Below are 165,307 nucleotides of genomic sequence, written 5' to 3' on the forward strand. Positions count from 1 at the left end.
CATCTCAGGTCGGAAGGTAGTGCTGAGTCCCGCTATCAGGCCGGCCCCGAAGTCTCCGGCTCGCAGCGCGAGTCGAGCCAGACCCACCGCACTGACGAGGCAGGCGACTGCACCCAGCTAGGCATAGGCCACTGTGCCGAGTGGAAAGAGGATGGTGAGACTCAGGACTGCGGCGAGCAGTGCTGTGACTCGGTCACGAGACCGACCCACCAGGTAGCAGCCGAGCGCAACCGCGATGTGCAGCGCGAGACCCAGGGCCCGCTCGGTCTCCAACGAGCTCCCCAGAGTCGAGAAGGCCCCGGCCAGAAGGTAGAACGGCGCGGGTCCGTACACAGTGAAGAAGTCACGGTGGGGAACCAGCCCGGACCCGACCTGCTCGCCATAGACCAGGAGGATCGACTCGTCCAGGGACGTGAGCGGCCAGGAGAACGACGGCAATGCTAGTAGCGTCGCCACAAGTGCAACCAAGGCTGCATCGATGACCGTCGGAATGCGCTGGAAGAGTGCCTCCGGAGCCACGGTCGTGGCTCGCACCTCACCGCGCCGCCAAGAGCGGACTGACCGCACTGACAACGCTGCCGGACGTGCGGAGTCACGCATGAACGGGCTCCGCGCCCCAACTCCCCCAGTTGACATGCGCCTAGGGTGCCTGAGCTCCGAACCGTTGGCTTGAGAACGCGAAAAGCCTTGCTACTCAACCGAATTGGAACTTGGACAAGGTGGCGCAAATCGGACGATACCGGCACTATGAATGCGGCGAACCGTTCTCGCGACGAAGCCTGGGGATGGCCGCGAGGACCACCAACACACCGCTCGACCACAACGGCATGGCGAGCATCATGGCCACCGCAATCGCGCCCCGACGACCCTTGGCGGCTCCCCATACGACCACGCCCACGGCAGCGACAAGCCGCACGGCCAGAGGCGGGTAGTGGTCCTGCGTGGGTGGCGTGGGCGAGCCGACGACGAAGTGCCACCACTGCGTCCACAACCCCGGCGAGAGCGCCAACGACGCCGCCACCACGAGTGCTGTCGACGAGACTGCCATCACAGCGTGGCGCCACTCACGCCGCACGATGAACCACAGCGGGCCCAGACCCGGCGTGACCTTGGTCAAGAGCGGGAACGCCCAGGCCGCCGGCCGCCTCAGTCCGACGACCGCGGCGACCGCGAGAAAGGCCTCGATGTTGCCGATGAGCAGGGCGGGCGGGGCCACATAGGCGAGCACGAGCCAGCGCCAACGAGACGGCAGCGGCCAGAGCAGCCAAAGGAGCGCCGCAGCCAACAGCAGCGACCAGATCGTGAGGAACACCGGCCACGGCAAGAGGGTCAACGGGTAGACGACCTGCGCAAACGCCGGAGAGTAGTTGAAGGCGTCGGGCGAGCCGGGCGGCAGGGCGTAGGGCCCGACGCGCCAGACGTTCCAGTACGCGTGCGCCGAATCCGTACCGAACGTCGAGATCCGGCTCACGAAGAGGAGCCAGACCGTTGGCAGCAGGGCCACCCACAGGGACGCGCGGCCGACGTCGACGAGTGATCGATCCGCGGACCGGCGACCCACGGCCTGACGACCGATCGGGGAGTTCGACTCTGGGGCAGAGTTTTTCACAGGGTAGCTGGATCGACCAGAAGCATCGCGGCTCACGGTCACCTCCGCAGGAGCACGTGCCCGGAAGCTTCTTCGACCAGTTGCCACCCGGCCGCCTCCAGCTTGGGCACGACAGCGGCCTCTCGTGGCAGCAGCGCGTGGGAACACTGCACAGCCACGGGATACTCCTGCCATCCCGGGGCCCCGGCGACAAAGCCGAGGTACGCCCGGATCCGCTCCACGGTATACAGCTCGACGCGCGTGTCCATCGTGGGCTCGAGCCCGGGGTGCTCCAGCATGAGCCAGCCTCCGTCGACCTGGTCGTTACAGACGACGGTCCCTGCGGGGAGGCGCGTGAGAGCTTCGTCGAGGCCGTTCGCGCCGATGCCTGCGTGAGCCGCCGTCGCCCCAACAAGGCCTGCGGCGGTGGCGAGTGACGCGATCCCGGCCACCACAACACCCGTGAACTCGCGGCGGGTCCAGCCTTCCACCGGACCCTGCCTCGTGAGGCGCTGGATCGCCGTGGCCGCCAAGGGCGCCAGGATCACCGCTGCCACGGCGACGGTGCGCGCCCATGACAGGGCCATCATGAGCGCGAACAGAAGCAGGAGCACCGTGGTCCACTCTTTAGCCGGCCGACGGGCCTGGTCGAGCACCACGACCAGCACGAGAAGCAGCGCGGCCAGCAGCCCGAGGTCGTGCACGCCTGGGGGCTGCCACTCGCTGATCAGCGCCGTCACCCCGCCGACCTGGAACGGGGACGCGAAGAGCGTGGGACCCACGGGCGTCAGGGCGGCGGCTACGACCGAGAGTATCGGCACCAGGGCGAGCCGCCCTGCCTCGCGGATCGACACCCTTCCCTCGAGGACGAGACCCATGGTCACGACACCTCCGACCACCGGCCCGAGGAACCACATGCCGTGGCTGCAGGCCCAGAGCCACGTGAGCGGCACGAGCCACCATCGCGCTCGGCCGTCCACCCGCGTCAGCAACCAGGCACCGGCCGTGGCCGCAGTCAAGGCGAAGGTGACGAGTTGCGGCCGGGGCGAGAGGCTGCCGCTCACTGCGACGAAGACCACTGCGAGCACCAGTGCGCTCACGAGCGGAGAGGCACCTCGACGGCACACAGCGAGGACGGCCAGCCCGACGAGCAGCGAGCCCAGGCACAGAAGCCAGGCGACGCCTGGGAGCCCATATGCAGCATGCACCCAGTGCATCAGCAGCTCGGGCAGCCACTGGTTCAGGATCCACGTGTTCTCCGTGGCAGCGCCGAACGGGTCCTCGAGGACGAACTGCCTTGTGAGCTGGAGGTGTTCGCCAGTCACGATGTGCCAGAATGCATCTGGATCCTTGACCGGGCCCAGCGGTTTCAGCGCGAAAAGCACCACGACGAGGGCGGGCAGCAGCCAGCCCACCGTCGCTGTCGGCGAACTCGCGCGACGCCGTTCCGTCGGGCTCTCGGGCCTGACGTCGGCGCCGGCCCGAACCGACCCGCGGCCGGTCCCGATGGTCACGACACGGAGTCGGCCATTAGAGGGAGTCCATCATTCGGATGCCACCCGGACCGATGATGACGATGAAGAGCGCCGGAAGAATGCAGAACATCAGCGGGAAGAGGATCTTGATGGTGACCTTCTGGGCCTTCTCCTCAGCCTTCTGACGGCGGACAAGGCGCATGTTGACTGTCTGCTCCCGCAACACGCCGGCGATGGGCAGGCCGAGCCGGTCGGCCTGCACGAGGGCCGTGATGAAGTTCTTCACCTCGGGAAGGGTCACGCGGGCGCCCATCGCCGAGAACGCCTCACCGCGAGACTTGCCGATCTGGATTTCGGAGAGCACGCGAGCGAACTCGCCCGCGATCGGGCCATCGACGTTGCGCGCCACCTGAAGGAGCGCGGAGTCGAAGCCCTGGCCGGCCTCGACGCAGACGCTGAGCATGTCGAGCGCGTCGGCGAGGCTCTTGCTCGTCTGCTCCTGGCGGCGGAGCGCGACGTTCTTGATCAACAGGTCCGGCAGGAAGAAGAGACCCATCCCGGCGCCCAGGGCGTAGAGGATGCTCACCGCTTGGAACTGGCCGTAGAAGGCGCCCAGCACCAGACCGACGAGCAGGGCGGCGCCCTTGGCACCGAGGATTCGCTCGACCGTCCAGCCCGCCGGGTTGCCGGCCTGGTCGAGCATGAGCGAGTAGCGCTCGTCTGTGCCACTCGGCGAAAGCGCTCGGGCCAGGCCCTTGGTGCGGTTGAGGATCGGCGTCACCAGCCTGTCCTTGGCCGCGAGCTCGGTGGTGACGACGCTGCGGCTGTCGACCGAGCTCTCGATGAGCATGAGGGACTTGGCGACCCCGCGGGGCTCGCCCCCACTGAAGCTGACGCTGAGCACGGCGATGAGCAGCCCGAGGCCAAGCAGTCCGGCAGCGAGGTAGATGGGGTTCACGTTCACGTCACACCTCGATCTTCACGACTTGGCGCATCCAGAGGATGCCGACACCGAGGGAGACGAGGCCGAAGACGCTCATGAAGAGACCGGGCGTGGTCGTCCAGAGCAGGCTGACGTACTCGTAGTTCACCCGCATCATGTAGAAGAACAGGAAGATCGGCAACGCCACGAGGATGTAGGCCGACAGGCGTCCCTCAGCCGAGAGCGTCGCGACCTGGCGGTGCAGGGCCTCCCGCTCGCGAAGCGTCCCCGCCGTCGTGCGGAGCGTCTCGGCGAGGTTGCCCCCGACCTCCCGCTGGATGCGGATCGCCATGACCGTCCACCGCATCGACGTGCTCTCCATGCGGTTGCCGATGCGCTCGAGTGCGTCCGGCATCTCTGTGCCGATGCGAGTCTCGGCGAGGGCCCGGCTGAACTCCTTGCCGGCCGGCTCGGCGGCGTCGCGCGCGACGGCCTCGAGGGCCTGCGGCAGGCCGAAGCCGCTGCGGAGGCTGGTCGAGACGAGCAGCAGGATCTGCGGCAGCTGCGCCTCGAACTTCTTCGACCGCCGGCCAGCAGCGAAACGCAGGCCGAGTGGCATGGCGATGACGCCGAAGACCCCGCCGAGGATGAGCCCGACGATCTTGGCCTCCCCGGCGAAGACGAGGCCGAGAGCCGCCGCGACGATCACCGCGACGATGCGCAGGACGAGCCACTCGCCGGCACGAAAGGGGAGATCCGCGCGCTCGATGAGTGCCATGGTCTTGCTCGTCGACTTGCGGTCCTTCATGACGCGGTCGCCCATGTCGAGCAGCTGCGCCGTGATCGTGCTCTGGGCCGCCTTCATCTCCTGGCGGGACAACGCGACGGCGTCACCGACGACGTAGGCGTCGATGGAGGCGACGCGGCGCTCACGCTTGGTCTGGAGCGTCGGCATGAGCGAGGTCGAGAGCACGACGAAGAGGGCAAGTGCGAGCAACCCTCCGGCGATGTACGGCGTGCGGTCCTGGAACGTGACCGGACGCAGCCCTACCGCCCCCGCGGCCTGTGGCGCGGGCGTCGGACCAACGGCAGGAGCCGACGGCGTCGGCGTCGGCGTAGGCGCCGCACCGGGAGTTCCGAAGTCGACCTGACGGGCGAACCGGAAGCTCGTGGCGTTGGCGCGGCCGGAGAGGTCATAGGCGTGTGTGCCCCTGAGCGACCTCGGGATGGATACCGTGAACTGCACTTGGCGGTTGAGGGCCTGCGCCGAGGCCTGGAAGGCGGAGGACACGGCCGCGGTGTCGTCAGCAGAGACGACCGACCCGCCGTTCGCCGCAGCGAATGCACGCAACGCCGCGGTGGCGTCGGGGTCGTTCGACTTGAAGCGCACGACGTCGACGCGGACGTCACCGGCCTTGACCTTGGCGACCGCCTCCTGGAGGGCTTTGGCCTTGTTGTCGGCGACGGTGTCGGCGCCGTCGCTCAGCAGCACGATGCTGCGGTCACCCGCGCCACCGAGGGCCGCTGCGGCACTCAGCATGCCGGCATACAGGCTCGTGTCGCCACGAGCAGCGAGGCCGTTGATGACGCGCTGGGCGGCCGCACGGTCCAGTGTGGGCACGAGGTCCACGCCTGCGGTGTTGGCGAACGAGGCGACCCCGACCTTGACATCGGCCGGCACCGTCCTGAGATACGTGGCGGACGCCTTGCGAACGGTCGCCATGCCCTGGGAGCCCATCGAGCCACTCGTGTCGATGACGAGCATCGCCTTGCGGTCGAGCCTCTGTGGCTGCTTGAGGGTGGCGGGGTAGCTCACGCCGTCGATCTTGACGGTAAGGCTGCCCGACTCGATGCGCACGTCGCTCTTGCTCCGCAGCGTGATGACGCCGGAGATCGTCGACGACGATGCGGTCGTGCTCGCCTTCACGCTGCTCAGGCCCACGGTCACCGGGTCCTCGGCCCGCGCGGCGCCAGCGGGCACGACCACGAGGCCGACCGCGAGAGCGGTCAACCCCGTGACGAGCCGTCGGGTCGCGCCGATCACAGCGCGGACCGCGCGAAGAGCGAGACGGGGAGCTCGACACCCACGTCCGCGAGGTCGGATGTGAACTTCGGACGGATGCCGGTCGGCATGAGTCCGCCGAGGAAGCGGCCGTTCTCGTCACGGCCGGCGCCGTAGTTGAACGTGAAGATGTCCTGGAGCGTGATGACGTCGGACTCCATGCCGACGACCTCGGAGATCGCGACGATGCGGCGGGTGCCGTCCTTGAGGCGCGACTGCTGGACGATGAGGTCGACGGCGCCGGACACCTGCTCGCGGATGGCCCGAACCGGCAGCTCCACGCCCGCCATGAGCACCATCGTCTCGAGACGCGCGAGGCTGTCTCGGGGCGAGTTGGCGTGGACCGTCGTGATGGAGCCGTCGTGGCCGGTGTTCATGGCCTGCAGCATGTCGAGGGCGGCGCCATCACGAATCTCACCGACGATGATGCGGTCGGGGCGCATACGCAGGCAGTTCTTGACGAGCTCGCGGATCGAGATGAGGCCGCGACCCTCGATGTTGGCCGGGCGGGCCTCCAGACGCAGCACGTGCTGCTGCTGGAGCTGGAGCTCGGCCGCGTCCTCAATCGTGACGATGCGCTCGTCGTGCGGCAGGAAGGAGCTGATGACGTTGAGCGTCGTCGTCTTTCCGGAGCCCGTGCCGCCGCTGATGATGATGTTGCGGCGGCCCTTGACGCACGCGTCCAGGAAGTCACGGACGTTCGGCGTCATCGTGCCGAACGAGATGAGGTCCTTGGCGGTGAACGGGTCGGCCGAGAACTTTCGGATCGTCAGCATCGAGCCGTCGAGTGCGATCGGCGGCACTACCGCGTTGACACGCGATCCGTCGGGCAGGCGCGCGTCGACCATCGGGCTCGACTCGTCGACACGGCGCCCGACGCGGCCGACGATCTTGTCGATCGTTCGGCGCAGGTGGGACTCGTCGGCGAAGCGGGCGTCGACGGGGTAGATCTTGCCCGCACGCTCGATGTAGATGTCGTCCGGGCCGTTGACCATGATCTCGGAGACCTCTGCGTCACGCAGGTAGGGCTCGAGCGGACCGTGGCCGAGGATGTCGTCGGAGACGTCCTGCGCGATCCGCGTGCGGTCGGAGTGCGACAGCGGCGTCTGCTCGAGGTCGATGACCTCCTGCAGAGTCGTCCGCACCTGCGAGGCGAGCTCGGTCTCGCTGAGGTTCGGGTCGTAGAGCCGCGGACCCAGGGAGGCGACGAGCGCCTGGTGCACGCGCTCCTTGACCTTGGCGAACGGGTCGACACCGCGCCGACGGGCGGGCTCGCCGTTGTTGCGCACGGGGGAGTGGTTGTTCGTGGCGGGCTCGACGATCTGGCTCGCCCGGGCGCGGTCGAGGCGGTCGGCCAGGTTGCTCATCGCTTGCTCCTCAGCAGGCCGAAGCTGCGCTTTGCGCCGTTCTGCAGTTCCTCACCGAAGCGTCGACGGATCTCGTGGTCGGCGAGGTCGCGGATCGCGAGCGACACCGGGTTGCGCGGGTCGTCGATAACCAGGGCGACACCGCGGTTCACGGAGGCCGGAACCGTGAGGCTGTTGGGCACGTTCGCCGAGATCGGCGTCTTGAGTGCCGCCTCGACGTCCTCCGGCTTGAGCCCCACCTTCGCGTCGGAGCGGTTGAGCACGATCGTCCGCGACTCCTTCGACGCGCCGAGCGTGTCGAGCGTGTTGATGGCGATGCGGAGGTTCTTCACGGCGGGGATGTCGAGCGTCGCGATGAGGACCGTGAGGTCGCTGACGTCGAACGCCGCCAGCACGTGCTCGGTGAACGACGGCGGTGTGTCGACGAGGACGTAGTCGTACTGGCCACGGGCGACACGGAGCAGCTCGATGACGACGTGCGACGGCACGCGGTCGGCGTCGGCGGGGTCGGCCGGCGCCGCGATGACGTCGAGGCCGCTCTCCTCGTGACGGGTCACGACGGACTGCACACCCTGGTCGTCGAGATGGCCGCTCATCGCCACGACGTCGCGGACCGAGCCGTGCGGCTGGAGCTGGAGGCTGATCGCGACGTCACCGAACATGAGGTCGAGGTCGACGAGCAGCGTCTTTGCCCCCGTCGACGCGAGGTAGACGGCGAGGTTGGTCGACATCGTCGTCTTGCCGACGCCGCCCTTGGCGCTGAAGACGGTGATGATCTTGCCGTCCCGGCCGCCGACGTGCGTGCCGTGTCCGCTCAGCTGCTGCGTGAGGGCCACCGAACGCCGCACCGCGTCGGCGAGCGCGTTCTGGTCGTCCGCCTGGACGACTTCACGGACGCCGCTACGAAGCGCCTGCGCGAGGGCCGTGACGTCGAGACGGTGACGGAGCAGGATCACGCCGAGCTCGGGCCGGTCGACACGCTCGCGCTCGGCGAGCTCGCAGGCCGAGTCCAGGTCGATATCGGGCCCGATGACGACGAGCGACTGGTTCGAGTCCTCCTCCAGCGCGCGACTGACGCGAGGGCCGGAGTTCAGCTGGACGGCGTCGCCGCCGAGGGCGAAGCGGTACGTGTCGGCCGCGGCGGGGTCGAAGTCCCAGAGGATGGTCATTGGCCCGTCACCGCATCTCGCAGCTGGAGGTCGGTGACCTCGTCGGATGTGTTGAGCTTGACGTCCGAGCCGCGGAGGCCGGCGTAGAGCTGTCGGTTGTTGATGCCGTGGATGAGAACGGTCGCGTCGGCCGGCTTGACCGCGACGGTGACGAGGTAGCCTCCGCTTGCCCCGGCGGCGGTCGCTGGCTGCCCCTCGACGGCGGGCTGTGCCGCCTGACCGCCCAGCGGGGCGTCACCCATGGCGATGACGAGCACATCGGGCAGGAGAAGGCTCGTGCCGTGGACGTCGTTCTCGTTGAGGATCTTCGCCTCCGGCGTGTCGCGGAGGTCCTTGATCTTGTAACCCTGGTACAGCGCGATGTGCGAGCCGGGCGTCACGAACTTGCCAACGCGCGCGGGGTCGGAGAGGGCCACTGAGATCGCGAGCATCCCGCTGGGGACCTCGATCGCCTTCGTGCCGACCGGCGTCGTTCCGAAGCGTGCCGACAGCAGATATTCGCCCGGCGCGATGTCCGAAACAGCGAGCAGCGCGTTGTTGTCGGCGTTGATCTCCTGGAGAGCGCCGAGTGGTACTGCCTTGGCCGCAACAGCGGTCTGAGCGATGAGCCCCGTGCGCTGTGCGTCCTTGAGCGTCGTGCCGGACGGGATCGGCGCCTGTGCCACCCACACAGGCGAGGGCGACTCGGCGGCGATGGCACGGGCGTCGGCGTTGCGCGCGTACATGATGACGAGCGCGCCGCCGCCAATGGCCATGGTCAACGCCACGACGACGGCAAGGATTCGACGGTTCATGCTGAGTTCCCCCCAGAGAAGTTCATGTGATGCGTAGCTGGTCAGCCGGCCGGTGCCACGAGGCTGGCGCCGAAGTTGTTTCCCGGCGTCGGGGGCACGATCGTCCCCGGTCCGGTGAGGGTGCCCGTGACGTACCAGCCGGACAGGCACCGATCGCCTCCGCTGCACGGGACGACGCCGCTGCGAAGGCTTGCCGCCTCCTGGGAGCCACCGACCTTGAATCCGGTCAGGTAGAACTTCGCCCAGCCGATGACGTGGTAGTACGAGTTCGCGCCACCGCCGGTAGCGCCGGTGCAGTCGGGATAGCCGGAGATGCCTCCCGTCGGCGTGGACGCGGCCTTGACGAGACAGTCGAAGATGGGCAGCTCGACGACGGTTCCTCGCAGCGCCGCGATGGCGTCGTAGCACCCGCTGGGGGGCGAGCTACCGGTGTTGATCGACGCCCAGTCGTTGATGCTGACGGCAGCAGCGCAGTTACCCGCGCTGTCGTCCACATACCCGAATCCGCCCGCGGTGTCCTTGCCGTTGATGGCGCAGGGCACGGTGGTCGTGCTCTTGAGGTAGATCGTGATCTCCGCCGAGGCCGCAGGCCACGGGGTCTGCCCCGACGTCGTCCCATAGCCCGGAGCTGGGCCGGCAGGGCCGGTCTGGTAGACGGTGCCGTTGCTCGTGTTGTTCTTCCACTCGCACTCGGAGACGACGATCGGCACCTTGGCGGTGTACTGACCAGGCGACCCCCAAGCGGACCGCGCGCACGCGTAGACCGTGCTTCCGGCGTTTGCGGCGTTGCCCGTCAACGCTTTGGCGAAGGGGGTGAGCACCGTGCTACCCGCCGACGTCTCAGTCTTCGTCTTCACCTCGACGTACGGGATGCCGGACACCAGCCATCCAGGCGTCTGCGGGCACTTGGAGAGCTCCGCGGCGTTGCCCGCCTCGCACGTCGCCGTGATAGCCGCGACGCCGTTGGCGCAGACGCTCGAGATCTCCGACAGCTGGTCGTTGGCGTTGGCGTTGGCGAGTGGCTTGATCGCTGTCCGAGCGCCGGACGTGGAACACGCCGTCGCGTCTTGTTTGGCACACAGCTGGGCGAGAGCCATGGCAGAGGCGTCCGCACCGTTCTGGAGCTGGCGGCGCTCCGACATGATCTGACCGACGTCGACGCTCAGGGCCAGCATGCCCATGACGGCGCCGGACGCCATGATGACGGTGACGATGACCGCGACCGCACCGCGCTCACGAACCTGCGCTGCATGACGCGCCCGCAACTTCATCCCCCACATCGCATGACTCCGTTCGCTGTCACGGGGCCGTTGAGGCCCCAGTTGCCGCCGATCATCTGAATAGCCGGCTTCATGACGATCCAGTTGAACGTTGCCGTGACTTGGACCGTGGCGTTCGACGACGTGGCGGGGCAGGTGACCATGACAGACGCGGCCACCCCCGGCACACCGGCCGCCCCCGCGAGAGCACGTTGCGTGATCGCGGTCATGTCGGAGGCGGCCGGATTCGGAAGGACCACGGCCGCCCGCGCGCCCTCGCGGGCGGCGTTCGTCACCTGGATCTGAGTGAAGAAGTACCGGCCGAAGTCGACGATGCCGGCGATGACGAGAAACAGCACAGGGAGGACGATCGCGAACTCCACGGCCGACGCGCCGCGTTCAGTTCTGGCCATGCCAGATCGCCCTCCCCAAAGTTGGTCCTGCAGTCCACTGCCCCCCTGGCGTGGACGTCGAGCTACGTGTCAGACCTGCGTCGCAACGTTGTTGAACGTCGTCGACAGGTTGTTGCCGAGCAGTGTCACAGCAGCGATGATCACGACGGCGATCAGCGCGACCATGAGGCCGTACTCAACGGCGGTGGCGCCGCGCTCGGACGTGAGACGGCTTTGGATCTTTGCAGCGAGCTTGGTCATTTCGGTTTTCTCCCTGACTGGTGGCCCTGCGGGCCGAAGTACCTGGCTTGCGCTGAGTCCGTGACCCCGCGCTCACGAACCAGATACGGGCGCGAGGCCGATCCCCCCGGCCTCGCGCCCGTATCGGATGGTCAGACCTGAGTGGCGACGTTGTTGAACGTCGTGGACAGCTTGTTGCCGAGCAGCGTGACCGCGGCGATGATGACGACGGCGATCAGCGCGACCATGAGGCCGTACTCGACGGCGGTCGCACCGCGCTCGCGGTCGAGCATCGTCTGGACCTTGGTCTGGATCTTGGCAGCAATCTTGGTCATGATGAAGGGTTCCTCCCAGTGATGCAGGGCCACCCGATGTGCCCCCCGCTGATGGAAGATTAAGTGGGTCTTGACGGCGTGTCTCGAAAATGCTTGAAAGATGACGACACGGGGCCCAAACTTCACCTTTGGGACGCAACGGGGTGACACCGTGGAGCGGTCGGGGACGGCCCCCGGCGCGCGCAGCAGCGCGCTACGGCACCAGATCACGGAGGACCGTTGCCAGGCATTCCCCGCGCACGAGCTCGGCGAGCACCGGCCCACCTGCTCATCCTTCTGACGCTCGGCCTGCTGACGATCCTGTCGGCGGCGCTGACGATCGTCGGGTCCGATGCGTTGTGGCTTGCCGCCCTCGGTGATGAGATCCGCCGCGACGGCGCGATTCCGGCCGGAATCCCTTTTGCGTCAGCACTTTCCGCAGACTGGGTGAACACGACGGTGCTCGGTCAGCTTGTCTTCTCGCTCGTCCACGAGGCGGGGAGCCTGGGAGTCGTCTTGGCACAGGTCGTGGTCGTGGCACTGGTGCTCTCCACCCTCGCGTGGGACGCGACGTCACGCAGATCGAGGGCGGTGGCGACTTCGGCCGTGCTCGTCGCCGTCGCCATCGGCGCCGCTGCGCCGCTGCTCATCGCACGCGCGCAGCTGCTGTCGCTCCTGCCGTATGCCGTCCTGCTCGTCCTCGTCCGACGCCAGCACGACCACCCGTCCACCGCGATCTGGTGGGCGGTCCCGCTCGTCGCCCTGTGGGGCAACCTGCACGGCGCCGTCCTGGCCGGTGTCGCGGTGCTCGGCTGTTACCTCGCCTTCTCCCGCCTGCGGCAGTCCCCATTGACAGCCGTCGGTGTCGGCATCGCTGCCCTGGCGGCAACCTGCCTCAACCCGGGTCTGCTCGGCGCACCCCGCTACTACCTGGGAGTGTTCGGCGGCGAGGCGACGAGCGACGACGCGGGGATGTGGAGCCGGCTGAGCCTCTCCAACCCTTTCGACGTGCTGCTGCTGCTCGCCGCTGTCGTGCTGGCGTCCGTGGGCTTCCGACGCCGCAGACCTGTCTGGGAGTACGCCGCCGCGCTGGGGCTCGCTGTGGCCGCACTGCTCGCCGCGCGGCACGGCATCTGGCTGCTCCTTTTCCTCGCGGTCCCGGCGGCGACGACGTGGAAGCGTCCCGACCACGAGGAGGGCGTCACGACTAGACCGCCGAAGGCGGTGCCTGCCGTGACTGGCATCGCCTGCCTCACCGTGGCCACCGTCGTGCTCGGGCTTCGCGCGCCGACTTTCCGCGCCGCGGACGCAGAGGCGGCCCGGATCGTCGAAGCGACCCGGGGTCAGGTCGTTCTCGTCGCCGAACCGCTGGCCGAGTCCCTTGCCGCAGCCGGTGCCAAGGTCTGGGTCAGCAACCCGCTCGACGCCTTCACGCGCGCCGACCAAGCGGCATACCTTGCGTTCATGAAGGGCGACGCCGACGGCGGGCGCTCAGCGCTCGAGCACGCCGACGTCGTCGTGGCGTTTCCCAGCTCGACCCAGGCGCGGGCGGCGCAGCAAGCGGGCATGTCTCGCATGACAGCTCTTGGGAAGTACGTCCTGCTCAGGCGCTAGACCGGAAGCGTGCGTGCGGAGGCGAGCGCTCTCACCCCGACACACCGCGGACTCGATGGGTCGCTCGTAACGACGCCCGACCAAGCGAACGTGGTCGGCCGGGTCCGGGGCTCGGCCTAGGGGCCCGGCCGCGCCTCCTCGGTGAAGACAACCAAGATGTTCCCGGCGTACCAGAACTGTGCAATGACCAGTGCGACAACCGCCACTGCGAGGAGCCCCACCGTGCCACGGGTCGCCTTGACTGGTGTCCCGAGAAGGATGACGACCAGCGTGGGCACGAGCAACAGGTAGCGGAACACGGCGGGCAGGAGTGGCGTGAACCAGAAGAGGTAGACCAGGTAGGCCAGGGACCAAGCCCGCAACTCTGGGCCCCAGATCCGGCCGCGACGCGTCACCAGGTTCAAGCCGAACAAGACGACGAACGCGATGAGCATGAGGAGCCCCGGTGCACCGAACACGTCATACACATCGCGAAACCAGCCTTGGAAGAGCTCTCGTTGGTCAACGGTTCGGCCGGTACCCGCTTTAAGGCCGATGAACAACGACGCTGTGAGCATCCAGAGCGCGGCGCCCGCGACGCTGGCGACGCCCATGGCACAGAGGACGGCTGCGCTGCGTCGGTCTTGCCGCCAGAACGGGCCCTCCGCGCGCCAACGCGCGACCGCGTGGGCCAGGACGACGAACGCCAGTGGCAGAGTCACGAGCCGCGTGTACGCGAGCAGGACCACCATGCTCGTCGCCCACCCGTATCGCCTGTCGGCCAACAGATTCAGAGCTGCGAACAGCACGGCCAGCGCCAATGACTCGCTGTAGGCGATCTGGAGCAACGGTGCGCTGATGAAGAAGCAGGAGAGCGTCACCGTGACGAGGGCCAGAAACGGTCCGCCGTACCGCCGGACAAGCCGGTACATCAGCATCATCGCGACCGCGCCAGCCACCACGCTGACCAGTGATGCAGCCCAGTTGAACGGCAAGCGGGTCACCGTCATGACGCCGCGAACCAGCAACGGATAGACGGGCGGGAAGGCCCACGCCCACAGGGCCTCACCTTCCTCTGCGCTTCCAGAGGCCGGCACTTCGTAGCCGCGCGTGGCGATGCGCCAGTACCACTGACCGTCCCAGTTGGCCACGACTCCGCCATAGCCAGGAGCCGCTGGGGTCGGATCAAACACGTGGTAGTCGGAACGGGTCGATGTGAGGGCGACCTGTCGCCGCGAGGCAACTGTGATGATGAGCGCGTCGACCAGGCGAGAAACCGCATAGACCAGGAGAGGGACGAGATACCAATGCCGCGAGTCGCCCAGTCGACGGCGGCCCGTCTCGTCGTTCGTCACGGCACCGGAAGTACGGCTCGCCTCTACCGACATCTGCTCCCCGTTCATGTCGCAATCGCCCGCCACGATGCCATCGAACGCCGCGCCGCGCCCCACGTTCGCACAAATCGGACCCGCGGCCAGCGCACGATGATGAGGTCGCGACGCCGGTACAGTCGACCGGTCGGTCGGATCAGGAACATTCGAGCATCCGCGGGGAGGAGGTGAAGGTGTTGCGAACCTCGGTCATCGTGGTGGGGTTTGGGGCGGAACCCGGGCTCGAGACGTGCCTCTCAACATTGGCTGCGCAGGTCGGTGTCGGCGACGAATTGGTCGTGGTGGACAACGGGATCCACCACGTCGACGAGAGGCGAAGACGGTGGCCCGCCACTGTGCGCCTCGTGCGGCCAGGCCAGAACGTCGGTTTCGCAGGCGGGGTGAACGCCGGAGCGACAGAAGCGACCGGCTCGGTCCTCGTCTTCGTCAACTCCGATCTGGTCGTCGGAACCTCAGCAGTGCGGCGCTTGGTCCAGGTCGTCGAAAAGGACCCCTCAGTCCTCGCCACGGGCAGCCTGCGGCTCTCCTCCGACCCGCTGACGATCAACTCGGCGGGCAACCCAGTGCACTTCACCGGCATCGCCTGGGCGGGCGGGTTCGGTCAGCCGGCCACGGCCCACGACGCGGCGCGACCGGCCGCCTCCGCAAGTGGAGGCTTCATGGCCATCAGCCGGGCCAAGTGGGAGGCTCTCGACGGCTTCAATTCGGACTACTTCATGTACCACGAGGATGTGGAGCTGAGCCTGCGAGCCTGGATGACTGGAGGCCGGGTCGAGTACGTGCCAACCGCCGTGGCCATTCACGACTACGAGTTCAGTCGCAACGTCCTGAAGATGTACCACCTCGAGCGGAACCGGCTCATCACCGTCACGACCGTGTACCCTCCCGACGTCCTCCGCAGAGTTGCCCCAGCTCTCTTCGCGGCGGAGCTGGGACTGCTGGTGCTCTCTGTGATGCAGGGTTGGACCCGGCAGAAACTGCGTGCCTACGCGTGGCTCTGGCGGAACCGACATCGGCTTCGCGCGCGCCGTGCTGAAGTTCAGGCGTCATTCACGGCGCCCTCGGAAACGTTGACGGATCTTCTCTCCGCCCACATCGACCCGGCCGGCTTCGGAGCGGTGCGCGGCCTCGGCATGATCAACCGTTCCCTTGCGGCGTACTGGAGCCTCATGCGCCTGCGCTGACGCCTCAGGTCAGATTTCGCGTTCGCCTGACAGTGCGTCGGTCCTGAGTCAGCATGTCTGAGCAAGGGGCAGAGCGCCCCGAACTGTCATTTTCGGGATGGGCACGTGACTCCTCAGATCGGCGCCGTACGGGCGCCCGCTGGCCAGAAGGTGCTCATCGTCGTGCCGGCATACAACGAAGAGGCGGCGTTGCCAGGCGTCCTCCGCGAGATCCACTCGGCCCTTCCAGACTGTGACGTGCTCGTCATCGACGACGGGTCGACGGACCGGACCGCGAAGGTGGCGGCGACGCATGCGGTCGTCGCGCGACTTCCGTTCAACGTCGGTGTCGGCGGCGCCATGCGCACCGGATTTCGATACGCGATGGAACGCGGTTACGGCGTCGTCATCCAGATCGACGCGGATGGCCAGCATGATCCGTGGCAGGCAGCCGCCCTCATCGCCGGATTGGCCGAGGCGGATGTTGTCGTCGGGACACGGTTCTCCACTAGTGACGTGGCCTGGATCCCCGGCCACCGACGTGCTGCCATGACAGTCCTGGCCCGCACGGTCTCCGGAATCGTCCGAACCCGCGTCACCGACTCGACGTCTGGGTTCAGGGCTCACTCCAGCCGCGCCATCAGGCTCTTCGCACAGCACTACCCCACCGAGTATCTGGGCGACACGGTCGAGTCGCTGGTCATCGCCCATCGGGCGGGCCTGCGAATTGCGGAAGCGCCGGTGTCCATGCGTGAGCGCACGCTTGGGACCGCGAGCCAGGGCACGGCTTCCTCCGTCCGCTACGTGGCCAGGGTGCTTGCCTCGACCTACTTGGCCCGCATCCGATCTTGGCCCATCTCTGGTGAGGCGGCCGCATGACAGGCGGTTTCTGGCTTGCCGTCGCCGGCGCCATCGTGTTGGTCGGCGCCATCGTCGAGATGGTCCGGCGACGATACATCCGCGGCAAGTTCGCGCTCACTTGGCTCCTCGTTGCAAGCCTCACATCTGTGCTAGCGGTCGCGCCGGGGCTGCTGGATCTCCTGGCAGCTGCCACGGGCGTCGCCATCCCACTCAACCTGCTGTTCTTCGTGGGCTTCCTCGGCCTCGCACTCATCGTCATCCAGCTGACTGCGGAACACAGCCGACTGGAACGGAGGCTGTCAGTCCTCGCAGAGCAGCTGGCCCTCCTCACCGCCCAAGAAGAGGCGCGACGCGTGCAGCCGTCGAGTGAGCCCTACGCCTGAGTGCCGAGAGCTCTCGCCATCGCCTGCGGCGGCCGCAGTTGAACAGGCGAAGACTGCCGGGTGTCAGCGGCGGAACGAGAAACGGCTGTGCGCGAACCAGCTGCAGACCGCGCTCAACGTGAGAATGATGGCCTGCGCGCCGATGACGGGCATTCCCAGCGCTTCGACTCCGAACGAGAGGAGCGCGGCTGTCATCAGCATGTTTGACAGGTGCACCGTTTCAAAGCGCCACAGGTCCCTAAGCAGGTTCCCGGTGACCTCGAAGACCAGCCGTCGGTGGGAGACGAAACCCACGAGCACAGTCGTCACGTGCGTTGCGACCACAGTGCAGAGGTAGCCCCAGCGCTCACCCAAGGTGTACTGGAAGAACACGAAGGCGCCGAAGGTCAACGCCGCGTTGGCGGCTCCGGTCACGACGAACCGAACCCTCGTGTCGCGCAGCGCCAAGGCGAGCCAGCCGAGATCAGCGTCTGCAGGACGAAGGGACACCGCGCGCGTCACCGGCATGCCTCCCTCGTCCTGTGCGTGACAGAAGCCTCGTGCAACTACCCCGACGAAAGGATGATGACCCAGCCACACCCTCGGGCGCTCGGAAATGGTCAAAACCGGTCACGGTGGCGCGACGCGCCTTGACCCGCGCCACGTGCAACGATGCGTGCTCAGTCACCCCGCGATCGGAGCCATGCCCGTCATGTCAGCCATTGCATTGGACCGACAGCGCCCAAGATGGGCCGTGGCCGCCTGCCTCATGCTGGCGTACCTTGCAATGCGGACCGTCAACCTCCTGGAGCTCTGGGCAGCATCGTCCAGCCAGGCCGCCAGTGGCCGGCCCAATTCAGAGGGACGTCCCTCGGAGTATTTCGTCCACACGGCCACGCCAGCGCACCCAGGCCTGGCCGGGGTTTGGGCAAACTGGGATGGCCAGTGGTATGAGCGGATCGCGATGGAGGGATATCCCCGCTCCGATGAGATCGGGTCCGCGAACGACGCGTGGGCCTGGGCATTTCCCCCAGGGTTCCCGCTGGCAGCACGGGCCGTCATGGCGGCCACCGGAATGACCTTTCCCCATGCGGCCGTCGCACTCAATCTCGTGCTTGGAGCAGTTGCGACACTTCTCGTGTACCTCATGCTTCGCGCGGGGGTGTCGACCTTTCTCGCGGCCGGGGGCGCGCTCGCTTTGAACGCGTTTCCATCGGCACCCTTGTTCATGCTGGCGTTCAGCGAAGCCCTCGCACTCGTCCTTGTACTAGGCGTCCTCATGGCCACGATCGCGCACCGACACTGGGCGGCGATCCCGCTGCTCCTCCTGCTCAGTCTGACGCGACCCGTCGCGGCGCCGTTCGCAGTCGTCTTCCTGGCTCATGGGCTCGCGCACTGGAGGACTGACGCCTCAGGCAGGACAAGAAGACTCCTGCCGATCGTCTTGGCGGCAGTGATCGCACTGGCATCACCTTGGACATGGAGCTTCATCGCGGCCCGCTACGCCGGCCCCGCCGAAGGACCGGCGGAGTCCGGCCTGCAACGGACTCAGTCGATTCTGAAGGGCTTCGAGTTCGGATGGTTCGGGGCGGTGTGGCGATCGAGCGGCTTGGCTGGCCTTACCTTGCTGGTTCTCGTGACCGGGCTGGTGCTGGTCGTGGCTGGGTTGGGTGTCAGGCGGTTGGGCCTTCCCCCCGAACTCGTTCTGTGGGGTGCTACCTACGTGCTGTTCGTGCTCACGGTCACGCCCCTTCATCCCGCGGTGGTGCGCTACCTGCTCCTGGCGACACCGTTGCTCGCTGTGGTGCCGGTGTACGCCGCTGCTACCCGCCGGACGGTCGGGGTCATGGCGGCCCTGGCTCTCATCACCGTCGGACTCTCGTTGCAATGGGTCTGGATCCGATACCTCTATATCCTCGACCCCGCGCCCGCCCTACTGCCTTTCGCGGCGTAGCTGGCCCCGCCCCGGCTCGGATTCACACCTTCGGCGGCACCGAGACATCGCCGTTCGACCGCGTCCGCTCAACAGCGTCCTTGATGCGCAGGAGACCGAGCCAGTAAGGGAGGATGACAGCCTGATATCGCGTCTCCGGGACCAGTCGTTTGGCCACCCGCAAGGGCAGCCTCAAGGCCCGATGGCCGAGACTCATGACTCTCCGGATGGCAACGACGCGGTCGTCGCTGGGGATGTTCCCGTCACGCGCTCCTGCACGGACTCCGGCGAAGTAGAGGTCGAAACTTGTAGGCATGTACCAGAACCTGTGCTCATCGAACAGGTCTGCCAGTGGGAGGGACCTGAAGTCAGCCTCTGAAAGGTTCCGGTAGTAATCGATCCCCTCGGACTGCGTACCGGGGCTGTCGCCCACGCGGGACCGCCGGGTTCCATGCTCAGGCCTACCAGTCGAAGCACACGTGAAGGCAACCACTCCGCCTGGCCGCGTCAGCCGGGCCATGTTGAGGAACGTGGCCTGCCAGTGCGGATCGTGCTCGAAGCACTCGCCTGAGATGGCCAGGTCATAGCTGCCCGACGGCTCAGCGATCTCATGGCCAAAACTGACGATATCCACTCCGGGACCGTGGACGAGATCGACGCCGACGTACTCGCGGGCTTCAAAGATCGAGCGCACCGTGCCATTTACGTCGTAGGAGCCGATCTCCAGGACCCTGCCACCCGCAATCAGGTCGCCATTCACGTCGGCAACTGCTTGAAAGAAGGCCAACTGCTCTTGGTGACTCATGGGCGAGAGCGTATCCATGGCGCATCCGGTTTGGGCGCACATATCCACCCTTGCACCGGGTTAGACCGACCAGACCGGGGGTCGGGCCCGCACGACACCAGCCGCTTCGCGGCCCGAGCCGCTCAGCGGGATGAACGGTGAGGCCGCGGCCGCCTCCACGACAGGACGCGCCGGGGCGGCGCGATCGCGGTACGCCGGGCCTCGTCCTCGCGGAGCTGCTGGAGCAGCGTCCTCGGCTTCGGCGGCGGCCAGTCCCGAGCCCGCGGGTCAGACGTGTCGATGTAGAAATCGGTCCAGCCGTGCTCGTCCCGATAACGCAGCTTGCCGTCGCCGACGTAGTACCAGCCGGCCCCTTTGTCGCTCATGATTCCCCCAAGTGATCCGTGTCGATGGGATCTCCCCTCCCACGCCAAATGTAGAGGCATCAACCACATGCAAACTACCGATGTCTGATTAGTCCGATTTGACCGAGCAGCAAAGACTTTGGCCGATCCCGCTGCCACCTGCCGCCGCACCAGCTGCCTCTGAGGGCGCGCCGGTCGGGTGTGCAACCGGAGGCGGCCGCCGGTTCTCGGTAGACTTGTCGTGGTTCGCGGCGAAGATGCTCGTGTCCAGGGTGTGCCGGGAAGTCTGGTCGGCGTCCGATGACCCATCCGCCCCGAAGGGATGCCGTGGCCACCGACCCTCACTCCACGCCAACGAGCCCGACCGCCCGAGGCGAAGCCTCGAACCATGACCGTCTGCTGGGTCGAGGCTCGTGGCGCGAGGCCCGTTACGTCGCCGACCTGCTGCGCGCCGAGACCGTCGGTGGTGCGCTCCTGCTCGCCGCCGCCGTCGCGGCCCTGGTCTGGGCCAACTCACCCTGGCGAGACGCGTACGCCGGTCTTAGGGACAGCGTGGTCGGACCGCACGCCCTGCACCTCGAGCTGTCTCTGGGCACCTGGGCGGCTGATGGCCTGCTCGCCGTCTTCTTCCTCGTCGCCGGCATCGAACTCAAGCGAGAGTTCGTCGCCGGTGACCTGTCCGACCGGCGCAAGGCGGCGCTACCGATCGCAGCGGCGGCATGCGGCGTGGCGCTGCCGGCCATTCTCTTCGCCGTAACAGCCATCCTCCTGAGTCGTGGTGGAGACGCCAACGACCTCGGCGGCATACTCCGGGGCTGGGCGATCCCGACGGCCACCGACATCGCCTTCGCACTGGCGGTGCTCGCCGTGATCGGCACGCATCTCCCGAGTGCCCTGCGGTCCTTCCTCCTCACGCTCGCCGTCGTCGACGACCTCATCGCGATCACGATCATCGCCGTGTTCTACACGGAGGCCGTCAACCTGCTGTGGCTGCTGGCCGCGGCGGTCCCGCTCGTCGCGTGGCGGCTCCTGCTGCGCCACAAGCTGACGAACCCGTTCCTGCTCGCCGTGCCTGCCCTGCTCGCATGGGGCTTCGTGCACGCGAGCGGCGTCCACGCCACCGTGGCAGGCGTCCTGCTCGGCCTGCTCGTGCCGGTGAACCGCGATGTCGAGGACGACCCGGACCTGCAGTCCCTCGCCGAGCGGCTCGAACACCGGCTCCGCCCGTTCTCGGCCGGCTTCGCCGTCCCCGTCTTCGCGTTCTTCGCCGCGGGCGTCACGGTCGTCGGCGGAGGGCTCGGTGCAGCGCTGCGCGACCCTGCGGCGATCGGCGTCGTCGTCGGCCTCGTCGTCGGCAAGGCCGTGGGCATCCTGGGCGGCACGTGGGCCGTCGCCCGGTTCACCCGGGCGGAGCTCGATGAGGACCTGTCGTGGACGGACGTCTTCGGGCTGTCCCTTCTCGCGGGCGTCGGCTTCACGGTGAGCTTGCTCGTCGGCGAGCTCGCGTACGGCAACGGCTCGGAGCGCGACGAGCACGTCAAGATGGCGGTGCTCGGCGGCAGCCTCATCGCAGCCCTCCTCGCGACGGTCGTCCTCCGCCTGCGCAACCGGCACTACCGCCTCGTCGAGGTGAGGGAGACCGTCGACCACGACCGTGACGGGGTGCCTGACGTCTACGAGCGCGAGGGGTAGGCACGTCGCGTGACGCAGCCTGCGGTGCGTGTCCGGGTACGGACTGCACAGTAGGGTGGCAACCGGTAGGCGCGCCCGCGCCGTGACCTTCGAGAACCGAGGAAGTGAGCCATGAGCACGGATCCCCGGCAGGAGCGGACACTGGGCCAGCTGGTCGCGTCCGCGACCCAGGACATCTCGACGCTCGTACGCAGCGAGATCGCCCTGGCCAAGGCGGAGATCTCGGTTCAGGTGAAGAAGGCCGGCGCCGGCGGCGGCCTCCTCGCGGGTGCGGCGGTCATCCTCTTCTACTCCGTGTACTTCATCTTCACGACGATCGCCGAGGGCATCCAGGCGCTGGGGCTCCCCCGCTGGCTCAGCTTCCTCATCGTCACGGTCCTCATGCTGCTCCTCGCGGCGCTGCTCGCTCTGCTCGGCGTGCGGAAAATGAAGACGGTCAACCCGAAGCCCGAGAAGACGATCTCCGAGGCACAGGAGACCGTCGCCGCGATCAGGGCGGCGACGGAGCACCCGGGCACGGTCGTCCCGGCTCCCAGACCCGAGTGGGACCGCAAGGACATCCCCGCGTCCGCCCACGCGCCCACGGCGCAGGCCGACCCATCCCGCGACGCCTGACCAGAGCCACGAACGCCATCCTCGCTCCCATGCCCGTCGACGCTGCCTTCGTCAACATCGACGGACCGTGGGAGCACCGCTACGTCTCCGCCAACGGCGCCCGTTTCCATGTCGCCGAGCTCGGTGAGGGCCCGCTCGTACTCATGCTCCACGGCTTCCCTCAGTTCTGGTACACGTGGCGCCATCAGATGCTCGCCCTCGCCGACGCCGGCTACCACGTGGCCGCGATGGACCTCCGCGGCTACGGCGGGTCCGACAAGCCACCCCGCGGCTACGACACGTACATGGCGACGCTCGACACGGCATCCGTCGTCAGGGCGCTCGGGGAGAAGGACGCCGTCATCATCGGTCAGGGCCTCGGCGGCTGGATCTCGTGGTGCATGCCCGTGCTGCGCCCCGACGTCACGCGGGCGATCGCGTCGCTGTCGATGCCGCACCCCCGGATCATGCGTCACGCCACGTGGAGCAACGCGAAGCAGCGCAAGGCCTCCGCCTGGATCGCCGGCCTGCAGAAGCCGTTCGCCCCCGAGCGCGAGATCACCCAGTCGCATGACTACGTCGAGCGCCTGCTCCGCTCGTGGGCGTCACCGTTCGGGTCCTACCCCGAGCCGGAGGACATCGCACGCTACGGCGACGCCATGATGATCCCGTTCGTCGCCCACTCGGCGGCCGAGCACTACCGCTGGCTCGGGCGCTCGTCCGTGCGGCCCGACGGGCCGATGTTCATGCGCCGCATCAGGCACGCCATCCAGGTGCCCGTGCTCCAGGTCCAAGGCACCGACGACGGCTGCATCATCGCCGACGCGACCCACGGGTCGGGTGCATTCGTGCCAGGGGACTTCCGCCACGTTAAGGTCAGAGGTGCGGGCCACTTCCTCACGGAGGAGGCTCCCGACCAGGTCAACGCCACGCTCACCAAATGGCTGGGTTCCCTTGACTGATATCGATATCGAGCTTCCCGACGCCGGCGGCGTCACGTGGTCGGTGTGCGTCCGCGACCGATCAGGTATGCCGCTCGGCGAGGTCGGTGCCGACATGCCGTTGCGCACGGCGTCCGTCGGCAAGGTGCTCCTCCTGCTGGAGACCGCGCGGGCCATCGCTGCCGGTGAGCTCTCCCCCGATGAGCCGCTGACACGCACCGTCGACCTCTGGGTGGGCGACTCGGGGCTGTGGCACACGCTCTCGGTCGAGACGCTCCCCCTCATCGACGTCGCCGCCCTCGTCGGGGCGGTGTCGGACAACCTCGCGACCAACGTGCTCCTGCGACGCATCGGCCTCGCCGAGGTCGCCGCCCTGGCCACCTCGCTCGGCCTCCGCGCGACCGCCCTCCACGACCGCGTCCGCGACGTCCGCGAGGCCGACCATCCTCCGACGCTCTCGACAGGGACGGCGGGCGAGCTGAGCGCGCTGATGAGCCGCATCGCGACCGGGACGGCTGTCGGCCCAGAGGCGGACCGCCTTGTGCGGCAATGGCTCTCGGCCAACGTTGACCAGACGATGGTGGGATCGGCGCTCGTCGAACGCGGTGGGCTCGACCCCATCGCGCACCATGCATCGCTCGGCGCCGAGACCGTGCTGTGGAACAAGACGGGGGCAGACTCCGGCGTGCGCGCCGACGTGGGGGCGGCGACGTCCGGCGACCGCACGGTCACGTGGGCGGCGATCGCGAACTGGGACCCGGCGCCAGGCACCTCCCTCGACCAGCTCACCGTGTGGGCTGTGCTCCGCGGTATGCGCCATGTCGGCGAGCAGGTCCTCGCGCGACTTCCGTGAAGCCGGCCAGCCAGTCCACGGATTGCGCAGGTAATCGAACCAAACAGAGCCAAGAAAGGCTCGACTCAGCCAACGAGCGCTTTTCAGAAGGTGCGGTGGGAGAGCCCATGGGGTCCGGCATCTCCGGCACCACAACGTGCTCGAACCCCATTGCCCGACCGGACTATTCGGACAATCCGGACAGGGCGAATTCTCTTGCGCCACAACCGGTTACCTAAAGTTCGGATTCCGCAGACATAGCCCTGAAGTGGCGTTTACCTTTGCCGCAACGTCGACTCGCGGGGGCGAAGTTGTCGACGCTCACGGGGAGGGAACCCACCATGTCTGCACGTCGATTTTCCGCTGCCGTCGTCGCCGCGATCACGCTCCTGGCCACAGGCGCCGGCGTCGCGCGATCCGACGAACTCGTCGCCGACTCACTGCAAACGAATGTCGCGGTTCTGGACCTCGGCAGTATTGCCTGTGGAGCTCCGGCGAGCGCGCCCGTCGACGTGTATGCACAGCGAAGCAGCGGCGGCAGCGCAGGCAACGTCTGGGCCGACAGCCAGACGCTCTCCGTGACGACCGCCGTCACGGCGGTCTCCCCGGCGGGCACGCCGGTAACAGCAGCCGGAACGTCGATCCCCCTGCCGAGCAACTGGGGCAGCCTGGCCAACGGCGCCACTGCCAACCCGACACCGAACCCGACCGTCACCGTGACGCCGACCGTCGCCGGAGCGGGTTCCGCCACGGTCACATACTCGACGACGGGAACCAACCGGTCCGGTTCCAACCTCACCCGAAGCGATGTCGTCACGGTGCAATGGAACGCCGGAACATGCGCCACGCCGACGACGACGACCGTGACCTGCCCAGCTTCCGCCACCTACACGGGCTCTGCGATCGAGCCGTGCACCGCGGTCGTCACCGGAAGTGGTGGTTTCTCCGAGTCCCTGCCGGTGACCTACACCAGCAACGTGAACTCCGGCACGGCCACGGCCTCCGCGGCATACGCGGGTAGCTCGACGCGCCAGGCCAGCAGCGGCTCCAAGAACTTCACTGTCACCAAGGCCCCGTCGACCGTGAGCGTGTCTTGCCCGGCCTCCGTCGCCTGGACCGGCTCGGCACAGACTCCCTGTTCCGCGACCGCAACCGGGGCGGGTGGCCTCGACGCCACCCTGACCCCGACGTACGCCGACAACACGAACGTCGGGACGGCAACCGCCTCCGCCACCTACCCGGGAGATGCCAACCACGCCGCGAACAGTGGAAGCAAGACGTTCACCATCGGCAAGGCCTCCTCGACGGTCGTGGTGACCTGCCCGTCCGGTGTCACGTACACCGGATCAGCCGCTGAGCCGTGCTCGGCTCGCGTCACCGGCGCAGGAGGCCTGGACTCACCCATCCCGTCAGTCGGCTACACCAACAACATCAACGCCGGCACCGCCACGGCGTCGGCCGGCTACGCGGGTGACTCGACGCATGAGGCCAGCGCCGGCAGCAAGGACTTCGCCATCCAGAAGGCGCCCGTCAACGTCACTGTCACGTGCTCCGTGACGACCGTGACCTACGACGGTGCCGCGCACACCCCGTGCACCGCCCAGGTCACGGGTGCTGGAGGGCTCAACCAGTCGCTCGCCGTGAGCTACAGCGACAACACGACCGCGGGCACCGCGACGGCATCGGCGAGCTACGCCGGCGACGCGAACCACGCGAGCGGCACGGGTTCGGCCTCGTTCAGCATCACGAAGGCCAACTCTGTCGTGACCGTCACCTGCCCTGACTCACGGGTGTACACGGGTAACGGACTGACCCCGTGCACCGCCGTCGTGACGGGGCCAGGCGGTTTGTCCGAGAGCCTGCCCGTCACCCACACGAACAACACCAACGTCGGCACCGCGGCCGCTTCGGCCACCTATGCCGGCGACGCCAACCACGGCTCCGGCACTGGATCCGGCAGCTTCGCGATCACCCCGGCGGCTTCCGTCGTCACGGTCACCTGCCCCGCCGCGGTCACCTACACCGGTGACGCCCAGGAGCCCTGCACCGCCACCGTCACCGGAGCCGGCGGCCTGAACCAGGCGGCCACCGTCAGCTACACCGACAACACCGACGCGGGCACGGCCGCTGCATCGGCCAGCTACCCGGGCGACGCCAACCACAGCGGCTCCACCGGCGGGAGCTCGTTCACGATCGGCAAGTACACGCCGACCGTCACCGTGATCTGCCCGACCACGGCCAGCTACACCGGTGACGCCCACACCTGCACCGCCACAGTGGCCGGCATCGGCACTGACCTCGCAGGCGCGACCACGGACATCACCTACGGCGCACACGGCAACGTCAACGCCGGCGAGGTCACCGTCACCGCCAGCTACACCGGGACCGGCAACTACACAGACGCCTCCGACACCGAGTCGTTCTCGATCGGCAAGGCGGCTTCCACTGTGGTCGTCTCCTGCCCCGACACGGCCCAGCCCTGGACCGGCGCAGCACAGCAGCCGTGCACGGCCAAGGCCACCCGGGTCGCCGCAAGCGACGTCACCCTGACCCCGACGTACAGCGACAACACCGAGCTCGGCACCGCGACCGCGTCCGCGAGCTACGGCGGCGACGCCAACCACAACGGCAGCACCGGATCGGACACCTTCGACATCGTCAAGGCCCCGTCCTACGTCGCCGTCAACTGCCCGACCTCCGAGGAGTACACCGGCTCCGACATCGAGCCCTGCACCGCCAAGGTCACCGGCGCCGGCGGCCTCGACGAGACCCTCAGCGTCAGCTACGAGAACAACCGCAACGCCGGTGACGCCCGCGCCTACGCCACCTTCCCCGGCGACGCCCACCACCTCGCCAGCGGCGGCGCCGACACGTTCGTCATCTTCCTGATCACCAAGGCACCGAGCACCGTCACCATCACCTGCCCGGCCACCGCGGTCTACACCGGCTCCGCCATCGAGCCCTGCACCGCCAAGGCCACCGGCGCCGCGCTCGACCTCGAGCTCGCCGTCACCTACACCACCAACACGACCACCGGCACCGCCACCGCCGCAGCCAGCTACGACGGCGACGCCAACCACACCGGCTCGGCCAACACCAAGACCTTCACCATCACACCGGCCAGCTCGAGCGTCGCCATCACCTGCCCCGCCACGGTCACCTACACCGGGTCGGCACAGACCCCCTGCACCGCGACCGCAACCGGAGCCGGCGGCCTGACCCAGGCCCTCACCGTCACCTACACCGACAACACCAACGCCGGCACCGCCACCGCCTGGGCCACCTACGACGGCGACGCCAACCACACCGGCTCCAACAACAGCAAGACCTTCACCATCGACAAGGCCGCCTCGGCCACCGTCATCACCTGCCCCGCCACGGTCACCTACACCGGCGAGGCCCAGGAGCCCTGCACCGCCACCGTCACCGGAGCCGGCGGCCTCAACGCCCCCGTCGCCGTGACCTACACCACCAACACCAACGCCGGCACCGCCCACGCCGCCGCCAGCTACACCGGCGACGCCAACCACACCGCCTCGTCCGACACCGACACGTTCTCGATCGGCCAAGCCGACTCGGTCACCACAGTGAGCTGCCCGACCTCGCAGGTCTACACGGGCTCGACGCTCGTGCCTTGCACCGCAACTGCGACCGGTGTCGGCGGGCTCAACGCCTCCGTCGCCGTGACCTACGGCAACAACACGAATGTCGGCACCGCCAACGCATCCGCAACGTATGCCGGCGACGCGAACCACACCGGCTCGACGGACAGCAAGACCTTCGAGATCACCAAGGCCACCAGCACCGTCACGGTGTCCTGCCCGACCTCGCAGGTCTACACGGGCTCGGCGCTCACGCCCTGCTCCGCCCTGCTCACCGGCGCCGGCCTGCAGGCAACCAGCCTGACTGTCACCCACACCAACAACACCAATGTCGGCACCGCCAACGCCTCCGCGGCCTGGGCCGGCGACGCCAACCACACCAGCTCGACGGACAGCAAGACGTTCGAGATCACCAAGGCCACCAGCACCGTCACGGTGACCTGCACCGCTGGCCCGTTCGTCTACACCGGCGCGGCGTTCACGCCCTGCTCCGCGACGGCCACGGGTGCCGGTGGACTCAACGTCCCCGTCGCTCCGGTCAGCTACGCCGACAACACCAACGCCGGCTCGGCCTCGGCCTACGCCACCTACGACGGCGACGCCAACCACACCGGCTCGACCGGCGACAACACCTTCACGATCGCGAAGGCTCCCTCGACCGTGACGGTGACCTGCACCGCTGGCCCGTTCGTCTACACCGGTACGGCGTTCACGCCGTGCTCGGCCAAGGCATCCGGCGTGGCAATGAGCGACCTTTCGCTCACGCCGTCCTACGTCAACAACACCTACCCGGGCAGCGCCACGGCCTCCGCGTCGTGGTCCGGGGACGGCAACCACCTGGCGAGCTCGGACTCGGCCACGTTCACCATCGGCACGTGGGGGCTCAAGGGCTTCTACCAGCCGGTCGACATGAGCTCGTCGGGCACGGTGCTCAACTCGGTCAAGGGTGGCTCGACCGTGCCGCTCAAGTTCGAGATCTTCAGTGGCCAGACGGAGCTCACCGCCACCTCTGCCGTGAAGTCCTTCACCGCCAAGCAGATCAGCTGCCAGTCGTCCGCGCTTCTCGACGACATCGAGCTGACGACCACCGGAGGCACGAGCCTGCGCTACGACTCGACGGGGGGCCAGTTCATCCAGAACTGGCAGACGCCCAAGACAGTCGGCTCGTGCATCCAGGTGACCATGACGGCCCAGGACAACAGCAACCTCGTGGCGTACTTCAAGATCAAGTAGTCCACACCGGGGAGGAGCGGGACGGGCGCACCACGACGACGTGGTGCGCCCGTCCTGCGCGTGCGTGCGCAGTTCTGGCGTACTCGTCAGTCAAGGCCGTCCTGTCTGTCATGATGCGCTCGCACATCACTTCTCACAGGGGCCCCTTCATGCTCACACGCCGTCCGTTCGCGGCGGTCCTGACGCTTGCGCTCATCGCGCCCGTCACGGCCATGACCACCTCCACCACCGCGTCCGCGGCGCCGACACCAGCGGCGAAGAAGCTCGCCGCGAAGGACCTGCCGCGTCCGACGCGTGCCGCCGCGGGTGACCGCGACCACGACCCGCACACCGTGCTCGTGAAGTTCAAGAAGTCGTCGTCCAAGGCGACCCGCGACCGGGCCGTGCAGGGCCGCGGCGGTCGGGTGGCTGAACAGCTCGGCGGCACCGACTTCGTCAAGGTGCACACCAACGGGCGCGCCGACGAGCTCGCGAGCCGCCTGAGCGCCGACCCGGCCGTCGCCGAGGTCACGCTCGACTACATCCGTGAGTCCAGCGCCACGCCGAACGACTACTTCTACTCGACGACCCACGAGCAGGAGTACCTCAAGACGGTCCGTATGCCGGGTGCCTGGGACCGCTCGAAGGGCTCACTGTCACAGGTGGTCGCGGTCATCGACTCCGGCGTCAACGGCAAGCATCCCGACCTCGCGGGACGGACCGTCGCAGGCTTCAACGCGATCAGCAACGTCGGCATCGCGGCCGGCGCAGCAAGCGACGACTTCGGCCACGGCTCGATGGTGGCCGGCATCATCGCCGCCGGGACGAACAACTCCGAGGGGATCGCCGGGGTCGCTTGGAACGCACGGGTCATGCCGGTCAAGGTGCTGAACTCGCTGGGCAGGGGCACCGACTCCGACATCGTCCAGGGCATCAAGTGGGCCGCCGACCACGGGGCCAAGATCCTCAACCTCTCGCTCGGCGGTCCCACCGACAGCCCGGCACTGCACGACGCCGTCAAGTACGCGACCGGCAAGGGCGCCGTCGTCATCGTGGCCGCAGGCAACACAGGAGCAGACAGGCCCATGTACCCCGCCGCCTACAGCGAGGCCATCGCCGTGGGCGCCACCGACAACGCCGGCCGCATCACCGACTTCAGCACCCACGGCTCGTGGGTCGACCTGGCGGCGCCGGGCTGGGGCATCCTGTCCACAGGTCGCCCGGACGCCGACGGCTACATGTACTTCGTCGGCGACGGCACGTCGTTCGCGGCGCCCATCGTCGCGGGCATCGCGGTCCTCGTCCGGACGAAGAACCCGTCATTCACACCCGCCCAGGTCGCCTCGCGCCTGCGCTCCACGGCGAGGGACGCGGGTCCGCGAGGCATCGACCCCTTCTACGGTGCGGGAGTCGTCGACGCGACGAACGCTCTCGGCGGTGGCTGGGCGGCTGACTTCGCGCAGCCATCGGCCGGGGTGAACGAGCCGAACGACGTTCCCACCCGAGCCATCGGGTTCGAGGGGACGACGTACGGCCAGCTCGGCGTCGAGGGCGACGTCGACTGGTACCGCTACGACTCCCCCAGCCAGCGTCAGGTGTCCATCACCGTGACGCCTCCGTGGTTCGACACGAGCCTCCCCCAGAACGTCGACGCCGTGCTCGCGATCTACGACCAGAACCTAAAGCTCGTCGCTGAGGTCGATCAGCTGGCCGAGGGCGATGCCGAGACCGCCTCCGTCCGGTTGTCGGGCGGCTCGTACTACGTCTCCGTGCGCAACTACAACGGCTCTCGGGTCGGTGACCGCGACTACACGCTGAGCGTGCAGCCGGGTCCGGGCGGCGTGCTCAACCCAGCGTCCACGGTCTCGAGCTCAGCGAGCTACGGACCCCTCGCCTACGGCGACGTCAACGGAGACGCCAAGGGCGACGTCCTGGCGGGCGTTGTACAGGGCACCGGCACCGGCCAGCTGCACGTCCTGCGGCAGCTCTCGGCGGGCGGGCTCGGCGCCCCAGTCGCCTACGAGACGTCCGGCTCCTCGCTCGTGCGCAACGTCGAGGTCATCGACGTGGACGGCGACGACCTGGACGACGTCGTCGTCTCGACGGACGTCGGCATCCAGGTCTTCCGCCAGACGGCGACACACGTGCTCGCGGCCCCGCAGGTCGTGCCCGACACGACCGGCACGACCTTCGTCAAGGTGGTTGACCTCAACGGCGACGGCCGGCTGGACCTCGTCCAGTCGACGGCGACCGACGTGGCGGCGCTGCTCCTACAGGAGGACGGCACGTACCTTCGCGCCGTCATCGACACGGTCGGGACGTCCGAGATCGAGGTCGGCGACCTCGACGGCGACGGTCGGCCGGATGTCGCGACGAACCAGAGTTCGTGGCTGCACGTGCTCTACAACACCACCACGGGGTGGACGACGACCAGCAAGACGGTGTTCGCGGACTTTGGCGCGAACGGCATCGAGGTCGCGGACGTCAACGGTGACTCCCGCGCCGACCTCGCTGCCGTCACCGGGGGCAACTCCCCCTCGGCACGGCTGATGGTGTGGCGGCAGACCGCCGACGGCACCCTCGACGGCCCGACGACGTCCGCCGTGGGGGAGATGCCGCAGCCCCTCGAGGCGGCCGACCTGACTGATGACGGCCGACTGGACCTGATCACCGGGCACGGCGCCTGGTCAGTGGTCAGCGTCATGGAACAACGCACCGACGGCACCCTGATGCCGGCAAGCCCGAGCTCCGCCTTCCCATCGCCCTACGATCTGACCGGCCTCGCCGTTGGCGACGTCACAGGTGACGGCCGGATCGACGCGGTCGCTCCTGGGTGGTCCGGCCTGAGCGTGATGTCCAACGCGGGCGGTCCCACCCCGGTGGGTGAACAGCTCTGGGTCCGAAGCACCACGCCCAACGACTTCGGCTCGGGGATGACGCTCACCTACACGCCGACCGTGACGTTCGCGCGCACTGTCGTGCCCTCGACGGTGACCACCTCGACCGTGCGCGTGCTCAACGGCCGCACCGGGTCCGTGGTGCCCGCCACCGTCACGTACGACGGGACCAAGCGCACGGCGACGATCAGGCCGACCACGCCGCTCTACGACTACGCGCCCTACCAGCTGCGCGTCTCGGGCGTGAAGGACACGTCCGGTGCGACGATGGGCACGGCATACACGTCGACGTTCCGCACGGCCGACATCGCTCCTCCGGCCGTCGGCTCGTTCAAGGCCACCGGAGCCCTGCGTGCCGCGACGCTCACGTGGACGCCGCCGCACATCAACGACCTCGACCGCTACATCGTCCGGATGGCAACGGGATCCACGCCTCCGTCGAGCGTCGCGGCTGGCACGGGCGTCTACTCCGGCAGCGGCACGAGCGCCAAGGTCAACCTGGCCCAGGGCACGACGTACACCTTCCGCATCTGGGTCAAGGACCGCTCGGGCCGCTACAGCCCGGCTCCGTCGGTACGCCTCGTCGGCACCGCAGCGACCATGGCCTCCAGCCGCACGTCGGTCGCGTACGGAAGTGCGGTCACCTTGAGCAGCAAGCTGATTCGCAAGGACACCGGTGCCGCTGTCGCCGGCGTCCCCGTCCAGCTCTACTGGCGCAAGGTCGGCTCCACGACGTGGAACCTCACGGCCACCCGCACGTCGAGCTCGACCGGCACCGTGTCCTACGCGCACAAGCCGACCGCGTCGGTCGACTACATGTGGGTCTACCGCGGCTCGACGGCATACGTCGGCTCGAGCAGCGCACTGCGGCGCGTCAGCGTCGTCCGGTGACCGCGCCGCCGTCAGGCTGACCTGACCCGGGACCATCGGCGTACGGAAGTGACCACTCGACGGGCGTGAAGGGCCCCGACCACTCGACGGGCGTGAAGGGCCCGCTCACTCGAGTGGTCACTTCCGCCCCGAGCACCCGTCCATGCGAAAGCGCCCACTCGACCAGAGACGTCGAGTGGGCGCTTTCGTACGAGGGGTCAGGAGGCGCTCGCCTTCACGGCCAGCACCGGGCACTCCGCCTCGAGGAGGATCTGCTGCGCCTGGCTGCCCATGATCAGCTTGCCGACCGGGGACCGGCGCCGCAGCCCGACGACGATGAGCTCGGCGTTCGTCTGCCGGGCGACGTCGAGGATCTGCTCGGCGGGGTCCTTGGCCTCGACCTGCTGGAGCACCTCGTGGTCGACCCCGGAGTCGGAGAGCTGTCGCTGGACGTCCGTCCAGTCCTCGACCGACGAGTGACGTCGGTCGACGAGGGCGTCGCCCCGGCTGGCGTTGATGACGACGAGCCGGGAGCCGCGCAGCCGCGCCTCCTCGATGGCCGAGGTCAGGGCCGAGTGGCCCGCGGGTGACGGGATGTACCCGACGACGATGGGCATGTCACTGTCCTTCCACGTTGGCGTGCGCGTGCGTGCCCGCGGGTGCGTCGCGGCTGGCGTCGGGACCGCCGTCGCCGCCGTCACCGCGACGGCGGTTGCGGACCGCACTGACGATCGGCGGCACCACGAGCAGCAGCGCGATGATGACGTAGACGATCTGCGAGAACGCCGTGTTGACAAGGCCGCTCAGCTCGCCGTCGCTGATCTGCAGCGCCCGCCGCAGCTGCTCCTCGGCCGCCGGGCCGAGGATGATGCCGATGATGGCGGGCACGACGGGCAGGCCGTAGCGGCGCATGAAGAAGCCGAGGGCGCCGATGATGATGAGCAGCCACAGGTCGAACGTCGAGCTGTTCGCGGCATACGCCCCGATGCTGGCGAAGAAGAGGATGCCGGCATAGAGGTAGGGCCGTGGGATGAGGAGCAGCTTGGCCCAGATGCTCGCCAGCGGCAGGTTCAGCGCGAGCAGGATCGTGTTGCCGATGAAGAGGCTCGCGATGAGGCCCCAGACGAGGGGAGCCTGGTCCTGGAGCAGGCGCGGGCCCGGCTGGATGCCGTAGCTCTGGAACGCGCCGAGCATGACCGCTGCCGTCGCCGTCGTCGGGATGCCCAGCGTCAGCAGCGGCACGAGGCCACCGGCGGCGGAGGCGTTGTTCGTCGCCTCGGGACCCGCGACGCCCTCGATGGCGCCCTTGCCGAACTCCTCCGGGTGCTTCGTCAGCTTCTTCTCCGTCGCATACGACAGGAAGGTCGGGATCTCGGCGCCACCGGCCGGGATCGCGCCGAACGGGAAGCCGATCAGGGTGCCCCGCAACCACGGCTTCCACGACCGGCGCCAGTCCTCGCGCGTCATCGTGGCGCTGTCGACGCGGACGATGTCGAGGGGCTTCCGGCTCAGGTGGGCCGCGACCCAGAGGGCCTCGCCGACGGCGAAGAGTCCGACGGCGAGCACGACCACGTCGATGCCGTCGGCGAGCTCCGGGATGCCGAAGGTCAGGCGCTGCTGGCCCGACGTGGGGTCGATGCCGATCGTCCCGACGAGCAGGCCGATGCCCAGCGAGGCGAGCCCGCGCACCTTCGACGAGCCGAGCACCGTGGTCACGGCGATGAAGGCGAGCACCATGACGGCGAAGTAGTCGGGCGCACCCATCTGCACGGCGAGCCTGACGATGACCGGGGCGAGCAGCGCAAGGCCGAGGGTGGCGATGGTGCCGGCGATGAACGACCCGATGGCCGAGGTCGCAAGTGCGGCGGCCCCTCTGCCCTTCTTCGCCATGAGGTTGCCCTCGATGGCTGTCACCACCGACGCGCTCTCACCCGGTGTGTTGAGCAGGATCGAGGTCGTCGAGCCGCCGTACATGCCGCCGTAGTAGATGCCGGCGAACATGATGAAGGCCTGGGTCGGCTCGAGCGTGAACGTCAGCGGCAGCAGCAGCGCGATGGTCATGGCCGGGCCGATTCCCGGGAGGACGCCGATGGCCGTGCCGAGCAGGACGCCGAGGAACGCGTACAACAGGTTGAGCGGCGTCAGCGCGGTGCCGAACCCCTCGATGAGGGAGTTGATTGCGTCCATCAGAGGATTCCCTTCAGGAGGCCGACCGGCAGCTTGATGCCCAGTCCGGCGTAGAAGAGGTACCAGCTGCCGACGGACAGGGCGAACGAGATGAGCACGTTGCGGATGTAGTGGCGGCTCCCGAGGGCATACGTCGTGCCGAAGAAGAGGATGGCGCCGGAGATCGGCCAGCCGACCCGCTCGATGAGCAGCGCGTTCGCGACGAATGCCGCGCCGAGCAGCCCGATGGTGCGCCAGTCGCTGCCGTGGGAGAGGTCGACGTCCTCGCCGCCCTCCTGCTCTCCTCGGCCGCCGCGAGCGACGTCGATGGCGAGCAGCACCGCCATGGCGATGAGCAGGACACCCACGGCGACGGGGACCGTCTTCGGCCCGACGGGCCCGCGTGCGTTGGCCGTCTCGATGAGGCCCATCGCGTCGACGATCGCCCAGGTGCCGAGCACGAGGAGGAGGACGGCCACGCCGTACTCGGAGTAGCCCTTCCTCGCCGATGCGTCCCGGTCGGGGTTCGGGTCCCGGCCCGGCGGCACCAGGGGTGCCGCCGAGCCGCTCGAGCTGGTGTCGGGAGTCATGACGTCAGGCCGAGGTCCTTCAGGACGCCCGCGACCTCTTCGTTCTGGGCAGTCAGGAAGGACTTGAACTCGTCACCGGTCTGGAAGGCGTCCGTCCAGCCCTGGTCGGCCAGCGTCTTCTTCCACTGCTCCGACGCGTGCATCTTCGTCAGCAGGTCGATGTACTGCTTGGTCTTGTCGGCGGAGAGGCCGGGAGGAGCCACGATGCCGCGCCAGTTCGTGAACTCCATGTCGATGCCCATGCTCTTGAGCGTCGGGGCGTCGACGCCCTCGACGGGCTTGGCGCTCGTCACGGCGAGGATCTTCACGTCACCGCTCTTGGCCTGCTCGGCCACCTCGCCGATACCGGTCGCGGCGAAGGCGACCTTCTTGCCGAGGATGCCGGTGAGCAGCTCGCCACCGCCGTCGTACGCGACGTAGTTGACGTCCTTCGGGGTCACGCCGACAGCCTTCGCCAGCAGCATCGGGGTCAGGTGGTCCGGGCCGCCGGGGTTGGACGCGCCACCGACGGGCACCTTGCCCGGGTTGGCCTTCCACGCGGCGACGAGCTGGTCGAGCGTCTGGTAGGGCGAGCCGGCCGGGACGACGATGGCCTCGGACTCCTCGATGAGCCTGGCGATCGGCACGGTCTCGTTGAGCGTGGCCTTCGACTTGTTCGTGTAGACGGCACCGACGACGCCGAGCCCCATCTGCATGAGGATGTCGTCCTTGCCCTGCTCGTTGACGAGGCGCTGGAGGCCCACGGTGCCACCGGCACCGGCCGAGTTGAAGACCTCGATCGTCGATGCGAGGCCGGCGTCCTGCATGGCCTTCGCGGCGAGGCGGGCCGTCGTGTCGTAGCCGCTTCCCGGCGAGTTCGGGACGAGGATCCGCAGGCCCTTGACGGGTCCCGCGGCGGCCGAGGTGCCGCCCGAGCCGCCCTCGTCGGCGCTCACGCCGCACGCGGACAGGGCGAGGCCGGCGGCCAGGATGGCCGAGCTGACCTTGAGCTGGGTGCTGAAGCGCACTGGAGACTCCTTTGTCTGACAGGTCGGGAACAGACGTCCCGGGTGTAGGGCACAGCCTCGCGAGGCCGCGCGTCCGCTGTCACCGTTAGGAGCGCAAACTCCATTTTGTTCATTCTGCTCAGCCCTGCGCTGGACTCAGGGGCACCGCTCGACACAATGGCCTCATGAGCGCGGCGTGGCGGTTCCGGCTGCGGTGGCCCAGGTGGACCTTGGCCGGCCGGATGCTCGCCATGCAGCTGGCGATCATGTGCGTCGTCCTCGTCGGCGTCGCGCTCGTCTCGCTCGCGCAGTCCAATGCGCGCTTCAAGGACATCGAGGGGCGCCGCGCGCTCGCCATCGCGGAGAACCTCGCCGGTTCCTCCGGCATCCAGAAGGCCGTCGCGCCGGTGACTCCTGAGACGCAGGAGTACATCCACCAGGCGCAGGGCACCGCCGAGTCCGGTCGGTCCTTCTCCGGCTCGACGAAGGTCATGGTGGTCAGGTCCGACCGGCGCATCATCGTCTCGACCGACCCGTTGCCGACGGAGCACATCGTCCGGTTGCAGGCCCAGCCGGCCTACCTCGGGCGCGCCTGGACCGGCACGGAGGACGAGACCGGCGACGCGATGGCGACGGCGCCGGTCATCAACGAGGTGACGCTCGCCACCGACGGCGTCGTCGTCGTGACCCGCGCCTACCCCACCGTCACGGAGAACCTCGCCGCCGCGATGCCCAACCTGCTCACGTATCTCGGCATCGCGACCGCCCTCGGCGTCGTCGGGTCGTTCCTCCTCTCACGCCGGGTGAAGCGACAGACCCTCGGCCTCGAACCACGCGAGATCACCGGGCTCGTCGAGCAGCGCGAGGCGATCCTGCACGGCATCAAGGAGGGCATGCTCGCCGTCGGCCTCGACCGGCGCATCACGATGGTCAACGACGAGGCCGCCCACCTGCTCGGCATCCCGCAGACGTCGACGGGTCGTCACGTCACCGAGGTCGACCCGACCGGCCGCCTGGCCGACATCTTCGCCGGCCCCGACTCCGCCACCGACCGCGTCATCCCTTACCGCGGAAGGGTGCTCACCCTGAGCCGGATGCCGGTACTCAGCCACGGACGGCACATCGGCTGGGTCGTGACGCTGCGTGACCGCACCGAGCTGCTCGAGCTCCAACGCGAGCTCGACCTCACCCGTGACACGACGGACGCGCTGCGCGCGCAGGCCCACGAGTTCAGCAACAGGATGCACGTCGTCAGCGGGCTCATCGAGCTCGGTGAGTACGACGAGGCCCGCGGCTACGTGCGTCACATCACCGATAGCCAGACCCGCCTCACGACGAGCATCACCTCCCACGTCGCCGACCCCGCCGTCGCCGCGCTGCTCATCGCGAAGTCCAGCCAGGCCGACGAGCGCGACGTCGAGCTCGTGCTCGAGGACACGACCCACGTCGGGCGGCTCGACGAGCGGCTCGCGGCCGACGTCAACACCGTGCTCGGCAACCTCATCGACAACGCACTCGACGCCTCGGCCCGCTCCGACGTGAACGACGCCTCCGGGAGCGAGCCGGTCGTCATCGTCGAGGTGCTGCAGAGCGAGCACGACGTGCGGATCACCGTGCGCGACACCGGTCCCGGGGTCGACACCGACCTCGGCGACCGCGTGTTCCGCCCGGGCGTGTCGACCAAGGAGGGCGGGCCCGGCGGACGGCGGGGCGTGGGCCTCGCGCTCGTCCGCGTCATCTGCCGCAAGCGCGGCGGTGACGTCACGGTGCGGCACGACAACGGCGCCGTGTTCGTCGCGACCCTGCCCCTCGACCGGACGGCGGTGGCACAGTGATCCGGTGCCTCGTCGTCGACGACGACTTCATGGTGGCCAAGCTGCACTCGAGCGTCGTGTCGCGTCAGCCCGGCTTCCAGGTCGTCGGCGTCGTGCACTCGGCCGGAGCCGCACTGGAGGCCGTGCGTGCACTCCACCCGGACCTGGTCCTGCTCGACGTCTACCTGCCCGACATGAGCGGCCTCGACGTGCTCCGGCGCCTGCGCGAGCGCGCCTCAGGCACCGACGTCATCGTCATCAGCGCCGCCCGCGACCTCGAGTCGGTACGAAAAGCCTTGCACGGCGGGGTGTTCCACTACCTCGTGAAACCCTTCGAGGTGGACACCCTGCGCCAGCGTCTCGTCGAGTTCGCCGACCACCGCGCCGAGCTCGGCGACCTCGACGAAGGCACGGAGATGCGCCAGGACGACGTCGACCGCGCCTTCCGGGCGCAGTCGAGCGGGCAGGCAAGGCGTCTGCCGAAGAGCATCAGCCCCGAGACCATCGACGTGGTCGTGCGGGCCCTGGAGGGCGTCGACGACGACGGCATGTCGGCCATGGAGTGCGCCGACGCGACCGGCATGTCGCGCAGCAGCACCCGCCGATACCTCGACCACCTCGTCGACACGGGCGTCGCCGAGCTGTTGCCTCCGCGCTACGGCGCCGCCGGACGCCCGGAGCGCCGCTACCGCACCCGCCCCCGCTGACCCCGGCCGGCAAGAGCCGGCCTTTCGAGGGTCAGCGGGGGGCGGCGAGCCGGGCGCCGATCGCCTCGAGGGCGACGTCGCGGGCGGCGAGCACGTGCGACTCGGCCAGCCGCCGGGCCTCGTCCGCGTCCCGGGCCACGAGGGCCTCGACGATCGCGCGGTGCTCGGCGAGCGCCGCCGTGCGACGGTCCTGGCTCTCGTTGGTGAACGGCCGGTAGCGGGACATGTGGCCGTCGACCTGGGCGTGCAGCCGCCGCGCCCAGCCGTGGCCGGCCACCTCGGCGATCCGCAGGTGGAGGTCGTGGCCGGCGCGCATCGCGTCCTCGGCGTCACCGACCATCCGCGCGTTCCGCTCGACGAGCCCGCGCAGCACGGCCACGTCGTCGTCGGTCAGCCGTCGCGCCGCCTCGCCCGTCATCAGCCCCTCGAGCGCGGCGCGCACGCTGTAGAGCTCCTCGATGTCCGACGCCGCGAGGGGCCGCACGACCATGCCGCCGGTCGGCAGCTGGTCGATGAGGTCCTCGGCCAGGAGCAGGCGCAGGGCCTCGCGCAACGGGGTCCGGCTCACCTGCAGCGTCGCCGCGAGCTCGGGCTCGTAGAGCCGCTGGCCCGGTTGCAGCTCGAGGCTCAGGATGCGGCGCCGCAGCTCCGCGTAGACGACCTGGCCGCCCGAGGCGCGCCTCATGCGTTCCATGTCCCGACCTCTCGTTGCACACATGTATACAAGTATGCTTCCATGCTCTCAGTCTTCCATGAACCCGACGCCCCGAGGAGCCGGCATGCCCGAGAGGTCCGCCGAACCGTCGGCCGAGACAGCGGATGTGCAGGCACCCGTCCTCGTGACGCCTGACGCGCTCACCGAGTGCATCACCGCCGTCCTCGTCCGCCGCGGCGTCCCCGACGCCGACGCGGCCCTGCTGGCCGACACGCTCGTGACCGCCGAGCTGTGGGGCCACGCGTCGCACGGCGTGCTGCGGCTGCCCTGGTATGCCGCCCGCCTCCAGTCGGGCGCGATGACCGCGGTGACGCACGTCGAACCAGTCACCGACCACGGCGCGCTCGTCGTCCTCGACGGCCACGACGGGATCGGGCAGGTCGTGACGCAACGCGCCGTCGACCTCGGCATCGAACGCGCGCGCCGGCACGGCATCGCCGGCATCGCGGTGCGCAGCTCGGGCCACTTCGGCACGGCTGCGTACTTCACGCGCGCCGCTGCCGAGGCCGGGTGCGTCGCCATCCTCGTCACCAACTCGAGCCCGGCGATGGCTCCGTGGGGCGGCCGGACCAAGAGCATCGGCACGAACCCGTGGTCGATCGCGGCCCCGGCCGGGCGGCACGGCGTCGTCGTCATGGACCTCGCCAACACGGCCGTCGCGCGCGGCAAGGTCTACCTCGCCGCCCAACGCGGGGAGCCGATCCCCGAGGGCTGGGCCGCGGCCGCCGACGGTACGCCGACCACCGACCCCTCCACCGCGATCGACGGCCTCATCCAGCCGATGGCCGGCGCGAAGGGCTACGTCATCTCGTTCATGATGGACGTCCTCGCGGGGGTCCTGACCGGCAGCGCGTTCGGTGACTCCGTCGTCGGCCCCTACGACCCCGAGCGGCGCAGCGGGGCAGGCCACCTGCTCATCGTCATCGACGTCGCCGCCACGGGCGACCCGGCCGAGTTCGCCTCTCGCATGGAGCAGCTCGTGGACCAGACCCACGCCGGCGAGCTCGCCGCCTGGGCCGACTCCATCCTCGTCCCCGGCGAGCTCGAGGACCGCAGCCGCGCCGCGAAGGAACGCGACGGCATACGTCTGGCGCCTGCGACGTGGGCGACGCTCCGCGAGCTGGCCGAGGAGAGCGGGGTCCCCCTGCCGCCCACCGTGACCGGCAGGACCGGCACGACCGGCACCACCACCAGCACCACCGACGGACCCAGCCACCCCACCGACCAGGAGGTCAGCCCGTGATCGCCCTCATCGTCTCGCTCGACGTCATCCCCGAACGCCTCGACGACTTCACCGCCGCCATCACCACGAACGCCGAGCGCACGTTCACGGACGAGCCCGGCTGCCTGCACTTCGACGTGACGCAGGACCTCAGCGACCCGCACCACTTCGTCTTCTACGAGCTCTACGAGGACGAGGAGGCCGTCGCAGCCCACCGCGCCGCCCCGCACTTCGGGCAGTGGCGCGAGGCGGCCGAACGCTGTGTCGTGCCCGGCAGCCAGGTCAACACGCTGACGACGGTGCGCGTGCACCACCCGACCGGGGTGGCGGCATGAGGATCCTCATCCTGCCGGGTGACGGCATCGGTCCCGAGATCACCGCCGCGACGCTCCGCGTCCTCGAGGCGGTCGACGAGCGCTTCGGCCTCGACCTGCAGACCGACGTGCGCGAGATCGGGCTCTCGTCCCTCGCCGAGCAGGGCACGACGCTCCCCGACGACGTGCTCGAGCTCGTCACCGAGGTCGACGGCACCGTGCTCGGCCCGGTCTCGCACTACGACTACCCGCCCCGCGCCGAGGGCGGCATCAACCCGTCCGCCGAGCTGCGCACCCGGTTCTCGCTGCACGCCAACATCCGGCCGTGCCGTTCGGTCGCCGATCTCACCGTCCTGCGTACGCCGATGGACCTCGTCATCGTCCGCGAGAACACCGAGGGCTTCTACTCCGACCGCAACATGCACGCCGGCAGCGGGGAGTTCATGCCCGACGAGGACTCCGCCTTCTCCATCCGGAAGATCACGACCGCCGCGTCGACCCGCGTGGCCCGAGCGGCCTTCGAGATCGCGCGGACCCGCCGCAAGCACGTCACGGCCGTGCACAAGGCCAACGTCCTCAAGCTCTCCGACGGGCTGTTCCTGCGCGAGGTCCGCAAGGTCGCCGAGGACTACCCCGACGTCGAGCTGCGCGAGCTCATCGTCGATGCGGCGGCCGCCCGGCTCATCCGCGACCCCGGCAGCTTCGACGTGCTCGTGACGACGAACATGTTCGGCGACATCCTCAGCGACGAGGCGTCCGAGCTGTGCGGCAGCCTCGGCCTCGGCGGCGCCATCAACGCCGGCGACGACGTCTGCGTGGCCCAGGCGCAGCACGGCTCCGCCCCCGACATCGCGGGCCGCGGCATCGCCAACCCGGTGTCGCTCATCCGGTCGGCCGCCATGCTGCTCGACTGGCACGGACAGCGCAGCGGGCGAGACGAGCTGGTCGCCGCGGCTCGCGCCGTCGACGACGCTGTCTGCGAGGTCGTCGGAAACCCGGCCACCCGCACGCCCGACCTCGGCGGCACCCTCACGACCGGCGAGCTCGCAGCCGCCGTCGTGGAGGCCGTACGCCGCCAACCCGCCGCGTCTGTGCCCACCGCGGCCCCCACACCCACGTCGACCAGCACGCCCGCGGCGACCACTCGAGAGGACAGCCATGCCTGACCAGCCGACCGCCCCCAAACTGCTCATCCGCCCCGATGCCGTCAGGCCCTTCGACCGCGGCAACGGTGTCGTCACGATCCCTTACGTCGGCAAGTGGAACTGCGAGTCAAACCGCGTCACGACCGGCCAGACGCAGTTCGCCGAGGGGACCGGACTGCCGCTCCACAGCCACAACGTCGAGGAGTCGGTGCTGATCCTCGAGGGAGAGGCCGTCGCCGAGATCGGTGACGAGACCTTCGACCTCGTCGCGGGCGAGGCGACGTGGGTCCCGGCCGGCATCCCACACCGCTTCTACAACCGCGGCCGCGGCACGATGCGGATCTACTGGGTCTACGGCGGCCGCGACGTCACGCGCACCATCACCGCCACGGGCGAGACGTTCGAGCACCTGTCCGAGAGCGATCGCGGAGGCCTGAGCACGCCATGACCGTCTCCACCTCCGCGACGCCGACGGTCGTCGAGACCGTCGACCCGACGACCGGCCTTGCGCTGCAGGCCTATCCGGCGATGACGGCGGCCGACATCGAGGCCGCCGTCGCGCAGGGCGCGGCAGCCGCCGAGGCCTGGGGGCGCACCCCCGTGGCCGAGCGCCTCACCGCCGTGTCCCGCCTCGCAGAGGTCCTGCGTGAACGCTCCGAAGCGCTCGCTGCCCTCGTCACCCGCGAGATGGGCAAACCGCTCGCGCAGGCCCGCGGCGAGGTCGCCAAGTCGGCCCTGACCGCCGACCACTACGCCACGCACGGCGCCGACGTCCTCGCCGACCGCCCCGTCGAGATCGACGCCCCCACCGGAGTGCAGGCGTGGGTCGCGCACGAACCGATGGGCCTCGTCCTCGCCGTCATGCCGTGGAACTTCCCGGTCTGGCAGGTCATGCGGGCCGCGATCCCGACCGTCGCGGCCGGCAACGGCCTGCTGCTCAAGCACTCCCCCAACGTCACGGGCTCGGCCCTAGCCATCGCCGAGCTCTTCACGGCCGCAGGCCTGCCCGAGCACCTCGTCACGGCGCTCGTCGTCGCCGAGCCCGACGTTCCGGCCGTCGTCGAGGGCCTCGTTGCCGACGACCGCATCGCCGCCGTCACGCTCACCGGCAGCAACCGCGCGGGCGAGATGGTCGGCGCCGCGGCCGGCCGGGCCTCGAAGCCGTCGGTGCTCGAGCTCGGCGGGTCCGACGCGTTCGTCGTGCTCGCCGACGCCGACGTGCAGGCCGCGGCGGCCGCGGCCGTGCGCGCCCGGTTCACGAACTCCGGCCAGAGCTGCGTCTGCGCCAAGCGCTTCGTCGTCGAGGAACCCGTCGCCGACGAGTTCATCCGGCTCTTCGTCGACGGCGTGCGAGCCCTGCGCTCCGGGGACCCCACCGACCCGGCCACCGACGTCGGCCCGCTCGCCCGCGCCGACCTGCGCGACGCGCTGCAGCGCCAGGTCGACGCGTCCGTCGCCCTGGGCGCCACCGTCGCCGCCGGCGGTCGCAGTGGTCGCGCCCCCACCAGCGCCCACACCAGCGCCCACACCATCGACGGGACCGGTGACGAGGCCGGCGACAAGCCTGGCGATGACCCCGCAACCGGGTGGTTCTACGAGCCGACCGTCCTGACCGGGACCGGTCCCGGCATGCCCGTCTTCGACGAGGAGACCTTCGGCCCGGTGGCCGCCGTCGCCGTCGCCCGCGACGAGGACCACGCGGTGGCGCTCGCCGACCACACGGCATACGGCCTCGGTCTGAGCGTGTGGAGCCGGTCGACCGAGCGCGCCGTCGGCGTCGCGCGCCGGATCACCTCGGGCGCGGCGTTCGTCAACGCCGTCGTGGCCTCGGACCCGCGCGTGCCGTTCGGCGGCACGAAGCGCAGCGGCTACGGCCGCGAGCTCGCCGATGCGGGCCTGCTCGCGTTCACGAACCAGCGCACCTACTGGGTCGTCCCCCCCGACTGACCGACCCCACGCCCCGCACCGAAGTGACCACTCGACGCAAACCCCCACTCGAGTGGTCACTTTCGTACATCCGGGCCCGTACCAAAACGACCACTCGACGGGGGGGGTGTCGGTCAGACGGTGGCGGAACCGCAGAGGGGGCGCAGCGATTCCGAAGCGTCGGCGGAGAGCGTGGTCCTGCGCCACCAGCAGGACCACCTCACACGACAGGAACCCGACATGCCAACGACCTCCTTCCGCCCAACCCGCAAGGCCCTGGCCGCGCTCTTCGCCGTCGCCGCCATCGCCACGACCACGGCCGGTGTCACCGCGTCCTCGTCGCAGGCCGCCGGCACCCGCCCCGTGCTCAAGGTGCCCTTCCCGTGCCAGCAGACGTGGCGCGGCAACGCCTGGGTCGGTCACGACCCGGCCCTCGCCATCGACTTCAACCAGGGCAGCGGCGACTCCGACAAGGGGATGCCCGTCAAGGCGAGCGCGTCCGGCACGGTCCTCGATGTCACGATCTCCGACGCCCACGGCTACGGCAACCGCGTGCTCATCGGCCACGGCGACGGCTGGCGCAGCTTCTACGCCCACCTCGAGGACGGCAGCATCACCGTCCGCGAGGGCGACCACGTCACGGAGACGACGACGATCGGCAAGGTCGGCAAGTCGGGCCAGCAGGAGTACTCGCACCTGCACTACGAGCAGCGGCTCTACAACGAGGTCAAGCCGATCCGCTTCGGCACCTCGACGTGGGTCGACTACGGCACGGAGCAGCTGTACACCCGCACCAACTGCTGACGCGGCGCCGGACCCGGACCGCGCGCCCCACCGACTCCGTGTCGGGCGGGCGCGCGGTCCACCGTCCCATCGAATGCCGTCGAATGGAGTCGGATGCCGTCACCGGGCGTCGTGCAGGCCGCTCACCACCAGCCCTGCCGCTTCGCCCACCGCAGCAGGGTCAGGCTGATGCCGAGCATGACGCCGAGGACGAGGAGCAGCTGCGGCACGTGCGTCTCGTCGTTGACGATGAGGTTCATCCCGTAGACGGACGCGATGGCGGTGACGGGCAGCGTGATGGCGGCGATGACAGCAAGCCGCTCCATGGCCACGGTCATCTTCGTCGTCACGCGCGTCTGGTAGAGGTCGATGACGCCGACGAGGAACTGCACCTCGCCGTCGCCGAGGCTGCGGACGCGCTCGAACTGGTCGGCCAGGTCGGACGCGCGGCGGCGCGCCTCCTCGGGGACGTATCCCTCGAGGAAGGTGATCCGGGCCTGGATGTCGTGGCCCTGCGCGGCCATGGTCCGCGCCGTCATGAGCTCGTGCCGCATGAGGAAGAGCTGCTCGAGCAGCTCCTCCGGCTTGTGGAAGTCGGCCGCCATGACCTTGGCCTCCATGGCGGGCAGGCGGCTCGCGACCTCGCGCACCGCGGCACTCTGGCGGCGGGCGACGGCCGAGCCGATGGCGTACGCGAGGTCGTGCGGGCTCGCGGGCCGCAACCGCCCGGCGGCGATGCGTGCCCGGACGGCGCGCGTCTCCTCGGTCGCCTGCTCGGGCGTGACGATCGGGTTGCGCGGGCCGTGGACGGTGACGAGGTAGCGGTCGCTGACGATCTCGTCGAGCTCGAGCACGTGGACGTGGCCGCCCGTGCCCGTGAGGGGCGCGTGGAGGATGACGAAGAGGTGCTGCTCGTAGGCGTGGACGGTCGGCACGAAGTTGCGCTCGGCGCAGTGCTGGCGGACGAGCGCGTGGGCGTGGAGCCGGTCGGCAAGCAGTGCGTCGGCCTCCGCGTCGTAGTCGGGCACGTCGATCCACACGTAGCCGTCGGTGCGCGCGAGCAGCCCGTCGATGGCGTCGACCGGGTGGTCGGTGATCCCGTCGGCGGTGACGAACGACACCTGCATGGCCCCACTCTGGCACCAGGGGCGCGCGCAGGCCCGCAACCCGCGCGGCACAGGCCCGACGGCAGCGGCGCTCAGCCACCGTCTACGACCGGTCGAACACCGTCAACCGGCGACGCACGCGCCGGTGTCGACCGCGGCGCCCGCGGACGCGGCCGCGTCGAGGACCGGTTTCACCTCGCTGAGGGTCAGCGCGTAGCCGGTCATGTCGTCCTCGAGCGACTTGGCGAAGATGACGCCGACGACGCGGCCGTCGGTGTCGAGCAGGGGGCCTCCGGAGTTGCCCGGCTGGACGACGGTGGCGAGCGAGTAGATCTCGCGGACGACGCGCTCACGGCCGTAGATGTCGAGGCCGCGTGCATCGAGCTCGGCGCGCACCCGGGCCGACACGACGCGGTAGGGCCCGTCGAGCGGGAAGCCCGGCACGGCCGCGGAGTCACCACGCGTGACGTCGCCGCCGAGCTGGAGGGCCGGCGCGAGCAGGCCCGGCACGTCGAGCACGGCGAGGTCGCGGCGGGGGTCGAAGATGACGACGCGGGCGCGCAGCGTCTGGTCGCTGCCCTGGACACGCACCTCGTCGGCGCCGGCGACGACGTGGGCGTTCGTGACGATCCGGCCCGGCGTCAGCACCCAGCCGGTCCCCTCCTGACCGCGCTGGCACGACTCCGACTGCGTGGTCACCTTGACGACCGAGCGGCCGGCCGCGCGGATCGCCTGCGATCGCGCGACGGCGGGGTCGGGGTCCTGCACCGGCGTGATGGGCTCGGGGGCGAGCCCGCCGAAGACCTGCGGGAAGCCTTGGCTCGACAGGAAACCACGGAAGCTCGCGAAGACCTGCCCCGTCTCCTCCGGGACGATGGTGTTGACGATCTGCATGACCTTCGAGTCGGCCATGGCCCTCGAGAGCGTCGGGTTGCCGGCCGTGCGCAGGGCTCCGCCGATGAACCAGACGATGAGGCTCGCCGCGAGCGCCACGACGATCGCGCCCAGCACCGAGTCGGCCCGCCGGAGCGACGTCTGCCCGACGCGCCTGCGGATCTGCGCGCCGAGGAGGCTGCCGAGGAACTGTCCGAGCCAGCCGAACCCGACGACCCCGACGATGAGCACGAGGATGCGGGTGCGGTCGTTGTCGGTGACGGCGGGCCAGCGCGCGAGCATCTGGGGCAGCTGCCACACGGCGAACATCGCGAACGCGAAGAAGCCGACGAGCGAGAAGACGCTCTGGATGAGGCCTTGGCGGTAGCCGGAGAACCCGTAGGTGAGGAGCAGCAGGACCAGGGCGATGTCGAGCAGGATGCTGCCGCTCATCCGCGCCGCCCTCCGAGGTAGCGCTCGGGCAGCGGCCGCATGACGTCGGCGTCCCACGGCTGGGACAGGCCGCCGAGCTCCAGCACGCTGCTGATGAGCCCGGCGGTGAAGCCCCACAGGACCAGGTGGTCGAGGTCGAAGCCCGGCCCGACGTAGCCGGACGGGTGCGTCACCGAGAAGCGCGTCGTCGGCGCGACGAGGTGTGACACGGGGACCGAGAGCACGTCATGCACCTCGGCCGGGTCGCGGACCACGAGCGGCGACGGGTGCGCCCACCAGCCGAGCACGGGCGCCACGACGAACTGCGACGGTGGCAGGAACAGCGAGGGCAGCTGTGCGATGACCTCGACGCCGGCCGGGTCGACGCCGGTCTCCTCGTGCGCCTCGCGCAGGGCCGTCGCGACGAGGTCGACGTCCTCGGGGTCGCGCGCGCCGCCGGGGAAGGCGATCTGGGCGGGCTGCGTCCGCATCGTGTGCGAGCGCTCGATGAGCACGACGTGCTCACCGCTGTCCTCGGCGCCCGCGGGAGGGGGACCGAAGAGGATGAGGACGGCAGACTCACGGCCGCCCTCCTCCGGTGGCAGGAAGCGCGAGAACCACTCGGGCTCAACGCGTTCGAGGCGCTCGGAGAGCTCGGCGACCCACGCCGGCCGCGGCGCTGGCCCGGCCCCGAGCGACGGCGACGGCTCGATGGAACCCGACCTGCCGGCATACGCGATGCCGCTGACCACCTTCGTCACTTCGGTGCCAGCTCGTACTTCAGGAGCTTCGCCGCCTTCGCGGGGTCGGTCTCTCCCACTCCGTAGCTGGGGCACCAGCGCGCGACCGGGCACGCACCGCAGGCCGGCTTCTTCGCGTGGCAGGTCCGCCGTCCATGGAAGATGACGACGTGGCTGAGCATCGTCCAGTCCTTGCGCATGAAGAGCCGGCCGATCGCGTGCTCGACCTTGACCGGGTCCTCCTCCTCGGTCCAGCCGAAGCGGCGCACGAGCCGCCCGAAGTGGGTGTCGACCGTGATGCCGGGGATGTCGAACGCGTTGCCCAGCACGACGTTCGCCGTCTTGCGGCCCACGCCGGGCAAGGTCACGAGGTCCTTGAGCCGCGGAGGCACCTCGCCGTCGAAGTTCTCGACGAGGGCCATCCCGAGCTTGATGAGCGCGTCGGTCTTGGCCCGGTAGAAGCCGGTCGGCTGGATGATCGTCTCGAGCTCGCCGCGGTCGGCGTTCGCGTAGTCGGCGGCCGTGCGGTACTTCGCGAAGACGATCGGCGTCACCTTGTTGACCCCGACGTCGGTCGTCTGCGCCGACAGGATGGTCGCGACGAGCAGCTCGAGCGGGCTGGTGAAGTCGAGCTCGCAGTGGGCGTACGGGTAGCGCTCGTGGAGCGCGCGGTACATCTTGCGGGCGCGGCGCGTGCGCGAGATCGGCGTCTCATCGTCGGTCACGAGGGCTCGAGGGGACACGCACGACACTGTATGCCGCCCCCCTGTCGTTCGCCGGGCGACCTCCGCCGCGTGGGCTGGTCAGACCGGCCCCGACGGGCGGCGTGCCGGTTCCGTGAGGAGGAAGAAGGCCAGCGAGGTGAGGAAGGACGCAACCCCCAGGAACGTGACGGACGTTGCGTCCCGTGGCAGGGCGACCGCATACCGGACGTGGCACACTGACCCCGTGGATCTCGACGTGGTGAGGCGCGCGCCCCTGTTCAAGGCACTCGACGACGAGGCGGCCTCGGCGCTGCAGTCGGAGATGAGCCGATCGCACATGGAGCGCGGCGACGTGCTCTTCCACGAGGGTGACCGGGGCGACACGCTCTACGTCATCGCGGAGGGCAAGATCAAGCTCGGGCGCACGAGCCCCGACGGTCGCGAGAACCTCGTCGCCATCCTCGGCCCGGGCGAGATGTTCGGCGAGCTCAGCCTCTTCGACCCGGGGCCGCGCACCATGACGGCCACCGCCGTCGCCGAGACCCAGCTGCTCGGCCTCGGCAACGAGTCGCTGACCGGCCTGCTGTCCGGTCGCCCGGAGGTCTCCAAGGCCCTCCTCGCAGCCCTCGCGCAGCGGCTGCGCCGCACCAACGCGCACCTCGCCGACCTCGTCTTCACCGACGTCCCCGGCCGCGTGGCCAAGGCCCTGCTCGACCTGTCCGAGCGCTTCGGCCGACCTGTCGAGGGCGGCATCATGGTCAGCCACGACCTGACCCAGGAGGAGCTGGCGCAGCTCGTCGGCGCCTCCCGCGAGACGGTCAACAAGGCGCTCGCCGACTTCGCGACCCGCGGCTGGCTGAGGCTCGAGGCCCGTGCCGTCCTGCTCCAGGACGTCGAGCGGCTCAAGCGCCGAGCCCGCTGAGGCACCCGCGGACGCGCGGACGCGCGGCCCTCAACGGCTGAAGGACCAGCCGGCCGCGCCGTTGACGACGACACGGTCAGCGGCCGACGCGGCCGACGCCACGAGCGCGGCGTTGACCTCGTCGGTCTGCTCCACCCAGGTCGCCGCTGCGGTCGGCTCCTTGCCGAACGTGACATGGCGCTCGACGAGCCGGGCCCGGCGCAGGTCGTCGTCGCCGGTGACGTACCAGACCTCGTCGAGCCGGGCGCGCGCCGCCTGCCACCTCGGCTCGGGCAGCAGGAGGTAGTTGCCCTCGGTGACGACGAGGCGCGCGCTCGGCGGCACGACCATGGCGGCGGCGATCGGCTGCTCGAGCGTCCGCTCGAAGCCCGGCGCGTAGACCCAGCTGTCGGGCTCCTCGACGAGCCGGCGCAGCAGGTGCGCGTAGCCGTCGGCGTCGAACGTGTCCGGCGCACCCTTGCGGTCCCGCGAGCCGAGCCGCTCGAGCTGCACGTCGGCGAGGTGGAAGCCGTCCATGGGGACGTGGGCCACCCAGTCCTCGCCGTGGGCGGCCGCGACCCCGGCCACGACGGCGTCCGCGAGGGTCGACTTGCCCGCGCCGGGCACGCCGGCGATGCCGAGCACGGCCCGGCGGCGGTCGCCGACGAGGTCGACGGCCGCCGCGACGAGCTGCTCGAGGCCTACGGTGACGGTCATCGCCCCAGTCTCGCCCAGACTCGGGTCGAGGGGCGTCAGGTGCTCAGATGCCGCACTGCGACGCGCTCCAGGTCCGTCCCGCGCGGATGTCGACGTGCGTGTGGTCGGAGTGGCCCGGGTAGCCGGGACCGAAGATGCCGCCCATGCCGGCGTAGCGGGCGCTCTGCGCGATGCCGCACAAGGTCGTGCCCCCGTCGGCCGGCACGAGGTCGAGCGCCGTGCCGTAGGTGTGCTGCCCCGAGCCGGACCCACCGACCGCGGCGTCGCACGCCTTGTCGCGGAAGCCCGACGTGACGCGCATGGGGTGGTCGCCCATGCGGTGGCGCAGCGCCTCGGCCCGCCACATGACGCGCTTGAGGTTCTCGCGGGCGGTCGCGAGCGAGACCGAGCCGTTGCCGTTGAGTCCGCGGCCGCAGTTCTCGCTCGCCTCGGCGTACGAGAAGTGGAGCGGCGTGCAGTCGGGGTCCTGCAGCTCGTAGAGCTTGGAGTACGTCGCGGGTCCGGCCACCCCGTCGGCCCCGAGGCCGTACGCGCTCTGGAAGCTGCGCACCGCCGTCTGGGTCTGCGCGCCGAAGGATCCGTCGACCGCCATGTTGACCCCGTAGCCGGCCCAGCCGGCGACGCGGATCTGCAGCTCGGCGACGTCGGAGCCGCTGGTGCCCGAGCTGAGCGTCCTGCTCCACGTGTAGCACTCGTCGGCGTGCGCGGCTGGTGCCGACACCGTCACCGCGCCGGCGGTGAGCCCTGCCGAAGCGAGGACGAAGATCAGTAGTGCTCTGAGGATTCGGTGACCACGCATGGTTTCCCTGTCCGTGTGAATGGTGCCCGGCCGGTCGGCCGGAGCCCTTTCACCCTTACGGCCCGCTCGGGTCCCCGCATCTCGAAGCCGGACGTCACGGGTGCGTTCGGAGGTACTCCAGCTGCGCCTGCACCGACAGCTCGGCCGCGGGCCAGACGCTCCGCGGCACGTCGGCGTACACCGTCTCGACGACGTCGTATGCCGTGTGCGCACCTCGGGCGAGCGCCTGCCGGACCTGGTCGAGCCGTTCGGCACGATGCTCGAGGTAGAAGGTCACGGTGGCGGCGGCGTCGGCGACGAAAGGTCCGTGCCCCGGGAGCAGGCTCGTGACGGTGCCGGCCCGCGTCAGCGCCTCGATGCGGTCGAGCGAGGCGAGGTAGGCCTCGAGGCTGCCGTCGGGCCAGGCGACCACGGTCGTGCCGCGGCCGAGGATCGTGTCGCCCGTCAGCAGGGTGTTGTCGGCCGGCAGCACGAAGGAGTAGGAGTCGCTCGTGTGGCCCGGCGTCTCGACGGCGAGGATCTCGAGGCCGCCGACGACGATCGTCTCGCCGGCCCAGAGGTCGTCGTGGCCGCGGCCGAACGCCCGCACCGGCGCGCCGGTCAGCTCGTGGAAGCGGTCGGCGCTCTCGGCGTGGTCGTCGTGGCCGTGGGTGAGGAGCGTGAGCGCGACGCGTCGGCCGGTCTCGGACACGCGGTCGAGCACGTGCTGCAGGTGGCCCTCGTCGAGTGGTCCGGGGTCGACGACGACGACCTCGTCGGAGCCGGGCTCGGTGAGCAGCCAGGTGTTCGTCCCGTCGAGCGTCATCGGCGAGGGGTTCGGGCACAGCACGCACTCGGCGCGCTCGCTCGTGACGCCGCCGGTCCAGCCCGGGTCGGCCGTCGCGCCGTTCACGGCCGCCCGTTCCCGACGGCGACCGACGACGGCCTGCCCCTCATCGCTGCACGATCTCCATGGCAGCGCCGGTGGGGCCGCTGACGACCTCCGGCATGACGAGGGGCAGGAACTCGCTGTGGACGACGACGTCTGCGGCGGAAGGCGCGTCGCGGATCTCCTCCACGCAGATGACGGTCGGAGGGAGCATGAGGGCGGTGCCGGCGGCATACGCCTTGAGCAGCTCGGACGGCACGACCCAGGTTGCCTGGTCGGCCTCGGTGGTCTCGCCATCGGCGACCTGGAACGGTGGCATGAGCGCGGCGAAGAACCACGTGTCGTAGCGGCGGGGCTCGAAGACCGGCGTCACCCAGTGCGCCTTCGCGACGATGAGGTCCGAGCGCAGCACGAGGCCCTTGTCGCGGAGCACGTCGGCGAGGGCGATCCTGCGCTCGACGAGCGCACGCCGGATGTCGACCCACTCGGGGTCGTCGACCCGGGCGAGCGGGCCGCTCGCCGACGGGCCCGCGAGCAGCACGCCGCACTCCTCGAGGAGCTCGCGGATCGCGGCGGCGACGTACATCTGTGCCTCGGCGGGTGAGCAGTCGAGCCGCTCGGCCCACTCGAACGGCGACGGCCCCGCCCAGGGGAGCCCGACCTCGCCGTCGCGCTCGTCGACGCCGCCGCCGGGGAAGACCATCATGCTCGGGGCGAACGCCATCTCGGAGACGCGCCGCAGCATGAAGACCTCGGGGCCGGTCGCTGCGTCGCGCACCAGCATGACGGTGCTCGCCCGGCGTGGCTCGGCCTCCTCCCAGCGCTCGCCGGCGAGCCAGCGGGTGGCCGCGTCGGAGATGCCCGGTGTGGTGGTCAGGGGGAACTGGCGACCCACGGCGACCCGATCAGTGGGCGACGGAGACGATGACCTCGACCTCGACCGGCGCGTCGAGCGGCAAGGCGGCCACGCCGACGGCCGAGCGGGCGTGGATCCCCTTGTCCCCGAAGGCCTTCGCGAGCAGCTCGCTCGCGCCGTTGATCACGCCGGGCTGGCCGGTGAACGAGGGGTCGGACGCGACGAAGCCGACGACCTTGACGACTCGCGAGACGGTGTCGAGGTCACCGACCTCGGACTTGATGGCGGCGATCGCGTTGAGCGCACAGGTCGCCGCGAGCGCCTTGGCGGTCTCGGCGTCGACCTCGGCGCCGACCTTGCCGGACGCAGCGAGCGCACCGTCGACCATCGGCAGCTGGCCCGACGTGAAGACCAGGTCGCCCTCCCGGACGACGGGGATGTAGGCGGCAACGGGCGGCACGACCTCGGGCACGGTGAGGCCGAGCTCGGACAGGCGGTCTTCGACAGCAGACATGAGCAGGCTCCTCAGGACTTCGGGCGCTTGAAGTAGGCGACTAGGCTCGTGCCGTCCGGGCCGTTGACGATCTGGACGAGCTCCCACCCGTCCGCCCCGAAGTTGTCGAGGATCTGCTTGGTGTTGTGGATCAGAAGCGGTGCGGTGAGGTATTCCCACTGGGTCATGGCCATCACCCTACTCAGTGGGTCGGCGGCCCTCGCGGCGTGCGGGAGTGGCACTGCTGACACGATGACGCCCATGACCAGCGGGACGAGCGGCACCGGCCCGAGCACCCCGCCGCCGCCGGCGGGCGCGGGCACACGGTCCTACGGGTCCGACCCGGCGCAGGTCTACGACGTCCTCACCCCGGCAGCGGGTGCTCCGGCGGCGACGGGCACGGTGGTCGTCGTCCACGGCGGATTCTGGCGGGCGGCGTACGACCGCCAGCACGCGCTGCCCGAGGCGCAGGCCTTTGCGGACACCGGCTTCCACGTCGTGCTCGCCGAGTACCGCCGCGTCGGTATGCCGGGGGGCGGCGTCCCCGGCACCCTCGACGACGTGCGCGACCTCCTCGCGTCGGTGTCTGCCCGGGACGACCTGCCGAAGCCGCTCGTCCTCGTCGGACACTCGGCCGGCGGGCACCTCGTCACGTGGGTGGCCGGCCAACCCTGGGCCCGGGACCGGCGCATCGCCGGCGTCGTGTCGCTCGCCGGGGTCGTGGACCTGGGGGCCGCGGACCGCTTGCACCTCGGCGACGACGCGACGCGCGACTTCGTCGGCTCGGGGCCGGGCACACCGGCCTGGACGTCGGCCGACCCGATGAGCAGCCTGCCGCCGACGGTTCCCGTGCGGCTCGTCAACGGCGCCGACGACGACACCGTGCCGCTCGGTGTATCCGACGACTACGTCTCGAGGGCGACGGCCGCCGGCGGCGACGTCACCGAGGTGGTCGTCGAGGGCGCCGACCACTTCGCCGTCATCGACCCCGACTCGGATGCCTTCGACCGCGTCCTCGCGGCCGTCCGGTCGCTCGCGAGGACCGGCTGAAGGACGAGGGCTGAAGGGACGGGGGGCTGAAGGACGGGGCCGCCCGCCCAGCCGCTCCGCATTTGCGTGGCAATAGGGTGGCAGGGTGACGACCGGCCGCATCGACCCGACCTGGGCACGAGCGCGGCTGCACGTCGTCACGGGCAAGGGCGGCACGGGCAAGACCACCGTCGCCTCGGCGCTCGCCCTCGCGCTCGCGTCGGCACCGGCCCACGTGCTGCTCAGCGAGGTGGAGGGCCGGCAGGGCATCAGCCAGACGTTCGACGTGCCGCCGCTCGGCACCGACGAGACGCGTATCGTCCGCCTGCCCGGTGGCGGCGAGGTCGTCGGCCTGTCGGTCGAGCCCAAGGCGGCACTGCTGGAGTACCTCCAGCTGTTCTACAAGCTCGGCCGCGCCGGTCGGCTGCTCGAGAAGTTCGGGGCCATCGACTTCGCGACGACCATCGCGCCCGGCGTCCGCGACGTGTTGCTCATCGGCAAGATCTACGAGGCCAACCGCCGCCGCAGGGACGGCCGGCACAAGGGCGACGCCGCCCCGGCGTACGACGCGCTGGTCCTCGACGCCCCACCGACCGGCCGGATCGGCCGGTTCCTCTCGGTCAACGCCGAGGTTGCCGACCTCGCTCGGGTCGGGCCGATCCACTCGCAGGCCGAGGCGATCACCCGCCTGCTCAAGTCCGGCCAGACGGTCGTCCACCTCGTGACCCTCCTCGAGGACATGCCGGTGCAGGAGACCCTCGAGTCCATCGACGAGCTGCACGCCAAGGGCCTGCACCCGGGTGCGATCGTCGTCAACATGGTGCGTGAGCCGCTGCTCGACGACACGGCCCTCGACCAGGCGCGCCAGGGCAGGCTGCACAAGCCGTCGCTGCGCACCCAGCTCGCCGAGGTCGGCGTCAAGGTGACACCCGAGCTGGTGGCCGGCTTGCTCGACGAGGCGCGCGACCACGCCCAGCGCGTCGACCTCGAACGCGAGCAGCTCGCCCTGCTCGAGGCCACCGGCCTGCCGATCGTCCAGCTCCCGGCGCTGCCCGGCGGCGTCGACTCCGGCTCGGTCCGTGAGCTCGCCGACCTGCTCCTGCCGCTCTTCGCGCCCGAGGCCACTGATCGGGTCGACGCGTGAGCGCCGGTCCGATCGCGCGCCGGGCCCCGGCGCTCGACGTCGACGCGCTCATCGACGACCCCGCGACCGAGATCGTCGTGTGCTGCGGCTCGGGCGGGGTCGGCAAGACGACGACCGCCGCCGCGCTCGGGCTGCGCGCCGCCGAGTCCGGCCGCAGGGTCGTCGTGCTGACCATCGACCCGGCCCGCCGCCTCGCCCAGTCGCTCGGCCTCACCGAGCTGGACAACACGCCGCTGCCGGTCACCGACATCGACACGTCGAGGGGCGGCAGCCTCCACGCGATGATGCTCGACATGAAGCGGACCTTCGACGAGGTCGTCATCGCCCACGCCGAGCCCGACAAGGCAGAGCAGATCCTCGCCAACCCCTTCTACCAGGCGGTCAGCAGCTCCTTCGCCGGCACGCAGGAGTACATGGCGATGGAGAAGCTGGGCCAGCTCAAGGCGACGGCCGGTACTGCGGACGCGCCATGGGACCTGATCGTCGTCGACACCCCGCCGTCGAGGTCGGCGCTCGACTTCCTCGATGCCCCGAACCGGCTCGGCAGCTTCCTCGACGGACGCTTCATCCGACTCCTCGCCGCACCCGCCAAGGCGGGCGGCCGCGCCGGCCTCAAGGTCTTCGGGGTCGGCGTGCACCTCATGACGTCGACGATGGCGAAGATCCTCGGCGGCCAGATGCTCACCGACGTCCAGACCTTCGTCAACGCGCTCGACACGATGTTCGGCGGGTTCCGGGAACGCGCCGACGAGACCTACCGGCTGCTCTCCGAGAAGGGCACGGCCTTCCTCGTCGTCGCGGCGCCCGAACGCGACGCGCTGCGCGAGGCGTCCTACTTCGTCGAGCGTCTCGAGGCCGACGGCATGCCGCTCGCCGGACTCGTCGTCAACCGCATCGGACGCGTCTCGGCGACGGGCATCACGCCGTCGCGCGCTCTCGCCGCCGCCGAGTCGCTCGAGGACGGCGGCGGCCCGAAGTCCGCGACCAACGCGGCCGGACTCCTGCGGCTGCACGCGACGCTCGTCCGCACGGCGGAACGACAGCGCGAGCTCGCCGAACGCTTCTCCCGGTCCCACCCCGGCATACCCGTGGTGCAGGTTCCCGCGCTCGGACGCGACGTGCACGACCTCGACGGACTTCGTCAGGTCGGAAGCGCGCTTGCGGGGTCGTGACGCACCCTCAGGTGCTCACGGCCCCGTTTGCGTGTGTACGACGTCTCAGTCGCTCTTGGCCTGTGAGGCCATGCCGGCCTTCAGGGCCGACTTCCACGACGTGATGTCAGGCCGCTTTCGAAGCAGCGCCCGGCGCTCACGCTCGGTCATACCACCCCAGACACCGAACTCCGTCCTGTTGTCGAGGGCCTCGGCCAGACACTGCGCGAGAACCGGACACGTCTTGCAGACGGCCTTCGCGTCGTGCTGTGCCTTACCCCTGACAAACAGTGCGTCCGGGTCCTGGCCGGAACAGCGAGCCAGGCTGGCCCACTCGTCCACCCACGGGTCCACCATTACGACAGCACTCATTACCTACCCCTCCCCGCCCGGCGCCTCCCTTGACATCCGGACCGATCACGGACCGTCCCACCGGTCCAGATCAAGTGGGCCCCCCTAAGGCCCAAACGAGACATTACGAGCGTCAGCGCCGGTCCGACATAGCCTCTATGGACCATTTCGTTGAACGGGTGACTAGTCACTTCGACATCGTTGTCATGGTCAGCCGAGGCGCCGCACGGCGTGTGCGGGGCCGGGTGCGTGCGCAGAACCGGTGACCATAGGGTGAGCGGTTACCCTTGCGCCATGTCTTCACGCACTACGTCGATCGGTGGGGTCATCAGCCTGCTCGGCGCGTTCCTCGCGTCCGCGCTCGTGCTCGGGCTCCTCGCAGCCGGGCTCGTGATGCCCGCGGTGGGTGCGACCGGCGCCCTCGCCCGCAGCGGTGTCGACGTCTTCAACGAGCTCCCGAGCGAGTTCACGACCGACCCGCTCGCGCAGACCTCGCGGATCCTCGCGGCCGACGGCACCGTCATCGCGACGCCGCAGGAGCAGAACCGCACGATCGTCCCGCTCAACAAGATCGCCCCGATCATGCGCGAGGCGCAGATCGCGATCGAGGACCACCGCTTCTACGACCACGGCGGCATCGACATCCAGGGCACGATGCGCGCGATCATCTCCAACCTGCGCAACGGCTCGTCGGTCGGCGCCTCCTCGCTCACCCAGCAGTACGTGAAGATCTCGCTGCAGTACTCCGCCCTGAGCGCCGGCGACAAGGAGGCCGCCGCCGAGGCGATCAAGAAGGACTACATGCGCAAGCTCAAGGAGCTGAAGTACGCGATCACGCTGGAGAAGAAGCTGACGAAGGACCAGATCCTCGAGGGCTACCTCAACCTCGTGTACTACGGCGACCGCGCGTACGGCGTCGAGGCCGCGGCGCAGCACTACTTCAGCGTCCACGCCGACAAGCTGAGCCTCTCGCAGGCCGCGCTGCTCGCCGGCCTCACGCAGAACCCCGGCACGACGGACCCGGTCAACAACCCGCAGAAGGCGGTGGCACGACGCAACGTCGTGCTCGACCGCATGCACGAGCTCGGCAGGATCACCGACAAGCAGTGGCAGGCCGCCAAGAAGCGCACCCTCAAGCAGGACATGCGCGTCCAGCAGCCCAAGAGCACGTGCCTCGCCTCGCCCTACCCGTACTGGTGCGACTTCATCATCAACTACGCGATGACGATGCCCCAGCTCGGCAAGACGGTCGAGGAGCGCAGGCGCAAGCTGTACCGCGGCGGCATCACGATCACGACGACGCTCGACCCGCGCATCCAGAAGATCGCCCAGCGCGAGGTGACCAAGAACGTCCCGATCGGCGACAAGTCGGAGGTCGGCGCCGCGGCATACGTCACAGAGCCCGGCACGGGCAAGGTGCTCGCGTTCGCCCAGAACACCGAGTACACCGTCGGCAAGCAGTCGCTCGGCAAGACCGGCGTGAACTGGGCCCTCGACAAGAAGTACGGCGGCTCGAGCGGCTTCCAGTTCGGCTCGACGGCCAAGGCGTTCGCGCTCGTGACCGCCATGGAGTCGGGCATGAACACCAAGTCCAGCGTCACGGCCAAGGCTGCGGGCGGCAACTCCCAGGCGACCTATACGCCAGACGAGTGGCCGGGCGGCATCAAGAAGGGCTGCGGCCCCGGTGGCACGTGGAAGGTCTACAACGACAGTCCGTTCGGGGGCGGCAAGATCTCCCTGATGCAGGCGACGGCCAAGTCGACCAACACCGCGTTCATCGCGCTCGCCGAGCAGCTCGGCGGCTGCAAGGTGCGCGACACCGTCATGCGCCTCGGGCTGCACCGCGCCGACGGCGGCGAGATCCCGCCGTACGCGCCCGCGTACATCCTCGGCGCCACCGAGGTCTCGCCGCAGGGCGTCGCCCAGGCGTACGGGACGCTGGCGTCCGACGGCAAGAAGTGCCCGGTCGTAGCCGTCACGAAGATCACGCAGGGCAGCAGGAACATCGCGCTGCCGGCCACGAAGTGCGAGCAGGTGGTCGACCCCGACGCCGTCCGCGCCACCGACAAGTTCCTCGAGTACAACATGACGCACGGCTCGGGCATCCTCAACCAGCTCGACGACGGCAAGCGCGAGTCGGCCGGCAAGACCGGTACGGCCAACGCCAACAACGAGTCGTGGTTCGTCGGCTACACCCCGCAGCTCGCGACCGCGGTCTGGGTCGGCACGCCCGACGACGGCAACAAGCGCGTCATGAAGAACCTCCGCATCGGCGACCGGTTCGTCGACGTCATGCACGGCGCGAAGATCGCCGCGCCGATCTGGAAGGGCATCATGAACAAGGCCCTCGACGGCGAGCCCGAGATCAAGTTCAAGGAGCCTTCCGACAAGCTTCTCAAGGGCGACGAGGTCGACGTCCCGAGCGTCACGGGCATGTCGGTCTCCGACGCCATGGCGACCCTGCAGGCGGCCGGTTTCTCCGCGGGCGTCGGCGGCACGATGAGCTCGTCCGTGCCGAACGGCCTCGTGGCCGGCACCTCTCCCTACGGCCGCGCCCCCAGCGGCAGCTTCGTCACGATCTACACTTCGCGCGGCGGTAGTGGCCGCCAGCAGCAGCCTGCGCCCCAGACCACCCAGGACGGTGGCGGTGGCGGTGGGACCGGGGACACCAAACCCAACGGCAAGCCAACGAAGCCGCCAGGGCGCGGCTGACCCAGCAGACGACGAAGGGCCGACGCACGAGCGTCGGCCCTTCGGTCACTCCGGGGTATGCCGTATGGCCGGGGCACGTGGCCCGCGCCTCCGGGCGGCTGGCTCAGCCGGCGAGGACGCGGCGCACGATCCCGGCGACCCGGCCGCCCTCGGCGCGGCCCGCGACAGCAGCATTGGCGGCCTTCATCGCGAGGCCCATCTGCGGCATGCCGGTGGCGCCGGAGGCCGTGACGGCCTCGCGGACGATCGCCTCGAGCTCGTCGTCGCCGAGCTGCTTCGGAAGGTAGGTCTCGAGGACGGCGAGCTCTGCCTCCTCCTTGGCGGCGAGCTCGCCGCGACCGGCGCCGGTGTACGCCTCGGCGGCCTCGCGGCGCTTCTTGGCCTCCTTGGTAAGGACCTTGAGCACGTCGTCGTCGGTGAGCTCGCGGTGCTCCTTGCCCGCAACCTCCTCGGTGGTGACAGCGGTGAGGGCCATCCGCAGCGAACCGGCGCGGACCTGGTCCCGCTCGCGCATCGCGGACGTGAGGTCGGCCTGCAGCTGCTGCTTGAGGGTGCTCATGGGGCAAGTCTGTCAGGTCGTCGACGCGCCCCTCGCCGGCGTGGTCGGCCCGTCGGGACGGGATGCGAGGATGGGGTCCATGCGTGCCGTGACCAAGACCGTCCTGGGCCTCGGGGTCGCCGGCGCCGGTGTGCTCGGCTGGGCCTCGCTCGTCGAGCGGAACGCCTTCGTGCTGCGCCGATTCCACGTGCCGGTGCTCCCGGAGGGCGCTGAGCCGATGCGGGTCCTGCACCTGTCGGACCTGCACCTGCTGCCACGCCAGCGCGCGAAGCGGGCCTGGGTGCACAGCCTCGCATCCCTTGACCCTGACCTCGTGGTCACGACCGGTGACAACCTCGCGGCGCACGACGCCGTGCCGGCGCTGCTCGACGCGTACGAGCTGCTCCTCGGGCTGCCCGGCGTCTTCGTGCTCGGGTCCAACGACTACTTCGCGCCCAAGCTGAAGAACCCGCTCCGCTACCTCACGAAGAACCATGCCAAGGAGGTCGGCACGACGCAGCGGCTCCCCACGTCGGAGCTCGTGCGCGGCCTGCGTTCCGGCGGCTGGGTCGACCTGACGAACCGCCGCGACACCCTCACCGTCCGCGGCCTGCGCGTCGACGTCGTCGGCGTCGACGACCCGCACCTCGGCTACGACCGGCTCGACCTCGTGCGCGGGCCCGCCTCCCCCGACGCGGACCTGACGCTCGGCGTGACGCACGCGCCGTACCAGCGGGTGCTCGACGCGTACGCCGCCGACGGCGCCGACCTCATGGTCGCGGGACACACGCACGGCGGCCAGGTCTGCGTGCCCGGCTACGGCGCGCTCGTGACGAACTGCGACCTCGACACGGGGCGCGCCAAGGGACTCTCCCGGTGGTGGCCGGGCGCCGGCTCGACGCCGTCGTCACAGGCCCCGGACGACGCCGCCTGGCTCGAGGTGTCGGCCGGGCTGGGCACGGCCCCGACGGCTCCCGTACGCCTCGCCTGCCGTCCCGAGGCGACGCTCCTGACGCTCGTCCCCCGCTCCCACGGCTGAGCCGAGGGTGGCCTCTGGGGTCGAGATGATGCGTCGCGGAGGGCGCGACGGCATACGTCGATCGGCGGTGCGCGGGGGCCCCGCAGGCCCGATTCGGAGATGCGCGGGGGGCTGCGCTAAAGTCTCTCCTTGCTGCCTCAGGTCCGCGGACCAGGGCGCAGATGCAACGCCGGGGTGTGGCGCAGCTTGGTAGCGCGCTTCGTTCGGGACGAAGAGGTCGCAGGTTCAAATCCTGTCACCCCGACCAGCGTTTCCGCAGGTCAAAGGCCCTCTGCCAGAAGTTGGCGGAGGGCCTTCGCCGTCGCTGAGTGACTAACTGAGTGACTACCGTTCCGCATCGCCCGTCCCGAAGAGCGAGTCCATGGCGACCGCTCCGGTCTGGAGCACCGGCCGAATCTGGTGGCGGTAGACCAGCTCGGTGACGCTCGTACCGCTGTGCCCGACGAGCCGCGAGATCTCCTCCAGCGAGACGCCAGAGTCGGACAAGAGCGAGACGAACGAGTGCCGCAGCTCGCGCGGCGACCACTCGGCCGGGTCGAGGCCCGGCACTTTCACCAAGGCAGATCGGAAGGCGCGGAGCGCGTTGTTCCTGTCCATTGGAGTCCCGACCTTGCTAGGAAAGACCAGGCCGTGGTCGGTCCAACGCTCGCCCGCTTGGAGGCGTAGCTCGGCCTGTTCCACCCGTTGACGGCGGAGCGCCTCGACCGCCCGGGATGGCAGTGCCAAGGTCCGGCGCGACCTACGCGTCTTGGTGTCTCCTCCCGCTCGGACCGACCGCCACACCTCGACATACGCGGGGATCGGTGGCGAGGCGTGGGGCATGCCCTCGAGGTGGACGTGCTGCCACTGCAGCGCCCGCAGTTCCTCGGTCCGAGCCCCGGTGAGCAGCGAGACAACGATGTAGTTGTGCATCCAGTCCCCCGCCGTCTTGGTCAGCACGTCGCGCGCCTGGTCAGTGGTCAGTGACTTCGATGGACGACCCGGGCGACCGGTCGGGACGCTGCACAGCAGGACGACATTGCGCTTGACCTTGTCGCGGGCCATGGCCCGGTTCACCGACCGGACGAGACAGGCCCGAACGCCGCGGAGCGTTCGAGTGCTCAACTTCTCGGAGAGGCCCAACAGCCAGGCATCGACCTCGCGCGCGGTGAGGTCCCGCAGGCGACGCGCGCCGAGCAATGGGATGACGTGGTTGCGACACAGGCTCTCGTTGGCGGCGCGAGTCTCCGAGTCGCGCGAGCCGAGTCCGAAGGCCAGCCAGTCCTCGACAGCCTGCCGCACCGTGTACGAGTCATCGCCCAGAGCGATGCCGTCCTCGTGGTCGCGGAGGACCTCGCGCAGCTTGCGCTTGGCCTCTGTCTTCGTCCGGCCCGAGCCCTTCTTGACGATGCGCTTTCCCCGTCCGTCATAGCCAACCGTGACGGTCGCGATCCACCGCTGACGCCGGCCGTCCCAATGGAGGCCACCGTCACCTTTCGACCTGCGCTCGGTCACGCGACGTCCTCGGACAGCGACTCGAGGTAGTCCTGGAGTGCGGCGACGGGGACCAGACGACGACTCCCCTGCTTCACCGTGCGCAGCCTACCCGAGCGGATCAGCTCGTAGATGACCGATCGGCTGAGACGCAGCGCCTCGGCCGCTTCCTCAACCCGATACGCCAAGGCCTGGACCTCTGTGTGCTTCTTCATCACTGCTCCTTCCGTTGTGTTTGCGCGCCGATCGACGCACATCTTGTCGTTGCCGAATGACTGTCCACAGGGGGCGAACCAAGCTGGGCGGCAATGGTTTTGGCGTGCTCGTACTGCTCACGCCAGCATCGTGCCTGCCGGAGTGAGGCGGCGATGACGGTGGTGTAGTCGCGTTCGAGGACGGGGACGTCTTCCCACACGAACCGGGGCAGGCCGTCGTCGTGGAGGCTGTCTGTGGCGAGCCGGTCGGCCTCGGGGACGTCGATGCCCGCCTCGTTGAGGACCTCGCGGACGACGGCGGCGCGGTCGGCCCGGTGCTGGGTGAGGGTCTTGCCGGACCACTGCCGGGAGACCAGGACGCGGCGACCGCCGAGGCCGAGGTGCTCGCGGTCGTGCGCTTTGGCCGGGGATGAGGCCGGGGCCGGCGGCCTTGGGCTGGATGCCGTAACGGATCCAGTTCGCGCACGCTGGGGAGCAGGGCAGCCACCGGACTTCGCGGTGCAGCCGGTCGATGTGCCGCGCGTAGACGAGGGCGGTGGGGTCTGGCTCGTCGGGGTCCTGCTCGTCGGTGGGCGTGCCGTAGGTCTCGGCGACGGACTTGGTCAGGTACTTGCACAGGTACCGGACCGCGCGGTCGCTGTCGGGGGTGCCGCCGAGCAGGCCTTTGATGTCGACCTGCTGGCCGAAGGTCAGGACGTGCATGGGCTCGGTGTTCTCGCCGTCGCGCTCGAGTCGGTCGAGGGCTTCGTCCCAGGTGGGCAGGGCGGCTCCGGTGCCGGGGTCGAGGTAGCCGCCGAGGTCGGGGTGCCAGCCGGGTAGGTGGTCACCTTCGTAGACGACGTGCTCGATCGAGGGCCACCAGATCGCGGCGTAGGTTGCGCGGGCGACGGCCTTGATGGTCGCGCGGGGGATGGCGCCGCGGACGGCGGCGTGCAGGTGTGGGGCGAGCCGGCGTTGAGGTTCGACCGCGGCGAAGTACTGCACCTTGAACCCGGCCGCGCGGCGCAGGTTCTGCCAGAGCCGGTCGACCAGCCGCGGGAACAGCAGCGCGTCGAGCGCGGCGCGCCGGTAGTCGTAGCCGGACGGGTTGCGTGGGACGCCGGTGCCCGGGATGACCCTCCCGTACGAGGGCAGCGTGAAGGTGAGGAACATCGAGGGCCGGTAGGTGCGGCCGGTCTTCTCATCGGTAAAGGCCTTGCCGATGGTGCGGTCCTCGACCGGGACCGTGGGCAGGTCCGGCAAGCCGGACAGGTGCCGAGTCGAACGCACCCGCCGAGCCCCGGCCTCCTCACCCTCAAGGTCGGCATCGTCGTCGAGCTGCTCGTCCTCGTCCTCGTCCTGGTCCTCGTCTGGGACGGGGTCCGGGCGGGGTGGGTCCTCGGTGAGGTGCCAGCCCTCGCGGCACTGGTGTATCCGCAGCCGTCGGGCCTTCTCCGCGCAGGGCTGGCAGACGCTCTCCCGGGTCGACCCACACGGCAGCGGCACCGTGTAGACGGCGCCGGTGGCCCGGTCGGTGACCCTGCGTAGCAGCGGCCGGATGCAGACACCCGCGCCTTGGGCGGCGGCGACAGCCATGTCCGTGGTGACACCCTGATGGCTGCGGCTGGGCAGGCGCCGTTCGCGGGTCATGCGACACCACCAAGCGGCAGGACGCCCTGCCACGCTGGCGTGGCCTCGCTGGCGCCAGGGGCGTTGACCCAGCCGGGGCGAGCGGGCGCGACGTAGGTGGGGTCGCGGTGGGTGCCAGCCCACCAGCCCGCGCACACATTCGCCTCCTCGACGTAGGCGGCGCAGTCGGCGAGGACGGGGCAGGCCCGGCACACCGAGCGCATCGACTCGGCATCCCACGGGCCGATCTCCTCGGGCTCGCCGATCCAGGGCAGGTCGGTGCGGGCGCCGCACGAGCCGAGCGACTGCCACGCAACAGCCCCGAGCGGGTGACGAGCCGACGCGGCAGCAGCCTCGAGCCACACGGCCTCCAAGGCCGCCCACCGGGCCGAGCGGGACAGGGCGGTCATGCGACCTCACCGACGTCCGTGCGCGCATGCGAGGGGCGGAGCGTCTCGTCGGTGTGGGCGTTGGTGTCGTTGAGGGTGTCGGCGAGGACTGTGCCGAGGGTGTCGCCGCGGCGCAGTCGCCGGGTCAGGGCGCGGCGTTGGGGCGGGGTGGTGCCGCCGTAGATGGTCCACTGGTCGCCGAAGACGAGGGCGGAGGCGAGGCAGAGCCGCCGGACGGGGCAGTCCTGGCAGACCTCGATGCCGCGGATGGTGTCGGCGGGTTCGTCGGAGAGCCACCAGTCCGCGGGCCCGGTGCGGCACAGTCCGTCGTCGTGCCATCGGCCCATGTCCAGCTGCTCGAGGGTGGGTCCTCCGGTGCGGTCGACCCACGGGCGCGGGTGTCCCCACGGCTCGCCTGGGTGTTTGGCATCCTGGCTCATGCCGCGTCACCGCCCAACCCACGCTCGGCGGCCGACGGCACCGAGGTCACCGACGCTGCCGACGTTGTGGCGCGCGGCTGCCGGGGCTTGCGCGGGGCCCGGGGCTTCCGGGGGCGTGGATCCCCAGTCGACTCGTCCGTGTCGCTCGAGTCCTCGGGTGCGCCGGGGACGTAGGGGATCGCGTCGACGTGGCCGAGGTCGACGGGCTCGCGGGCCTCGGTGGTGTCGTGGGTCGGGTGGGGTGCGCGGTGCCGGGCGGCGATGTCGCGGACGAGGGTGTCGGGCCAGAAGTCGGCGCGGACCCGGTCGGCGGAACCGTCTTCCTCGATGACCCACGCCGTGCCCGGTGCCGAGGACGAGATCCGGTGCGCGGGGGCGGTCGCGGCGGTGCCGTCGCCCAGGACCATCCGAGTCTCGTCCGCCGACCGCAGCCGCAGCGCGATGGTCTGGGTGAACAGGCCCCGCAGCCCGATGACCTCCTTACGGGGGTCCTGCACACACGCCAGCACGACGACCCCCAGCGCGCGACCTTGGGTGAGGACCTCGGCGAGCAGCCGCCCGGCCTCCTTCCGGGTCTCCGGGTCGGCGTAGGCGGTCAGGACCGCGAGCTCGTCGATCGCGAGCACATGCAACGGCTCCGTCGGCGTGGGCCGGTGCAGCCGAGACGTGCCGGCCATCCGGCGGCCGCGCTCGTCGACCACCGCCAGCAGCCGGGTCAGGACGTCGACGGCCTGTCCGGGGGTGATGGCGACCTCGGAGAAGAGGCCGCGGCCCATGCCGACCTCGACGCCGCGCTTGAGGTCGACGCCCCAGAGCCGGACGAGCCCGGCGGAGACGGCGGGGGCCAGGCCGCCGCAGACGCCCCAGAAGACCGAGCCCTTCCCGGAGCCGGAGCAGCCGACGACGAGGGTGTGCCTGCCCGTGACCGGCAGCATCCACGGGGTGCCGTCCTGCCGACGACCGACCGGCACCGCGTCGACCCGGGCCTCGACCCGCACGTGGGCACTGCTCGAGGTGGGGGCGGTGGCGTCGCGGGTGGCGCCGAGCCGGTCGGCCATGACGAGCACGTACTCGCCTGTCGACGGCGACAGTGCCCGGAACCGGAACGAGCGGGCCGATGCGGCGGCGGCCAGGGCCGGCGCGGCGTGCTCGAGGTCGTCGACCGTCTGACCCGTCCGAGCCCGGACCGTGACTGTCAGCGTTACGCCCTTCGCGGTGACCGAACACAGCCGCGGGTGCATCCACACCTTCCGGGCCGGCGGTGCGGGCTTCTTGGACACCTCGGCGACTACCTGGTCCACGACCGAGGGACGTTGGTCGCGGTGCACCGACAGGCCACACTCCCGCGCCAGGTGCGGCCAGCGGCGGCGGGCCCACCACATCCACGACACCCGTGCCGCCGGGCCCGCGATGAGCCGCTGATAGGAAGTGGGCCACCAGTGGGACCACACGGACGCGACGACGGCTGGGACCCACCAGCCGATGACGAGGAGCCGGATCGCAAGCGCCTGGCCGTCCGGGAGCATTCGCACCGCGAACGCCACGGCGGCGACCAGGACGGTCCAGCGCAGGTGCCGCCACGTCCATACCACCACACCCCAGATGACCGCCCACCCGTGAGCGGGAACCCGGTTCATCAGGCCGCCCCCTTCGAAGCAGCCGACACGCCTGCCGACTGGGCGGACTGACCCGACGGCGCCGCGGCGGGCTTGCCCTCGTCGAGCAGCCGGTCCGCACGCCACATCTCCGTCAGCGCCCCGGCCTTGTTCACGCGAGCCTCGACCGTCAGGTCGACGAACTCGACCGGCGCGAACTCCGCCACCACCGGACGGTGCGGGCAGCCGACCTCGACCACGCCCGTGACCATCGACTCCCGACCGAACGACGTCTGCCGGTAGACGACCTCGACTTGCCACAGCGGCATGCCCGTCGCCTCATCCCGCGCCTGCGTCTCGCTCGGGCGACGCCGACCGTCCCGCTCCTCCCACTCCTTGACCTCGTTGACGATGCTCGTCGAGAGCATCTTCTGGCGCTTGCTGTCCACCGCGTAGAACGACATCCGTGTGTCTCCTCGTGTTTAGGGCCGTATTGCCCGAGACCAGACGACCGCAGACAAAGGGGACAAATACACCACGTCATGGGACGTTTCAGGACGTCCTTGTGTGCTAGAAACGTCCCATAACGTTCACAGGAGGGGTCATGTCGAACGAACGGCTCAGGGCAGCAATCACCAGCGCGGGACTGAACCTGCAGAGCTTCAGCGAGCAGGTCGGGGTCGACCCGAAGACCGTCGAGCGCTGGATCACCAAGGAGCGCGTGCCGCACCGTCCGCACAGATTGAGCGCAGCGGCGATCCTTGGCAAGAGCGATGGATTCCTTTGGCCAGCAACCGAATCCGATCGGATCAGCCGCTCCGCGACCGAGGCCGAGCTGGTGCGCCTCTATCCGAGCCGCGGTGCGATCGATGCCGACACGTGGCTCTCCCTGGTCGGAGACGCCAAGGAGTCCATCGACCTGCTCGCGTACGCCGGAAGTTTCCTGCACGACGCGATCCCCGGCTTCGTCGACCACCTGGCCGACCGCTCCCGCAACGGAGTGCGGGTCCGGCTCCTCCTCGGAGACCCCGCCAGTGAGGCCGTCGGGCTACGGGGGCGCGAGGAAGGCATCGACGATCTCATGGCCGCACGCTGCAAGCTCACGTGGAAGTACTTCGCCCCGGTCATTGGTCCGGCGCGGATGCAAGCCCGCCAGCACGGCACCACGCTCTACGCCTCGATCTTCCGCTTCGACGACATCCTGCTCGCAAACCCGCACGCCTACGGCGCCAGCGCATCACACTCCCCGGTGCTGCACATCAACCGCATCCCCGGAGGCCGGCTGTTCAGCCACTACCTGGACTCCTACGACCGCGTCTGGGCAACCGCTCGACCCGTCTGACCGATCCTCGTACTCTCGCGTGATGGGACGCATTGACTACATCGACGACCCCGACGCACCCGCCATCAACAGCGTCGTGCCCTCTGTCGTGGCCATCGTCCAGGACGACCAGGGCCGGGTCCTGATGATCCACAAGACCGACAACGACAAGTGGGCGCTGCCCGGAGGCGGCCACGAACCCGGCGAGTCCATCGCTAACACTGTCGTCCGCGAGGTCAAGGAAGAGACCGGCTACGACGTGCAGGTCGAGACCATCACAGGGACGTACACCAACCCCCACCACGTTATGTCCTACGACGACGGCGAGGTCCGTCAACAGTTCTCCATCGCCTTTCGCGCCCGCCTCATCGGAGGCCGGAAGCGCACCAGCAGCGAGAGCAGCGAAGTCGAATGGCTCACCCCCGAGCAAATCGAGCAGCTTGACCTGCATCCTTCGATGCGGCTACGCCTTCAACACGCCCTGGCCGGGAGCCAGCGGCCATTCATCGGATAGGCCCAGCCGCGACCTAGCCCTTGCGGCAGAATCCAGCAACGACGACCGCGAACGCGTCACTGCACGATGTACCGGATCACCCGAGCCATAGCGAGTGAGGATCTCCTCGATGCGACGCCCAGGCGTCGTCAACTCGCCAGTCGGCCCGACGACCAGGTCGATGAGGGTCAGCGCATCAAGATCCTCCGGGGGCGGCGACGGCAGCGTCTCCAACTCATCAAGCAGTCCCCGCTCCTCGGCCTCGAACCGCGCTCCGGTGTGATGAGCCACCAGCGCCACCACCTCGGCCGAAACACCCTGCTCCTGAAGGAAGCGAGCCCCGTCGAGCGGATGAAACCCCGTCCGCGCCACGGATGGCCCGTAGCCCACATCATGAAGCCAGGCCGCAGCCAGCACCTCCGCCGACACAAGACCCCGGACGTCGAGTGACTCCGCCAACCGGCCGACCCGTTGGACATGCCTCCAACGCCGGCCACGTCGGCCAAGGCGATCGGCTGCCAAGTTTGGGGCTGTCTGAGTCCGCATTAACCCCATTCTGCCGGACCGGAGGAAGGCGCGGATTCAGCCGATGAGCGGAAGAGTCAGAGGCGCAGGGGACCGCCCGGCGTCAAACGGACTGGCCGCCGGGAGGCCTGAACGCTGAGGGAGTAGCACGAGGCCCGACCTCCACCTCCACCGGCAGAAAGGTCGGGCCTCGCGTCCCGGGACGCAGCCTGCGGAGCTGGTCGCCGGTGGGGAACTCTTCTTCGGTTGTCGCCGCTCCCGGCGATTGGTTGTGAGCGCAATCGAGGTAGTGGGTGCGGCGGGGTCGCTGCCCTAAGAAGTGACCCTCCACCAGCATGCACCCGCCCGCATGCTGAGCGGCGCTTTTTCCGGGAACGGAAAGGTGGCGGCACCCGCTCGGGGGTCCGGGTGCCGCCACTTACCCTGCTCATCGCGGGCGGCTAGCCGAGCGTTACACGAGGAGGCAGCACACAACAAGACCGCGCTGGGCAGGGATCCCAGCGCGGCCTCATGACAACCATCGGAAGGGGGCGCCGGGCGTTACAGCCGCGCGACCTCGATCCACCGCCGGTCTGCTGCATGCAGACGCTGCCCCGCCCCCACGGGGCAGCGTCGCTGCTCCCAGCAAAGGATTGGGGGGCCTGCTGAGAGCTCTGTCGACGCCAGGACTGACGGAGGGTCTGTCGGTACGGACGACGCGCAGACACATCGTGGCGGACACCAGGCCGGCGTGTCTGGCGATCCGTCAAAACACTCCGGCCAATGCGCGAGGCTGGCGACCGCCACCACGGCAACCGCGATCTGGGACGCAGGCCGCAGCGTCGCTCCCTCGGCACCCGGCAATATGCGCCACGGCCTCCCGTCGCACGATATTGGCTGAGCGACGTTCCGCGCACTTCAGTGAGAAGTAGTTCGCAAGTATTGAACGGCAGGAAGTGAGACTTTCATCCCTAAGTCAAAATCTCTGCATCGTCGGGCCGGCCACTGAATTTGAGTTAGACGAAATATGAGGTGAGGCCCCGGAAGGCGATGGGAGAACGCTGTATCCGGGGCCTCACGCTTTTCAGATGTTATGCGAGTGGTGCTTTTCCAATCGGGCTAGCAGGTCAGGAGCACAGATCCAGAAAGTCCGGCCGGGTTGGAAGCCGAGCAGTTGAAGATCTCGGTGCCCGGCGGCTGCTCGATGACCAGCGAGATGTCGGTCACCGTCAGGGTCGGGTTGACGCCCGTCCAGTTGGGGTTGGGGCAGCCAGCCTCAGCCCCGGTCACGGTCTCCGGTGCGCTGAGCACGGCCGGGCTGGTCACCAGGGTGAGGTTGCCGTTCTTGATCGCCGAGGAGTCGATGAAGGTCGGTGCAACCGCTGGCCCGACAAGGACCTTGTTCTGGCCCGGCGCCGTGTTGCCGCCGTTGTTCTGGCACTGGTAGACCGCGAACCCGGACACCGAAACGGTGGCGAGCAGGTCCTCGTTGCCCAGGCCTGCGAGCACCGTCCGGCAGCTCGTCGACGTCGACGAGCCGGTCGCGGTGATCGTACAGACGGGTTCCCCGTTCCTCTTGAAGTGGGGGCTGGCCGCTTGCGCTGTCGACGCGGCGGTGACGAATAGGAGGAAGAAGCTAGCAAGCAGAATTATGACTCGTTTCACGACTGATGCCTTTCAAGCGCGCAGAATGCACAATTGTGACAACCGCCCCCCCGGTGGTCATCGGCCATCCAGCAGGTCCCCGTCCACCCGACCCGGATTCCCTCACGAAAAAAGTCTGGGTACGTCGTCGTGAAAACGGCGCGATAACGAGTTTATCAAGATGGGTCGCGACTCTGAATCCGTCCCGACGCCTTGTGCCACGGCACTTACTGGGCGTTGCTCCACAAAGAGGACACCTGGGCATGTTCCGCCGGCCCGTGCCGAGACGGCTGATGCACGCATGAGTACGTTCGGTGCATGCCCTACCCCGGACGTCCCGTGCTCGCAGCCCTCCCGGAGTTCGTCTCCACCGCCACAAGTTCGCCGAGGCCCGCGCGGCGGGCCACGCTGCCCGCGTTCGTGCGGAGCACCACCGCGCGGGGCGCTCGATCCACGAGCTCGCCGAGCTGACCGACCGCTCGCAGTCAGCGGTGCGGCGCGCGCTATACCAAGCCGGCGTCAGCCGGCGTCACCCCGGCGCGCCACGTCTGCACGATTGAACTCACCAGCAGGACCTTGCGGAGGAACGGGCGGCCGCCGCCGGAACCGCTTCTTGATCCTGACGACGGCCTGGAGTGCGCATACCCCATCTCCGAGGCTGACCGGCGTCACGAAGCGCGGCCCCCAGCGAGCAGGCCCCGGTGGAGAATGACAAGAGCCCCCGCCGCAAGCCCAATGGGAGCGCGTTCCGTCGGGATGGCCCGGGGCGCCGGGCGAGGCCCTGTGAACTGGTCGCGATGCGACGTTAGATGCGGACGGTCAGCACGCATTGCCGCAGGTCATCCATCATCCCCAGATGGCTCGTCGCCGTCTATGATCGGCCGTTTCGCGAATTATCCTGTCATGCAAGGCTTTTCCGGACTGATGCTTGGACTTGTCCCCCATATCGGACGACTTCCTGCATTCCTCAGCGCCCGAGGTGGGGCGTTCCTAGCCTCAAGAGTTGGGTAGCCCATCTGCAGGACCGATGAGTCGGAGCGGGCTGCCTCGTGAAGTACTCGGGGGTCGAGGCATCCGACACCGTACGAGCGGTCGGTGGGTCCCCCCGCACCGTAGTGGTGCGGGTCCTCCACCACACCTGGAGAACTTCATGACCGCACGGATCACCAGGTCCAGCAGAAGGCCTGGCGCGAATTACCGGCGAAGCTTACGAGGGAAGCTTCTCGCCGTCCTGGCAGCCATCGCGTTGCCCTTGGCCGTCCTCGCTGCCCCGGCCGCCCTGGCCGGCACCGTTCCCCCGTTCAGCATCAACGGCACGGTTCCGGGCGCTGACGCGGACCAGACGCTCGACGACCCGGAAGGCAACGTCAAGGAGCTCGGCCCGCTCAACTCCAACACGACCAAGATCGGCGTCATCCACAAGGACGCGGTCCCCACACTCGGCCTCACGAACCCGAACGGGCAGGTCGACCTGCGCCAGGCCTTCCTCGGGACGGCCAGCGACACCGACGGCGACGACTGGCTCTACTTCGCGTGGGAGCGCGACAGCAACACCGGCAGCGGCTTCATCGCCTTCGAGTTCATGCAGGACCCGCCACCCGCAGCATGTGGTGACTACACGGCTAGCAACGACTCCCTCATCGCCGGCTGCAACCCGTGGGCCAACCGCCAAGCCGGCGACTTCATGATCCTGTGGGACCAGCAAGGTGGCAGCAAGGACCTGTTCTTGCGGACCTGGTCGGGCACCGCGCCCAACCTCACCCTGAGCGCCCCGACCCTGCTCAACGCGAACGTCTCGGCCGCCGAGTACAGTGCTGACGGCTTCTTCGGCGAGGCCGCGCTCAACCTGACCGACACGGTGTTCGGCGGCAGCAACGCCTGCCGGTCGTTCGCCAACGTCATCCCGAGCACCGTCACCGGCAACTCGGACTCGGCTGACTACAAGGACACCGTCCTTCAGCCAGTGACGCCGATCGGCAACTGCACCTCGACGACCGTCACGACGCCGAAGGACGGCGCAGGGGCGAGCATCCCGGCGGGCGGCCTCTCGATCGGCACCGGGGTCGTCGCGGTGAAGGACTCGGCTGTCGTCGACATCCAGGGCGGCACCGCCACTCCGGCCGGCTCGGTCGCGTTCTTCCTGTGCAAGGTCGACTCGCCCGGACTCTGCGACACCGGAGGCACAAGTGTCGGCAGCACCAACCTGACCGGGGCCTCCTACCCCGTCACGGTGGTGTCTCCGACGGCACATGTCACCTCCGCCGGGCGGTACTGCTGGCGCGGCGTCTTCAGCGGAGACCCCGCGAACAACATCAGCGGCTCCAGCGACTCGAGCGCGACAGAGTGCTTCACGGTCAACCCGGTCACGCCGACCCTGTCGACCACGGCCGGTGACGACGTCCTCCTCGGAAACGCCGTCACCGACTCCGCCACCCTCGGCGGCACGGCGACGCAGCCGGCCAACCCGGTCATCAACCTGACCGGCACGGCAGGCGCTGCCGCGGGCGGGACGATCACGTTCAAGCTGTTCGGCCCGAGCGACACCGGGTGCGGCACCCTCGTCTACACCTCCGGCCCGGTCGACGTGAGCGGCAACGGGACGTACAACTCGCCCAACCCGCAGTTCGTGCCAGCAGACCCCGGCAACTACCACTGGGTGGCCGTCTACAGCGGCAACCTGCCGAACACCAACGGCCTGACGCACAACGGCGCCTGCACAGACACCAACGAAGACGTCACCGTGACCACGGTCCCGTCGAGCATGACCACGGCCCAGAGCTGGGTCCCGCGGGACTCGGCGACGATCAGCGCCTCGGCCGGTGGTGCCCTCGCCGGAACCGTCTCGTTCGCGCTCTACGCGTCGAGCGACTGCGCCGTCGGCGGCGACTCGCCGATCTACACCACGACCCGACCCGTCTCCGGGGCCTCCCCCCAGACCGTGAGGACCGTGGACTCCGCCACGCAGCCAGCGGCACAGACAGCCTCCGGGTCGTACTCGTGGTCTGTCGCCTATGACAGCACGAACAACGCCCAGCGTGACATCCCGGCCAGCTGCCACGAGACGTCGGCGCTGACGATCAGCAACGGCGGGACGGTGAGCAGCCCCTGACCGCCTGAATCCGCGACCTGAACGATGTGGTCCGGCGAGCACATTCGCCGGACCACATCGCCTTAGCGCTTTGTTCGGGTCGGCCGTCGGCGGCCCTGCCAACACGAGCGCACCACTTCTCGGGCATAGGTCGCCACTGGCATTGGAGGGTAATTGGGGGAGGCCTTCCGCCCCTCATTCGTCACTGGCCAACCAGGACCGCGGCTGCCGCCGAGTATCCCGACACGAGCGTCGGCGGGCCCGGCGGGCTTCTGCTCATCGAGCCGGCCCTTGTCGCGAGGCGACACACCCCCAGCAGCCGTATGCCGCAGCATCCGCTCCCAGGTCTGCGGCATACGGCCTCGGCCGCGACCGACGAGCCAAAACGCGACGTCAAGTGCCGATGCCCGAGCAGCTCCTGTCGGCCCGAGCTGAGACCACGGTCAGCGGGATCAGGGTCTCGACCTCGGGCCGATATCACTCTCTGTGCGCACCTGGGGCACTCGCGCGTGACTTGTGCCAGTTGAGGTGCGACGGATCTGTGCCACCTGATGTGCGGCACTGCTGGATCGGGCTCTATGAGATCAAGGGCGCGGCTCCGCCGCGCCGGCTCGCCCAGCGCGTCCCGTCCAGCTCACGGCAGGGACCCCCGCGCTCCGGCCTTCCGCTCCGCTCCGGCCTGCGCGCACCCCCACCGCTCGCCGTCCGGTCCGCTTCGGGCTGCGCCTTCCAAGCAAGCACACGGCCAGCCCCACGTCAGCAGGCCAACTGACCTCCGAGCCGCCGACCCGACGCTTGAGCATCCGCCCGGCTCCGTGACCGCGTCAACGGCGCTGCGCGTCACTGCGTGATGGCCTCCGGCCACCGCTGACGCGGCCAGTCCGCCCGGCTCTTGTGCTCCGCTATCGGGTCGGTGGCTCTCCCTGGCCGGTTTGCGGACACCCCTTCTTGAATGCGCGTCAACTCGAGGCGTAGGTGGTTCCGTAGTCGCATGCAGATCCTCGCGAACGCGCTCCCCGGATTCCGCGACATGCGAGCACCGCTGACAACTGGGTACTTGTGGCTCCTGTTCACGTGGCTTCTAGTCAAACCTGACCCATCCAAGCGACCAGCAAACCCAACCGCAGCCTCTGTTTACGATCTGGCGACACACGTCGGTCCGCTCTGGCTGGGGCTCGGTGCGGGGGTGGTGGCCTACTTCCTTGGGGCAGTCAGCCAGATGGCCACCGATTACGTAGAAGCCAATTACACGCCATCCGCTCGATCTCGGCGGCAGATGCTCAAGGAGTTCGAGCACGACCCGTCGCACAAGCATTTGCGTGTCATGCAGATGCCAGCGGGTGCACTAATCCAAGAGACTTACTCTTCGATCACACGGACCCTGGAGCAGAGCAAATTGTCCGTTCCGCCGGACATCGCTGACGAGGCCGAGTGGCGGATCGCCGACGGGCAGCGGCAAGCCTACGAGCGGAGTACGGAAGAGCTGGAGTTGCCCGCCACTCTCCTGGTAGGCGATGAACCGGCACTCTTCGCTGAGGTCGACCGCATGCGCGCGGAGGGGGAACTGCGAATCAGTGCGACACCCCCGCTCGCATTGATCATTGTGATTCTCGCCTTGCAGGTGTCGCCCTGGTTCTGGCTCGCGCTGCCAACGGTCGCAGCCCTGACCTATCAGGGCGCAAGGCGCAAGGGCGAGTCCCGCCAGATGATCATCGACGCCATGCGCATGGGCCGCGTGGTGTCCCCGGCAGCCAAGGCCTACCAAGACAAGATGAACCGACTCACGGAAGAGCTGCGCGCCATTGGCGCCTGAGTGACTAACTGAGTGACAGTCGGTTGCGACAACGCCACCTCGCCTCGGACACCTAGGGACGCTGGTCGTGCTCAGGGACACCGAATCCCAGTGCTACCGGCGTGCTTCGGGACGAAGAGGTCGCAGGTTCAAATCCTGTCACCCCGACCAGTGTTTCCGCAGGTCAAAGGCCCTCTGCCAGTCACAGGCAGGGGGCCTTCGCCGTCGCCGGCTGACGATCGGGCTCGCCGTTGTCCCCGCCATCGAGAAACCCGTTGCGACTGGGCGGGCACAGGATGTCTGGTTGGCAGACCACCGGCACGAGAGGGAAGTTACGCACATGTCGCTGCCCACCCCCACGCTGCACACTGCCCGACTCCGACTGCGTCCCTTCGACGACACGGATGCGAACGACATCTTCGCGCTGCAGAGCAATGCCCACGTGCTGCGCTACTGGGACGCTCCGCCGTGGAGTGAGCGCGTGCGCGCCGAGCGGTTCATCACGGCTTGCCGGCAGATGGCAGAGGAGGGCACCGGAGCGCGGCTCGCCGTGGAGCGCGTCTCCGACGGGGCGTTCATCGGCTGGTGCACCGTGACCCGGTGGAACCCGGACTACCGCAGTGCGTCACTGGGCTACTGCTTCGATGCTGCAGCGTGGGGCCACGGCTACGCGACGGAGGCCGCGCGCGGGTTGTTGCGGTGGGCGTTCGAGACGCTGGACCTGAATCGCGTCCAGGCCGAGACCGACACTCGCAACGTGGCATCTGCCCGGGTGCTGGAGAAGCTCGGGTTCGTGCGTGAAGGGACGCTGCGGGAAGACTGCGTCGTGAACGGAGAGGTCTCGGACTCGTGGGTCTTCGGATTGATCAGACGGGAGTGGCAGCCGTCGTCCGAGCAGGCTCCCGCTCGCTGAGTCCCGCGGCACGTTCGAGGGCGCTGTCGTGCCTACGGCAACAGCCGGCTAGCAACCTGCGCTCTGCATCTCGCGCCGAGCTTCCCGAAGATGTTGTGGAGGTGACCTTCCACCGTCTTGGGGCTGACGACCAGGCGTGCTGCGATCTCCTTGTTCGACAGCCCTTCGGCGACGAGGCGCGCGATCCGGTCCTCCTGGGGTGTGAGCGGTGCGCCCGACGCCTCACGGGGAAGCCGGGCACCGGCAGCTGTGCCGGGTACCTGGCGTCGTATGCCTCCCCCAACAACGGCTTCGTCATCCACGAGCTCGAGATGCCGGCGGCCGACGCCCTGGCGTCCCGATGGGGACCCTCCAGAGCGGCTTCGCGCAGGAACACAGCGGATCGATCGCCGAGTGCATTCCGTGAGGAAGAGCCGCGGCGTGCCCTCGTGGCCGTGACAGACGGCCCGGCACACGAATCGTCTTCAGTCACAGAGGATCCCAGCGTCCAGGCGTACGTCGGGCGAAGACATACGCGTCCGTATCCTCCACCGGGACCAGCTGGCGCACCCGGATCGGGTACGCCGCAGCGAAGAGCACGGCCATGGGGCCGCCCCCGGTGCGCGGTCCCCGGGAGTTCAGAAGTCGACCGCGAGGCGGACGGTGACGACGTCACCCAGCTCGAGGCGCTCGGCGCGCCGGACGGCATCCTTGACCGGCACGAGGAACCGACCGTCCTTGGGGAAGAGCGACGTCGTGAAGTCGGTGTCGCCGATCGACGCGGTGACGGGGATGACGCCCCATCCGTACGTCACGAGCGACTTCGCGGCCTCGATGTGCGCCGACTCCTCGTCGGGCACCGGCACGAAGTGGAACGGCGACGGACCCTTCCACCAGATCACCTCGCCCTCGAACTCGAACTCCATCCGGTCAGGATAGGAGCGCCCCGGGGCTCCCGAGGCCGTATGCCGCCCCGACATCAGCCCCAATCCGCGGACCCCGCCCACAGCCTCCCCTGCCGGACGACACTGGGAGAGTCAGAGCACCGACCACCTGAACCCGGGAGGCACCATGGTCGCCGCCGATCCCAGTCCCACGCCGCCGACCTCGGAGCCCACGGTGCCCCCGGCGTCGCCCAGCCGCGCACCGAGCCTGCCACCGAGCCTGCCACCGAGCCTGCGGGACGCCGCGACGCCGGGCCTGCCGGTGTACCTGTCCACGGAGCACTGGAGCCTGCTCGGCACGCGCTCCATGACGTGGTCCGAGGTCATGAGCCGGATCAACATCCACCTGACGGTCGTGTCGGCGTTCCTCCTGGTGCTGGCGCTCACGGCGCAGGTGACAGGATTCGGCACCGCGTTCCAGACCATGGCGATCGGCCTCGCCTCGGCCGCGCTCGTCATGGGCACGCTGACGGCCATCCGGGTCAACCTGGCCAGCCGGGAGGACGCGGACCTCGTCCGCGCGATGAACCGTATGCGTCACGCCTACGTCGAGCTGGCCCCCGAGCTGGCGCCGTACCTGACGGCTTCGGTGCACGACGACGAGCACGGCCTCATGCACACCTACGCGCTCGGCCACCGCCGCAACCTCGTGCTGCACATCGTGGGCAGCACGTCGTTCTTCCTCATGGTCGTCAACGCGATCGTGGCGGGGACGCTCGGTGCTCTGGTCGCCGGCGCCGTCGGGGCGGGCACGACTGCGATCGTCGTCACGGGGGTCGTGCTCGGCCTGGCGTACGTGTTGGGACACACGCAGATCAGTCGCCGGGTCTTCGCCATGCCCGACCTCGACGTGCGCTTCCCGCGTCCCGAGTGACGGCCGCCGAGACCACGCCTCACCTGTCGGGGCGGTCCGCGGTCTCGCGGACGGCCTCGGCGACGACGTCGACGAGCTGACCGGTCTTCTCGAGCATGGCTCGCTGCCGCATCGCGCCGTTCCCCTCGTCGCGCAGCCGTGCGAGCCCGTCCTGCACGACCTCGAGATCACCGGCGTCCGCGAGCGCGGGGCCCACATGGTCGACGAGGGAGTCGACGACCCGCCAACAGGGGCGCGGCCGCCCGCTGCGCCAGTCGACGAGGTTGCCCTCGATGCCCTCGCGCCCCGCCTGCCACGTCGCCATCCGAAGCAGGAGGGTCGGCACCTGGGGTGCCGCCGTCCCGCGGGCCCACTCGGCGGCGGCCGTCTCGACGAGAGCACGCGACAGGGCCGCGATGACGATGGCCTCCTCGACGGTGAAGCACACATCGGCCGCGCGGAGCTCGACCGTCGGGTAGTGCACGGCCAGCCGGGCGTCGAAGTAGGCCATGCCCTCGTCGAGGATCACCGACGTCAGCACCATCTCCCGCACGCGCTGGTGGTAGGCCGCCGCCGACCCGAAGACGTCGGTCGGCCCCCACGACGGCCACCGCGAGAGCACCTGCGACCGGAAGCTCGCGTAGCCCGTGTCCTCGCCCCGCCAGAAGGGCGAGTTCGCACTCAGGGCGAGCAGCACCGGCATCCAGACCCGGATCCGGTCGATGACACCCACGCCCTCCTCGTCGCTCTCGACCGACACGTGCACGTGGCACCCGCAGACGAGGTGTTCGCGGGAGGTCAGCCCGTAGCGGTCCTCGATCCACGCGTACCTCGTCGACTTCGCCAGGATGGGCTTGACGGGTAACGGCGACGTGCCGAGCGCCGCCACGTTCGAGCCGGCCGCACGGGCTGCCGCGACGGCCTCCCCGCGCCAGTGCCGCAGCTCGCACCGCAAGCTGCTGAGGGCGGAGGCCGGTGCGGTGTGGGTCTCGATCTGCTGCTGCTGGAACTCCCCCTCGACCGCCCCGTGCACCCCGACGCCGGCGACCTCCGGCGGGTGGTGCGCGGCGCGCACGAGCAGGCGCCCCGACACGGAGCGTGGACGCCCGTTGCGGATGTCGACGAGGAGCATCTCCTCCTCGACGCCGAGGGTCCGCACCATGACCGTTCCTTCCGTGACACCACGATGGACGTATGCCGCCGGGCCGAGGTGGTGCCGGAATGCGGCCAAGCGGCGTCCGTCCGCACACGCAGATGCCGGGACGCCCTCCGTTCGGCACTCGAGGGGTCTCGACCTCTGACGTACCCATCTCGCGGTGGTCCGAGTCAGGCGCGGCCGGCCCGCATGCCGGACGCCGCGGGAATGAATGCCGCCTGCCCACGTTGTCACCTGATGTCGCCCCGAGACTCTGGAGGACCATGTCCACCTCGTCCACCTCGACCACCGTGGGATTCCGCTCGGACCGCGGGCCCATCCTCGTCGCCCTCATGCTGTCGACGTCACTCATCGCGATCGACGCGACGATCCTCGCGACGGCCGTCCCCTCGATCGTCGACGACCTCGGCGGCCTGACCCAGTTCCCCTGGCTCTTCTCCGTGTACCTGCTCGCGCAGGCCGTGTCGGTCCCCGTCTACTCCAAGCTGGCAGACACGCTCGGGCGCAAGCCGGTCGTCCTCGTGGGGATCGGCCTCTTCCTTCTCGGGTCCATCCTCTGCGGCATCGCCTGGGACATGACCTCGCTCATCGTCATGCGCGCCGTGCAGGGCCTCGGCGCCGGAGCGGTGCTGCCGCTGACGATCACGATCGCCGGTGACATCTACACCGTCGCCGAGCGGGCCAAGGCGCAGGGCTACATCGCCTCGGTGTGGGCCGCGTCGTCCGTGGTCGGCCCGTCCCTCGGTGGCGTCTTCTCTCAGTTCCTCTCGTGGCGCTGGATCTTCTTCGTCAACATCCCGCTGTGCCTGCTCGCCGCGGCCATGCTGTGGCGCAGCTACGACGAGTCGGTCGAGCGTCGCCGGCACCACATCGACTACGCGGGTGCGGCCGTACTGACGGTCGCGCTGACCCTGCTCATCCTCGCCGTCCTCGAGGGCGGACAGGCGTGGGCATGGGCGTCGTGGCAGAGCATCGGGTCGTTCGCGGTCGGCGCCCTCCTGCTCGCCGCGTTCGTCGCGATCGAGCGGCGGGCCACCGAGCCGGTGCTCCCGCTCGACATCTTCTCGCGGCGCCTCATCGTCGCGACGTCGCTCATCTCGATCGGCGTCGGTGCGGTACTCGTCGGGCTCACGTCCTACGTTCCGACGTTCCTCGAGCGGACGACCGGTGCCACGCCAGTCGTCGCCGGCCTCGCGGTCGCCGCCCTGACCCTCGGCTGGCCGGTGTCCGCGTCGCAGTCCGGGCGCCTCTACCTGCGCTTCGGCTTCCGCCCGACGGCGCTCATCGGTCTCGTGCTGGCGGGCATCGGGTCGCTGGCCCTGTGGCTCACGTCGAGCAGCCCCAACGTCTGGTCGACGGCCCTGTCGTGCTTCGTCGTCGGCCTCGGGCTGGGCCTCGTCGCGACGCCGACGCTCATCGCGGCCCAGGCGTCGGTGGCGTGGAACGAGCGCGCCGTCGTCACCGGTTCGAACATGTTCATGCGCTCGGTCGGCAGCGCCGTCGGGGTCGCGATCTTCGGGGCGATCGCGAATGCCGTCATCGCGTCCCGCGGCGGCGACGCGTCGATCACCGCGATCCGCGACGGGTCGGCAGCGGTCTTCCTCGCGACGCTCGTAGCGGCGGCCGTCAGCCTCGCGGCTGGACTTCTCATGCCGCACACGCGCGCGGAGGACGTCGAGCCGAGCCCGTCCACCCCTGGGATGCAGCCCGAGGTCGAGACCGAGTCCTCCAGCACCTGAGCGGTGGCGCCGTCAAGGGCGGCCGGGCGTCCTTGTCGCGCAAGGCGACCCAGCGGCATTCGCCCGGTGGGCCGGTGGGCTCAGTCGCTGCTGTTGACCAGGCGCAGGACCGCTCGCTCGAGCGTGTCCCGGTCGCGCACCCGGACGAGCTCGCCGCGCTCGAGCCGGGCACGGTCGGCCTTGGTCAACCGCGACATCCCCCGCGCGATGGTGCGACCGACGGAGTACTCGTCGAGGACGCGCGGATCCACGTACGACCGGCGTGCCACGGCGGGCGTGTTGCCCAGATGCTCGGCGACGACGGTCATCGCGTCCTTCTCGGCGCGCTTGAGCTCGCGCTCGGTCCCGACCGGCCCTGTCTGCGCCAGCGCGACGGCCGCGGTCACGGTCGCGGCCCAGGTGCGCAGGTCCTTGACGGTGTACTCCTCCCCCACGAGCTCCTTGAACGCCACGTTGAGGTCACCGGAGCGCAGCTCGTGCCAGCCGCTCGTGTCGCGGTACGCGAGGAGACGCTCCCCCGGATAGCCACTTCGCTGGAGTGACAGGACGACCCGCGCGAGCAGCTGGTCGGTCATGACGGCTTCGCGCATCACGCCCGACTTGGCCGGGAACTCGAAGGTGACGTCCTCGCCGCTCACCGACACGTGCGACCGCAGTAGCGTCGCGACGCCGTGCGAGCCGTGCTCCGCCTCGTACTCCTCGCCGCCGCTGCGGAAGAGCCCAGCGTCGAGCATCCTCAGCCCAGCGGCTGTGACGCGTCGTCTCGTCAGGCCGTTCGTGCGCAGGTCGGCCGCGATCTGCTTGCGCATGGCGGGGAGCTTGCGCGCGAGGACGAGGACCCGGTCGTGCTTCTCACGGCCCCGTTCCTCGTGCCAGGCCTCGTGGTAGAGGTACTGCCGCCGGCCGGCGTCGTCGGTGCCGACCGCCTGGATGTGGCCGTTGGCGTACGGGCAGATCCACACGTCCTGCCACGCCGGTGGGATGACGAGGGCCTTGACCCGTTCGCGGGTCTCGGCGTCGATGGCCCGACCGTCGGCGTCGACGTAGCCGAAGCCACTGCCGCGCCGGACGCGCCGGATGCCGGGTTGGTCCAGGTTGCTCCGACGCAGTCTCACGCCCGGTTGTTACCCGGTGACCGCCTCGGGCCAACCCTGACCGCCGATGCGCTCGCGTCGGAGGACCCGGGCGAGCTCGTCAGTCGGTCGGCTCGGCGCTCTCCGGCCGGCTGCCCGCCGTCTCGGACGTCGCCTCGGACGACTCACGCGTGTCGACGGCCGTGTCCGGGCCGTCCGGAGCCGCGACCGGCACGATGTCCGGCACCTCGATCTCCGGTTCGCCCGGAGGCGGCGGAGGGTCCGGCGTGACGGGTGGGAAGACCGATCCGTCGCTCTGCAGATGTGATTCGTGAGGGGTCACGTTCGTTCTACCTATCGCCCCGAGCTGGTGGTTGCTGTGCCTTCACCCATACCCACGCCTCTGGGGGCCGAACCTGTGCGGATGCGCCTCCTCGAACGGCCTGCCCAGGCGGCGCACCACACCGTCGAGTGGGCACTTTCCACCCGATCCGGACAGCCTCAGGGGGTGAGCAGGGCGACGCGGCCCTGCTCGCCGGAGGCCCAGCACGCGCCGTCGTCCGTGCACTCGACAGAGTCGAAGCTCCCGGCGTCGAAGGTCGACCACGAGCGCCCGCCGTCGGTCGAGACGTCCGAGCCCGACGGCCCCACTGCCAGCACCGTGCGCGCCGTGCGCGCCGTGCCGGACACCCACGCCGAGCCAGAGCGGTAGCCCGACGGGTTCGTCGTCGACGTCGTCCAGGTCGCCCCGCCATCGTCGGTCCAGGCGGCGTTGTCGACCGCGCCGCTGGGCGCCGCGAAGTCGCCGCCGACGATGACGCCACGACGGGCGTCGCGGAAGCTCACCGAGAAGATTCCGGCCGAGGGGCCACCTGCGACAGGGCTGTCGGCGACGGTCCACGTGCGGCCGTGGTCGCTCGACGTGAAGAAACGACCCGGGTCGACTCCGCCGCTCGCGAGGTAGGTGCGGCCGCCGACCCCCGTCGACAGGCACGTGCCGGACGCGGCGAAACCGAACTCACCAGGCAACGCGTCAGGCATACCGGACGCGTCGACGAGCGACCACGAGTGGCCGCCGTCCGAGGTCTCGACGAGCCGGAAGCGCCCGGCGACGGGGTCGCTCATCGCGAGCCCGCGCTGGGGAGAGCTGAACGCGATGCAGTCGTAGAAGGCGGTCGGCTCGGTGTTGCGGAACGACTCGGCCCACGTCGCGCCACCGTCGTCCGTGACGAGGATGCGCGAGTCCTCGCCCTCGCCGATCGACAGGATGACGGCGCGCTGCGCATCGAAGGCCTCGATGTCGCGAAACTGCAGCGCCTCGGTGCCGAGCCCCCGCGGGCGCACGTCGGCCCACGTCGCGCCGCCGTCGGTCGTGCGCAGCACGGTCCCGTTCGTGCCGCTGACCCACGCGACGTCATGGGAGACGGGCGCGAGCCCGCGGAAGCGCTCCGTCGTACCGGTGGGACTGAGGGTCCAGCCGTATGCCGTCGCCTCAGCGGCGCTGGGGAGGTGGCGGCCCGCGTCCGCGGGCTTGGCCGCGTACGAGCTGACGGGTTGGGTCACGAGCGCGACGGTAGCGGCACACGCGATGGCGATCACCAGGCTTCGGGCACGAGTCGTCATGAACCCCAACCTAGGTCCGAATTGCCCCTTACCGCCCGGTACGTCCCCCGATCGCATCCAGGAGCGTGGCCAGGAGGGTCGCCACCGGCGCCGTGACCGAGGCCGGGCGGTGAACGGCGAGGTAGACGGCACGGACGGGTGCGTCGACGAGCCGCCGCGCGACCACCTCGGGCCCGAGGGCCGGCACGAGAATTCCCGGCACCGCGGCAACCCCGAGGCCGGCCCCGACGAGCGCGACCTTGCCGGCGAGGCTGCCGCATCCGTGCTCGATGCGTGGCGCGAATCCGGCGCGGTGGGCCGCCTGTCGCAGAGTCTGCTCGGAGCCGCGGTGGTCCTCGATCCACGGTTCGTCGGCCAGGGCCTCGAGCCGAAGGCGTCGTGTCGTCGCACGCGCGAGTCGGTGACCAGCCGGGACGATGGCGTGGACGTCGTCGTCACGCACGTGCTCGAGGACGACGTCCGCCGTGGGCTCGAGGCCCGGCGGGTAGTCGGTCACGATCGCCGCGTCGAGCTCGCCGGTGGCGGTCCGTGCCATCAGGTCCGGTGAATGCGCCTCGTGCACAAGGATTCTCGTGTCGGGGTGGCTTTTCGTGTGAGCCGCCACCAGCTGTGGAACCAGCGCTTGGACCGCCGACGGAATGGCGCCGACGACGAAGGTCGACGGGCCCCGGTCGGGGTGGTCGAGGGCATCGCTGATGCGGTCGAGCCCGCGGAGCACGGCCTGGGCGTGGCGGAGCAGGGTAGCCCCCGCGGCGGTCGGAGCCACGCCTCGGGGCAAACGGATCAGGAGCACGTGCCCGAGCTCGGACTCGAGAGCGGCCATCTGGCGGGAGACCCCGGACTGCGTGTAGCGCAGCGAGTGTGCCGCGGCGCTGATGGAGCCCTTCCTGCACACCTCCACGAAGGTGTGCAGGAGGTTGGTGTCCACGCCGTCACCCTAGCGACTGCCATGCTGCTGGCGCATGGCTTGTATGAGGAGCATGCGCTGGTGCGATGGATGTGGGGTCGCGAGACTTGCCGCATGAGCAGTCACATCATCCGTCACCATGCGCCGGAGGGCGTGCTCGAGGCACCCGGCTACTCCAACGTCGTCGGGGCCGAGGGACGGCTCGTCGTCGTCGCCGGGCAGGTCTCGCGCGATGCCGAGGGAGCGCTCGTCGGCAAGGGCGACTTCACCGCGCAGGCTCGGCAGGTCTTCGAGAACATCCGCCTCTGCCTCGCTGCCGAGGACGCCACCTTCCGCGAGGTGGTCAAGCTCAACTACTACCTCGTCGACATGGCGGACATCGCCGCGCTTCGGGCCGTCCGCCTCGAGCACATCGACGACGCCGACCGTCCCGCGAGCACAGCCGTGCAGGTGGGCGCACTGTTCGACGCCGACTTCCTGCTCGAGGTCGAGGCCTGGGCCGTCGTGCCCGCAGCGACCACCTAGCTGCACGTGTGCCGCTGAGCGGGCTCAGCGGCATACGTGCAGCTCAGCGTCAGCGGCCGGTGCCGCCGTAGACGATCGCCTCGTCGGCCGAGTCGAGCCCGAACGCCGTGTGCACGGCACGGACGGCCTCGTCGAGCTGCTCGGCACGCGTCACCGCCGAGACGCGGATCTCGGACGTCGAGATCATCTCGATGTTGATGCCGGCCTCGGCGAGGGCTCCGAAGAACTTCGCGGAGACGCCCGGGTGGCTCTTCATACCTGCGCCGACGAGGGCGATCTTGCCGATCTTGTCGTCGAGTCGAAGGTCTTCGTAGGCGACGTCGTGCTTGATCGACTGGAGCACCTGCATGCCACGGGCGCCGTCGGCCTGCGGGAGCGTGAAGGAGATGTCGGTCTTCGCGGTCTCGGCGGCCGACACGTTCTGGACGATCATGTCGATGTTGATGCCGGACTCGGCGATGGCGCCGAAGATCTTGGCCGCGACGCCGACCCGGTCGGGCACCCCGACGATGGTGATCTTGGCTTCGCTGCGGTCGTGGGCGATGCCGGCGATGATCGGAGCTTCCACAGCGCCTTCTCCTTCGTAGGGGTTGTCCTTGATCCACGTGCCGGCCTTCTGCGACCAGGACGAGCGCACGTGGATGGGGATGCCGTAGCGGCGGGCGTACTCGACGCAGCGCAGGTGCAGGATCTTGCTGCCGTTGGCGGCGAGGTCGAGCATCTCCTCCATCGACAGGACGTCGAGCTTGCGGGCGCTGGGCAGGATGCGGGGGTCGGCGGTGAAGACGCCGTCGACGTCGGTGTAGATCTCGCAGACGTCGGCCTCGAGGGCGGCCGCGAGCGCGACGGCGGTCGTGTCGGAGCCGCCGCGGCCGAGGGTCGTGATGTCCTTCGTCGTCTGGCTCACGCCCTGGAAGCCGGCGACGATCGCGATGTGGCCGGCGTCGAGCGCGCTCTGGATGCGGCCGGGCGTCACGTCGATGATGCGGGCCGCGCCGTGGGCGTCGTCGGTGATGACACCGGCCTGGCTGCCGGTGAAGGACCGTGCCTCGGCGCCGAGCTGGGCGATGGCCATGGCGACGAGGGCCATCGAGATGCGCTCGCCGGACGTGAGGAGCATGTCGAGCTCACGGGCCGGCGGGGCCGGGGTCACCTGCTCGGCGAGGTCCATCAGCTCGTCGGTCGTGTCTCCCATCGCCGACACCACGACGCATACCGAGTGACCGGCGCGCTGCGTCTCGACGATGCGCCGGGCCACGCGCTTGATGGCCTCGGCGTCGGACACGGACGAACCGCCGTACTTCTGGACGACGATGCTCACACTGGCTCCGGATCTGCTCGGTGGTCTGCGGTGGCATCGAGTCTAGGCTCGCGCCGGCAGCGTCCATCCGGGCGTCGCGATGGTGAGATGTGCGTGGATTCGTCCCCGGGACCGTACGTTCTTGCGCTGGTTACGGGTGCAGCGCGTCGAACTCCGCCTCGCCGGCGGTCTCCTCGTCGACGTCGAGACGCAGGTGGGACAGGATCGACAGGAGCGCGCGCAGCGCCATCAGCGCCCGGTCGCCCCACTCGGACAGGTAGCTGAACTGCCACCACCACAGCGCCTCGGTCGTGCGGCCCGCCGCGTAGTGCTTGAGACCATGGCTCAGGGCGACCGCGACGTCGACGAGGTCGTTGGTGATCGAGCCGTCGGCACGCTCGGACGACGTGATGGGGTCGACGACGTAGACGTAGTCGTCGATGCCGGCGAAGACGTTGGCGAGGCCGGTGCGAAGCGGGTCGGCGTCGTCGTCGGCGGCGTCGGGCTCGAAGCGGTCCTCGGGCACGACGTCCTGGATGGCTCCGAGGCGCGCGCCGGCGACGAGCACCTGCGAGAGCGCGAGCGTCAGCACGGGCAGGGCGGTGTCGGGTGAGCTGCCCGAGGCGACCTCGGTGACCGCCGTGAGGAAGGCGCTCGCCTCCGCGGCCGTGAGGACGGCGAGGCCGCCGAGGTCGTCGACGGCGTTCGCGTCGTTGGCGTCGGTGGCTGGGCTGGACATCGCGTCACTCCCGGGTCGGGCCCCGGCGTATGCCTTGGGGCTGCTTCTGTGGCGGTGCGCCCAGTCTGCCGTCTGGCTGGGAGGCGCGTCGACCCAGCCCCTCCCACCCCGCTCGGGTGGCCCCGGGGCGGGGGTCAGGCGTCGACGCGCCGCCGGCCCTCGAAGGCGCGGCCGAGGGTCACCTCGTCGGCGTACTCGAGGTCGCCGCCGACGGGTAGGCCCGACGCGAGCCGGGTCACCATGACACCGACGTCGCGCAGCAGCCGCGAGAGGTAGGTCGCGGTCGCCTCCCCCTCGAGGTTGGGGTCGGTCGCGATGATGACCTCCTGCACCTCGCCGGAGGCGAGACGGGTCATCAGCTCACGGACGCGCAGGTCGTCGGGGCCGATGCCGTCGATGGGGCTGATCGCGCCGCCGAGCACGTGGTAGGTGCCGCGGAACTCGCGCGTGCGCTCGATCGCGACGACGTCCTTGGGCTCCTCGACGACACAGATCGCCGTGTGGTCGCGGCGCGGGTCTGCGCAGATGCGACACTTCTCGGCCTGCGCGACGTTGCCGCACTCGTCGCAGAATCGGACCTTCGCCTTGACCTCGGTGAGCGCGGTGACGAGGCGCGCGACCTCGTCGGCGTCGGCCTGGAGCAGGTGGAAGGCGATGCGCTGCGCGCTCTTGGGACCCACGCCGGGCAGCCGTCCGAGCTCGTCGATGAGGTCCTGCACCGCGCCTTCGTACACACCGCAACCCTATGCCTCGCAAAGCCCGCCCGCGGACTGCCGCACCGCCGGCTGCGCCCCGGCTGAGTTCGCGCGCCCCCAGCAGCCCGAACCCGCGCGCCAGCTGCGCCCCGGCTGAGTTCGCGCGCCCGCCGACCCTGAGCCTGCCGGGTCAGGCGCCGCCGTCGACGAGGGCGCCCTCCCAGCGTTGCTCGATGCGGCCGAACCGCCAGATCGCCAGCGCGACGACCCACGTGACGACGAAGAGCCCGACGATCCAGAAACCGACGTCGGCGAGCTCGATTGAGCCGACCCACGCGAGCAGCCCGGCGGTGACGCCGAGCTTGTCGGCGAGCAGCCCGGCGAGCTCGATGACGCCGATGACGAGCGCGACGGCGACCGACAGCGACGTGACGGCGATGTTGTAGTAGATCTTGCGCACCGGTCGGCTGAAGGCCCAGCCGTAGGCGACGTTCATGAACGTGCCGTCGATGCTGTCGAGGAGCGACATGCCGGCCGCGAAGAGCACCGGAAGGGTCAGCACGGCATACCAGGGCAGGTCGGCGGCGGCCGCGCCACCGGCGATGACGAGCAGCCCCACCTCGGTGACGGTGTCGAAGCCCAGCCCGAAGAGCAGGCCGACGGGGTACATGTGCCACGGTTTCCTGACCGCGCGCGTGACCCGGCCGAGGATGCGGTTGAGCAACCCCCGATTGTCGAGCTGCCGCTCGAGCTCCGCCTCGTCGTAGTGGCCTGCCCGCATGCGGCGGAAGACCTTGAGGATGCCCACGAGCGCCGTGAGGTTGACGAGGCCGATGAGCAGGAGGAAGAGCCCCGAGACCGTGGTTCCCCAGACACCGGTCACCTCCTGGAGGGTCGAGCCGTCGTCCTGGAGCGCGCCGGCGAGGGCACGGATGCCGAACGCCAGGAGCATGACCATGATGAAGACGACCGAGGAGTGGCCGAGGCTGAACCAGAAGCCGACGCTCAGCGGGCGTCGGCCCTCGGTCATGAGCTTGCGCGTCGTGTTGTCGATGGCGGCGATGTGGTCGGCGTCGAACGCGTGGCGCATCCCCAGCGTGTATGCCGTGACGCCGAGCCCGACGCCGAAGAGCTGGCCGGCGACGCGGTACCCCTCGGGGGCCACGACGAGGACGAGCAGTCCCCAGCCGACGACGTGCAGCAGCGCGATGAAGACGGCCATGCCGACGAGGCTGCGGCGCTCCTCACGGCCGAGGCGGGTGAGCAGCGGCGGGCGGGTCCTGGCGGTCGTCGGCGGTGCGGTCACATCAGAAGACTAGATGCGACTGGGTCGCATCTGCACGGGAACGCCACAGTTCAGTCAGGCGGAGGGCTCGCCACCGGGCACCTCGTTGTACGCGTCCACGCGTTCCTGCCCGGACAGGTCGGCAATCGCCTCCATGACCCGGTCGGTCAGCTGCCGGCGAGCCTTTCCCGCCGGCACCCCGGCATACTCCTCGACGCCGATCGGCTTGCCGAAACGCACGGTGACCTTGGCCAGCCTCGGGAAGCTCGCCCCGACGGGCTGGATGTCCTCGGTGCCGATCAGCCCGACCGGGACGATCGGGACCTGGGCGGTGAGCGCCAGCCACGCCACGCCTGTGCGGCCCCGGTACAGCCGGCCGTCGCGCGAACGCGTGCCCTCCGGGTAGATGCCGAACGCGTCGCCGGCCTTGAGCACGTCGAGCGCCGTGTCGAGGCTCTCCTGCGCCGCGGTGGGTGAGTGCCGGTTGACGGGCACCATCCCGACCGCGGTGAAGAACCCCTTGCGCAGCAGCCCGCCGACGCCCTTGCCGGTCCAGTACTCCTCCTTGGCCAGGAACCTGACCTGGCGCGGTGACGCCAGCGGGATCGCGAAGGAGTCGATGAACGAGAGGTGGTTGCTCGCCACGATGACGCCGCCCTCGCGGGGGATGTTCTCCTTGCCCTCGATCGTGGGCCGGTACAGCGCGTGCGACAGCGGGTACAGGACGTTGCGCCCGAGGCTGTAGAACATGGGCCACAGCCTAGGGCGCTCGACGTACCGCGGGCTCACCGTCCCACTCGTGCACGGCGTGCTCGTGCCGCCGACGGCGTGGCGTTGTGCGTCAGGTCACGCTCGGGCGCGCACCGCCCACGCCGAGGCCATGACGAAGAACGGCGGCTCGGGCAGGAGCTCGCGGCATCGCTCGCGCAACGCGACTCGAGTGGCCTCGTCGAGGCTCTGCACGTGCGCTCCGGCGGGGCCGACCCCGAACGTGTACGGCTCCCACCACTCCTCGAACGTTGCGTGCCGCACGGTCACCGTGAGGACGCCGTCCTCGATCTGGTTGAGCGCGGCCTCGTCGGCGAGGTGCGCGAGCTCGCCCTCGTGAACCCCGGGCAGACCGGACTCGTCGTCGACGTCGGGGTCGAGGTCCCGCGCGGCCTGCCAGAAGGCGGTCAGGGGTCCCCCTCCGCCACCGAGGTCCCACACGCACGCCGCCACCGTGCCACCGGGACGGGTGACGCGTCCCATCTCACGGAGCCCACCCACCGGGTCCGCCATGAAGTGGACGACGAGCTGGGCCAGGGCATGGTCGAACAGGTCGTCAGGGTAGGGCAGCTGCTCCGCCACCCCGGCCTGTACGTCGAGCGTCGGGAACGCCTGCCGGAGGGCGGCCAGGAACTGTTGGGACGGGTCGACAGCCGATACCCCGCCGACGCCGAGGCGCTCGACGAGCTCGCGCGTCAGCGCGCCGGTGCCGCAGCCCACGTCGATCGCCCGACCGGGCGGGGCGACCCCGGCCCAGTCGGCGAACCGTGTGGCGAGCGGCCCCGAATAGCGCCCCATGAAACGGTCGTAGGCGTCTGCTGCAACCTCGAAGGTCACTCCCGAACGCTACCGCCGCAGCCGACCCACCGACCCGGAATCACGATGTTCCGCGCTCTCCCGGTCGCCGCCGTTCCGGAGGTCACCCCCTGGCCGTCGCCGCGGCGGGGACGCGCCGCGGCTGGCGCCCTTCACCCGTCGAGAGGCCGGCGACGAGCGCGACGGCAGCGATGGCCAGGCCAGCCGCGCCGAGCGCGGCTCGCACGCCGACGAGGTCGATGACGAGACCACCACTGAGCATGCCCGCCGAGACCGTGACGTCGACGAGGATCGACTGACCTGCGAGGGCGGCCCGACGGGCAGGGCCCGTCGTCTGCACGAGCAGCAGCTGGGTCATGGCCCGGATCCCGATCACCGTGGCCATCCCCGCGGCGGCCGACCAGATCGCGACGGGGACCGGCGTGGTCCACACCGCCATCGCGCCGAACGCGAGACCCTGACCGGCCCACGACAGCGCCGCCACGCGCAGCGGCCTCGACGCGGGCGGGCGGGCGGCCACGGCGAGCGTCATCGCGAACGACCCGAGGCCGTATGCCGTCAGGGCCGTCGCATAGAGCGTCCCTGACTGCCCGGTCCGTTCGCCCTGCACCGCGAGGCCGAGCGCGAACGCGAACCACAGCAGGCAGCTCGTTCCCCGCATCACCCAGCCGCGCATGATGTCTGGGTGAGGACGGACGGAGGCGAGGATGCCCGGCGCGTGCCCGGCGGTCTTCGTCGGGCCCGGCGCGGACGCCCTCTCCGTGCGCGCCCGGTGCGCCGTGGGTGCGGTGGGTGCTGCGGGTGCTGGTGACGTGGGTGCCGCCGGCGCCAGGACGACTCGGCGCACGACCAGGGCTGACACGACGAGCGCGAGGCCCTCGACCCACAGCAGGGCGTTCGTCCAGCCGAGGTGCACGCCCAGGCCGGCGAGGCCCGGCCCGACGACCATGGCCCCTCGGCGCAGCGCGTCGTCCCACGTGACGACGCGTGTGGCCATGCCCTCGCCGAGGCGGTCGCCGAGGTCGCCGAGCAGTGCTGTGCGGGCCGGCGACGCCAGGGCGTCGGAGACCCCGACGGCGAGGCCGGCCACGGCGAGGACGACCAGGTGCAGCGCGCCCACGAGCATTGCGGTCGGGACGACGAGCACCGCGGCGGCCTGCCACAGCGAGACGAGGGCAAGGCCGCGACCGTCCGACAGGCGTTGCCTCAGCCGCCGAGCCCACCACGGCGACGTGACGACCGGCAGGCCGGCCAGCCCGCCGACGAGGCCCGCCGCCGCAGCCGAGTCGAACTCGCTCAGGACGACGAGCGGGAGGGCCAGCTGGGTGAAGCGGAACGCAAGGTGCTCGATGGCGTTGGAGGTCAGGACGATGCGAATGGCGCGGGTCGGTGTCACGACCTCCAGCCTCTCGGGACACGCGTCCGGCCGGTAGACCGCGGGACCTCGCCGCTGCTCATAAGGTGGGCTTATGGATACATTGCGCCAGGTGCCCGATGTCGACGATCTCAAGCTCGTGCTCACCCTGCACCGCACGCAGTCGCTCGGATCAGCGGCCCGAGAGCTGCTCGTGAGCCAGCCGGCGGCCTCCCAGCGACTGGCTCGTCTCGAGAGACGTTGCGGGACAGCGCTGTTCACCCGCAGCCCGCTGGGCACGACTGCGACACCGGCTGGTCTCGAGATGGTTCGTCAGGCCGAGCACATCCTCGACCACCTCGGCGGCGTCTACGCGGCCGTCCGGGCGTCTGCCTCGGCGAGAACGCTTCGGGTCGGCACGTTCGCCGGCATCTCCGGCTACGTGTTCCCGGCACTCGACGAGCTCGTCGGTGACGAGGTGCGGCTCTCGACGGTCGTGCACCACGGCAACGAGATGATCGAGCTCGTCGCCGAGGGGTCGATGGATGCGGCCCTCATCGGCATCGCCGAACAGGTGCAGCTGCCTCCGCACGTCGTGGCGCACCGGCTCGGCACCGACGAGCTCGTCGCATTCGTCGCCGCGGGTGTCGAGCCTCCGCGCCGGGGACCGCGCCCGTTCCTCGACCGGGTCGTCACGTACGCGCCGTACGACAACTCCGGGCCCCTCATCGCCGAGCGCATCGCGGCGCTCGGGGGCGCCGCTCGCCACGCGGCAACGGCCCCGGTCGCGCTCGAGATCTCCCGACGCCGGGAGGGGATCGCCATCGTCCCGTCGAGTGCGGCCCGGATGTCGGGTCGACCCGGCGACCGTGTCATGACCTCACGCGTCGACCTGCCCGTGCGCCTCTCGGTCATCGCCCGCGGTGAGCTCGACCCCGTCCTGGCCGCCGTCCTTCCGGCTCTGGCACGGGCCCTCGGCCTCCGCCGCCGCTCCGCCCCCGACTGACCCCCGATGACCCCCGACTGACCCCCGACCCCGGCCCGCAGGCGAGTGAGCAGTTTCCACCCGTCCTCTCCCGGAGACCCAGCTCAGTCGTCGAGCTCCTGCACGACCCGTCCACCGAGCACCTTCTCGATGACGGTACGACCGACATCGCCGGACTGCTCGATGTCCTCGTCGTCGTCGCTCACCGCCGAGTCATCGGTCAGCGGCGGGCGCGGCTGCTCTTCGTCGCTGGTGCGCGACGCGGAGGACCGCGATCGCGCCTGGGCGAAGGACTCGCGGACCGCACTGGCCCCGCGCAGTGCCGAGGCCGTGGGTGCGGGGGCGCCGGATTCGCCCCCACCCGACCCGCCTCCCGCCGAGGGACCGGCCCCTGATGCGCCCTGTGGGTGACTCGCGGGTGACGCGGCCGCCGACCCTGAACCGCCGGGGTCGGGCCCGGTCGCCCAGTCGGGGGCCGGGCCGGTGGCCGAGCCCCACCCGGCGTTGCTCTCGAGCGACCGACCGGACACCGGACTCAGGCCCGCGTCGGCGAGCGCCGAGGTGCCGCGCGAGGTCTGGCCGGCTGCGCCCTGGACCACCCCACGCGACCCCGACCCGGAACCGGATCCGCCGGCCGCCGGGGAGTCGTCACCGCCCGGCGCGCGGGCGGACTCATGACCCGCGCCGGGATCACCCCAGGACGGGCGGTCGGGACCACCCGAGAAGGACTGCGACGCATCCGGTCGAGGGTCACCCGGGCCGCCCCCGGACGCTCCGCCCGACGCTCCGCCCGGCCCTCCGCCCGAACTACCCGGCCCGCCGGGGCCACGCGCGCCACCGACGTCGCCGGGACCGTCCGGTGAACCCTGAGGTACGGCGCCCGGCGGCGGCGCGACGGGCGCCTGCTGCGAGACGGCGTCGACGTGGATTCCGTCGACGACCGCGTCGACGCCGAGCTCGTCGATGAGGGCCTGGCGCACGATGTCGGCGTGGTTGCCGGCCCGGAACGTCTGCGTGAGCCCCGCCGTCGCGATGCCGAGCGTCAGCGTCTTGCCGTCGAACGCCGTGACCTGGGCGTTCTGCGAGACGAAGGTCCACGTGATGCGGCGCATCGTGAAGATGCGGCCGAGGACGTTGGGCCAGGCGCGACGGATCGCGTCGGTGTCCATGCCGCCCGCCGGCGCAGCCGCCGGAACGGAGCCGGCGGACTCCGGTGCGCCACCGCCTTGGCTCACATCCGTGTCAGCCGAGGCGGCGCCGGCCTGCACACCCTCGGCGTGCAAGGCGGTCGAGGCACCGGTGAGGTGATGGTCGGCCCGGGTGTGTGACGCGTCGGCCACGGAGGGCCCGCCGACGGACTCGTCGGGCGTCATGACAGGCGGGGCTCCCACCTCGGCTCGCACCGCGTCGACCCTCCCCTCGTCGCCCGGGCCCGTCTGAGCGCCGACAGCCTCCTGAAGTCCGGATCGACCACCGCCGCCCATGCCGCCGGCCGAGTGCGAGGCACCGGACGCCGCCCCACCCGCGGGCGGCGTGTAGTCGGAGACCGTGCGCGGCGGCGCGGCTACGCCCGAGGCCAGCGGACCCGTCGGGGGTGACGCGGGAGTCGACGGCGGCCGCGGGGGCGAGCTGAGCGGCGTACTGGCACCAGCCGCGCTCGGGACGCCGCCCACGTCGAGGCGACGCTCCAAGCGGTCGAGGCGGGCGGCATACCCCTGCTCCCCTGACGCCGCCGGGAGGAGGATGCGGGCGCAGATCAGCTCGAGCTGCAGGCGCGGCGCGGTGGCGCCCGTCATCTCGGTGAGGCCGGTGTTGACGATGTCGGCCGCGCGCGACAGGGCGCCGGGGCCGAACGCCGCCTGCTGCACGCGCATGCGCTCGAGCTGGTCCTCCGGCACGCCGCGCAGCACCTGGGAGACGCCTTCGGGGATGGCCGCCACGATGATGAGGTCGCGCAGGCGCTCGAGGAGATCCTCGATGAAGCGACGCGGGTCGTGGCCCGACTCGATGACCTTGTCGATCTGCCGGAACGTCGCCGCGCCGTCACCCGCCGCCAGCGCGTCGACGGTGCTGTCGAGCAGCTCGCCGTCGGTGAAGCCGAGCAGCGACACCGCCCCGTCGTAGGTCAGGCCGTCGGGACCCGAGCCGGCGATGAGCTGGTCGAGCACGGAGAGCGAGTCGCGCACCGAGCCGCCGCCCGCGCGCGTGACGAAGCTGAGCACCCCCGGCTGCACCGGCACCGACTCGGCCTCGAGCAGGCGCTCCATGTACGCGCTGAGCTTGGCCGGCGGCACGAGCCGGAAGGGGTAGTGGTGCGTGCGGGAGCGGATCGTGCCGATGACCTTCTCGGGCTCGGTCGTCGCGAAGACGAACTTCACGTGCTCCGGCGGCTCCTCGACGATCTTGAGGAGGGCGTTGAAGCCCTGCGGCGTCACCATGTGCGCCTCGTCGATGATGTAGATCTTGAAGCGGCTCTGGGCGGGGCCGTAGCTGGCCCGCTCGCGCAGGTCCCGGGCGTCGTCGACGCCACCGTGGCTCGCCGCGTCGATCTCGATGACGTCGACCGAGCCGGAGCCGCCGCGCGCCAGGGCCACGCACGAGTCGCACGTGCCGCACGGGATCGGCGTCGGGCCCTGCTCGCAGTTGAGGCAGCGCGCGAGGATGCGGGCGCTGGTCGTCTTGCCGCAGCCGCGGGGGCCACTGAAGAGGTAGGCGTGGTTGACGCGCCCTGTGCGCAGCGCCTGCATGAGCGGCTCCGTCACGTGCTCCTGACCGATGACGTCGGCGAAGCTCTCGGGCCGGTAGCGGCGGTACAGGGCGGTGGCCATGCCGGAAACCCTAACCGTCCGGACCGACGCCCGGCTCCCCGGTGAACAGGTCCTTACGGATCGCCGACAACCCGTGCTCCCGGCGGGCGACTGTCGGCAGCCGGTCCTAGTGTCGGAGCCCTCCGGTCCGGGCGTACCGCGCGCCGTCAGCGACCGTCAGGAGGAGGTCACGATGCCCGATCTGCGCTGGGACGCCGACACCTTGGTGGCCCGCTACGAGGAGGTCCGAGCTCACACCGAGTCGCTCGCGGCCCCGCTCTCCCCGGAGGACCAGACGGTCCAGTCAATGCCCGACGTGTCACCCACGAAGTGGCACCGTGCGCACGTCACGTGGTTCTTCGAGACGTTCGTGCTGGCCGAGAACGAGCCGTCGTTCCAGCCGTACCAGGACCAGTACTGGTTCCTCTTCAACAGCTACTACGAGGGCGTCGGGCCCCGCTACGCGCGCGCCGAGCGGGGCCACATCACGCGTCCCGGCGCCCATGACGTCGGCCTCTACCGCGCCGAGGTCGACGCGCGCATGCGCGACCTCGTGACGACGCTCGACGGCGGCACGCTGGAGAAGCTGACCTCGACCATCGAGCTCGGCTTCCACCACGAGCAGCAGCACCAGGAGCTGCTGCTCATGGACATCAAGCACGTCCTGTCGGTCAACCCCCTCCGCCCTGCGTATGCCGGCACCCCCCTCGCGCCGACCGACCCCGACCCGTTGGGCTGGGTCGACGTCGAGGGCGGCCTGGTCGAGGTGGGGCACCGCACCGGCGGCTTCAGCTTCGACAACGAGCTGCCGCTGCACCAGCAGTGGCTCGAGCCGTACCGCCTCGCCGACCGCCTCGTCACCAACGGCGAGTGGCTCGAGTTCATGGCCGACCGCGGCTACGACCGGCACGAGCTGTGGCTCTCCGACGGCTGGGGCCGCGTGCGCTCCGAGGTGTGGCGCGCGCCGTTCTACTGGACCGAGGTCGACGGCGTCTGGTTCGAGCACACGCTGAGCGGCACGCGCCCGGTCGACCCGGGCCTGCCGGTCAGCCACGTCAGCCACTACGAGGCCGACGCGTACGCCACGTGGGCCGGCAAGCGGCTGCCCACCGAGGGCGAGTGGGAGCACGCGGTCGTCGCCGACGGCCAAGCCGACGCATCGGCATCCGGCGGCAACCTCTCCGACCTGCAGACCTTCCACCCGCGCGCGGCGGGGCCGAGCACCGGTCACCTGCGCCAGGTCTACGGCGACTGCTGGGAGTGGACCTCGTCCGCCTACCTCGCCTACCCCGGCTACCACCCGCCCGCCGGCGCCATCGGCGAGTACAACGGCAAGTTCATGTCGGGTCAGATGGTGCTCCGCGGTGGGTGTGCCCTGACACCGCCGGGCCACGCGCGGGCGAGCTACCGCAACTTCTTCCCGCCAGGGTCGCGCTGGGCCCTGTCCGGCGTCCGCCTCGCCGACGGCGGAGCCCGCTGATGGTGGCGCGCGAGCCGGTCGTCACCGTCGCGCTCGATCCCGACTGGGCCTCGGGTGCACTCGTCGACGACGTACGTCGCGGGCTGGGGTCCCAGCCACGCACCCTGCCGCCGAAGTGGCTCTACGACGACGTGGGCTCCGAGCTCTTCGACGCGATCACCCGGCTGCCGGAGTACTACCCGACCGAGCGCGAACGGGCCATCCTGCGCGACCACTCCGCCGACATCGTGGCGGCGTGCGACGCGACGACGATCGTCGAGCTCGGCAGCGGCACGAGCGACAAGACGCGCACCCTGCTCGACGCGTTCGCGCACGCGGGCCGGCTCCGGCGCTTCGTGCCCGTCGACGTCTCCGACGCGACGCTGCGGCAGGCCGCGGCCGAGCTCTCGGAGCGATACCCGTCGACCACGGTCGAGGCCCTCGTCGGCGACTTCACCCTGCACCTGGGGCACCTGCCGCGCGGCGACCGGCGGCTCGTCGCGTTCCTCGGCGGCACGATCGGCAACTTCTACGTGGAGGAGCGCGCCGCGTTCCTCGGGGCGCTCGCTGACAGTCTCGAGCCCGGCGACTGGTTCCTCCTCGGCTGCGACCTCGTCAAGAGCACCGACCGGCTCATCGCGGCCTACGACGACAGCCGCGGCGTCACGGCTGCCTTCGTCACGAACTGCCTCCACGTGCTCAACCGCGAGCTCGGCGCCGACTTCGACGTCGCGGCGTTCTCGTACGTCCCGTTCTGGGACCCGGGGATGGAGCGGATGGACCTGCGGCTGCGGGCCGACATGCCGCAGCGGGTCAGCGTCCCGGGAGCGGGCATCGAGTTCGACCTCGCGCACGGCGAGGAGATCCGCGTCGAGATCTCGACGAAGTTCCGGCCGGAGCGCATCCGCGACGAGCTGGCCGCCGCCGGTTTCACCGTCGAGCGCACGTGGACCGACCATGACGGCGACTTCGCCCTCACCCTGGCGCGTCTCCAGGGCTGACTTCCATCTCCGCCACAGGTGGGCCGGGCCTCGCCAGACGTCGAGTGGCCCAGACTCAACCCACCCCGTGACGACGCGGCCACTCGAGTGCCGAGTGGCCGCGTCGTCACCTGCGCGACCCTCTGGTCGTCACACTCAGGCCAGGAGCAGGACGGTGAGGGTCTCGAGCCACCAGCGCTCGACCTCGTCCTCTGACCAGCCGCGTTCCTGGATCGCGACGTCGAACGTCTGGATCGAGCACGTCATCGCGTAGACATCGAGCGCGCGGTCGAGCGTCATGCCCGGGCGAAAGGCCGCCTTCGGCCACGTCGAGAAGACCCGACGACGAGCTGCGTCGCCACGAGCGCGCCCCTGCTCGTAGGCGGCCGCGAGCGCCGGCTCGTTGCGGCGACCCTCCACCGTGAGCCTCAGACCGTCACCACCACGCTCGAACAGGCGCCGGTCGAAGCGCACGAAGGCCGCGAGCTGGGCAGCCGGGTCACCGTCGGCGGCCTCGAGCTCGCCCCTGACCTGCTCGACGCCCGCGTCCATCTCGCCGCTGTCGACGAGTGACGCCGCCAGCCCGGCCTTGGTGCCATACACGGCATACACCGTGGCCTCGGACACCCCGGCATCCGCGGCGACCGAGCGCACGCTGGTGCCGGCCCAGCCGGACTCGATGAAGCGAGCGCGCGCCGCCTGGGCGATGAGCTGCTTCGTGCGTTCGGCCTGCTCCTCACGCAGCGAGGAGCGGTAGGCGCGGGTGGCCGGCTCGGACTTCTTCACGAAACCACTGTACAGGTCTGGTGAGTGGTTCTATATTGACTGAGCGCTGCTTAATCAATAATGACTATCTCATCCAAAGGAGAGCACGACCATGAGCACGACCCAGCTGCACCCCGCGACCGAGACCCAGGTCGCCACCGACGTCCTCGCCCGCCTCGAGGCGGCCTGGAACGCCGGCGACGGTCAGGCGTTCGGCACCCTCTACGCCGACGACGCGACCTTCGTGACCATCCGCGGCGACCACCTCCGTGGACGGGCCGCGATCGCAGGCGGGCACGCCGCGATCCTTGGCTCGATCTACGCCGGCAGCACCAACCGGATGGAGGTCCTCGACGCGCGTCGGGTCGCCGACGACGTCATCGTCATGACCTCGCGCAACACGCTCGACGCGCCCCACGGCCCGCTCGCCGGCGTCCACGCCGCGATGTCGACCTCCGTCCTCGTCCACACCGGCGACGCCTGGCAGATCACGGTCACGCACAACACCCTCGAGGCGACGCGATGAGCGCGGTTGCAGGTAGCGCGGTCGGGGAGGCACTGACGAGCCCTGACCCCCGGACCGGTCTCCGGCACCCCGACACCGAGGTCGGCAGCCGCCCCGCCATCCGTCGGTCCGCGGCCGTGTTCGGTGTCGGCGGGCTGCTCCTCGCGGTCGGCGGAGGGATGCACCCGCACGAGACCGACGGCACCATGGAGCAGAGCCTCCTCGCACTGATCGGCTCCCCGGCGTGGCTGCCGGCCCACGCGGTACTGCTCGTCGGGATCCTCACTGCCATCGTCGGCCTCGTCCTGCTGCGCCGGCACCATGCCTTCCCGCGCAGCGTCCGCCCATGGCTGACCGGGACCATCGTGGGGTGGACCGTCGCGGCACCGGAGTTCGTCCCCCACCTGCTCGCCGGCTCCGAGCACGACGCCCTCGCGACAGGTGGCTCGACCCCGATGGTCGACACCCACCTGGCGATGTCGGTCGTCACGAACCCACTCGTCGGCATCGGCGGCGCCCTGCTCGCCGTCGCGGTCGCGCGTGCGGCACGGACGAGGCCGGCACGCGTGCTCGCCGTCTTCGCCGCGGTCGGGGGTCTCGCCTTCTCGGCAGCCGCACCGCTGCTGCTCGCCACGGGCAACCCACAGCTGTCGAACCTCTTCAGCGCCCAGGCCCTCCTGGACGTGTGGGTCATCGGCACGGCGGTCCGCCTCGTCCTCGGCACGCGAACGGCACGCGTCTGAGCCCTGCATGCGAGGTAGCTCCGCGTCGCCGGTGACGCGGAGCTACGTCGACTCAGGGGCGTTTGGCACACTGGGGCGACAGTTACGACACAACGTAGGAGACAAGCTCATGACGCCTCGCACCCTCTACCGCCGGATCGCCCTCGCGGAGGTGGTGACGTGGGCGCTGCTGCTGCTCGGGATGGTCCTCAAGTACGTCACGCGCACGACCGAGCTCGGCGTCAAGGTCTTCGGCCTGGCGCACGGAGTCGTCTTCATCGCCTACTGCCTCATCACGCTCGTGCTCTGGGTCACCCAGCGCTGGACGGCCCGTGAGGGACTGCTCGGCCTGCTCAGCGCGGTGCCACCGTTCCTCACGGTCTGGTGGGAGCGCCGGCTCGAGCGGCGCGGGCGCCTCGACGGCGGTTGGCGCCTCGGCCGTGGGGGTGACACCCCGTCGAACCCTGCCGAACGCGTTGTCGCCGCTCTTCTGGCCCGCCCGGCAGTCGCGGTCGGCGTCGGCGTGGTCGCCGTGGTGGCCCTGACCGGTGTGGCCCTCGTCGTCGGCCCGCCCGCCAGCACCACCCAGGGCTGACCCCGCTCCCCGTCGAGTGGGCAAGCTGCCACCCGTCGGAGGGTCGGCGGGCGGGGCGGCATACGGTGTCCTCGAACGACGTGACGACGGGAGCGCAGATGGGTGCGGTCGTAGTGCTCGCCGGCGAGGTCCGGGCGGAGGCCGTCGGCAAGACGATCGACGAGACGACGTTGCTGCTGCCGACCGACGTCAGCGCCGACCCCGGCGAGTGCGTCGTGCTGCGCGGGCCCAACGGCTCGGGCAAGACGACGCTGCTGCGGATCATCGGCGGGCTGCTCGTGCCGAGCACCGGGACCGCGACCATCGGTGGCCGCGAGGCCGACGAGCGCGACCGCGCGGTGCGGGCGGCGGTCGCGGCGCTCCTCGGCGCACCGACGACCTACCGCGACCTCACCCTCGTCGACCATCTCGTCCTCATCGACTCCACGTGGGGCGGAGACCCGGCGACCTCCGACGACCGCAGCCTCGCGCTGCTCGACCAACTCGGCATCGCGCACCTCGACGACCGCTTCCCGCACGAGCTCTCGTCGGGCCAGGAACAGCTCTTCCGGCTCGCGCTCACGTTCTCGCGGCCGGCGAGCGTCGTCCTGCTCGACGAGCCGGAGCAGCGGCTCGACACGGCAAAGCGGCAGGTCGTGGCTGAGCTCATCCGCGAGCGGACGACGGCGGGGGCGACCGTGGTCATGGCCTGCCACGACCCCGAGCTCACGGCCAGCCTCGCGACCCGCGTCGTCGACGTCGTGCCGGCGCGCTGAGCCGGACCACGCCATGAGCAAGCGAAAGCGCTTCGCCCCGGACGAGACCCCGGCCGTCGACAGGACCGACGACGATATGCAGGTGGTCGACTACGACGACCACGACCTGCTCGGCCAGGCCGACTGGGTCATCGGCGGAGAGGCCGCTCGCAAGGCGCGCCAGCAGGGCCTGTATGCCGGCTACGTCCTCTTCCTCGGGGCCCTCGTCTACGGTCTGCCGATCGTCCAGACCGTCTTCCGAACGTCCGATGCGGGCTCGCTCGGGCAACAGCTGCACTCGCCCGTCGCCGTGGCGCTGCTCGTCGTGTCGGTGGGTGCCCTGCTCGGCGCGGTCGTGTTCGCGGGCCGCTTCCGTGGCCCGGTCGTGCCGCCGATGCCGTGGATCGACCTCGTTCTGATCGCGCCGCTCGACCGTGCCCTCGCGCTGCGCCGGTGGTGGCGCTACGCCGCGGTCGGCGGCCTCTTCGTCGGGGGCCTCAGCGGACTGACGATCGGCGCGGGACTGGCCTTCGCCCAGGTGGCCGGGATCGTGGCCATCGGCGTCACGACCGTCGCGGGGGCCGCGCTGGGCGTGCTGGCGAGTCGGCTGTGGCTGTGGTCGCAGGTGCGCTCGTGGCCAGGCCCCGACCGCGGACTCAGCCTGCTGTGGCGCGTCCCCGACGCCCTGCGGGAGCTGCACTCCGAGTCGCTGCGCGCGCACTCCGCCAACACCTCGACTTTGACCGGGTCGGCCCTCACCGGCAACCTCCGGACTGCGCGGCTGGCCCTGACCCGGCCGGTGCGCCACGGCCGTTCGGCGCGGCTGCGCCCGGGCCGGCCGTTCGGGGTGTTGGTCCGCCGCGACGTCATCGGCCTGCGGCGGACGCCCGGGGCCTTCCTCTCCGGTCTCGGCCTGGCCCTCCTCGGCGGGGCCGTCGTCACGTGGGCGTTCGCCCAGCCGGCGGCGCCGAGCATCGCCGCGACGATCGGTCTCCTGCCGCTCTACCTCGGGTTCGGGGCCTGGTCGGAGGGGCTGCGCCTGCAGGCCGACAACGTCGGCACCCCGTCGCTGCTCGGCACCGGAGAGGTCGTCGAGGCGCTCGCGCACCTCGTCGTCCCGACGGCCCTCACGGCATTGGTGCTCACCGGCTGGGTCGCCGTCACAGGCCTGTTCGGGCCGGTGCCGGTCGCGGCGGCCGTGTCGCTGTGCCTGGTGCTGGTGCTCGTCGTCGCGGGCAACGTGCTGGCGGCGTTCCGCGGATCCCCGACGTTCGTGCTGCGCCCCCAGATGGTCGTGGCGTGGTACGCCATGCCTGCCGTCACCGTCGTCCTGCTCGGCTCGGTCGTGGCGGTGCTGACCAAGGCGGCCAGCTACACGTGGCTCTCGGTCGTCAGCTGGCTCGTCTACGCGGTGCTCCTCTGGGCCGTGTCGCGGGTGCGCCGGCTGACGTATCTGCATCGCGCCTGAGCGACCAACCGGTTCGCGGCGCGGGTCGGCCAGTCGTTAGGTTCGTGGGCCATGAGCGAGCTGCGCACACGCGACGTCGTCGAGTCGGACCTGCCCGCCGTCCTCGCCATCCGCAGCCGGTCCTTCGGCCCGCTGGGCGTCGGCGGCGAGGACTGGTGGCGGCGGGTCTCTGCCGAGACGCTCGGCGGCCGGATGATCGCCGTCGTCGACGGGTCGGACACCGTCCTGGGCGCCGGGCGGATCCGCCCCTACGAGCAGGCGTGGGGTGGTCGGCACCTCCGCATGGGCGGCGTGGCCGGCGTCTACGTCGAGCCGAGCGCCCGCGGGCGCGGGGTCGCGACGACCCTGACCCGGGCGCTCGTGGCCCGGATGGCCGAGCTCGGCGACGTCGTCTCCTGCCTCTTCCCCACGACGGCGACGCTCTACCGCCGCTCGGGCTACGAGATCGGCGGCACCCAGACGAGGACGACGTATGCCGCCCACGTCCTCCGCGACCTCGGCTCCGCCGGTGCCGGGCACGCCACAGGCAAGCGCCCGGAGCGGCCGCGCACCGCCACGACCGGGGACGCCCAGCAGATGCACGACCTCGCGCGCGAGGCGCACGCCCGTCACGCGTCGAGCGGACCGATGGTGCCCTCGGTGGCGGCGTTCCGCGGGATGCTCGAGCGGGACGAGGTCATCGCGTACGTCCTCGGCGACGGATTCGTCGTCTACGGCCTCTCCGACGACGCCGTCACGGTCGAGCACCTCGTCGCGGCGACGCCGGAGTCGGCGACGACGTTGTGGGGTCTTGTCGGTTCAGGCTCGTCCGCGGCCCCGACCGTGCACACCTACCTCGACCCACGCGATCCGGTGACCCTCGCGATCGGCGGCCTGGCCGCGAACGAGGTGCAGCAGGTTCCCTGGATGGCCCGGGTCGTCGACCTCGAGGCAGCCGTGTCCGGGCGCAGCTTCGCCACGCACACCTCGGTCGAGGCGTCACTGGTCGTCGACGACCCGGATGTGCCCGCCAACTCGGGGCACTGGACCGTGGGCGTCACGGGCGGCAGAGGCACCGCGACGAGGACCGACGACGCCTCCACGCCTCGAGCTGGTAGCGGTGGCGCGGCCGCCTCGACCGCGAGGCGCGAGCCACTTCGGGTCGACGCCCGGGGGCTGTCGGCGCTCTGGTGCGGGTGGTCCGTGTCTCGGCTGCGCCAGGCGGGGCTCGCGACCGGTGGCGACGCCGACGGTGACGCCGCCCTCGACGCCGTGTTCGCGTCGACCCCCTACATCACCGAGTACTTCTGAGCCGGAAACCAGCTCACCACGCGTCGAGGTGATCCCTCGCGGCCCAGCGCGACGGCACACTTCGACCCAGCACGGGGCCGAGCCTGCGTCAGGCGCGCGACTCAGCAGCCTCGACGCGCTCGGGCTCGCGGACCGACGGAAGGGCCAGCAGCGCGATGACCGCCATGGCTCCGACGACGAGCAGGGAGCGCAGGACGCCGACGTGGTCGCCGAGGAAGCCGAGCAGCGGCGGACCGGCGAGGAAGGCCGTGTAGCCGATCGTCGAGACGACGCTCATACGGGCGGGGGCCCGTGCCGCGTCGTCGGCGGCGGCGCTCATGCCGACGGGGAAGCCCAGGCTCGCGCCGACGCCCCAGACGGCCGCCCCGACGAAGGCGAGGACCGGGCCGCCGAAGACGACGAGGAGGCAGCCGACCACGGCCGAGACGAAGAGGACGCGCAGCACGGGGATGCGGCCGCGCTCGTCGAGCAGTCGCGTCCCGAGCAGCCGGCCGGCGGTCATGGCGGTGAGGAAGACGGCGAACCCGACGACGCCGACCCAGCGCTCGAGGCCGTAGCCGTCCGAGAGAGCGACGGCGACCCAGTCGTTGGCGGTGCCCTCCGTGAACGCCGCGGCGAGCACGACGACGCCGATGAGGATGGTGCGCGGCTCACGCCACGCGGACGCGATGCCCGCCTTCTGCTTGACCTCGCTGCCGTCCTCGTCGAGCTCGACCTCGCGAGGCAGGAAGGCCTTGAAGAACCAGGGTGTGACGGCGAGGAGCATCACGACGACGCCCACGAGGTGGACCGCGATCGAGACGTGCAGGGCCGACAGGCCGGCGCCGATGAGCGCGCTGACGACGGTGCCTCCGCTGAAGGCGGCGTGGAAGCGGGGCATGATCGCCCGGCCGAGGTAGCGCTCGACGGAGGCGCCCTCGAGGTTCATCCCGACGTCGAAGACGCCGACGCCCATGCCGACGAGGAAGAGCCCCGCCATGACGACCGGACGGTTGTGCAGGCCGGTGACGCCGACCCCGACGGCGGCGAGGCCGACACTCTGCACCAGGGCCGCACCGAGGAGGGTCCGTGCCGCGCCGAGGTGGTGGACGATCCAGCCGGAGATCGGCAGGCCGAGGACCGAGCCGACTGAGGCCGCGAGCAGCGTGACGCCGAGCTCGCCCGCGGTGAGGGCCAGCTCGTGCTTGAGGTCGGGCACACGCGACGCGAACGCCGCGAAGGCGGCACCGTTGATCGCGAAGGCCGTGAAGACGGCGGTGCGTGCCGTGCGGACGACGGCGGCCGGCGGGGCGCTGGCGGCGGACATGTGTGAAGCCTCTCAGGACTGGGCCGTACTCTGCTTCGAATCGATTCGACTCGAATCGTTTCGATAGGATGCCTCCCATGGTTGCCCGAGGTCAAGCCCGCCCCACGCTCCGCGACGTCGCCGAGCGCGCCGGGGTATCGGTCTCGACGGCCTCGCTCGTCTTCAGCGGCAAGGGGCCGGTCGCCGAAGCGACGGGCGAGCGCGTCCGGGCCGCCGCTGCCGAGCTCGGGTTCACCGGTCCCAACCCGCTCGCCTCGTCACTGCGCCAGGGCCGGGCCGGTGCGGTCGGGGTCCTCGTCGAGGGCCGGCTCCGCATGGCGTTCCGCGACCCCTTCGCCGTCGCCGTCCTCGACGGTCTCGCCGAGGAGCTCGAGCGCGTGCCGACGGGGATGCTCCTGCTCGGCCAGCCCACCGACGACGTGGAGTCCGTCGTGCCTCAGCTCGCCGGGCTCGCGCTCGACGCCGTCGTCTTCTCGCTGTGCGGCCCCGGTGACCACCCCGCGGTCGACCACCTCGCCGCCCGCGGCATCCCGATGTTCAGCACCGGCGTCCCGAGCGACCGGCGCGTGACCCAGGTCCGCATCGACGAACGAGGCTCCATCCGCGAGATCTCACGCTACGTGCGCGATCTCGGCCACCGGCGGGTCGCCCAGGTCGCCATGCCGCTCGGGCCGATGGGTGAGCCGGGACCGATCCGCGAAGAGCTCGTGACCGACGCCAACGCGCAGATACCCTCGGTCGGCCGCGTGCTCGGCTTCCGCGACGTCTTCGGCGCCGACGCACCCGTCATCCAGACCGGTGACGGGTCGTCGGTCGAGGGCGGCATCATCGCGGGCCGGGCCCTGCTCGACGTCCCGGAGCGGCAGCGGCCGACGGCGATCGTCGCCCAGTCCGACGTCATCGCCGCCGGTGTCGTCATCGCCGCCGAGGAGCTCGGCCTCCGCGTCCCCGACGACCTCAGCGTCACCGGCTTCGACGGTGTCGACCTCCCGTGGCTGCCGCACCGTCTCACGACGATGGACCAGCAGGGCCGCGAGCGCGGCCGGATCGTCGGTCGGCTCGTGCGTCGCCGGCTCGACGGCACGCGCCCGCGCAACGTCGTCGCGCCCGCCACCCTGCGCGAGGGCACGACGACCGCTCGACCGCGCTGACCGCTCGACCGCGCTGACCGGCACACGGCGACCGGATCGCCGCGGGAACAGGGACACCCCGCGTACCTGGAAGAGCTCTCCTACCCTTGCTGCATTCCTGCCCTGGGGGAGTTCGGAGAGGTACCACCACGCGGGGTGCCGACGGTCAGTGTATGCGCCGTCGACGTCAGCCGGAAATCCGCCCGTCCGCGGGCTCCGGGACCCTCTCGACCAGGCGGATGCCGTTGACGTGCGGCGGCAGACGACGCTCGACGACGAGCGCGATGACCGCGAGCAGCGCGCACGCGCCGACGAGGAAGCCGATGTAGACGAGGCCCAGGTCGCGGCCGATGAGCACGCTCGCGACGACGGGTCCGACGACGAAGGCGACCGAGAACATGAGCGAGCTGAGCGCGTTGTAGCGGCCACGGAGGTGGTCCGGCGCAAGGTCGTTGACCATGGCCGCGCTCGTCGGCTGCAGCATGGTCTCGCCCAGGCCGAAGACTCCGGCACACGCACAGAGGAACACCGTCGCGACGAGCGTGCCCGGCACGAGCGACGTGGCGCCGAGCAGCGACCACGCGACCATCCACGTCAGCGCCATGACGACCGTGACCCGGGTGCGACGCCGGCCCTCGATGCGCTGCAGCACGAACAGCTGGAGCACGACGATGACGATGGTGTTGGCGGCGAAGGCGTAACCAAGGCCCTCCGTCGAGATCTGCCCCTCGGCGCGCGCATAGGCGGGCATGCCGGCATTGAGCTGGGGATAGCTGACGAGCGCCGCGACCGAGACGAGCAGCAGCAGCGCCCGCAGCCGTGGGTCGCGCAGCAGAGCGAGGTAGGAGATCTTGGCGCCGTCGTCGTCGGCGGGCCGCTCGGCGCGGTCGCGCGCGTGCCGCAGCGGACCGAGCAGGATGATGAGCGCCGGGACGTAGCTGAGCGCGTCGAGGAGGTAGACGGCGGTGAACGTGCCCGGACGCGCGACGTCGACGAAGCGGCCACCGACGATGCCGCCGATGCCGATGCCGAGGTTGAGCAGCGTGAAGTTGAGGCCGAAGTAGCGCTGCCGCTGGCCGGACGGGATGAGGTTGCCGATGAGCGCGCTCGACGCCGGCCACACGATGCCGAAGCCGTAGCCGAGGAGCACGAGCGCGAACGCGGCCTGCGCCGTCGTCGTGGCATAGGCCAGCAGGATGTCGGCGAGCAGCAGGGCCACGAGGCTGCTCGCGTAGACGCGGCGCGGGCCGATGCGGTCGATGAGCGCCCCTGCGGGCGTCACCAGGACGATGCCGACCCCGGCCTGCAACGCGAGGAGCAGGCCGACCGTCTCGAGCGCGATGCCGCGGACCTCGTGGAGGTAGACGACCATGAACGGCAGGACGAGCCCCGTGCCGATCGCCTGGAAGACGACGGTCGAGATGAGCAGCCTTCCGTCACGGGGCAGGTCGTGCCAGAAGGAGGACAACGGCGGGCGGTCGGCGGTGGTCGAGCTCACCGGGAGAGTCTGCCGTCCAGCACCGACAGTGTCGTGCGCTTTTTAGGCCGAGGGAGGATCGGGGAACCGTCGGTCGCTCGTTCGTCGCTCCCGACGGATCCGGAAGACTCCGCCGAAACGGATCGACCCCGTCGCGCTGGGCGCGACGGGGTCGATCCGTTTCGGCGGAGGATGGGGGATTTGAACCCCCGAGGGTTTTATCCCAACACGATTTCCAATCGTGCGCACTAGGCCACTATGCGAATCCTCCGTCGGGCAGGTTACCGGAGCCCGACCGCCGACAAGAAATCGTGTCATCGTCCGAGGTGGGTGAGACCCGATTGCCGCGCGTGAGCCCGCCCTGAAAGCATCGGTCGCATGTCGCTCGCCGCACTCCACCGCCGCAACCTGCTCAAGGAGACCGACCTGACGCCCGATGAGTTCCGGGCGCTGCTCGACCTCGCCGCCGAGCTGAAGGCAGCGAAGCGCGAGGGCCGCGAGGAACGGCGCCTCGCCGGCAAGAACATCGCGCTCATCTTCGAGAAGACCTCGACCCGCACCCGCTGCGCGTTCGAGGTCGCGGCCGCCGACCAGGGCGCGAGCACGACCTACCTCGACCCGAGCGGGTCGCAGATCGGTCACAAGGAGTCGGTGAAGGACACCGCGCGCGTGCTCGGCCGCTTCTACGACGGCATCGAGTACCGCGGCTCCGGCCACGACGTCGTCGAGACGCTCGGCGCGTTCGCCGGCGTCCCCGTCTGGAACGGCCTCACCGACGACTGGCACCCGACGCAGTCGCTGTGCGACGCGCTGACGATGCGCGAGCACGCCGGCAAGCCCGACGAGCAGATCGCGTACGCCTACGTCGGCGACGCCCGGTTCAACATGGGCAACTCGCTCCTGGTCACGGGGGCCATCCTCGGCATGGACGTGCGCATCGTGGCACCGCGCTCGCTGTGGCCGTCGGACGCCGTCGTCGCCCTCGCGCGCAGGTATGGCGCCGAGACCGGTGCGCGTGTCACGGTGACCGACGACGTGGCCGAGGGCGTCAAGGGCGTCGACTTCGTGCACACTGACGTCTGGGTGTCGATGGGCGAGCCGAAAGCCGTGTGGGCCGAACGCATCGGGCTGCTGGGGCCCTACCAGGTCAACGCGGAGCTGCTTGCGCTGTCAGGCAATCCGCGGGTCAAGTTCATGCACTGCCTGCCCGCCTTCCACGACCTCGAGACGAAGGTCGGCCTCGACGTCCACGAGCAGTTCGGCCTCAAGGAGCTCGAGGTCACCGACGACGTGTTCGAGTCGCAGGCGTCCATCGTCTTCGACCAGGCCGAGAACCGGATGCACACGATCAAGGCAGTCATCGTCGCGACGATGACCCAGCTCTGACGCCCGCCGTTCACGCTCGGGTGGGGGCGGCGTTCACGCGGGTGCGGGAGAACGGCATCCATGCGCATCTCTCGCCGCCCACACTGCTCCCCCGTCCGCAGCTCCCGCCGCTCCGCACGCGGCACTCGAACGCTGCACGCGACGCTCGCCGCGCTCCTCCTGCTCCCGGTGCTCGGCACCGCGGCCACCGCGTCCGCGTCGGCTGCCGAGGCCGGAGACGCCGCTGGACAGCAGAAGGACGGCCACTTCGGCTTCGCCGTCATCGGTGACGTGCCCTACGGCGCGGCGCAGATCGCGGCGTTCCCGTCGATGGTCGACCGGATCAACGCCGAGCCGGGGCTCTCGCTCGCGGTCCACGTCGGCGACATCAAGAACGGCTCGTCGCCCTGCACCGACACGTACAACGCGATGATCAGGGCGCAGTTCGAACGGTTCGTGGCGCCGCTGCTCTACACGCCGGGCGACAACGAGTGGACCGACTGCCACCGCGCCGCGGCCGGCGGTTACGACCCGCTCGAGCGGCTCGCCGCCGTGCGCGAGACGTTCTTCGCCCAGCCGGGACGGACGCTGGGTGCCGCTCCGATCACCGTCGGCTCGCAGGCGGCCCGAGGCCTCCCCGAGAACGTGTCGTTGCGCCGCCAAGGCCTGTCCATGGCCACGCTGCACGTCGTCGGCAGCAACAACGACCTCGCGCCGTGGACGGGCCTCGGCCTCACCTCCCCCACCGCCGAGCAGGTCGCCGAGGAGCGCGCCCGCATGGACGCGACGACCGACCTCGTCCGCGAGACGTTCGCCCGGGCGCGGCTGCGCAACGACCGCGCCGTCGTCCTCTTCCAGCAGGCCGACATGTTCGACCCGACGTTCGCGCCGACCCCGGCCGGCACGTCGTCGTTCAACCGGCTCGTCCAGGTGCTCGTCGACGAGGCGAGCACGTTCGACGGCGACGTCTACCTCTTCGACGGCGACAGCCACCACTACAACGTCGACCAGCCGCTGGCGACCGGCTCGCGCTGGCTGGGCTACTACGACGTCAAGGGCACGGCCGACAACCTGACCCGTGTCACGGTGGACGGCGAGGAGCAGAACACCGACTTCCTCAAGGTCACGGTGAACCGCCCGGGCGCCGGGCACGTGCTCTCCTGGGAGCGCGTCCCGTACGCCTCCTGACCCCTTGTGGGGGCCACCACCACCTGGCGTATGCCGTCGCGCGAGGTCCGCGCGACGGCACCCACGGGTGCCGGGCCGGCGTCAGGACGTCAGCGCCGGCGAGGCAGGTAGCGGTGCTCCGGACGCCCGGTCGAGCCGTAGGTGAGGTCGAGGTCGAGCAGCTGCTTCTTGACGAGACCGGCGAGGTAGCGCTGCGCCGTCGGCCGGCTCGCGCCGAGGATCTCGGCGACCTCGGCCGCCCCGATCGGCGCGGGCGCGGCCGCGACGATCTCGAGCACGCGGGCCATCGTCGGCTGCAGCGTACGGGTCGCGGCGGCCCGGCGAGGCGGTGCGCCCCGGAGGCCGTAGAGCGTGTCGACGACCTGCTGGTCCGCCTCCGGTTCGCGGTCCATCCGCTCGGCCCAGGTGCGGTAGCCCTCGAGCTGCTCGCGCAGGGCCGCGAAGGTGAACGGCTTGACGAGGTAGTACAGCGCCCCGAGCTGCATCGCCGTGCGCACCGAGTCGATGTCGCGCGCCGCCGTGACGAGGAGGAAGTCCGGTACCCGCTCCCCCGAGGCCGCGATCTGCCGGATGAGGTCCAGCCCGCTGAAGTCGGGCAGGTACATGTCGAGGAGCAGCAGGTCCGGCGTAGTCGAGCCGACGAGCTCACGGGCCTCGGCGCCGGTGTGGGTCTCGCCCACGACCTCGAAGCCGGACACCCTGGCGACACTGAGGGCGTGCGCCTGGGCGACGCGGTAGTCGTCGTCGACGACGAGGACGCGGATCATGACACTCCTTCGGGGACCCGCAGCGGCAGCCGGACCTCGAACCTGGCACCGTCGGGTGAGCTCACCTCGATCGTCCCACCGGCCCGTGTGACGAGCCGGTGCACGAGTGCGAGGCCGACACCGCGGCGCATCTCGCCCCGCGGCTGCTTCGTCGAGAACCCGTCGAGGAAGACCTCCCCCAGACGCTCCTCGGCGATGCCGGGCCCCGTGTCGGTCACTGTCAGCAGCAGCGCGTCGGCGGTGCAGAAGACCTGCACGACCACCTCGCCGCGAGGGTGCTTTCCAGCCGACGCGGGATCGTCGGCCACGGCGTCGACGGCGTTGTCGATGAGGTTGCCGAGGACCGTCACGACGGGCAGGTCGTCGTCGCGTCCCGCCTCGAGACGGCTGCTCGGGTCGAGGCGCACGACGACGTCGCGCTCCGCGGCCACCGTGGTCTTGGCGAGCAGCAGTGCCGCGACGACCGGCGAGCCGAGACGCGCCCGGATCTCCTCACTCGCCATGACGGTCCCGGCCTGCAGCTCCTGGCTGTAGCGCGTGGCCTCCTCGACCTCACCGAGCTCGAGGAGCACCGAGAGCACGTGCAGGCGGTTCGAGAACTCGTGCTCCTGCGCCCGCAGGGCCGTCGAGAGGCTCTCCATCGAGTCCAGCTGACGTACCAGTGCCTCGAGCTCGGTGCGGTCCCGGATCGTGACCACCCAGCCGGCGTTGCGTCCCGCCACGATGACGGGCATCCGGTTGAGCACGAGCAGGTGCTCGTCCGTGACGGCGACGAGGTCCGCGCCCTCGACCTCGCCCGTGATGATGCGCCGCAGCCGGCCTTCGGGCACCACGTCCTCGACCCGGTGGCCGAGCCCGGACGACGTGATGCCGAGCAGCCGGCGCGCCTCCTCGTTGAGGACGTTGATCGATCCCTTGGCGTCGACGGCCAGCACGCCTTCCCGTATGCCGTGGAGCATCGCCTCCCGCTCCTGCATGAGCGCGACGATCTCGGCCGGCTCGAGACCGAAGGTCACCCGCTTGATCGCGCGTGCCAGCAGCAGCGAGGCGGCGATGCCGAGAGCGAGGGCGATGCCGGCGTAGAGCGCGATGTCTAGGACCTCGGCGTGGAGCCGCACGCCGACCTCCGACTCCAGGATGCCGACCGATACCTCGCCGACGCTGCGTCCGGACGCGTCCACGATCGGTGCCCGGGCGTTCGCGGAACGGCCCAGGCTGCCCGCGTCGATGCCCGTGTGCACCTGCCCGTCGAGCGCGACGACTGGTTCCTCGATGCGCTGGCCGATGAGGGCGGGGATCGGGTGTGAGTAGCGCCGGCCGCTGCCGTCGATGATGACGACGTACGACGCGCCCGTCGAGGCTCGGACCCGTTCGCCGAGGGCGGGCAGCACGTGCTGGGGATCGCCGCTCTGCACCTCCTGGGCGACCTGGGGCACGCGGCCCAGCGTCACGGCGATGCCGGTCGCCTGCTCGGTGGCTCGGGTGTCAGCGACCTGGGACGTCAGGCGGGCGAACAGGGCAAAGCCCACGGCCAGCGTGACCACGACGATCCCGAGGACGGCCAGCAGGATCCGAGCGGCCAGCGTCCTGCCCAGTGGCGGCATACGTCTCCTCCGCTCTTTGGGGTCGCCACCAGCATGGCTGAGCAGATTGCACAAAACCATCTGTATCGCGGCTATCGGACCGAACGATCACAAGCGTTCCGGCCGGGCACCGCCTCGCCCTACGTTGACGCAACTCAACGAGGAGAAAGGACGGGGCACATGCCGGCCATCGAGCTACGCAACGTCACCAAGAAGTTCGCCACTGCGGACGGCGGTACCTACACCGCGATCCAGGACCTGTCGCTGACCGTGGAGGACGGCCAGTTCTGCGCCGTCGTCGGACCCACGGGCTGCGGCAAGTCCACGACGCTCACCCTCATCTCCGGGCTCGAGCGCCCCTCCCGCGGAGAGGCTTTCGTCCACGGCGAGCCCGTGCGCGGCATCGACACAGGCACCGGTTTCGTGTTCCAGCAGGATGCGGTGTTCCCGTGGCGGTCGGTGCTCGACAACGTCGCGGCCGGGCCCGTCTACCGGGGCGAGAGCCGCACGGAGGCCTCGAAGCTCGTCCGCGACTGGCTGCGTCGCGTCGGCCTCAGCGGCTTCGAGGACCGCTACCCGCACCAGCTGTCGGGCGGCATGCGCAAGCGCGTGGCGCTCGCGCAGTCGCTCATCAACACGCCGCGCATCCTGCTCATGGACGAGCCGTTCAGCGCGCTCGACGTGCAGACCCGGGCGATCATGTCGACCGAGCTGCTGCACCTCTGGGACCAGACGAAGCCGGCCGTGGTCTTCGTGACGCACGACCTGGAGGAGGCCATCGCGCTCGCCGACAAGGTCGTCGTCATCACCGCCGGCCCCGGCACCGTGAAGGCCGAGTTCGAGATCGACCTGCCCCGCCCACGGGTCGTGCAGGAGATCCGCTTCGACCCGCGATTCACGCGTCTGTACGAGCAGATCTGGGAGGCGCTGCGTGCCGAGGTCGCCGAGGCCTACGCCCGCACGACGCGCCTCGCGGAGGTGGCGTCATGACCGCCGCACCGACCCGCCACGAGACGCAGTCGCCGGACCCGACGGCGGTCACGACCACCACGACCGTCCCCACCGCGGAACCGAACCCGGGGCCATCGCACGGGACCCGCGCCAGACGTCGCCGTCTCGCCCTCGGCGGGATGCGCGTCGCGATCGTGGTCGTGCTGCTCGTGTCGTGGCAGCTGTGCGTCAACGCGAAGATCGTCGACCCCTTCTTCTGGGGAGAACCCACGGGCGTGTGGGCCGACCTCTACGACTGGGTCACCGTCGGCACCAGCCAGGGCTCGCTCGGTGACCAGATCCTCGTCACGCTCGAGGAGGCGGTCCTCGGCTTCGCCATCGGATCGGTCCTCGGCGTGGTCTGTGGCATCGCCCTCGGCCGCGTGCGCATCCTGTCCGAGCTCTTCGCGCCCTTCCTCAAGGCGGCGAACTCGATCCCGCGCATCATCCTCGGCTCGATCTTCACGGTGGCCTTCGGCTTCGGGATCCAGTCGAAGGTCATCCTCGCCGTCGTCCTCGTCTTCTTCGGCGTCTTCTTCAACGCCTTCCAGGGCGCCCGCGAGGTCGACCGCAACCTCATCGCGAACGCGCGGCTGCTCGGCGCCTCCCGCTGGCGGGTCACCCGCGACGTGGTGCTGCCCTCCGCGTTCACCTGGATCCTCGCCAGCCTGCACATCAGCTTCGGCTTCGCCCTCATCGGTGCTCTCGTCGGCGAGATCCTCGGCGCCAACCAGGGGCTCGGGCTTCTGATCCGCTCGTCGCAGAACAACTTCGACATGAACGGGGTGCTCGCCGGCATGGTGCTCGTCGCCGTCATCGCCCTGACCGCCGAGGGCTTCATCAGCCAGCTCGAACGGCGCCTGCTGCGCTGGCGGCCCCCGCAGAGCCACGGAGGTCCCGCCGTCGAGTAGCACGACCCGAACCGCGAGCACCCTTCCCACACACCACCTAAAAGGAGAGTCCCATGAACACCAAGCGCATCGGCGCCGCAGGCGCTGCGCTCCTCGCTGCTACGACCATGGCCGCGTGTGCCAACAACGCATCGGGCGCCACGACGAGCGCCGGCAGCGTCGACGCGAGCGCCCCCACCGTGACGATCATGGTCGGCGGCCTGAGCAAGCAGATCTACCTGCCGTTCATGCTGGCCAAGCAGCTCGGCTACTACGACAAGATCGGCGTCAACGTGAACCTCGTCGACGAGCCCGCCGGAGGCGACGCGACGCAGAACATGCTCGCCGGCCAGGTGCAGGGCGTGGGCGGCTTCTACGACCACAACATCGCCCTCCAGGCGCAGGGCAAGTCGTCGGAGGCCGTCATCTCGATGCTGCAGATCCCCGGCGAGGTGGAGCTGTGCCGCAGTGACCTCAAGGGCGTCGTCAAGAGCCCGGCCGACTTCAAGGGCCGTTCGCTCGGCATCACGGACACCGGGTCGTCGACCGACTTCCTGACGCAGTACCTCAGCAAGAAGAACGGCGTGGACCCCACGCAGGAGACCCGGCGCGGCGTGGGCGCGGGCCAGACGTTCATCGCGGCCATGAAGCAGAAGGCCATCGACTGCGGCATGACGACGGAGCCGACGGTCTCGCAGGCGGTCTCCGACGGCACCGCGTTCATCCTGCAGGACATGCGCACGGCGGCCGGCTCCAAGGCCGCGCTGGGCGGCACCTACCCCGCGACCTCGCTCTACATGCAGACCGACTGGGTCAACCAGAACAAGGCCACGGTGCAGAAGCTCGTCAACGCCTACGTCTCGACGCTCGCCTGGATCCAGCAGCACGACGGCGCCGCGATCGCCGACAAGATGCCGGCCGCGTACTACAAGGGCGTCGGCAAGGCGGCCTACGTCAGGGCGCTCGACAGCGAGAAGGGAATCTTCAACCCGACCGGTCTCATGCCCCAGGACGGCCCGAAGACCTGCCTGGCCGTGCTCGGCGAGTTCAACCCGAAGGTCAAGGGCAAGAGCATCGACCTGGCCAAGACCTACACGAACGAGTTCATCAAAGCGGCCACACGCCTCAGCTGACCCCGTCCCCCCGCAACACACCGAGAGACACGCAACCCACCGGGATCGGATCCCGGTGGGTTGCGTGTTTCCGAGTGCGTTGCGGGGCCGGACCGTCCTCAGCCCTCGATGGTGACCGTCGGGCACTGGCGGAGGGTCTGGGTGGGCGTCGGGACCACCGGCACCTTCCCGAAGCTCTTCCAGGCCTGCCCCACGACCAGGTCGATGGTGTCGCCCTTGCGCTTGTCGTTGACGTAGACGGCCTTCGGCACATGCGTCTTGAGCAGGCGCGCCGAGTCGGCGCCCTCGGGACCGAACCGGATCTGCGCCACCTGCTTGACGGTCGCGTCCTTGGGGTCGTTGCCGATGGCCTTGACCTTGAAGCCGCGCGTGATCGCGCTCTTGGCAACGGCCGCAGCGAGTCCCCTGCGGTCCGTCGAGTTGTAGACGTTGAGGCTCACGTCGGCAGGGCGGAGGGGCTGCTCCGGGACCTCGGTCGTGCACGGGCCCGGTCGCGGCGTCGTGTCGCGGAAGTACGTCGAGGCGTAGTAGAACGCCCCGGCGAGCGAGAGGAGGACGACCGCGATGACGATCGTCGATCGGCGCTGGCGACGCACGCGGTACGTGCGGTCGTCCTCGTCAACGACTGTCGACATCCACGCTCCTTCGTCCGGCGTCCCCCGCGATCGGGCGTCCTCGTGTCAGGAGAGTACGAGGACTCGGGCGTGAAGGACAGGTCTCTGCTGCAGCGCGGCGCGTAATGCCCGGTGCAGGCCGTCCTCGAGGTACAGCTGGCCCTCCCACTCGACGCAGTGCGGGAAGAGGTCCCCGTAGAACGTCGAGTCGTCGGCGAGCAGGCCCCGCAGGTCGAGCGTGCTCTTCGTCGTGATGAGCTCGCCGAGCTGCACCACCCGAGGGGGAACGTTCGACCAGTCCTTGGTCGTCTCGAGTCCATGGTCGGGGTACGGGCGCGAGTCGCCGACGGCCTTGAAAATCACCGGGTCAGCATAGACATCGAACGTGACGTGGCGCCGACTAGAGTTCGACGGGTGACTGAGACCTCGGCCCAGGGCACGGCGAAGAAGAGCCAGATCGACGAGATCCGCGCCGGCTACGCCTTCGACGGGGGCGTGCTCAAGCTCGGTGCGGCCGTCGTGGACGGGCAGGCCCACGCCGACGCGCCGGTCCAGATCCCGCTCAGCGTGCTCAACCGCCACGGCCTCGTCGCGGGCGCGACCGGCACCGGCAAGACGAAGACGCTCCAGCTCATGGCCGAGCAGCTCTCCGAGCAGGGTGTGCCGGTGTTCCTCGCCGACCTGAAGGGTGACCTCTCCGGTCTCGCGAGCCCCGGCGAGGGCGGCTCCAGGATCACCGAGCGCGCGACGGACGTCGGTATGCCGTGGACGGCGACGGCATACCCGACGGAGTTCTACACCCTGGGCGGCAAGGGCAAGGGCATCGCCATCCGGGCCACGATCACCGGCTTCGGGCCGACCCTGCTCAGCAAGGTCCTCGGGCTCAACGACACCCAGGAGAGCAGCCTCGGGCTGATCTTCCACTACGCGGACAAGAACGGCCTCGCCCTGCTCGACCTCAAGGACCTGCGCGCCGTCATCAGCCACCTCACGTCCGACGAGGGCAAGGCCGACCTCAAGTCGCTCGGTGGCCTGTCGAGCGCAACGGCGGGCGTCATCCTGCGGGACCTCATCGCCTTCGAGGACCAGGGTGCGGGCGCGTTCTTCGGCGAGCCGGAGTTCGAGACGAGCGACCTGCTGCGCACCGCGGCCGACGGCAAGGGGATCATCTCCTGCCTCGAGCTGCCACTGGTGCAGGACCGGCCGCAGCTCTTCTCGACGTTCCTCATGTGGCTGCTCGCCGACCTCTTCCACGACCTGCCGGAGGAGGGCGACGTCGACAAGCCGAAGCTCGTCTTCTTCTTCGACGAGGCACATCTGCTCTTCAACGACGCGAGCAAGGCCTTCCTCGACGCGATCGAGCAGACGGTGCGCCTCATCCGTTCGAAGGGCATCGGCGTCTTCTTCGTGACCCAGTCGCCCAAGGACGTGCCGTCCGGCGTGCTCGCACAGCTCGGCAACCGTGTCCAGCACGCGCTGCGCGCCTTCACGCCCGACGACGCCAAGGCGCTCAAGCAGGCCATCGCGACCTACCCGCACACGGCGTACGACATGGAGAAGCTCCTCACGAGCCTCGGCATCGGCGAGGCCGTCGTCACCGTGCTGTCCGACCGGGGCGTCCCCACGCCGGTCGCGTGGACGCGGATGAAGGCGCCCAACTCCCTCATGGACCCGTCACCGGCGGCCACGATGGACGCCGTCATCGGCGCCTCGTCGCTCAGGGCGAAGTATGCCGACGTCCTCGACCGCGAGTCCGCCTACGAGCTGCTCGCCGAGCGGCTCGAGGCCGCGCCCGCTCACGAGCAGCCCGCCGCGCCGGCACCCGGTCCCGCCCGGTCCTCCGCCCCGAAGCAGCAGCGTGCACCCAAGGAGGAGCCGAGCCTGATCGAGCAGGTCACCGGCAGCTCGGCGTTCAGGTCGATGCTCCGCTCGGCCGGCACCGTCATCGGGCGCGAGATCACCCGGAGCATCTTCGGCACCCGTCGCCGCTGACTACGCGTCGACCTCCACGTCGTCGAACTCCACGTCGTCGAGGTCGCCGTCCGCGTCGGCGAAGTAGCTGATGATGCGGATGTCGGGGTCGTCGAGGACCTGGAGCACGAGCTGCCGGAGCTTGATGACCTGGCCGGTGTCGAGACGAATCCGCTTGGTACGCCCCCGAGTCGGATCACTGTCGTGCCGCTCCCACCACTCGACCGTGTCGGGGTTGGACTTGAAGATCTCGTCGAGGAGGCGCTTGAACGACGGGTCGTCCGGGTGCCGGGCGTACGCCTCACGGAAGAGCGCGAGCTGGTCGGCGGCCTCCTGCTCCCAGTCGACGAAGAGGCTGCGGGCCGCCGGGTCGCAGCAGTAGAACCACAGCAGGTTGCGCTCGCGCTTGCTCCGCTTGCTCTCCCAGTCGGTGAAGAGCTGGCACGCCGTGTGGTTGGCGCCGAGGACGTCCCACCGGGCGCCGACGACGTAGGCCGGGTTGGGGTCGATCGAGTCGAGCAGCTCCTCGAGCTCGTCGCTCAGCAGCTCCGGCTCGGCGGTCCGCCGCGGCGTCGTCCCCGTCGCGAGGGCGTGGAGATGGGCGCGGCCGTCCGCGTTGAGCCTGAGCGCTCGCGCCAGGCCGTCGATGACGCCCTGGCTCGGGCGCAGGTCACGCCCCCGTTCGATGATGTCGTAGTAGGCGACGGAGATGTTCGCCAGCTCGGCCACCTCGGTGCGGCTCAGGCCCACCCGACGGCGACCCTTGGCGCGTCTGATGCCGACATCCTCGGGCGCGAGCTCCTTGCGCCGGGCGCGCAGGAACTCGCCGAGGGGCGAGGGGGTTCGCACGCTCAGCGGCACGTCCGTCGTCATGTCGCACATCCTGCCAGCGGCCGGCCTGCCGGACGCCGTATGCCGTGCTGCATCCTCATGTGGGCGCCGAACGCGACGTCATGGTGGCGGCGTCGGCCGTCCGGGCGGGGAGGCGACGGACGCAACCGCCTGTCACGACCCGGCATACGTCCGGGCCAGCTCGGCCCCGATGCGGGCGAGCTCACCGCGGACCTCCGGTGGGTCGAGCGCCTCGACGAGGGCACCCCAGCCGGCGAGGGTGCGGGCGATGTCGCGCGGGGTCGGCGCTCCGACGCGGACCCGGGAGCGGCCGTCGGGCTGCGCGTCGAGGACCTCGAAGTGCCGGCCGAACTGGTCGTTGAGCACCGGCGCGAAGCGGGTCTCGATGACGACCGTCGCCCAGGTCGCCGACCGCCGCAGCTCCATCTCGCCGACGATCTCGCGCCACGCTGCGTCGAGGACGAAGTCCGCGGGCCGCTCGGCCGGCTCGTCCGTCACCTCGGCGGCGACGACGCGGTCGACCCGGAAGGTGCGCCGCCCGTGGCCGGTGCCGGCGACGAAGTACCAGAGCTCGTCCTTGTCGACGAGCCCCCATGGGTCGACCAGCCGCTCGGTCGGCCCCTCGCCGCGTCTCGCGTAGGTGAGGCGCACCCGTCGTTTCGCCACGACGGCCGCCTGGAGCCGGTCGACGAGCTCGGGCCGCGTGCGTACGCGGTCGCCCCAGCGGGTCGGGTCGATGACCGTCGAGCTCGCTGCCGCCTCGGCGCGGTCGCGGAAGGTCTGTGGCAGGGCGCGGACCAGCTTGCGCAGGGCCGCCTTGGCCTCGGGTGACACGGCCGCCGCCGGACCGACGAGCGTGAAGAGCGCCTGCGCCTCCGGACCGGACAGGCCGGTGAGGTCGGTGCGTGCGCCGCCGACCAGGGCCCATCCTCCGCCGCGGCCGGCCTGCGGGTAGACGGGGATGCCGGCCGCGGAGAGCGCTTCGAGGTCACGCCGCGCGGTCACGACGGACACCTCGAGCTCCTCGGCGAGCGCGGCAGCGGTCATCCGACCGTGACGCTGGAGCAGGAGAAGGGCGGAGACGAGGCGGTCGGCGCGCATGGTTCGAGTGTGCCGGACAAAGTGATCAGAAGGTGATCACTTTGCGGGGAAGCATGGGCATGTCACCAGAACCAGGGCGGACGACCGCCCGCCATGAAAGGACCAGCCATGCTGCGAGGCCTCACGACCGTCAACGTCTTCGCCCACGACGTCGCCGCGGCCGTCGAGTGGTACACCGAGGTGCTCGGCACCGCGCCCTACTTCGTTCGCGAGGTCGGCGGGCACCTGGCATACGCCGAGTTCCGCGTCGGCGACTACCAGCACGAGCTCGGCATCGTCGACGCGCGCTTCGCCGTCGCCCGGACGCCGGGCGCGAACGGCCCCGTCACGTACTGGCACGTCGACGACGTCGCCGCTGCCCACGACCGGCTCGTCACCCTCGGCGCCACCCCGCACGAGGGCGTGATCGAGCGGGGGCCCGGCTACGTGACGGCATCCGTCGTCGACCCCTTCGGCAACCTGATCGGCGTCATGGTCAACCAGCACTACCTCGACGTGCTCGCTGCTCGCTCGGCCTGAACGCCGGGCGTGTGCGAGCCGGCGGCCCGCACCTGCCCCACGAGCAGGTCGCCGAGCTCGGTGCGCCGGTACAGCACGCACTTGCCCGACCGGCCGGCCTCGACGAGGCCACACGCGTGCAGGGCGTGCAGCTGCTGGTTCACGGCCGACGACGTCTTGCCCAGCGACGCCGCCAGCTCGGCGGTGGTCGTGGGCGTCTCCAGCAGACCGAGCAGCCGGGCCCGTGCGGGCCCGAGCAAGGTGAGGACATGGGCGCCGGCCGCGGCCTGCGAGGCCGGGGAGAGCCCTTGCCCGCGAGCGGGGTAGATGACCATCGGGGCGCTCGCCGGGTCCGTGGGGTACGACGCGCCGAGCGTGAAGAAGGACGGCACGAGCACGAGGTCACGCCCCGCCAGGGCAGCGTGGTACGACGGCCCTGCCCGGCTCACCGCGTGCAACCGGTCGCCGTCGACCCGGACGTGCGGGGCGAGCGTCGCCAGGCCCGCCACGAGCCCGTGGTCGACCGTCTGCGTGGCCCGGAAGCGGATGTCCGCCGCGAGGATGGACCGGTACTCCGCCCAGAACCGCGCGAAGGAGTGCGTCCAGTACCGCTCGAGCGCCTCGACCAGCCGCGAGCGGACCGACCACGACGGGCCCCGCAGCGCCTGTGGCGGATGGCTGTCCCACATCGCGTCGAGCCCGTGCATGACCGACGCAGCGGGCAGCCGGACGACGCCGGAGAGCTCGTCGTGGATCCGCGGCTGCGGCGACTCGGGCCTCGGGGTCAGGAAGTCGGGCGTCGTGAAGTCGTCGGTGACGAGGGCCGCGAGCACGTCGACGTGCCCCGTGCCCGCGCCCGGCAGGGCGGCGTGCGCGCGTGCGAGAGGATGGCGGTAGGCCGTCGGAGCCCGCAAGGCTCGAAGTGACAGGCACATCTCGGTCAGAGGTGACACGCCGAAGCGCAGCCGGGATAGGTCTTCGGGCACGATCTCGTAGGTCAGCATCCCCGTCCCCTCACAGGATCGACACCGTCTGACGAGCAGACTCGCACGAGCGGAGCCTGCGCGCTCGGCGAGCGGGCACACGTCCGCCCACGGAGCGCAGGAGCCCGGCTCGGGTCACCTGCGCTCCGTGGGCGGCCGTGGCGTACGGACCGCTCGCCGTCACGTCACCACATGTAGCCACCCGGGGTGCCGCTGACGAGGTACGCGAGGTCTGCCTTCGTGATCCAGTACTGGGCCGGAGTCCCGAGGTAGTACGCCCCGGGGTCTGAGATCCGCACGGTGCCGTAGTTCGTGTCGTAGCCGTCCACGACGAAGAAGTGCTTGACGAACGAGGTGTTGTGGCCGAAGGGGTACGCGCCCGCCGGCGCCCAGACGTTGGCGACGACGGCGAAGCCGCCGTCCACGTCCTCTGCGACGCGGTTGAAGATGAGGTTGTTCTCCCAGGCGTTGCCACCCTCGCCGGAGAGGTAGGCGGCTTCGTACGGTGCCCCCGAGTGCCGCCGCAGCGACTGGAGGACGGCGCTCGCCGACGTCCCGTAGGTGGGGCTCGTCCCCTGCTCGGACGCCAGCGCCCAGACGCCCGGCGAGGCGTTGCGGAGCGCGAGAGCCATGTGCGTGGCCGTGGGCCCGCAGGTGTACGAGTTGGGTTGGGCGGTGTACCGGGTCGGCAGGACCCACTCACCGGCGCGGAGCGAGGTGGTGCTGTTCGGCGCGGAGAGCGTCTTGGCGCCGCGGTGCGTCGCGCGGTACTGCGCATCGGGGATGGCGGTGATCCGGTGCCCGGGCGCGGCCTTGTCCGTCGTGGACGTCGAGCGGCTCCCGTCGGCCTGGACGACGGAGCGCTGGCCGGCATTCGGCGCGGTGGCGCGCTGCGGGACGGCCTGCAGCTGGGTGGCGCGGTCGTGGGTGGTGGCGGAAGCCGACGGGATGCCGGTCACCGTGAGCCCGGCGATGGCCGCGGCGGTGATGGTCGTGAACAGACGTCGTCGCATGGTGGTCTCCTCGTTGATGGTGTGGTGGGGATGGCGGCAGCAGGGCTGCCACAGGTCACCAGGCGTAGCCCGGCGTCCCGGCGATGAGGTACGCGAGCTGGTCGACGGTGATCCAGAACCGTGACCGCCCACTGAAGTTGGCCGGGTCGGAGATGCGCACGGTCCCGTAGGTCGTGTCGTAGCCATCGACGACGAAGTAGTGCTCGAGCGGGTAGGCGACGTCGTGGTACGGGTACTCGTGCGCCGGTGCGTAGACGTAGGCGACGATCGCGTAGCCTCCGTCGACGTCCTCAATGACGTTGTCCCACAGGCGCTTGGTGTCGGCCGGGTCGACCGCACCTGCGTTCCAGGGGATCGTCGTCGTCTCGTACGGCGCACCGGTGTGGTTGCGCAGCGCCTGGGTCACGATGGGTGTCGGGCCGGTGCCCTCCGTCGTGGTCCCGAGCTCGTGGGCGAGCGCCCAGATGCCCGGGGAGGCGTTGTGCAGCGCCAGCGCCATGTGGACCGAGGTGGGGCCGCACGTGTAGCCGTTGGGCTGGGCGGTGTAGGGAGTCGCCAGGTAGTGCTCACCCGCTGCGGAGACGATCGCAGTCAGGCCCTCCCGGGCGCTGGCCCGCGGCGCGCGCGCGGCGTTCGTGCCGGCGACGACACCCGAGCGTTCGGTGGGCCCGGCGTAGGGAGCCTTCCGGATCGGGCTCATCCACCGCTGGGCCCCGGACAGCGACCGACCTTGTGTCGCAGGGGCGCTCAGCCCGTATGCCGTGTCGCGGCCCTGTGTCGACTGGGTCGACTGGGCGGCCTGCGCCGGTGCGGGGGCGACCAGGACGGTGACGAAAGCAGCCACGAGCGCCGCGAGGAGCGCCGCCATGAGCGCAGGGCGGGGGACGGCTCTTGTCTCGAGACGGTCTCGGACTCGGACGCCGTGACTGGTCACGGGGGTTGCTGGCGGCTGGTGCATCAGGCTCCTCGGCGCGGTCGGTGTTGCGTGTCCGCCGAAGTTCACTGCCTGGGCGCCGGCACCCTCAAACCATGAAGCCGATGCCTTGATCCACCGGCCCGTGTCGCGCCGCCCAGCGCGGCAGCGTCGAGCGCCGCGCGTGGAGAAGCCCGGCGGCGCGCGCTCGCGCGGTCCGGCTAGAGCTCGTCCACGGCTGCGTCGGGGGTGCTGCCGGAGGAGAGGATGCGGCGCAGGACGGCGGCGTGCTCCTGGAGGGCACCGGCCAGGTCGGGCGCCGGGTGCTCGGCGAACGCGTACTCGAGCTGTCGGGCCGGTGTGGTGGCGTCGGGCAGGCCGACCGTTCCCGCCGCTCCGGCGAGCCGGTGCGCGGCGCGCTCCGCAGCGTCGCGCTCCGCCTCGTCGAGGGCGTCGGCCGTCAGGTGCCTGACGGCCGCTTCGATGGTCTCGAGGTTCTCGGCGAAGGATGCTCGGGCCCTGTCGTAGATGGCCTGCAGCCGTTCCCGGGCGCTCGCCGCCCCGTCGGTCCTGACGGGCTCGCTGGAGCCGGCGTCGGGACGGGGGTCGGACGAGGTCACGCGTCCCACCCGAGGATGTCGGCGACCTGGACGGACAGCCCGAACGGGTCGAACGGCTTGGCGAGGACGCCGGCCACGCCGAGCCCCTCCCATCGTCGCCGCTCGGCGGGCTGCACCTTGGCCGTGAGCAGGACGACCGGCACGTGCCGCGTGCGGTCGTCGGCCTGCAGCTTTGCGAACGTCGTGGGCCCGTCCATGAGGGGCATCATCACGTCGAGGATGATGGCGTCGGGCGGGTCGGCCGTCGCGAGGGCCAACGCTTCGGCGCCGCTGGAGGCGGCCGCCACCGTCCACCCGGCGACCATCTCGAGGCTGGCCTGGACGACCTCGCGGATGGCGTCGTCGTCGTCCACGACCAGCACCCGCCGGCTCACCGCGCGGCTCCGGTGACGACGGTGTCGAGAAGCTTCAGCACCTGTCGCTCCACCTCCGCAGGGTTCGTCCTCGTCTTGGTGTAGAACTCGGTGGGGCCGAGCCGCAGCCGCTGCTTGTCGTGCTCGTCGAGGTCCAGGGCGCTGTAGACGACCAGCGGGACACGGCGCAGCCTCGGGTCGGCCCTCAGCCAGTCGACCAGGTCGAACCCGTCGCCGTCAGGGAGCAGCAGGTCGAGCATCACCAGGTCCGGTGCCGTGTCGTGGCTCAGCCGTCGGGCGTCCCGGGCCGTGTGGGCCGGCACCGCCGTCACGCCGTGCTCGGCGAAGAGGGACACCATCACCCCGGTGAGCGCCGGGTCGTCCTCGACGATCAGAACGCACGGCTTCCCGCCGGCGTCGCCGATGGCGACGTTGAGCTCGGCCAGCAGCCAGGCGACGTCGAGAGGTTTGGTCAGCCAGGCCTCCACACCCTCCGGCGTGGGGCCGGGTTCGGTGCCGCTGATGATCACGACGGGCACGTCACGCGTTCGCGGGTCGGCTCGGAGGGCGGCGATGGCCGTCCAGCCGTCCTGCCCGGGAAGGGTCAGGTCCATGAGCACGGCGGCAGGCGTCTGCCGGAAGGCCAGCGTCATCGCCTCCTCGGCGGAGCCGGCACCTACGACGCGATAGCCGTGGGAGCGCAGCAGCTCCGTGATCACCGCGCGGGTCGCCGGGTCATCCTCGCAGACGAGCACGGGGCGTACGGCCTCGTCGCCGTCCGGCAGCGTCTCGAGCGGGGTCTCGAGCGGGGTCTCGAGCGCCACCGAGACCTCGACCACGGGGAGCGTGAAACAGAAGGTCGCCCCCGCGCCCGGCTCGCTCTCGGCCCAGATCCGACCACCGTGCTGCTCGACGATGCCGCGGCAGATCGCCAGGCCGAGGCCCGAGCCTTCCTTCTCGCGGGTGTCGGAGGCGTCCACCTGGGCGAACCGCCCGAAGACGGCCTCGAGGTGCTCCGGCGGGATGCCGTCGCCCTCGTCGGTGACGGTGACCAGCACCTCGTTGCCCTGCCCGACCGCGCTCACCCGGACGGTGCCGTCTGCTGGGGAGAACTTGACGGCGTTGGACAGCAGGTTGGTGAGCGTCTGCACGATGCGGTCGGCGTCCGCGTCGACCATCCCTTGTGTCTCGCCGACCTCCAGACGCACCTGGGCCTGGGAGGCCAGCCCGGTCATCTCCCCCACCGCGCGGGCAACGAGGTCTGTGGCCGACCAGGCCTGTCGATGCAGCGCGAGCTTGCCGGCCGCGAGTCGCTCGACGTCGAGGATGTCGTTGATGAGCCGGATGAGGCGATCGGTGGACTCGACAGCGATCTGCACCATCCGCTGCGCCCGGGGCGCTGCGTCCTTCAGCAAGCCGCCCTCGAGCAGCCCCAGGGCGCCACGCAGCGACGTGAGCGGCGTGCGGAGCTCGTGGCTGACCACTGACACGAACTCGTCCTTCATGCGGTCGACTTCGCGGCGCTCGGTCACGTCACGGAACATCAACACGGCCCCGGTGACGTCTCCGGCGCTACGGGTCGGCGCGACCGTGAGCTCGACGGAGAAGTCCGTGCCGTCCGCGCGCTGGTACGTCCCGTCCGCCACGGACCTGACCTGTCCGTCCAGCAGCGCTCGGCCCACGGGATCGAGCAGCGCCGGTACGGGCTCGCCGTCGCCGTTGCGTGGCTGCGTGACCTCGTGGAACGAGCGGCCCGTCAAGTCGTCGGAAGAGCGCCCGAGCAAGGCGGCCGCCGCCGGGTTGACGAACGTCAGGCGTCCCCGCTCGTCGAGGCCGACGATGCCCTCACCCGCCCCGTCCAGGATGGAGCTGTGCCGGTGAGTGAGCTGCTCCAGCGCCTGGGTCCGCTCACGCACGAGGTCCTCGAGCCCCCCGGTGAGCCGGATGTTGTCTGCCAGCGTGAGCAGGTGCCGGAAGGCGAGCAAGGCCACGACCGCGACAAGGAGACGAACCGGGACGTCGTCGGCGAGCAGCGACGGGGAGCTCGCGACGACTGCCAGCATCACGCCCACCGGCACGTAGGGCAGCAGCTCCCGCACGGGCGCTCGGGGGTCGACGCGGTCGTCCGAGACGTCGCCCTCCCCTTGAGGTGCGAGGGCCGCGAGGCCGAGCAGCATGTAGCCGATGGTCCAGCCGAGGTCGAACCCGCTTCCGGCCGCCTCCTTGCCCTGGAGCGCGAGGTAGCCGATTCCCGTGTCAGCACACGCGATCGACACGAACCCGACCGCGACCAGCAGGATCGGAACGCGCTCACGACCCGCGGCGCGGATGGCCAGCCCGCCGGCGATCGAGATGATCACGATGTCGGTCAACGGGTAGTACACGTAGACGGCGAGGTAGAGCCAGCTGACCTCACCCAGCTGCTCGAACAGCGGTCCGACGAGGACGATCCAGCTGATGAACAGCAGGGCCGCACCGATGATCAGGCCGTCGGCAATGGCCCGGGCCCGGGCGGCCGCGGAGAGGTCGCGGCTGGGCAGGGTGAGCATCGCAGCAACGGCGAACGGCACGACGGCGACGAAGAAGATGTCCGCCGGCCCGGGATAGGTCTGCTGGTCTGGCGCCAGCACCTGGTAGTAGAACCAGATGGTGTTGCCGAGCGCGTAGCAGCTCGCCGCGCCACCCAGAAGCCGCCAGGGCAGCCGCCTCCCCGGTTGCCTCAGCCGGGCAGCCCGGAAACAGGCGAACGCCGCGAAGGCGGAGAAGACCACGAATGCCGCGTCGGTGGTCGCCCGTGTGGCGTCCTGGCCGCCGATGCCGCTGAGGACGAACCCGGCCAAGGCGAGCGCGACAACGGCGCACCCGATCGCCGCTGCCCTGAAGAGTCTCCACTCAGATCGTCGCACTCGAGACATGCACCCCGCGTCCAGTCGCAAAAAGCCCGCAAACCATGCCATATCGATACTCGCATGGATTGCGCGCGGTGGTCGGAGGTTTCGCTGGTACACGCTTCGGCCGTGGCGCGACGATGGAGCGCCGGACCGAGGATCCGACGCTCCATCACTGCCGCTACGGGGCCGAGCTAGTCGGCCCAGGAGGAGCGCAACGGCGTCACCTTCACCGACTTCAGCGTCGCCGTGCCCTCAGTGGCGAAGGCCTCGAGGCCGTCACTGCCGGGGTCGGGGAAGATCTGGTCCGTGATGGCGACCGAGCCGTCCTGGCCGAAGACCTCCACCGACGACCAGTCGACCAGCACCCGCACGGTCACCTCGCCGGTGGAACCCACGGCCATCGGGGCCCGTTGCACGCCGGGGAAGTCGGCGCTGAACCCGACGTCGCCCGACCTGGTCCGGTCGACGAAGAGCTCACCGGCTGACCGGTCGTAGCCGATCCGGGTCTCCTGGCCGTTGCCGGTGCGCACCTTGACGCCGAACTCGGCGGCTGTCCCGGGGGCGAACGTGGCCGTCAGCTCGTATGCCGTGCCCGTGGCCCGGAGCCGTGTGGACCCGGTCGGCACGGGCAGGTTCCTGGCGCTGAGCGTGGAGTCCTGTCGCAGGCCCTGCAGCTCGGAGACGGGCTGCTGCACCAGGCGTACGCCCGAACCACTGCTGCGCAGGCCCAGCTCGCGGGGCATGGTCATCGCGCTGCGCCACGGGTCGGTCGGGATGGAACCGGAGTACTCCCAGTTGTTCATCCACCCGATCATCACCCGGCGGCCGGCAGGGGCGTCGTTGAACGTGACGCCGGCGTAGTTGTCCTTCCCGTAGTCGACCCAGTGCGCCCGCTGCACGCTGGACCGCGCCGGCGTGTCCGACAGGCTGAACTGGTCGGCGAGGATGTGGCCCCAGCCGCCGGTGTTGTTGTCTGCCAGCACGATCCGGGCTGTCTTGCCCTGGAGCCCGCGCACGTCCCAACCGTTCCAGTCGAGCGTCTCGCTGTCCGAGCCGGTGGCGGTCCTCACCACCTGTCCGTCGACGACCAGGCGCACGGAGGTGTCGATGGCCCGTGGTGCCGCGGCCTCGTCGGAGAACATGATGTGGTCGACGTTGATGTGTCCCCAGCCGCCGGAGTTCTTGTCGACGATCTGGATCGTGGCCTTCTTGCCCGCGTATGCCGAGACGTCCCAGCTGGTCCAGTTGAGCGCCTCGTTGTTGGCCCCGGTGGCGGACCTGACGACCTTGCCGTCGACGACGAGGTCGACGGACGTCGGCTCGCTCGTGGACCACGGGTGGCTGCCTCCGCCGACGAGGAGGTTGATGTGGCTCTTGGCGATGGTGAACTCCGGGGACGTGATGGTGCCCTGTGAGTTGTCGTGGTCGATGAAGGTGTTGACCAGCCGCTCGCCGAGGTAGCCGGTGACCTGCTGCTGGTCTCCGATCGTGCCCGTGACCGGGTCGGTCCCGGCGAAGTCACCGGTGGCCACCCAGCCGGTGCCGTAGGTGGAACCTTCGAAGTCGGCGAAGACGTCCCCTGCGGGCGGTGACGGGTTGAGGGTGGACCCGGGCACGTAGGGGTGCTTGCCACCACCCACCTTGAAGTTGAGGTACCCGGCGTCGAGGGTGAACTCCGGCGAGGTCAGCGTGCCCGTGCCCGCGTCGAAGTTGTTGAAGCTGTTGGCCAGCCCGGCGCCCACCCAGCCGGAGACCCCGCCCTGGCCGGGCAGGTTCCCGGTCGCGGGCGCCGTGCCGAAGGCGCTCCCGTCGGGCGCCCATCCGCCGTACGTGCCGTCGTCGAAGCTGCCGAGGTCACGGCCGGTCGGTGCGACGTACGGCTTGTCGTCGGCGACGAAGCGCGTGCCGTCGAAGCTGCCGGTGAAGTACTGGTTCGCCGACCCGCCGGCGATGCCGCCCGGGTTGATGTTGACCAGGAGCACCCACTTCGTCTTCTTCCTGTCGCCGTCCACCGGGAGCGGGAAGAGGTCCGGGCACTCCCACACCCCACCGGTGGCGCCGGCCGGGCCGAAGTCGCTGAGGTGCTCCCACGACTTCAGGTCGCTCGAACGGTAGAAGGCCACCTTGCGCTCGGCGCTCAGGGCCACGCTCATGATCCATTCGTGGCCCTGCTCGTACCAGAACACCTTCGGGTCGCGGAAGTCGCGTGACCCGATGTCGATGACGGGGTTGCCGGCGTACTTCGTGAACGTGCGGCCGCGGTCGGTGCTGTAGGCCAGCGCTTGCGACTGCACGCCGGTGGCCTTGTCCAGGCGGGTGTACACCGCGACCATGGGCGGGTTTTCCCTGGTGCCGAACCCACTCGTGTTGTTGGTGTCGATGACCGCGCTGCCCGAGAAGATCATCTCCTGGTCGTCCTGCGGGATCGCGACGGGCAGCTCCGTCCAGTGCACCAGGTCCGGACTCACGGCGTGGCCCCAGGACATGTTGCCCCACTGGTTGCCCGACGGGTTGTGCTGGTAGAAGAGGTGGTACTCACCCTGGTAGAAGACGAGCCCGTTCGGGTCGTTCATCCAGTTCTTGGCGGGGGTGTAGTGGAACTGGGGCCGGTACTGCTCGGTGTACGGGGTCGGTTCGGCGGTGGACGCTGCCGGGCCGGTGGCGACGGTGGCGATCGCCGCCAGTACTGCCGTGGCTCCGGTTCTGCGGTTACGTCTCGAGCGTTGTTGCGTGAGGGGGTTCACACGATCACTTTCCTTGGGCTGGTGGTGGATTCGGTGTCGCGGTCGAGGTGGGACCTTTGGGCGTGGGGCATCGCCGCACGGCGGAGCAGTGGCGTGTGCTGTCCCGGGTTCCGCCGGCCACTGGGCCGTGAGTGGCGCTGTCGGTCAGCCGGGGCCTGGTGGGCCGACGGAGCTGCGCCGCACGATCGGGCACGGCAAAGACTGGTGGCTCGGGGTGACCGGTGCCGCCAGGTCCATCTCCTGCAGTAGCTGCTCGACCGCCCACACGCCCATCTCGTAGTGCGGCAGAGCGAGGGTCGTCAGCTCCGGGCGCAGGCCGTCTGCCACGAACGCCTGGTTGTCGAAGCCGACCACCGAGAGGTCCTGCGGGATCCGAAGTCCCAGCTCGGCGGCGACGTGGTAGGCACCCATGGCCATGCGGTCGCTGAAGCAGAAGATGCCGGTCGGGCGGTCCGTCCTCGTCAGGAGCCGCCGCGCCGCGCGTTCACCGCCGTAGCTGTCCGAGGTGTCCGCCGCGACCAGCGTCTCGTCGAGGGCGATACCGGCTGCCGCCAGAGCCTGCCGGTATCCCTCGAGTCGGCCTGCGGTCGCCGGGATGTCGTCGACGTTCGTGAGGAAGCCGATGCGCCGGTGGCCGTGCCGCACCAGCTCTTCGACAGCGGTCCGCCCGCCGGAGACCTCGTCCGGCACGACGGACGACACGGAACCGCTCGCGGAGCGGGCGTCCAGCAGGACGGTGGGCGTGTCCACCAGCAGCTCCGGGACCTCTACGATGCGGTGGAACATCGTCGCGTAGAGGAAGCCGTCCACCTGCCGCTCGAGCAGCGACCGGATCTCGCGCGCCTCGAGGGCGGGGTCACGGGAGGTGTTCACCAGCATGAGGACCCAGCCGACCTTTGCGGCGGCCTCCTGCGCACCCAGGACCATCTGGCCGGCGAACGGCGTCGTCGCGATCACGTCGCTGACCAGCGCCAAGGTCTGCGAGCGCCCGAGTCGCAGGCCCCGGGCCAGGTGGTTGTGCCGGTACCCCAGCTCCTGGGCAACGGCCCGGACCCGGTCTCGCGTGTCCGCCGTGATGCGCTTGCCGGGGACGTCGTTGAGCACGTGCGACACCGTGGTGACGGAGACGCCGGCCGCAGCGGCTACGTCTCTCATCGAGGTCTTCGGCGTCTTTGCCATGTCTGCCCAATCGTTTGATCACGCGGTTGGGAATGACTGTGACGCTCGAGACGGGCGTACGTCAAGAGCTCTGGTCAAACGATTTACCAAACCCCCACCCGGCCCGGGACCGCGGCACACCGACGCCAACGGTTCCGGGTCGCAGGCGGCGGAGCCTCACGACGCGGGGAGCCGGTCGAATCCCGCGAACGGTTCCCGGATCGTCACGCTGGAGCCGTCGGCGTCCGGCTGTGCGGCTGCGGTGATGGCCTGGATCAGGTCGTCGGTGAGATCTCCGTAGATCTCCATGCTGCTCTCGGCCTCGAGGTACTCGGCGTACGCGTCGGCAAAGTGCTCGATGCCGACCTTCATGTGGGTCGCCATCGAGTCGGCGTCCGGATGCACCTGCACCACCGTGACGTAGTCGGAGTCCGGCGCGGCGTATCCGTAGAAGGAGTGCAGTCGCGGCTCGGCCGGGTCGACGACGTCGGAGCAGAACCGCGCGAAGTACTCCTTGAAGGCCTCCCGCTTGCCCGGCCTGATCTTGTGGGTGCCGATGAAGATGAATGGAGCGGTCATGGCGTCCTCCTGGAACTCGGTGCCCCGACGGGCTCGGGGCGGTGAGTCCACGATCCGGTCCGCCCGGGCTGCGACGCTTCCGCAGAGCGGGCCGACCTTGGGCGCCGGTGATGGGTATTCCTACCCATCACCCCGGTGGCAGGATCGGCGGAAGGAGGTCCGATGACCCGCGAACCCGGTCACCTCGAAACCGCCCGCGAGCACCACCGCTCGTCCCGGTGGGTCCGTGCCTGCGAGGAGTACGCCGCCGCGGACCAGGCCACGCCGTTGACCATCGAGGACCTTGAGTCCTGGGCGGAAGCCGCCCAGGTGATCGGGCGCATCGACGAGGCGATCGCCGTGCTGGCCCGATGCTTCGAGCTGCGGGCGCAGGCGGGCGACATCCACGAGACGACGCGGGCGGCGTACTGGCTCTGGAGCGCTCACGTCTTTGCGCGTGGTGAGTTCGCCCTCGCAGCAGGCTGGGTGGAGCGAGCGGGGACGCTGTCGCAGGAACAGGGGTCAGGTGAGTACGGGTGGCTGCTGATCCCGCGGTCCTACGCCTGCATCGGGCGCGGTGACTACGCGACCGCAGAGGGCCTGCTGCATCGGGCGGTCGAGCTCGGGCTCGGGCGCGGCGACATCGACCTCGTGACGATCGCAACCACGATGCGTGGTCGAGCCTCTCTCAAGCTCGGATCGCTCGAGCAGGGGTTGGCACTCCTCGATGCGGCGATGGTTCGCATCCTCGCCCTGGCGACCTCGCCGCGTACGACAAGCGTGATGTTCTGCGCCGCGATCGGCTCGTGCTACGAGGTGCAGGAGGTCGCCCGGGCGGCGGAATGGTCGGTCGCCCTCGACCGGTGGCTCGGCACGTTGCCGCAGCTCGGGGGCGCCTACTTCGGCAACTGTCGGATCTACCGCGCGATCCTGCTGCGCCTGCGCGGGCACTGGTCCCGGGCCGAGGCCGAGCTGCAGCAGGCATGCCGCGACCTCGCGGTGGACGGGCAGCTGGTGGCCGGCCACGCCTGGTACGAGCTCGGCGACCTGCGACGGCTGCAGGGGAAGCCGGGTGTCGAAGAGGCCTTCGAGCAGGCGACGGCTTTCGGGCACATGGCCCAGCCGGGACTTGCCCTGTACCGGCTCAGCCAGGGCAAGGCGGAGGCGGCCGACGCGGGCCTGCGTCGGGTCCTGGCCGAGCGGGAGGTGCCCGGCGACCGGCTGATCCTGCTCCCGGCCGTCGTGGAGGTCGCCCTCGCGGCTGGTCGGATCGACGACGCGAAGGACGCCATCACCCAGCTGGCGCAGACCGCCCAGACCTACCCCACCACCGCGATGCGGGCCATCCTGGATGCCGCCCGTGGGTCTGTCGCGCTGGGTGACGGCCGGCCTGCAGACGCGCTGGCCCGCCTGCGGGCCGCATCGGACCGGTGGCGGGAGCTCGACGCGCCCTACGAGACCGCCCGGGTCGGCGTGCAGATCGGTGAGGGGTGCCGAGCCCTCGGTGACGACGAGGGCGCGCAGATGGAGTTCCGCGCGGCTCTGGCGACCTTCGAGAGGCTCGGAGCCCGGCCGGACGCATCCCGGGTCCGCGGGTTGCTGTCGGGTCGGAACGCGCACCTGGGCGCGTTGAGCCCCCGAGAGATCGAGGTGCTGGCCCTCGTCGCCAGGGGCCGGACCAACGCCGAGATCGCCGCTGCGTTGTGCCTGAGCGAGCGCACCATCCACCGGCACGTCAGCAACATCCTGACGAAGCTCGACGTCCGCTCGCGCACCTCCGCCGCGACCTACGCGGTGCACCACGGGCTTGGCTGAAAGGGCACCGCCGGACACCTAGGATGGCGCGCGTGGACAAGGCCGTGACGTGGACCGCGGGGCAGCCGTACCGGCCGTCCGGCGCGGTCGACCACGTCTTCCGGCAGCTGCGCGAGGCCATCGAGGACGGCACGTTTCCCGTCGGCAGCCGGCTCGAGGCCGAGGGAGCCCTCGCGACCCGGTTCGCGGTGAGCCGCCCCGTCGTACGCGAGGCCCTGCGCGGTTGCGCGGCGCTCGGCCTGACCGAGACGCGGGTGGGCCGCGGCACCTTCGTCGTCTCACGGACCCCGTCGGCCGAGGCACCCCTCGGTCGCTACTCGCCGCGCGAGCTGCAGGAGGCCCGTCCCCACGTCGAGGTCCCTGCGGCCGCGCTCGCCGCGACGCGTCGCACCGACGACGAGCTGGCGCGCCTCACCGAGCTCGTCGACCGGATGGCGCACGAAGAGGACTTCGGGCGCTGGGTCGACCTCGACGCGGCATTCCACCAGCTCGTCGCCACGGCGAGCCGCAACCGCGTCTTCAGCACTGTGGTGGCGGAGATCCGTGATGCGATGGCGAGCCAGTCCGGCATGCTGAACTCCCTCGAGGGCCGCCGCGAGGAGTCCGACGCGGAGCACCGCCGCATCGTCACGGCCATCGCCGAGCGCTCCCCCGAGCGCGCCGGCTCAGCCATGCGCGAGCACCTGTCCTCCGTCGAGGACGCGGTCGCGCGGTTCTTCGCCGACGACGCTCCGAACGCCTGACCACACGCCCCGAAGTCCCGCGGCGAGCGGCGGCCGTTTACCGAGACGCCCCCTTGACCTCGGTCGGCACCTTCCCTATGGTTCCGGCATGGCCAACCTGTCTTACAGCCTTACAGCCAAACAGCAGGAGTGGCACGACCCGACGGCATCCCTGCCCGCCCACGTCCCGGTAGCCGTGCTGAGCAGGGGCCCACTCGTCGAGTCGGTGCACCACGGGTCCGTCGCCGTGACGGACGCGGACGGCCGGGCCGTCCTCGTCGCGGGCGACGGCAGCTCCCCCGTCTACCCCCGTTCGGCCCTCAAGCCCCTGCAGGCCGTCGCCGCGCTGCGGCTCGGGGTCGAGATCGACGAGCAGCTGCTGGCGGTCGCCGCCGCCAGCCACTCCGGCGGGCCCGAGCACGTCGACGCGGCGCGCCGCATCCTCGGCGCCCACGGACTCGATGAGCGCGACCTCCGCAACACCGCCGACCTGCCGTACGGCGCCCCGGAGCGCGAAGCCCTCCTCGCCGCGGGGGGTGGGCGCGGCCGGCTGGTGCAGAACTGCTCGGGCAACCACGCGCTCGTCCTCGCGGCGTGCGTCGTCGCCGGATGGCCGACCGCGACGTACCTCCACGCCGACCACCCGGTCCAGACGGTCATCCGCGACACGCTCGCCGAGCTCGCCGCAGAGCCCGTGGGACCAGTCGCGATCGACGGCTGCGGCATGCCGGTTCTCGGGGTGCGGCTGCCGGCCCTCGCGCGGGCGTACGGCCGGCTCGCCGTCGCAGACCCCACGACCGCGGAGGGACGCGTCGCCTCCGCGATGCGGGCCCACCCGCACCTCGTCGGCGGCGCCGGGCGCGACGTCACCGAGTCGATGGCGGCCGTGCCCGGGCTCGTCGCCAAGGACGGCGCCGAGGGCGTCCAGCTGCTCGGCCTACCCGACGGCACCGGCGTCGCGGTCAAGATCGCGGACGGCGCGGACCGCGCACGGATGCCGGTCGCCGTGGCCGCGCTGGCGGCTGCGGGAGGTCACGACGCCGTCGTCTCCGCGCTGGCCTCCCTCTCCGTGGGCCCTGCGAGCCTCGGCACCGACGTCGCCGCCCGGCTCACCGCAGTTCCCTTCTGACCCAGCCAAACCCGCAGTCCCACCACTCCTACAGGAGGACGCCCGTGCCCCGTACCGAACACGACCTGCTGGGAGACCGCGAGGTCCCCGACGACGCCTACTGGGGGGTGCACACCCTGCGCGCCGTCGAGAACTTCCCCATCACCGGGGAGACGATCGCCGGCAACGCCCACCTCGTGCGTGCACTCGCCGCCGTCAAGCTCGCCGCGGCGCGCGCCAACCGTGACCTCGGCCTGCTCGACGAACGGCGCTGCGGCGCCATCGAGGCCGCCTGCCTCGAGATCCTCGACGGTCAGCACACCGACCAGTTCGTCGTCGACGCCATCCAGGGTGGCGCCGGCACCTCGACGAACATGAACGCCAACGAGGTGGTCGCAAACCGGGCCCTGGAGCTGCTCGGTGCGGCTCGCGGCGACTACACCGTGCTCCATCCGAACGACCACGTGAACCTGAGCCAGTCGACGAACGACGTCTACCCCACGGCCGCGAACATCGCGACGATCTGGGCGCTCGCCGACCTGCTGGGCTCGGTCGACCACCTCGTCGACGCCTTCCGGCGCAAGGCCGGCGAGTTCCACGACGTCGTCAAGATGGGCCGCACCCAGCTGCAGGACGCCGTGCCGATGACCGTCGGGCAGGAGTTCGCCGCGTATGCCGTGACGCTGGCCGAGGACCGCGACCGGCTCGCCGAGGCGGGCACTCTGCTCCACGAGATCAACCTCGGCGCCACCGCGATCGGCACAGGGCTCAACGCTCCCGCCGGCTACACGGAGGCGGTTCGCCGTCATCTCGCCGAGGTCACCCGGCTGCCCCTGACCACGAGCCCCGACCTCATCGAGGCCACCGCCGATGTGGGCGCCTTCGTCCACCTGTCCGGGGTGCTCAAGCGCGTCGCCGTCAAGCTCTCGAAGATCTGCAACGACCTGCGCCTGCTGTCGTCGGGGCCGCGCAGCGGACTCGGCGAGCTGAATCTGCCTGCGGTGCAGTCGGGCTCGTCGATCATGCCCGGGAAGGTCAACCCCGTGATCCCGGAGGTCGTCAACCAGGTCGCCTACGAGGTCATCGGCAACGACGTCACCGTGACCCTCGCCGCCGAGGGGGGCCAGCTGCAGCTCAACGCCTTCGAGCCGGTCATCGTGCACAGCCTGAACCGCAGCGTCACCCACCTCGGCAACGCGTGCCGCATCCTCGCCGACCGATGCGTCGACGGCATCACGGTCAACGCCGACCGGCTCCGCGCCTCCGTGGAGCAGTCGATCGGCCTGGTCACGGCGCTCAACCCGCACATCGGCTACGCGGCCGCCACGTCGGTGGCCACCGAGGCGCTGCTCAGCGGCCGGGGCGTCGCCGAGCTCGTGCTCGAGCGGGGACTGCTGTCCGCCACCGAGCTCGCCGAGCTGATCCGCCCGGAGCGGCTGGCGAACCTGCCCGACCCACGACCGCAGCCCGCCTGACCCGCTGCAGAGCCACCAGCCATCGCGTCGGCCTCCCGGTCGCGCATCCTTCCGATTCACCTGTCACAGAAAGGCGCCCAACGATGAGCATGCCTGGAAGAACGACCCGGACGGCCGACGACCCACCAACCTCCACAGCCGACCGGCCCGCCGGTGGCGACACCACCATCGACCTCGAGCAGAGCGGTTACCACAAGTCGCTCAAGCCTCGGCAGATCCGGATGATCGCCATCGGTGGGGCGATCGGCACGGGCCTGTTCCTCGGCGCCGGCGGGCGTCTGGAGAGCGCCGGCCCGTCCCTCGCCCTGACGTATGCCGTGTGCGGCTTCTTCGCCTTCCTCATCCTGAGGGCGCTCGGTGAGCTCGTGCTGCACCGGCCCTCGTCGGGGTCGTTCGTGTCATACGCCCGTGAGTTCTACGGGGAGAAGGCCGCGTTCGTCACCGGGTGGATGTACTGGCTCGTGTGGGCCACCACCGCGGTCGTCGACGTCACGGCCGTCGCCCTCTACATGAACTTCTTCGCTCGCTACTGGGCGCCCATCGCGAGCGTGCCCCAGTGGGCATTCGCCCTCGGCGCGCTGGTCCTCGTGCTGTGCCTGAACCTCGTCAGCGTCAAGGTGTTCGGCGAGCTCGAGTTCTGGTTCGCCCTCGTCAAGGTGGCTGCCCTCGTCCTGTTCCTCGGCGTCGGGCTCTGGTTCCTCTTCTTCGGCACGCCGGTCGCCGGGCACGACCCCGGCGTCGGCCTGCTCAGCGCCAACGGCGGCATCTTCCCGAACGGCGCACTCCCTGCGGTCGTCGTCGTGCAGGGCGTGGTCTTCGCGTATGCGTCCATCGAGCTCATCGGCACGGCCGCCGGGGAGGCGGAGAACGCCCGCGTCGTCATCCCGAAGGCGATCAACACCGTCATCGTGCGCATCATCGTGTTCTACGTCGGGTCGGTCGTGCTGCTCTCGCTCCTGCTGCCGTACACGGCATACAAGGCCGGGGAGAGCCCGTTCGTCACGTTCTTCGGCTCGATCGGCGTCGACGGCGTCGACACGGCGATGAACCTCGTCGTGCTCACGGCGGCACTGTCCTCGCTCAACGCCGGCCTCTACTCGACCGGCCGCATCCTGCGCTCCATGGCGTTCTCGGGCTCGGCGCCGCAGTTCGCGGCCCGGATGAGCCGCGGCGGCGTGCCGTACGGCGGGATCGTCATCACGGCCGCGGTCGCTCTCGTGGGCGTGTTGCTCAACGCGCTCGTGCCGGCACAGGCCTTCGAGATCGTGCTCAACGTCGCCGCCCTCGGCATCGTCGCGGCCTGGGGCATGATCGTGCTGTGCCAGATGCGGCTCGTCGCCTGGGCACGCGCGGGTCGGCTCGAGCGACCGTCGTTCCGGCTCTTCGGTTCCCCGGTCACCGGCTGGCTCACGCTCGGCTTCCTGGCCGCGGTGATCGTGCTCATGGCGTTCGACCGCCCCGTGGGCACGTGGACCGTCGCCTCACTCGCCGTCATCATCCCGCTGCTCGCGGGGGGTTGGTTCGTTGCGCGTGACCGCATCCGGCGCATAGCCGCAGGCGAGACCCACCCGGAGCACGCCAGCCGGCAGCCGGTGGCCACCACCGCGGCCGTCGGGGACGCCTGACCCGTCCACTCGGTCACCCGTCACACGGGTGGCCGAGTGCGTCGTCCGGGTGCGGGGAGGCAGCGCGTCAGCCGGCCTGCAGTGCCGCCCTGACGCGCTCCTCCAGATCCGTCGGCGACGTGCAGTTCTCGGAGCAACGCACGTCCGGAGTGCCATCCACGTGGCGGACAGCCCACTCCTGGCCAGCCATGACAGGCTCGGCTGTTGCCGTCACGGTGCCGGGGCAGCCCTCCGTCGGACACGGGAAGCTGATGGTCTCCATCGCTGCCTCGGCGGGCTCTGCTCGGTCACTTCGAGAAGACGGGCGCGCCTCCGCCCCGGCAACATCCGCTTCCTGAGGCGCTTCCCGACAGCTCGCCACGAGGGCCCGTAGCGCCAGCTCCGTGGTCTGTTCGACGATGCTTGCCGGTTCACCGGTCAGATCATGGCGCTGGGCAAGCACTGAGGTTCCGCGCGCTGTGGCCAGCCAGACCGTCCCCGGAGGCTGCCCCTCCTGCGGGTTCGGACCGCCCACGCCCGTGACTGCGATCGCGACGTCTGCGTGCAGCAGGCCGGCGACCCCCTGAGCCATCTGCCGTGCGCAGTCCTCGGTCACGACCGGACCGCGATCCACGCCCAGGACCTCGTACTTCACCTCCTCGGCGTAGGCGACAACTCCTCCGAGAAACCAGTCACTGGAGTCGGAGGCCGCCGCCAGTCGTCCGGAGATCTCACCGCCCGTCAGTGACTCGGCAACCGCCACCCGCAGGCCGCGCTGCAGGGCCAGCTCGGCGACCTCCTGTGCCAGTTGATCGGACATCCCCATCGAACCTCCCGCTCAGAACGTCTGGTCAGTCCTCCCGTGCCCCATCTGTGGCCGCGACAAACACGTGCGGCACAACCTCAGCGACAGGATCCGGTGGAGCGTGCGGGTGGAGATGTCGAGCTGTGCCGTCCGGAGCCATCGCCACGTGGTCGTCAGGTCCTTGCCGGCGATGCGCTCGAAGAGCCTGACCGGCATGGGAAAGCTGCGAGGTCGGTGGCCGGCGACGGCGAGCTTGGAGTCCCACGAACCGACGCCCGTCACCTGCCCGTTGATCCCGGCCGCGCCTTACACCACATGCTGCACGCCGGCGCCCGCGGCCGCGTCCGCGACGTTGCGTCCCTGCCGGACCTCCGCCTCCAGGCTGCTCGTCATCGGGTTCTGCACGTTGAAGACTCCGTAGGCGCCGTCGAACGCCTGCCGCAGGGACTGGACGTCCTCGGCGTCCACCCGGTGGAGCTCTGCCCCTCGCTCACGAAGCGCCCGCGACGCATCGCTGGACGGGTCCCGACTGAGCGCGCGCACGTGCCAGCCGTCCTCGAGCAGGTGGCGGGCCACGGCCGAACCCTGCCGCCCGGTCGCGCCGACCACGGCCACCACCGCAGCCGGGCCCCATCCGTGGGAAAGGTCATGACGCAGTCTGACAGGACCAGCCCAAGAGGATGAGGAGTTCACCCGTCGCTGGCAGTCGGTCACACTGGGCACGGCCCTTCTCGTACTCCCCCCGCGACGTCCTGGCCAGCGGAGACCCCCTCCACGAGATGCCCGGCGACCAGGACGCCGACGGCACCGTACCCGCCGACGACGCGCTACTCACCTGATCGGTCGAGGCAATGCTTGGGGGCGCGCGACCGCAAAGTCCCCGTGGTGGGTAGGTGGTTGCCGGCGGCGTCGTCTCCCGGACCTTCCCCTGGGATCCGTGACGAGGCGACGCCGTCCCGGGCCGAGCGCCTCAGGCGCGCCCCTCGAAGGACGCCGCCAGTGCGTCCATCGTGGCCGTGCGTTCTCTCACGGCGATCCAGCGCAGCAGCGGAGTCACGACCCGGTAGAGCCCGTGGGTGTGCAAGCTCGCCTGGTGGCGCACGAGCGTGGTGTCGTCGTCCGTGACCTCGAGCCGGTAGCCGGGCCAGCCCTCGACCTTGACCTTGCCCGCCTTGGAGCTGTCCCACCAGTGATACACCAGCCGGTGAGGCCGATCGAACTCGACGACTTCGCCGGGCGTCGGACCGAAGGAGGTCTGGTCGAGGTAGGTCGTGCCGAGGGTCGGCTCTCCGGGTGACGTCTGTCGGGTGCCCCGCAGGATGCTGCCCTTGCCCGGCATCCAGTCGTTGTGTCCTTCGATGTCGGCCAGGCGAGCGAAGACCTGCTCGATCGGTCCACGGATCTGGCGTACCACCTCGAACTCGACGATGCCCACGAGCGTCACCATCGCGTGGTGCGGCACCGACGTCAAGACCGTCGACTGCACAACCCGAGGCGGTGCCGGGAGCCCATCCGGCTCCAGCAGCCAGATGCGCTGGGTGCACGAGGTGCTCAAAGAGCACAAATTTTCACGTCCGAAGTGCTGACAGCCGTGGGTCTTCAGGTGAGAATCGCGATGGATGCCCGATCGGGCTCCACGACCTCCCTTAGGTGGCTGTGATGAGAATCAGTTCTACAGGCCGAGTCAGGGCAAGGCGGCTGGGTGCCGTGTCCGTCGTGGCCACCGCGGCATTGGCCGCAGCCCCGCTCGCGACAACCGGTGTTGCGGCAATCGCCGCCCCAACGGAGACCGCCGCAAACGGCGCGGGGCGCTACATCGTCACGTTCGTCGACGACCCCGTCGCGTCGTACGACGGCTACGAGCCGGGCTTCGCGGCCACGAGGCCCGCGCGAGGAAAGAAGCTGGATCCCGGCAACGCGGCCGTGCGGTCGTGGAAGGCACACCTCACGTCCAAGCACGACGCGGCCCTTGCCAGGGTCGGCGCCAGCAAGATCTACGACTACACGGTCACCAACAACGGTGTCGCCGCCGACCTCACCGCGCAGCAGGCGTCGGCCCTCGCCAAGCAGGCGGGTGTGCTCACCCTGACGAAGGATGCGCTCTCACAGCCGACCACGACCGTCTCTCCCGAATACCTTGGCCTCAGCGCCGCTGGTGGCTTCTGGAGCCAGCTCGGGGGCCAGGCCAAGGCCGGCGCGGGCCTCGTGATCGGCGTCATCGACAGCGGCATCTGGCCGGAGAACCCTTCCTTCTCAGGGGCGAAGATCACGCCGCGACCGGCGAACTGGCACGGAACGTGCGTGGCCGGCGAGAACTTCCAGGTCTCGCTGTGCAACAACAAGCTCGTCGGCGCCCGCTACTACGTCGCAGGGTTCGGCAAGAAGAGCATCGCCAAGGAGGAGTTCCTCTCGCCCCGCGACGGCTCGGGCCACGGCTCCCACACGGCATCGACGGCTGCCGGCAACGGTGGGGTCAAGGTGACGATCGACGGCAACTCCATCGGCACCGCCTCGGGCATGGCACCGGGCGCGAGCATCGCCGCGTACAAGGTCTGCTGGGAGGGTGAGCCCGGCGTCGCCGCCGGTTGCTACAACTCCGACAGCGTCGCGGCGATCAACGATGCGGTCCTCGACGGCGTCGACGTCATGAACTACTCGATCGGCGGCAGCTCCGAGTCCTCGGTGCTCGACCCGGTCGCGCAGGCCTTCCGCGGAGCGTCCAACGCCGGAGTCTTCGTCGCCAACTCCGCCGGCAACAGCGGCCCCGGCGCAAGCACGCTCGACCACCCGGCCCCCTGGGTGACCACGGTTGCCGCCGCAACCTACCGTCGCGCCTTCCAGGCTGTCGAGCTCGGCAACGGAGCCCGCTACGTCGGCGCCTCGACGACCGGCCCACTTCCGACGCCGACGTCCCTCGTGAACGCCTCCGCCGCCGGCCTCGCCGGGGCTCCGGCAGCCGACGTCGCGCTCTGCTTCGCCGGCACGCTCGACCCGGCCAAGGTGGCCGGCAAGGTCGTCGTCTGCAACCGCGGCGTCAACGCACGCATCGACAAGTCGTTCGAGGTCAAGCGGGCCGGCGGCGTTGGCATGGTCCTGGTCAACACGTCGCCCAACTCGCTCAACGGCGACTACCACCCGATCCCGGCGGTGCACCTCGACGACGTCGACGGAGCAGCGGTCACCGCCTACGCCGACAACCCCGGCGCCACGGCCAAGATCGTCCCGCTGACGCCGGCCGAGCTCGCTGCGGCTCCGCAGACGCCCGAGATCACCGACTTCTCGTCGCGTGGTCCGTCGACGACGACGGCTGGTGACATCCTCAAGCCCGACATCGCCGCCCCGGGCAATGACGTCGTCGCGGCCGTCGCTCCGCCGACCAACCACGGCCGTAGCTGGGACTTCTACTCCGGCACGTCGATGTCGTCGCCTCACATCGCCGGGATCGGCCTGCTCATGAAGGACGCTCACCCGAACTGGCTGCCGTCCGAGATCAAGTCGGCCCTCATGACGACGGCTCGCCCGACGGTCTCCTCGGCCAACGACCCGTTCGCCCAGGGCGCCGGCTTCGTCAACCCGAACTCGGCGATCGACCCCGGCCTGGTCTACCCGACGACGGCCACCGAGTACCGGCAGTACCTCGTCAGCCTCGGCGTGCACTTCGCGCCGCCGAACGACACGCTCACGCCGGTCTCGGCCTCCAACCTCAACCAGGCGTCGATCGGTGTCGGTCGTCTGGCCGGCGTGGAGACGGTCACGCGTCACGTGAAGAACGTCGGCGACAGCAGCGAGACGTACTCCGCCTCGGCGAACGTCCCCGGCTTCACCACCGTCGTGGCGCCGTCAACGCTGACGCTCGCCCCGGGTGCCGAGGCGTCGTTCACGGTGAGGTTCACCCGCTCCACGGCACCGCTCGGCACGTGGGCCACGGGTTCGCTCACCTGGTCGTCCGGCGCGCACACCGTGCGCATCCCGGTCGCCGTCGAGCCGGTCGCCCTGAGCGCTCCGGTCGAGGTCCACGCTGACGCGAGCGCCTCGGGCTCCGAGGAGTTCTCGGTGACGCCCGGATCGACGGGCTCGGTCGCGGTCGCCGTGAGCGGCCTCGTCGGGGTCACCCCCCAGGCCGACTCGGTCGCCACGGGCCCGTTCGACAGCGCACACCCGGCCGCCGACGCGGGGACGAAGGTCTACCACGTGACGGTTCCGGACGGCACCAAGGCGGCCCGGTTCTCCGAGGACTCGTCCGACGACACGGCCGACCTGGACCTGTACGTCTACCGCGGCGGCACGCTCGTCGGCCTCTCGGCCTCGGGCTCTGCCGACGAGGAGGTCACCCTGGCCAACCCGACCGCCGGCACCTACGACGTCTACGTCAACGGTTTCGCCACACCGGGGGGTTCGACGAGCTACGCGATCAGCAACTTCGTCGTCCCGACGGCGAGCGCCGGCAACGCGTCGGTCGCGCCGAACCCGTTCGCAGCGACCACCGGCGTGCCGACGACACTGACGGCGTCGTGGAGCGGCCTCGACCCGGCCATGCGCTGGTTCGGAGTCATCTCCTACAGCGGCGCCGACGACCTGACGTACCTGTCGGTCGGCTGACCCACACCGCGTCTTCACGACGCGGCGAAGGCCCCCACCCGCAATCGGGTGGGGGCCTTCGGCGGTATGCCGTGGTGCCCGGTTGGGCGGCAGGCCGGCCCCTCGCGTCGGTGCAGATCGCCGGACTCCTGCCCGGAGCCGAGCGGACCCGCCCGTGCGAACCACATCAACGACCTGCCAGTCAGGTACGCATCGGCACGGACGCATCAGCCGTGCGCAGCGCGAGCGCCTGGGAGTGCAGCACCAGCCAGACACCGCCGCCGCTGATCGCCAGTCCGGCAAGCCCGGGCCACGTGATCGGGACGCGGAACATCAAGGACACCCACAGCATCGTGGTCGGCTGGGTCAGGTGGAGCAGTGGCCCCTGAGCCGTCACGCGATCCGGAAGCCGGCGCTCAGGAGGTCGGCCTCGCGAGAGCTCGGGCCGACAAGGAGGGCGAATTCGCCCGGCTCCACGACTCGGCGCGAGTCGGCAGTGACCACGCTGCAGGAGGCGGCCGGCAGCGTCAGCTTGACGGTCACGGTCTCGCCCGGCTGGATGGTGACCTGCCTGTACGACTTGAGCTCCTTCTCCACCCAGGTGACCGTCGTGACGAGATCGCTGACGTACACCTGAACGGTTTCCAGCGCCGGGCGGGCGCCGGTGTTGGTCAACGTCACCTGGGCGGAGATGGTCCCGTCCGGATCCACCACCGGGGTGTGCACGGCGAGATCGGTGTACTCGACGGTGGAGTAGCTGAGTCCTTCGCCGAAGGCGAACAGGGGGTCCTGCGGGAGGTCGGCATAGCGGTCGCCGTGCTGGCCGCGCACGACGTTGTAGTAGACGGGCTGCTGGCCGACGTGTCGTGCGAACGACACAGGCAGGCGGCCGGACGGTTCGATCCGGCCCAGGACGAGCTCGGCGACGGCCCGTCCCCCGCGCATGCCGGGGTTGAAGGCCTGGATGAGTGCCGCGGCGTTCAAGGCGGCCGGGGGGAGGACGGCGGGCTTGGAGTTGAGCAGCACGACGATCACGGGAGTTCCCGTCTCTACCAAGGCTTCCAACAGCGCGACCTGGCCGCCGAGGAGCTCCAGGGTGGCGGTGGAGCGACCTTCCCCGATCAACGAGACGTTGTCGCCGACGACGGCGATGACGTAGTCCGCCCGATGTGCGGCGTCCACCGCTTCGGCGATCATGGCCGGGTCCGGCGCCGCGGGTTCGAGCACCGGATATCTCGGCTGACTGTGAGGATCGCGCCATGGCCAGGCGGCGCGCCATCGGGGGGCCTCGGCCGTGACGACGACCCGTGGGCCTCACGCAGACCGACGCTCACCTGTAGCTGACCCAGAAGCGACGTGGCTAGGAGCGGAGCAGCTCTGAAAACACCGGCAGCCTCAGCCGCGATCCGAACCTGTGCTGGTTCGACCAGTACGCCAACGACGCGACGCCGCCCCGGGTGCCGTGCTGGTCGTGCTTGGCTTCCTTGGCCTGATGGCCGCGTCCTCGATCGAACCGTTTGCACAGTCGTGGGTACTTGTCCTGAGCTTGCTCTTGCTGCCCATCGGCTTTGCTCTCTGGAGTCCACTTGGGATGACTCGCCTGCGCGCGCGGTCGGGTTCAGGCCCGGCGTCGGCGTGGCTCGACGTGTCGTTCGCGGTGGCGGCCCAGGCGGCGAGCAGACCCAGGGCCTGGGCGGTCGGCGAGTTGGCGTTCGGCGGTGAAGATCGTGATGGTGAGGTCGGTCTCGGCGCGCAGGTCCACGCTTTCGTAGGCGAGGGTGAGGTCGCCGACGATGTGGGTGTGGAAGTGTCCTCAGGACCCTGGCTGCCCGGCCTCATGGTGGGGATAGGCGTCATCATCGTCATCCAGGACCACTTCTCGCTGTTCGAGCCGGTCCACGTGATCAGCCGCGTCGTCGAGCGACTCCGGGGTTTCGGAGGTCGGGGCCAGCCCGGCGTCGGCCGCCGGTGTGGGATCGATCGGGATCTGCTGTTCCAGGAAGTCGGCCTCCGGAACGTCGTCGCTGGGATCGGTTCGCTGCGCAGCCATCCTGTTTCGCCCCTTCTCATCGGCACAGGCTCTGATCGGGTCTTGTCTCAGCATGCCACGAGTGGTATATGAAATCTATAGCGAACGCCATAGATCGTGTGCAGCGGTCCGTTGGGTCCGCGGACGATCACGAGATCACGATGGAGGTGAGAGCGAGGTCGTCTGAAGGTGCGGAGAGCTCCCGGTCAGCGCGTTCGGCGTGAACGCGTCCGACGCTCTCGCAGCGCGACGCCCGCGCCTTGACGGCGCACGAGTTCGCGCTGACCGGGTCCCTCCACGCCAGGACGGTGACCACCGCGTCGCGGTCTGGGCCACCGCCGATCAGCAGAGGCTCCATGACCATGGCCGTCGAACCGCCCGACCCCTATGCAGCGCTGGGGCTCACCCGGGAAGCCACCCCAGAACAGATCAAGCACGCATACCGCTCCCTCCTGCGCCTCAACCACCCCGACACGAGTGGCGGTCAGGACGTCGTCGAAGGACGCGGTCCCGGCGAGGCGCTCCGGCAGATCATTGACGCGTACGCGGTCCTCGGCGACGCTCAACGGCGAGCCGGCTACGACCGCAGCATCGCGGAGGCCGAGAGCAGTGCCAGCACCATCAGGGCCCGTTATCGGCAGGCGTCTTGGCAACGTCCGATGCAGCCTTGGATCCGGGTGGGTCCAGTGCTCTGGGACCCTGTCGTCCGCCTACGTTCGGCCCGAGCGCGTCGGGGCACCCACCCTGCGTGACTGCCTGGAGTCGCTGGCAGCCGGCGGTTGTCCCTTCGAAGCTCGTGGGCGTGCGGCCACCGTCAGCCGTCGGTGGCGGGCACACCGATGCTGTAGACCTTCCGGATGGTCTCGGTGACGTCCCACCGACCTGACCAACCCCGCGGCTGCACGACCACGTCGCCGGCGGAGATCTCGTATCGGTGACCGGTCTCGCCGTCGGTGACCGTGGCCCGGCCGCTGAGGATGTAGCAGGTCTCGGTGTCGGCACGGTGCAGGACGGGCCAACCACCCGGCTCGCACTCCCAGATCCCCACCCGGACGTCGGCGGGAGTCTCGAACGCCAGGGTGGAGATCTGGGGGTCACCACTGTCGGCGCCGGGACGCTGACCCTTGGGCTGGAGGGCGCCGGTGACGATGGTGGCGGGTTGGTGCACGTAGGACATGGGTGTTTCCCTTCGGGATCTCGGTGTCGACGAGCAAGCTCGTCAGGAGTTCGTGCGGAAGCCGTGACTGATGCCGGCCGAGTTCGTGGTGGTGACGACGGCGCAGGTCATCGCTGGATGTAGAACAGGCGCTTGTTGACGAACTCGTGGATCCCGAGTGGGCCGAGCTCGCGGCCGAAGCCGGAGCGCTTGGTGCCGCCGAAGGGCAGGTCGGGCCCCTCTGCGGCGGGGGTGTTGACCGACGCCATCCCGACCTCGAGCTGCGCGGCGACTCGGGTGGCGCGTTGCTCGTCGCCGCTCCAGACCGCGCCGCCGAGGCCGAAGTGGACGGCATTGGCCACCGCGACCGCCTCGTCGTCGCTGCTGACCGTGTAGACGACGGCGACCGGGCCGAACAGCTCCTCGTGGTAGGCCCGCATCTGCGGTGTGACGTCGGTGAGCACCGCGGGCGCGAAGTAGGCGCCCTGCTCGGAGACGAGCTCGCCGCCGATGTGCAGTGTGGCGCCCTTGGCGACCGCGTCGCCCACCTGGGCGAGCAGCGCCTCGGCGGCCCGGCGCGACACCATCGGGGAGTATGCGGTCTCCGAGTCGTCACCGGGCGGGCGCGGCGTCATCGCCGAGGCCTGCTTGACCAGGACGGCCACGAAGTCGTCGTAGATGTCGTCCATGACGATCATCCGCTTGTTGGAGTTGCACGCCTGGCCGACGTTGGCCATCCGGGTCGCCCACGCCTGCTCGGCTGCGGCCGTCACGTCGTCGGTGTCGAGGACGATGTAGGGGTCGGAGCCGCCCAGCTCGAGGACGACCTTCTTCAGGTGGCGCCCGGCCTGCTCGGCGACCGCAGCGCCGGCGCGTTCGGAGCCGGTCAGCGAGACGCCCCGGACCCGCGGGTCGGCGATGATCGCGGCGACCTGCTCGTGGGTCGCGAAGAGGTTGATGTAGACCCCGTCGGGGACCCCGGCTTCCCTCATCAGGTCGGCGACGGCGAGCGCGGAGGTGGGGCAGTTCTCGGCGTGCTTGATCAGGATCGTGTTGCCGGCCAGCAGGTTCGGGGCCGCGAACCGGGCGACCTGGGAGTACGGGTAGTTCCACGGCATGACGCCCAGCAGCGGGCCGATCGGGAGGTGCTCGATGCGGGCTCCGTCGTGCCCGGGCAGCGGCTGGTCGGCCAGCAGCGCCGCGCCATGGTCGGCGAAGTAGTCGAAGATCGTGGCGCACCACGCGGCCTCGCCGCGCGCCGAGGCCGGCCGCTTGCCCATCTCCCGGGTGACCAGCGCGCCCAGCTCGGCAGCGCGCTCCGCGAACAGCGTGCCCACCCGCTTCACGATTGCGGCGCGGTCAGCGATCGGCCGCGCTCGCCAGGCCTCGAAGGCTTCCGTCGAGGCGGCCAGCGCCGCCTCGACCTCGGCGTCGTCGGCGTGGGCGAATGTCTGCACCTTCTCTCCGGTGGCCGGGTCGGTGACCTGGTACGGCGGTGTCTGGGTCATGTCGCTTCTCCAGTGGTCGTGTGATCTGCGCGGCGCTACTGCTCGTCCGTGGCTCAGAACGCGGTGTAGCCGCCGTCGACGGGCAGGACCGTGCCGGTGATGTAGCTGGAACGGTCTGAGGAGAGGAAGAGCACGGCATCCGCAATCTCCTCGGGCGTCGCGAGGCGACGAAGCGGGATCGTCGACTCACGACTACGTCGGTAGGCCTCCGGGTCGGGGCGTCGCCGGAACGCGGACTCGATGGTCTCTGTGGCGGTCAGACCCGGTGCGACCACGTTGACGCGGATGCCCTGGTCAGCCAGTTCGACGGCCGCTCCGCGGGCGAGCATGATGAGTCCGCCCTTCGCGGCTGAGTACAACACCTGGCCGGCCATGCCGACGATGCCCAGGCGCGAGCTGATGCAGACGATCGACCCGCCCGGGTCCTCAGTGGACATCAGGGGGATGAAGTGCTTCATGACGAGGAACGCACTGAGCAGGTTGCTGGTCAGCACGGCTTCCGCTTGTGCCGGGCTCGTCTCGACAAGCGGCGCGCTCAGCTGCAGCCCGTGCCCGATCACCAAGGCATCGACGGCGCCGAACTCCTGCTTCGCGGCGGCCGCTAGGTCCGCCACGAACGCGTCGTCGTCGAGGTCGCCCGCCAGGTAGACGTCGTCAGGACCCAGACTGTCGATGCCGGGGCGCCGCCCGGTGAGGAGCAGCCGCGCGCCTTCGCTCCTGAACGAGCTGCACACGGCCTGCCCGATCCCACTGGTTGCGCCCGTGACCACCACTCGGGCGTCCTTGAGAGGCATGGTCTCTCCCACTTCTTGGCGTAGCGGCCAGCTCGGCTATGTCGCGTGTCTTCGGAAGACGCGGTCCCTGAGGGCCGCGCAGGCTGCGAACCGGAGGAACCACGGCGGGAACACTATTGTTGTGTGGACGGCCGATCCAGACAGCCGGCCACTTTCCGGACGATTCCGCTTGAGACCCCGTCCTGCTTGAACGGATCGTGCTCTCAGTCGGCGCTTGCGCCGGGAACGTCCACCGGGCTCGCGATACGGTCATACAGTTGTTGGGGTCGTTCGACATCGAGGGAGGACGTCGTGCCGAAGGTTGCGGTGGACGACATCGACCTGGCCCTGCTAGGCGCTCTCCAGGCCGATGCGCGGGCTCCGATCGAGACGTTGTGCAAGGCGGCGAGGGTGTCTCGGGGCACCGCCTACGCCCGCTTGGCCCAGCTCCGTGAGGCGGGTGTGATCCGGAGCCTCACGGTGTCCGTCGATCCCTACAGGGTCGGCCTCTCCCTCGCCGCGCTCGTGCTGCTGAGGGCGAGCACGGAGAAGTTCTGGCGATGGTCGGACTTCGCGTCCACCTTCGAGGAGATGGACGAGGTGGAGTTCGCCGCGGATCTGGCGGGCGAGTTCGACATGGTCCTGCTGACCAGGTTCCGCGACGCGGACCACCTGCGGACCTTCCTGCAAGAAGATCTGCGCCGTGTTGCAGGCATCGCGGGCATCCGCACCTTCCTGGTGCTCAACGAGACGCCACGACGCTCATGGTTGTTGCCGAAAGCGCCGAGCGAAGGCGTGGACTGAGCGCGAACGGAGCCTCGACGCCGCCGGCCGGGTCGGAATGCCGTCCCAGCCTGCTGTGCGCCTTGAGCGTTGCGACGGCTCACGCGCGCGGTAGAGGCTCACGTCGCCGGTCTCGACAACCTCGTAGGCGAGGACACGAAGCTTGCGATTGGTGTTCTGGCCTCACTCGCCTCTGCACGGTGGCTCGCCTCGTCGGCGCGTCCTTGCTGAGCGCCGTCGTCGGCTACCTCGCCCTCGGGGCGACGGGGAGCTCGCCGGAGATCCGGTGTCCGAGCGCCTGGGAGACGTTGCGCGCTGCTGTCATGACGAGCGGGGCGAGCTGCTGGGCTCGCTCCTGGTCGATCTCGAAGGCCATGGCGGACATGCTGATCCCACCGATCGCCGCCCCGCGGTGGTCGCGCACCACGGCGGCGATACAGCGGGTGTGCTCCTCGTTCTCCTCGTCGTCGATCGCGTAGCCGCGCCGCGAGACGGTGTGCAGGTGCTGGATCATGGCGTCCGGGTCAGTGATCGTCCTCGGCGTCATCGGCGGCATGCCGGAGCGCTCGAGAACCGCACGGACCTCGGCCTCCGGCAGTCCGGCGAGCAGCGCCTTGCCGATGCCGGTGCTGTGCAGCGGGATCGCCAGTCCGATGCGGCTGCGCATCTCGTATGCGCGCAGGCCCTCGATCTTGGCCACGTACACAGCCAGGTCGCCCTGACGCAGTGCGAAGTGGACGGTGTGCGTCGTCGCGTCCCTGAGCCCCTTGAGAATCGGCTCGATCACCGGCATGCCTGCCTCGAAGTCCGCCCGCGCGGCAATGGTCAGCAGGCCGACACCCGGGAGGTACCCGTGCTCGCCGTCACCCCGCACCCAGCCCAGGGCCACGAGCTCCTGGATGATGCGGTGCACAGTGGACGTCGACAAGCCCGTGGACCGGCTGATCTCGGAGACCCCGGAGTGCTCGGTGATGGCTTCCACGACCCGCACGACCTTGGCAACCGCGCCGGTGCGGTCGACCGGCGCAGCTGGGGGCGGCGTTCTGCCCTGCGGCGCGGTCATCTCCCCAGCCACCCGCCGTCCACGACGAGCGTGTGGCCCGTGACGTACCTGGCCGACGGGCCCGCGAGGAACACGACGGCCCCCACCACGTCTTCCGGTGTTCCCCACCGCCCCGCCGGGATCCGAGCGCGGATGGCGTGCTCACGCTCCGGGTCCTCGCGCAGGGCGGTGGTGTTGTCGGTGCTGATGTAGCCGGGCGCCACGGCGTTCACGGTCACCCCATGGTCAGCCCACTCGTTGGCCAGGGCCTTGGTCAGGCCGACCAGGGCGTGCTTGCTCGCGGTGTAGGACGGCACGTTGATGCCGCCCTGGAACGACAGCAGGGACGCGGTGTTGATGACCGAGCCCGCCCCACGTTGGACCATGGGAGCGCCCAGGGCTTGGGACAGCACGAAGGCGGAGTCGAGGTTGGTGGCCAGGACGCCGCGCCAGTCGTCGTAGTCCACCTCCAGCGCCGGGGCTCGGAAGATGGTCCCGGCGTTGTTGACGAGGATGTCGATGCGTCGCTCCGCGGCCAGCTCGCGCGCTGTAGTTGCGGCACCCTGAGGGTCGGAGAGGTCTCCGGTAACGGTGGTCACCTTTCGACCCAGCTGCGAGCACGTGTCGGCCGTCTCCCGCATCCCGGACTCGCTACGGCCCCAGAGGATCACGTCTGCTCCCGCCCCGGCGAGCCCCTTCGCGACGGCTGCCCCGATCCCGCGGCCGGCGCCGGTCACGAGCGCGACCTGGCCCGATAGCCCGAACATCGACTCGATCATGCAAGGGCCTCCGTGGCCACGGGATCCATGTCGTTGTAAGCGAGGTTCTCCCCACCTGTGGCCCAGATGAACTTGTAGGGCGCTGTGCCGGCCCCGAAGTGAACCGACCACGGCGGGCTGATCACCGCCTGCTGGTTCGCGACCACGATGCTGCGGGTGCTCTGCGGCTGGCCGCACAGGTGGACGACGCGTTCGCCCTCCGGCAGGCCGAAGTAGAGGTAGATCTCCGTGCGCCGGTCGTGCGTGTGGCAGGGCATGGTGTTCCACACACTGCCCGGCTCGAGGGTCGTGATGCCGATGGCCAGCTCACACGACTCGACCCGGCCACCGGCGACGTACTTGCGGATGGTGCGACGACTCGCTGCGGCGTCGTCACCGACCTCCACGGTGTCGGCGTCCTCACGCGGGACGAGGGTGGTGGGGAGGGCCCGGTGGGCCGGCACGGAGACGAGGTAGAACGTCGCGTCGCCCGACAGCTCGATGCTGCCGGTCCCGGCGCCGACGTACAGGATGTCCTCGGCGTGCAGCTCGTGGGTCGTGCCGTCCGTGACAACCGCTCCCGACCCGGTGAGACAGACCACGCCGAGCTCGCGCCGGTCGCACAGGTTCTCCGAACGGATCTCGTGCGGAGCGACGACGCTCAGGACCTCTCCCCCGGGCATGGCTCCGCCGATCAGCACCCGGTCCGAGTGGCTCAGGCAGAACCGCACCTCCCCCGGGGCGAAGAGCTCGTCGACGAGGAACCGGTCACGCAGGTCCGATGTCGTCATCCTGTCGAGCTCAGACGGGTGAGTGGCCAGCCTTACGTCAGTCATGCGCTCTTCCTTCGGATCATCGGATGGCTTCCCGCCTGACGGGAAACTCTTCCCTTCCAGCGGAATGACCACCAGTATGCACGTGACATCAGGAACGCGCCAGCGTCAGCCGCAGCTGACCCGGACGGCATCCGACGAACACATCCACAGAGAGGTGGAGACCAGATGCGAGCTCAGACCACGATCGGAGGCCTGGCGTGTGTGGCGCTGGCAGCGACGTTGGCGGCCTGTGCGCCCGGTACCGCGGAGCCCTCCTCCGGCGGCCAGAGCGCCCCCGCCACGGTGGACTTCAGCAGCTTCAAGGGCAAGACCCTCACCTACGTGTACTTCACGGACGGTCCCGACGAGAAGGCCACGAGGGATGCGATCGCCAAGTTCGAGCAGGAGACCGGGGCAAAGGTGAACCTCCAGATCGTCCCGTTCGCCGACCTCAACACGGCTCTGCAGGCGCGGCTGTCGGGCGGCAACGCGCCCGAGGTCGCACGCGTCTCCGACTGGCACCCCTTCGCGGATGAGGCCGTCGACTTCAAGCAGTACTTCGGCAGCGACTACGCGTCGGAGTTCTCCGCCGGCGCCGCCGGCACCGCCCAGGACGCCGCAGGCCACATGTATGCCGTGCCGAGCGACTCCACGATCAACGGTCCCTTCATCAACGTGGACGCCTTCAAGAAGGCCGGCGTCGCCGTACCGACCAAGTGGACCTGGGAGGAGCTCGTGACCTCCGCGAAGAAGGTGGCGGCGGCGAACCAGATGCCGTACGCCGTCGCCATCGACAAGTCGGGCAACCGCCTCAGCACGGTGCTGAGCCAGTTCGGCACCGTCATGGTCGGCAAGGATGGCACGAACGCCCTGGACAAGGCGAAGGCAGCCAAGGCGCTGACGTTCTTCACCGACCTGGTCAAGAGCAACGCCTCCCCCAAGGACTTCTGGCTGGGCTCGGGGAGCAAGTACTCGGGCGCCAACGAGATCTTCCTGGCCAAGCAGGTCCCGGTGTACCTCTCCGGTCCGTGGCAGGTCGGCGCGTTCGCCGAGAGCGCGAAGTTCACCTGGGCCGCTGTGCCCAACCCGTGCGAGGAGCGCTGCGGCGGCTTCCCCGGAGGCAAGTTCATGGTGGCCTTCAAGAACAGCAAGGACCCGGTCCTCGGAGCGGCCTTCGTCCAGTGGATGAACCGGGCGGAGAACCAGACCGAGATCGACAAGACGGCGTTCTGGCTGCCCACCCGCAAGGACCTCACCGAGAAGGGCTTCGACTACCCGACTCACGACGCCGACATGAAGGTCTTCGTCTCGCAGATCCGCGAGACGCCGGAGGACACCTGGCCTGCAGGCTTCGACCCGGCGTTCACGAACTCGGCCAAGGCCCTGATCGCCGAGACGGACAAGGTCGTCGCCGGTCAGCAGGATGTCGCAACAGCGGTCGACAACGTGTCCGCCGAGATCGACAAGGCGATCCAGGGCGCGAAGTGATGACCGCCGCATCCGCCCCCGTTCGGGAACGGCCACCTCGAGGCCGCGTCCACCGGGGGCGCGTCAACACCCGCAGGCTCGCGCCGTACCTGTTCCTGCTGCCGAACATGCTGATCTTCGCGGTCTTCACGATCTGGCCGGCGCTGAACGGCTTCAACCTCAGCTTCTACGACAGCAGCAACGGCCGGACGTTCAAACCGGTCGGCACCGGGAACTACAGCGCGATCCTCAGCGACGAGGAGTTCTGGGCAGTGGTCCGTCACACGTTGGTGTACACGGTCGGATTCGTCCTCATCTCCACCGTGCTGGCCATGGCCCTGGCGCTGATGATCAACGCCCAGCGGCGGGGGCGCGGCGCGATCAGCGCGGCGTACTTCCTGCCGATCGTGATCTCGCCCGTGGTCGTGGGCATCGTCTGGAGGGCGGCCTTCGACCGGGAGCGCGGGATGGTGAACCAAGGGCTGTCGGCCGTCGGCCTCGGAGAGCCCGGATGGCTCGTCGAGCCGAGCTTGGCGATGGTCGCGATCATCGTCGTGGGGACGTGGATCCACCTCGGCTTCTACGCGATGATCCTCATGTCGGGACTGCAGTCCATCGACGGTTCGCTCTACGAGGCGGCCCGGATCGACGGCACGACCACCTGGCAGGCGATCCGCCTGATCACCATGCCGCTGCTGCGGCCGACGTTGATGGTCGTCGTCATCCTGGCGACGATCGCCGGCTTCCAGTCCTTCGACTTCATCTTCACGCTCACCGGCGGTGGCCCCGTGAGCGCCACGACCCTGATGGTGCAGTACATCTACGAGAACGGGTTCAGCTATCCCATCGAGTACGGCCTCGCGAGCGCGGCGGCGGTGATCCTCTTCGTCGTGGTCTTCATGGTGACGTTTGCCAACTACGTCCTCGGGCGAAGGAGCGATTCGATATGAGCACCACCCTCACCGCCGCCGACACCGCTTCGCGTGCTCCCGAGCGGAAGCCGTCGACGTGGACCTCGATGTCGGGTCGGCCGCCGTCGACGAGCACCGTCGTGCGGACCACACTGCTCGTTGCCGGCGCGCTGGCAGTGGTTGCCCCGCTGGTGTGGGCCGCCTTGTCCTCGTTCAAGAGCGCGGAGGAGCTGGCGCAGACGCCGCCGACCCTGTGGCCGCACAACCCGACGGTCGACAACTACACGAGTGGTCTGCAGGCGTTCGACTTCGCGCGCTACCTGACGAACAGCGTGATCGTCACGGTGGCAGCCACCGTCCTGACGCTGGCGATCAACTCGATGGCGGCCTACGCCCTGGCCAAGTTCAACTTCCGGGGACGCACCGTGTTCTTCCTCATCACGCTGGCCACCATCATGATCCCGCTGCAGGTGATCCTCCTGCCGGTGTACCAGGTCGTCTCCTCGCTGGGGCTCACCAACTCCCTGCTTGGGCTGATCATCCCGCCGGCCGCGACCCCGACGGGCGTGTTCCTGCTCCGGCAGTACATGCTCACCCTGCCCGACGAGATGATCGAGGCGGCGCGCGTCGACGGCGCCGGTGAATGGGCCATCTTCTGGCGGATCATCCTGCCCCTCAGTCGTCCCGCGCTCGCGGTCGTCGCGATCTTCTCGGTGATCTGGCGCTGGAACGACTTCCTGTGGCCGCTCATCGTCGCGCAGGACGAGTCGAAGCAGACGATTCCGGTGGCCATCGCACGGTTCGCGAGCCAGCAGGCCATCCCCTTCAACCAGATCCTCGCTGTCTCGGTCGTCACCATCGTGCGGATCGTGGTCATCTTCCTTCTGCTGCAGCGGCAGATCATCGCCGGACTTTCCCAAGGTGCCATCAAGTGATTCCAGCCATCCCCCCGGCCCCGCTGACCGGAAGGACCGTGCACACCCTCGACGAACGCGGCTTCATCCGCGACTGGCTCGTGAGCCCAGCCTGGAGCGGGCCCTGCGACGACCTGGGTCGGCTCCTCGAGCCCGAAGGCAGCCCGTGGGGTGCCGATGGGAGGTGGGTGCTGACCAACGGTCCCGACGTGGCACCGTTCAAGCAGCGGTTGCATGCGCTGCATCCACTCCTGGACGAGCAGCCGCTGCCACCGGTGGTGGAAGGCGGCGCGCTCACGTGGACCCGTTCGCACGGAGACGCCGCGTCGACGGGGACGTGGCAGCGCGTCCACACGGGCACCGACGGCTTCGTCGACTGGAGTCGGTTCTGCTTCACACCCGAGTACCGGCACTCCGTGTGCGCCACCACGCTCGAGGTCGACCAGGCCGAGTACCGCGACCTCGAGATCGCCAGCACCGGTCCGGTGGCCGCGTTCGTCGATGGTGAGCTGGTGCTCCAGACCGACGAGTTCAGCTACATGGAGCCGATTCGACACCGGGTGCATGTCCGCCTCGAATCGGGAATGACCACCCTGCACATCGCGACCTGGCAGGTCGCCTTCCGGGAGTGTCGGCACATCGTGTCCGTCCGCGTGAACGGGCTCCCGGTGCGAGTGGTCATCCCGTCGCCCGGGGCTGACGAGCACGCCTCGCGGGCGGCCGAGCAGCTCCTCGAGTCGGTCGCGGTGGGGCCGTGGGCCAGCCGGGACGGCACGACGCGCATCAGCGGTCCACGAGGGGCTCGGCTGCTGGTCTCGGTCTCCGGAGCACCGGCGACGACGATCACGCTGGACGGCGGCAGGGCCGTCCTCGACCTCGCCCAGCCCCACGAGACCGACTCGGAGGGGGCGGCGTCAATGCTCAGCACCGGCGAGAGCGAGCTGACGCTGCGCGTCGCCCGCGACGACGTCCCCGTATGCCGGACGGCCCGTGTCGCGTCCCTGGCGGGTGTTCGCCGGGTGGACGCCCGTCACGAGACGCCCGAAGCCTGGCGCGAGCGGCTCCTGCGCCACAGCGCGGCAGCCGGACCGGGCTCCGCGCGCGCCCTCGCCCGACACGTCCTCGACCCGGACCGGCCCCTCGATACCGCGGACCTCGAGACCCCGCTGCGCATGATCGGTGCACGCTACGACTGCGCCGACTTCGAGGCGGTCGGCCTGATCCACCTGTGGCACCGACTGCCCGAGCAGTCATGGGGCGACGACGACCGCGAGAGCGTCCGGCGCGCCCTGACCGGCTTCAAGTACTGGATCGACCAGCCCGGCCTCGACGCCATGTGCTACTTCACCGAGAACCACCAGTTCGTCTGGCACACCGCCGAGCTCCTCGTCGGCGAGATGTTCGCCGACGACACTTTCACCAACACCGGCTGGACCGGACGCGAGCATGCCGAGCACGCAGCCCCCTTGGCCGAGGAGTGGATTCGTCGCAAGCTGGCCGGCGGCTTCAGCGAGTTCGACTCGAACGCCTACCTCGCCATCGACTGCTTCGCGCTCGTCTCGCTCGTCGAGTTCGCGCGCTCGCACGAGCTGAGACTGCTCGCCGAGGCCCTGCTCGACAAGGTCCTGCTGACCCTGGCCACGAACTCGTGGCAGGGCGTTCACGGAGCAGCGCACGGCCGGTCGTACACGCACACCCTCCGGTCCGCACGCTTCGAAGAGACCGCGCCGATCATGTTGCTGCTCTGGGGAATCGGCGCCCTCAACGATGCCGTCCTTCCCGCGACCGTGCTCGCCACGGCCCGCCACTACGCGATGCCGCCAGTGATCCGCTCGCTCGCCGGCGCCGAGCCGGACGAGTGGGACGGCAGGCAGGTCTACCGCGGCGAGTACCGCTTGCATCATGACCTGCTCGCGCGCCCGTACGGGTCGGACCTGCGGGTCTGGCGCACGCCCGACGCCATGCTGTCCAGCGTGCAGGACTACCGCTCCGGGCTGCCGGGCCTGCAGGAGCACATCTGGGGCGCGACGCTCGGGTCGGAGGTCCAGGTCTTCGCGACGCATCCGGCGGCGTCGACGATCAGCTCCTCGGCGCGGCCGAGCAGCTGGGCCGGACAGCGAGTTCTGCCACGTGCCCATCAGCACCGGGACAGCGTGCTGGTGCTGCATCGCATCGCCGACGACGACAGGTTCGGCACCACGCATCTCTGGTTCCCTGCCGACCTCTTCGACGAGTGGCAGCGGCAGGGACCGTGGCTGGCAGGACGAGTCGGCGAGGGCTACGTGGCCGTCGCCACGGGCCGCGGGTTCACCCCGCAGACCACGGGCGACGAGGCGTGGCAGTGCTGGTGGCCGGCCGGTGACGGAGCCTGCTACGTCGCGACCGTGGGACGTCGTGCGGTCGACGGCGCCTTCTCGGACTTCGTTGCGGCCCTGGGCGATCCGGCGTTCGGTGGCAGCCGCGGCAATCCAGCCGTCTCGTGGACCGCCCGCGACGGCCGGGCGCTCGCGCTCGGGTGGGACACCGCGTTCACCGTCGACGGACGCGACCCGTCCCTCGGGGCCGACGGGACCCCGGGGGACACCCCGCACCTGCACAACCCGGCCTGCCGGCAAGAGGTCGGCGCTGACCGGCTCGAGGTCGAGTGGGAAGGCCAACGGCTCGTGATCGACTACAGCCGCGGCCGCCGTGCACACCCCGGGAGCGGTGTCGAGGCCTCGCTCGTGCAAGCCAGGGGGTCTCGCCATGGTCGGGCATGACCTCACGTCGAGCCGCCTCGTCGCTCCCCCGCTGCCACCTCTGACGGGAGCGGCCCTCGACAGCGAAGCCCTGGTCCGGCTCGGTGAGCAGATCGAGGACCGCACCTGGCGCGACGGTCTTCCGGACTTCTTCTGGGGCGAGGGCGTTTGCCTGCTCGGCCTCATCCGGTTCGCCGACGCCGCAGGCCGGCCGTTCCCGTCACGCGTGCGGGACTGGCTGGACGAGCAGGTGGCCGGCGACATCGTCCTGGACCACGTCAACCACCTCGCCCCCGGGACGGCCGCGGTGCTCGACGGCAGGCCTTCGAGCGCGGCCCTCGCGGACCGGCTGCTCGGGTGGCTCCGGACCTCCCCCGCGGTGACCCGGGCCGCCAACGGCGCCATCGAGCACTGGGCAGACGGGGTCTGGGCCGACACGGCCTTCATGGCCGGCGTGTTCCTCGGGCACCTGGGTGCGCGGCGCCGTGACCCGGCGCTGCTCTCCGAGCTCGGCCACCAGTGGCTCGCCCACGCTGAGATCCTCCAGGACGAGCAGACCGGGTTGTTCGTCCACGGCTCCCATCTGGGGCGGCCGGTGCGTTGCTTCTGGGGACGGGCGAACGCCTGGATGGCGCTGTCCGCGGTCGAGTACCTCGAGCTCGCGGAGGGCGATCCCCACCTCGCCGACGCCGACACCGTCGCCGCCGTGCGGGACCGGCTCGGTCGGCAGCTCGAGGCGCTCGCCTCGTGCCAGCCCGGGCACGGGGTGTGGAGCGTGCTCGTCGACGACCAGGCGGAGAACGCCGGGATCCTGGAGACGTCCGCGGCCGCAGGGCTCGGCGCCGCGATGCTGCGGGCCGTCGCGGTCGCGCCCGGCCTGTCCGACGCGATCACGGCGGCGGGCTGGCGTGCCGTGGCAGGCGCCCTGGCCTACGTCGAGGAGGGGGCCCTGACGCGCGTCAGTGCCGGAACGGTGCTGCAGCTCGTCCCGTTCGGCTACAGCGTCATCCGCGACGACCGGCCGCAGCTGTGGGGGCAGGGACTTGCGCTGCACGCAGTGGCCGCAGCCCTGCAAGCACGCCGAGCTGCGAGGGAGGCCCCCTGATGGGCGCCGTCCTGTGCGTCGGCGAAGCCCTGATCTCCCTCGTCGCCCCGGCGGGGACTCCGCTGGAGTCCGCTGACGAGCTCTTCGTCTCGGCCGGCGGCGCCGAGCTCAACGTCGCCGTCCACCTCGCCCGGCTCGGCGTCGCCACTCGCTTCGCGGGAAGAGTCGGTTCGGACGCGTTCGGGCGCAGGCTGCGGCGGACGCTCGAGGACGCCGGCGTCGATGCCGCACACCTGGAGGAGGATCCCGACCGCGTCACCGGCATGTACGTCAAGGACGTCACCGGGTCGGTGACGACGATGCGGTACTACCGGAGCGCGTCCGCGGCCACGACCTATCGACACGTGCCGGATCAGGCTCTTCACGGGGTGGAGCACGTGCACCTGACCGGCATCACGCCTGCGCTGTCCGCGGACTGCCTGGCGCTCGTGCAGGACCTTTTGGGAGCGCACCGGGTGCACACCTCGTTCGACGTGAACTACCGCCGTGCGCTGTGGGATCCGGCAGTCGCGGGCGGCGTCCTCGAGGGTCTCGCCCAGGAGGCCGACACCGTCTTCGTCGGACTGGACGAGGCCGCGGAGATCTGGGGGTGCGCGACCGCCAGAGACGTGCGCCGGGTCCTGCCTCGGCCGGCAGAGCTCGTTGTCAAGGACGGGGCCCACGAGGCGGTGGCCTTCGTGGGGTCAGAGATCGTCTCGGTCCCGGCCCCGCGCGTCGAGGTGGTGGAGCCGGTCGGCGCCGGAGACGCCTTCGCGGCCGGGTATCTGGCCGCCCGCACCCTGGATCGGGAGCCCGAGGTCGCGCTCCGGTGGGGTCATGGCCTGGCCGGCGCGGTGCTGCAGCAGCTCGGGGACCACGGCATCCATGTCGGGCGCGAGCAGCTGGAAGCCATGGCAGAAGGAGGGGCAGCGACACATGGAACGCGTTGAACAGGAAGCCGTCGACGTCAGGAGGTCCTTCGCCGACAAGGTGGCTCGCGCCCGGGTCATCCCGGTGCTGCGCACCTCTACCGCCACCGAGGCGGTCGACGCCGCCGCGCGGTGCGTCGACGCCGGGCTCACCATGGTCGAGCTGACCGCGACCACCGAGGGCTGGCCGGAGGCACTGCGTCAGGTCCGAGCAGCTCATCCGCACCTGATGGTCGGGCTCGGCACGGTGCTGCGTGCCGACCAGGCACACATCGCCGTCGACTCGGGCGCCGACTTCGTCGTGTCTCCCTGCCCGGCTCCGGTCGTGCGCGCCGAGCTGGCCGGACGCATCCCCTTCATGGAGGGCGGCATGACCGTGGCGGAGGTCCTGGCGTCGGCGGACCAAGGCGTGGCCAAGCTCTTCCCCGCGCACGTCGGCGGAATCAGCTACCTGCGCTCCCTGCTGGCCATCGCCCCCCGGGCACGAGTGGTGCCGACGGGCGGCATACCGCTGGCAGACGTTCGGCAGTGGCTCGCCGCTGGTGCCACGGCCGTCGGGGTGGGACGAGACCTGGTGGAGGCCGACGACATCGCCGCAGCCCTGCGGCAGCTCCTCTAGGTTCGGATCCGGCCCCTGCGCCGACCGGTCCTGTCACAGAGGCGGCCACCTGACGGGTACGCGCGCGAGTGGTGCCGCCGGATCCCCGTCAGGCGCCGTCTGCACCGGTGGGGCATCGGTCGAGGATCTCGGTGAGCGCGGCACGCTCCGCCTTGGTGACCCACAGCTGGTACTTCTTCTTCACGTCGATCTGTCGGACTGCGTAGCCGCAGCGCGCGGAGCGGAGCGGCGGCAGCCACGTCGCGGCGTCGCCGTCGCCCTTCGACCGGTTGGCCGAGGCCGACACGGCGAGCAGGTTCGCCGGGTCGTTGGCGAAGTCGCGACGCTTCTGCGGCGTCCACCTCTGGGCGCCCTTCTGCCAGGCGTCACCGAGGGCCACGACGTGGTCGACGTCGACCGTCGACGCCCCGCGACGGAACTCGAGACGACGACCGGTGTACGGGTCGATCATCGACCCGGACAGCACGACGCACCCGTGCGTGCCCGGCTTGAGCTGGATGCCGGTCAGGGCACGGGCCAGGAGGTCGTTGCGGGAGTCACAGCCGTTGTGTCCGCCGGGCACGTCGACGTCGTCGCTCCACGCCGGGCCGAACACCTCGCGGTCGTAGCCGGTCTTCGGGGCACGGCCCTTCACCTCGAGTGAGGCCAACGCCTCCCGTGCGTTCGACCAGCCCTCCGCAGTGGACCCCGGCACCGACGATCCTCGAGGCCCGTCCGTGGCAGCAAGCACCAGCTGGCAACCGCTCAGCACACCACTCACGAGGACCAGAAGGAAGCACCGGCGCAGCGCCCACAATGAGCTCGTCCCGAGGGTCGATCCACCAGCATGACTCACCGAAGTGCCTCCTCAAGGTCGAACGTTGGCGTACCGCCCCGCACCCAGAGGCCGGCAGGCGGGAACCACGGCGGGTTGGGTCTCGGTGCGGATGGACATCTTGCCGGTGAGCCGATTGCCCTGCATCGCAGGACCACGACGGTCGAAGCCCAGGCCCGGCACGACGGGTGATGCTCCGCAACCACGCCGACACCGCCGTTGCCACTCGCGACAATTCGATGGGGACATCGTGGTCGTTGCGCGACACTGACCGATGTGGACGAGGTCGAGGTCGTCGTGGCCCATCACGAGCGCGCGACTCTCCGCGTCGGCGAGACGTTCCTCAAGATCGACGCCGACCAGACGCGCACCGATCTCGAGGTGGAGGCGATGACGCTGGCGCCGATCCCAGTTCCGGAGGTCCTGTGGAGGAAGCCGCCGGTGCTGGCCCTCGCAGCTCTCCCGGGGACGGCGCTCGGACGCCTCGGCCAGCCGTCGAGCTCGTCGGCTGTGGGGTGGGCCGCGGCGGGCGCGACTGTACGGATGCTGCACGACGCGCCGGTGCCGCCGTGGCCCGGTGCGAGTCTCGAGGAGAAGACGTCGAGCCTCGACAGCGAATGCGCGTGGCTCTTGGCGAACGACGTCCTTCCTGCCGATCTGGTCACGCGCAACCGGCAGGTTGCCGAGGCTGCGCTCCGACCGTGGACACCGGTGTTCATGCACGGCGACCTGCAGGTGGCCCACGTGTTCGTCGACCGTGACGAGGTCACCGGGGTCCTCGACTGGTCCGAGGCTGGTCGAGGCGATGCCATGTACGACCTCGCCAGCCTGACGCTCGGGCACCCGGAGCACCTCGGCGACGTCGTCGCCGGCTACGGCGCAGACGTCGACCTCGAGGTGATCCGGGCCTGGTGGTCGCTGCGCAGCCTGACGGCGATCCGCTGGCTCGTCGAGCACGGCTTCGACCCGTCCTCGCCGGGTTGCGAGGTCGACGTGCTGAGGTCCCAGCTGTGAGATCCCACAAGGCGTGAGATCAGGAGCCAGGCGCCTCGTGGATGCGGGTGTGCACGTCCTCCCCTGAACGCGTTCGACGCACTGGAGCCCGCCCCAGCTCGGATAGTCAACTGTTGACAGTTGGCCGTCTGCCTCCTAATCTCGACCACATCGACCCAAAGAGAGGGCTTCGCGGATCTGCGTGGCCGGCCGTCCTGAGCCTTGGCAGGAGACGTGTGAACGAGTTCCAAGGCTGCTCGGTCGAGGACTCGAAGCGTCGCGCGCCGCAACGCCGCCGCGAAGAAGCTGCGTATGCCGTCCGCACCGTCGACGAGTACACATCCGGCCCAGCGCACGGCCCAAGGAGCGCCGCATGACCCAAACAGCTGCACATCGACATCGACCGGGACGAGAGTGAACTCGCCCACGAACCAAGGAAGTTGGCCATGACTCGTATCAATGGAGCTACGCGTGAGGGACACCAGACGATGAGCGTGAGGCGACGCGTCTGCGTTGCGGCCTTGGCCCCGGCGCTCCTGCTCTCGGCAGCCGCGTGTGGCTCATCGGACCCGGGGGCCACAGCGGACGCGGCAGCGGGGGCGCCCGCCGGCTCGCTGCCTGAGGTGCAGCCGGACCCGGCTGCGGTGAAGCTGCTGCCGGCGGACATCAAGGCGCGGGGCACCCTGACGATGGCTGCGGATCTGCACTACCCGCCGACCTCGTTCCTGGACAC

General features: G+C 70.1%; 155 protein-coding genes, 2 tRNA genes, 1 other RNA gene and 2 pseudogenes (1 of these 160 cut by a window edge). 69 read left to right on the forward strand and 91 right to left on the reverse strand.

The annotated features are described in order from the left end of the window. The 13 genes from H9I49_RS14430 to H9I49_RS14490 all read right to left on the reverse strand — a co-directional run. Window positions 1-3, reverse strand: the 5' portion of a protein-coding gene (locus H9I49_RS14430) for a hypothetical protein (RefSeq protein WP_188031037.1). The gene continues 954 nt to the left of window position 1, outside the view; 3 of the gene's 957 nt are visible here — the first part of the coding sequence; its start codon is at window positions 1-3; its stop codon lies beyond the left edge, outside the window. A gap of 114 nt (window positions 4-117) precedes the next feature. Continuing rightward, a complete protein-coding gene (locus H9I49_RS14435; RefSeq protein ID WP_188031038.1) occupies window positions 118-519 on the reverse strand; it encodes a hypothetical protein in 402 nt (133 codons plus the stop codon). 226 nt (window positions 520-745) lie between these two features. Then, window positions 746-1,561, reverse strand: a complete 816-nt coding sequence (locus tag H9I49_RS14440) for a glycosyltransferase family 87 protein (protein WP_188031039.1) — start codon at window positions 1,559-1,561, stop codon at window positions 746-748. Window positions 1,562-1,647: 86 nt separating this feature from the next. Then, complete coding sequence (locus H9I49_RS24485; protein ID WP_188031040.1) at window positions 1,648-3,102, reverse strand: hypothetical protein; 1,455 nt, start codon at window positions 3,100-3,102, stop codon at window positions 1,648-1,650. Between the two features lie 16 nt (window positions 3,103-3,118). After that, a complete protein-coding gene (locus H9I49_RS14450; protein ID WP_188031041.1) occupies window positions 3,119-4,027 on the reverse strand; it encodes a type II secretion system F family protein in 909 nt (302 codons plus the stop codon). Between the two features lies 1 nt (window position 4,028). Next, a complete protein-coding gene (locus H9I49_RS14455) occupies window positions 4,029-6,029 on the reverse strand; it encodes a type II secretion system F family protein (RefSeq protein WP_188031042.1) in 2,001 nt (666 codons plus the stop codon). Next, window positions 6,026-7,414, reverse strand: a complete 1,389-nt coding sequence (locus H9I49_RS14460) for a CpaF family protein (protein WP_188031043.1) — start codon at window positions 7,412-7,414, stop codon at window positions 6,026-6,028. The genes H9I49_RS14455 and H9I49_RS14460 overlap by 4 nt, the downstream gene beginning before the upstream one ends. Continuing rightward, window positions 7,411-8,583, reverse strand: a complete 1,173-nt coding sequence (locus H9I49_RS14465; protein ID WP_188031044.1) for an AAA family ATPase — start codon at window positions 8,581-8,583, stop codon at window positions 7,411-7,413. Before H9I49_RS14465 ends, H9I49_RS14460 begins: the two co-directional genes overlap by 4 nt. Next, complete coding sequence (locus H9I49_RS14470) at window positions 8,580-9,377, reverse strand: Flp pilus assembly protein CpaB (protein ID WP_188031045.1); 798 nt, start codon at window positions 9,375-9,377, stop codon at window positions 8,580-8,582. Before H9I49_RS14470 ends, H9I49_RS14465 begins: the two co-directional genes overlap by 4 nt. Window positions 9,378-9,418: 41 nt before the next feature. Beyond that, window positions 9,419-10,648, reverse strand: coding sequence for a pilus assembly protein TadG-related protein (locus tag H9I49_RS14475; RefSeq protein ID WP_188031046.1), 1,230 nt, complete (start codon window positions 10,646-10,648; stop codon window positions 9,419-9,421). Next, a complete protein-coding gene (locus H9I49_RS14480) occupies window positions 10,645-11,049 on the reverse strand; it encodes a TadE/TadG family type IV pilus assembly protein (protein ID WP_188031047.1) in 405 nt (134 codons plus the stop codon). The genes H9I49_RS14475 and H9I49_RS14480 overlap by 4 nt, the downstream gene beginning before the upstream one ends. Window positions 11,050-11,118: 69 nt before the next feature. After that, window positions 11,119-11,289 carry a Flp family type IVb pilin gene (locus H9I49_RS14485; protein WP_188031048.1) on the reverse strand — a complete coding sequence of 57 codons (171 nt, stop codon included), beginning with the start codon at window positions 11,287-11,289 and terminating at the stop codon, window positions 11,119-11,121. 131 nt (window positions 11,290-11,420) lie between these two features. Continuing rightward, window positions 11,421-11,603, reverse strand: a complete 183-nt coding sequence (locus H9I49_RS14490; RefSeq protein WP_188031049.1) for a Flp family type IVb pilin — start codon at window positions 11,601-11,603, stop codon at window positions 11,421-11,423. Between the two features lie 219 nt (window positions 11,604-11,822). On the opposite strand from H9I49_RS14490, the gene H9I49_RS14495 reads away from it, so the two are divergent. Continuing rightward, window positions 11,823-13,196 carry a hypothetical protein gene (locus tag H9I49_RS14495; RefSeq protein ID WP_188031050.1) on the forward strand — a complete coding sequence of 458 codons (1,374 nt, stop codon included), beginning with the start codon at window positions 11,823-11,825 and terminating at the stop codon, window positions 13,194-13,196. A gap of 116 nt (window positions 13,197-13,312) precedes the next feature. Here H9I49_RS14495 and H9I49_RS14500 read toward each other — a convergent pair whose 3' ends face one another. Continuing rightward, window positions 13,313-14,626 (reverse strand): hypothetical protein, encoded by a 1,314-nt coding sequence (locus H9I49_RS14500; RefSeq protein ID WP_188031051.1) that lies wholly within the window; start codon window positions 14,624-14,626, stop codon window positions 13,313-13,315. A gap of 113 nt (window positions 14,627-14,739) precedes the next feature. On the opposite strand from H9I49_RS14500, the gene H9I49_RS14505 reads away from it, so the two are divergent. The 3 genes from H9I49_RS14505 to H9I49_RS14515 all read left to right on the forward strand — a co-directional run bounded on the left by H9I49_RS14505 (window position 14,740) and on the right by H9I49_RS14515 (window position 16,973). Further along, window positions 14,740-15,750 (forward strand): glycosyltransferase family 2 protein, encoded by a 1,011-nt coding sequence (locus tag H9I49_RS14505; protein WP_188031052.1) that lies wholly within the window; start codon window positions 14,740-14,742, stop codon window positions 15,748-15,750. Window positions 15,751-15,912: 162 nt separating this feature from the next. Further along, complete coding sequence (locus H9I49_RS14510) at window positions 15,913-16,608, forward strand: glycosyltransferase family 2 protein (protein WP_370587591.1); 696 nt, start codon at window positions 15,913-15,915, stop codon at window positions 16,606-16,608. Then, entirely contained in the window at window positions 16,605-16,973 is a 369-nt protein-coding gene (locus tag H9I49_RS14515) for a DUF2304 domain-containing protein (protein ID WP_188031054.1), read from the forward strand. The genes H9I49_RS14510 and H9I49_RS14515 overlap by 4 nt, the downstream gene beginning before the upstream one ends. A 63-nt stretch (window positions 16,974-17,036) precedes the next feature. On the opposite strand, the gene H9I49_RS14520 is transcribed toward H9I49_RS14515, so the two are convergent. Next, window positions 17,037-17,480, reverse strand: a complete 444-nt coding sequence (locus tag H9I49_RS14520) for a GtrA family protein (RefSeq protein ID WP_188031055.1) — start codon at window positions 17,478-17,480, stop codon at window positions 17,037-17,039. A 226-nt stretch (window positions 17,481-17,706) separates the two neighbouring features. Here H9I49_RS14520 and H9I49_RS14525 point away from each other — a divergent pair, with 226 nt between their 5' ends. Continuing rightward, the gene (locus tag H9I49_RS14525; protein ID WP_188031056.1) at window positions 17,707-18,906 is read left to right on the forward strand and encodes a hypothetical protein; all 1,200 of its coding nucleotides are present in this window, start codon (window positions 17,707-17,709) and stop codon (window positions 18,904-18,906) included. A 22-nt stretch (window positions 18,907-18,928) separates the two neighbouring features. Here H9I49_RS14525 and H9I49_RS14530 read toward each other — a convergent pair whose 3' ends face one another. Both H9I49_RS14530 and H9I49_RS14535 read right to left on the reverse strand, forming a co-directional pair. Next, window positions 18,929-19,690 (reverse strand): methyltransferase domain-containing protein, encoded by a 762-nt coding sequence (locus H9I49_RS14530; protein WP_188031057.1) that lies wholly within the window; start codon window positions 19,688-19,690, stop codon window positions 18,929-18,931. 122 nt (window positions 19,691-19,812) lie between these two features. Then, on the reverse strand, window positions 19,813-20,055 hold the full coding sequence (locus H9I49_RS14535) for a hypothetical protein (protein WP_188031058.1): 243 nt from the start codon (window positions 20,053-20,055) through the stop codon (window positions 19,813-19,815). A 279-nt stretch (window positions 20,056-20,334) separates the two neighbouring features. Here H9I49_RS14535 and nhaA point away from each other — a divergent pair, with 279 nt between their 5' ends. From nhaA to H9I49_RS14565, 6 genes are all read left to right on the forward strand, one after another. Continuing rightward, complete coding sequence (gene nhaA, locus H9I49_RS14540; RefSeq protein ID WP_188031059.1) at window positions 20,335-21,726, forward strand: Na+/H+ antiporter NhaA; 1,392 nt, start codon at window positions 20,335-20,337, stop codon at window positions 21,724-21,726. Between the two features lie 111 nt (window positions 21,727-21,837). After that, complete coding sequence (locus tag H9I49_RS14545) at window positions 21,838-22,341, forward strand: phage holin family protein (RefSeq protein WP_188031060.1); 504 nt, start codon at window positions 21,838-21,840, stop codon at window positions 22,339-22,341. Between the two features lie 29 nt (window positions 22,342-22,370). After that, the gene (locus H9I49_RS14550; RefSeq protein WP_188031061.1) at window positions 22,371-23,282 is read left to right on the forward strand and encodes an alpha/beta fold hydrolase; all 912 of its coding nucleotides are present in this window, start codon (window positions 22,371-22,373) and stop codon (window positions 23,280-23,282) included. Then, window positions 23,275-24,114, forward strand: a complete 840-nt coding sequence (locus H9I49_RS14555) for a serine hydrolase (protein WP_223128682.1) — start codon at window positions 23,275-23,277, stop codon at window positions 24,112-24,114. The genes H9I49_RS14550 and H9I49_RS14555 overlap by 8 nt, the downstream gene beginning before the upstream one ends. A gap of 320 nt (window positions 24,115-24,434) precedes the next feature. Continuing rightward, window positions 24,435-28,928, forward strand: coding sequence for a PxKF domain-containing protein (locus H9I49_RS14560; RefSeq protein WP_188031062.1), 4,494 nt, complete (start codon window positions 24,435-24,437; stop codon window positions 28,926-28,928). 149 nt (window positions 28,929-29,077) lie between these two features. Next, window positions 29,078-32,695: a S8 family serine peptidase gene (locus H9I49_RS14565; protein ID WP_188031063.1), complete on the forward strand. Its 3,618-nt coding sequence runs from the start codon at window positions 29,078-29,080 to the stop codon at window positions 32,693-32,695. 197 nt (window positions 32,696-32,892) lie between these two features. On the opposite strand, the gene H9I49_RS14570 is transcribed toward H9I49_RS14565, so the two are convergent. The 4 genes from H9I49_RS14570 to H9I49_RS14585 are packed head-to-tail and all read right to left on the reverse strand — an operon-like array spanning window position 32,893 to window position 36,437. Continuing rightward, window positions 32,893-33,291 (reverse strand): universal stress protein, encoded by a 399-nt coding sequence (locus tag H9I49_RS14570; protein ID WP_188031064.1) that lies wholly within the window; start codon window positions 33,289-33,291, stop codon window positions 32,893-32,895. 1 nt (window position 33,292) lies between these two features. Continuing rightward, a complete protein-coding gene (locus tag H9I49_RS14575; protein WP_188031065.1) occupies window positions 33,293-34,861 on the reverse strand; it encodes a tripartite tricarboxylate transporter permease in 1,569 nt (522 codons plus the stop codon). After that, window positions 34,861-35,430 carry a tripartite tricarboxylate transporter TctB family protein gene (locus tag H9I49_RS14580; protein WP_188031066.1) on the reverse strand — a complete coding sequence of 190 codons (570 nt, stop codon included), beginning with the start codon at window positions 35,428-35,430 and terminating at the stop codon, window positions 34,861-34,863. The genes H9I49_RS14575 and H9I49_RS14580 overlap by 1 nt, the downstream gene beginning before the upstream one ends. After that, on the reverse strand, window positions 35,427-36,437 hold the full coding sequence (locus H9I49_RS14585; RefSeq protein ID WP_188031067.1) for a tripartite tricarboxylate transporter substrate binding protein: 1,011 nt from the start codon (window positions 36,435-36,437) through the stop codon (window positions 35,427-35,429). The genes H9I49_RS14580 and H9I49_RS14585 overlap by 4 nt, the downstream gene beginning before the upstream one ends. A gap of 164 nt (window positions 36,438-36,601) precedes the next feature. Between H9I49_RS14585 and H9I49_RS14590 the strand changes: the two genes are divergently transcribed. Together H9I49_RS14590 and H9I49_RS14595 are read left to right on the forward strand one after the other, a co-directional pair. Then, window positions 36,602-38,251 carry an ATP-binding protein gene (locus tag H9I49_RS14590; protein WP_188031068.1) on the forward strand — a complete coding sequence of 550 codons (1,650 nt, stop codon included), beginning with the start codon at window positions 36,602-36,604 and terminating at the stop codon, window positions 38,249-38,251. Further along, entirely contained in the window at window positions 38,248-38,937 is a 690-nt protein-coding gene (locus H9I49_RS14595) for a response regulator (protein WP_188031069.1), read from the forward strand. The genes H9I49_RS14590 and H9I49_RS14595 overlap by 4 nt, the downstream gene beginning before the upstream one ends. Window positions 38,938-38,968: 31 nt before the next feature. Here H9I49_RS14595 and H9I49_RS14600 read toward each other — a convergent pair whose 3' ends face one another. Then, window positions 38,969-39,631, reverse strand: coding sequence for a GntR family transcriptional regulator (locus tag H9I49_RS14600; RefSeq protein ID WP_188031070.1), 663 nt, complete (start codon window positions 39,629-39,631; stop codon window positions 38,969-38,971). 85 nt (window positions 39,632-39,716) lie between these two features. On the opposite strand from H9I49_RS14600, the gene H9I49_RS14605 reads away from it, so the two are divergent. From H9I49_RS14605 to H9I49_RS14630, 6 genes are all read left to right on the forward strand, one after another. Beyond that, window positions 39,717-40,895, forward strand: a complete 1,179-nt coding sequence (locus H9I49_RS14605) for an Ldh family oxidoreductase (RefSeq protein ID WP_188031071.1) — start codon at window positions 39,717-39,719, stop codon at window positions 40,893-40,895. Continuing rightward, the gene (locus H9I49_RS14610; RefSeq protein WP_188031072.1) at window positions 40,892-41,209 is read left to right on the forward strand and encodes a putative quinol monooxygenase; all 318 of its coding nucleotides are present in this window, start codon (window positions 40,892-40,894) and stop codon (window positions 41,207-41,209) included. Before H9I49_RS14605 ends, H9I49_RS14610 begins: the two co-directional genes overlap by 4 nt. Continuing rightward, window positions 41,206-42,354: an isocitrate/isopropylmalate dehydrogenase family protein gene (locus H9I49_RS14615; protein ID WP_188031073.1), complete on the forward strand. Its 1,149-nt coding sequence runs from the start codon at window positions 41,206-41,208 to the stop codon at window positions 42,352-42,354. Before H9I49_RS14610 ends, H9I49_RS14615 begins: the two co-directional genes overlap by 4 nt. Continuing rightward, complete coding sequence (locus H9I49_RS14620) at window positions 42,347-42,781, forward strand: cupin domain-containing protein (RefSeq protein ID WP_188031074.1); 435 nt, start codon at window positions 42,347-42,349, stop codon at window positions 42,779-42,781. The genes H9I49_RS14615 and H9I49_RS14620 overlap by 8 nt, the downstream gene beginning before the upstream one ends. Next, a complete protein-coding gene (locus H9I49_RS14625) occupies window positions 42,778-44,280 on the forward strand; it encodes an aldehyde dehydrogenase family protein (protein WP_188031075.1) in 1,503 nt (500 codons plus the stop codon). The genes H9I49_RS14620 and H9I49_RS14625 overlap by 4 nt, the downstream gene beginning before the upstream one ends. 219 nt (window positions 44,281-44,499) lie before the next feature. Next, on the forward strand, window positions 44,500-45,063 hold the full coding sequence (locus H9I49_RS14630) for a M23 family metallopeptidase (RefSeq protein ID WP_188031076.1): 564 nt from the start codon (window positions 44,500-44,502) through the stop codon (window positions 45,061-45,063). 122 nt (window positions 45,064-45,185) lie between these two features. Here H9I49_RS14630 and H9I49_RS14635 read toward each other — a convergent pair whose 3' ends face one another. The 4 genes from H9I49_RS14635 to nth form a co-directional block, all read right to left on the reverse strand. Continuing rightward, window positions 45,186-46,169 carry a CorA family divalent cation transporter gene (locus tag H9I49_RS14635; protein WP_188031077.1) on the reverse strand — a complete coding sequence of 328 codons (984 nt, stop codon included), beginning with the start codon at window positions 46,167-46,169 and terminating at the stop codon, window positions 45,186-45,188. 102 nt (window positions 46,170-46,271) lie between these two features. Further along, entirely contained in the window at window positions 46,272-47,474 is a 1,203-nt protein-coding gene (locus H9I49_RS14640; RefSeq protein WP_188031078.1) for a MarP family serine protease, read from the reverse strand. Next, a complete protein-coding gene (locus H9I49_RS14645) occupies window positions 47,471-48,214 on the reverse strand; it encodes a CoA pyrophosphatase (protein ID WP_188031079.1) in 744 nt (247 codons plus the stop codon). Before H9I49_RS14645 ends, H9I49_RS14640 begins: the two co-directional genes overlap by 4 nt. After that, window positions 48,211-48,870 (reverse strand): endonuclease III, encoded by a 660-nt coding sequence (nth, locus tag H9I49_RS14650; protein ID WP_223128782.1) that lies wholly within the window; start codon window positions 48,868-48,870, stop codon window positions 48,211-48,213. Before nth ends, H9I49_RS14645 begins: the two co-directional genes overlap by 4 nt. A gap of 271 nt (window positions 48,871-49,141) precedes the next feature. Here nth and H9I49_RS14655 point away from each other — a divergent pair, with 271 nt between their 5' ends. Further along, window positions 49,142-49,819, forward strand: coding sequence for a Crp/Fnr family transcriptional regulator (locus H9I49_RS14655; RefSeq protein WP_188031080.1), 678 nt, complete (start codon window positions 49,142-49,144; stop codon window positions 49,817-49,819). Window positions 49,820-49,849: 30 nt separating this feature from the next. Here H9I49_RS14655 and H9I49_RS14660 read toward each other — a convergent pair whose 3' ends face one another. From H9I49_RS14660 to H9I49_RS14685, 6 genes are all read right to left on the reverse strand, one after another. After that, a complete protein-coding gene (locus tag H9I49_RS14660) occupies window positions 49,850-50,515 on the reverse strand; it encodes a nucleoside/nucleotide kinase family protein (protein WP_188031081.1) in 666 nt (221 codons plus the stop codon). A 43-nt stretch (window positions 50,516-50,558) separates the two neighbouring features. Further along, window positions 50,559-51,314 (reverse strand): M15 family metallopeptidase, encoded by a 756-nt coding sequence (locus H9I49_RS14665; RefSeq protein WP_188031082.1) that lies wholly within the window; start codon window positions 51,312-51,314, stop codon window positions 50,559-50,561. A gap of 94 nt (window positions 51,315-51,408) precedes the next feature. Continuing rightward, on the reverse strand, window positions 51,409-52,206 hold the full coding sequence (locus H9I49_RS14670; protein WP_188031083.1) for an MBL fold metallo-hydrolase: 798 nt from the start codon (window positions 52,204-52,206) through the stop codon (window positions 51,409-51,411). A gap of 40 nt (window positions 52,207-52,246) precedes the next feature. After that, entirely contained in the window at window positions 52,247-53,077 is an 831-nt protein-coding gene (locus tag H9I49_RS14675; protein WP_188031084.1) for an NUDIX hydrolase, read from the reverse strand. 10 nt (window positions 53,078-53,087) lie between these two features. Beyond that, complete coding sequence (locus H9I49_RS14680) at window positions 53,088-53,552, reverse strand: RidA family protein (protein WP_188031085.1); 465 nt, start codon at window positions 53,550-53,552, stop codon at window positions 53,088-53,090. A gap of 11 nt (window positions 53,553-53,563) precedes the next feature. Then, a complete protein-coding gene (locus tag H9I49_RS14685) occupies window positions 53,564-53,719 on the reverse strand; it encodes a DUF4177 domain-containing protein (protein ID WP_142179199.1) in 156 nt (51 codons plus the stop codon). A 73-nt stretch (window positions 53,720-53,792) separates the two neighbouring features. On the opposite strand from H9I49_RS14685, the gene H9I49_RS14690 reads away from it, so the two are divergent. The 3 genes from H9I49_RS14690 to H9I49_RS14700 all read left to right on the forward strand — a co-directional run bounded on the left by H9I49_RS14690 (window position 53,793) and on the right by H9I49_RS14700 (window position 56,876). Beyond that, on the forward strand, window positions 53,793-54,581 hold the full coding sequence (locus H9I49_RS14690) for a S9 family peptidase (RefSeq protein WP_188031086.1): 789 nt from the start codon (window positions 53,793-53,795) through the stop codon (window positions 54,579-54,581). A gap of 85 nt (window positions 54,582-54,666) precedes the next feature. Further along, window positions 54,667-55,704 carry an ArsA-related P-loop ATPase gene (locus H9I49_RS14695; protein ID WP_188031087.1) on the forward strand — a complete coding sequence of 346 codons (1,038 nt, stop codon included), beginning with the start codon at window positions 54,667-54,669 and terminating at the stop codon, window positions 55,702-55,704. Then, a complete protein-coding gene (locus H9I49_RS14700) occupies window positions 55,701-56,876 on the forward strand; it encodes an ArsA family ATPase (protein ID WP_370587582.1) in 1,176 nt (391 codons plus the stop codon). Before H9I49_RS14695 ends, H9I49_RS14700 begins: the two co-directional genes overlap by 4 nt. 45 nt (window positions 56,877-56,921) lie before the next feature. Here the strand turns inward: H9I49_RS14700 and H9I49_RS14705 are convergent, their stop codons facing one another. Then, a complete protein-coding gene (locus tag H9I49_RS14705) occupies window positions 56,922-57,212 on the reverse strand; it encodes a WhiB family transcriptional regulator (RefSeq protein ID WP_188031088.1) in 291 nt (96 codons plus the stop codon). Between the two features lie 288 nt (window positions 57,213-57,500). Here H9I49_RS14705 and H9I49_RS14710 point away from each other — a divergent pair, with 288 nt between their 5' ends. Then, a complete protein-coding gene (locus tag H9I49_RS14710) occupies window positions 57,501-59,918 on the forward strand; it encodes a transglycosylase domain-containing protein (protein ID WP_188031089.1) in 2,418 nt (805 codons plus the stop codon). A 103-nt stretch (window positions 59,919-60,021) separates the two neighbouring features. Here the strand turns inward: H9I49_RS14710 and H9I49_RS14715 are convergent, their stop codons facing one another. Then, window positions 60,022-60,477, reverse strand: a complete 456-nt coding sequence (locus tag H9I49_RS14715; RefSeq protein ID WP_188031090.1) for a GatB/YqeY domain-containing protein — start codon at window positions 60,475-60,477, stop codon at window positions 60,022-60,024. Window positions 60,478-60,556: 79 nt separating this feature from the next. Between H9I49_RS14715 and H9I49_RS14720 the strand changes: the two genes are divergently transcribed. Next, window positions 60,557-61,495 carry a metallophosphoesterase gene (locus H9I49_RS14720; protein WP_188031091.1) on the forward strand — a complete coding sequence of 313 codons (939 nt, stop codon included), beginning with the start codon at window positions 60,557-60,559 and terminating at the stop codon, window positions 61,493-61,495. A 170-nt stretch (window positions 61,496-61,665) separates the two neighbouring features. Beyond that, window positions 61,666-61,742 (forward strand) — tRNA-Pro (locus H9I49_RS14725). Between the two features lie 77 nt (window positions 61,743-61,819). On the opposite strand, the gene xerC is transcribed toward H9I49_RS14725, so the two are convergent. The 7 genes and pseudogenes from xerC to H9I49_RS14760 all read right to left on the reverse strand — a co-directional run bounded on the left by xerC (window position 61,820) and on the right by H9I49_RS14760 (window position 67,679). Next, entirely contained in the window at window positions 61,820-62,989 is a 1,170-nt protein-coding gene (xerC, locus tag H9I49_RS24490; protein ID WP_188031092.1) for a site-specific integrase, read from the reverse strand. After that, window positions 62,986-63,183 (reverse strand): helix-turn-helix domain-containing protein, encoded by a 198-nt coding sequence (locus H9I49_RS14735; protein ID WP_188031093.1) that lies wholly within the window; start codon window positions 63,181-63,183, stop codon window positions 62,986-62,988. The genes xerC and H9I49_RS14735 overlap by 4 nt, the downstream gene beginning before the upstream one ends. Continuing rightward, a pseudogene (locus H9I49_RS14740) lies at window positions 63,183-64,812 on the reverse strand (replication initiator). The gene H9I49_RS14735 and the pseudogene H9I49_RS14740 overlap by 1 nt, the downstream one beginning before the upstream one ends. Further along, window positions 64,809-65,201 (reverse strand): WhiB family transcriptional regulator, encoded by a 393-nt coding sequence (locus H9I49_RS14745; RefSeq protein WP_188031094.1) that lies wholly within the window; start codon window positions 65,199-65,201, stop codon window positions 64,809-64,811. Before H9I49_RS14745 ends, H9I49_RS14740 begins: the two are co-directional and overlap by 4 nt. After that, the gene (locus H9I49_RS14750; RefSeq protein ID WP_188031095.1) at window positions 65,198-65,527 is read right to left on the reverse strand and encodes a WhiB family transcriptional regulator; all 330 of its coding nucleotides are present in this window, start codon (window positions 65,525-65,527) and stop codon (window positions 65,198-65,200) included. Before H9I49_RS14750 ends, H9I49_RS14745 begins: the two co-directional genes overlap by 4 nt. A gap of 89 nt (window positions 65,528-65,616) precedes the next feature. Next, on the reverse strand, window positions 65,617-67,257 hold the full coding sequence (locus H9I49_RS14755; RefSeq protein ID WP_188031096.1) for an FtsK/SpoIIIE domain-containing protein: 1,641 nt from the start codon (window positions 67,255-67,257) through the stop codon (window positions 65,617-65,619). Further along, window positions 67,257-67,679 carry a hypothetical protein gene (locus H9I49_RS14760; protein ID WP_188031097.1) on the reverse strand — a complete coding sequence of 141 codons (423 nt, stop codon included), beginning with the start codon at window positions 67,677-67,679 and terminating at the stop codon, window positions 67,257-67,259. Before H9I49_RS14760 ends, H9I49_RS14755 begins: the two co-directional genes overlap by 1 nt. Before the next feature lie 140 nt (window positions 67,680-67,819). On the opposite strand from H9I49_RS14760, the gene H9I49_RS14765 reads away from it, so the two are divergent. Both H9I49_RS14765 and H9I49_RS14770 read left to right on the forward strand, forming a co-directional pair. Then, window positions 67,820-68,557 carry an XRE family transcriptional regulator gene (locus H9I49_RS14765; protein ID WP_188031098.1) on the forward strand — a complete coding sequence of 246 codons (738 nt, stop codon included), beginning with the start codon at window positions 67,820-67,822 and terminating at the stop codon, window positions 68,555-68,557. Between the two features lie 22 nt (window positions 68,558-68,579). Then, window positions 68,580-69,050, forward strand: coding sequence for an NUDIX hydrolase (locus tag H9I49_RS14770; RefSeq protein WP_188031099.1), 471 nt, complete (start codon window positions 68,580-68,582; stop codon window positions 69,048-69,050). Here the strand turns inward: H9I49_RS14770 and H9I49_RS14775 are convergent. Together H9I49_RS14775 and H9I49_RS14780 are read right to left on the reverse strand one after the other, a co-directional pair. Then, a complete protein-coding gene (locus H9I49_RS14775; protein ID WP_188031100.1) occupies window positions 69,000-69,584 on the reverse strand; it encodes an HD domain-containing protein in 585 nt (194 codons plus the stop codon). The genes H9I49_RS14770 and H9I49_RS14775 overlap by 51 nt on opposite strands. 1,068 nt (window positions 69,585-70,652) lie before the next feature. Then, window positions 70,653-71,042 (reverse strand): hypothetical protein, encoded by a 390-nt coding sequence (locus H9I49_RS14780; protein WP_188031101.1) that lies wholly within the window; start codon window positions 71,040-71,042, stop codon window positions 70,653-70,655. A 1,387-nt stretch (window positions 71,043-72,429) separates the two neighbouring features. Between H9I49_RS14780 and H9I49_RS14785 the strand changes: the two genes are divergently transcribed. From H9I49_RS14785 to H9I49_RS14795, 3 genes are all read left to right on the forward strand, one after another. Continuing rightward, window positions 72,430-74,286, forward strand: coding sequence for a hemagglutinin (locus H9I49_RS14785; RefSeq protein ID WP_255523937.1), 1,857 nt, complete (start codon window positions 72,430-72,432; stop codon window positions 74,284-74,286). Between the two features lie 970 nt (window positions 74,287-75,256). Then, window positions 75,257-76,078 carry a hypothetical protein gene (locus H9I49_RS14790; protein ID WP_188031103.1) on the forward strand — a complete coding sequence of 274 codons (822 nt, stop codon included), beginning with the start codon at window positions 75,257-75,259 and terminating at the stop codon, window positions 76,076-76,078. A 319-nt stretch (window positions 76,079-76,397) separates the two neighbouring features. Then, a complete protein-coding gene (locus H9I49_RS14795) occupies window positions 76,398-76,970 on the forward strand; it encodes a GNAT family N-acetyltransferase (RefSeq protein WP_188031104.1) in 573 nt (190 codons plus the stop codon). A 32-nt stretch (window positions 76,971-77,002) separates the two neighbouring features. Here H9I49_RS14795 and H9I49_RS24495 read toward each other — a convergent pair whose 3' ends face one another. Both H9I49_RS24495 and H9I49_RS14805 read right to left on the reverse strand, forming a co-directional pair. Continuing rightward, a complete protein-coding gene (locus tag H9I49_RS24495) occupies window positions 77,003-77,425 on the reverse strand; it encodes a helix-turn-helix transcriptional regulator (RefSeq protein WP_188031105.1) in 423 nt (140 codons plus the stop codon). A 162-nt stretch (window positions 77,426-77,587) separates the two neighbouring features. Beyond that, window positions 77,588-77,875, reverse strand: coding sequence for a DUF1905 domain-containing protein (locus H9I49_RS14805; RefSeq protein ID WP_188031106.1), 288 nt, complete (start codon window positions 77,873-77,875; stop codon window positions 77,588-77,590). A 145-nt stretch (window positions 77,876-78,020) separates the two neighbouring features. Between H9I49_RS14805 and H9I49_RS14810 the strand changes: the two genes are divergently transcribed. Then, window positions 78,021-78,767 (forward strand): hypothetical protein, encoded by a 747-nt coding sequence (locus H9I49_RS14810; RefSeq protein WP_188031107.1) that lies wholly within the window; start codon window positions 78,021-78,023, stop codon window positions 78,765-78,767. A 19-nt stretch (window positions 78,768-78,786) separates the two neighbouring features. Here H9I49_RS14810 and H9I49_RS14815 read toward each other — a convergent pair whose 3' ends face one another. Continuing rightward, window positions 78,787-79,908 carry a glutamate--cysteine ligase gene (locus H9I49_RS14815; RefSeq protein WP_188031108.1) on the reverse strand — a complete coding sequence of 374 codons (1,122 nt, stop codon included), beginning with the start codon at window positions 79,906-79,908 and terminating at the stop codon, window positions 78,787-78,789. Between the two features lie 257 nt (window positions 79,909-80,165). Here H9I49_RS14815 and H9I49_RS14820 point away from each other — a divergent pair, with 257 nt between their 5' ends. Then, window positions 80,166-81,641 carry an MDR family MFS transporter gene (locus H9I49_RS14820; protein WP_188031109.1) on the forward strand — a complete coding sequence of 492 codons (1,476 nt, stop codon included), beginning with the start codon at window positions 80,166-80,168 and terminating at the stop codon, window positions 81,639-81,641. A gap of 80 nt (window positions 81,642-81,721) precedes the next feature. Here the strand turns inward: H9I49_RS14820 and H9I49_RS14825 are convergent, their stop codons facing one another. The 4 genes from H9I49_RS14825 to H9I49_RS14840 all read right to left on the reverse strand — a co-directional run bounded on the left by H9I49_RS14825 (window position 81,722) and on the right by H9I49_RS14840 (window position 85,265). Next, on the reverse strand, window positions 81,722-82,756 hold the full coding sequence (locus H9I49_RS14825; RefSeq protein ID WP_188031110.1) for a DNA topoisomerase IB: 1,035 nt from the start codon (window positions 82,754-82,756) through the stop codon (window positions 81,722-81,724). Between the two features lie 79 nt (window positions 82,757-82,835). Continuing rightward, the gene (locus tag H9I49_RS14830; protein WP_188031111.1) at window positions 82,836-83,057 is read right to left on the reverse strand and encodes a hypothetical protein; all 222 of its coding nucleotides are present in this window, start codon (window positions 83,055-83,057) and stop codon (window positions 82,836-82,838) included. Window positions 83,058-83,215: 158 nt separating this feature from the next. Next, on the reverse strand, window positions 83,216-84,337 hold the full coding sequence (locus H9I49_RS14835) for an oxidoreductase (RefSeq protein WP_223128686.1): 1,122 nt from the start codon (window positions 84,335-84,337) through the stop codon (window positions 83,216-83,218). Between the two features lie 28 nt (window positions 84,338-84,365). Then, window positions 84,366-85,265, reverse strand: a complete 900-nt coding sequence (locus H9I49_RS14840) for a LysR family transcriptional regulator (RefSeq protein ID WP_188031112.1) — start codon at window positions 85,263-85,265, stop codon at window positions 84,366-84,368. A 93-nt stretch (window positions 85,266-85,358) separates the two neighbouring features. Here H9I49_RS14840 and H9I49_RS14845 point away from each other — a divergent pair, with 93 nt between their 5' ends. After that, entirely contained in the window at window positions 85,359-85,769 is a 411-nt protein-coding gene (locus tag H9I49_RS14845) for a RidA family protein (RefSeq protein WP_188031113.1), read from the forward strand. 49 nt (window positions 85,770-85,818) lie between these two features. On the opposite strand, the gene H9I49_RS14850 is transcribed toward H9I49_RS14845, so the two are convergent. The 7 genes from H9I49_RS14850 to H9I49_RS14880 all read right to left on the reverse strand — a co-directional run bounded on the left by H9I49_RS14850 (window position 85,819) and on the right by H9I49_RS14880 (window position 92,768). Further along, window positions 85,819-87,090: an aspartate kinase gene (locus H9I49_RS14850; protein ID WP_188031114.1), complete on the reverse strand. Its 1,272-nt coding sequence runs from the start codon at window positions 87,088-87,090 to the stop codon at window positions 85,819-85,821. Window positions 87,091-87,220: 130 nt separating this feature from the next. Further along, window positions 87,221-87,808: a DUF5063 domain-containing protein gene (locus H9I49_RS14855; protein WP_188031115.1), complete on the reverse strand. Its 588-nt coding sequence runs from the start codon at window positions 87,806-87,808 to the stop codon at window positions 87,221-87,223. 134 nt (window positions 87,809-87,942) lie between these two features. Beyond that, entirely contained in the window at window positions 87,943-88,542 is a 600-nt protein-coding gene (gene recR, locus H9I49_RS14860) for a recombination mediator RecR (protein ID WP_188031116.1), read from the reverse strand. A 151-nt stretch (window positions 88,543-88,693) separates the two neighbouring features. Continuing rightward, window positions 88,694-89,809: a HoxN/HupN/NixA family nickel/cobalt transporter gene (locus H9I49_RS14865; RefSeq protein ID WP_370587583.1), complete on the reverse strand. Its 1,116-nt coding sequence runs from the start codon at window positions 89,807-89,809 to the stop codon at window positions 88,694-88,696. A gap of 54 nt (window positions 89,810-89,863) precedes the next feature. Beyond that, window positions 89,864-90,538 carry a 1-acyl-sn-glycerol-3-phosphate acyltransferase gene (locus tag H9I49_RS14870; RefSeq protein ID WP_188031117.1) on the reverse strand — a complete coding sequence of 225 codons (675 nt, stop codon included), beginning with the start codon at window positions 90,536-90,538 and terminating at the stop codon, window positions 89,864-89,866. Window positions 90,539-90,634: 96 nt separating this feature from the next. Continuing rightward, window positions 90,635-91,393: a methyltransferase domain-containing protein gene (locus tag H9I49_RS14875; protein ID WP_188031118.1), complete on the reverse strand. Its 759-nt coding sequence runs from the start codon at window positions 91,391-91,393 to the stop codon at window positions 90,635-90,637. An 82-nt stretch (window positions 91,394-91,475) separates the two neighbouring features. Then, window positions 91,476-92,768 carry an MFS transporter gene (locus H9I49_RS14880; protein ID WP_188031119.1) on the reverse strand — a complete coding sequence of 431 codons (1,293 nt, stop codon included), beginning with the start codon at window positions 92,766-92,768 and terminating at the stop codon, window positions 91,476-91,478. A 91-nt stretch (window positions 92,769-92,859) separates the two neighbouring features. Here H9I49_RS14880 and H9I49_RS14885 point away from each other — a divergent pair, with 91 nt between their 5' ends. Continuing rightward, entirely contained in the window at window positions 92,860-93,732 is an 873-nt protein-coding gene (locus tag H9I49_RS14885) for a LysR family transcriptional regulator (protein ID WP_188031120.1), read from the forward strand. An 83-nt stretch (window positions 93,733-93,815) separates the two neighbouring features. On the opposite strand, the gene H9I49_RS14890 is transcribed toward H9I49_RS14885, so the two are convergent. Next, window positions 93,816-96,539 (reverse strand): DNA polymerase III subunit gamma and tau, encoded by a 2,724-nt coding sequence (locus tag H9I49_RS14890; protein ID WP_188031121.1) that lies wholly within the window; start codon window positions 96,537-96,539, stop codon window positions 93,816-93,818. A 172-nt stretch (window positions 96,540-96,711) separates the two neighbouring features. Here H9I49_RS14890 and egtB point away from each other — a divergent pair, with 172 nt between their 5' ends. After that, window positions 96,712-97,998, forward strand: coding sequence for an ergothioneine biosynthesis protein EgtB (gene egtB / locus H9I49_RS14895; RefSeq protein WP_188031122.1), 1,287 nt, complete (start codon window positions 96,712-96,714; stop codon window positions 97,996-97,998). After that, window positions 97,998-98,978 (forward strand): L-histidine N(alpha)-methyltransferase, encoded by a 981-nt coding sequence (gene egtD / locus H9I49_RS14900; protein WP_188031123.1) that lies wholly within the window; start codon window positions 97,998-98,000, stop codon window positions 98,976-98,978. The genes egtB and egtD overlap by 1 nt, the downstream gene beginning before the upstream one ends. A gap of 135 nt (window positions 98,979-99,113) precedes the next feature. On the opposite strand, the gene H9I49_RS14905 is transcribed toward egtD, so the two are convergent. Next, a complete protein-coding gene (locus H9I49_RS14905; protein WP_188031124.1) occupies window positions 99,114-99,743 on the reverse strand; it encodes a TetR/AcrR family transcriptional regulator in 630 nt (209 codons plus the stop codon). Between the two features lie 91 nt (window positions 99,744-99,834). On the opposite strand from H9I49_RS14905, the gene H9I49_RS14910 reads away from it, so the two are divergent. The 6 genes from H9I49_RS14910 to eis all read left to right on the forward strand — a co-directional run bounded on the left by H9I49_RS14910 (window position 99,835) and on the right by eis (window position 105,036). After that, window positions 99,835-100,248 carry an SgcJ/EcaC family oxidoreductase gene (locus H9I49_RS14910; protein ID WP_188031125.1) on the forward strand — a complete coding sequence of 138 codons (414 nt, stop codon included), beginning with the start codon at window positions 99,835-99,837 and terminating at the stop codon, window positions 100,246-100,248. Next, the gene (locus tag H9I49_RS14915) at window positions 100,245-100,970 is read left to right on the forward strand and encodes a hypothetical protein (protein ID WP_188031126.1); all 726 of its coding nucleotides are present in this window, start codon (window positions 100,245-100,247) and stop codon (window positions 100,968-100,970) included. Before H9I49_RS14910 ends, H9I49_RS14915 begins: the two co-directional genes overlap by 4 nt. 109 nt (window positions 100,971-101,079) lie before the next feature. Next, window positions 101,080-101,544 carry a DUF3817 domain-containing protein gene (locus H9I49_RS14920; RefSeq protein ID WP_188031127.1) on the forward strand — a complete coding sequence of 155 codons (465 nt, stop codon included), beginning with the start codon at window positions 101,080-101,082 and terminating at the stop codon, window positions 101,542-101,544. A 98-nt stretch (window positions 101,545-101,642) separates the two neighbouring features. Then, a complete protein-coding gene (locus H9I49_RS14925; protein WP_188031128.1) occupies window positions 101,643-102,299 on the forward strand; it encodes an ATP-binding cassette domain-containing protein in 657 nt (218 codons plus the stop codon). Window positions 102,300-102,312: 13 nt separating this feature from the next. Beyond that, window positions 102,313-103,746 carry a hypothetical protein gene (locus H9I49_RS14930; RefSeq protein WP_188031129.1) on the forward strand — a complete coding sequence of 478 codons (1,434 nt, stop codon included), beginning with the start codon at window positions 102,313-102,315 and terminating at the stop codon, window positions 103,744-103,746. Window positions 103,747-103,797: 51 nt separating this feature from the next. Beyond that, window positions 103,798-105,036 carry an enhanced intracellular survival protein Eis gene (eis, locus tag H9I49_RS14935; RefSeq protein WP_188031130.1) on the forward strand — a complete coding sequence of 413 codons (1,239 nt, stop codon included), beginning with the start codon at window positions 103,798-103,800 and terminating at the stop codon, window positions 105,034-105,036. A gap of 88 nt (window positions 105,037-105,124) precedes the next feature. Here the strand turns inward: eis and H9I49_RS14940 are convergent, their stop codons facing one another. After that, window positions 105,125-106,342 (reverse strand): MFS transporter, encoded by a 1,218-nt coding sequence (locus tag H9I49_RS14940; protein WP_188031131.1) that lies wholly within the window; start codon window positions 106,340-106,342, stop codon window positions 105,125-105,127. Window positions 106,343-106,419: 77 nt separating this feature from the next. On the opposite strand from H9I49_RS14940, the gene H9I49_RS14945 reads away from it, so the two are divergent. Further along, window positions 106,420-107,493 carry a LacI family DNA-binding transcriptional regulator gene (locus H9I49_RS14945; protein WP_223128687.1) on the forward strand — a complete coding sequence of 358 codons (1,074 nt, stop codon included), beginning with the start codon at window positions 106,420-106,422 and terminating at the stop codon, window positions 107,491-107,493. 46 nt (window positions 107,494-107,539) lie between these two features. On the opposite strand, the gene ffs is transcribed toward H9I49_RS14945, so the two are convergent. The 3 genes from ffs to H9I49_RS14960 all read right to left on the reverse strand — a co-directional run bounded on the left by ffs (window position 107,540) and on the right by H9I49_RS14960 (window position 109,220). After that, window positions 107,540-107,636: signal recognition particle sRNA small type (ffs, locus tag H9I49_RS14950), an RNA gene on the reverse strand. A gap of 23 nt (window positions 107,637-107,659) precedes the next feature. Further along, entirely contained in the window at window positions 107,660-108,970 is a 1,311-nt protein-coding gene (locus H9I49_RS14955) for an MFS transporter (protein WP_188031133.1), read from the reverse strand. Window positions 108,971-109,135: 165 nt separating this feature from the next. Further along, window positions 109,136-109,220, reverse strand: a tRNA-Ser gene (locus H9I49_RS14960). A gap of 107 nt (window positions 109,221-109,327) precedes the next feature. On the opposite strand from H9I49_RS14960, the gene argF reads away from it, so the two are divergent. Then, complete coding sequence (gene argF, locus H9I49_RS14965; RefSeq protein WP_188031134.1) at window positions 109,328-110,335, forward strand: ornithine carbamoyltransferase; 1,008 nt, start codon at window positions 109,328-109,330, stop codon at window positions 110,333-110,335. A gap of 60 nt (window positions 110,336-110,395) precedes the next feature. Next, window positions 110,396-111,502 carry a metallophosphoesterase gene (locus H9I49_RS14970; RefSeq protein WP_188031135.1) on the forward strand — a complete coding sequence of 369 codons (1,107 nt, stop codon included), beginning with the start codon at window positions 110,396-110,398 and terminating at the stop codon, window positions 111,500-111,502. Window positions 111,503-111,591: 89 nt separating this feature from the next. Here H9I49_RS14970 and H9I49_RS14975 read toward each other — a convergent pair whose 3' ends face one another. Together H9I49_RS14975 and H9I49_RS14980 are read right to left on the reverse strand one after the other, a co-directional pair. Next, window positions 111,592-112,269, reverse strand: coding sequence for a response regulator (locus H9I49_RS14975; RefSeq protein ID WP_188031136.1), 678 nt, complete (start codon window positions 112,267-112,269; stop codon window positions 111,592-111,594). Beyond that, a complete protein-coding gene (locus tag H9I49_RS14980; RefSeq protein ID WP_223128688.1) occupies window positions 112,266-113,873 on the reverse strand; it encodes a sensor histidine kinase in 1,608 nt (535 codons plus the stop codon). The genes H9I49_RS14975 and H9I49_RS14980 overlap by 4 nt, the downstream gene beginning before the upstream one ends. 159 nt (window positions 113,874-114,032) lie before the next feature. On the opposite strand from H9I49_RS14980, the gene H9I49_RS14985 reads away from it, so the two are divergent. Genes H9I49_RS14985 through H9I49_RS14995 form a run of 3 tightly spaced genes read left to right on the forward strand, consistent with a single transcriptional unit; the run spans window position 114,033 to window position 116,865 of the window. Continuing rightward, entirely contained in the window at window positions 114,033-114,842 is an 810-nt protein-coding gene (locus H9I49_RS14985; RefSeq protein ID WP_188031137.1) for an ABC transporter ATP-binding protein, read from the forward strand. Further along, a complete protein-coding gene (locus H9I49_RS14990) occupies window positions 114,839-115,753 on the forward strand; it encodes an ABC transporter permease (RefSeq protein ID WP_188031138.1) in 915 nt (304 codons plus the stop codon). Before H9I49_RS14985 ends, H9I49_RS14990 begins: the two co-directional genes overlap by 4 nt. Before the next feature lie 53 nt (window positions 115,754-115,806). Continuing rightward, window positions 115,807-116,865: an ABC transporter substrate-binding protein gene (locus tag H9I49_RS14995; protein ID WP_188031139.1), complete on the forward strand. Its 1,059-nt coding sequence runs from the start codon at window positions 115,807-115,809 to the stop codon at window positions 116,863-116,865. Window positions 116,866-116,963: 98 nt separating this feature from the next. Here the strand turns inward: H9I49_RS14995 and H9I49_RS15000 are convergent, their stop codons facing one another. Together H9I49_RS15000 and H9I49_RS15005 are read right to left on the reverse strand one after the other, a co-directional pair. Beyond that, window positions 116,964-117,500 (reverse strand): LytR C-terminal domain-containing protein, encoded by a 537-nt coding sequence (locus H9I49_RS15000; protein ID WP_188031140.1) that lies wholly within the window; start codon window positions 117,498-117,500, stop codon window positions 116,964-116,966. A gap of 45 nt (window positions 117,501-117,545) precedes the next feature. Beyond that, a complete protein-coding gene (locus H9I49_RS15005) occupies window positions 117,546-117,842 on the reverse strand; it encodes a type II toxin-antitoxin system VapB family antitoxin (RefSeq protein WP_188031141.1) in 297 nt (98 codons plus the stop codon). Window positions 117,843-117,893: 51 nt separating this feature from the next. Here H9I49_RS15005 and H9I49_RS15010 point away from each other — a divergent pair, with 51 nt between their 5' ends. Then, on the forward strand, window positions 117,894-119,471 hold the full coding sequence (locus H9I49_RS15010) for a helicase HerA-like domain-containing protein (RefSeq protein ID WP_188031142.1): 1,578 nt from the start codon (window positions 117,894-117,896) through the stop codon (window positions 119,469-119,471). Here H9I49_RS15010 and H9I49_RS15015 read toward each other — a convergent pair whose 3' ends face one another. Continuing rightward, complete coding sequence (locus H9I49_RS15015) at window positions 119,472-120,323, reverse strand: helix-turn-helix transcriptional regulator (protein WP_188031143.1); 852 nt, start codon at window positions 120,321-120,323, stop codon at window positions 119,472-119,474. Between the two features lie 132 nt (window positions 120,324-120,455). Beyond that, entirely contained in the window at window positions 120,456-121,403 is a 948-nt protein-coding gene (locus H9I49_RS15020) for a YafY family protein (RefSeq protein ID WP_188031144.1), read from the reverse strand. A gap of 108 nt (window positions 121,404-121,511) precedes the next feature. On the opposite strand from H9I49_RS15020, the gene H9I49_RS15025 reads away from it, so the two are divergent. After that, on the forward strand, window positions 121,512-121,922 hold the full coding sequence (locus H9I49_RS15025) for a VOC family protein (RefSeq protein WP_188031145.1): 411 nt from the start codon (window positions 121,512-121,514) through the stop codon (window positions 121,920-121,922). Here H9I49_RS15025 and H9I49_RS15030 read toward each other — a convergent pair. The 9 genes from H9I49_RS15030 to H9I49_RS15070 all read right to left on the reverse strand — a co-directional run bounded on the left by H9I49_RS15030 (window position 121,889) and on the right by H9I49_RS15070 (window position 133,155). Further along, on the reverse strand, window positions 121,889-122,905 hold the full coding sequence (locus tag H9I49_RS15030) for a winged helix-turn-helix domain-containing protein (protein WP_188031146.1): 1,017 nt from the start codon (window positions 122,903-122,905) through the stop codon (window positions 121,889-121,891). The genes H9I49_RS15025 and H9I49_RS15030 overlap by 34 nt on opposite strands. Before the next feature lie 164 nt (window positions 122,906-123,069). Further along, window positions 123,070-123,897, reverse strand: a complete 828-nt coding sequence (locus H9I49_RS15035) for a C39 family peptidase (protein WP_188031147.1) — start codon at window positions 123,895-123,897, stop codon at window positions 123,070-123,072. 55 nt (window positions 123,898-123,952) lie between these two features. After that, entirely contained in the window at window positions 123,953-124,765 is an 813-nt protein-coding gene (locus H9I49_RS15040) for a C39 family peptidase (RefSeq protein ID WP_188031148.1), read from the reverse strand. Window positions 124,766-125,031: 266 nt separating this feature from the next. Further along, on the reverse strand, window positions 125,032-125,430 hold the full coding sequence (locus tag H9I49_RS15045; RefSeq protein WP_188031149.1) for an Hpt domain-containing protein: 399 nt from the start codon (window positions 125,428-125,430) through the stop codon (window positions 125,032-125,034). Further along, complete coding sequence (locus H9I49_RS15050; protein ID WP_370587584.1) at window positions 125,427-125,783, reverse strand: response regulator; 357 nt, start codon at window positions 125,781-125,783, stop codon at window positions 125,427-125,429. Before H9I49_RS15050 ends, H9I49_RS15045 begins: the two co-directional genes overlap by 4 nt. 17 nt (window positions 125,784-125,800) lie before the next feature. Continuing rightward, window positions 125,801-128,689 carry an ATP-binding protein gene (locus H9I49_RS15055; protein WP_188031151.1) on the reverse strand — a complete coding sequence of 963 codons (2,889 nt, stop codon included), beginning with the start codon at window positions 128,687-128,689 and terminating at the stop codon, window positions 125,801-125,803. 176 nt (window positions 128,690-128,865) lie between these two features. After that, window positions 128,866-131,418, reverse strand: a complete 2,553-nt coding sequence (locus H9I49_RS15060; protein WP_188031152.1) for a GH32 C-terminal domain-containing protein — start codon at window positions 131,416-131,418, stop codon at window positions 128,866-128,868. Window positions 131,419-131,562: 144 nt separating this feature from the next. Then, window positions 131,563-132,597: a LacI family DNA-binding transcriptional regulator gene (locus H9I49_RS15065; protein ID WP_188031153.1), complete on the reverse strand. Its 1,035-nt coding sequence runs from the start codon at window positions 132,595-132,597 to the stop codon at window positions 131,563-131,565. A 156-nt stretch (window positions 132,598-132,753) separates the two neighbouring features. Then, entirely contained in the window at window positions 132,754-133,155 is a 402-nt protein-coding gene (locus H9I49_RS15070) for a hypothetical protein (protein WP_188031154.1), read from the reverse strand. Window positions 133,156-133,317: 162 nt separating this feature from the next. Between H9I49_RS15070 and H9I49_RS15075 the strand changes: the two genes are divergently transcribed. The 5 genes from H9I49_RS15075 to H9I49_RS15095 all read left to right on the forward strand — a co-directional run bounded on the left by H9I49_RS15075 (window position 133,318) and on the right by H9I49_RS15095 (window position 139,879). Further along, complete coding sequence (locus H9I49_RS15075) at window positions 133,318-134,949, forward strand: response regulator transcription factor (RefSeq protein WP_188031155.1); 1,632 nt, start codon at window positions 133,318-133,320, stop codon at window positions 134,947-134,949. Window positions 134,950-134,981: 32 nt separating this feature from the next. After that, window positions 134,982-135,692: a FadR/GntR family transcriptional regulator gene (locus tag H9I49_RS15080; RefSeq protein ID WP_370587585.1), complete on the forward strand. Its 711-nt coding sequence runs from the start codon at window positions 134,982-134,984 to the stop codon at window positions 135,690-135,692. 88 nt (window positions 135,693-135,780) lie between these two features. Continuing rightward, window positions 135,781-136,800, forward strand: a complete 1,020-nt coding sequence (locus tag H9I49_RS15085) for an asparaginase (RefSeq protein WP_188031157.1) — start codon at window positions 135,781-135,783, stop codon at window positions 136,798-136,800. A 44-nt stretch (window positions 136,801-136,844) separates the two neighbouring features. Beyond that, window positions 136,845-138,254: an aspartate ammonia-lyase gene (locus H9I49_RS15090; RefSeq protein WP_188031158.1), complete on the forward strand. Its 1,410-nt coding sequence runs from the start codon at window positions 136,845-136,847 to the stop codon at window positions 138,252-138,254. 89 nt (window positions 138,255-138,343) lie between these two features. Then, on the forward strand, window positions 138,344-139,879 hold the full coding sequence (locus H9I49_RS15095) for an amino acid permease (RefSeq protein ID WP_188031159.1): 1,536 nt from the start codon (window positions 138,344-138,346) through the stop codon (window positions 139,877-139,879). 67 nt (window positions 139,880-139,946) lie between these two features. On the opposite strand, the gene H9I49_RS15100 is transcribed toward H9I49_RS15095, so the two are convergent. From H9I49_RS15100 to H9I49_RS15115, 4 genes are all read right to left on the reverse strand, one after another. Then, window positions 139,947-140,678, reverse strand: coding sequence for a CinA family protein (locus H9I49_RS15100; RefSeq protein WP_223128689.1), 732 nt, complete (start codon window positions 140,676-140,678; stop codon window positions 139,947-139,949). A gap of 18 nt (window positions 140,679-140,696) precedes the next feature. Beyond that, window positions 140,697-140,945, reverse strand: a complete 249-nt coding sequence (locus tag H9I49_RS15105; RefSeq protein ID WP_188031161.1) for a hypothetical protein — start codon at window positions 140,943-140,945, stop codon at window positions 140,697-140,699. A 24-nt stretch (window positions 140,946-140,969) separates the two neighbouring features. Continuing rightward, on the reverse strand, window positions 140,970-141,272 hold the full coding sequence (locus H9I49_RS15110; protein ID WP_223128690.1) for an NmrA family NAD(P)-binding protein: 303 nt from the start codon (window positions 141,270-141,272) through the stop codon (window positions 140,970-140,972). 361 nt (window positions 141,273-141,633) lie between these two features. Further along, complete coding sequence (locus tag H9I49_RS15115; RefSeq protein ID WP_188031163.1) at window positions 141,634-142,149, reverse strand: SRPBCC family protein; 516 nt, start codon at window positions 142,147-142,149, stop codon at window positions 141,634-141,636. A gap of 221 nt (window positions 142,150-142,370) precedes the next feature. Here H9I49_RS15115 and H9I49_RS15120 point away from each other — a divergent pair, with 221 nt between their 5' ends. After that, entirely contained in the window at window positions 142,371-145,262 is a 2,892-nt protein-coding gene (locus H9I49_RS15120; RefSeq protein WP_188031164.1) for a S8 family serine peptidase, read from the forward strand. A 181-nt stretch (window positions 145,263-145,443) separates the two neighbouring features. On the opposite strand, the gene H9I49_RS15125 is transcribed toward H9I49_RS15120, so the two are convergent. Continuing rightward, complete coding sequence (locus H9I49_RS15125) at window positions 145,444-145,584, reverse strand: hypothetical protein (protein ID WP_188031165.1); 141 nt, start codon at window positions 145,582-145,584, stop codon at window positions 145,444-145,446. Between the two features lie 50 nt (window positions 145,585-145,634). Then, window positions 145,635-146,468 carry a glycoside hydrolase family 3 C-terminal domain-containing protein gene (locus H9I49_RS15130; RefSeq protein ID WP_370587586.1) on the reverse strand — a complete coding sequence of 278 codons (834 nt, stop codon included), beginning with the start codon at window positions 146,466-146,468 and terminating at the stop codon, window positions 145,635-145,637. Between the two features lie 235 nt (window positions 146,469-146,703). Between H9I49_RS15130 and H9I49_RS15135 the strand changes: the two genes are divergently transcribed. Beyond that, window positions 146,704-147,363 carry a hypothetical protein gene (locus H9I49_RS15135; RefSeq protein ID WP_223128691.1) on the forward strand — a complete coding sequence of 220 codons (660 nt, stop codon included), beginning with the start codon at window positions 146,704-146,706 and terminating at the stop codon, window positions 147,361-147,363. A gap of 263 nt (window positions 147,364-147,626) precedes the next feature. Further along, window positions 147,627-148,022, forward strand: coding sequence for a J domain-containing protein (locus H9I49_RS15140; RefSeq protein WP_188031168.1), 396 nt, complete (start codon window positions 147,627-147,629; stop codon window positions 148,020-148,022). A 62-nt stretch (window positions 148,023-148,084) separates the two neighbouring features. Here the strand turns inward: H9I49_RS15140 and H9I49_RS15145 are convergent, their stop codons facing one another. From H9I49_RS15145 to H9I49_RS15155, 3 genes are all read right to left on the reverse strand, one after another. Beyond that, entirely contained in the window at window positions 148,085-148,447 is a 363-nt protein-coding gene (locus H9I49_RS15145; protein ID WP_188031169.1) for a cupin domain-containing protein, read from the reverse strand. Window positions 148,448-148,554: 107 nt separating this feature from the next. Continuing rightward, on the reverse strand, window positions 148,555-149,934 hold the full coding sequence (locus H9I49_RS15150) for an NAD-dependent succinate-semialdehyde dehydrogenase (RefSeq protein ID WP_188031170.1): 1,380 nt from the start codon (window positions 149,932-149,934) through the stop codon (window positions 148,555-148,557). 53 nt (window positions 149,935-149,987) lie between these two features. After that, complete coding sequence (locus H9I49_RS15155; protein ID WP_188031171.1) at window positions 149,988-150,728, reverse strand: SDR family NAD(P)-dependent oxidoreductase; 741 nt, start codon at window positions 150,726-150,728, stop codon at window positions 149,988-149,990. Between the two features lie 291 nt (window positions 150,729-151,019). Here H9I49_RS15155 and H9I49_RS15160 point away from each other — a divergent pair, with 291 nt between their 5' ends. Further along, complete coding sequence (locus H9I49_RS15160) at window positions 151,020-151,511, forward strand: Lrp/AsnC family transcriptional regulator (protein ID WP_188031172.1); 492 nt, start codon at window positions 151,020-151,022, stop codon at window positions 151,509-151,511. A gap of 223 nt (window positions 151,512-151,734) precedes the next feature. Here the strand turns inward: H9I49_RS15160 and H9I49_RS15165 are convergent, their stop codons facing one another. From H9I49_RS15165 to kduI, 3 genes are read right to left on the reverse strand one after another with little or no spacing between them, the layout of a single operon-like run. After that, the gene (locus H9I49_RS15165) at window positions 151,735-152,553 is read right to left on the reverse strand and encodes an IclR family transcriptional regulator (protein ID WP_188031173.1); all 819 of its coding nucleotides are present in this window, start codon (window positions 152,551-152,553) and stop codon (window positions 151,735-151,737) included. Then, window positions 152,550-153,311: an SDR family oxidoreductase gene (locus H9I49_RS15170; protein ID WP_188031174.1), complete on the reverse strand. Its 762-nt coding sequence runs from the start codon at window positions 153,309-153,311 to the stop codon at window positions 152,550-152,552. The genes H9I49_RS15165 and H9I49_RS15170 overlap by 4 nt, the downstream gene beginning before the upstream one ends. After that, window positions 153,308-154,126, reverse strand: coding sequence for a 5-dehydro-4-deoxy-D-glucuronate isomerase (gene kduI, locus H9I49_RS15175; protein WP_188031175.1), 819 nt, complete (start codon window positions 154,124-154,126; stop codon window positions 153,308-153,310). The genes H9I49_RS15170 and kduI overlap by 4 nt, the downstream gene beginning before the upstream one ends. Window positions 154,127-154,291: 165 nt before the next feature. On the opposite strand from kduI, the gene H9I49_RS15180 reads away from it, so the two are divergent. From H9I49_RS15180 to H9I49_RS15210, 7 genes are read left to right on the forward strand one after another with little or no spacing between them, the layout of a single operon-like run. Next, window positions 154,292-155,593 (forward strand): ABC transporter substrate-binding protein, encoded by a 1,302-nt coding sequence (locus H9I49_RS15180; RefSeq protein WP_188031176.1) that lies wholly within the window; start codon window positions 154,292-154,294, stop codon window positions 155,591-155,593. Further along, complete coding sequence (locus tag H9I49_RS15185) at window positions 155,593-156,522, forward strand: carbohydrate ABC transporter permease (protein WP_188031177.1); 930 nt, start codon at window positions 155,593-155,595, stop codon at window positions 156,520-156,522. Before H9I49_RS15180 ends, H9I49_RS15185 begins: the two co-directional genes overlap by 1 nt. Continuing rightward, window positions 156,519-157,418 (forward strand): carbohydrate ABC transporter permease, encoded by a 900-nt coding sequence (locus H9I49_RS15190; RefSeq protein ID WP_223128692.1) that lies wholly within the window; start codon window positions 156,519-156,521, stop codon window positions 157,416-157,418. Before H9I49_RS15185 ends, H9I49_RS15190 begins: the two co-directional genes overlap by 4 nt. Continuing rightward, window positions 157,415-160,156 carry a hypothetical protein gene (locus H9I49_RS15195; protein WP_223128693.1) on the forward strand — a complete coding sequence of 914 codons (2,742 nt, stop codon included), beginning with the start codon at window positions 157,415-157,417 and terminating at the stop codon, window positions 160,154-160,156. The genes H9I49_RS15190 and H9I49_RS15195 overlap by 4 nt, the downstream gene beginning before the upstream one ends. Next, complete coding sequence (locus tag H9I49_RS15200) at window positions 160,143-161,240, forward strand: glycoside hydrolase family 88 protein (protein ID WP_188031178.1); 1,098 nt, start codon at window positions 160,143-160,145, stop codon at window positions 161,238-161,240. The genes H9I49_RS15195 and H9I49_RS15200 overlap by 14 nt, the downstream gene beginning before the upstream one ends. Continuing rightward, complete coding sequence (locus tag H9I49_RS15205) at window positions 161,240-162,169, forward strand: sugar kinase (protein ID WP_188031179.1); 930 nt, start codon at window positions 161,240-161,242, stop codon at window positions 162,167-162,169. The genes H9I49_RS15200 and H9I49_RS15205 overlap by 1 nt, the downstream gene beginning before the upstream one ends. Then, window positions 162,156-162,767: a bifunctional 4-hydroxy-2-oxoglutarate aldolase/2-dehydro-3-deoxy-phosphogluconate aldolase gene (locus H9I49_RS15210; protein ID WP_188031180.1), complete on the forward strand. Its 612-nt coding sequence runs from the start codon at window positions 162,156-162,158 to the stop codon at window positions 162,765-162,767. The genes H9I49_RS15205 and H9I49_RS15210 overlap by 14 nt, the downstream gene beginning before the upstream one ends. Before the next feature lie 88 nt (window positions 162,768-162,855). On the opposite strand, the gene H9I49_RS15215 is transcribed toward H9I49_RS15210, so the two are convergent. Beyond that, complete coding sequence (locus H9I49_RS15215) at window positions 162,856-163,461, reverse strand: HNH endonuclease family protein (protein ID WP_370587587.1); 606 nt, start codon at window positions 163,459-163,461, stop codon at window positions 162,856-162,858. Window positions 163,462-163,857: 396 nt separating this feature from the next. Here H9I49_RS15215 and H9I49_RS15220 point away from each other — a divergent pair, with 396 nt between their 5' ends. After that, window positions 163,858-164,595, forward strand: coding sequence for an aminoglycoside phosphotransferase family protein (locus H9I49_RS15220; protein ID WP_188031181.1), 738 nt, complete (start codon window positions 163,858-163,860; stop codon window positions 164,593-164,595). Between the two features lie 467 nt (window positions 164,596-165,062). After that, window positions 165,063-165,307: pseudogene (locus H9I49_RS15225) on the forward strand (ABC transporter substrate-binding protein); the annotation flags it as partial.

It is taken from the genome of Terrabacter sp. MAHUQ-38, assembly GCF_014518425.1.
Classification (GTDB): Bacteria; Actinomycetota; Actinomycetes; order Actinomycetales; family Dermatophilaceae; genus Terrabacter.

Bases quoted from the DNA above. Each gene is read 5' to 3' on its own strand.
- H9I49_RS14565 (WP_188031063.1), top strand. From the start codon at position 29,078: ATGCTCACACGCCGTCCGTTCGCGGCGGTCCTGACGCTTGCGCTCATC.
- H9I49_RS14665 (WP_188031082.1), bottom strand. From the start codon at position 51,314: ATGCGTGGTCACCGAATCCTCAGAGCACTACTGATCTTCGTCCTCGCT.
- H9I49_RS14715 (WP_188031090.1), bottom strand. From the start codon at position 60,477: ATGAGCACCCTCAAGCAGCAGCTGCAGGCCGACCTCACGTCCGCGATG.
- H9I49_RS14615 (WP_188031073.1), top strand. From the start codon at position 41,206: ATGAGGATCCTCATCCTGCCGGGTGACGGCATCGGTCCCGAGATCACC.
- egtD (WP_188031123.1), top strand. From the start codon at position 97,998: ATGGTGGCGCGCGAGCCGGTCGTCACCGTCGCGCTCGATCCCGACTGG.
- H9I49_RS14490 (WP_188031049.1), bottom strand. From the start codon at position 11,603: ATGACCAAGATTGCTGCCAAGATCCAGACCAAGGTCCAGACGATGCTC.
- H9I49_RS14605 (WP_188031071.1), top strand. From the start codon at position 39,717: ATGCCCGAGAGGTCCGCCGAACCGTCGGCCGAGACAGCGGATGTGCAG.
- H9I49_RS14975 (WP_188031136.1), bottom strand. From the start codon at position 112,269: ATGATCCGCGTCCTCGTCGTCGACGACGACTACCGCGTCGCCCAGGCG.
- H9I49_RS15025 (WP_188031145.1), top strand. From the start codon at position 121,512: ATGCTGCGAGGCCTCACGACCGTCAACGTCTTCGCCCACGACGTCGCC.
- H9I49_RS14845 (WP_188031113.1), top strand. From the start codon at position 85,359: ATGAGCAGTCACATCATCCGTCACCATGCGCCGGAGGGCGTGCTCGAG.
- H9I49_RS14620 (WP_188031074.1), top strand. From the start codon at position 42,347: ATGCCTGACCAGCCGACCGCCCCCAAACTGCTCATCCGCCCCGATGCC.
- H9I49_RS15140 (WP_188031168.1), top strand. From the start codon at position 147,627: ATGACCATGGCCGTCGAACCGCCCGACCCCTATGCAGCGCTGGGGCTC.
- H9I49_RS14470 (WP_188031045.1), bottom strand. From the start codon at position 9,377: ATGAACCGTCGAATCCTTGCCGTCGTCGTGGCGTTGACCATGGCCATT.
- H9I49_RS14590 (WP_188031068.1), top strand. From the start codon at position 36,602: ATGAGCGCGGCGTGGCGGTTCCGGCTGCGGTGGCCCAGGTGGACCTTG.
- H9I49_RS14685 (WP_142179199.1), bottom strand. From the start codon at position 53,719: ATGACCCAGTGGGAATACCTCACCGCACCGCTTCTGATCCACAACACC.
- nhaA (WP_188031059.1), top strand. From the start codon at position 20,335: ATGACCCATCCGCCCCGAAGGGATGCCGTGGCCACCGACCCTCACTCC.
- H9I49_RS14775 (WP_188031100.1), bottom strand. From the start codon at position 69,584: ATGGGGTTAATGCGGACTCAGACAGCCCCAAACTTGGCAGCCGATCGC.
- H9I49_RS15070 (WP_188031154.1), bottom strand. From the start codon at position 133,155: ATGACCGCTCCATTCATCTTCATCGGCACCCACAAGATCAGGCCGGGC.
- H9I49_RS14765 (WP_188031098.1), top strand. From the start codon at position 67,820: ATGTCGAACGAACGGCTCAGGGCAGCAATCACCAGCGCGGGACTGAAC.
- H9I49_RS15200 (WP_188031178.1), top strand. From the start codon at position 160,143: ATGGTCGGGCATGACCTCACGTCGAGCCGCCTCGTCGCTCCCCCGCTG.
- H9I49_RS14985 (WP_188031137.1), top strand. From the start codon at position 114,033: ATGCCGGCCATCGAGCTACGCAACGTCACCAAGAAGTTCGCCACTGCG.
- H9I49_RS14690 (WP_188031086.1), top strand. From the start codon at position 53,793: ATGACCAGCGGGACGAGCGGCACCGGCCCGAGCACCCCGCCGCCGCCG.
- H9I49_RS14530 (WP_188031057.1), bottom strand. From the start codon at position 19,690: ATGAGTCACCAAGAGCAGTTGGCCTTCTTTCAAGCAGTTGCCGACGTG.
- H9I49_RS14820 (WP_188031109.1), top strand. From the start codon at position 80,166: ATGTCCACCTCGTCCACCTCGACCACCGTGGGATTCCGCTCGGACCGC.
- H9I49_RS14750 (WP_188031095.1), bottom strand. From the start codon at position 65,527: ATGGGCCGATGGCACGACGACGGACTGTGCCGCACCGGGCCCGCGGAC.
- H9I49_RS14660 (WP_188031081.1), bottom strand. From the start codon at position 50,515: ATGACCGTCACCGTAGGCCTCGAGCAGCTCGTCGCGGCGGCCGTCGAC.
- H9I49_RS14560 (WP_188031062.1), top strand. From the start codon at position 24,435: ATGTCTGCACGTCGATTTTCCGCTGCCGTCGTCGCCGCGATCACGCTC.
- H9I49_RS15145 (WP_188031169.1), bottom strand. From the start codon at position 148,447: ATGTCCTACGTGCACCAACCCGCCACCATCGTCACCGGCGCCCTCCAG.
- H9I49_RS14745 (WP_188031094.1), bottom strand. From the start codon at position 65,201: ATGACCGCCCTGTCCCGCTCGGCCCGGTGGGCGGCCTTGGAGGCCGTG.
- H9I49_RS15015 (WP_188031143.1), bottom strand. From the start codon at position 120,323: ATGACGACGGACGTGCCGCTGAGCGTGCGAACCCCCTCGCCCCTCGGC.
- H9I49_RS15190 (WP_223128692.1), top strand. From the start codon at position 156,519: ATGAGCACCACCCTCACCGCCGCCGACACCGCTTCGCGTGCTCCCGAG.
- eis (WP_188031130.1), top strand. From the start codon at position 103,798: ATGAGCGAGCTGCGCACACGCGACGTCGTCGAGTCGGACCTGCCCGCC.
- H9I49_RS14575 (WP_188031065.1), bottom strand. From the start codon at position 34,861: ATGGACGCAATCAACTCCCTCATCGAGGGGTTCGGCACCGCGCTGACG.
- H9I49_RS14790 (WP_188031103.1), top strand. From the start codon at position 75,257: ATGCAGATCCTCGCGAACGCGCTCCCCGGATTCCGCGACATGCGAGCA.
- H9I49_RS14545 (WP_188031060.1), top strand. From the start codon at position 21,838: ATGAGCACGGATCCCCGGCAGGAGCGGACACTGGGCCAGCTGGTCGCG.
- H9I49_RS14855 (WP_188031115.1), bottom strand. From the start codon at position 87,808: ATGTCCAGCCCAGCCACCGACGCCAACGACGCGAACGCCGTCGACGAC.
- H9I49_RS14940 (WP_188031131.1), bottom strand. From the start codon at position 106,342: ATGTCCGCCGCCAGCGCCCCGCCGGCCGCCGTCGTCCGCACGGCACGC.
- H9I49_RS15040 (WP_188031148.1), bottom strand. From the start codon at position 124,765: ATGGCGGCGCTCCTCGCGGCGCTCGTGGCTGCTTTCGTCACCGTCCTG.
- H9I49_RS14600 (WP_188031070.1), bottom strand. From the start codon at position 39,631: ATGGAACGCATGAGGCGCGCCTCGGGCGGCCAGGTCGTCTACGCGGAG.
- H9I49_RS14870 (WP_188031117.1), bottom strand. From the start codon at position 90,538: ATGTTCTACAGCCTCGGGCGCAACGTCCTGTACCCGCTGTCGCACGCG.
- H9I49_RS14515 (WP_188031054.1), top strand. From the start codon at position 16,605: ATGACAGGCGGTTTCTGGCTTGCCGTCGCCGGCGCCATCGTGTTGGTC.
- H9I49_RS15065 (WP_188031153.1), bottom strand. From the start codon at position 132,597: ATGGCAAAGACGCCGAAGACCTCGATGAGAGACGTAGCCGCTGCGGCC.
- H9I49_RS14810 (WP_188031107.1), top strand. From the start codon at position 78,021: ATGGTCGCCGCCGATCCCAGTCCCACGCCGCCGACCTCGGAGCCCACG.
- H9I49_RS14920 (WP_188031127.1), top strand. From the start codon at position 101,080: ATGACGCCTCGCACCCTCTACCGCCGGATCGCCCTCGCGGAGGTGGTG.
- H9I49_RS14930 (WP_188031129.1), top strand. From the start codon at position 102,313: ATGAGCAAGCGAAAGCGCTTCGCCCCGGACGAGACCCCGGCCGTCGAC.
- H9I49_RS15035 (WP_188031147.1), bottom strand. From the start codon at position 123,897: ATGCGACGACGTCTGTTCACGACCATCACCGCCGCGGCCATCGCCGGG.
- H9I49_RS14815 (WP_188031108.1), bottom strand. From the start codon at position 79,908: ATGGTGCGGACCCTCGGCGTCGAGGAGGAGATGCTCCTCGTCGACATC.
- H9I49_RS14795 (WP_188031104.1), top strand. From the start codon at position 76,398: ATGTCGCTGCCCACCCCCACGCTGCACACTGCCCGACTCCGACTGCGT.
- H9I49_RS14980 (WP_223128688.1), bottom strand. From the start codon at position 113,873: ATGCCGCCACTGGGCAGGACGCTGGCCGCTCGGATCCTGCTGGCCGTC.
- H9I49_RS14995 (WP_188031139.1), top strand. From the start codon at position 115,807: ATGAACACCAAGCGCATCGGCGCCGCAGGCGCTGCGCTCCTCGCTGCT.
- H9I49_RS14580 (WP_188031066.1), bottom strand. From the start codon at position 35,430: ATGACTCCCGACACCAGCTCGAGCGGCTCGGCGGCACCCCTGGTGCCG.
- H9I49_RS15155 (WP_188031171.1), bottom strand. From the start codon at position 150,728: ATGCCTCTCAAGGACGCCCGAGTGGTGGTCACGGGCGCAACCAGTGGG.
- H9I49_RS14705 (WP_188031088.1), bottom strand. From the start codon at position 57,212: ATGGTGGACCCGTGGGTGGACGAGTGGGCCAGCCTGGCTCGCTGTTCC.
- nth (WP_223128782.1), bottom strand. From the start codon at position 48,870: ATGTACCGCGCGCTCCACGAGCGCTACCCGTACGCCCACTGCGAGCTC.
- H9I49_RS15150 (WP_188031170.1), bottom strand. From the start codon at position 149,934: ATGACCCAGACACCGCCGTACCAGGTCACCGACCCGGCCACCGGAGAG.
- H9I49_RS14630 (WP_188031076.1), top strand. From the start codon at position 44,500: ATGCCAACGACCTCCTTCCGCCCAACCCGCAAGGCCCTGGCCGCGCTC.
- H9I49_RS15210 (WP_188031180.1), top strand. From the start codon at position 162,156: ATGGAACGCGTTGAACAGGAAGCCGTCGACGTCAGGAGGTCCTTCGCC.
- H9I49_RS15185 (WP_188031177.1), top strand. From the start codon at position 155,593: ATGACCGCCGCATCCGCCCCCGTTCGGGAACGGCCACCTCGAGGCCGC.
- H9I49_RS15180 (WP_188031176.1), top strand. From the start codon at position 154,292: ATGCGAGCTCAGACCACGATCGGAGGCCTGGCGTGTGTGGCGCTGGCA.
- H9I49_RS15095 (WP_188031159.1), top strand. From the start codon at position 138,344: ATGCCTGGAAGAACGACCCGGACGGCCGACGACCCACCAACCTCCACA.
- H9I49_RS15170 (WP_188031174.1), bottom strand. From the start codon at position 153,311: ATGATCGAGTCGATGTTCGGGCTATCGGGCCAGGTCGCGCTCGTGACC.
- H9I49_RS15100 (WP_223128689.1), bottom strand. From the start codon at position 140,678: ATGTCCGATCAACTGGCACAGGAGGTCGCCGAGCTGGCCCTGCAGCGC.
- H9I49_RS14710 (WP_188031089.1), top strand. From the start codon at position 57,501: ATGTCTTCACGCACTACGTCGATCGGTGGGGTCATCAGCCTGCTCGGC.
- H9I49_RS14535 (WP_188031058.1), bottom strand. From the start codon at position 20,055: ATGAGCGACAAAGGGGCCGGCTGGTACTACGTCGGCGACGGCAAGCTG.
- H9I49_RS14945 (WP_223128687.1), top strand. From the start codon at position 106,420: ATGGTTGCCCGAGGTCAAGCCCGCCCCACGCTCCGCGACGTCGCCGAG.
- H9I49_RS14755 (WP_188031096.1), bottom strand. From the start codon at position 67,257: ATGAACCGGGTTCCCGCTCACGGGTGGGCGGTCATCTGGGGTGTGGTG.
- H9I49_RS14770 (WP_188031099.1), top strand. From the start codon at position 68,580: ATGGGACGCATTGACTACATCGACGACCCCGACGCACCCGCCATCAAC.
- H9I49_RS14550 (WP_188031061.1), top strand. From the start codon at position 22,371: ATGCCCGTCGACGCTGCCTTCGTCAACATCGACGGACCGTGGGAGCAC.
- H9I49_RS15020 (WP_188031144.1), bottom strand. From the start codon at position 121,403: ATGCGCGCCGACCGCCTCGTCTCCGCCCTTCTCCTGCTCCAGCGTCAC.
- H9I49_RS14915 (WP_188031126.1), top strand. From the start codon at position 100,245: ATGAGCGCGGTTGCAGGTAGCGCGGTCGGGGAGGCACTGACGAGCCCT.
- H9I49_RS14760 (WP_188031097.1), bottom strand. From the start codon at position 67,679: ATGTCGTTCTACGCGGTGGACAGCAAGCGCCAGAAGATGCTCTCGACG.
- H9I49_RS14890 (WP_188031121.1), bottom strand. From the start codon at position 96,539: ATGGCCACCGCCCTGTACCGCCGCTACCGGCCCGAGAGCTTCGCCGAC.
- H9I49_RS14570 (WP_188031064.1), bottom strand. From the start codon at position 33,291: ATGCCCATCGTCGTCGGGTACATCCCGTCACCCGCGGGCCACTCGGCC.
- H9I49_RS14475 (WP_188031046.1), bottom strand. From the start codon at position 10,648: ATGAAGTTGCGGGCGCGTCATGCAGCGCAGGTTCGTGAGCGCGGTGCG.
- H9I49_RS15030 (WP_188031146.1), bottom strand. From the start codon at position 122,905: ATGCTGACCTACGAGATCGTGCCCGAAGACCTATCCCGGCTGCGCTTC.
- kduI (WP_188031175.1), bottom strand. From the start codon at position 154,126: ATGACTGACGTAAGGCTGGCCACTCACCCGTCTGAGCTCGACAGGATG.
- H9I49_RS14925 (WP_188031128.1), top strand. From the start codon at position 101,643: ATGGGTGCGGTCGTAGTGCTCGCCGGCGAGGTCCGGGCGGAGGCCGTC.
- H9I49_RS14720 (WP_188031091.1), top strand. From the start codon at position 60,557: ATGCGTGCCGTGACCAAGACCGTCCTGGGCCTCGGGGTCGCCGGCGCC.
- H9I49_RS14520 (WP_188031055.1), bottom strand. From the start codon at position 17,480: ATGCCGGTGACGCGCGCGGTGTCCCTTCGTCCTGCAGACGCTGATCTC.
- H9I49_RS14835 (WP_223128686.1), bottom strand. From the start codon at position 84,337: ATGACGACTCGTGCCCGAAGCCTGGTGATCGCCATCGCGTGTGCCGCT.
- H9I49_RS14735 (WP_188031093.1), bottom strand. From the start codon at position 63,183: ATGAAGAAGCACACAGAGGTCCAGGCCTTGGCGTATCGGGTTGAGGAA.
- H9I49_RS14640 (WP_188031078.1), bottom strand. From the start codon at position 47,474: ATGAGCGGCAGCATCCTGCTCGACATCGCCCTGGTCCTGCTGCTCCTC.
- H9I49_RS14480 (WP_188031047.1), bottom strand. From the start codon at position 11,049: ATGGCCAGAACTGAACGCGGCGCGTCGGCCGTGGAGTTCGCGATCGTC.
- H9I49_RS14485 (WP_188031048.1), bottom strand. From the start codon at position 11,289: ATGACCAAGCTCGCTGCAAAGATCCAAAGCCGTCTCACGTCCGAGCGC.
- H9I49_RS14680 (WP_188031085.1), bottom strand. From the start codon at position 53,552: ATGTCTGCTGTCGAAGACCGCCTGTCCGAGCTCGGCCTCACCGTGCCC.
- H9I49_RS14635 (WP_188031077.1), bottom strand. From the start codon at position 46,169: ATGCAGGTGTCGTTCGTCACCGCCGACGGGATCACCGACCACCCGGTC.
- H9I49_RS14805 (WP_188031106.1), bottom strand. From the start codon at position 77,875: ATGGAGTTCGAGTTCGAGGGCGAGGTGATCTGGTGGAAGGGTCCGTCG.
- H9I49_RS15165 (WP_188031173.1), bottom strand. From the start codon at position 152,553: ATGACCGCGCCGCAGGGCAGAACGCCGCCCCCAGCTGCGCCGGTCGAC.
- egtB (WP_188031122.1), top strand. From the start codon at position 96,712: ATGCCCGATCTGCGCTGGGACGCCGACACCTTGGTGGCCCGCTACGAG.
- H9I49_RS15205 (WP_188031179.1), top strand. From the start codon at position 161,240: ATGGGCGCCGTCCTGTGCGTCGGCGAAGCCCTGATCTCCCTCGTCGCC.
- H9I49_RS14625 (WP_188031075.1), top strand. From the start codon at position 42,778: ATGACCGTCTCCACCTCCGCGACGCCGACGGTCGTCGAGACCGTCGAC.
- H9I49_RS14465 (WP_188031044.1), bottom strand. From the start codon at position 8,583: ATGACCATCCTCTGGGACTTCGACCCCGCCGCGGCCGACACGTACCGC.
- H9I49_RS14970 (WP_188031135.1), top strand. From the start codon at position 110,396: ATGCGCATCTCTCGCCGCCCACACTGCTCCCCCGTCCGCAGCTCCCGC.
- H9I49_RS14990 (WP_188031138.1), top strand. From the start codon at position 114,839: ATGACCGCCGCACCGACCCGCCACGAGACGCAGTCGCCGGACCCGACG.
- H9I49_RS15085 (WP_188031157.1), top strand. From the start codon at position 135,781: ATGGCCAACCTGTCTTACAGCCTTACAGCCAAACAGCAGGAGTGGCAC.
- H9I49_RS14910 (WP_188031125.1), top strand. From the start codon at position 99,835: ATGAGCACGACCCAGCTGCACCCCGCGACCGAGACCCAGGTCGCCACC.
- H9I49_RS14460 (WP_188031043.1), bottom strand. From the start codon at position 7,414: ATGAGCAACCTGGCCGACCGCCTCGACCGCGCCCGGGCGAGCCAGATC.
- H9I49_RS15075 (WP_188031155.1), top strand. From the start codon at position 133,318: ATGACCCGCGAACCCGGTCACCTCGAAACCGCCCGCGAGCACCACCGC.
- argF (WP_188031134.1), top strand. From the start codon at position 109,328: ATGTCGCTCGCCGCACTCCACCGCCGCAACCTGCTCAAGGAGACCGAC.
- H9I49_RS15000 (WP_188031140.1), bottom strand. From the start codon at position 117,500: ATGTCGACAGTCGTTGACGAGGACGACCGCACGTACCGCGTGCGTCGC.